Here is a 225,725-nt window from a genome sequence, read left to right as displayed (position 1 = left end):
GCTGATCGCCGGCTCTCCCTCTCGCAGCTGCGAGTAGAGCGGAGCGGCGACGAACACCGTCGACCAGGTGCCGACGAGAATGCCGATGAGCAGTGCCAGCGAGATGTCTCGGAGCGTGTCGGCTCCGAGCACGCCGGCGCCGATGAAGAGGATCGCCGCGACGGGCAGTGCAGCCACGACGCTCGTGTTGATCGAGCGCACGAGGGTCTGGTTGACCGCGAGGTTCACGGATTCGGCGAAGGTGCGCCGCGACTCCTGGCCGTCTTCGGCGGTGTTCTCACGGATCTTGTCGAAGACCACGACCGTGTCGTAGAGCGAGTAACTGAGGATCGTGAGGATACCGATGGTCGCCGCAGGGCTGATCTCGAAGCCGACCGCGGCGTAGATGCCCACGGTCACGACGAGGTCGCCGATCAGCGCGAGGATCGCCGCGAGCGACATCTTCCACGTGCGGAAGTACAGCGCCATGATGATGCCCGCGAGCAGGAGGAACGCGACGAGGCCGACGAGCGCCTGCCGCGTGACATCCGCACCCCAGCTGGGGCCGATGAACGAGGACGTGACCTCCGACTCGGGAACGTCGTAGGCCTCGGCGAGAGCACCGGTCACGTCCTGCGAATCCGCCTGGTCGAGCTGGTCGGTCTGCACGCGTACGCCGGTTCCGCCGACGATCGCGACGCGCACCTCGGCGTCGGGCACGACGGAGTGCACCGCCTCGATGGCGGGCTCAGCGGTGGCGTTCTCGACCTGGGCGATCTGGAACTGGGATCCGCCGCGGAACTCGATGCTGAAGTTGATGCCGGTGAGGAGCGGAACGACGACCGAGAGCAGGATCAGGATCCCGGCGATCGTGTACCACTTCTTGCGGCCTCCGACGAAGTTGAAGGAGCGCTTGCCGGTGTAGAGGTCATTGCCGAAGGTCGTGAGACGGTTCGCCATCAGGACTCCTTCCCTTCGTCGGACGAATCGGAGGCGCCCACTGCAGCAGCGGCCTTCCGTTCGGCGATCGTCTGGCGGCGCTGCGCTTCCTTCGCGCTGGCCGCGGTCTTCTTCGCCGGCTGTCCGACAGGCTTGCGGAACTCGGCACGACCGCGGTACACGGCTCCGAGCGCGTTCGGGTCGAGACCCGACCAGGGGTTGCCGCTCGAGAAGAAGCGGGTCTGCGCGAGCAGCTGCAGCATCGGGTGCGTGAACAGGATGACCACGATGACGTCGATGATCGTGGTGAGTCCGAGGGTGTACGCGAAGCCCTTGACGCTGCCGACGGCGAGCACGAAGAGCACGATGGCCGCGAGCAGGTTGGTGGCCTTCGACGCGAGGACCGTTCGGAACGCGCGTTTCCAGCCCGCCTCGACCGCACCGACGAGTGGCCTGCCGTCTCGGAGCTCGTCTCGAACACGTTCGAAGTAGATGATGAACGAGTCGGCTGTGAAGCCGATCGAGACGATGAGGCCCGCGATGCCGGCCAGCGACAGGCGGTAGCCCTCACGCCACGACAGGATCGTGATCATCAGGTAGGTGATGATGCCCACGATCACGAGCGAGGCGATGGTGACCGAGGCCAGGGCACGGTACTGGAAGATCGTGTAGATCACCACGAGGATGAGGCCGATGAGGCCGGCGATCAGGCCCGACTGGAGCTGCGAGGTGCCGAGTGTCGGCGAGATCGTGTCGGAGGACTGCACCGTGAAGCTGAGCGGCAGCGCGCCGAACTTCAGCTGGTCGGCGAGCGCCTTCGACGAGGCCTGGTCGAAGCTGCCGGTGATCTGCGGCTTGCCGTCGGTGATCGCGCCGTTCATCGACGGCGCGGTGAGCACCTGGCCGTCGAGCACGAACGCGAACTGATCGCGCGGCGTCTGGCCCTGCAGGCCGTACAGACGCGTGCTGACCGTGGCGAAGTCCTCGGTGCCCTCGGCGTCGAAGACGATGTTGACGGCCCACTGGCCCGTCGATGCGCCGGTCTGCGTCTGCACCATGCCGTTGGTGGCGTCGACGATGTTCTCGCCGCTCGCCTCCACCGGGCCGAGCAGGTACTTCGCGGTACGGGTCACGTCGCAGGTGACGAGCGGCTCGTCGGCCGGAGCGACGTTCGCCGAGTTCTCGTCGATCTGCGAGCAGTCGAAGTCGTCGAACTCCTTCTGGAGCGCCGGGGTGACCCACGACGGGTCGCTGCCATCGGTCGGCTTCGCCGTCGGCGTCGACTCGAGCTCCTCCGCGGGCGCCTCGGTCGGCGCGGGACTCGCGCTCGGATCGATCGCCGTGTTGGTCGCCGCGTCGGCGAGCAGCACGGCACGCAGCTCGAGCTTCGCCGACTGCTGGATGCGCGCACGGGTCTGGTCGTCGAGCTCACCCGGGATGCGGACGACGACGTTCTCGCCCTCGGTGTTGATCTCGGCCTCGGAGACACCCGACGCGTCGACGCGCTGGCGGATGATCGAGACCGCCTGGTCGAGCTGCTCTTGCGAGACGTTCGCGCCGGTCTCGACCTTCGGCTCGAGGATGATCTGCGTGCCGCCCTCGAGGTCGAGCGCGAGCTTCGGAGTCCACGACCCGCCGCCCCAGATGACGCCGGCGGCATTGATGCCGAACAGCAGCGCGATGATGACACCCAGCCAGGTGAGTGATCTCCATGCCTTGCGCACGGGGGTCGGCCGGGATGACCGCTTCGATGGTGCAGCCACGTGTTCCGCTTTCTCTGCAGAGAGCCCGCGCGTCAGCGCACGGGCCCAGCCTGGGGTTGAGTCTTAGTCGTCCGACTTCTTGGTGTCGGGCTTCTCGTCGGTCGCGTCCGTCGAGGTCGCTTCGGTCTCGGCGTCGAGACGCTCGCCGAACTCGGGCTCGCCCTCGATCGCGGCGGTCTCTTCGACGGCGTCGGCCTTCGGCTCGACGACGCGTGCGACGGTCTGGCGGTGCACGGTGAGCACGGTGCCGGGCGAGGTCTCGAGCAGCACCTGGTTCTCGTCTTCGTCGATCGAGAGGATGGTGCCGAAGACGCCGAAGTTGGTCATCACCTTCGCGCCAGGCTGCACCTTCGACTGCAGTTCGCGGGCGTCGGCCTGACGCTTGCGCGAGTTGCGGAACATGAAGAAGATGAGCACCGCCAGGACGGCGAGCATGATGATGGTGAACGGATCGAACGTCATGAGAGGAGAAATACCTTCCGGAGTGCGACGCGCGCACGAAGTCGTCGGTGCTGAGGGGTCAGCTTCAAGGATTATAGGTCATCGATCGGAAGCGCCGCTGCCGCATCGGGTGCATGCGCGGCGAGACCGAAGTGACGCCAGGCCGCGGGAGTCGCGACGCGCCCCCTCGGCGTTCGGGTGATGAGCCCGATGCGCACCAGGAAGGGCTCGACGACGGCCTCGATCGTCTCGGCCTCTTCGCCGACCGACACGGCGAGCGTATTGAGTCCGACCGGTCCACCTCCGAAGCGCGTGAGGATCATCTCCATGACCGCGCGGTCGAGCCGGTCGAGCCCGAGCGGGTCGACGTCGTAGAGCTCGAGCGCGGCACGGACCGCGGCGAGGTCGGCGCGTTCACCGTGCACGAGCGCGTAGTCGCGCACCCGACGGAGCAACCGGTTCGCGATGCGCGGGGTACCGCGGCAGCGCCCGGCGATCTCGGCGAGTGCCTCGCGGTCGGCATCGAGGCCGAGCATGGTGCCGGCCCGCGTGAGCACCTGCTCGAGCTCGGCCTCGTCGTAGAACTCGAGATGGGCGGTGAAGCCGAACCGGTCGCGCAGCGGGTTCGGCAGCAGCCCGGCCCGCGTGGTCGCGCCGACGAGCGTGAACGGCGACAGGTCGAGCGGCACCGAAGTCGCCCCCGCACCCTTGCCGACCATGATGTCGATGCGGAAGTCCTCCATGGCGAGGTAGAGCATCTCTTCGGCCGAGCGCGCCATGCGATGGATCTCGTCGATGAAGAGCACCTCGCCGGGCACGAGCGAACTCAGGATGGCCGCGAGGTCGCCGGCGTGCTGGATGGCCGGGCCGCTCGACATGCGCAGCGGGCGCCCGCCCTCGTGGGCGACGATCATCGCGAGGGTCGTCTTGCCGAGCCCCGGGGGGCCCGCGAGCAGGATGTGGTCGGGCGTGCGCTGCTGCAGCGTCGCCGCGGTGAGCAGCAGTTGCAGCTGCCCGCGCACGCGGGTTTGTCCGACGAACTCGCCGAGGCTCTTGGGCCGCAGCGCACCCTCGAACGCGAGCTCCGCCTCGCCGGCGAGCAGGGGGTCGGTCAGGTCGAGGTCGTCGCTCATCGTGCCCGCCCCGTCTGCTGCGCGGGGCCGAGCCGGGCGAGCGTGAGCCGCAGCAGCGTCGGCACCGATGCGGCATCGATATCGGATGCCGCGGCGATCGTCTCGTCGACGGCCTCTGCCGCGACCCGCTCCGACCAGCCGAGGCCGGTGAGCGCCGCGAGCACGCTGTCGGCGGCGCCGCCGGCGACGACCGGCGCGTGCGGCGTCGACACGGCCGGCGCGACGAGCTTGCCCGCCAGCGAGACGGTGATGAGCTTCGCGGTCTTCGGGCCGATGCCGCTCACCTTGCGGAATACGGCGTCGTCATCGCGCTGCACCGCCTCGGCGATCTGGCCGGGCGACAGCACCGAGAGCACGCCGAGCGCCGACTTCGGGCCGACGCCCGTGACGCCGATGAGGAGGTCGAACACGTCGAGCTCGTCGCGCGTGGCGAAGCCGAAGAGCGTCAGCGAGTCTTCGCGCACCACGAGCGTGGTGTGCACGGATGCCTCGTACCCCTCGCGCATCGAGAGGGCGAGCGCCGGGGTCGTGTTGACATGGAATCCCACCCCGCCGACCTCGATCACGACCGAACCACCGGCAGCTGCGAGCACACGGCCACGAAGAGAGGAGATCACCGCTTCAGCCTACGGGCCGCCCCCGACACCGAGGCGGAGCGCTCCGCGGCGAGCCACGCCCGCTGGGCCGGTGTGAGGGCGGAGTCGTCGGCCGAGCCGTCGGCCCCGTCGCGCACGGCGGCGCCCGCGACTCCCCCGGTGCGCCAGGCGTGGCAGATCGCGAGGGCGAGGGCATCGGCGGCATCCGCGGGTTTCGGCACCTCGTCGAGGCCGAGGATACGGGCGACCATCGTGCCCACCTGCTTCTTGTCGGCGCGCCCGTACCCGGTGATCGCGGCCTTGACCTCGCTCGGCGTGTGCAGCGCGACGGGCAGCGCCCGGCGCGCCGCGATCAGCATGGCGACGCCCGAGATCTGGGCGGTGCCCATGATCGTCGAGACGTCGCTGCGGGCGAAGACGCGTTCGAGGGCGACGGCCTGCGGCCGGTGCTCCTCGATGATCGCCTCGAGCCCTTCGGCGATGCGCACGAGTCGGCGCGGCGTGTCGAGCTCGGCGGGCGAGCGCAGCACCACGACGTCGACGAGCCGCGCCGTGCGGTTCGGCTCGACATCGACGACGCCCACGCCGCATCGCGTGAGGCCGGGGTCGATGCCGAGCACTCGCACGGCGATCGGCCTACTCGTCCGTCTCGAGCTCGGCCTGCACCTCGGGGGTGAGGTCGAAGTTGCTGTAGATGTTCTGCACGTCGTCGCTGTCTTCGAGCGCGTCGATGAGCCGGAACACCTTGCGGGCGGTCTCGGCGTCGATCTCGACCTTGAGCGACGGCACGAACGCGGCATCCGCCGAGTCGTAGTCGATGCCGGCCTCCTGCAGCGCGGTGCGCGCGGCGACCATGTCGGATGCCTCGGTGATGACCTCGAAGGTCTCGCCCTCGTCGGTGACCTCTTCCGCGCCGGCGTCGAGCACCGCGCCGAGCACGTCGTCTTCGCTGAGACCGTCGGTCTTGGCGACGACGATGACGCCCTTGCGCGCGAAGTTGTACGCGACGGAGCCAGGGTCGGCCATGGTGCCGCCGTTGCGGGTCATGAGTGTGCGCACCTCGGCGGCCGCGCGGTTCTTGTTGTCGGTGAGGCACTCGATGAGGAGCGCGACGCCGTTGGGGCCGTAGCCCTCGTACATGATCGTCGTGTAGTCGATCGACTCACCGGTCAGGCCGGCGCCGCGCTTGATGGCGCGGTCGATGTTGTCGTTCGGGACGGAGGTCTTCTTCGCCTTCTGCACGGCGTCGACGAGAGTCGGGTTGCCGGAGAGATCGGCGCCGCCCATCTTCGCGGCGACCTCGATGTTCTTGATGAGCTTCGCGAACGACTTCGCACGGCGCGAATCGATGATCGCCTTCTTGTGCTTGGTCGTCGCCCACTTGGAATGCCCGGACATGCGTCTCCTGAATCGAATCCTCGCGCGGCCGGGCCACGGCTCGCGCGCCACCATTCTAAGTCAGCGGCGCTCGCCTGCCACGCGCTTCTCCGGCACGGGATGCAGTCGGCGGAGCGCGCGCTCGTACCCGCGGCGCCCGAAGAGCCGGTACGCCGCGCGCATCGGGGCCGGGAGTTCCCGGGCCATCCAGGCCGATCGCTCCGATTCGGGGACCGCCTCCATCATGAGCCCGAGCAGCAGGAAGAGGGGCAGCGGCGGCTTCTCCCGCTGCGCGTGCGCCGAGATCTCGTCCCACTCCGCTTCCGACAGCACGGCGTCGAGCACGGGCAGGGCCTCCCGTTCCTCGTCGGCGAGGTGCACCGCGAGGGTCCGGTCGACCTCGTCGAGGGCGCGTGCGAGACGCTCCGCGTCCGAGGCATCCGCGTTCGAGGCCGCCCAGACATCGATCAGCGCGTCGATCTCGTCGAGCTGATCGGAGACCGTCTGGTGCTGCGTCCGCATCAGCGCGACGTGGAGGCCGCAGGCCGGCGCGCGCTCCGTCATGCGGTCCCAGAAGAAGTCGTCTTCAGCGTGGTGGTGCGTGTGCAGCAGCGCGGTGAGGCCGTGCAGATGCTGCGTGAGGAAGGCGATGCGCTTCGCGTCGCCGGGAACGACCTCGCGCACGAGTCCGGGTGCTTCGCCGAAGAGCCGGCGGAAGATCCGATGGATGAGCACGATCTCGTCGCTGCGGCACGTCGTCGCGGGCGCACCGCCGGCGGCGGACGCTCCGGTACTTGGGAGTCGAGTGGTCATGGAAGGTCAGCGAAGCGGATGCCGCGGCATCCCGCCCCCGTGGCGACCCGCCCCTCGGCTCGGTGCCTCCACTGAACTCCAGGACCGGCGAGTCCGCCGATTCGGGCTCAGCCGAGCATCTTCCGGAGGGTGCGGAGATTGCGGTTCGTCGTCGTCGGCTTGAACCGTGCCTTCGCGAGCAGCTTCGCGAACGGCGTGTCGACCGTCGTGCCCTTCACGGGGTTCCAGTAGACGACGCCGTCACCTCGCGCGATCGGGTCGACCTCGGGGTCGGCGTCGGCCGCGAAGGCCGCGAGTTCGTCGATGACCGCCGTCTCGGACGCGAAGATCACCCACGGCTGCCGACGCTCATCGCCGGCGTCGAACGGAAAGCCGTCAACCGCGCGCTGCAGCTGGGTGCGGGTGACGAGCACGATCCACGCGTCGTAGTCGAAGCGGTCGCGGAGCGCCTGCTCGATACGCGCCTTCAACGCCTCGCGGGTCTCGCTCGCCGTGCTCGCGAACACGACGTTGCCGCTCGCGAGCACCGTGCGGACGCCCTCGAAGCCGAGGCTCTCGAACAGTTCGCGCAGATCTGCGGACCTCACGGTGATGCCGCCGACGTTGACGCCGCGGAGCAGTGCGATGAAGTCGGTCATGCTGCGACCCTAGCGAGCGCCGCCGACGGCCCGCATCGGCCGGCGCACCGGGCCGCCGTGCGTCAGCTCGAGACCGAGGCCCGCTCGCGCACCTTCGCGAGGAAGTACTCGTGGAAGCGGTGCTCCCCCGTGATCTCGGGGTGGAAGCTCGTGCCGAGGAGGTTGCCCTGCTCGACGGCCACGACCCGCCCGTCGGCGAGCGTCGCGAGCGGCGTCGCCGCGGCACCGACGGACTCGACGACCGGTCCGCGGATGAACACCGCGTGCACCGGCACCTCGCCGAGCGCCGGGATGTCGAGGTCGGTCTCGAACGACTGGTTCTGCGAGCCGAAGGCGTTGCGGCGCACGACGACGTCGAGGCCCCCGAGCGACTCCTGGCCGGCGATCGCGTCGAGCACCGTGTCGGCGAGCATGATGAGCCCGGCGCACGTGCCGTAGACGGGAAGCCCCGCGGCGATCGCGGCTTTCAGCGGCGCCTGCAGCCCGAACGTGCGCGCGAGCTTGTCCATCACGCTCGACTCCCCGCCGGGGATCACGAGACCGTCGACCGCGTCGAGCTCTTCGGGGCGACGCACGAGCGACACCTCGGCGCCGAGCGTCGCGAGCACGTGCGCGTGCTCGCGGAAGTCCCCCTGGAGGGCGAGCACCCCGACGCGGGGGCCGGCCGAAGCCGACACCCCCGCGTCGAGTGAACCGCTCCTGAGGTTCGTGGTCACCAGCCGCGCTCGGCGAGGCGGTGCGGTGCGGCGAGGTCGGCGACGTTGATGCCGACCATGGCCTCGCCGAGACCGCGCGAGACGGCGGCGACGACCGAGGGGTCGTCGTAGAACGTGGTCGCCTTGACGACGGCGGCCGCGCGCGCCTCGGGGTTGCCCGACTTGAAGATGCCCGAGCCGACGAACACGCCGTCGGCGCCGAGCTGCATCATCATCGCGGCATCCGCCGGGGTGGCCACGCCGCCGGCGACGAAGAGCACGACCGGGAGCTTGCCGGTCTCGGCGACCTCGAGCACGAGCTCGTACGGCGCCTGCAGCTCCTTGGCCGCGACGTAGAGTTCGTCCTTCGTCATCGAGCGCAGCACGTTGATCTCGGACGAGATCTTGCGGATGTGCTTGGTCGCCTCGGAGACGTCGCCGGTGCCGGCCTCGCCCTTCGAGCGGATCATCGCAGCACCCTCGTTGATGCGGCGGAGCGCCTCGCCGAGGTTCGTGGCACCGCAGACGAAGGGGGTGTTGAACGCCCACTTGTCGATGTGATTCACGTAGTCGGCGGGCGAGAGCACCTCGGACTCGTCGATGTAGTCGACGTCGAGGGCCTGCAGCACCTGCGCCTCGACGAAGTGGCCGATGCGGGCCTTCGCCATGACGGGGATCGACACCTCGGCGATGATCGCGTCGATGAGGTCGGGGTCGCTCATACGGGCGACGCCGCCCTGCGAGCGGATGTCGGCGGGCACGCGCTCGAGGGCCATGACGGCGACGGCGCCGGCGTCTTCGGCGATACGTGCCTGCTCGGGAGTGACGACGTCCATGATGACGCCGCCCTTCAGCATCTCGGCGAGGCCGCGCTTCACGCGGCTCGAACCCGTTTCGGATACGGTCACAGGGGGATCCTCTCGGACGTGCGCGACACTCTGCCGCGCATCGAACAGACCAAACAGAACTATTGTCCTAGGCCAAAAGATAGCATGGTCGCAGACACGAAGAAGGGCGGTACGCCATCATCGACATCGAAGGTCGCTCAGCGGCGGAGATCGCCGACAGCCTGCGCACGCTGATCGAGCGCGGCGCGCTGCGTCCCGGCGACGCCCTCCCGCCGGTCCGCACGCTGGCGGAGCACCTCGGCGTGAATCGGAACACCGCCGTCTCGGCCTACCGGCAGTTGATGAATGCCGGCGTCGTGATCACCCTGGGCCGAGGCGGCACTCGCGTGGCCGGCGGTTCCGCGGTCGCCCAGGAGGGCTTCGCCGCCGACACGGCGCTCCGCGACATCGGCACGGGCAACCCCGATCCCGCGCGGATCCCCGACCCTTCGCACGCCCTCGCGAGCATCGCCCGTCGCCCCGTGCTGTACGGCGAACCCGTCATCGATCCCGACCTGGCCCGATGGGCGCAGGAGTGGATGAGCGCCGACCTGCCGCCTGAGATCCCGATGCGGCTCACCGTGACGAGCGGCGCCGGTGACGCCGTCGAGCGCCTGCTCGCCCAGGCGCTCACGCGCGACGACGCCGTCGCCCTCGAAGACCCCTGCTTCCTCACGAGCATCCACACCGTGCGCGTCGCCGGCTACCGCCCGGTTCCGGTGCCGATCGACGACGAGGGCATGACCGTCGAGGGCCTCCGAGCCGCGCTCGAGCAGGGCGTGCGAGCCGTCATCTGCACGCCCCGCGCTCAGAATCCCACGGGAGCGAGCCTCTCCGAGCGACGCGCCGCCGAGCTGCGAGCCGTCCTCCGCGACCACCCCTACGTGCTCGTCATCGAAGACGACCACTACTCGCTGCTCTCGCAGCTGCCGTACCACTCGCTGATCGGCGCCGAACATCGGCGCTGGGCGCTCGTGCGCTCGGTCTCGAAGTTCCTCGGTCCCGACATGTGCCTCGCCGTCACGGCCTCCGACCCCGAGACCGCGGACCGACTCGCGATGCGACTGACCCCGGGCACCACGTGGGTGAGCCACCTGCTGCAGCGACTCGTGCGCGCGCTCGCGACCGACCCCGAGGTCGCAGCGGGCATCCGCGCGGCCGGAGAGCACTACGCCGCCCGCAACGCCGCGTTCGCCGAGCTGCTCACCGCCGAGGGCGTCCCGACGAGGGTCGGCGACGGCCTGAACGTCTGGGTGCCCCTCGGCGCGCCCGCCCGAGCGGTCTCCGAGCAGCTCATGCGTCGCGGGTGGCTCGCACGGCCCGGCGACGAGTTCGCACTCGGCGCCGAGGCATCCGATCACCTGCGCCTCACCGTGCACGAACTCGACGACGCCGATCTGCAGAAGCTGGCCGCCGACCTGGGCGCCTCGGTTCGAGCGGTTCGCCGCTAGCCTCCGAGCCGCAGACGGAGGAGCGACGCCGGAGATGCGATGATCGAGCGGTGAAGATTCTCTCGATCCAGTCCGCGGTCGCCTACGGTCATGTCGGCAACTCGGCCGCCGTCTTCCCTCTGCAGCGCATCGGCGTCGAGGTGTTGCCGGTCTACACCGTCAACTTCTCGAACCACACCGGCTACGGCGCATGGCGCGGACCGATGATCAGCCCCGACGACGTGCGCGATGTCATCACGGGCATCGAGGAGCGCGGCGTGTTCCCGCAGATCGACGTCGTGCTCTCGGGCTACCAGGGCGGCGAGGGCATCGCCGACGTCATCCTCGATGCGGTCTCGCGGGTCAAGGCCGCGAACCCCGATGCCGTCTACGCGTGCGACCCGGTCATGGGCAATGCGAAATCCGGATGCTTCGTGGCCCCTGCCATCCCGATCCTGCTGCGTGACCGCGTGGTTCCCGCGGCCGACATCATCACGCCGAACCAGTTCGAGCTGGGCTTCCTCACCGAGACCGAGCCCGACACGCTCGAGTCCACGCTCGCCTCGGTCGACCTCGTGCGGGCCACCGGCCCGCGCACCGTGCTCGTGACGAGCGTGGAGCGGCCCGACCGCGAGGAGGGCACGATCGAGATGCTCGCCGTCGACGATGCGGGCGCCTGGATCGTGCAGACCCCGCTGCTGCCGATGAAGGCGAACGGCTCGGGCGACGTCACCGCAGCGCTCTTCACGGCGCACTACCGCCGCACGGGCGACGCGGCCGAAGCGCTCGCTCGGGCCACGTCGAGCGTCTTCGACCTGCTCTCGCTCACGCACACCTCGGGCGAGCGCGAGCTGCAGCTCGTCGAGGCTCAAGAGTTCTACGCGAACCCGAGCCTGCAGTTCACCGTGCGCCAGGTACGCTGACCGTTCCTCCCCCGGTCGGATCCGTCGCAACGCGCTGAGCGCTGCGACGGATCCGGCTCGGGCCCTGGCTCGCTTCGACGCGCGGCGCTCAGGCGGGCCAGGCCTCGGCGATCTCCTGGCGCACCTCGCCGAGCAGGCGCGGCAGCGCCTTCGTGCCGGCGATGATCGGGAAGAAGTTCGAGTCGAGCGCCCAGCGCGGCACGATGTGCTGGTGCAGGTGCTCGGCGATGCCCGCGCCCGCGATGCGGCCCTGGTTCATGCCGATGTTGAAGCCGTCGCACTTCGAGATCTGCTTCACGACCCGCATCGCGATCTGCGTGAGCTCGCCGATCTCGGCGACCTCTTCGGGCGTCGCCTCGTCGTACGTCGCAACGTGGCGGTACGGGCAGACGAGCAGGTGCCCGCTGTTGTACGGGTAGAGGTTCAGCAGCACGAACGCGTGCGTGCCGCGCGCGACGATGAGCGACTGCTCGTCGCTCATCCCGGGGGCGCGGCAGAACGGGCACGAGTGCTCGTCGGGCTGCTGGCCGTGCTGGATGTACACCAGCCGGTGCGGGGTCCAGAGGCGCTGGAACGCATCGGGAACGCCGGCGAGGTCGGCCGCGGCATCCGTCGGCACGCCCTCGAACTCGTCGGGCTGGTACGCGCTCATGCGAACAGGTCGTCGCGAGTGACGACCTGGCGACGCTCCACGATGACCTGCTTGATGCGCTCGACCGCCTCGGCGATCGCGACGCCGTTCTCCTGGGTGCCGTCGCGGAAGCGGAAGCTGACCGTCTCGCCCGAGCGGTCGTTGTCGCCGGCGATGAGCTGGATCGGCACCTTCTGGGTGGTGTGCGTGCGGATCTTCTTCTGCATGCGGTCGTCGCTCACGTCGAGCTCGGCGCGAACGCCGGCGCCCTTCAGCTGCTCGATGATCGCGCCGAGGTAGGGCGCGAAGTCCTCGGCGACGGGGATGCCCACGACCTGCACGGGAGCGAGCCACACCGGGAACGCACCGGCGTAGTGCTCGATCAGCACACCGAAGAAGCGCTCGATCGAGCCGAACTTCGCGGAGTGGATCATGACCGGCTGCTGGTGCGTGCCGTCGGCAGCGGTGTACTCGAGTCCGAAGCCCTCGGGCTGGTTGAAGTCGTACTGGATCGTCGACATCTGCCAGGTGCGGCCGATGGCGTCACGCGCCTGCACGGAGATCTTCGGGCCGTAGAACGCGGCACCGCCCGGGTCGGGCACGAGGTCGAGGCCGGAGCGCTCGGCGACGTCGCGCAGCACGTTCGTGGCGACCTCCCACTGCTCGTCGCTGCCCTTGAACTTGTCGGAGTTCGCGTCGCGCGTCGACAGCTCGAGGTAGAAGTCGTCGAGACCGAAGTCGCGGAGGAGGCCCAGCACGAAGTCGAGGAGGTGCTGGATCTCACCGGGCGCCTGCTCGGGGGTCACGTAGCTGTGCGAGTCGTCCTGCGTGAGCCCGCGCACACGGGTGAGCCCGTGCACGACGCCCGACTTCTCGTAGCGGTACACGGTGCCGAACTCGAAGAACCGCAGCGGCAGCTCGCGGTACGAGCGGCCGCGCGAGCGGTAGATGAGGTTCTGCATCGGGCAGTTCATCGCCTTGAGGTAGTACTCGGAGTTCTCGAGCTCCATCGGCGGGAACATCGTGTCCTTGTAGTACGGCAGGTGACCGCTCAGCTCGAAGACGTGCCCCTTCGTGATGTGCGGGGTCGAGACGTACTGGAAGCCCTCTTCGATGTGACGACGGCGGACGTAGTCCTCCATCTCGCGCTTGACGACACCGCCCTTGGGGTGGAAGACCGGCAGGCCCGAGCCGATCTCTTCGGGGAACGAGAACAGGTCGAGCTCGGTGCCGAGCTTGCGGTGGTCACGACGAGCCGCTTCTTCGAGTCGGTGCTGGTACGCGCGCAGCTCGTCTTTCGTGGGCCACGCGGTGCCGTAGATGCGCTGGAGCTGGGGGTTCTTCTCGGAGCCGCGCCAGTAGGCCGCAGCGACGCGCATGAGCGACCAGCCGTTGCCGATCATGCGGGTGCTCGGCACGTGCGGGCCGCGGCAGAGGTCCTTCCAGACGGTCTCGCCGGTCTTCGGGTCGACGTTGTCGTAGATCGTGAGCTCACCGGCCCCGACCTCGACGTTCTCGTTGTCGCCACCGGTCGACGCCGAACCCTTGAGGCCGATCAGCTCGAGCTTGTACGGCTCGTTCGCGAGCTCGGCGCGCGCCTCGTCGTCGGTGACGACCCGGCGCATGAAGCGCTGGCCGGCACGGATGATGCGCGACATCTCTTTGTCGAGCGCCTTGAGATCTTCGGGGGTGAACGGATCGGCAACGTCGAAGTCGTAGTAGAAACCGTCGGTGACGGGCGGGCCGATGCCGAGCTTCGCCTCGGGATTCACCGTCTGCACCGCCTGCGCGAGCACGTGTGCCGCCGAGTGACGCAGGATGTTCAGGCCGTCGGGCGAGTCGATCGTGACGGGTTCGACCACGTCTTCGTCCGTGACCGTCGTGGCGAGGTCCTTGAGCTCGCCGTTGACGCGCATTGCGACAACGGAACGGTCGGTGAAGAGCTCGAAGCCGTCGGCCACCTGAATCCACTCCTTGAATCGGTCTACAGAACCCTTCAACTGTAGTCGCCGCGGCGCGCCCGTCCGGCACTTCGGTGCTGTCCCTGAGACGGCTCCCGCGTCATCCTTTTAGAGTTTTCCTCATGTATGACACATCGAAAGAACTGGGCTCCCGCAGCGAGTTCGACGAGCGCGTCGTCGAATTCGCCGACTTCGAGCCGGACATCCGCCTCGAGGAGTGGGCCGAGAAATACCGGATCGGCGAGCTGGTGCTCGGCCCGATCTTCTGGGCGCCGATCGACCACCTCTCCCCCGTGCACACCGTCGGCAAGGGACGCACCAACCTCACGCTCATCCGCCCCACCATCATGCAGACCGACGCCGTGACGCCGTATGCCGGCTTCGATCGCCGCGAATCGCCGACCCGCAACCCCGCGGTCTCCATCCACTTCGAGCCGGCCGCCTACGGCATCACCGGGGTCGGCACCTATGTCTGCATCTTCTCGGTGGAGTCCGGGGCCCCCGTGACGCTGAACGCGAGCGGCTATGCGGCATCCGGAACCGTCGTCGGCGCCGGGCCCAGGAGCGTGAGCGGCAAGCAGACCGTGAGCCTCACCCTGAAGAACCTGCCCGCCTACGGCGGCTGGGCCGCCATCGAGCAGACGGCGGGCGACTCGTGGGCCTGGTACACGACCCGCGTCACCTATCCCCCGCTCGTGTTCGAGCAAATGGGGTGATCGGACGACGACGAGAGCATCCGGAAACGACGAAGGCCCCAGGCGATGCCGGGGCGCCGAAACCTCTCGACGCCGGTGGCGGGTTTAGCAATCGGTCGTACTTGCTCCTTTAGCCACACCCGCTTTTCCCCTTGGCCCCTCGAACGCGCAAAGCGCGGAACGCGCGTCCCTTCTACCGGCCGAAGGCCGTGGCCCTGTTCAGAACGCGCTCGAGCCCTGCCATGCGCCTGCATTCTGGCTCACGCAGCGATGTCTTCATCCAGTCGTGCTGGCGCCGAACTCCAATGTGAACGACGTGCGAGCCGTGGCGTTGGAAGTGATCTGACTGCAGCCACACCCAGACGAGAACCGCGGCTCTTGGCCGGGGCTCTCGTTTCTCCTTGCTCGGGCGGGAAGTCGCGACCCTCCCTGCGGCTCGGGATGAGCCACCCTGCAAGAGCCCTGCTCGTGAGGTCGAGTCGACCGCGCTCACGTCAGGTGCTGTCGCTAGAGTCATTCTCGGTGTCCATAGCGTGAGCCAAGGCGGTCGTCGCCGCGGCCGAAGGGGGTTGCAATGACGGTTCTCTACCGGGCGACTTGGTCTGACAAGCCGACGTCAGAGCTTGACCAAGTGCTCGAAGGCCTGAAAGTGCGCATCGCCGCCTGGTCCCAGGAGAACTCGGAACCCGCGCCCCTCCAGACTGCGCCGACCGAACTGGTCGTGTCGCAGGACCGCCACCGCCGCGTCGACTATCGACCGATCGGCGCAGAGGCCTTCGAGGTCACGGTGACCGACCAGATTCCCGGCGATCCCGCCGAGTGGACGGTCGTGATCCGAGTGGTCGCGGACGACACCGGCATGCACACCTTGGTCGAGAACCACATGCAGTCCGATGACCTCACGCAGCGGGTGACCGTCGGCCGGCCGTGGGTCGTTCACGAGCTTCTGACGGTATCCAAGAAGCCGAGCCTGGGAAGCCTCACGCTGCTCACCGAGCCGTTGTCGATCCCGGCGAACGGCATGGACATCCTCGTCGACCTCCTGGCTGACACGAATCGTGTTCTGCCTGTGATCGTCTGCACACAGCCGGGCGGAGAACGCGGCGACGAATGGCTCTGGAACGCGGAGAAGATCGCGCGGCGCACAGAGGGCGTGGCTGTGGTCATCACACTTGACAACGCAGCCGTGACTGCATTTCGGAGCAGGCTCGACTGGCTCGCGATCTGGGGCGGCGGGGTCCGTGTCTACGCTCCGGGACGCGTCACCGCCGAGTCCGAAGGATGGCGGCACCGGTACTACCGCGGATCACTGTTCGATGAAGCGAGACAGCCAACGATCGACCGCATCGTGTACGCGGTAACCCAGCTCTCCGCTCGGCGCCGCGTTCCCGGGGTGTTCGGGTTGTTCGGTGAACAAAACGGTCTGCCAGCCAATGCGCTCGACGGCATGATCCCCGCCACGGATCTCGTGGAGGCGCGCGATGAGTGGGAATTCGAGCGCGAACTCGCTCGCGACGAGCACAGCGCCCTGCAGCAGGAGCTCGCCGCGGCCAACGGCCACCTTGCGCGGCTCAAGGAGGGATTGATCTCGCGCGGGCTCGCTGACGTGCTCTGGGGGACGAAACACGAAGACACGACGTCGATTCCCGACGAGGTGCAAGACACATCCGAGGCCACCCTCGCCGCGCAGACGTACCTAACACGCTGGCTCGCCTTGCCTGACTCGGCGGTTCGGGACCTCGAAGACATCGACACCGCCCCGAATGCGTTCGCCTGGGGGAACACCACGTGGCGCGGACTGCGGGCGCTTGCTGCCTACGCAGAAGACCGTGCAAGTGGCTGGGACGCTGGCGGCTTCTGGGAGTGGTGCGCATCGGGGCCGGTGCTGGGGTGGCCGGCTACGAGCAAAAAGCTCTCCATGACCGAGAGTGACTATGTCCAGAACACCCTCAGCCGGTCGCGGGAGTTCAAGGTTGACCCGCGAGTCGAGGAGTCGGGAGAAATCAAGATGCTCGCACATCTGAAGATCTCGGAGGGCGGGGGGCCCCTCGCTCCTCGCGTCTACTTCTACGACGACACGAACGGGGCGACCAAGATGGTCCACGTCGGTTTGGTCGGCCCCCATTATCTGGTGCCTAACAAGTCGACCAACTAGAGCACTCTGCAACCGAATTGTGCCCTCGTTTGAGCGACCAATTCGCCGACACCGCCGCCCCGTCCGGTCGAACAGTTTCCTCAACGACAGAGCTCCGAGGATCTGGTGATGCATGATGCAGATCATGCTCTGCCTCGTGCTAGAACGCCCACCGTGGCCGTCCATATCGCGTCAGCGGCGGCACAGGTCGCAGCTGAGGCACAAGCTCATCGTCCAGGGTCACCGACGACACCCCTTCAGCACTCGTCAGCGTGCGCGGCGAGCGTGCCCGCTCGCCGCGACGACTAGGGCGACGCTTGAAATTCTGGAGCCCCGGGAGAGCGTCGGACCGCTGCGTGCGTCACCGGGACGACGAAATTCGCCTCATCCGCCTGGACAATTTCCGGCAGAAGAGACCACCCGTATGTGTTTTGCGGCGACTTCTCGCTCCCTGCCGCCCATACTGTGCTCGTGGACGAATTCATCGCATGGATTGCGCCCGCGATGCCGGTAATTGGCGGAGTTGCGCTCGCCGCGATTCCTGGAGTCGCTGTGGCGCTCATTAACGAGTCATTGGCTCGGCGCCGAGAGTGTCGCGCGGTAAGGCGGGGTGAACCGCGCCAGTTCTTGGCTCTGCAAGGAGTTGCTACGGCTCTGGCTGACCTTGCGGAAGTGAGATCCAATCCCACCCGAAACCTGAATCGGAACGACGACGTTTCGGCACGATTCCGAATGTCATTGGCCTCGGCAAGACTGGCAGAGCCCCCCGGCAGTGAACCGCTGCTTCAGTGCCCCCAGCCCCGCTTGACCGGTACCCTTATAGCGCCTGGAATTTGGTACGGGTTTTCAAGTCTTGCTGGCGTCTTCATAGCCAACGACCGCACTATCCAGCAACCCGCGCTTTTCGACAAGATTCGAGTCAGCGGTCCCTGAGCATGTCAAGCGCCCCGTCAACTTCGGATGCCAAGTCGGAGATCTTCTCTTCAAAAGGCTCATAGCTCAACTCGAATTCCGCGAACACATTCAGCGCGTCATACGGAGAGGCCGCCTCAGCGATCCGGGTCGGGAAGCTGTCCCACTCGGCCAACATGGCACGTGTAACGGATGTTCGCTCACGTCGCAGCTCCTCAATCGAAATCGACGTTCCGACGAACGCGAGTTCGTAGAGCGGTACTGGATACGTCGAGTATGCGAGACGAATTACGTCGAGATTGTCGAAGGACTCCCCTTTGAAGACATAGTCGCCGACGAACCGGATCAAGCTGGCGATCCGACGAATTCGGTCCGTCACGTAATCGGCCAGAGCCACAGGAGATTCCCCCAGTTGCTCATCGAGGCCGCGTACCAGTTCGTCGGCCATGATGTCCTGCAGATCGAAACCGTAGTCGGGATGCGCTAGTCCGTCGTGTCGCTCGTAGGCTCGGCCCATTCGTTCATAGATACGCTCCATGGACTGTTCGCTATCCGGACCAAAGCCGATGAATGAAGGGCGCAACGATCGCAGCATTTCAGCCACGATGGAAAGAGACAGGTGGGCCGTTACGAGGAGCGAGCCGAGCCGGATCTCATCACGGTGATACAGCTCGTTGCGATACTCGTGGAGTCGATGCGCGATCGGTAGCACGTGAGGGTCCAGGATGCCCAGCCAGACGAGAAATTCCAACTTGGTACGAAACTGCCGATCGAGTCTCGACCGCTGAGAGCTGGTAAACGACCAGTTGATCAAGACCGTGCCCGTTTCCGTCTGGACTCTTTTCAGCTGACCGGGATCGGTGAGATCAATCGGCACCGGGGCAGTTTCGTTCCACCAGTGCGACTCGCCGTATCGGTGCGCTTGGAGTTCGTAGGAAATCCGACGAACCATCAGTGTCTCCATGGCACTGTCCAGCAGGATGATCGCAACGCGAAGGTCCGCAACCGTTCCATCGTCGATCATCTGTCGGGCAGTGAAGATCTGGGCGGCTAACATCTCTGCACGGGCGACCATGAAGGAATGCTACGAGCACAGCAAGTGATCACTGGCGAGCACGCCGGATTATCAGCGCGACACCTTGCGACCGCGGAGCCGCTCGACTGTGTTCTGCACAGCAGGGGCCATGAGTACGAACCCGCCTATTCCGTGCGTCCAACACGGGGTCAAATGAACCCGCCATTAGGGACTCTGTAGCACGTATCTAGCACGCGGCTCAGGGGAACGAAAAAGACCCCCGGAAATCCGGGGGTCTTGTGGTGGGCGATACTGGGATCGAACCAGTGACCTCTTCCGTGTCAGGGAAGCGCGCTACCGCTGCGCCAATCGCCCAAGGCGAGAATGGAAGTTCTCAGCTTGGAGGTGGATACGGGATTCGAACCCGTGTATACGGCTTTGCAGGCCGCTGCCTCGCCTCTCGGCCAATCCACCGTGTCTGGGTTCACCACCAAAAGAACAGGAATGGGGCTTTCGCCCCATCCTGATCAGAGCGGATGACGAGATTCGAACTCGCGACCCTCACCTTGGCAAGGTGATGCGCTACCACTGCGCCACATCCGCGTTGCTCGCATTTCTGCGTGCATGAAGACTCTAACTGATTCCCTGAACGATTCACAAACTGACGGGGTCCAGCGGTGGATTCGCGCTGATCACGGGCCGAATCCACCCCCGCATCCCGGGCGTGTCGAGGGGCTTCGAGGCTCCTCCGGGCCCACGCCGACCGCTCCGCCTTCGCTCGATGTGCATTCACCCTCCTCGGTCGGCTAGTATCGAGTCCGCGGTCACCTCGCGTGGCTCGCAAATCCCACATGGGCGATTGGCGCAGCTGGTAGCGCGCTTCCTTCACACGGAAGAGGTCGTCGGTTCGAGCCCGGCATCGCCCACGAAAGCCCCCTCTCCACAGGGGGCTTTCTTCGTTTCCGGGAGCTGCGCCCGTTGCGGGTCTCCGCCGAGCCGCGCCGACCGACCGTCGGGCCCCGTTGTGGCCACTCCCGCCGCCGACTACCGTGTGCCGTATCCACGCGTCGAGGCGAGGGGGAACCATGTCGGGCGAAGTCTCATTCATCGAGTTCGGGGCTGCGGATGCCATGACGGCACGCAGCTTCTACGGCAAGCTCTTCGGCTGGACCTTCGAATCGGGGCCGGGCGGCGACGGATACGCGGTCACCGGAGCCGGAGTCCCGGCCGGCGTGCACGGCGGCGATCCCGGCGCCGCCCCCTATGTCTTCTTCAGGGTCGAGGATCTGGACGCCGCGGTCGCTGCCGTCGAACGACTCGGCGGCACCGTCGAATCGCTCCCGGGCGCCGACGACGAGGAGACCATGGCGACGTTCGGCGAGTTCCGCCTGTGTCGCGACGATCAGGGGTCTCCGTTCGGGCTTCATCGGCCCCCACGGGCTTAGGGCGGGTCGCTCCGAGTGCCGGCGCCTGCTCAGAAGCGCTCGGGCCTCAACGCCAGCCGTACCGCTCGTCGAGCGCAGCGGCCACGCGGCCGTAACGCTCAGCATCGAGGGAGGCCGCCTCGCGGCGCATGCCACCGGCCCGCACGCGGAACACCCGGTCGATGCGCGCCCAGCTCGGTCGGCCCTCGCCGTCCCAGGGGCCGGTGCCGAGCGACACGAAGTCGCGATCGCCGTCGTGGGCCTTGCTGGTGAGCTGCACCGCCAGGTAGTCGCCGGCTCCGGATGCCGCGACGACGACGACCGGGCGGTCCTTGCCGCGCCCGTCGTTCTCCTCGTAGGGCACCCATGTCCACACGACCTCGCCCGGGTCGGGCTCGCCGTCGCGAGACGGCGAATAGCCCAGCTCGACCGCGCGGAGACGACGCGGGTCCACCTCGATCGTCGCGGACTCCCCCGCCTGCCCCGGAGACAGCGTGTCGGTCGAGATCGACGCAGGCCCGGATGCATCCGCTGTTCGCGTCGTGCCGCCCTGCTGAGGCCGCGACTCACCCGACGACCGGCCGACCGCCGCCTTGGACGAGCCCGACCCGAGCAGCGCCCCGACGACGCGGACGAGGGCGGTGAGGAAGCGATTGGTGTCTGACACACCGGCACACTACCCCACCGCCCTCGCGGTGATTCCGTCAGGTTCAGACGGACTCGAGCTTGTACGCGTCCTCTCCGTGGAGCACGGTGTCGACGCCCGCGATCTCGTCCTCATTGGTCACCCGGAAGCCCATCGTCTTCTGGATGATCGTGCCGATGATGAAGGCGAGCACGAACGAGTAGGCGAGCACCGTGAAGGCTGCGATCGCCTGCACCATCAGCTGGGTCGGGTCACCGCTGTAGATGAGGCCCGTGTTGTTGGCGAAGAAGCCGAGGTACAGCGTTCCGATGAGACCGCCGACGAGGTGGATGCCCACGACGTCGAGCGAGTCGTCGAAGCCGAACTTGAACTTCAGGTCGATCGCGAGGGCGCAGACCGCGCCGGCGATGAGGCCGAGCACGATCGCCCAGCCGGGCGTCAGCGATGCGCAGGCGGGAGTGATGGCCACGAGACCGGCCACTGCACCGGATGCCGCGCCGACCGACGTGGGCTTGCCGTCCTTGATCTTCTCGACGAGAAGCCAGGCCAGCAGCGCTGCTGCAGGGGCCGCCAGGGTGTTGACCCAGGCGAGGGCCGCGGTGCCGTCTGCGGCGAGCTCGGAGCCCGCGTTGAAGCCGAACCAGCCGAACCAGAGGAGGCCGGCGCCGAGCAGTACGAACGGCGGGTTGTGCGGAACGTGGGCGCCCTTCGAGAAGCCGACGCGCTTTCCGAGCACGAGCGCCAGGGCGAGGGCTGCCGCGCCGGCGTTGATGTGCACCGCGGTGCCGCCGGCGAAGTCGATGACGCCGACGCCGAAGGCCTCCTGCATGCCGAACGTGGTCCAGCCGCCGTAGGCGAACGAGCCGTCGTCGGCGAGACCGAAGTTGAAGACCCAGCTCGCGACCGGGAAGTAGACGATCGTCGCCCAGATCGCGGCGAAGATCATCCAGGCGCCGAACTTCGCGCGGTCGGCGATGGCACCCGAGATGAGCGCGACCGTGATGATCGCGAACGTTGCCTGGAAGGCCACGAACGCGAGCGGCGGGTACGCGGCGCCCTCGGGCGTCTCGAGCAGGCTCGTCAGGCCGATTGCCGACCAGTCGATGGACCAGGGGGCGACGAGACCCTCAGAACCGGGGAATGCGATGGCGTAGCCGTACAGCACCCAGAGGACGCCGATGAGGCCGATCGCACCGAAGCTCATCATCATCATGCTGATGACGCTCTTCGCCTTGACGAGCCCGCCGTAGAAGAATGCGAGTCCGGGGGTCATGAGCAGCACCAGGGCCGCCATGATCAATAGGAACGCGGTGTTGCCTTGATCCATCTCGAACCTCTCTCAGGAATACAGGCGGGGGAACCTGTGTCGCCAAGTTTCACGAGAGGACGTTTCGAGCGGGACCGTCTACTGTTTCGCGTCTGTTACGTGCGGGGCCCGCAGGTAAACAGCACGTTTCGCAGCGCCGCTCAAGCGATGTGAATCGCGCGCGAGCGGGAACATGAGCTGGGAGTCAGTCGTGCGGGGGCAGTTCGCCGGTGGTGAGCGCGATCATGCGCGACATCGCCCGGAGGTACTTCTTGCGGTAGCCGCCCGACATCATGTCGCCGCCGAAGACCTCGTCGAGCGGCAGGCCGCTCGCGATGATCGGCACCTCGGCGTCGTACACGCGGTCGATGAAGGCGACGAGGCGCAGCGCCGCGTTCTGGTCGGTGAGCTCGTGCACGCCCTCGAGGGCGATGAACTCGAGGCCGGCCACGAGCTTCACGTACTTCGAGGGGTGCACGGTCGCGAGATGCGCGACGAGGTCGTCGAACCCGTCGAGCGAGATGCGGTGGCCGCGCTCGGCGAGGGCTGCGGCCGTGCGCGCGACGTCGGCATCGCCGGCGAGGGATTCGGCGTGGCCCTCGGTGTCGCGGCGACGGTAGTCCAGGCCGTCGATGCGGAGGGTCTCGAAGTTCGACGAGAGGGCGTGGATCTCGCGGAGGAAGTCGGAGGCGGCGAAGCGGCCCTCGCCGAGCGCGTTCGGCGGCGTGTTCGACGTCGCGGCCACGCGGGTGCCGCCGGCCATGAGCTCGCCGAGGAATCGCGTCATGAGCATCGTGTCGCCCGGGTCGTCGAGCTCGAACTCGTCGATGCAGACGAGCTTCGCGCCCCGGAGCAGCTCGACCGCCGGCTGATAGCCGAGCGCACCCACGAGGGCCGTGTACTCGATGAAGGTGCCGAAGTACTTCGGGCCGTGCGCCACATGCCAGAGGGCGGCCAGCAGGTGGGTCTTGCCGACGCCGAACCCGCCGTCGAGATACACGCCGGGCAGCTCGATGCGCGCGGGACGCTTGCGGGAGAAGAACCCGCCCGGACGCTGCGCAGCGCGCCACGCACCGGCGAACTCCTTGAGGCGGTCGAGCGCGGCCTGCTGCGAGGGGAAGTCGGGGTCGGGTCGGTACGACTCGAACGACGCGTGCTCGAACTGCGGCGGCGGCGAGAGCTCGGCGGCGATCTCGGCCCCCGAGATCGACGGGTTCCTCTCGACGAGACGGATGAGTGGCTGGCTCGATGCCGTGGTCATGCTGGAGGAGCTCCCGGTGTGCATCTGTTGCATCGGATGACAGGGCTTGTGACTTCGCCCCGCGCGCCGCGTAGATTCGTGGTGGACAGGTGATCAGCCTAGTCCGCTCCCCTCGAACCCCCGCCGACCAGGCGATCCCAGGAGGTACCCCATGTCCGCCGAGTTCGACGCCGCTGAGAAGCTCGCCGAGTACGCCCACCCCGAGCGTCTCGTCACCACCGAATGGCTCGCCGAGCACCTCGGCGAACCGGGGCTGGTCGTCGTCGAATCGGATGAGGACGTGCTGCTCTACGAGACCGGGCACATCCCCGGCGCCGTGAAGATCGACTGGCACCTCGACCTCAACGACCCGGTCGTTCGCGACTACGTGAACGGCGAGCAGTTCGCCGCCCTGGCCGGCTCGAAGGGCATCGCTCGCGACACGACCGTCGTGATCTACGGCGACAAGAACAACTGGTGGGCCGCGTACGCGCTCTGGGTCTTCACCCTCTTCGGCCATGAGGACGTGCGCCTCCTCGACGGCGGCCGCGATCTCTGGATCGCCGAGGGCCGGGAGCTCACGACGGCGGCCCCCGAGGTGACGCCGGTCGAGTACCCCGTCGTCGAGCGCGACGACAGTGTCGTGCGCGCCTACAAAGACGACGTGCTCGCCCACTTCGGCAACCCGCTCGTCGACGTGCGCTCCCCCGAGGAGTACAGCGGCGAGCGGACGACCGCACCCGCCTACCCTGAAGAGGGCGCCCTGCGTGCGGGCCACATCCCGACCGCGGCATCCGTGCCCTGGGCTCGTGCCGCGGCATCCGACGGCACGTTCAAGTCCCGCGCCGAGCTCGACGCGATCTACCGCGACGAGGTCGGCCTCGTCGACGGCGACGACATCATCGCCTACTGCCGCATCGGCGAGCGGTCGAGCCACACCTGGTTCGTGCTGAACCACCTGCTCGGCTTCGAGAAGGTTCGCAACTACGACGGCTCGTGGACCGAGTGGGGCAGCGCCGTTCGCGTGCCGATCGTCACCGGCGAGGCTCGCGGCGAGGCGCCCACCCGCTGACGCTGCGACGGGCGGGGCGGCGCGACGACATGGGAGAATGGATTCCGATGAACGCGACGACCCTGCCCGCACGGCTCGCCGAGACCCGCGACGATTTCCTCGCACTCGGCGTGCGCGACCGCCTGCAACTGCTGCTCGAGTTCTCGAACGAGCTGCCCGAACTGCCCGAGCGCTACGCCGACCACCCCGACCTGTTCGAACGGGTCGAGGAGTGCCAGTCGCCGGTGTTCATCTTCACCGAGGTCGCAGAGGGGCGCGTGCACCTGTACGCCACGGCACCGGCCGAGTCGCCGACCACGCGCGGGTTCGCCTCGATCCTCGTGCAGGGTCTCGACGGGCTGACCGCCGATGAGGTGCTCGACGTGCCCGCCGACTACCCGCAGTCGCTCGGCCTCGGCGAGGCGGTGTCGCCCCTCCGCGTCCGCGGCATGACCGGCATGCTCGGCCGCATCAAGCGCCAGGTGCGCGAGCGCGTCGCCGCATAGGCACTACGGCGCCTGCGGGTCAGCCCGCGATCTGCGCCTCGTCGCCCATGCGGGCTGCGCTCTCGGTGCGTCGCTCGAGCCACGACCGCACGAGCCCCGTCCACCGCTCTGGCTCGGCGTTCCAGAGTTTCGTGTGCCGGGCGCCCTCGAAGACCTCGAACTCGATCAGGTCGGGGCGGGCCGCGGCGAAACGGCGAGAGCCGTCGATCGGAACGAAGCCGTCGTCGACGCTGTGCATGAGCAGCATCGGCACGTCGAACTCGTCGGCCCGGGCGATCGGGTCGAGCTCCACGACGTCGATCGGTGCGCCGATGCCCGTGAGGCCGCTGCCGAGCGGTCCGCCGAGCAGTCGCACGACGAGGTCGCCGAACTCGGGCGGCAGGTTGTTCAGCTGTCCCTGGAAACGGAGGATGTCGGCCCAGTCGATCGCGGGTGAATCGAGCATCACCCCGACGAGCCGCTCCCGCACCTCCGCCGATCGCAGCACCGCCTGCAGCGAGATGGCGCCGCCCATCGACCAGCCCATCAGCACGATCTCCTCGGCGCCGTGCTCGACCGCGAACCGGGTAGCGGCGACCACATCGGCCCACTCCGTGCCGCCGAGGCCGTACCTGCGGTCTTCGCTCTCGGGCGCCTCGCCGTCGTTGCGGTAGGAGATCAACAGGGAGTTCCAGCCGGCGTCGTGCGCCGGTGGCACCGCGCGCAGCCCTTCGGGTCGCCTCACGCCGCGACCGTGCACCTGGATGACCCAGCGCGTCGAGTCATCCGTCGCCCTGACGAGCCATGCCGGCGCGGGGCCGAGCTCGGTCTCGACGACGACGTTCTCATACGGCAGCTCGAGTTCCCAGGGGCCGAGGTGGTACCAGCCGTTGAAGCGGCCGCGCGTCGCCCGGTCGAGACGACCGAAGTCGACGGATTCGATGCTGCGCCGCACTTCGCGCCCGCCGTCCTCGATGACGTCGCCGAGTCGGGCGTGACCCGCTTCGCGGTCGAACCAGAAGCCGTAACGGCCGCGCATGCGCGCCTCTTCGGAGCCGACCAGCGTGATCTCGCCCGCGGCGAGGTCGACACGCGTGATGCGCACGTCTTCTTCGCGCCGCTCGGGCGGCGTCACCACCTTGCGGGCGAAGAACACCGCCATGGCCGCGGTGGCGGCCCCGATCGTCACGGCGATGAGCCCGACGGCCCCAGCCGCGATCGCCATCGTGGCAACTGCACCAGGCTTTCGACGCATCCGTTTCCTCCCGAAGCAGTCACCGTGTGCCGGTGGCGCGGCGTGCCGCCGACGTCCCCAGTATCCGAGACTCTAGTCTGCACTCGTGCCCGACTCAGCGCCTCCGCTTCCTCCCGAGTTCGAGGCCGCCCTCGCGTCGCTCAGGGCCGCCGCTCCCAGAACCGAGCTGCGCATCTCGGAGATTCCGGCTCCGGGCTCTCTGGCGCCGAACGCGGTCGCCCTCTCCGCGGATGTCACGCCGAGCCGGCATGACGACTCCGAACTCGGAACCGGGCGGTTCGTGCTGCTGCACGACGAGAGCGAGCCCGAGGCATGGGGCGGCCGATTCCGTGTCGTGTGCTTCGCGCAGGCCCCCCTCGAGACCGACATCGGCCTCGACCCCTTCCTCGCCGACGTCGCCTGGTCGTGGCTCGTCGACGCCCTCGATGCGAGGGGCGCCCGATACATCGCCGCATCGGGCACGGCGACCAAGATCCTCTCGACCGGCTTCGGCGAGCTGGCCCGCCAGGGCGACGGTGCGCAGATCGAACTGCGTGCCTCGTGGACGCCGCTCGACTCGGCGATCGGCCCGCATGTGGAAGGCTGGGCTGAATTGTTGTGCATGCTCGCAGGGCTGCCGCCCCGATCAGAAGGGGTGACGCCCCTGCCCCGTCGGAGGACGAACCGTGGATGAATTCCAGGTGATCGAGACCCCCGCCGCCTTCGATGAGGCGGTGAAGCGGCTCCTCGACGGTGAGGGTCCGATCGCAGTCGACGCCGAACGGGCGAGCGGATTCCGCTACTCGCAGCGGGCCTACCTGATCCAGATGTTCCGGCGCGGCTCGGGCACCTTCCTCTTCGATCCGCCGCAGATTCCCGACTTCTCGGCGCTGCAGAACGCCATCCACTCCGAGGAGTGGGTGCTGCACGCAGCGAGTCAGGACCTGGCCTGCCTCCGCGAGGTCGGCCTCGACCCCGAGCGCATCTTCGACACCGAGCTGGCGGCACGGCTCCTCGGCATGCCGCGGGTGGGCCTCGCCTCGGTCGTCGAGGAACTGCTCGACATCAAGCTCGCCAAGGAGCATTCGGCCTCCGACTGGTCGACGCGTCCGCTGCCGCAGTCGTGGCTGAAGTACGCGGCGCTCGACGTCGAACTGCTCGTCGACGTGCGCGAGCGTCTCGGCGCACGCCTCGAAGAGGACGGCAAGGCCGAACTCGCGGCCGAGGAGTTCGATGCCGTGCTGCACCGCGCCGCGAAGCCGCCTGCGGCCGAGCCGTGGCGACGCCTCTCGGGAATCCACGCCATGCGCAGCCCCCGCAACCTCGCGGTGGCCCGCGAGCTCTGGCTCTCACGAGACGCGCTCGCGACCGAGCTCGACGTCGCGCCCGGTCGCCTGGTTCCGGATGCCTCGCTCCTGGCCGTGGCCCGAACGCTGCCGTCGACCCGGCGCGCCCTCGCCGACCTGCGCGAGTTCAACGGCCGCGCGAGCCGAACCGAACTCGACCGCTGGTGGGGTGCCGTCGAGCGCGGGCTCGCGACCACCGAGCTGCCGCAGGTGCGCGTGCCGAGCGACGCTCCTCCCCCGCCGCGATCCTGGGCGGCGCGGCACCCCGAGGCAGACGCGCGCCTCAGGCTCGCGAAGGCCGCGGTGACCGAGGTCGCCGAGCAGATGAACATGCCCGTCGAGAACCTGCTCACGCCCGATCACCTGCGCCGAGTGGCCTGGACGCCGCCCGCGGAGACGACGGCAGAGGCCGTCGGCGAGTCGCTTCGGGCCCTCGGAGCGCGCGAGTGGCAGGTTGCCGCAACCTCACAGAGAATCGCTGCTGCTTTTGTCGAGGCGGCACAATCCGTCGAAGACGCCACCTCCGACGCTTCGTAGATTCCGTCAAGCGATTCAGCGCCTCCGCAGCGGCGTTCGTAGGATCGAAGCATCCTGACCGAAAGTGAGCTGCAGCGTGGCTGATCAAGCTGAAGTCGTATTCGTCGACGGGGTCCGCACCCCGTTCGGCAAGGCCGGCGACAAGGGCATGTACTGGAACACCCGGGCCGATGACCTCGTCGTGAAGGCGATCGTCGGACTCCTCGAGCGCAACCCGAACATCCCGAAGGACCGCATCGACGACGTCGCCATCGCCGCGACGACCCAGACCGGCGACCAGGGCCTGACCCTCGGCCGAACGGCCGCGATCCTCGCCGGACTCCCGAAGACCGTCCCCGGCTTCTCGATCGACCGCATGTGCGCGGGCGCCATGACGGCCGCCGCGATGATGTCCGGCTCGATCGGCTTCGGCATGTACGACCTCGCCATCGCCGGCGGCGTCGAGCACATGGGCCACCACCCCATGGGCTCGGGCGTCGACCCCAACCCGCGATTCCTCAGCGAGCGTCTCGTCGGCGAAGACGCCCTCGTGATGGGCGCCACCGCCGAGCGCATCCACGACCGGTTCCCGCAGCTCACGAAGGAGCGCAGCGACCGCTTCGCCCTCGCGAGCCAGCAGAAGACCGCAGCGGCCTACGCCGCAGGCAAGATCCAGCAGGACCTCGTGCCCGTCGCGATCCGCACCGAGTCCGGCTGGGGCCTCGCCACGCGCGACGAGGTCATGCGCCCCGAGACGACGCTCGAGGGCCTCGCCGCCCTGAAGACGCCGTTCCGCCCGCACGGCCGCATCACGGCCGGCAACGCCTCGGGCCTCAACGACGGCGCGACCGCCGCGATCCTCGCCTCGGGCGCCGCGGCGAAGGAGTTCGGCCTGTCGCCGAAGATGAAGCTCGTCAGCTACGCCTTCGCGGGCGTCGACCCCGAGATCATGGGCATCGGCCCGATCCCCGCCACCGAGAAGGCGCTCCGCAAGGCGGGCCTCTCGATCGAGGACATCGGCATCTTCGAGATGAACGAGGCGTTCGCCGTGCAGGTGCTCTCGTTCATGGACCACTACGGCATCGCCGACGACGACCCCCGAGTCAACCCGTGGGGCGGCGCGATCGCGGTCGGCCACCCCCTCGCCTCCTCGGGCGTGCGTCTCATGAACCAGCTCGCGAGCCAGTTCACCGAGCGCCCCGACGTGCGCTACGGCATCACGAGCATGTGCGTCGGCCTCGGCCAGGGCGGCACCATGGTCTGGGAGAACCCGAACTACGACAAGAAGGCGAAGAAGGCCTGATGACGGACTACACGAAGATCGACTTCGACTCGCTCGCCGCCCTCTCCGACGACGAGGTCGTCACGCACTCGTTCGTTCGCGATGTGCCGATCTCGGGCGGCAAGACGCTCGCCCTCGTCACGCTCGACAACGGCCGCGACCACACCCGACCGAACACCCTCGGTCCGGTGTCGCTGCTCGAGTACGCGAAGACCCTCGACGAGCTGAAGGCGCGCGCCGCCGCCGGCGAGATCCACGCCGTGGCGATCACGGGCAAGCCGTTCATCCTCGCAGCGGGCGCCGACCTGTCGAAGGTCGCCGAGATCCCCGACCGCGACACCGCCCGCAAGATGGGCCAGCTCGGCCACTTCGCCCTCGGCAAGGCCTCCGAACTCGGCGTGCCGTCGTTCGTGTTCATCAACGGCCTCGCCCTCGGCGGCGGCCTCGAGATCGCGCTCAACGCCGACTACCGCACGGTGGATGCCTCGGTGCCCGCAGTCGCCCTGCCCGAGGTCTTCCTCGGCCTCATCCCCGGCTGGGGCGGCGCCTACCTGCTGCCGAACCTCATCGGCATCGAGAACGCCCTGAAGGTCGTCATCGAGAACCCGCTGAAGCAGAACCGCACGATGAAGGCCGACGACGTGATGGAGCTCGGCATCGCCGATGCGAAGTTCGACTCGGTCGCGTTCCTCGAGGACTCGATCAAGTGGGCCGACGGCGTCGTCTCGGGCCGCATCAAGGTGAAGCGCCCGAACGAGCCCGGCAAGGTCGAACGCCTCGTCAAGTGGGACGCCGCGATCGCGATCGCCACGAAGATGCTGAAGAGCCGCATCGGCTCGGTGCCGAAGTCGCCGTACGCGGCACTCGAGCTCATGAAGGCCGCCAAGAGCGGCACGAAGGCCGAGGGCTTCGAGCGCGAAGACGAGGTGCTCTCCGAGCTCATCGTCGGCGACCAGCTCCAGGCCTCCATCTACGCCTTCAACCTCGTGCAGAAGCGGGCCAAGCGTCCTGCCGGTGCGCCCGACAAGGCCATCGCGAAGAAGGTCACCAAGGTCGGCGTGCTCGGCGCAGGCTACATGGCGAGCCAGCTCGCCCTGCTCTTCGTGCGCCGCCTGCGGGTGCCGGTGGTCATCACCGACATCGATCAGGCTCGCGTCGACAAGGGCGTCGCCTACATCGGCGAAGAGATCGACAAGCTCCTCGAGAAGGGCCGCATCTCCCCCGATGAGGCCAACCGCCTGAAGGCCCTCGTCACGGGCACCACCGAGAAGGCCGACTTCGCCGACTGCGACTGGGTCATCGAGGCCGTCTTCGAAGAGCTCGAGATCAAGCAGAACGTCTTCGCCGAGGTGGAGCAGTTCATCTCCCCCGAGGCCGTGCTCGCCACGAACACCTCGTCGCTGTCGGTCGAGCAGATCGGCGCGAAGCTCGCTCACCCCGAGCGTCTGGTGGGCTTCCACTTCTTCACCCCGGTCGCGGTCATGCCGCTGATCGAGGTCGTGAAGACGCCGCACACCGACGAGGCGACGCTGTCGACCGCCATGGTCACAGCGAAGAACCTGCGCAAGAACGCCGTCATCACTGCCGACACCCCCGGCTTCGTCGTCAACCGGCTCCTCGCCGTGCTGCTCGGCGAGGCGATGCGGGCCGTCGACGAGGGCACCTCGTTCCAGACCGTCGACGAGGCGATCGCCCCGCTCGGACTGCCCATGGCACCGTCGGTGCTGCTCGACCTCGTGGGTCTGAAGGTCGGCGCGCACGTGCTCGACACCCACCACGCGGCGTTCCCCGATCGGTTCTACCGCAGCGAGAACCTGCACAAGCTCGCCGACTACGGCAAGCTGCTCGACAAGGACGACAAGGGCAAGGTCAAGGGCTTCGACAAGGGCGCACTGAAGATCGTCGCCGGCGGCAAGAACCCGCGCACGGCCGACGAGATCCTCGTCGCCCTGCAGGACGGCCTCGCCCGCGAGGTTCGCCTCATGCTCGACGGCGACGTCGTCGCGGCGGCTGAGGACATCGACCTCTGCATGGTCCTCGGTGCCGGCTTCCCGTTCCAGATGGGCGGCCTGACGCCGTACCTCGACCGGGTCGGCGCGTCCGAGCGCGTCTTCGGCGACACGTTCCACCACCCGACGGTCACGGGTGTGGGCGCGTAGCCTCGGTCTCCTCATCAGCAGCGGCCCCCGGCATTGCCGGGGGCCGCTTCTCTATGCTCGGAGCATGACGAAGTTCCAGTACTCCGTCGCTTCGAGCCTCGACGGCTTCATCGCCGACGACCGCCACGGGCTCGAGTGGCTGCTGCAGTTCGGCTTCGATGCATTCCAGGAGCACTACGACCGCTTCTTCGCCGATGTCGGAGCGGTCGTGCTCGGCGCCTCCACGTACGAGTGGATCCTCCGCGAGCAGCCCGACAACTGGGACTTCGGCGCCCGGCCCGCGTGGGTCCTCACGCATCGGCGGTTGACCGCGCCGCGGGGCGCCGACATCCGCTTCGCGTCGGGCGACATCCTCCCGATCGCCGAAGCCGTCCGAGCGGAGGCAGGCGAGCGGAACGTCTGGATCGTCGGCGGCGGCCCGACCGCCGCTCAGTTCCTCGAGGCGGGCCGGCTCGATGAACTGCTCGTCACCTACGTGCCGGTCGTCCTGGGCCATGGCAAACCGCTGCTGCCCGTCTCCACCGTGACGCCGCGCTTCACGCTCGTCCGAACGACGCCGTTTCCGAACGGCGCGGTCGAGCACGTCTACCGCACGGGCTGACGCCCTGCCGGCGTCAGACGCGCGGCTGCGGGCTCGTGTCGGTCGAGACGCCTGCGTCGGCGCCGGCGCCGCGCGCGTGCGGGAGCTTCGAACCGAGCACCATGGCGGTGACGTCGCGGGCGATGTGCTGCGGGGTGAGCCCCACCCGTTCGAGGATGTCGGAGCGCGATCCGTGGTCGAGGAACTCGTCGGGCAGACCGAGCTCGGTCACCGCCGTGTCGACACCGGCTTCGCGGAGGTCTTGACGGATGCGCGTGCCGATGCCGCCGACGCGGATGCCGTCTTCGATGCTGACGACGATGCGGTGTTCGGCCGCGAGGTCCATGATGCTGCGCGGCACCGGCACGACCCAGCGCGGGTCGACCACGGTGGCGCCGATGCCCTGTGCTTCGAGGCGCTCGGCCACCTGCAGACCGGTCTCGGCCATCGGGCCGACGGTGACGATGAGCACGTCCTTGCGCTCGGACTCGGCGAGCACGTCGACACCGTCGTCGGTGCGCCGCACGGCGTCGAAGTCGATGCCGACGGTGCCTTTCGGGAAGCGGATGACGGTCGGCGCGTCGTCGACGGCCACAGCCTCGCCGAGCTCTTCGACGAGCCGCACCGAGTCACGCGGTGCTGCGATGCGGATGCCCGGCACGACCTGCAGGATCGAGAGGTCCCACACTCCGTGGTGGCTCGGGCCGTCGGGCCCCGTGACGCCGGCGCGGTCGAGCACGAAGGTCACGCCCGCCTTGTGCAGTGCGACATCCATCAGGACCTGGTCGAACGCGCGGTTCATGAAGGTCGCGTACACGGCCACCACCGGGTGCAAACCGCCGAAAGCGAGGCCGGCAGCGGATGTCGCGGCGTGCTGTTCGGCGATGCCGACGTCGAACACACGGCTCGGGAACCGCTCGGCCATGCGGTGCAGTCCGGTGGGGCGCAGCATCGCCGCCGTGATGCCGACGAGTCGCTCGTTGCTCTCGGCGAGGTGCACGAGCTCGTCTGCGAAGACACTCGTCCATGACGGTGCCGAGGCGGTCTCGAGCGATTCACCGGTCTCGGGGTCGATCTGGCCGACCGCGTGGAACTGATCTGCCGCGTCGCGCAGGGCGGGTTCGTAGCCGCGGCCCTTGTCGGTGATCGCATGCACGATGACGGGCGCACCGTAGGCCTTGGCCTGCCGAAGCGCAGCCTCCATGGCGCGCTCGTCATGACCGTCGATGGGGCCGATGTACTTGATGTCGAGGTTCGAGTAGAGCGCCTCGTTGTCGGTGAATCGGCTGAGGAAGCCGTGCAGGCCGCCGCGCACGCCGCGGTAGAAGGCGCTGGCGGGGGCGCCGAGCTTGTCGAAGGCACGTCGACTGGAGAGGTGCAGGTTGCGGTAGGTCTGCTTCGTGCGCACGGTGTTGAGGAACCGCGCCATGCCGCCGATCGTCGGGGCGTACGAACGGCCGTTGTCGTTGACGACGACGATGAGCTTGCGCGTGTTGTCGTCGGAGATGTTGTTGAGCGCCTCCCACGTCATGCCGCCGGTGAGGGCGCCGTCACCGACGACCGCGACCACGTGGCGGTCGTCTTGACCGGTCATCTCGAAGGCCTTGGAGATGCCGTCGGCCCACGACAGCGAGCTCGACGCGTGCGAGCTCTCCACGATGTCGTGCTCGGACTCGGAGCGCTGCGGGTAGCCGGCGAGGCCACCCGTCTTGCGGATCGTCGAGAGGTCGCGCCGGCCCGTCAGGAGCTTGTGCACGTAGGACTGGTGCCCGGTGTCGAAGACGACCGCGTCGCGCGGTGACTCGAAGACGCGGTGGATGGCGATCGTCATCTCGACGACGCCGAGGTTCGGGCCCAGGTGCCCGCCGGTCTTCGACACGGACTCCACGAGGTACTCGCGGATCTCGCCTGCCAGCTGATCGAGCTGTTCGGGACTCAGCGCGTCGAGATCACGAGGTCCCGAAATGGTCTCGAGCAGGGTCATGCGTCTTGCCTCCGGAGGGTCGCGGGCAGTGCCGCCGAACGGAACGAGTCTACGCCGGGCTTCATGTGAAGCAGGGCAGACAAGAGGGCGATCGGCACAAGCCGACCGCCCCCGAATCTCTTGCGAGCGTTTAGACGAGCGAACGCAGCACGTACTGCAGGATGCCGCCGTTGCGGTAGTAGTCCGCCTCACCCGGCGTGTCGATGCGGACGACCGCATCGAACTCGACGGTCGCCTTGCCCGGAGCGGAGTGCTCGCTCGGCGTGGCGACGACGTGCACGGTCTTCGGCGTGACGCCCTCGTTCAGCTGCTCGAGGCCCGAGACCGAGACGACCTCGGTGCCGTCGAGGCCGAGCGACGCCCAGCTCTCGCCGGCCGGGAACTGCAGCGGGACGACGCCCATGCCGATGAGGTTCGAGCGGTGGATGCGCTCGAAGCTCTCGGTGATGACCGCCTTGACGCCGAGCAGGCTCGTGCCCTTTGCCGCCCAGTCGCGCGACGAGCCGGAACCGTACTCCTTGCCGCCGAAGATGACGAGCGGGGTGCCCTGAGCCTGGTAGTTCTGGCTCGCGTCGTAGATGAACGACTGGGGCGCGTCGGCCTGCGTGAAGTCGCGGGTGTAGCCGCCCTCGACGCCGTCGAGGAGCTGGTTCTTCAGGCGGATGTTCGCGAACGTGCCACGGATCATGATCTCGTGGTTGCCGCGACGCGAGCCGTAGGAGTTGAAGTCCTTGCGGTCGACGCCGTGCTCGGTCAGGTAGCGACCGGCGGGGCTGTCGGCCTTGATCGAACCGGCCGGGCTGATGTGGTCGGTCGTGACCGAGTCGCCGAGCTTGGCGAGCACGCGGGCGCCGACGATGTCGGTGACGGGCGTCGTCTCCATGGTCATGCCGTCGAAGTACGGGGGCTTGCGCACGTACGTCGACTCGGCGTCCCACTCGAAGGTCGCACCGGTCGGCGTCTCGAGCGAGCGCCACCGCTCGTCGCCGTCGAACACGCCGGCGTACTGCGTGACGAACATGTCCTTGTTGATCGACGTGTCGATCGTGTGCTGCACCTCGGCGGCGTCGGGCCAGATGTCCTTCAGGAAGACGTCGTTGCCGTCGGTGTCCTTGCCGAGCGAGTCGACCTCGAAGTCGAAGTTCATCGAACCGGCGAGGGCGTACGCGATCACGAGCGGCGGGCTCGCGAGGTAGTTCATCTTCACGTCGGGGTTGATGCGACCCTCGAAGTTGCGGTTGCCCGAGAGCACTGCGGTGACGGCGAGGTCGGAGTCGTTGACCGCGGTCGAGATCTCGTCGAGCAGCGGGCCCGAGTTGCCGATGCAGGTGGTGCAGCCGTAGCCGACGGTGTAGAAGCCGAGGGCCTCGAGGTCGTCGGTCAGGCCGGCCTTCTCGTAGTAGTCGGTGACGACCTTCGAGCCCGGAGCCAGGGTGGTCTTGACCCACGGCTTGGCCTTCAGGCCCTTCTTCGCCGCGTTGCGGGCGAGCAGGCCCGCGGCCAGCATGACCGACGGGTTCGACGTGTTGGTGCACGAGGTGATCGCTGCGATCGCGACCGCGCCGTGGTCGAGCACGAAGGTCTCGCCCGAGCCGAGCGTGACATCCGTCGGCTTCGAGGCCGTCGCCGGAGCGTGGCTCTTGTGGTGGTGCTCGTGGTGGCTGTACTCGTCTTCGGGCGAGTTTCCGGGCGGGTCGGAGGCCGGGAAGGACTCGGCGCCCTCGAGGTCGACGAGGTCGTGGTCGACCGTCGCGTAGTTCAGGAGGTCCTTCTCGAAGGCGCTCTTCGACTCGGAGAGCTCGATGCGGTCCTGGGGACGCTTCGGACCGGCGATCGAGGGAACGACGGTCGAGAGGTCGAGCTCCATGTACTCGCTGAACGCGGGCTCGGTGTCGGCGTCGTGCCAGAGCTTCTGGACCTTCGAGTACGCCTCGACGAGCGCGATCTGCTCGTCGCTGCGGCCGGTGAGGCGCAGGTAGTCGAGGGTGACGTCGTCGATCGGGAACATGGCGGCGGTCGAGCCGAACTCGGGGCTCATGTTGCCGATGGTGGCGCGGTTGGCGAGCGGCACGGATGCCACGCCCGAGCCGTAGAACTCGACGAACTTGCCGACCACGCCGTGCTTGCGGAGCATGTCGGTGATCGTGAGCACGACGTCGGTCGCGGTGACGCCCGTGGGAATCTCGCCGGAGAGCTTGAAGCCGACGACCTTGGGGATGAGCATCGAGACGGGCTGGCCGAGCATGGCCGCCTCCGCCTCGATGCCGCCGACGCCCCAGCCGAGCACGCCGAGGCCGTTGACCATGGTGGTGTGCGAGTCGGTGCCGACGCAGGTGTCGGGGTAGGCGCGGAGGACTCCCCCGACCTCACGGGTGAAGGTGACCTTCGCGAGGTGCTCGATGTTGACCTGGTGCACGATGCCGGTGCCCGGCGGCACGACCTTGAAGTCGTCGAACGCGGTCTGGCCCCAGCGGAGGAACTGGTAGCGCTCCCCATTGCGCTCGTACTCGATCTCGACGTTGCGCTCGAGGGCGTTCTCGGTGCCGAAGAGGTCGGCGATCACCGAGTGGTCGATGACCATCTCTGCCGGTGCGAGCGGGTTGATCTTGTTGGGGTCGCCGCCGAGGGCGACGACCGCCTCGCGCATGGTGGCGAGGTCGACGATGCAGGGAACACCGGTGAAGTCCTGCATGACCACGCGCGCCGGCGTGAACTGGATCTCGGTGTCGGGCTCGGCGGTGGGAACCCACGAGCCGAGCGCCTCGATCTGCTCCTTGGTGACGTTCTTGCCGTCTTCGGTGCGCAGGAGGTTCTCGAGCAGCACCTTCAGGCTGAACGGAAGCTTCTCGTGGCCCGGCACGGTGTCGAGTCGGAAGATCTCGTAGGACTCTTCACCGACGCGGAGCGTGTCCTTCGCCCCGAAACTGTTCACTGCAGACACGATGTCCTCTCCTTCGCGGATGCCGCCGGACATGCAGGCGGCACTCCATCTTCTCCGTCAGACATGGGGCTGTTCCAGCAAGGGTAACCTAAGCCACTCGCCCGCCGACAGGCCTCGCACGGTGTGCGGATTTATCTTGACGTCGAGATAACTCTATCACTCGCCGGAGCGTGCGGATGACGGGTAGATCGCCCGCACGACGAGCCAGGAGAACACCAGCACGAGCGCGTAGAGCGGCACGCCCATGATCAGACGCATGGCGCCGAGCGCCTCGACGTTGTTCGCGAGATAGAACGGCAGCTGCACCGCGAGACGCGCGACGAACAGGCCGATCCAGACGAGCGTGAGGAACTGGGCTGCCCGGTACTTGCGCTTGTCGCGCTTCCACGCGACCCCGTCGCCCATGAGGAATCCGACGATCAGGCCGATCGCGGGCCAGCCCACGATGAGAGAAACCGTCAGCCCGAGCGCGTACGCGGCGTTCGTGTAGAAGCCGATCACGTAGTTGTCGCGCGCGTCGCCCGACCAGAGCGCCAGCGCCGCGGAGGCGAGCACGCCGACGAGCCCGGCGATGGCCTGGGTCGGCTGGCCCTTGACGACGAGGCGGGCGATCGTGAAGATCACCGCGAGGCCGACGGATGCGACGAGCGCGGGGACGAGCGCAGCCTGCGGGTCCTGACCGGCGAAACTCGTGAGCCCGCTGTAGACGATGAGGAAGACGAGTCCGGGCAGCAGCGCCTCGAGGATGCCGCGCACGCCGCCGACCGCCACGAGAAGGTCGCGACCGCTCAGCTTCTCGTCACGGGCGAGCGCGCCGAGGCCGCTCTTCTCCGCGGCGGCCGCGAACTGCCGACCGAACTCGCCGGCCGTGCCGGTCTCGTCGGTCGTGCCGGGGTCGCCGTCGGCTTCGACCGGACGTGCCGCCGCGTCATCCGCTCGTTCGCCGTCGCCGGCGCTCGACGAATCGTCGGCGTTCGTCATCGCGGTCACACCGTGGGCGCACCCGCGGAGGACGCGGGCATGCGCAGCGGAATGAGGTCGCGCGGCGGCATCGGCGTGCTGCCGCGCACCACGACGATCGAACGGAAGAGGTCTTCGACCTTCGCGGCCGCGGCCGGATCGACGGCGGCCTCGCCGGCGATGACGCCGCGGAGGAACCAACGCGGACCGTCGACGCCGATGAAGCGGGCGAGACGCATCTGACCGGGCTGGCCCTCACCCGCCGCGACGGGGATCTGCGCCAGCAGCTCGGGTCCGAACGAACCCTCGCGCACGGTGGTCGTGCCGCCCTGACGAGCGATCTGGTCGGCGATCTGCGCACGGATCTCGTGCCACAGGCCGCTCGACCGCGGAGCGGCGAACGGCTGCACCTGCAGCGTCGAGTTCGCGTAGTCGAGGCCGATCGCGACGACGCGCTTCGTGCCCTCCTCGACCTCGAGTCGGAGGTGGAGTCCCTCGCGCGGCAGCACCTTCACTCCGCCGAGATCGACATAGGGGCGAACCGGGTTCGCCTCGGCCTCGTCGAAGGGACCCGCTTCGGCGCGGTCTTCGGGGGCCGACTTGGGCTGTTCGGCGGGGATGTCGCCGGTTTCGATGTCGCTCACGCGTTCACTCCTGACTTGTGCTCCCCGAGTCCGGTGGAGCCGAATCCTGCCTCGCCGCGCAGGCTGCCGGGCAGCCGCTCGACCTCGACGAATCGAGCGCGGCTCACCGGCATCACGATGATCTGGGCGATGCGGTCGCCGACCTCGATCGTGTGCGCCTCACGGGCGTCGGTGTTCAACAGTGCGACCTTGATCTCGCCGCGGTAGCCGGCATCGATGGTGCCGGGCGCGTTGACGATCGTGATGCCGTGCTTGAACGCGAGGCCCGAGCGGGGCACGACGAAGCCGACGTAGCCGTCGGGCAGCGCGATCGCGACGCCGGTGCCGACCGTGGCCCGCTCACCGGGGCCGAGCACGACGGCCTCGGAAGCGTGGAGATCGGCGCCCGCGTCGCCCGGATGGGCGTAGTTCGGCACGCGGTCTGCGGTGATCAGCACATCGACGGAATCGGTCACTGTTCGAGGGTAGTGCAGAAGTCTGGTCGAATAGAGCCATGCCCGACTACCGCGAGAAACTCTGGCCGACGCCCTGGATCTACATCGTCAGCCTGCTGCTGATCCCGTCCAGCATCCTGGTGCTGGCGCCCGTCTCGATGCCCGCCGGCATCGCGACCGGTGTGATCCTCTACGGTGCGACGGTCGCAGCGCTCAGCGTCACCGCTCCCGTCGTCGAGGTGGCGGACGGCCGCCTCCGCGCGGGTCGCGCGTCGATCGCCCTCGCGGACACCGGCATCGCGACCGGTGCGACGGATGCCGCGGCTCGCGTCGAACGCGGCACGGGCCTCGACGCACGGGCGTTCCTCGTGATCCGCGGCTGGGTGCAGCCCGTCGTGCGGGTGCCGATCACCGACCCGTCGGACCCGACGCCGTACTGGCTGGTCTCGACGCGTCATCCGAAAGAACTGGCCGCCGCGATCAATGGATCGCGACGGCCTGAACGTACTGAGCCGGGCGTCTAGGACGCGCACTCCAAGCAGATCGGTCCGAGCTTCGTCTCGTGGTCCATCTGCGAACGGTGCTTCACGAGGAAGCAGTTCACGCAGGTGAACTCGTCGGCTTGGGGCGGAAGCACCACGACGTCGAGTTCGACGTCGGAGAGATCGGCACCAGCGAGGTCGAACCCGCCGGGGTTATCGGCGTCATCGACATCCACTACGCCCGACATCTTGTCGGGGACGCGCTCCTTGAGGGCCTCGATCGACTCGGAGTCGTCTTCGGTCTTCCTCGGTGCGTCGTAATCCGTTGCCATTCCCATCCATTTCTTCATCGCCGATGATTCGGCGGCCATAGTCTGCATCAAATCGGTGGCGTTAGCAAACCACTTTTGCAGCGTTTCCACAGCTGCTACGTGCTCAACTTCCGGCGCGCCCGCCCTATTCCCACGAGCACCCATGCGGACGTGGCATCCTTGGGCGGAGACGAAAGCACGGAAGGGCTTGTCGCGATGCAAGAACTCAAGGTAATCGGAGTCGAGAACGGCGCGCTGCTCGCCGCTTCCGACGATGGAGCGCGCTTCCGAATCGAGATCGACGAGGTGCTGCAATCCCGCATCCGTCAGGCGCAACCCGAGCAGCACGTCGGACCGAAACCCTCGCCGCGCGAGGTGCAGGCCCACATCCGCGCCGGAATGTCGGCCGAAGAGGTCGCCCAGGTCACGGGCGCCTCCATCGACTACATCCGCCGATTCGAGGGACCGGTGCTCGCTGAACGCGAACACATGGTCACGTCGGCCCTCGCCGTGCCCGTGCACGTCACCACCGAGACCGATCCGGCCGACGAGCCGCCGTCGTTCGGCGGCGTCATCCGCGAGCGCCTCGCGCAGCTCGGCGCCCATGGCGAACGCTGGGCGAGCTGGAAGGACGAAGAACGCGGCTGGATCATCAAGCTCGAGTTCACGGCTGAGACCATCGACCACGACGCCCGCTGGAGCTTCGAGCCCCGGAAGCAGGCGCTGCAGCCACTGAACTCCGAGGCGATCACGCTCTCGCAGCAGGGCGAGATGAAGGGCGGGCTCATCCCCCGCCTCCGGGCCGTCGGCCCCGAGTCCGAGGAGTCCCGCTTCGACAGCGGCGCCTTCACCTTCGAAGAGCCCGAGCACGGCGACTTCGACACGGCACCCCACCTCGAGCCGCTCCCCTACGCACGCACACCGCAGGCTTCGAGCCCCGCGGTCGCACGCGCAGCGATCAAGCGAGCGGATGAGCCGAAGCAGACGCTCGGCGAGACCGCCGACCTGCTCGAGGCGCTGCGCCGCCGACGCGGCGAACGAGAGGCCGCGAGCGGCGAACCCGAACGTCCGCAGTCGGCGCCGGCCGCGGCGCCCGTGCAGGAGACCCCGGAGCCCGAACAGCCCGAGGAGAAGCCCGGCACCGCCGCGCGCAGCATCTGGGGCGGCAAGGGCGTCTCGAGCAACTCCGGCGCCCGGGGCGGCGCCAAGAAGGGCCGCGCGTCGATGCCGAGCTGGGACGAGATCGTCTTCGGCGCCCGCACCGACGACGACCTGGCCTGAGCCGAGCCTCACTCGTCGAACGCCGCCGTGCCTCGTGCACGGCGGCGTTTCGCATGCCCGCACCCGGTGCTACCATCGAACATATCTTCGAATCGGTGAGGTGCCCATGTCGCTCGTGCAGGAGTACGTCGAGCTGTGGACCAGCGACGACGGCCGCCCCGAGCGGCTCGTGTGGCGGGCGCGTCGGTTCCGGGTGAGCGATACGCCGACGACGCTCGTGGGCCCGTGCGACTGGTGGGCGCCGGTGGCCGGCTACGACGTGTCACCCGGGCGACCCCCGCTGCAGATCACCGGATGGCGTTTCCAGGCGAGCGCCGACGATGGCGAGACGCACGTCTTCGATGTCAGGCGGCACGACGGCCGCTGGGAGCTCGTGCGCCTCTTCGACTGATCAGGCGGACTCCGAGTCGCGGTCGCGGTCGCCATCGTCTGAGCGGGCCGCTGCGGCCTGTGCGGAGGGTGTTGTCGCGACTGGGGTCGACGCGCCTCGGCCCAACCAGAGCATGAGCACACCGCCGACGACGAGACCCCAGAAGGCGGAGCCGATGCCGACGACGGCGACGCCCGACGCGGTGACGAGGAAGGTGCCGATCGCGGTGATGCGCTGACCCGGGTCTTCGAGCGCGCCGGTCAGCGCGGTGACCATGGCCCCGAGCAGCGCGAGCCCGGCGACGGCGGTGATGATGATCGGCGGCGACGCCTGCACCACAGCGGCCGCGAGGCCCGCGCCTGCTCCCAGCACGAGGTAGACGATGCCCGAGGTGAAGGTCGCCACCCAGCGCCGACGAGGATCGGGGTTCGACTCGGGGCTCGCCATGATCGCCGCCGTGATCGCGGCGAGGTTCAACGCGTGGCCGCCGGCGAACGCCGCGCCCACCGAGGCGACGCCCGAGGCGACGAGCACGGGCCTCGGTGCCAGGCGGTAGCCGAACGTCGACATCACGGCGAACCCGGGCACGTTCTGCCCGGCCATCGTCACGATGAAGAGCGGCAGGCCGAGGCTCACGATCACGAACGGGTCGAAGACCGGCGCGACGAACTGCAGCTGCGGTCGCACGGCCTCGCTCGCGAGCACAGCTGGGCCCGAGAGCACGGCGATGCCGACGACCGCGACGAGCATCGCCGCGGGCACCGCCCAGCGCGGCGCGAGGCGCGCGAGGAGCAGCCACACGAGCACCATGGGCACGGCGATCGCCGGCTGCTCGACGGCCGCGAACACCGGGGCCACGCAGATGGGGAAGAGGATGCCGGCGAGCATCGCGCTCGCGATCGGCTTCGGGATGCTCGTGATCGCCCGGCCGAGGGCGGGCCAGAGCCCGGCGAGCACGATGAGCACGCCGCAGACGATGAACGCGCCGATCGCGGCGGCGAACTGCTGCGTCGTCGCCGCAGCGGCGACGAGGAGCGCCGCCCCGGGCGTCGACCAGGCGAATGAGACCGGCATTCGGGTGACGAGCGGCAGCACGATGCACAGCAGTCCGGTCGCGATGCAGAGCGCGAACAGCCCCGAGGCGGCCTGCGTCTCGGAGGCGCCGACGGCGACGAGCCCCGCGATCACCAGGGCGAACGAGCTCGCGAATCCGGTGATGGCCGCGATGACGCCCGCGACGACGGTGTGGAAGATGGGCGGCGCTCGCTCTCGGCCGGGTTAAGCCGACTTCTCGGTGCGACGCTGCTTGGCGTGCGGCACGATCGTGGGCGCTGCGTTGTCGAGCACCGCGGCCTTCGTGACGACGACGCGAGCGACGCCGGTGGAGGACGGCACCTCGAACATGATCGGCCCGAGCACCTCCTCCATGATGGCGCGGAGCCCGCGGGCGCCGGTCTGTCGCAGCACCGCGAGGTCGGCGATCGCCTGCAGCGCCTCTTCTTCGAAGTCGAGCTCGACGCCGTCGAGCTCGAACATGCGCTGGTACTGGCGAACGAGCGCGTTGCGCGGCACCGTGAGGATCTCCATGAGCGCCTCGCGGTCGAGCGGTGTCACGGTCGCGACGACGGGAAGACGGCCGATGAACTCGGGGATGAGGCCGAACTTGTGGAGGTCTTCGGGGAGGACCTCGCTGAAGATGTCGGCCTCGTCCTCCTTGTTGTGCAGTGGTGCACCGAAGCCGATGCCGCGCTTGCCGGCTCGCGAGGAGATGATGTCTTCGAGTCCGGCGAAGGCGCCGGCGACGATGAACAGCACGTTCGTCGTGTCGATCTGGATGAACTCCTGATGCGGGTGCTTGCGGCCACCCTGCGGGGGGACCGAGGCGACCGTGCCCTCGAGGATCTTGAGCAGCGCCTGCTGCACGCCCTCGCCCGAGACATCCCTCGTGATCGACGGGTTCTCGGCCTTGCGGGCGATCTTGTCGACCTCGTCGATGTAGATGATGCCCGTCTCGGCCCGCTTCACGTCGAAGTCGGCGGCCTGGATGAGCTTCAGCAGGATGTTCTCGACGTCTTCGCCGACGTATCCGGCCTCGGTCAACGCGGTGGCGTCGGCGACGGCGAACGGCACGTTGAGCTGCTTCGCGAGCGTCTGCGCGAGATAGGTCTTGCCGCAGCCGGTGGGGCCGATGAGCAGGATGTTGGACTTCGAGAGCTCGACGTCGTCACGGGCGTCGGCCGATGTCAGGGCCGTGCGAGCGCGAACGCGCTTGTAGTGGTTGTAGACCGCGACGGCGAGTGCCTTCTTCGCGGCCTCCTGGCCGATGACGTACTCCTCGAGGTAGCCGAAGATCTCCTTCGGCTTGGGCAGTTCGAACTCGCCGGCCTCGGTCTCGCCGGCCTCGGCGAGGCGCTCCTCGATGATCTCGTTGCAGAGCTCCACGCACTCGTCGCAGATGTAGACGCCGGGTCCGGCGATGAGCTGCTGCACCTGCTTCTGGCTCTTTCCGCAGAACGAGCACTTGAGCAGGTCGGCGCTCTCTCCGATGCGTGCCATCGAAACCCTCCCTGTCGACGAATCTGTTCCGAGCCTAGCCCGAGATCGGGCCGATCGAGGGTAGCGCGCGGGATTCGACACGCTCGGTCGTTCGCGGGACGCGAACCGGGACGTTAGTCGAGGAGGTGGCGGAGGTAGCGACGCGGATCGTCGAGATACCCGCGCCAGTGGGAGACGAGTTCGAGCTCTTCCCAGCTCGTCTCGCGGATGCCCCACTCCCCCAGTTCGAGGATGGTGGCGCCCGGCACCGAGGCGAGCACGGGCGAGTGCGTCGCGCAGATGATCTGAGTGCCGCGGGCGACCATGCGATCGAGGCCGGCGATCCAGCCGAGGATCGACGAGAACGAGAGCGCGGCCTCGGGCTCGTCGAGGCAGACGAGCCCGGCCCGGTACTGGGGGTGATTCAGCTTGTTGTCGAGCAGGTCGTTGAAGGACTCGCCGTGACTGAGCGAGTGCAGGTGCCGATCGGGGCTGTCGGGCAGCGACTCGAGGTAGCTGTAGTACCCGTGCATCGTCTCGGAACGGAGGAAGAACCCCCACCGGGGCGCAGACGGACTCCGCTCGATGCGCAGCCACTCCGCGAGCGGCGACTCGCTCGGTCGCGTCGACCTGCCGCCGTTGCTGCTGCCGCCCTCGGGCGGCAGTCCGTAGGCCGTCGCGATGCCCTCGAGCAGCGTCGACTTGCCGCTGCCGTTCTCGCCCACGAGGAACGTCAGGCCCGGCGAGAACTCGATGCCGCCGTCGCCGATCAGCTGGTCGATCGCGGGAATACTCGCGGGCCAGGCGACACGGTCGATCGCGGCATCCGGATACAGCGAAACGCGGCGGATGGCTCGGCTTTCGTGCAGCCAGTCATCCGCCGCGTTCACGGTGCGAGCGTTATCGCGTGATCGCCGGCAGGCTCTTGCGGGAGCTCAGCACCTGGTCGATGAGACCGTACTCGAGCGCCTCGGCCGCCGACAGGATCTTGTCGCGGTCGATGTCGGTGTGCACCTGCTCGGGAGTGCGGTTCGAGTGACGCGACAGCGTCTCCTCGAGCCACGAGCGCATGCGCAGGATCTCGGCGGCCTGGATCTCGATGTCGGACGCCTGGCCGTGACCCGCCTCGCCCATGGCGGGCTGGTGGATGAGCACACGGGCGTTCGGCAGCGCGAGGCGCTTGCCCGGCGTGCCGGCGGCGGCGATCACCGCGGCCGCCGAGGCGGCCTGACCCAGCACGACGGTCTGGATCTGCGGACGGATGTACTGCATCGTGTCGTAGATCGCGGTCATGGCCGTGAAGGAGCCACCGGGCGAGTTGATGTAGAGGATGATGTCGCGGTCGGGGTCCATCGACTCCAGCACGAGCAGCTGCGCCATGATGTCGTCGGCGGATGCGTCGTCGACCTGCACGCCGAGGAAGATGATGCGGTCCTCGAAGAGCTTGGCGTAGGGGTCTTGGCGCTTGTAGCCGTAGGCCGTGCGCTCCTCGAAGCTCGGCAGGATGTAGCGCGAGCCCGGTGCCTGGACGCCGTTGAAGGCGGTGCCACCGAAAGCAGGGATGTTCATTCGCTCGTTCTCTCTTCTCTCGCGTGCCTACGCCTGGGTTCCGCCGCCGCCGGCGACGTCGAGCGCCGACTCGCGGATGTGGTCGACGAAGCCGTACTCGAGGGCCTCCTGCGCGTTGAACCAACGGTCGCGGTCGCCGTCGGCGTTGATCTGCTCGACGGTCTTGCCCGTCTGCGCCGCAGTGATCTCGGCGAGTCGCTTCTTCATGTCGAGGATGAGCTGCGCCTGCGTCTGGATGTCGCTCGCGGTGCCGCCGAAGCCGCCGTGCGGCTGGTGCAGCAGCACGCGGGCGTTGGGGGTGATGTACCGCTTGCCCTTGGTGCCGGCCGTCAGGAGCAGCTGCCCCATGGAGGCGGCCATGCCGATGCCGACGGTGACGATGTCGTTGGGCACGAACTGCATGGTGTCGTAGATCGCCATGCCTGCCGTGATCGAGCCACCGGGCGAGTTCACGTAGAGGTAGATGTCCTTCTTGGCATCTTCGGCGGCGAGCAGCAGCAGCTTCGCCGCGATCTCGTTCGCGTTGTCGTCGCGCACCTCGGAGCCAAGCCAGATGATGCGGTCCTTCAGCAGTCGATCGAAAACACCGGTGCCTGGTGTCGGTTCGGCCATGTGTCGCTCCGTTTCCGTTGTCGCGTTCACTCGAATCTATCCGGTGCAACGCGCGTGAACGGGGCTGTTCGCCCTAGGCGGATGCCGCGAGGTCCGCAGCGTATGCGGCGAGCGACACGCGGTAGCGCTGCAGGTGGGGCGCGAGGGCTGCGAGAGCCTCGGATGCCGCGAGCCGAGCGTCGCCCGCATCGACCCGTGCCAGGGCTCGGAACGCGACCACGGCGTCGTGCAGCTCGCCCGCCTCCGGCTCGATCTCGTCGAGCAGCGCGATGGACTCGAGCGGGCGCCCGAGGTTGCGGATCGTCGACGCGAGCTGCACATGCGCCTGCACGCGTTCGGAGCCGGTGATCCCGGCCGCGATGGCCTGCCGGTAGAGCGGCTCCGCCTCGTCCTCGAGGCCCGCCGAGTCGCGGGCGCCGGCCCGCTCGAAGAGGGCGAGCGGGTCGCCCGCCGGGCGTTCTGCCGCGAGGGCGTCGATGCGGCGGATCACCTCGTGGTCGCCGAGCTCGTCGGCCGTCGCCCACACGGCGTCGATCCGTTGCTGCCAGTCGCTCATGCGGGTCCCTCTCGTGAATGCAGGAGGGGCCGGGCGAATCGCCCGGCCCCTCCTGTCGAATCGTGCTCGATTACTCGGCGTCGGCCTTCTTCGTCGCACGCTTCTTCGGCGCCGGCTTCTCAGCGGCGTCGGCGGCTTCGTCGACAGCGGCGGCCTTCTTCGGCGCGCGCTTCTTCGGCGCGGGCTTCTCGGCGGCCTCGGCCTCTTCGACGATCTCCTCGGCCTCGTCGACGACCTCTGCCTCGGCCTCAGCCTCGGCATCGGCGACGGCGGTGAACTCGGAGAGGTCGACGGGCTTGCCCGCGGCATCCGACACCTTCGCCTTGCCGAGCGCGATCGCGAGCGCCTTGTTGCGCGCGACCTCGCCGACCATGGCGGGGATCTGGCCGTTCTGGCTGAGGATCTGCACGAACTCGTTGGGGTCCATGCCGTACTGGGCTGCGCCCTGCACGAGGTACTGGGTCAGCTCGTCCTGGCTGACCTGGACCTTCTCGGCCTCGGCGATCGTGTCGAGCAGGATCTGCGTCTTGAACGCCTTCTCGCTCGACTCGGCGACCTCTGCGCGGTGCTCGTCGTCTTCGAGGCGGTTCTCGTTCTCGAGGTGACGGTGCACCTCGTCGTCGATGACGGCCTGCGCGACGGGGACCTCGACGAGCTCGAGGAGCTTGTCGACGAGGAGGTCGCGAGCCTGGCTGCCCTGACCGAACGACTTGTTGCGCGCGACCTGCTCCTTGAGGCTGTCGGTCAGCTCGACGAGCGTGTCGAACTCGCTCGCGATCTGCGCGAAGTCGTCGTCGGCCGCGGGGAGCTCGCGCTCCTTGACGGCGGAGACGGTGACGGTGATCTCGGCGGTCTCGCCCTCGTGCTCGCCGCCCAGGAGCTTCGACGCGAAGGTGGTGGTCTCGCCTGCGGAGAGCGTGTCGAGCGCCTCGTCGATGCCCTCGATCAGGTCGCCCGAGCCGAGCTCGTACGAGATGCCGCTGGCGGTGTCGACCTCGTTGTCGTCGATCTTGGCGACGAGGTCGAGGGTGACGAAGTCACCGGTCTTGGCGGGGCGGTCGACCGTGATCAGCGTGCCGAAGCGGCTGCGCAGCCGGTCGAGCTCTTCGGCGACCTCGTCGTCGGCGACCTCGACGGAGTCGACCGTGAGCTCGATGCCCTCGTAGGCGGGCAGCTCGATCTCGGGCCGCACGTCGACCTCGATGGCGAGCAGCAGGTCGCCAGAGAAGTCCTTGTCGCTGGGCCACTCGACGATGTCGGCCTCGGGGCGACCGAGGGGGCGCAGCTCGTGCTCGGCGACGGCGGCGCGGTAGAACCCGTCGAGGCCCTCGTTGACGGCGTGCTCGAGCACGGCGCCCTTACCGACGCGCTGGTCGACGATGGGCGGCGGCACCTTGCCCTTGCGGAAACCGGGCACGTTGATCTGCTCGGCGATGTGCTCGTACGCGTGGGCGATGCTGGGCTTCAGCTCCTCGGGCGTCACCGAGATGGTGAGCTTGGCGCGAGTGGGGCTCAGCTTCTCAACCGAAGTGGTCGGCATGTGGAAGTTCTCCTGTTGTGTGGAAGTTCGTGTCGAGTCCTGGAACTCGTCGGGGCGACAGGATTCGAACCTGCGACCTCCCGCTCCCAAAGCGGGCGCTCTACCAAGCTGAGCTACGCCCCGAGTCGCGACTCAACTCGTCGATTCAGCCGTGCGGGCATGCGAAAGCATGCGTCAGACGGATGGACCCCGGAAAGTCTACTGCACAGCGTGAGGCCCCTGCTGTGCACTCCGCGTTCGGGCGCCCGACACCGAGTTGTGGATGATCCACCGCTGGCGCTCGCGACCGTGGCAGAGTGTGGCCATGCCCGAGCACCCCGCCGATGCCCGCGACCTCCGACGCTGGCCGTCAGATCCCGCACAACTGATCGACACGACGCTCTGCCCCGCCTGCTTCAGCGCGCTGCGCAGCGCGGTGTGCAGCACGTGCGGACTCGACCTCTCGGTGCCCGCGGCGGGCGAGCTGCTCACCGCCGGTCGCGCGCTGCATGATCGAGAAGTCGACCGGCAGTCGCTCATCTCGACGATGCGCGAGGCGCAGACGGCGCGCGTCCGGCAGGCGACGACGGCCGCCGCGAACGTGACGGATGCCGCGGCGCACGCTGTTCCTGCGGCGGCTTCGCCCACCGCGATCCCCGCACCGGCCGCGCCGATCCTCTCGGTTCCGGTGTCCGCGCCGATCCTCTCGGTTCCGGTGTCCGTGCCGGCCTCGGTGCCGGTGCCCGCGCCGGTCGCGCAGCAGGCGCCCGTCGCCGCGGCGACGGCTGCTCCCCCGGTCGCACCTGCCGACCCTCGCTCGGGGCGCTCGGGCGTGCAGGTGCTGCTGCTGACCCTCGGCGTCGTGCTCATCTCCATCACGGCGATCGTGTTCCTCTTCGTCGCCTACCTCGTCGCGACCCTCGAGGTGCGATCGATCATCATCGCCGTCGCGAGCGTGCTCGTGCTCGGCGTCGCGTGGTTGCTCAGGGCCCGCCGCCTTCCGGGCACCGCCGAGGGCGTGGCATCCGTCGCCATCGTGCTGCTGCTGCTCGACGTGTGGATCGTGCGCGCCAACATGCTGTTCGGCAGCGAGACCATCGGCACGTCGGCCTACCTCGGCGGCGCGCTGCTCGTCGTCGCCGCGGTGCTGGTCGGCGTGCGAGCGGCGAGCGGCATCCGCGTCGCGGGAATCGCCGCCGCTGCGTTCGCCCCCGTAGGTGTGTTCCTGCTCGCGAGCGAGGCTGCGCCCGACGACCAGCTCAGCACCCCGTTCTGGCTCGGCTTCCTCGCCGTCTCGCTCCTCGGCACCGTGGCCGTGCTGCTGCCCGCCACGCTCGAGCGCACCATCGTGATGGCGGCGGGCTTCGTCGCCGGAGCGCTCGCCCTCATCCCCGCGTACTGGGCGTTGCCCGAGGTGTCGTGGAGCCAGTTGTGGTGGTACCTCGTGGTGGCGGCTGCATGGCTGCTCGCGCTGGTCGCGGTGCGGCTGCGGCGTGGGGTCGGAGTGATCTGGGCGCGCATCGCGGCACCGGCGTTCGGCCTGAGCCTCGCGCTGGCACCGGCACTTGCGATCTTCAGCGCACTCGGCAGCGAGATCTCCCTCTGGCTCGCGCCCGCGGCCGCGGGCGTCGTCGCCGCCGTCTTCGCGGCCGGCACGCGCCTGACGGGCGCTGCCGCACGGGATTCGCTCGCAGCGCTGGTCGCGGCGATCGCCGTCGCCGCGTGCTCGGTGCTCCCCGGCGTGCTCCTCGGCGTGAGCGTCGTCTGGACCAGGCTCGCCGGAAGTGTGCCTCCCTGGAGACTCGAGTTCGGCGAGGAACTGTCTCCCGCCATCGACGGCCACGACCTCACCGCGGTGCTCGTGCCGCTCGTGGTCGCCATCGGCGCGATCGTCATCTCGGTGCTCGTGCGCCGGGGCCGGGCACTCGCCGCGATCCCGACCGCTGCGGCATTCGCGAGCGGCATCGCCGTCGCCAGCGTCACTCCGGGCCCGGCGATCGCTGCGGTGGTGCTCCTCGTGCTCGCCGGCGGCGCGCTCGCGCTCGCTGCATTCCAGCATCGCCTCGCCGTTCCCGGCCTGCTCGCGACGCTCGCGGTCGGCGGCGTCGGCAGTGCCGGATTCGCCTGGTGGGTGGGCTACTCGAACACCGCACTGTGGCCATGGGTCGCGGCGCTCGTGATCCTGCTCGCCGTCGCCGGCCGCGTGCTCGCGCCCCGGGTCTGGACTGCGGCCGCCTCGCCGGCGGTCGGTGCGGCGCATCTGGCGATCGCATCGACGCTCTTCGTCTTCGCCGTGTTCTCCATCCCGCTCTGGCAGGCTCCCGACGACGTGCAGCTGATCGAGCCGTGGATGTGGCTCGCCGTCGTCTCCTCCGGGCTCCTCGTCGTCGCCGCGATCGTGCGCTTCGGCGGCTCGGGCGATCGCCTGTGCGCGGTGACGCCGCTGTTCGCGGCATCCGTCATCTCGATCTGCGCGCTCGCCTTCGAGACGGATGCCTCGTGGCGCTGGGTGCCCGCGGGCATCTTCGTCGTCGCGGGCGTGCTCTGGCTGCGCCTCGGCGCATCCGAGGTGCTGCGCATCGCGTTCGCGGCGGTGACCCCGCTCGCGCTCGCGTTCGTGTCAGCGATCGTCGTCGACGCGGTGTTCGGCTGGCAGAGCATCGGCGTCGGCATCGCGGGCGCCGCCCTGCTCGGCGCGGCGCTGGCTCATGTGGTGCCCGAGCGCACGGGCCCCGCCCGACTCGTCTGGGCCGTCGCCGCGGGCGTCGTCGGCGCGGTCGCGCTGGTCGCGGGCGTCACCGGTTCGTTCGGCTCCTCGGAGCTCTGGCTCGTACTCCTGCTGTTGACCCCGGTGCCGATCGTGCTCGCCGCACTCGACGGAGACCCGATCGGCGGCGAGTCGCCGGCACGGCATCTCGGCTGGCTGAGCCTCGTGCTCGGTGTCGCGACGGTCTGGGTGCGGCTCTCCAGCGCCGGCGTCGACGATGTCGAGGCGTACACGCTGCCGCTCGCCGCAGCCCTCGCCGCCACCGCCGGGCTCATCACGTGGCGACGCACGGGCGGCAGCGCTCCCGCGCAGGGTCGCACAGCGCTGTTCGCCACCGCTGCGGCCGTCGCGGTGCTCCCGAGCATCGGCTCGGCGGGTGATGCCGAGCTGCGGGCGCTCCTGCTCGTCTCGATCGGCATCGTCGTGGCGATCGCCGCGGTGTTCCTCCCCGAACTCGCACGTGGCGTGCCCGTGCGGCTGCTCGGCGTCCTCACCGGCTGGGTCGCCTTCACCGGTGCCGGGCTCGTGCGCGGGGCCACCGTCGCGTCCGATGGCGCCGACAGCGTGCTCATCCCCGAGTTCTGGCCGCTCATCGCCCTCGCGGCGGGCGTCACGATCGCGGTGATGTGGGCTCGCACCGAGTCCCTGCCCGCCTGGCTGGCAGAGGCGCTGCTCGCGGCATCCGTCGTTCTCGCCGCCGTTCCGACGCTGATGGAGATCGTCGACGGCGAGTCGCCACTGCTGCGCACGGCCGTGCTCTTCTCGGCGCTCGCGCTCGCGCACATCGCCGCGTATGCGACCACCGCGCGCCCGGTCTCGGGGCCGATGTTCGGATGGACGACGCTCGGCGTGCTCGTCGTCGGCGGCGTGATCGCCCTCGCATCGGGCCAGGTCGATCCGTTCGATCTCGTCACCGCTGCGATCGGCATCGCACTCATCGGCGCCGGGTGGCTCCGCATGCGCCGCTCCCCCGAGCTCGGCAGCTGGCCGGCACTCGGGCCGGGGCTCGCCGTGCTGCTCGTGCCGCCGCTCTTCGCCGATTTCACGGATCCGCAGCTCTGGCGCATCGTGACCCTCGGGGTCGTCGCAGTCGTGGTGCTCGTCATCGGCGCTGTGCGCCGCCTGCAGGCGCCTCTGCTGCTCGGCGGCGGGGTGCTGCTCGTGCACGCCCTCGTGCAGCTCTGGCCGTGGATCACGGATCTCTACGAGGCCGTGTGGTGGTGGCTGTGGCTCGGCATCGCCGGCGTGCTGCTCGTCGTGCTCGCCGCGACCTACGAACGCCAACTGCGGCTCGCGCGCGGCACCATCCGCTCGATCGCAGCCCTGCGATAGCGGCGGACGCGGCGCGCGTCACAAGAGCGGGGTCATCGTGTACTACGATGATCCAGTGCCCGCGAGCGGGTACGCGGGGATGTAGCTCAATGGTAGAGCCTCAGTCTTCCAAACTGATCACGCGGGTTCGATTCCCGTCATCCCCTCCACAGATTCGCCGACCAGACCGCGAAGCGGTTCACCGCAACGGTTCGGCAACGAACATCGCGACCACCGGAACCGGCACCGATTCAGCGCGATGATGGGCCCGAGAATGATCTCGGGAGGCCAGATGCACGCCGCAACCTGCCTGCGACATCGCGCACGCCGCGCGCTCGGCGCCGTGGCACTCGCCGCTGCCGTGACTGTCGGCGGTTCGGGATGCCTCTTCCCGAACGCGTGCCCCACCATCGGCTACCTTTCGCAGGTCGACGTCGTGCTGACGGGACCGCAAGCCGCCGTCGCCGACCTCGTCGTGATGTGCTCGGATCTCGGATGTTCGACGTCTGCCGAGGCTGCGGTGACAGCCCCGCCGACGGAGGGGCCGTTCTGGATCGCGACCGATCTCGGCAAGGGCCACTGGCGCATCGACGTCAGCGACTCCACACCTGAAGAGGTGACGATCGAAGTGCTCGATGCCGGCGGCGCGACACTCGCCTCGACTGCCGAGCATCTCGAGTGGCGCCGCACCGCTGACACCGGGCAGTGCCCCGGCCCGGTCGCGACCGACCCGATCACCATCGACGTCGGCTGAAGAAGCGCACGTGACGCCGCGTGTCAACCCCAGATCAGCCCAGCCTTCCCTTGGTTGAAATATGCGGGCACCCGCGTAGCGTTGAACACGACATACGTTCAGGGAAGGTGGACCATATGACCGACACCAAGATCGCTCCCAAGACCCCGAAGGCCGGCGCGAACGCCGACGTGGCATCGGGCGTCGCCCAGTTCCTCACCCCCGTCGTGCAGGAGCTCGTCGCCCTCGCGGTCAACGGCAAGCAGGCGCACTGGCACGTGCGCGGCGTGAACTTCATCGCGGTGCACGAGCTGCTCGACGAGGTCGTGGCGCACGCGCAGGAGTGGGCCGACCTCGCCGCCGAGCGGGTCGTCGCGCTGGGCCTGCCCGTCGATGGCCGCCTCAAGTCCGTCGCCGACAAGAGCGGCGCCGCGAACCCGAAGCTCGGCTTCCAGCCCTACGACGAGGCGATCGCCGACGTCGTCGCGCAGATCGACCTCACGGCCGAGAAGCTCGCCGAGGCGATCGAGGGTCTCGACGAGCTCGACCCGGTGAGCCAGGACGTCGTGATCGAGATCCGCCGCGGCCTCGACAAGGACCGCTGGTTCCTCTTCTCGCACGTCGCCGTGAAGTAACACGCGATGGCGGGCTGACGGGCCCGGGTGCAGAATGCCGGTATGACGGCCGATGCACCCGGGCCCGTTTCGTCTTCGGCGGATGCCGCGGGCGCGAGTTCGGGCGCGGCATCCGACCCGCCCCTGACCGACGCGCAGAAGTCGTTGCGCGCGCAGATGCTCGCCACCGAGCACTGGAGCCTGCTCGCCTCCCGTTCGACCACGCAGAGCGAGGTGCTGACCCGCATCGCGATCTTCCTCACGCTCGTCTCGGCGGGGCTCGTCACGCTCGGCGTGTTGGGCAACGCCACGGGGTTCCGCGGATGGTTCGGCGTCGCCGCGCTCGGCGTGTTGCTCCTGCTCGTTCTGCTGGGCTTCATCACGACGCTGCGGGTCTTCAACACGGCAACCGAGGACCTGATGTACGTCGTCGCCATGAACCGGCTGCGCGGGGCCTACGTCGATCTGGACCCGGGCCTCGAACCGTACCTGCTGATGTCGCCGAACGACGACATGGAGGGCAGCAGACGCACGTACCACTACTTCGGCGATCGCGGCAGCGGCAGCCAGGTGATCGCAAGCAGCATGATGCTCATCGCGCTCGTGGAGGCCTCGGTCGTGGGGCTCTTCGTCGGGGCCTTCGTCGCCGCCCTCAGCGGACCGATCTGGCTGGCACTCACCCTCGGAGCTGCCGCTGGCCTCATCGTGCTCGCCGCATGGACGCGCCGAGGCTATCGTTCCTACATCGCGTCGTTCCGCACGCACGTGCCGCTTCGTCGCAGCCCGCAGGCATGACCGGCGACGAGCCCGGCGCGGCGCGTCAGCGCTGCAACCAGGTGAGCACGGCGAGCACGCGCCGGTGGTCGGTGCCGGAGTCCTCGAGTCCGAGCTTCTGGAAGATCGACGTGACGTTCTTCTCCACGGCGCCGACGCCGATGAAGAGCTGCTTCGCGATGCCGGCGTTGGTGCGCCCCTCGGCCATGAGCGTCATGACCTCGCGCTCGCGGGGCGTCAGGGTCTCGAGCGGGTCGCTGCGGCGGGCGAGCAGCTCGCGCACGACCTGCGGGTCGAGCACGGTGCCGCCCTGGCTGACCCGCTCGACGGCGTCTTCGAGCTCGTCGAGCGAGGCGACGCGGTCTTTCAGCAGATAGCCCATGCCGCCCTCGCCCGAAGACAGCAGTTCATGGGCGTACGTGCCCTCGACGTACTGGCTGAGCAGCAGCACGCCGACCTTCGGCATGCGCCGTCGCAGTTCGATCGCCGCGCGCACCCCCTCGTCGCGGAACGTCGGCGGCATGCGCACGTCGAGGATCGCGAGGTCGGGCCGGGTCTCGTCGAGCGCCGCGAGCAGCGAATCGGCCTCGCCGTAGGCGGCCACCGTCTCGAAGCCGGCCTCGTCAAAGAGCCGCACGAGCCCCTCGCGGAGCAGCACCGAGTCCTCGGCGAGCACGATGCGGAGCGGGGCGCGATCGGTCATGCCCCCACACTATCGGCGGGCGAGCGGATGCCTCGTGGCCGCACGGGCCACGAGGCATCCGCTGCGCAGGGTCAGGCCTGGAGCGCCGTCTCCGCCGCCGCGAGCGGCGCGAACGGGATGTGCGCGCCGATCGTGGTGGGCCCGCCGACGGGGCTGTCGACGACGAGCACGCCGCGGAGGCCCTGCACGCGCTCATCGAGCCCGGCGAGGCCGTGCCCTGCGGTCGGCGATGCGCCGCCGCGGCCGTTGTCGGTCACCCACAGATCGAGCCAGTGCCCCGTCGCACCCGTGTCGCGCGTCGAGACGGTGAGGCGGATGCCGCTCGCCTCGGCGTGCTTCACGGCGTTCGTGAGCAGTTCGGCGGCGATGAAGTAGGCGTTGCGCTCGATCGACGCGGGCAGCGTGGCATCCGTCGGCAGGTCGATCTCGACCGTGACCGGGATCGGGCTGCGGGCCGCGACCGACTGCAGGGCGACGGCGAGACCGCGGTCCTGCAGGATCGGCGGGGCGAACCCGCGCGAGAGCGCACGCAGTTCGTCGAGGGTCTCGCGGGCCTGCTCGCGGGCCTCGACGAGCAGCTCGCGCGCCGACTCGGGGTCGCGCTCGAGCTTGCGCTCGATCGCGGCGAGGTCCATCTGCAGCCGCACGAGCCGCTGCTGCGGGCCGTCGTGGATGTCGCGCTCGAGGCGGCGAAGCGACGCGTCTTCGGCCTGCACCGCTGCACCGCGGGAGGCGGCGAGCTGCGCGACCTCGCGCTCGAGGGCTTCGGAGCGCCACGAGCCCAGCACGCCGCGCGCGATGACGTCGTGCAGCAGCGTGAGGCCGCGGAACACGAACGGCAGGGTGGCGAGGAAGATCAGGCCGAGGATGAACTCGAAGACCGTCTCACCGACGACGGGATCGATCTGCCAGGTGTTGCCCGGGAACATCCAGTCGACGACGACGTCGTAGAGCCAGAAGTCCTGGTCGCCGCGACCGTCGGGGATGTAGCGCTGCCAGATCCACCCCGTCGTGCCGCCGAGGGCGACCGACGTCCACGCGATCGTGATGCTCCACGAGACGATGCTGATGACCGGGTTGATCACCATGCCGTGCAGCATGTAGAGCCAGTAGTGGCCGTCGACGAACGGTGCGAAGATCGTGCGCCAGAAGCCCTGCTCGCGGTTGTCGCGGTCCCAGACCGGGCGGGTGATCTCGGTGCGACCCGCCCAACGCAGGCGCACGAGCTCGAGGGTGCCGAACCCGCGGGCGATGAAGAGCGATGCGACGACGATGAAGACGCCGAAGACCAGTGCGATCAGCCCGAGTCCGGTGAAGAAGGTCGTCGCGAGCACGACGAGCCCGGTGATCGCGATCGGCATGGTGAGGATGAGGAAGGCGAACTCGCGCGGCACCTTCGCCCACAGCGACCAGTAGCTGCGGCGCTTCGGCGCGGCATCGGTGGTCGCGACGGAGGCGGACGCCGGGGGCGTCGCCGTGGTCTCAGTGGTGTCAGTGCTCATGATGGGTTCCTTCAGTAATCGTGGCACGCTGACCGGGCTCGACGACGGCGAACTGGCCCATCATCCCCTGGTCTTCGTGCCACAGCAGGTGGCAGTGGTACATGTACGGCGTGTCGGGGTCGGAGTAGTCCTCGAACCGCATCAGCAGTTCGTACTTCTTCTCGGGCTCGGTGAAGATCGTGTCCTTCCAGCCCGCGAGCTCGGCTGGCGGCGCAGCACCGTCGATCGACGCGATGCGGAACTGCACGTCGTGCACGTGGAAGCTGTGCGGCAGCGATGTCGCGTTGTCGACGATCCACCGCTCGAGGGTGTCGACGGTCACGGTCTCGTCGATACGGCCCATGTCCATCGCCTCGCCGTTGATCTCGAAGCTGTCATTGAGGGTGAAGTTGCGGGTCATCGCGACCTCGGACTCGTCGAAGTCGTCGATCGTGTTGAGCGCGGCGGGCACCGGCGGTGCCGGGTCGAGCGTCTCGGCTGCGCGCACCTCGAGCACGTCGAAGGCGTCGCTGCCGCCGTTGGTGTCGGCGACCGGCCCCACGAGACCCGCGATCTCGGGGGTCATCTTCGACTGCAGCACGACGCGCTCGCCGGGTGTGACGCGCACCAGCACCTCGGCGCGTTCGCCCGGCGACAGACGCACATGATCGAGCGAGACGGATGCCTCGAGCAGCCCGCCGTCGGTCGCGATGAGCTCCACGGGGCGCGCGTCGCCCCACGTGAAGGCGTAGGTTCGCGCGGTCGAGGCGTTCAGCAGTCGCAGGCGCACGAGTTCATCGGAGACCTCGAGGTACGGGCCGCGGGTGCCGTTGACGATGAGTTCGTCGCCGAGCCCGCCGGCGTACCCGCGCTGCTTCGACTCCTGCTCCCCTTCAGCGGAGAAGCCGGAGTCCTGCACGATGACCGGAACGTCGTCGACGCCGTACTCCGACGGCAGCCCGAGGGAGCGCTCGTGCTCGTCGTGCAGGATGAACATGCCCGCGAGCCCCCTCGCGACGTGATCCTCGGTCTCGCCGTGCGGGTGCGGGTGGTACCAGAGCGTCGCGGCCTGCTGGTCGATGTCCCACTCGGGCGACCACGAGGCATCCGGTGCCACCATCTGGTGCGGGCCGCCGTCCATCTCGGCCGGCAGGTGCATGCCGTGCCAGTGCACGGTCGTCGGCTCGTCGAGCGAATTCGCGACGTCGACGCGCACGTGCTCGCCGCGCTCGGCCACGAGGGTCGGGCCGAGGTAGTTGCCGTTGAAGCCCCAGGTGGCGCTCGGCTCGCCCGGAGTGAACTCGGTCGTGCCCGCCTGGGCGTCGAGCGAGAACACGCGGGTGCCGTCGGCGTCGACGGTGGACTCGGCGAGCGGCGGGATCGCCAGCGGGGTGTCGAAGTCGACCTTGCCGACCGTCGAGATCGGGCCGGGCCCGACGACGCCGCATCCGGCGAAGGCGATCGCCACGAGTCCGCCGGCGGCGATTGCGGCGAGCGCGGTGCCGAGCACGGCGCGGGGGCGACGGAGCGGAGGAGGTCGGAGGCGTGTCACTGGCATGGTTCCAGCCTCGCGAGCGGCGCGTCGCGGTCACAGCCGGAGGACAGCCGAATCGAGGCGGGGGTTTTCCCCCGGAGTCACCGTGGTCGCTTCAGGGTCGGTTCCGTCGGCGGCCGGCACGCTCCGCGAACTGGTCGAGCGCGACGAGCACCTCGTCGGAGCGCCAGACCTGGCCCATCTTGTACTCGGACTTCTGCTCGAGGATGCCGAACTCTGCGAGCCTCCGCAGATGCGGGTAGACGTTCGTCGTCCCGATGCCGAGATCCGCGGAGGCCGTGGCTGCGGTGAATACGGGCTGCCGGGCCGCGTAGTCGAGCACCTTCTCGAGTTGGGAGCCGCGGCGCGGCTTCACGGTCTCGCGCCACCCGGCTGTCGTCTCGCGCAGCTGGGCGATGAGGGTGCGGGCGTTGTGGATCGCATCGTCACCGGCGATGGCCATCTGCTCGATGATCGGCCCGATGTCGCCCGCGCGGTAGGCGATGAGCGCGTCGTGGTACGCGTTCACGTCGGTGAGGAGCCCGGCGGAGACCGGGACGGTCACGGAGCGGGTGATGTCCTTGCCACGGAGCATCGACTGCACGAGCGCGCGCCCGGTGCGGCCGTTGCCGTCGGTGAAGGGGTGGATGGTCTCGAACTGGGCGTGCGCGACGGCGACTTGTGCGAGAACCGGGAGGTCGTCCCGCCTGGCGAAGGCCATCACATCATCCATGAGTCCGGACACCCGTTCGTGCCTTGGGGCGACGAACGTCGCACCGACGGGGCTGCGTGCGCTCGTGCCGATCCACACGGGCTCGGTGCGCCACTCCCCTGGCGTATGGTTCGTGCCGTCCATGAGGACTCGGTGCATCGTGCGCACGGATTCCGACGTGAGCTCGTCGGCGAGGGCGAGGGCGGACTGCATCGCCCGGGTGTTCCCCACGATCTCGGTAGCGTTCCGCTTGCCCGTGTCCCCGATCTCGGCGGTCAGGATCGCCCGGGCGCTGGCGGAGAGGTGTTCGATCTGCGATGACGCGGCAGCCTCGGACCGCAGCAGCAGCGGCGCGAACCCGGTCATCTCGTCGTTCAGCGACGCGTCGAAGCGAATGAGCTCATTCTCGGCCGCGCGCGCGAGCGCGGCGGTTCCAGGGCTCAGCCGCAGCGCACGCTCGGAGATGAGCGGCGGTACCGCGGCCTCGTAGGTCTGCGGCCGCGGGCTGTATCGCTCGAGCAGTGACGACTCGGCGTATCGGCTCTGCCAGTCGAGGGTCTCGGCGCCGATGGCCGGCCAGGGGTCGGTTGCGCTCATCAGCTCTCCTCGTACGGATTCAGAGTCCACCTCCGCCATTTTATGAGAAATGACTGAACTTCATAAGAGTTAGCGAGTATTTTATGAATCAGGACGATATTTCATACCTCGGCCATGGCGGAGTGTGATCCCGCATGGCCGCCGCGTGCAGACTCCGCCGCTACGCCGGCACCGAGTGTGTGATGCGTCCGCCGAGCAGGGTCGCGGCAACCGGCATGGTGCGCAGTTCGTCGACGGATGCCGCGTACGGGTCGAGCTCGAGCACGGCGAGATCAGCGCGCATTCCCGTGCGCACCGTCGTTCCCTGCCCGCCGGTCGACGCGGCGAGCGCGGCACGTGCTTCGATCGCCTGTTCGGGATGCCACGGCTCGCGCCCGTCGCGGGTGCGACCGACGGCTGCCGCGATCGCGACCCACGGGTCGAGCGGCGCGACAGGCGCATCGGAGCCGAGGGCGAGTTCGACGCCCGCCGCTGCGAGATCGGCGAGCATGAACGCCCGGTCGGTGCGCCCCGCCCAGTAGCGTTCGGCGACGTCGCGGTCGTCCATGGCGTGCTCGGGTTGCACGCTCGCGACGATGCCCAGCCGTGCGAACCGGGCGACGTCGTCGCGGCGCAGCAATTGCGCGTGCTCGATCGAGCCGGTGCATCCGACCACTTCGAACGCATCGAGCACCCGGGCGTTGGCCTGGTCGCCGATGGCGTGCACCGCCGGGGTGATGCCGGCCCCATGGGCGCGGCGCATGAGCGGCACGAGCTCGTCGTACGCCACGGTCGCGAGCCCGTACGGGTGTTCGGCGGCGCCGAGGCCGGGATACGGGTCGAAGCACCACGCGGTGCGCGTGTTGAGCGAGCCGTCGGTGATGACCTTGTAGCCGGCCACTGTGACGAGCCCTGAAGTGCCGGACACCTCGTCGCCGGTGCGGAGCCCCTCGGCGATCGCGCGGTCGAGGTGCTGCGTGTAGATGCCGAACGACACGCGCAGCGCGTCGACTCCCCCTGCGACCCGGCGCGCCCAGTCATCGCGGTTCCACCGCATCTCGTACTCGGTGACGCCGACCACACCTCGGGCGGCTGCCCGGTGCGCGGCATCGGCCACCCATCCGTCGAGCACGGTGTCGGCGACGTCGTCGATCTCGCGCACGAGCCGGAAGCAGTCGTCTTCGCGGAGCACTCCACTCGTGCCGGCGAGCCCATCACTCACGCCGTACCGGCGGACGGCGGCGGAGTTCAGCCAGCAGGCGTGCAGATCTGCGGCGACGAGCACCACGGGCACCTCGCCCGAGACCGCGTCGAGCACCGCACGGGTCGGGGCGTCGGCCCAGAGGCCGTCGCGGTAGCCGAAGCCGATCACCTCATGGTCGCCGCGGTCGACGGATGCCCCGACGAGACGCGCGACGGCCGCCGCCGACTCCGCACCGGCCAGATCGAGCCGGCGCGAGACCATGGCCCACTGGGAGAAGTGCACGTGCCGGTCGTGGAGGCCCGGCACGACGAAGCGCCCATCGAGATCGAGACGACGGATGCCGCCGGGCGACTCCTCCCCTGCCGGAGTCTCACCGGTCGGCGCCACCGAGACGACGCGGCCTCCGGCGAGGTGCAGGTCGACGACCTCGTCGGCGCCGGGCAGCCGTGCGCCGGCGAGAATCAAGGGCTCGGCGGCATCCGTCGCGCCGGCGGGCCCGAGCGAGCTGTTCGCCGCCGCACTCATGCCCTGGCCGCCCGCATCGCCTCGTGCGTGCGGCGCATCTCCGCGGCGAGCGCGGCGCTCGCGTACGGGCCGTCGCCGTCGAGTTCGGCGATGATGCGCTCGACGGTCTCGACCGGGCGATTCTGGCTCATCTTGTTCTTCGCGACATACCGCGTGATCGGGATGCGCAGCCCGACGGTGCCCGCGGCGATGCGGTCGGCGTACTCGGCGTTCTCGGCGGTGCCGCGCATGCGCCGGGGCTCGGGCATCAGGTCTTCGAAGTGATCGACGAGCGCTTCGAGCACCCGCAGGTTCTCAGCGTCCGAGAGTAGTTCGGGGGTGCCGTACAGGTGGGCGGAGACGAAGTTCCAGGTCGGCACTGCGGGCTTCGCGTCGTACCACCCGGGTGAAATGTATCCGTGCGGCCCCTGGGCGATGATCATCACCTCGTGACGGCCGAGCTCGTGCACGATCTCATCGGGGCGACCGACATGGGTGAGCAGTGCGATGCCGTCGGCCGTCTCGTCGAGCAGCACCGGGTAGTGCGAGGCGACGAGGCCCGAGGCATCCGTCATGCTGACGATCGTCATCCACGGGTGCTCGCGCACGAGGCGCTTCACTCCGTCGTCGCTCGCAAGGGTGAAACTGGGGTTCTGGCGCATGCGGCTCCTTCGGCGGATGTCTCGGTCAGGCCCGGCGGGTCTCGGTCATGCCTGGCAGTAGGGGCACCAGTAGAGCTTGCGGGCGCCCATCTCCTCGAGCACGATGTTGGTGCCGCAGACCCGGCACGGCAGACCCTCGCGCTTGTACACCCAGTGCCGGTCGTCGCGGCTGGCCATCGCGGCGCGGTACGCCTCGGGGTCGAGGTCGTCCATGGTCATCATCTGACCCGTCTCGACACCGATGCGCAGCAGCTTCGCCCAGTCGCGCCACAGGTGACGCACGTGCTCCTCGGGCACGAGCTTGCCGGGTGTGTGCGGGTTCTGCTTGGCGCGGAAGAGGAGTTCGGCCCGGTACACGTTGCCGATGCCCGCGACCACGTTCTGGTCCATGAGCAGGAGGCCGATCGGGGTCGCCGTCTTCAGGATCCTGCGGGTGAAACGCTCTTCGGCCTCGGGCCCGTCATCGAGCAGCGGGTCGGGTCCGAGGCGGCCGACGACAGCCTCGACCTGGGCCGGGTCGAGCACCTCGCAGGCGGTCGGACCGCGCAGGTCGGCGCAGATCGTGTCGGTGAGGAGCCGCACCCGCACCTGGCCGATGGGCTCGGGCGGGAAGGTGTCGAGGCCGTTGCCGTCCTTCTCCTTCTCGGACTCCGACATGCGCAGTCGGGTCTTGCGGGGCGCGCCGATCGACTGCAGCGAGTTCTCGCCGGCCGAGTCGAAGACGACGGCATCGGGGTTCGGCCGGTCGAGGAAGGTGCCGGCCTGGTTCGTCTGACCCATGCGCCCGTTCGCCGAGGCGATCGTGGCATCCATCAGGATCTCGCCGGCGAAGTCCCACGCCCCGTACATGCCGAGGTGCACGCGCAGCCAGACGTCGCCCTCGAAGCCGAGGAACATCTGCTTGCCCACGGCCCGGGCATCGGTCATGCGCCGGCCGTCGATCTCGGCCGCGCCCGCGGCGAATCGCCCCTGCGGGCTCGACGCGCGCACGACGTGCCCGACGAAGTTGCGCTCGAACTGCCGGGTGATGCGGTGGACGGAGTGACCCTCGGGCACGTCAGAGTCCGCTGGTCGAGCCTGTCGAAGCATCCTCAGCCTGTGCTGAGCCTGTCGAAGCATCGACGCCCTTGCCCGCGATGTCGCCCGTCGTCTCGTACTCGGCGAGTTGGGCGATGCGGCGCACGTGGCGCTCGTCGCCCGAGAAGGGCTCGGCGATGAAGGCGTCGATGTACCGGATCGCCTCCTGCACGGTGTGCTGGCGGGCTCCGATCGAGATGACATTGGCGTCGTTGTGCTCACGGGCGAGCATCGCGGTGTCCATGCTCCAGACGAGGGCCGCGCGGATGCCGCGGACCTTGTTGGCCGCGATCTGCTCGCCGTTGCCCGAACCGCCGAACACCACGCCGAGTGCGCGCACGCCCGATGCCTGATCGCGCGCGACCCCGAGGGCTGCGTTGATGCAGAACGCCGGGTAATCGTCGAGGGCGTCGTACTCCGCCGGTCCGTGGTCGACGACCTCGTGACCGCCGTTGGTCAGGTGATCGACGAGCGTGCGGCTGAATTCGAGGCCGGCGTGGTCGGTCGCGATGTGGATGCGCATGCGCCAAGTCTATGGATTCGCCGCCCACGTGACCGCACGCCCGTGCGGGTGCGCCCAGGCGCGTTGCACCCCGTCGACGGCGAGCACGAGGTCGCTGCTCTCGTTGGGCACGTCGTCGCGCACGCGGATGCCGCGGACCACGCTTCGCCCCTCGACCGAGAGCCAGTGACCGGGCAGCTCGCTCACCTGCTCGACGAACGCATCACGGCCCGCCTCATCGAGGTACATGAGCACGGCCGTGTGGAAGACGACGAGCGTGGCATCGGAGGGAGCGGATGCGGCGAGCGCGGCGAGATGCTCGTTGAGGTCGCCGCTGACGAGGAGCGGCGGGGTGCGGGCCGCGATCTCGGCGGCGGCACGCAGCCGGGCCCGGCGGTCGTCGTGCTCGGGCCACACCAGCGCGTCGAGCCAGTCGACATCGGCGGCCGACCGCACGTCGAGCGGGTGCAGGTCGATGCCTGCGCGCCACACGACCTCGGGCATGCCGGCGGGCACCGGCGTCGGCACGTCTCCGCGCAGCTCGCAGTCGAGCACGACGGCGCTCGGCCCGTCGACGGGGTCGAGCTGCGGATGGCCCGCATAGCGGTAGCTGTACCGGTCGGGGTAGAGGCAGAGCCCCGCGGATGCCCCGACCTCGATCAGTGCGATCGGGCCCTCGATACTGCCGAGTACTGGCAGGTGCAACGCGCAGCGCGCAGCCTCGTTGGTCTGCGTCGCGTGGGTCAGCGCGACCTCGCGCACCGCGCCCCAGTGTTCGGCGAGCCACTCGGCGAATGCCGGATAGGCACCGCTCGGGGCGCCGAGCAGGCGCGCGGCCGAGAAGACGAGGTTGGGCTGCCGCTTCGGCGGCGGCAACTCGTCGATGAGGGCGAGCGTCGAAGCATCCGTCGCCACTCCCGCTGCCCACGCCTCGTAGGTGGCGGACATGCCGCGCGCCTCGACCTCGGCGAACGAGCGGTACCGGTCGGCGGTCGACGCGGATGCATCGGTGCTGGTGCTCATGGCGTCACGCTACTCCGGCGGCGAGCGCGCGTGCTTGCTCGCTTGCGTACGGCACAGCGGTACACAGGCGATCGCGGGGTACCGGCCCGTAGAATCGTCGGATGCCCTCCGACGCCTCCGCCTCCGTCAGCGCGCCCACCATCGACGCGCGCGATCTCGAGACGACCCTGCGGGTGCTCGCCGCACTCAGCGAACTCGACGAGGACGACCCCGACTTCGAGACCGTGCGCCACGCCACGGCCAAGATGTTCAAGGCGGTCAAGGTCGCGCGCCGGCTCCAGAAGCGGCGCGTCATCCAAGACGCCGACCGCGCCGTGATCGCCGCGACGGCGACGGGCGCGCCGACCCGCATCGACGACGAGACCCGAGGCGCCGACCTCGTGAGCGGCACCGACGCCCGCACCGCCGGCGAACTGCAGGTCGCCCGCCCCTGCTACATCTGCAAGCAGCGCTATACGCTCGTCGACGCCTTTTACCACCAGCTCTGCCCGAGCTGCGCGGCCATGAGCCACGCCAAGCGCGACGCCCGCACCGACCTCACCGGCAAGCGGGCCCTCCTCACCGGCGGTCGCGCGAAGATCGGCATGTACATCGCGCTGCGCCTCCTGCGCGACGGCGCGCACACGACGATCACGACGCGGTTCCCGCGCGACGCCGCCCGGCGGTTCGCCGCGATGCCCGATGCCGGCGACTGGCTGCACCGCCTGAAGATCGTCGGCATCGACCTGCGCGACCCCGCCCAGGTCATCGCGCTCGCCGACGACGTTGCCGCGCAGGGGCCGCTCGACATCCTCATCAACAACGCCGCGCAGACCGTGCGCCGCTCCCCCGGCTCCTACTCGCCGCTCGTCGAGGCCGAGCTGTCACCGTTGCCCGACGGCCCGATGCCCGAGCTCGTCAGCTTCGGCCACACGAACGACGCGCACCCGCTCGCGCTCGCCGACTCGGTGTCGAGCCACCCGGTGCTCTCATCGGGCCTCTTCGCCGGCACCATGACGGCCGACGACCTCACGGCGCTCGCGCTCGCCCCCGGTTCGAGCTCGCTCGCGAAGCTCGCCGACCGCACCGCGATCGACGCCGGCGGTCTCGTGCCCGACCTGCACCACGAGAACAGCTGGAGCGCGGTCGTGCAGGATGTCGATCCGCTCGAGATGCTCGAGGTGCAGCTCTGCAACACGACGGCGCCGTTCATCCTCGTGAGCCGCCTGCGCGCGTCGCTCGCCGCGTCATCCGCTCGTCGGACCTACATCGTGAACGTCTCGGCCATGGAGGGCGTGTTCAGTCGCGGCTACAAGGGGCCGGGGCATCCGCACACCAACATGGCGAAGGCGGCCATGAACATGCTCACCCGCACGAGCGCGAAGGAGATGCTCGCCGACGGCATCCTCATGACGAGCGTCGACACGGGCTGGATCACCGACGAGCGCCCGCACCCCACCAAGGTGCGCCTCGCTGAAGAAGGCTTCCACGCCCCGCTCGACCTCGTCGACGGCGCCGCACGGGTCTACGACCCCATCGTGCGCGGCGAGGCCGGCGAAGACGTCACCGGCGTGTTCCTGAAGGACTACTCGCGCGCCGACTGGTGATGCGTCAGCCGGCGGACGGGCATTCGTCTCGGAACGCTGTCACGTTCTGATCGCCCCCGTAACCCGAGTCACCGCATACGTAGCCGAAGTCCCACTGCCGCTCTCCCCCACAGGCGTCGAACCCGATGGTGCTTCAGTCCTGCTCACCGAACTGCGCGTCTCCGGAAACGAGGATCCGCGACTCGTCGAAATCGACGAAGAACGAGAACTGATTCCGCACCTCCCACGTTGCCTCACCCGTGTAGCGCTCGTCGGTGAATCCGTCGATGCAATAGGCGCCTGAGCCTTCCCGAACCGAACGCCCGACCGGGAACCCCGTCAATGACGCTCGACCGTCATCGAACAGCTCGACGACCACATCGTCCGGGAAACACTCACCCCGCTGCGTCTCTTCGTCCCACGAGCATGATGTCTGCGCCTGCCACACCATCGGCGGTTCGAACTCCGGAGTATCCGACGAACAACCGGTGAGCAGACTCATCAGCAGAAGAGCCCCAAAGGGCGCCACATGCGAGAGTTCACGTTCGTGAGGTTGACGGTGCTCTTCCGTTCTCGGCGGGATCGCGGTTGGTCCCCCACCGTACGTGCTCCTTTTCGCAATCCTCGTTGGGCACTCGACTCTGATCGTTGACTCGACTCCGGAACCTCAGCGATACCATTTCAGGTCATCCGGCATCTCCCCGCCGTTCACTCGGATATGGCGGCGAACACCCCTGCGCGCTTTGTGCCAGCCCGGAATCCGGATTGCCGTGAGCACAAGGGTCGTCGTGCCCATGAGCCAGAAGAAGCCCGCGACACACCAAGCGCCAATGCTCTCGGTGCCGAGCTTGTTCAAGACGAATACACCGACTCCGACGAGTCCAATCGCGAGGACGATCGATGGATACGGATTGTGCATGGCCGGACCCCATGTGACGCCTGGCCGGCGTTCACGATAGCCGCGCGGATCAACGCCACGGCCACGGGACTCCTCGACAACGGCGTCCAGCTCGCTCGACTCGGCAGCCTTTCGAGAATCAGCGAACCAGCCATCTTCTGACCAAGGGAGCTGTACCTCCGGGTGATTTTCCTGCCATCGCTGCTTGCGTTGCTGTTCGCTCACCAGCAGGAGTCCTCTCGCATCAACACCACGTCCCGGCCTAACCTCGATGCGAACGCGGCCACTGGGTCTCGAGCCACTCCTGCCGCAATGGCACCGTAGTGCTCAACGAGCGGTGACCACAGTTCATTTGCGTCAATCGACATGGCGCCGCCAATTTCGGAGAAGGTCGGAGATGCCCTTGATCTCTCCTGGCGGCATCGCAATCGTGCCAAGTGGGTAGGGGCGGCGGTACGGGAGGAATGAGAACGCCCCGCCCGGTGCTCCCGCGAGAGTCACGGTAATCGCATTGCGACGCCCAACATAGAAGGCGGCCTCGCCGAGATCGACTGCCTCGAGATCATCCGCAGCCAAAGTGGCGATCGCATTCGGCTCGCCGTGAATTCGATAGAGATTCAGCGCGTTCGATTCGACGGCCATGACGAAGAACTCATCCGAACCTGCTGCCAAGACGCTTCGCCCGAGATGTATGCGCAAACCCTCTGGGAGATCGAGTGCTCGACGACAGAGAATCACCGTGCCCGCCGAACGAGCTCGCACGAATCGGAAGCGCATGGCCCTCGGTAGTCCGAAGATGACCGCCATCAGGATGACGATGATCACGACGATCACTGCACCGAGGGCGACGGCTTCGACCGCTTCCCAACCGCGGGAGGTGGATTCCACGAACGCACCAGCGATTCGCACGACCTGGGCGACAGCGAGGGGGATGGCGATCAGGATCGACCACAGCCAGAGCCGACTCGAACGCAGGGTTGCAGCCCGCTGCGGTGGAGCGCTATTCAGCGTCTTCGTCCGATCCAGAGCTCGTCCCACCATTCCAGCGCCCTTCAGGCTCGCAGCAGCGCGTCGGACACCGAGACATGTTCGCCAACGCTCACCAATAGCTCGCCTGTGAAGCGCTCCGGCCGGGACCACACTCGAAGTTCGACTCGGCCGAGCGCCTCCCGCACCGAAACCTTCGATGCGGTCTCCCGTTCGAGGGTCATTCGCTCGATTGCGCCGTGAGACCAACGGACGCTCACCGATCCCGCGGTCTCGTCCCAAGTCAGCGAAACGACATCCCCATCATTCGCCCACGATGTCAACATGAGTACTCCAGCAGGACCCGGCTGAACGTCCATCGGCATGCCAGCCAGCTCACTGATCTGCGGCACGCTCAGTCTCTGGGCCATTATCGCCCTCTCATCGGCATCAGGGTTGATATGCGTTCACAACTCGTTGGATGGCAACGAACCCAGCGGAGCGAAATCTGCCCTGAAGCTGTCCAACTCGTAGAGGTCACCGTATGGTCCATAGTGAGTTCAATCGAGACAAAAACGCCATCAGAATCAATGAACTCGTCCGCCGCAATACGTGAGACTCGGAACCGGTGTCCTGCCGCGCCATCGCGATGTCCTCACCGATCGGTCGCTCCCATCCTCGCGTGACCCTGCTCCGAGATTCCATCATCTGACCCGCCGAGGTTGATTCCAGCCGTGGATCCGAATGCAACGCAGAACGCAGCGAGCAGTCCGAGCACGAACACGACGCCAGCGGGGGCCGGCAACCCGAAGAGCCATGTCATCAGTTCGACTACGAAGAAGACGACACTTTGCTGCACCGCGTTGAGCGCCGAAAAGATGACGGGCCGAACCCAACGTTCCGCGCTGACGCGGCTCGTCAGCGCACTCGCCACCAGCCCGGTACCGAGGCCAACGAGACCGCCGAACCCATACCGAACGATGATGATGAGCACGATGGGAACGGCGATGCCGGGTTCGGCGGACTGCAACCGAAAGTCCGGCGACAAGCTGATTGCCCACAGCACCACGTCGAGCAAGGCGAGGGACATGACGCCGACCGCAACATAGACGAATTTCGGTTTCACTTGGTTCTCTCCAACTGACCAGCTCCAACGCACCTGCAATCAGCCCAGCAGCAGTGCTTCGTCGGACCAGACATCCTCGTAGCCCGCAAGACGCTCCACTCCTCCAGTGATGATTTCCGGCGGCGCTGCCGACCGCGGGCCGCCTCGGAACCGACAGAGGTGCGCATGCTGCCACGCTAGGGCCTTCACGGATGCGGAGGGAAGGCGCCGCGCCACCACGGCGCCGCATTCTGGGGGCGGCGGGCACCGCTCCACCGGCAGTAGGCTCGCGAGCGCCTTCCATGGAAGGGGGTCGCATGCTCCTGATCATCGTGTGCGGTGCACTCCTGGTCGTCGGCCTCGCGCTCACCGCGATGTGGTCGGGCGAGCGCCTCGTCGAGCCGCCGGCCCCATCGGCCCTCGTCACCGCCCGTACGGCGACAACTGAACCAGCGAAGCGGATGCCGCGGCACCTCGCCGGTCTGAAGGTGTACGTCTGGTGGGCGACCGTCTTCACGGTGCTCGGCACCGTCTCGGGCCTCGTGATCACCGGCGCCGGCGGGCGGCTCATCATGCGGCTGCTCGCCGAGACCTCGCCCCAGGCGACCGGCAGCATCACCGAGGCGTTCGCCCGGGTCGGTGACATCACGCTCGACGGAACCGTGTCGTACCTCATCTTCGGCGCCCTGCCCGCCGCCTTCGCGTCGGCCGCCGTGTACCTGCTGGTCGCTCCCTGGCTCCCGCCGGGTCGCCTCGGCGGGCCGACGTTCGGCGCACTGCTACTCGTGACCGTCGCACCGTTCGTCGAGCCGCTCCGCACCTCGAACTTCGACTTCGCGATCGTCGGGCCCGGTTGGCTCACCCTGCTGCTGTTCGCCGCGCTCGCCGTGCTGCAGGGTGCGTTCCTCGCGGCGCTCGCCGGCCGCCTCAGCCGGAGCCTGCCGCTCCTCACCCGCGATCGGTGGCTCGTCCCGGTGTCGCCGCTCCTCGCGGCGGTCGTGCTCGTGCCCGTCGGCGTCGTGCTCGCGGTCGGAGCGCTCGTGGCGTTCATGTTCCCGCGCGCGCTGCCGTGGATCCTCGCAGCCCGGGCTTCCCGGCCCGGGGTGCTCGTCGGCCGAATACTCCTCGCCGTAGCGGTGATCGTGTCACTGCCCGCGTTCATCGGGGCGGTGGTCACGATCGGGCAGCGCTGAGCCGCGGCATCCGCTCGCCTGCTCATCCGCCGCAGGTCCGTGACCGCGGGCCGCCCGAGAGCTAGGCTGATGCACATTGCCTGCGGCCACGAGCCGCGTCGATGACTGCCGAAGGAGCAGACGTGCCCGGAGAGAACCTCACCCGAATCGAAGCCGAGGAGCGTGCTGCGCTCGTCTCGGTGCGCGACTACGACGTCGTGCTCGATGTCACCACCGGTCCGGAGGTGTTCCGCACCCAGACGACCGTGCGGTTCACCGCGACCGCGGGTGCGTCGACGTTCATCGACGCCATCACGGCGACCGTGCACTCGGTCACCCTGAACGGCGTCGCGCTCGACCCCGCCGAAGTGAGCGACGGCGTGCGCATCCAGCTGCCGAACCTCGCCGCCGAGAACGAGCTCGTCGTCGTCGCCGACGGCCGCTACATGAACACCGGTGAGGGCCTGCACCGCTTCGTCGACCCCGCCGACGGCGAGGTCTACCTCTACACCCAGTTCGAGGTGCCCGACTCGCGTCGCATGTTCGCCGTGTTCGAGCAGCCCGACCTGAAGGCCGAGTTCAAGTTCACGGTCACCGCGCCGTCGCACTGGCAGGTCATCTCGAACCAGCCGACGCCCGAGCCCGAGCTGCACCCCTCGGGCCGCCGCGCCGACGACGTCTCGACGGCCACCTGGGCGTTCGAGGCCACCCCGCGCATGTCGAGCTACATCACCGCGCTCATCGCAGGCCCCTACGACGTCGTGCGCGACGAGCTCACGAGCTCCGACGGGCGGGTCATCCCCCTCGGCGTGTTCAGCCGCAAGAGCCTCTCGCAGTACCTCGACGCCGACTACATCTTCGAGAAGACGAAGCAGGGCTTCGAGTACTTCGAGTCGAAGTTCGACGTGCCCTACCCGTTCGCGAAGTACGACCAGCTCTTCGTGCCCGAGTACAACGCCGGTGCCATGGAGAACGCGGGCGCGGTGACCTTCACCGAGGTCTACGTGTTCCGCTCGAAGGTCACCGACGCCATCAAGGAGCGCCGGGTCGTCACGATCCTGCACGAGCTCGCGCACATGTGGTTCGGCGACCTCGTCACCATGAAGTGGTGGAACGACCTGTGGCTGAACGAGTCGTTCGCCGAGTGGGCGTCGACGATCGCCACCGCCGAGGCCACCGAGTGGCACCACGCCTGGACGACCTTCAACTCGATGGAGAAGAGCTGGGCGTACCGTCAAGACCAGCTGCCCTCGACGCACCCGATCGTCGCCGAGATCCGCGACCTCGAAGACGTGCTCGTCAACTTCGACGGCATCACCTACGCCAAGGGCGGGTCGGTGCTCAAGCAGCTGGCCGCCTGGGTCGGCATCGACGCGTTCTTCACGGGCGTCTCGGCGTACTTCAAGAAGCACGCCTGGGGCAACACGACCCTCGCCGACCTGCTCGGCGAGCTCGAGGTCGCCAGCGGCCGCGACCTGTCGGCCTGGTCGAAGCTCTGGCTCGAGACCGCGGGCGTCAACACCCTGCGCCCCGAGATCGCGACGGATGACGCGGGCACGATCACTGCCTTCACCGTGCTGCAGTCGGCGCACCCCGACTACCCGACGATCCGCCCGCACCGCGCCGCGATCGGCTTCTACAACCTCGTCGACGGCGCGCTCGTGCGCGAGCACCGCGTCGAGCTCGACATCGACGGCGAGCGCACGGATGTCGCGGAGCTCGTCGGCCTCGCACGCCCCGACCTCGTGCTTCTCAACGACGACGACCTCGCCTACGCGAAGATCCGTCTCGACGAGGCGTCGCAGCAGGTCGCGATCGCGAACCTCTCGAAGATCGAGGACCCGCTCGCGCGCGCCCTCGTCTGGAGCTCGGTGTGGGACGCCGTGCGCGACGCCGAGACGAGCGCCAGCGACTACCTCGAGCTCGTGCTCGGCAACATCGCGAGCGAGACCGAGTCGACGACGCTGCGCATCATCCTCGCGAACGCGCAGCTCGCGGCGAGCGCGTACGTCGCTCCCGAGCACCGCTCGGAGGCGCGCCGCGCCCTCGCCGACGGGTTCTGGCAGCTCGCGCAGCAGGCTGCGGCCGGCAGCGACGCCCAGTTCCAGTTCGTGAAGGCGTTCGCCTCGATCGCCGAAGCCGGTTCGCACGTCGACGCCCTCGCCGGCCTCTTCGACGGCTCGATCACGCTCGACGGCCTCGACATCGACACCGACCTCGGCTGGGAGCTGCTCATCGCGCTCGTCGCCGCAGGCCGCGCCGGAGATGCCGAGATCGACGCCCGACTCGAGTCCGACAAGACCGCCACGGGTCAGGAGTCGGCCGCGCACGCCCGCGCGGCGACGCCGACCGCCGAGGGCAAGCAGCGCGCGTGGGCGTCGGTCATCGACGTCGACACGGCGACGAACTCCGTCGTGCGCACGACCGCGACCGGCTTCGTGCGGGCCGACGACCAGTCGCTGCTGACGCCGTTCATCGAGCGCTACTTCGGCATGCTCGACGGCATCTGGAAGAGCCGCAGCTACGCGATCGCCGAGAAGCTCGTCGACCTGCTCTACCCGGCGCCGCTCGCCAACCGCGCGCTCGTCGAGGCCAGCCACGCCTGGCTCGCGGCGAACGCCGACGCGGCGCCCGCGCTGCGCCGCCTCGTCGTCGAGAACGTCGCCGGCGTCGAGCGCGCACTCGCCGCGCAGGCGCGCGACGCGCAGTAGCACCCCGCACGGCCGCTCAGGGCGGGTCGAGTGGTACTTCGGTACCACGTCGGCCCGCCCTGAACCATTCTTCAGGCGGATGTCCCGGCGCCGCCCGATCCCTAGCCTTGAAACATGATCACGGCAGAAGGGCTCGTCAAGCGCTACGGCGCGAAGACCGCCGTCAACGACATCAGCTTCACCGTCCGCCCCGGGCAGGTCACCGGGTTCCTCGGCCCGAACGGCGCCGGCAAGTCGACCACGATGCGCATGATCGTCGGACTCGACCGTCCGAGCGAGGGGCGCGTCACCGTCAACGGCAAGCCGTACGCCGCGCATCGCGCGCCTCTGCACGAGGTCGGCGCCCTCCTCGACGCGAAGGCCGTGCACACCGGCCGCACCGCCTACAACCACCTGCTTGCGATGGGCGCCACGCACGGCATCGGCGCGAGCCGAGTGCGCGAGGTCATCGAGATGACCGGCCTCGAGTCGGTCGCCCGCAAGCGCGTCGGCGGCTTCTCGCTCGGCATGGGCCAGCGCCTCGGCATCGCCGCTGCGATGCTCGGCGACCCGTCGACGCTGATCCTCGACGAGCCCGTCAACGGTCTCGACCCCGAGGGCGTGCTGTGGGTGCGCCAGTTCGTGCGCCACCTCGCATCCGAGGGCCGCACGATCTTCCTCTCCTCGCACCTCATGAGCGAGATGGCGCTCACCGCCGACCACCTCATCGTGCTCGGCCGAGGCGAGATCATCGCCGACGCGCCCGTCGCCGACATCATCGCCGGTGGCACGCGCCCTCGCGTCCTCGTGCGTTCGCCCCACTCCTCGCAGCTCGCCGACCTGCTCGCCGCTCCCGAGGTCGCGGTCATCCGCTCCGAGGCGGGCGTGCTCGAGGTGACGGGAGTCGCGGCATCCGGCATCGGCGACCTCGCCGCGCAGCACGGACTCGCGATCCACGAACTCACCCCGCTCAGCGCGTCGCTCGAGGAGGCCTACATGGCCCTGACCGCCGACGCCGTCGAATACCGCACGGAGGCAGTCCGATGACCACGATCACCCCGCCGCTCGCGCACCCGTCGCAGCGCGCTCGCTCCACCTCGCTCTCCTTCGGCGGCGTGCTCCGCTCCGAGTGGATCAAGCTGCGCAGCCTCCGCTCGACCACGTGGTCGTACCTCATCGTCATCGCGATCTCGCTCGGCATGGCGCTCATCATGTCGCTGAGCATGGCCAGCGGCATGAACGGCGGAGCGGATGCCTCGAGCATGCCCGCCGCCGACCAGGTCTCCCTCGTCATGCAGTCCTCGGTGTTCGGCGTCTTCTTCGGTCAACTCGTGGCTGGCGTGCTCGGTGTGCTCGTCATCAGCGGCGAGTACACGACGGGCATGATCCGCTCGACGCTCACGGCCGTGCCGAAGCGACTGCCGGCCCTCGCCGCCAAGGCGGTCGTGCTGTTCGTGGCGACCTTCGTCATCGGGCTCCTCGCCAACCTCGGCGCGTTCCTCGTCTCCTCGGTGGTCTTCGCGGGCATCGACGTCTCGGCGAGCATCACCGACTCCGCGATCTACCTGCCGCTCCTCGGCGGTGCGCTCTACCTCGCGCTCATCTCGGTGTTCGCTCTGGGTGTCGGCACCATGATCCGCAGCAGCGCGGGCGGCATCGCCGCGGTCCTCGGACTCATCCTGCTCGTGCCGACGGTGCTGCAGATGATCCCCGCCGAGTGGGCGCACGACCTCATTCCCTACCTGCTCTCGAGTGCCGGTCTCGGCATCTTCACCTCGACGACGGCGGAACCCGCCGGCGATGCGCTCGGCGCCTGGCTGAGCCTCCTGATCGTGCTGGCATGGGTGGGGGCATCCATCGCCGGCGCCGCGGTGCTCCTCAAGCGGCGGGACGCGTAGAGTCCAGTCCATGACGGAAGCACCCATCTCCCCCGGCTACCCGGCTTCGGTAGTCGGGGGAGAACTTCGTCTGCCGAAGCCACCGGGCGTGATCCGGCAGTTCTGGGCGCGGCATCCGTGGCTCACGGACTCCCTGATCACGGCGCTGTACTTCGTGCCGACCTTCATCGGGACGATCGCACTGATGTTCGTCCCGAACCCGCCGCCCGTGTGGATCGCCGTCGCGCAGCTCGTCGCCATCGCGGTTGCCGCCGCCGCGATCCTGCTGTTCCGCCGCCGACGACCTTGGCTGCTCGTCGTCATCGCCTGGCTCGTCTGCCTCGTCGTCTATCCCTTCGGCTCGACCGATGTGCTCCCCCTGTTGCTCGCCCTCTACGCCCTCGCGGTCTACGGTTCGACGCGCTCGGCCTGGATCGGGTTCGGGGGCTCGGTGGTCGTCGCGACGGCCTCCTCGTACATCGCCGTCTGGGCCCACGCCGACGACACGGTCGCGCCGTTCGGCGCGAACGCACCGGCATCCGCTTCGCAGTTCACGGTGCTGCTGCTGATCGCGACCCTCATCGGCGTGACCGTCGGCAACCGGCGCCGCTATCTGAACGCCCTCATCGCCCGTGCACACGACCTCGCCCGTGAACGCGACCAGCAGGCGCAGCTCGCGACGGCGCTCGAGCGCTCCCGTATCGCCCGCGAGATGCACGACATCGTCTCGCACAGCCTCACCGTCATGGTGACGCTCGCCGACGGCTCGGCGGCGACGGCTCGCCGCGACCCGGAGCGCGCCGCCGAGGCGATGCAGCTCGTGGCCGACACCGGTCGCGCGGCACTCGTCGACATGCGGCGCATGCTCGGCGTGCTGGCCGAACCCGACGAGGCATCGGCCTGCCCCGAGGAGCTCGCTCCGCAACCGGGCACGGCGGGGCTACCGGTGCTCGTGGAACGATTCCGCGCCGCCGGGCTGCCGGTGCAGCTGACGACCGTCGGGCCGCCGATCGTCGACCCGAACCTGCAGCTGACCGTCTATCGCATCGTGCAGGAGGGGTTGACCAACGCGCTGCGGTACGCCGCGACGGCGCACCGCGTCGAGGTCACCGTCGAACATGTCGACGGCCTGGTGAAGGTCGATGTGATCGACGACGCCGTCGTGGCGTCGACCTCCGAACTCACCAGCGGCGGCAAGGGTCTCGTCGGCATGCGAGAACGGGTCGCCCTGTACGGCGGCACGCTCGAGGCCGGACCCAGCAGTGTACGAGGCTGGCGACTGCACGCCGAGCTTCGAGACGAAGCGCCCACGCCGTCTGCGCCGACCGCACCACCCGCGCCGAACACCGAGGACCCCGCATGAGCACCGCACCGCACCCCATCCGCGTCGCGATCGCCGACGACCAGTCGCTCGTGCGCGCCGGGCTCCGCATGGTGCTCGAAGCCGAGCCCGACCTCGTCGTCGTCGGCGAGGCCGCCGACGGGCGCGACGCGATCGCCCTCGTCGAGACTCTCGACATCGACGTCATGCTGATGGACGTGCGCATGCCCGAGGTCGACGGCATCGCCGCGACCGAGTCGATCGTCGCCGGCGGGCGGGCGACCCGCATCCTCGTGCTGACGACGTTCGACCTCGACGAGTACGCCTTCGCCGCGATTCGCGCAGGTGCGAGCGGGTTCCTGCTGAAGGATTCCCGGCCCGCCGATCTGGTCGGCGCGATCCGCACCGTGCACGCCGGTGAGGCGGCGCTCGCACCGCGCGTCACCCGCCGCATGATCGAGCTCTTCGCTGGCGAGCTGCCCGGTGCCGCGACGACGAGCGAGGCACCGGGACTCGACTCGCTCACTCCCCGCGAGCACGAGATCCTCATCGCGATCGCCGAGGGTCGGAGCAACCCCGAGATCGCCGAGCAGTTCTTCCTCTCGGAGTCGACGGTGAAGACCCACGTCGGGCGGGTGCTGCAGAAGCTCGACGCGCGCGACCGCGTGCAGCTCGTGATCTACGCGTACGAGCACGGGCTGCTGCCCATGCCCGGCTCATCATGAGTCAGTAGGCTGACGGGGCAACGAACCCGACGGAGGCCCCTGCATGCCCGCTGCCGATCTGACCCGCATCGAAGCCGAACAGCGCTCGGAGGTCGTGCGTTCACCGCGCTACGACATCCGCCTCGACCTGTCGGGGGCGGGCGACACGTTCCGCAGCGAGACACTCGTCTCGTTCGACGCCGAGCCGGGCGCCTCGACCTTCATCGAGGCGTGCACGACCGCGGTGCACGAGATCACCCTGAACGGCAGCCCGCTCGACACGGCCGTCGTCAGTGACGGCACGCGCATCCGCCTCGACGGCCTCGCCGCCGAGAACGAGCTGCACGTCGTCTCGACCGCGGCCTACACGAACACCGGCGAGGGACTCCACCGGTTCGTCGACCCCGTCGACGGCGCGACCTACCTCTACACCGAGTTCGCCGTGGCCGAGGCGAACCGGGTCTTCGCGGTCTTCGACCAGCCCGATCTGAAAGCCTCGTTCACCTTCACGATCACCGCGCCCACGGCCTGGACCGTGCTGAGCAACGCCACGACGCCCGAGCCGGCGCCCGCCGCTCGGGTCTCGACAAGCTCGACCAGCAGTGTTGAAGGCTTGACCAGCAGTGTTGAAGGCTCGACCAGCAGCCGTGCCGTCTCGACCTGGTCGTTCGCGCCCGGCCCGGTGATCTCGAGCTACATCGTCGCGATCATCGCGGGGCCCTACGCCGCATGGCACGGCAGCGCACGCAGCGTCGACGGCCGCGACATCCCGCTCGGCGTGCTGACCCGCGCCTCGCTCGCGCAGTACGCCGAGCCCGAGGTGATGTTCGAGCTCGTGCAGGCCGGCCTCGCCTTCTACGAGACGGCTTTCGGCGTGCCCTACCCCTACGGCAAGTACGACCAGATCTTCGTGCCCGAGTACAACTGGGGCGCCATGGAGAACGTCGGCGCGGTCACGTTCAACGAGTCCTACCTGTTCCGCTCGAGGGTCTCCGACGCGCGGCGCGAGCGACGCGCGATGGTCGTCCTGCACGAGCTCTCGCACATGTGGTTCGGCAACTCCGTCACGATGAAGTGGTGGAACGACCTCTGGCTCAACGAGTCGTTCGCGACGTGGGCCTCGACCCTCGCGACCGCTGAGGTCACCGAGTTCACCGGTGTCTGGGCGTCGTTCGCGAGCGATCAGAAGACGAACGCCGCCGAACAGGATCAGCTGCCATCGACGCATCCGATCGTCGCCGAGATCGCGAACCTCGCCGACGTCGAGGTCAACTTCGACGCGATCACCTACGACAAGGGCGCCTCAGTGCTGAAGCAGCTCGTCGCCTGGGTCGGCCTCGATGCCTTCCAGCGCGGCGTCGGGGCGTACCTCACCGCGCACGCCGGCGGCAACGCGACGCTCCGCGACCTCCTCGACGAGCTCGAGACCGCAAGCGGACGCGACCTCACGCGGTGGTCGGCGCTCTGGCTCGAGACGGCGGGCGTCAACACGCTTCGTGCCGTGATCGAGACGACTGAGCCGACCGGACCCGGCGCGGGCATCATCACCGCCGCACGCATCGAGCAGACCGCGGCGGCGGGGCATCCGACCCTGCGCCCGCACCGCCTCGCCCTCGGCTGCTACGAACTCGGCGACGGCGGCCTCGCCCGCACGCACCGCATCGAGCTCGACATCGACGGCGCCGTCACCGAGGTGCCCGAACTCGTCGGCCTCGCCCGCCCCGACCTGCTGCTCGTCAACGACGACGACCTCACCTACGCGAAGGTGCGGCTCGACCCGGCCTCCTTCCGCACCGCGATCGAGCACCTCCCCGAGCTCTCCGATCCCGTCTCGCGCGCCGTCGTGCTCGGCTCGGCATGGGACGCCCTGCGCGACGCCGAGGTGCCCACGATCGACTTCGTGCGCCTCGTGATCGGCAGCGTCGGCCATGAGACGCAGTCGGCGGCTCGCGGCCTCGCGCTCGCCCGCCTCGAGCTCGCGATCGGCCGCTACCTCGCCGAGGAGCACCGCCCGCAGGTCGCCGCAGAGGCCGGCGACGCCGTCTGGGCGCTCGCGGAGCTCGCCGAGCCCGGCTCCGACACGCAACTGCAGTTCGTCAAGGGATTCACGCGCCTCGCCTCGAGCGCGGCGCACGCCGACGTGCTCGGCAGCCTCCTCGACGGCTCGATCAAGCTCGCGGGGCTCGAGATCGACCTCGACCTGCACTGGGAGCTCGTGGTCGCACGGGCCACGCTCGGTGCGGCAGCCGACGGCGAGATCGATGAGGCGCTCGCGCGCGACGACACGGCCAAGGGCCGGCTCCTCGCCGAGACCGCGCGTGCCGCTCGCCCCGATCAGGCGGTGAAGGATGCTGCGTGGCACCGCGTCGCGACGGATGCCTCGTTGTCGAACGACCTCGCACGTGCGATCGCCGACGGCTGGCAGCGCACGGCGCAGCCCGAGCTGCTCGCGTCGACCGCGACCGAGTACTTCGCGGCACTTCAGGGTGTCTGGGCAGACCGGAGCTTCACGATGGCCTCGCTCATCGTGAAGCGGCTGTACCCGGCGCCGCTCGTCTCACCCGAGCTGGCCGCCATGACGCGCGAGTGGCTCGCAGCGAACCCGGCGCCCGCGCCGCTGCACCGACTCGTCTCCGAGCATCTCGATGAGCTCGAGCGGGCGCTCGCGGCGCAGGCGCGCGATGCCAGCGAGCTCTCGGGCACGGCTCAGTAGACTTTCACACCATGTTCGGTTTTGCAGCGACCTCTGGTGAGGACAACCCGGTGACCGCCGACTTCTGGGCGCAGATCGCGGCGTTCTGGGCCGAGAACTGGGACGTCGTGCTCGGCAAGATCATCTCGATCGTCTTCATCATCGCCTTCGCCCTCCTGATCCGCTGGGTGCTGCACTTCGTCATCGAACGCACCGTCAAGCAGATCGTCACGGGCGTCAAGAAGAAGCAGGACGTCACCGACACGCAGGCCTTGCAGGCGTCGCCGCTCGCAGCTGTACGAGTCGTGCAGCGCACGCGCACGCTCGGCACAGTGCTCACGAACATCGTCAACGTGACGCTCTTCATCATCGTCGTGCTGCTCATCGTCAACACGATCAACGACGCGATCCTCGGCTCGTTCGCCCTGCTCACCGCGGCACTCGGTGCGGGTCTCGGCTTCGGCGCCCAGAACATCGTGAAAGACGGCCTCAACGGCCTCTTCATGGTCGTGGAGGACCAGCTCGGCGTCGGCGATGTCGTCGACCTGGGCCCGGCGACCGGCATCGTCGAAGAGGTGCGCATCCGCGTCACGAAGATCCGCGATGTGAACGGCACCCTCTGGTTCGTGCGCAACGGCGAGATCCTCCGCGTCGGCAACATGTCGCAGGGCTGGGCGCGCGTGATCGTCGATCTCGCGGTGCCGTACGACGTCGACGTCGACGAGGTCGAGTCGACGCTGCTCCGCACCGCCACCGAGATGGCGCACTCCGCCAAGTGGCGCTCGCGCGTGCTCGAGAAGCCCGAGGTCTGGGGTCTGGAGTCGATCACGGCGGAAGCCCTCGTCATCCGCGTGGTCATGAAGGTGCGGTCCTCGGCGAAGGACGACGTGGCGCGGGAGCTCCGCATGCGGCTCAAGCGCGCGCTCGATGAGATGGGCGTGAAGCTCCCGAGCCTCAACAGCGTCGTGCTGGCCGGGTTCGATGGCGCGACTCGAGTGAAGGGCGCGAAGCCGCCGAAGACAACCCCGAACAGCGTGGTCGCCGCGGGCGACACCGGTGCAGCAGCGGCCCGCGCCGCGGTCAAGAAGCCCCGCGCACCTCGCGCACCGAAGCCGCCGGCACCGCCGGCTGGAGGAGCATCATGAGCGAGCAGCTGCCTGTCGAGGCATCCGGCCCCCCGCGTCCTGCGAACGTGCCGCTGCGCGGCACCGAGCACGGCTCGGCGCTCGGTCCGTCGTTCTACGAGACCGTCGGCGGGCGCCCGACGTTCGAGCGGCTCGTCGCGGAGTTCTACCGCGGTGTCGCCGACGACCCCGTGCTGAAGCCGATGTACCCCGAAGAAGACCTCGGCCCGGCGGCCGAGCGGCTCACCATGTTCCTCGAGCAGTACTGGGGCGGCCCCGGCACCTACAGCGAACAGCGCGGCCACCCGCGGCTGCGCATGCGGCACCAGCCATTCAAGGTGAACCCCGATGCCCGCGACCGCTGGCTCCTGCACATGCGCACCGCGGTCGACTCGCTCGAGCTGCCTCCGCTCGCGGAGGAGACGTTGTGGGATTATCTCCAGCGGGCCGCCTACGCGATGGTCAACACGTTCGACGATTAGCAGCACCCACCCGCTCGACCCCACCCGAACCCCACGCACCACCCGAGACGAAGGAGTCCTTGTGGCCGCCTCCCCCGCACCCGCCGCGACCGAACGCACGCAGAAGCCGGCCGACGCCATCGTCGTCGGCGCCGGCCTCTCCGGCCTCGTCGCCGCTGCCGAGCTCGTCGACGCCGGCAAACGCGTCGTGATCGTCGACCAGGAGCCCGAGGCGAGCCTCGGCGGGCAGGCGCACTGGTCGTTCGGCGGGCTCTTCCTCGTCGACTCCCCCGAGCAGCGCCGCATGGGCGTGAAGGACTCGCTCGAGCTCGCCAAGCAGGACTGGGACGGCACCGCCGGATTCGACCGCGAAGACGAGGACGACTGGGGGCGGCGCTGGGCCGACGCCTACGTCGAGTTCGCCGCGGGCGAGAAGCGCGCCTGGCTCCACGAGAAGGGCGTGCGCTTCTTCCCCATCGTCGGCTGGGCAGAGCGCGGCGGCTACAACGCCATCGGGCACGGCAACTCGGTGCCGCGATTCCACATCACCTGGGGCACCGGCCCCGGTGTGCTCGCCCCGTTCATCGCCAAGGTGAAGGCGGGCGAGGCCGCCGGTCTCGTCGAACTGCGGCACCGTCACCGCGTCGACGAGCTCATCGTCGAAGACGGTGCCGTCGTCGGCATCCGCGGCGCCGTGCTGGCTCCTGACGCCGCCGGCCGCGGTGAGCCCTCGAACCGCGACGAGGTCGGCGGGTTCGAGCTGCGCGCGCCGGCCGTCGTCGTCGCCTCGGGCGGCATCGGCGGCAACCACGACCTCGTGCGCGCCGCCTGGCCCGAGCGCCTCGGCACGCCTCCCGAGCACATGCTCTCGGGTGTGCCGGCACACGTCGACGGTCGCATGCTCGGCATCGCCGAGGCATCCGGCGCCCGGCTCGTCAACGGCGACCGCATGTGGCACTACACCGAGGGCATCACCAACTGGGACTCGATCTGGCCGATGCACGGCATCCGCATCCTGCCCGGCCCGTCGTCGCTCTGGTTCGACGCGACCGGCAAGCGACTGCCGGTGCCCCTCTTCCCCGGCTTCGACACGCTCGGCACGCTCGAGCACCTCATGACGAACGGGCACGACCACTCGTGGTTCGTGCTCACCCAGAAGATCATCGAGAAGGAGTTCGCGCTCTCGGGCAGCGAGCAGAACCCCGACCTCACCGGCAAGGACCTGAAGCTGCTGGCACAGCGCCTCGGCTCGGGCGCGCCCGGCCCGGTCGAGGCGTTCAAGGAGCACGGCGTCGACTTCGTGGTCGCCGACACGCTCGACGAACTCTTCGACGGCATGCGCGCCCTCTCGCCCGAGACCGAGCTCGATACCGAGAACATCGAGCGCGAGATCGTCGCGCGCGATCGCGAGGTCGACAACGAGTTCACGAAGGACCTGCAGCTCACCGCCGTGCGCGGCGCGCGCAACTACCGCGGCGACAAGCTCATCCGCGTGGCGACGCCGCACCGGATCCTCGATCCGAAGGCCGGCCCGCTCATCGCGGTGAAGCTGCACATCCTCACCCGCAAGAGCCTCGGCGGCATCCAGACCGACCTCGACTCGCGCGCGCTCGGCACCGACGGCTCGCCGGTGCCCGGGCTCTACGCGGTCGGCGAGGCATCCGGATTCGGCGGCGGCGGCGTGCACGGCTATCGGGCGCTCGAGGGCACCTTCCTGGGCGGATGCCTCTTCACCGGCCGTGCGGCCGGACGCGCGATCGCTCGGGGCTGACCCATCCTTGTGGGTTGAGCCTGTCTTCTTGTGGGTTGAGCCTGTCGAAACCGGCGCGGCAGCGTTTCGACAGGCTCAACCGACAGAAGTCAGGCCTTCAGAGTCCAGGGCTTGCGGCGCACGAGCACGTGCCCGCGGCGCGAGGAGAGCCGGGTCCAGGGACCCGTCTCGAAGAGCTTCACCTCGTCGTCGCCGAGGAAGCCGAGGCTGTAAGCCGCGAACGCAGCGCCGGTGGGAAGGTACTCGACGCCTTCGACGCCGCGCCCCCACACCTCGGAGCGCACGCGCTGCACGAGCTGCTCCCCCGTGCCGGCCGGAATCGCCTCGGCGACCTCGTCGATGCCCGCACGTGCCGCGGTCTCGAGCGTTGCGGAATCCGTCGTGCCGAGCGGCCGCCAGCCGCCCCGCGGCGGCGAGATGCCCGCCCAGGTGACCGTGTTGACCTCGGGAGGCCTCGACATCGACACCGGGCGGGAGTCGTCGTCTTCGCCGAGCTCGCCCCGCGCTCGCACGATGCGCTCGACGAGCGAGCGCATCGGCACGACCGAGTCGAACTCCTCGTCGTCGGCCAAGGCGAAGGTGCGCAGGCCGAGCACGGTGGGGCTCTCGTCGAGAATGCCCCGCGGATACAGGATCGCGGTGTACACGGCGAGGATGCCGGAGCCCGCGATGAGGCGCACGGAACCGTCTTCGACGCGCCCTGCGCGCTGCAGGTAGGTGTGCAGATCTCCGAGCGACAAGCTGTCGGCGAGCGTGAGTTGTTGAGCCATCTCCTGTCTAAACTACCAAGAGAGCGCCGCCGCCCCGGCGGTCACACGCTCAGAGGGTCACGAGCGGTCACCGACCACCGACACGGAGGAACGATGAACGGTCCGATCGACGGCCTGTTGAGCACGCTGCACCTCACCGACACGGGTGCTCGCACCACTGAGGACATCTTCACCGGTCCCTCGCAGTGGATGCCGCTCGGGCGTGTCTTCGGCGGCCAGGTGCTCGCCCAGTCGCTCATCGCCGCGATGCGGACCGTGGCCGACGACCGCACGATCCACTCGATGCACGGCTACTTCCTGCGGCCCGGCGACGTGGCGCACCCCATCACCTTCTCGGTCGACCGCCTGCACGACGGCCGCTCGTTCTCGACCCGGCGCACGCACGCCTTCCAGAACGGCGTGCCGATCCTGTCGCTCATCGCCTCGTTCCAGACCGAAGACGACGGCGTCTCGCACCAGGTGGAGATGCCGACCGACCTGCCCGACCCCGAGACGCTGCCGTCGACGGCCGACGTGCTCGGCGCCTTCGATCACGACATCGCCCGCTACTGGTCGAACGAGCGCGCGTTCGACGTGCGGCACATCCCCTCGCCCGTGTACCTCACGGTCGAGGGTGAGCGGGTGCCGCGCCAGGCGGTGTGGATGAAGGCGTTCGGCCGGCTGCCCGACGATCTGAACATGCACCGCGCCGCCCTCGCGTACGCGAGCGACTACTCGATCCTCGAACCCATCCTGCGTGCGCACGGCGTCGCCTGGGCGACCCCCGGATTGAAGGTCGCGAGCCTCGACCACGCCATGTGGTGGCACCGCGACGCCCGTGTCGACGAATGGCTCCTCTACACGCAGGACTCGCCGTCGGCGAGCGGCGGCCGAGGCCTCTCGCTCGGGCGCATCTACACCCGCGAGGGCGTGCTGGTGGCGAGCGTCGCACAAGAGGGCATGGTGCGCGTGCCCGAGTCCGCTCGCGCTTCGGAACCGGCTGAATAGATCCTGTGCAATCCGCCGTTCTCCGCGGATGGTGTCCCAGAATGGGGCCATGGACGCTCACGTGACGTGAGCGACGCGGACGAAGGAGTTCTGGCGATGACCGATCCCACCCGACGCACCATCCTCACCCTGGGATCCGCCGGCGCCATCGGCGGCGCTCTCGCCCTCGCCGGTTGTGCAGCGGATGCCCCGAGCCCGAGCGGTTCGGCCACCGACGCACCGCCGAGCCTCGTCGAAGATCCGCCCACCGATGCAACCGCGGCGCCCGATGCACCGGCCGTCGGAGGCGACATCGCAGCCCTCGCCGACGTGCCGGTCGGCGGCAGCATCGACACCAAGATCGACGGGGCACCCGCATTGCTCGCGCAACCGACCGCCGGCCAGGTCGTCGCGTTCAGCGCGATCTGCACGCACCAGCAGTGCGTCGTCGCCGCAGCGGGCGCGGAATTCCACTGCCCCTGCCACGGCTCGATGTTCGACGCCGCGACGGGCGACGTCATCCAGGGGCCGGCGCTCGAACCCCTGAGCCCGATCGCCGTGGCCGTCTCGGGCGACCGCATCGTCGCAGCATCCTGACCCATGGACTACACGTTCGCGGGGCTGCCCCTGCACGTGCTGCTCGTGCATGCCGTCGTGGTGCTGACACCGCTGCTCGGTCTGCTGCTCGTCGTGATCGCGGCGTGGCCCGCCGCGCGCCGAGTGCTCTGGCTTCCCGCCCTCATCGGCGCGATGCTGCTGCTGCCGCTCGGGCTCGTCACGATCGAGGCCGGCAAGTGGCTCGAGCAGCGGGTGCCGCCGGCACCGCTCATCCAGGTGCACACCGCGCAGGGCGAGGACATCGTGCCGTGGCTCGTCGCATTGCTCGTGCTGGCCGTGGCGATCAGCGGTTGGGCGCTCGTCGAACGCACTGTGCGGCGGCGCGGGGCGGCGGGCGGCGACGCTTCAGCCGAGCCTTCGCCGAGCCGCGGCATCCGATTCGCCGTGGGCGCAGTGCTGACGGTCGGTGCACTCGTGATCACCGCGGGCTCGACGTGGACGCTCGTGCAGATCGCGGAGGCCGGAAGCCGCGCGGTCTGGGAGGGCTCGTTCAGCGACGAGCCGCTCGGAGACTGAAGCGGCGACTCAGCGCCGCCGGAACGCGATCGGGTCGGCGAGGTAGGGCTCCCACGCCGCACGTTCGGTGTCGCCGATGCGGCGCGGCCGTTCGGTCGCCGCATCGACCAGCACGACCGTCGTCACCGCACGCGTGTAGAGCACTCGCGGCTCGACGCCGACCGGTGAGTAGACCTCGTAGCAGACGTCGAGGCTCGCCCCGCCGATCTGCCCGATCCAGAGCTCGACGTCGAGCGGCTGGCGCTGGTACGGGACGGGAGCGAGGTATTCGACCTCCTGACGGGCGATCAGGGTGATCGTGGTCGCCCCCGGTGTGGCGTCGAGCACCGCGGTCGACGCGCCGACGGCGTGCTCGGAGGTGTCGTCGCTCACCCAGAACGCCTGGATGCGAGCCTCTTCGAGGAGGCTCAGCATCCGGGCGTTGTTCACGTGCCCGTAGGCGTCGAGGTCGCTCCACCGCAGCGGAGTGGGCACGTGCAGGCGCATGTCAGTCCCTGGTGAGCTTGCGGTAGGCCGAACGATGCGGCTTCGCCGCGTCGGGGCCGAGCCGCTCGACCTTGTTCTGCTCGTACGACTCGAAGTTGCCCTCGAACCAGTACCAGTTCGCGGGGTCTTCCTCGGTGCCCTCGTACGCGAGGATGTGCGTCGCGATGCGGTCGAGGAACCACCGGTCGTGGGTGATGACCACCGCGCAGCCGGGGAACTCGAGCAGCGCGTTCTCGAGGCTCGACAGCGTCTCGACGTCGAGGTCGTTGGTCGGTTCGTCGAGGAGCAGCAGGTTGCCGCCCTGCTTCAGCGTGAGCGCGAGGTTCAGACGGTTGCGCTCACCGCCCGAGAGCACGCCGGCCTTCTTCTGCTGGTCGGGTCCCTTGAAGCCGAACTGCGAGACGTAGGCACGCGACGGGATCTCGGTCTTGCCGACGATGATGTAGTCGAGGCCGTCGGAGACGACCTCCCACAGGTTCTTGTTCGGGTCGATGCCGCCGCGGCTCTGGTCGACGTAGGAGATGTCGACCGTCTCGCCGACCTTGAGCTCGCCGCCGTCGAGCGGCTCGAGCCCGACGATGGTCTTGAACAGCGTCGTCTTGCCGACGCCGTTGGGGCCGATGATGCCGACGATGCCGTTGCGCGGCAGGCTGAAGCTCAGGTCTTCGATGAGGATGCGTTCGCCGAAGCCCTTGCGGAGCTTCTTGGCCTCGATGACCTGCGCGCCGAGGCGCGGGCCGACGGGAATGACGATCTCTTCGAAGTCGAGCTTGCGCGTGCGCTCGGCCTCGGTCGCCATCTCCTCGTAGCGAGCCAGACGCGCCTTCGACTTCGCCTGGCGCCCCTTCGCGTTGGAGCGGACCCACTCGAGCTCTTCGGCGAGGCGCTTGGCGAGCTTCGCGTCCTTCTTGCCCTGGACGCTGAGTCGTTCCTGCTTCTTCTCGAGGTAGGTCGAGTAGTTGCCCTCGTAGGGGTAGAGGCGACCGCGGTCGACCTCGCAGATCCACTCGGCGACGTGGTCGAGGAAGTACCGGTCGTGGGTGACGGCGAGCACGGCGCCGGGGTACTTGGCGAGGTGCTGCTCGAGCCAGAGCACGCTCTCGGCGTCGAGGTGGTTGGTGGGCTCGTCGAGGAGCAGCAGGTCGGGCTTCTGGAGCAGCAGCTTGCAGAGCGCGACGCGGCGCTTCTCACCACCGGAGAGCACGGAGATCTGCTCGTCACCCGGCGGGCAGCGCAGGGCGTCCATCGCCTGCTCGAGCTGGGAGTCGAGGTCCCACGCGTCGGCGGCGTCGATGGCCTCCTGCAGCACGCCCATCTCGGCGAGCAGGGCGTCGAAGTCGGCGTCGGGCTCGGCCATGGCGAGTGAGATCTCGTTGAAGCGGTCGAGCTTCGCCTTGATCGGGCCGACGCCCTCCTGCACGTTCTCGAGCACCGTCTTGGTCTCGTCGAGCACGGGCTCCTGCATGAGGATGCCCACGGAGAATCCGGGGCTCAGGCGGGCCTCGCCGTTGGAGGGCTGGTCGAGACCGGCCATGATCTTGAGGATCGTCGACTTGCCGGCACCGTTCGGGCCAACCACGCCGATCTTCGCTCCGGGGAGGAATGCCATCGTCACGTCATCGAGGATGACCTTGTCGCCGACCGCCTTGCGGGCGCGAACCATCGAGTAAATGTAATCAGCCATGTCGCCTACCAGTCTATGGGGCGGGTCTGCCCGACGAGACAGGTGCCGGTGCCGAGTGGTGCGCGCACCGCACCGTGGTATCCATCCGACTTCGGCCCGTACTGCCCGATCAGGCACTCACCCTGGAAGAGCACGGAGAACTGCACCGAATCGGCCGCCTCTCCGATCGTCGTCGTGTCGGCGGTGACCTGCATCTGCGCCCGGTCGAACCCTGCGGCCACGAGTGCGTCGATGAAGTCCCGCCCGCCTGCCGCGGCGTTCGCGGCGATCACGCCGCCGTTCACCCAGTCGAAGTAGGGCTGGTTCTCGGTCGCGGAGAGTTCGGGACGGAACTCCGGCGCCGTCGGTGCAGCGGTGCCCGGTGCGGTCGGCGTCGGCCGTGCGGTCGAAGGCCCCGTCGGTTCGGGATCGCCGAACGTGCACGCCGTCAGGCCCACGAGCATCGCGACCCCGGCGAACGCCAGGGCCGCGCTGGTGCCGAACCGCCGTCTCATCGTTCCCCTCACCGGCGGTGGCGACCGCCCGAGCCGATTCTAGGCGGTACGCCCGCGATGGCGGCTCGGGCGGGCCGTGGGCCGCCGTCACTCCCGATCAGCCGGCGAACGTCGACTCGAGCTCGGGAAGCGCGACGTCGTCGACATCATCGGCAACCCCGTCGACCCCGCCGACGTCGGAATCCGCATCGAATCCGATCGCCGGCGCCGTCGACATGTCCGGCCACGCGGAGGTGCCATCGTCGATCGTTCCCTCGGACCCCGCCTGCGGCGCCTCGAACGCCTCGCCCGCCGCTGCCTCCGACGACCCCGTCGCCGCGGCATCCGCTGGACGCGTGGATCGGACCTTCGCGTAGGAGGTCACGCACCACGCGAGGTCGTGCCCGATGGAATCGGCCTCGATCTCGACGGCAGTGCCCGACCGCTCGCCGGTCTCCCAGGCCCGCAGCCGGAGTCGGCCGCGGATGATGAGCCGCTCGCCCTTGCGGATCGAGAGGCTCGCGTTCGTGGCGAGCTGGCGGAACGCGGAGACGGTGTACCAGTTGGTCTCGCCGTCTTCCCAGGTGCCCTTCGCACGATCGAACACGCGCCGCGTCGAGGCGAGCCGGAACGTGGTGATGGCGAGTCCGCCGTTGGTGACGTGGTGTTTGGGATCGGTTCCCACGACTCCGGTCACGGTGATGATGTCGGTCATGTGCTGCACTCCTCGGTCGGATGCCGCCGCGAGTCGACGGCACGCGGCCCCGGGAGGCGCTCGTGCCGGATCGTCACCCCGGAGCCGCGTTCCGTTCAGCATCGAGGGCCGGCCGAGGCATCCGGACGCCGCGTGCGCAACCGGTGCGGGAAGCCGACCGTCACACGACTGTGGAGGACGAGTCGGCGACCTAGAGTTGCTCCATGAGCTACGTCGCCCTCCCCGAACGCTACGACCGCATGCAGTACAACCGGGTGGGCCGCAGCGGCCTCAAACTGCCCGCGCTCTCGCTCGGCCTCTGGCACAACTTCGGGCACGAGCGCCCGTACGACACCCAGCGCGCGATCGTACGCCGCGCCTTCGATCTCGGCGTCACGCACTTCGACCTCGCGAACAACTACGGACCGCCTCCCGGCAGCGCCGAGACGAACTTCGGCCGCATCCTCGCCGACGACCTCGCGCCCTACCGCGATGAACTGATCATCTCGTCGAAGGTCGGTTACGACATGTGGCCCGGCCCGTACGGCGAGTGGGGTTCGCGCAAGTACGTGCTGTCGTCGCTCGACCAGAGCCTCGGCCGTCTCGGCCTCGAGTACGTCGACATCTTCTACTCCCACCGGCCCGACCCCGAGACGCCGATCGAGGAGACGATGGGTGCGCTCGCGACCGCGGTGCGCCAGGGCAAGGCGCTCTACGTGGGCATCTCGAACTACGACCCCGACGAGACGCGCGCCGCAGCCGCCGCACTCGAGGCCGAGGGCGTGCCGCTCCTCATCCACCAGCCGCGGTACTCGATGTTCGACCGTCACATCGAGGACGGCCTGTTCCCGGCCCTCGAAGAGGTCGGCGCCGCGAGCATCGTCTACTCGCCGCTCGCGCAGGGACTCCTCACCGATCGTTACCTGGGCGGCGATGTTCCGGAGGGCTCACGGGCGGCGACGAGCCGTTTCCTCTCGCCCGACCGCATCAGCAGCGAGTACCTCGAGCGAGCTCGAGCACTCGACTCGATCGCGAAGGACCGCGGTCAGACCCTCGCCCAGCTCGCCCTCACGTGGGTGCTGCGCCAGCCGCTCGTCTCGAGCGCGCTCATCGGCGCCTCGAGCGTCGTGCAGCTCGAGCAGAACATCGCCGCACTCGACGCTGCACCGCTCACCGCCGAGGAGATCGAACGCATCGAGCCGTTCGCCGCACACGGCACCGTGCTCGGCTGATCGGCGCGGGCCCGCGCAGTGCCCGGCCGAACCCGGCCGGGCGCTGCCGCCCGACGACGGATCGTGGAACACCGATCGGATGTCGGTGGCCCGCCGTACGCTCGTGACACCCCGCAGGGCCGGCTGCATCACGAGAGGAGCGACATGTCCGCCATCGCCACGAATGCGTCGCGCACGCGCGAACCGTTCCCCGACGTCGTGCCCGGCCTGCAGATCTCGCCGGCTGCGCCGGGCCTGTGGCGAGTCACCCGCCCGCAGGGCGCGGTGCTCGGGCACATCGAGCAGCGCGGTGTCGGCGCCGAGCTGCGCTTCGGGGCGAAACGACTCGTCGCGGGCGGCATCCGCTCGATCGAGCTCGGCGAGTTCTGGTCGTCGCGCGATGCCGCAGAGGTCTTCCGCTGAGCTGTCGCGACGCGTATTCGGGCGCGCCGTCGACGCTCGATCATCGCGCCCCACCCCGGGGGTAATCTGCCGCCATGCAGTGGTGGAACGATCTCATCTCCTGGCTCGGTACGAGCGCTTCGCGACCGACGGTCTTCTCGGCCGTCGTGCTGTTCTTCGCGGTGCTCGCCGCCGGACTGCTCGCCGTGTGGATCGCCAACCTCGCGATCAAGCGCCTCGTCGCGCAGCGCGATCGCGAGGCGAAGGCCGCCGCGATCGCCGCGCTCGTCGACGCCGCGACCGAGGCCTCCGTGTGGAACTCGTTGACGCCGCAGGAACAGGTGCTCGCCGACCGCGCCGTGGGCCAGGCGGACATCATCGTGCGCCTGCTGCCGATCCGCGGTTCGGATGTCGCGGCGAACTGGGCGGCCCACCAGCTCCATGAGCTCAAGCGGGCGTCGGCGACATTCGGGTACCAGCTCGACCCTGCGGTCGTGGAGTTCCGTGATCGTCTCCTCGAGTGGCAGCGCCACCCCGGGCGCACCCGCCGTCAGTTCCTGAACGACCTCGCCCGCTGGCGCACACAGCGCCAGGAGCCCGAGCAGGCCGCCGTCGACCAGCAGGACGCCTGGGTCGCCGAGCAGCACCAGCAGCGGTACCAGGGCAGTGTCACCATCTCCGACGACGCCACCGAGACGGCGAACACCGCACCGACGGCCACCGTGCAGAGCGGCGACCAGCTGCGCTGATCTCGGTCTCGTCCGTGCCTTCGGCCGCACGTGCGAGCGCACTGCGCCTGAGGCGTTGCACCGCGCCCGAGGCGCTCAGCGCCACCACTCGTCGAACATCGACACCGGAACCGTGCGCTTGTGGCGCGTCTGCAGGAAGCGGGCCTCGATGCGCTCGGCGACCGACTCGTCGATCTCCTCGCCCTCGAGGTACGCGTCGAGGTCGGCATAGCTCAGACCGAGGTTCGCCTCGTCCGATTGACCGGGGTTCGCGTCGAGCAGATCCGCCGTCGGCACCTTGAGGTACAGGCGCTCGGGAGCACCGAGGTGCTCGAGCAGTGCCCGTCCCTGCCGCTTCGTGAGCCCGGTGAGCGGAAGCACATCGGCTCCCCCGTCGCCGTACTTGGTGAAGAAGCCGGTGACGGCCTCTGCGGCGTGGTCGGTGCCGACCACGAGCAGCCCGCCCTCCCCTGCGAGAGCGTACTGCGCGACCATCCGCATGCGTGCCTTGACGTTGCCCTTGCCGAAGTCGCTGAGCGGCACCTCGGTCGCCGCCGCGAAGTCCTCGGTGAGACCGTCGACGCCGCCCTTGACGTTGAAGACCACGGTCTCCTGCGGCTCGATGAAGTCCAACGCGAGCTGCGCGTCGTCCTCATCGCGCTGCACACCGTACGGCAGGCGGACCGCGACGAATCGCGACGGAGTGCCCTCCGCGTCGAGTTCTTCGACCGCGAGCCGGCACAGCCGCCCCGCCAGCGTGGAGTCCTGCCCGCCGCTGATGCCGAGCACGAGGCCCTTGGCTCCCGTCGCGCGCAGATACGACTTCAGGAAGTCGATGCGGACGCGCGCCTGCTCGGCGGGGTCGATGAGGGGGGTGACGTTGAGTTCGGCGATGATTCGCGACTGCAGCACTCGCATGCCACGACCATACCGCCGTCATGTTTCCGGCAGACGAACCGGATGCACCGCCTCGCCGCCTCGGCGTCGCCCCTCGCTCCGCTAACATCTCGACAGGCATCACCTGCCGCCCTGAACGGAGTACCCCTTGGAGATCTCGATCGGAACCATGGTGCTCGTGCCGGCGATCGCCGTCGCGGCGCCGCTGCTCGTGCGCGCGGTCGGAAAGTGGGTGGCCATCCCCCTCGTCGTCTTCGAGATCGTGCTCGGCCTCCTGCTCGGCCCTGCCGTGCTCGGCTGGATCGTTCCCGACGACTTCATGGCGTTGCTGGCCGACTTCGGCCTCGCCATGCTCTTCTTCCTGGCGGGCAACGAGATCGACTTCCGTGCCATCCGCGGTCGGCCGCTGAGCCGTGCGGCGATCGGGTGGATCATCTCCCTCGCGGCGGGCATCGGCATCGCGACGCTCCTGGCCGCCGATCTTCCCGCGGCGGCGTTCATCGGCATCGCACTGACCTCGACAGCACTCGGCACGATCATGCCGGTGCTGCGGGACTCCGGCGACCTCGGCACGCCGTTCGGCATCGCGGTGATCGCCCTCGGGGCGATCGGCGAGTTCGGACCGCTGCTCGCGATCTCCATCTTCCTGAGTGGCCGCAGCCCGCTGCTCGCCACGGTCGTGCTCCTCTCGTTCGCCGTCATCGCCGGAATCGCCATCTGGCTGGCCGCAAAGGGCATCGGCAAGCGGATGCACCGCGTCATCACGGCGACCCTGCACACGAGCGGCCAGTTCGCGGTGCGCCTCGTCATCTTCGTGCTGCTCGCGCTCGTGGCGCTGAGCATCGTGCTCGATCTGGACATGCTGCTCGGAGCATTCACCGCCGGCGTGCTCTACCGCCTGTTGATCTCCGGTGCCCCGAAGCGCGACATCGAAGTGGTCGAGACGAAGCTCGAAGCGGTCGGCTACGGCTTCCTCGTACCCGTCTTCTTCATCAGCACCGGGGTCACGTTCGACCTCGAATCGCTCTTCGCCGACGTGCGCACGACGGTGCTGCTGCCCGTTTTCCTCGTACTGCTGCTCGTCGTACGCGGCCTGCCGTCACTGCTCGCCGCCCCGACGGGTTCGAGTCGACGCGACCTCGTGGCGACCGCGCTGTTCGGCGCCACCGGCCTGCCGATCATCGTCGCCGTGACCGCGATCGGCGTCGACAACGGAGACCTGCCGAGCGGCACTGCCGCCGCACTCGTCGGCGCCGGCATGCTCTCGGTGCTCCTGTTCCCGCTGATCGCGCTCGCCATCCGCAAGGGGCGGTCGGAGGCCTCGACCCTCGCCTCGGAAGACGATCCCCTCGTCCCCGTCGAGGGCTGACCCGGCTCATCCCGGTATGCTGGCACCGCCGCCCCCGTAGCTCAGCGGATAGAGCAGGAGCCTTCTAATCTCTTGGTCGCAGGTTCAATTCCTGCCGGGGGCACTCCAGCAGCCGATCGCTCCGTCGCCCCAGGCGAAGCGCCCCTCGTGGATCCTGCGATGCGGCCCGAGCAACGCCGTCGGTGCGCCCGGATAGACTCTCTGCATGCCTTCTTCGAGTGACCGCCTGGTCTGGATCGACTGCGAGATGACCGGACTCGACCTCGAGGTCGACGAGCTCGTCGAGATCGCGGTCATCATCACCGACTACGACCTCAACCCCGTCGATGCCGGCATCAGCATCGTCATCAAGCCCGACGCGAGCGCGCTCGAGTCGATGGGCGAGTTCGTCCGCACGATGCACACCCAGTCCGGACTGATCGAAGAGATCCCCAACGGCGTGAGCGTCGCCGACGCCGAGTACCAGGTGCTCGAGTACGTGCTCCAGCACGTCCCCGATGAGCAGAAAGCACCGCTCGCCGGCAATTCCATCGGCACCGACCGCGCGTTCCTCGCGAAGTACATGCCGCGGCTCGACGCGCACCTGCACTACCGCAGTGTCGACGTCTCCTCGATCAAGGAGCTCGCAAAGCGCTGGTTCCCCCGTGCCTACTTCAACTCCCCCCAGAAGAACGGCGGGCACCGTGCCCTCGCCGACATCCAGGAGTCGATCCGCGAGCTGCACTACTACCGTCGTGCGGTCTTCGTCGCCGAGCCCGGCCCCTCGACGGCCGAGCTCCAGAGCCTGTCTGCAGCCGTGGTGAACGAGTTCGCCTCCAAGGTGTAGTAAGCTCGTCAAGTTGCCAGATCGCGTCAAGCGGTCGGCACATGGTGGGTATAGCTCAGTTGGTAGAGCGCCTGGTTGTGGTCCAGGAGGTCGCGGGTTCAAGCCCCGTTACTCACCCCAATGATATACTGGGCTGTAGGCCCGTTCGGGAGTAGAAAACTACATCCCGCACTACATCGGGTCATCGGGGGGTTCCGATGGACACGTTCATTTCGACGCTGGCTGGTGTCATTGACCGCAAGCTCTACGGCACGCCTCAGTTTGGCCGTGGGCACGAGATCGCCGAGGCGATCCGCGAGAGTGGCGTGCTCGACGACATCCCCGCTGATGCCTGAGCCGAAGCCGCACCGCCTCAAGTCAGGCGTAGTCGTGTGGCGTGTGCAGTACCGGGCCAACGGGTCCGTCGTCACCGACACGTTCAAGAACGACAAGATCGCGTGGCAGCACTGCGCCCTCATCACAGCCAAGGGTGGCGACATAGCACGCAACGTCCTCCAACGGCGACGAGAAACCGCAACCACCGCGCCCACCCTCGCAGAGTGGACCACGACCTACCTCGACCCCGCCTCAGGAATCCTCACCGGCATCCAACCCGGCACCAGGAAGGGCTACGAACGCATGGTAGGCGCGTTCCTCCCCATCCTCGGCGACCACCCCATCGACACCATCAGCCGTGACGACATCGGCAAATGGGTGGCATGGCAGGAAGCGCAACCATCCGGGTCGCGGAAGGGGCAGACGATCGCACCCAAGACGGTTGCGAACTACCGGGCGTTGCTGTCGAATATCTTCGCCGCAGCGAAAGACCGGAAGCTGATCATCGACAACCCGGTGACCGGTGTGCGAATCACCAAGGGGCAATCACGCGAAGGTGTTTTCCTCACCCATGCTGAGTTCGAACGCATCCTCAGCAAGATCCCCAAGCACTACAAACCGCTGCTCATCTTCATGGTCTACACCGGCACACGCTGGGGTGAAGCGACCGCGCTCACATGGTCAGACATCGACCTGACGAAACGCACCCCCACGGCATCGATCAACAAGGCGTGGAAGAAGGGCGTAGACGGCATCCCCGTACTCGGTGTCCCGAAGTCGCAGAAGGGTCGCCGGTCGATCCCGCTCCCCCAGAACGTCCGAGACAACCTCCCCGAACGTGGCGAGTCTGAACTTGTTTTCCACGGCGTCGAAGGTGGACGGCTCTGGTATGGACTGTTCAACGGGCGCATCTGGCGTACAGCAGTCACGAAGGTCAACGACCCCAAGCTGTGCAAGGAAGAAGGCGTCGCACCGCTCGGCAAGACGCCCAACATTCACGACCTCCGACACACCTACGCATCCTGGCTCCTCGCAGCCGGCGCACCCCTCAACGTCGTCCAAGCCAAACTCGGACACGAGAACATCAACACCACCGTCAGCGTGTACGGTCACCTCGCACCCGGTGCAGACGAAGACATTGTGCGAGTGCTCGACGGCCTCGGCAAGCAACTCGAACTCGAGGCGTGACACCCGTCAGCCTTACTCTGTACCCGATGAACGTTCCACGCCTTAGCACCCGTATTATTCGGTTTGCCTAATCATGGGCGAACCTAAATGGCATCCGTTCATGGCGACCGAGGAGCGCTCCCCTGGTGTGTGGACGCTCGTCGACAGCATGGGTCGCGACTACGGTGAGGTCCGCATCGTCCGCATCGGGTCTGAGGTTGGGTATGTGGGGTCGTTGAGAGGCACCCCTGTCGGCCGGTGGACAACCCTGCGTGTCTCGCTCGAGAACGTGCACCTAGCGTTCATCCGCGACCATGCGCCAGGAGGATTCGCCCCCAACCCGTGGCCGACGACAGGTTTAGGTGACCGCCCCAAACCGTCCTAAAACGACAAAAGGACGCCCCCACTCGTAAGGAGTGAGGGCGTTAGTTGTGGCGTTCGCGCCAAGCCTTGTCAGCTTTGATGAGACCTTGTTCGGTCATGTCGAGGATGATGGCGATTTCGCGCCATGTCATGTTGAGGTTCCGTGCGGCTGCGACAGCTCGGGCACGCCGGTCTGGGAGTGTGCGTTGCTCTTCGGCGATCGCTTCTAGATCACTGCGGATGCTCACGGGATGAGCATAGACCTCTCTTGTGTTGTCTAACACGGTTGTGTAACTTAGTTACTAACTTGAGTTTCTTAACCACGTTAAGGGTTTTCCCTGATACGGGGTACATGGGGCTTCAATAGGTTTGGTTCAACAAAGAGAGCAGGTGGTACTGATGAGCACGTTCCTTATCTCGTACACGGATGGCCACCGTGAGACTCTGGAAGCCTCGGACGGCGACCGGGCACGGTCCTGCGGGTACAGGGCCTACCCGTCCGGAACTATCGTCGATGTTCGTAGGGTGTAGCCCCCGCTGCACAGAAAAAGACGCCCCCTCGCACTTGAGCACGAGGGGGCGTTTCTGTGTCTAAGACTTTCGGGTGTTCGCGGCAGCAATACCGCCGACAGGGATGCCGAGGTACGCGAGCACCGCAACGGACGCGACCAACCACGACGGGGCCGACAGTTCCAGGGACGCGTATGCGACCTGTGTTGCGCCGGCACCAACGAGTGCGAGGACGTAGCTGCCGTAGATGATCTTCCGCGCGCGAGCTGACGTGATGATCACACCAAGGTCGTTAGCGGTGGGGGTGTCAGTCATGTGGTCTCCTACCGGGGGATGTCGTCAGGCCACGGCAACGGGGTGATGCCGTGAGCGTTGGAATGATCGATGAGCTGAAACACATACCGCCGATATGCGGTGTTCTCTGTCTCGAGCTTCAAGAGGCGCGCATTGGTCTGCTTGCGGAACTCGGCCAGCTCTTCTTGAAACTGGTCGATCATCTGATGCTCTGCGGACTTCCGGTCGCGCCGCCCCGTGAGGATCAACGTCAACCATGCGACCAAACCGCCACCACCAAGCCACAGGGCGTTGCTGATCCACTCAGGCATGTGTCTAGAAGGCGGTCTGGTCGTAGTTCGTGCGTCCGGCACCGCCACCGATGGGGTGAATGCCTCGAGCCGCGATCAGGTTCCGGATGTCAGAGGGGGTCCACTCGCCGAAGCGGTACGGGATGCCTTTCATCCGCCAGTATTCAAGTGCGCCGACTTCGGCGGCGGTGAGCACAACGAGCGGCGAGGTAAGGGAATCGGCGAAGTGCATCCCCTTCTTGATCCAAGCGAGGTCGCCAGTACCGTCCGCCGTGGCCTTGATGATGATGGTCATGCTGTCCTCCAGAGTCGGGAGCGGAATAGGGGTGCCGGATCCGCCAGCGAGGGCCGTGCCGGCGAAGGACTGGACTTCGAGGGGGTCGAACACGATGACGGTGCCGGGGTTTCCGTTCTGCCACGACGCGGTCTGGTGTAGGTGCGCGCCGGTTGATGCGGTCCCGGAGTTGCCGAGTAGTCCGACCGTGTCACCGGCCCTGACGCTGGCCCCGAGGGCAAGTGTCGGGTTCCGGTGCAGGTGGCTGTACCCGATGTAGACGGTGTCGGAGCCGAGCGTGTAGCCGATGACGATGCGGTGGCCAAGCTCGGTGGCTTCCGGGTCGCTGAGGTTGGTGCGCCAGGTGACTCGACCGCTGCCACCTGCTGGGATTGGCGTGCCAGCGGGTAGGCCGTTCCAGTCGAGGCCGCGATGGGGGCCAAGGCCGGCCGCCTTCCGCCAGTCGGGCCATTCGCCGAATCTGTCCGCGAGGTGTGCCTGCGTGAACGGGGCTTGCAACATGTTGTGCCTCCGAACTTAGATGGGGAAGGCCACGCAGAACGCGACATTGGTTTGGTCAGTGGTTCCGGGGAAGAACACCCGCATCTGCCCGGTTGCCTCGAGCGAGATGATCGCCGCGCCGGGGTCCCCGGTGCCGTGGAATGAGCCGGAGCAGTAGATTTTGTCGGCGGGTCGGAACCCTGCGGGGAGGTAGCCGAGGGTTTCTTCGCCGATGACGGCGGAGGTTTTCTCGGCGTTGAAGTTTAGGAATACGTGGTCGGCGTCTCGTTCGAGTGACAGGCCGGGTTCGGCGGACCATCCGGGTTGCCAGGAGATGGTGCCTTCGACGGGTACCCGGTAGGCGTTGATCCACGTGTTGGGGAGTCCGATGCAGAGACGCCATGTGCCGTCTTCTTCCACGAACACGCCGCGGCCCTTCCAGTTCCCCGTTTCGGGGAGATCGTCGACTGTCGCGGCGCTTTCACCGTCGCGGGTGTCCTGTTCGGATTCTCCGATAGCGAAGTCCATTGCGTTGGACTGGCCGTTGAGAAGGATGTCGAGTTTCGCGGGATCGGCGGTCGTGTAGAGCGGCAGACCTCGGGGTGTTGGCATCGGTTGCCCCTTTCCGGGGAATGAGAAAAGCCACCCCGTGGGGTGGCATGGAAGAGGTGAGGACGAGTCAGAAGATCGGGTTGCCCCAGCCGGTGAATGTTGAGATCAGGGCAGGCGGCGAAGAGGTGTCCCCCAAAATGAAAGTGGCGGCACCGATCGTCGTCGTCGAGGTCGTCCGGATGGAAGCCTGGGCGGTATCCGGTGCGGTGAATACTTGATGGATCACGTTTGATGTGCCGTTACCAGAGCCGTCCGCACGGTCGGTAGACCATCCGGTGGCGGGTAGCGGGTTCGATGGAAACGTGACTGTGCCCGCGGTTGCCACCCCCACGATCACCGCAACTTGACCGTTCCCTACACTCTGCCCCGCAACCGTCTCATCCGTGTTCGCTGCGGTCGTCGTGCTTGACCAGTCCGACTGCGCAAAGCTTGTGACAGCAGCGTTGCTCAGCCCGCGGATCACAAGGATCGTGAACCTGTTCACCGTGGACGTTCCCGTGGTCGAATAGCCGACCGTGTGTCCCGTCCCGGTTACGCCTGTCTTCGTGTATACGAACAGTCGCGTGCCGGTGCTGTTCTGCCAGTTTCCGTACGATGTCGGTGCGCTGCCGTCGAACGTAACGGTCGCACTGCCCGCCGACACTTTCGACACCAAGACAAGGACTAGATCCGTTGACAGAAGCGACGTTGTGATCGAAATGCTCCCTGACGCGGAGCCGGCGATGTTCGCGGGGGCAATGACCTCTTCAACTGTCACCGTCACGAGTACACCACCGTCACAACCAGGTTCGCCCCCGCGACCGTGGAACCAATCTGGTCAATGTCGATCGTCAGATATGAACCCGAAGTCCACGCCGTCACATCCGGGGTGCCCGACTGGTCTTCGTTCGTCGACACAGCGATCGTGGGCCGGTTCGACTGCGTCGTGAAGATCGTCGTACCCGAAATGTTCACATCGACCAGGATCGCCGCACCAGTCGGCTGCGTGCCAACAGCCGCAGTCACCGTCTGGATGGTGCGAGTGACGCCCGACCGGTTGTACAGACGAAACTGCCCCGCACCCGTAGCCAGCGTGCCACCCTGCGAGAACACCACGTCCCGGTAGTTCGCCGCATCCGTTTCCTTGAGGTACTGGGTGTGCGGGTCGGACAACGCAACATGCGCGTCCATGACAGCCTTCACGCCGGCAGCGGTTACAGCTCGAGCCGTGTCCGTGCCAGTCGTCGCCTCAGCCGTGGTCGCCAGCTCCACGATGCCCTGTGCCGTGTCAGACGATGCGGGCAAAGCCGCGTACGTCTGGTCGCCCCGAAGGTACGTACTCGAGGATGCCGTGCCAGACCCGAGGCGAGCAGTCGCGACGGTGCCCGACGTGATGTGCGACGCCGGCACACCGGCAACGTTGACCCACTGCGAGGTGCCTGAGTCGTAACGCAGGTAGTCGTTCGCGGCAACCGAAGTGACCGTGACATCCGTGAGGCCGTCGAGGGTAGTCGCGCCACCACCACCACCGGAGACTGTCGCCGGCTTCCACAGGTTGTCTGCCGTGTCGAACACGAGCGACTGCCCATCAGTCGGCGGCACAGTCGACACGTCAACGTCCGTCAGGTCGTCGAGATCAGAAGTACCGCCACCGCCACCAGTCGGTGCGGCCGAACCCCAGCCGGTGACGGTGTCGTAGGTGAGTACGTCACCATCCGCTGGGGTTGCTGCACCGATGGTCGTGTCGCCAGCCTCGAGTGCGTCGAACGCGTCGGAAACGGTCTTCAACCCCTCCTCGATCGTGTTCATCCGGGCGGGAGTTGCGGGGGTGCCGCCAATGATGACCGGTGCTTCCCACTCCGAGTTTGGTGTGTAGCTAACAGGCATGCGGGACTCCTAGTCCGTCAGGTATGTCGTCGAAGACGGGTATGTGTCAGGCCCGGGGAACATCTCGACCGGCAGCGCTACGCCGCCTGGGTAGACGTTCGGCGTGAGATACAGCCACGGTCCGGGGTACGGGCCACGGGGAGCGGTTGGCGGAGTGACCGTCGCGGACACAATGGGGAGACCCCAACCGAACCACTCCATCAGCCGGCCCACATCAGAACAGTCAGGTTCGCGCCCTCAGTTCCAGGCGAACCAACCTGAACGATTTCGAGTGTCGCCGCGTCTCCGGGTGCCCACGGTGCCAACGCGATCTGATCCGCAGGGCCGTCGATCATGCCCGTACTGCCCAAGGGCCACCGCGACAGAGCAGGAACCGCAGACCCGAACGTCTCGCCGGCAAGAATCGTCAACGGGGAAGCGAAAATCGACACCCCGCCCACCTTCACGTCGACCTGAATGCTGGCACCGACTGGCGCGTCCGTGACCTCAGCCGTCACGAGCGAGATCCCGATGATGTCGCGGCGTGAGTTTCGGAACCGGTGAGCAGCGCTAGAAACCTCGAGCGGGCCGATCCCCGAGAAGGGGAACACAAGTTCGCGTCCCTTGACGTTCATCTCCCACCACTTGTCACCGGTCGCGGCCACCAGACTTCCGGACCCAGCGTTTGTGATTGACGGGACAATCTGGGAACCAGCCATCCCGTTCGGGTTCCCGCCAACGTTCTCGACCCGCCACGACAACAACTCGTCGGCCTCGAGGAACATTTTGCGGGCGTCCCAATCGTTCGAACCGGTAGCCGGGTCGTCATACCATTCGCCTGGCGCGACTCGTGTTCCGGCATACGTGCCCGATAGATGCCGCAAATGCAGTTCGGCCTTGTACTCGCCTGTCTCACCGCCGTCGTTGTAAACACCGATGTCGATGTGTGACCACGGCGAGTTGGTAGTGCGCGCCAGATCGGCAGGGAACATGATGTCGAACGCTTGCCCATCAAACACAGGCGAGACGTGCACCGAGTACCGCGCGGGGGCAGCATTATCCGCGTCCAGCGGGACAGGGCTGGTCGAGCCAGTACGGTAGCCCGTGCCACCGCCGAGATCCGCAACCGTATCGGTGACAGACAGGATGGGCATCATCGCCTGCGCTGCGTCATAGTCCGCTGCGCTGCTGCCGAGGATCTGCGGATACCACGAGTACCGCGGGTCACCCTCGTCAAGCCACGACGGCAGCACCCCAAGGTAGATGTCACACTGCGGTTGCGCACCCGTGACATCCACGGCCCACCGCAGTTCACCCGTGTCGGTTGCGCGGCGCAGAACCCAACCGCCACGACCGCCTGCGGGAACGCCCGCGCGGCCTTTGAGTTCGAGGATGTCGGTGCGGTTCGTTTCGACCCGCACGTTCGTACCCGTTGAATCGCCAGCAGTCATGCTGAGCTGACGGGTCACAGTCTCTTTCCACGACCTGAGGTCACGGAGTTCGGTCTCCGCCGCCACAGCCCTCTGCTCCAACCACCGGGCGTGTGCGACCGCATCAAGCGGCAGGTTGATCGGCGGAATCTTCACACTGCCCCCTAAGTAGTCAAAGGTCGAACGTTGTATGGACCGATCGTCGAATGAGCGTCGTTGAACTCGCCGATGTTCTGCTCACCCCACACCGCATCCAAATCGCCGAGGGTGGTGTCCCACTCCGCTTCATACGACGCCTCCCCGGACGGGCCACGGCTCACTGTCCGCACCCGATACTCGGTGAAGTCGTCGAGGATACGAGCACCAGCACCAGCACCCAACACGGCCTGCCCTGACACCCGAATCTGCGGCGACCCGTACCTCACAGCAGCCCACAGCAACAACGAATGAGCGTGCGCCCACGAGGTGATGAAGTCGTTGTCAACCTCACACCCGACCTCGACCGTCGCGGAACCATCCACACACGCCGGCATCGAATACAGCTTCCGTTTGAACGCCAACCCAGACCCGAGCACACGCAACGTCGAATACTCGACATCCTGACCGTGCACTACCCGAGTCCCGACCAGCCGGTACGGGGCCAGCGTCGCATCCAAACAACCAGTGACCTTCACCGTGATCGACCGCGTGTCATCCGCAATCGACACTGAAACGCTGCCGCCCTGCTTCACCCAATACGACGCATCAACCGGGTTATCCAACCGGTCACGCACCGAATACACCGAAGCCGACGCCTCCGAATACGCAACCGAATCCATTGCGACAGGCTGCTCAACCGACGACAACGAACAATCCAAGTCGACCTGAAACTCGTACACCTCGCCCGCACCCAAACTTGAGATGACGTTCGCCGTCCGCCCCACGAGTACGGCATCCGTAACCGGTGTGGTCTCGTAATACCAGGACTCAACCGTCTGCGAACGACCGGTGCCATCCATGCCCCACTCGAACGCCGACTCGTCAACCCTCGACGCACGCTGCCCCCGCAGAGGACGCACCACAATGTCAGTCCCCACAACGGCAACCTCAACCTGGTACGCAATGCAGAACTGCTTCACCTGCAACCAAACATTCCCCGACCACCCGACAGCGGTCACTTCAATGTCCGCGATCGACGGGTCGAACACAACACCCGTCGTCACATCACACAAGCCGAAAACGTAAGTCAGATACGACTCGACCGTCCCCACATGCAAAGCAGCGTTCCGGTCAGCAACCAGCGGCACCAGACGAGTCGTGCACTGTGCGCGAACGTCATCACCAACCATGCCGACAGCGGCAATCACGCCACGCGTGACCCCCAACACAGTGTCGACAACCTCAACCGGCAGACCGACGATGAGCTTCGCATCCACGTTCGCCGGAATCGAGAACGAAAAATCCCCCGCACCGCCGAACGAACTCGACGGGTCAACAGGGGTCGCATCCTCCGTCAACTGCAAGCCGGCGACATCCCACTCCGCAACACCGTCGATCTTCACGTGGACACCCATCAACCGACCTCCACGAGTTTCGCCGACACCTGAATCATTGAGTCATCCCCGGCAGCGATATACGGGACACGAGACGGATACCCGTCGAACCGGCAGCCCGCATGACCCTGACCAGAAATGAACCCTCCAGTCGTCGGCGTCGAACCGGTAGGGAGAATCTGAACGATCATCCCCACCAACGGGCACGTGCCAGGGGTCGTCTTGTCCAGCGACAGCTCGAGACCCGTGCCGGTGATCTCAGTGTTCACACGCGTAGTCGTCGACACCGACAGGATCGTCGGATGCACCACCGTCCCTGCCGTTGACCCGGTGAACGGGGTGACCTTGACCCGGTCCTGTGCGCCAGCATCACCGTGAACACCGACCCATGCGGAATGCCCCGGAGGGATAGGCACAAACACAGACCGCAGAACCGTGTCCGCAGCCAACGTGTACGTCGCCTTCTCAACCGGGTACCCCTGCGTCAGATTCGTGTTGGCCGACAACACAGGACGGTCATCACCAGCAAACGGGACAGCGTCATACCCGCCAAGCGAAGGCGTAGCCCACGATTGCGGCAACACATTCTGATCCGCCGCCACTGGGTCAACCCAGTACAGCAACGACTCCCCCGGACGGCCACCGACCTTCCCGTACACACCATCCGCGTAGTCAGTGATCTGACGCACCTGCTCGCGCGACAACACACCCCAGTCGAAGAAGTACTCCTGGTGTCCGTTCGCTGACGACGCCAAACCGACCCGACCCGACAGGTACCGGCTGTCTTGCGACCAACCGTCTCGGGAGTAGTCAGGGTTGAACTGCGGGTCAACGATCTCCTGCATGAACGCTCGAGTACCAAACCACATGGTCAGATCCGCCCATTTCTCGTGTTGAACACGCTCGTCGAACCCGTCGCTGCCTGCACGGCACCCACCGGAACGGGTGTGCCGGTACGGTCGCGAACCTCACGCAACGTCTGATCGACACGCTGCAACTGACGCACAACAGGCGACATGTCGACGCCCCCTGCGCCCCCGTAGGTGCCTGCGTTCATGTCGTGTAGCTCGCGGCTATACCGTGCCGTCTGCGCGGCGTTCACGACGAACTCGCCAGGTGACAACATCGCAGCCACACGGTCATCGCGAGGGCCACCTGGACCCTGCACGACACCGTCACGCCACCACGTCGGCGAACCGCCCGACAGGTGCGGAATCATCCCGCCATCTTTGTAGGCGGCACCGATCTGCCCTCGTGGCGCACCCGACAGAACCCTCTGTTCCTCGGTGTACAGGTACACCGTCTTGGAACTCGGCATATCCCGAAGAACCTGCGCAAACCGCAGCGCAGCATCCATCGCAGCCTGAGACTGCAACGTCACCTGCGTCTGCACATCAGCCGGAATGAGTCCCAGCGAATCCGCGTACTTCTCCGCAGCTTCCTGCGACAAGCCCGCCGCGATACCCGCATCGACGACGGCCTGACGGCCCGCCTCAATCACCGGGATGGCATCCGACTGCTTGCCGGTGTTCTCCACCGTTGCGGCAGCAGCCTCAATGTACGACTGCGCAATACCGTCAAGTGCGGCGGAGTTAGCGCGTCCGGCCTCGGTCGTAACGTCAAGCGTCTGCCCGTTCGCTGCGACAGATTCGGTGAACGAATCCAACGACTCCTCGACCGCACGGTTCGCTTCATTGACGCTCAACTGTGAGTCACCGAAACCACGGATCGTATCCGCCAACGACTCGACAGAATCCTTCGCAGAATCAGCAGCAGACTCCACACCCTCGATGCCCTCGGACATCGCAGCCGACGAAACCGAAGCCTCCTCCTGCGCACCAGACGCAACAGCAATCGCATCCGTGTACGCCGGCATCAACGCTTCAACCTTCGCCAAAGAGATGCCCTGCTCATCGGCCTTACGGGCAATCTCCGCGAAGATCTGTGCCGCCTGAGTGCCCTTGCCCTCGTTCACCATCTGCGCGAGAGACTCACCCATCTTCGTGAACCCGGCACGCGCCTCAGTCACAACACCCGTAATGCCGATATTCCCACCCAGCGCTTCGCCCATACGTTCCATCTGGGCATCGAAGCCAGAACCCTCGACCAGCTCGAGAGCCTCAGAGAAGTCCTTCACACTGCCCGTCATGGTCGCGAACGTCGCATCCAAGTCACCATCGTTCAACGCTTCGGTCACTTTGCCGAGACTGATCGCAGCACGGTCACCCGACACCGCAAGCTTGTCCAGAATTGACACCGCAACACCCAGGGTCGCGAGGAACCCGGCAGCCTTACCAACCGCGCCAAGCACCGTCGCGGCCCGCTGAGTAGCCGGCGACATGGTCGCCAACGCGGCCCTGAACGCAGCAATCTTCGGAACCGCCAACAAGAACGCCCCGCCCGCAAGCCCAACAGCAGCAGTCACAGCCCCGATCGCAAGCGCAGCCCCCTGCACTCCCTGAGGGGCAGACGCGAAACCATCGACCATCGCAGTGACACCCTGCGTCAAACCACGCAACGCATCATTCGCCGCAGCACCCGACTTGATCAGTGCCGTATCGAACGCACCACCAAGCTTCTCCACATCACCAGCAAGGTTGTCCATCCGCAGCGCAGCAGTCTCCGCCGCATACCCCGAGTCATCAACCTTCGAAGTCCACGACGCGACACCCTCAGCACCAGACGTGTACAGCACGCGCGCAGTACGAATCGCATCCGCACCGAAGATCGTGGCCAACGCTGCGTCACGAGTCTCCGCCGACATCGTCGACATCTGGTTCTGGAGCTGACCCGCAACACTCTGCATGCCAACGAACTGACCCGAAGCGTCATACACGCTGATGCCAAGCTCATCCATGACCTGCTTGGCTTCATCGGTCGGGTTCGACAAGCGCAACAACATCTGCCGGAACGACGTACCCGCATCCGACCCCACATAGCCGGCCGAAGCGAACAACGACAACGAACCGACAGTCTCCTCAAGGGAGATGCCCATACCCGCTGCGACGCCACCCGCCTGGTTCAGCGCAGCAGACATGTCCTCCACGGAACCCTGCGCCTTACCCGCACCGGCAGCGAGAACATCCGCGACATGCGGCACATCCGAACCCGCAAGGTTGAACTGGGTGAGAGCCGACGCGGCAATCTCAGCCGCAGCACCAACCTCAAGCTCGCCCGCAGCGGCAAGATCCAGAGAACCCTTCAACCCGCCGCCAAGAATGTCCGCGGTCGAAACGCCAGCCTTCGCCAGCTCCTCAATCGCACGGGCAGACTCCGAAGCAGTGAACACCGTCGAAGCGCCAGCCTCGAGCGCAGCATCACGCAAAGCCGACATGCTCTCCGTCGACTCATGCGTAGCCGCCTGAACGCCAGACATCGCCTTGTCGAACTCAGCGAACTTCGACACAGCCAAACCAACACCCACCGCGGCAACAGTTCCGACCGCCATCGCGGCCTTACCGATCGCGTTGAACGTCTTCTCCTGCTGCTGCAACTTCTGAGCAGCATTCGCAGTCTCAGTAGTGGCCTTCGCCGCCTTCTGCATCTCATTGATGTACTGAGCAGCCTGCGCAGTAAGAGTGACCTTCGTTACACGATCGACCATCGCCGTACCTCCAGTTCAGGGGCAGCCCCTACAAAAAACCCGCCCCAAGGCGGTACGGTTCGGTCATGAAGAAAGCACTCGCGGGCGCGGCAATCGCCGCCACCCTCCTACTCGCCGGATGCGCAGGCGGAGGTGACGGTGCGACAGCCCACAAGGGATGCATCGACGACGCGGTCGCCCAGCTCCCGACCGGCGCGGAAGAGGTCAACACCAGCAAGCTCGAGACATCGAACATGTCCGACGCGATGAAAGAACTCATCGACAACCCGCTACCCGACGACCCAGAAGCCGACGTCCTGTGGGCAACAACCGGCGACCTCTGGTACCGCGAAGACGGCAAAGACCGCAGCGCCGGAGTCCTCTGCATGGTCACGTTCAAAGACGGACAACCCACAGAGCCGATCGAAGCTACCCTGACCTACGGGTAACCCGCCCCCACCTGTGACCGTTGCGAGACTCACCCTTGGGACGCGTTTTGTAGTAACGCTCCGCCTGGTCCTGTGCGGTCTTCTCCGCCCAGTCGATTTGCGGCTTCTCGGGTGCTTCGAAAGCGAACTGGTTAGCCGGGTCCAACGCTTCTGACATTGGGATGCCGTGCGGACCCATCTCGCGTTCGAGGCGTCGCGAAGCCAGTAGACGCGTCACGTCCTCCCGAGTGAACTCCGCATCACGTGATACCACCGTCACACCCGTCAGAACCCCGTCCGCGTCGTAATGCTCGTGGCGTTCGACCGGTTCACGCCCCAACAGGCGCGAAACAGAAACACCCAGCTCGCGAGCTAGCTGGACTTCCTCTTCGAACCGGCCTTGGAGGCTTTTTTTGCCCGTTCAATCTCCTGAGCCGGGTTCCACTCATTGAGTGCCCAAATCGCGTCAGTGACACGGCCAATCTCGGCACCCGACAGCGTCGGAATAAGAACCGTCCACGCGTCAGCGCCAATGCCGGTGCCGTCCACGAGGCGGCCCGTTTTCGGTGCAATCTCCAACACGACCTCGTTGAAGTTGTATCCATACCGAAGATCAATCTTCGACTCTTCTCGAGCCGGGTGACGGGACACGCATTCAGCCCACACGTCACCGTCTGCGCGCTCAAACACCAACTCGTAGTGCGTGCCGTTCAACATCACCGACACCGGCTCAGACTTCGGCTTCGGCTTCTCATGCGCAGCAGCAAGGTCTTCCAGAAAACTCATGATCCCCATCCATCCCCCATCAGGAAAAGTGAAGCCGGGCGGGTCGATGGGGCAACCCGCCCGGCGGTCTAATTACGCGACGAGCACTGCTTGGCGCTGAGTCGGCGAAGACGGGAAGAACTGGTACTGAGCCGTGTCAACACCGTTCTCAACCGGCGCATCAGCACGACGCACACCAACACGGCCCGTGAGAACATCCACGACCTGAGCAACCGTCGCGATCGTCGCGTTGTCCACCGCGCGACGAACCGTGAGCTGAATCAGCGCGCCGCTGACAGCCAGCGCCGACAGCACCTGGTCAGCCGAGTCGGAAGTCGTCGATGACACGACCTTGAGGTTCACCGTCTCCGTGACGCGACCAGGCGCGGACAAGTCCTGGACCAGCGTGAGACGCTTGTCCTCAACGGTCGCCTGCGTGGTCTGGTGGTCGAAACCATCAGCCGTGAGGCCGTACGTGAGGGACTTCGCGGTCGCACCGTTAAGGATCGCAACGCTAAGCGCGTTGCTCCCGATCGGGACGGACCAGATCCGCCATTTGCCATCGGACTGGGACGAGGTCGGAGTAGTTTCCAACGCCATAGGATTCTCCTTCTATTGAGTCCTGTCGGAGAACCCGCAGGACCGGGTTACCCACCGGGTTGGCGGGTCGCTTAAATGCGAAAACCCCGCACAAGGCGGGGTTCTCAAGAGGTGTAGGACGGGCTAGGCAGGTTCGGACGTGATATCAAACGAGATCGTCGCAAACGGCCACACAATCGGGCCATCCTTATCAACCTGGATAGGACGAGAAGTCCACGGGTCGGGCCGGCGCACAGAACGCCCAGAGATCGTCAGGTTGTAGTCGAGCATCTGAGCCTCAACCCAAGACCCGACCTTCCGAGCCGAAGCTGAGGTCGAACCGACGCAATACAGAACATGACTCGTCGTCAACGATGTCTTCCCAGCCGTGAAACGAACCTGCTCACGATCACCAAGAGACGACGCCACAACCACATACCGGAGCAACGGAGTGTTCGGCGGGACAGACCCAACCTCGAACACCGCATCCGACAAATACTGGTGCGCCTTCAAACGAGCAACGAGGGCGTCGTGATGTGCTTCTGCGCTCACAGGATGTCCTCCGTCGCCAGCTCAATGCCCTTCACGAAATCCGCTTCGTTCTTATGCAGAGCCTCAGCACCAAACCCGCGCGGGCCAGTGTTCGGAGTGCCGTACTCGAGCATGCCCACGATCGGACCCTGCCCACGCAACGACGGCCCAATGTCAGCCGACATTGCAGACGCACCCACGTACGCGTTCGCGAAGCCCATGATGTCGTAGCTGATCGACGCAGCACCGCCCGGAACATGCCCGGAACCCTTCCACGCGTCACGCCAATCGTCCTTCACATGACGGGCGGACACCTCGAGCGCCTGCCGGATCTTCGGCAACGTCTTAGCCGGCGCAGCGAGAAGGTCGGCAGTGAGCGTGTTGATCTCCGAGAAATCGAAGCTGAGACCGTCAGCCATCGTCGCCCCCGTCACGCAAGCGGCGATATGCCTCTTCCGCGGTCGCTCGATTGCGTTCCGCCCAGTCGATTGCAGCCCGACCAGAGAAGTACGCCACCCACTCCGGAGCGACTCTCGTATCGATCCTGAATCGCCGACCATCCTTCGCAGGGTTGAAACCGCCCTCTGCATACGTCATGACGCAACCTCCACCGGCAACCGTCTGGCCGTCGAACCCGTATGCGGAAACATGCCCGCCACAACACCCGACAACCCCACAAGAGACGGATCACCCTCCGACTCAAGAAGCACAAAACGATCCGCGTTCCTCACACCAGACGAACCCGCAACCGGCAAATGCAACTCAGGCTGCTGAACACCCAGCAACTGCGACTGCGCATCAACATCACGCACCACAGACGAACGAAGCACCAGACGACACTTGCCGACATACACGTCCGTGTCAGTCACGGTCGGATTGCCATCCGCGCCAATCGGACCCAGAACGCGACGAAAGACACGCACCTGATCCGACATGCGGACCTCAGCCAACGAACGCCCCCACGCCAGCGCACCAGAGAGAATGCTCACCGCATCCCCCCAACATGCACGTCAGACGAATACTGCCGACGAATCAACGCAATGTTCCGGTCAGACAGGCTCATGCCAGTGCCCTCGCCGCCATCAGCAAACGCAGCCTTGAAATCGTCGAGCGCAACGGAAGACAGCCCGCCGACCGTCAAACCAAGGTTCAACTCGAGCGGCACCAACGCCTGCGACACCAACACGCACGCCCACCGCTTCAACCCCTCAGGGGCAGCCGCATAGCCGTACGTGAACGTGACAGTCACCTCATCGCGCGTATCCACGAATACGGAACCGTCACGCAGGACAAACGAGATCGGAGTCACCCCAACTGTCACAGCCCCAACGGACTGAGCCGGCTGCTGCGGCAACACAACCTCCCCGTTCGACGGCCACGCATCAAACGTGACCGTCGACTGCGGGAAGACCTGAAAACCAATGACATCCTCACGAAGATAGGTGGACGCATCCTCCAACAGCGTCGTGATCCAATCCTGCTCTTCAACAGAAAAGACCCGGTTCAACCGGGCCTCAAGATCTTGATACGTTGCGAATGCGTCCACCGTTACTCCTTAGAGGCTGACGTACGTCTGAACGGCGGTGGTGCGAAGCACCTTGGCACCGTAGACGTGCAGGCCGTCGATCTGGTCACCGAACGCGTCGAGCGCGACGTTTGCGCGCTGCTTGACGAGCTGCTGCACGAAGCCAACCGCACGACCCCAGTAGCCGATGAAGACCGGCTTGTTGGTGTTCACGAGCGACGCAGACGGCGACTCAATGACGGTGAAGCCGCGGTAACGACCAATGACACCGTTGCGGATGGTCTCATCCGACGCGGACTCGTTCGCCTTGAACAGCGACCCGCCAGCGTCCATGAGGAACGCAGCAGCTTCCGGGTTCACGGCGAGGTAGCGGTCACTCGACGGCACCTTCGCCTTCACAAGAGCGGTACGGATCTTCACGACAGCCGCATCAGCAGTCGCAAGGTTCGTGACCGCCGTGGTGCCAGCCGAAGTGCCACCCGAGATCATGCCGGTGAGAACGAAGTCCTCAGCGACATCAGCCAGACCAGCAGCCGCGTCACGCTGGAAAGCGTCGAACGACCCGGCAGCCTGCACCTTGTTCACGTCATCGACGAGGTAAGCGTAGTAACGCTTCTGGTCAATGTTGAGCGTCTGGCTCGAGTCGGTGAGCGCCTGACGGGTGATCGAACCCGCGTAGGTGCCGATCGTCGGCTGAGTGAAACCGGTGATCTTCACCGCTTCACCACCGTTGACAATGTCGCCCTCGTAGTCGCGGTTCAGCGTCGGGATGACGAACGTGTTCTGGTGCAAGTTCTCGAGGAGGCTTGCGTGCCAGATCGTAGGGATGTAGTTGGTAATAGCCATGTGTGGCTACTCCTTTCAGGAAATGCCGAGGATTTTGTTGAGACGCCCATCACGGCGCGCCTGGTTGATCTCAGCGACAGACATGGAATCGAGATCCGCTTCGCGCAACTGCGACGGCCCGCTCGTGCCCTTCGCACCCTGATCCGCAGCACCGCTGAAAAGGCGGGTGTCAGCGGCGAGGTGCGGCTTACGAGCCAGCAAGTCGTCGATCGCTTCACGCAACGAGTCGGAATTGACGTCACCGTCATCCGACACTTCAAACTCATTGAGATCGATATAGAGACCCGCGTCAGTAGGGTCAGCAAGCTTCCCCTTAGCGGCAGCACGAAGTTCAGCGGACAGGATGCGCTTGTTAGCCGCAGCCAACGCCTCATCCTTCGCCGCCTGACGCTCCTGCTCCTTCGCGTGTTCAGCCTCACGGCCCTCGAGCTGCGCCTTGAGCGCATCCCTCTCAGCCTCAGCAGCCTTCGCACGATCGGTCGCAGCCTTGCGCTCCGCCTTCATCGTGTCGAGAGCCTTCTTACCCGGATCACCAAGCGCCTCAGCACCCTCAATGGGTGCCTCAACCTCAGCGGGGGCCTCAACGAGTTCAGTGTCGACAGCGTCGACAATTTCTTCCGACATGGAATTGCTCCTAGTGGGTTGGTGCCGCATTGCGCGGCGGTAATCTCCCGCGAGGAGCGGGAAGTCAAAGAGAAGGGCGAATGTAGCCCTCCATCAGCAGCAAACGGATCGCGTCATCACGCGTACCCGCCGCCCTGTAAATGTCATCCACCGTCAACCGGTAAGGGGTGCCGAACTTCCGATGCGAAGTCTCAGTGCTGAGACCACGCAACCGGGCGTTCTCAACCCGACTCATGTCCGCACCGTCTCGGATCGCCTGCGCACCGTTCTTCGTGAACACCCGATCCTGCTCACCGGCAGACAGCGAATCGAAGTACGCCTTAGGGTCGGTGCGGAAGTCGCCGGCACGGTTCTCGGCAGACGGAATGTGCATGCAATCGCAGCGCGGATGCCGCTGAAACCCCTGGTTCCAGCGATACCAACGCCCCGCCAACAACACACACCTCGAGCACGACGGCGCATTCAACATGCGCGCATACCCGCCGATAGCGGGACGCTGCGTGATGTCCGCCCCGAAGACCTGCCGGCGCGTATCCGCAAGCACCGTCAACACGTCACGAATCAGATGAGAACCGCCAGAGCGCAACGCCTCATCGACAGTCGCGCCGTCTCGGATCGCCACCTTCGTCGCAATGACCGACTCGTCGAGCAGCGAACCCATCGACCGACCATCCGGGGCGGCAGCCGTGAACCTTTCCGGGTTCAACTCGCCCACGGGCCGCGCAACCTGCCCCGTCTCCGCCAACACATCCGGCGTATACGGGACAGCCCGACGAACAGCCGCATCACGGCCCTGCTGCACCACAGCCAGAACGCGAGGGCGGGCGAACACCCAATCGTTCGAGAAATCATCCCCGAGTGTCCGCCACAGCTTGCCTACGCTAGCTGCCGTCGCCCCCGCTATCCGCTGCTGAACCCGATACTGCTCCTGAGCTGCCTGGGGAATCATCAAGCCCCCTCATCGCCGCTGCAATCTGCGGGTCTTCCAGTTCCTTTTCCCGCATGGCAAGCACACGTTCGATGTCAGACGGGTCCAACCCGTCAATCTCCATCAGGTACTCGAGCGGGTAACCAAGGTTCCGCTTCTTGAGCAACGCATCAGCCAACTGAGCTTCCGAACGAATCTCCGGGTTCGCCCACGTGATCGTCGCCAACCGTGCAGCCTGCGCCAACGACTGATCCCCGAGGACCAGGGCCACAAGCCGGTACACCTCACGGATAGCCGGCGAAGCGAACGACTGGAACTCGAGGGACTTCTTCACAAGACCGATCTCGGAAGCCTTCAACCCCTCACCGTTCACATTCGACATGCCAGCCGTCGAAACCAAATAGGTCGGAGGGGTGCGCGTCTGAGCCGCAATATGCCCGACAGCCTTCTCAATCACACCCGTGAACACGTCGAGCCGTGCAGCCTCCCACGAATCAATCGTCGTGTCAGCACCCGACAAGTACAGGAGCCGCTTCTCAGCAAGATCCTTGATGTCAACATCCTTCTCGCCGATCTTCTTACCCTCGGCATCAAGAACAGGCATCTTCGGTGGCCCCTGATGCAACACAACCCGCGCCGGCATCGACGCATAATCAGCAGCAAGGAACAGGTACGCCCACAACAGGTTGATCGCGTTCTGCATCGGAATGACACCCTGAATCTCAGAGATCGGGTCACCCTTCAACGTCGGACGGTTGGCGAACTCCACAACCGGCACAAGGCCAAGCGGATTCGCCAACGGCCACTGCTCACCCATAACCTCACGGGCAACCCAACCACCAGTCGACCCCGCATGACGCACCCGCGCCTGGTCAGGCTGCGACGCCTCCTGCATCTGCGACGTCGAACGGTTCCGCTGAAACTTCCACACCCACTGCGGCGTGTACAAGGTCGCGTACTCGACACCAGAGTCAGCCCACGTCTTCAACGCAGCCACACGACGACGACCATCCGCCCAGTCGTATTCGATCTCAACGTCAGCGCCGTGCTCCCACGAAATCGTCGGCTGCTGAGTGAACGGATCAGCCCACACAATCACGTACGACCGCGAAGTCGTCAACGAAGCAACAAACCCCTGAGAAGACTGCATGTCCATCTCATTCAGAAGCCACTGCTCGTGAAGCTTCTTCGCAGCATCCCCATACTTCGACTCATCCAACTTCACACCCGTATACCGAAGACGCTCAGCCTCAGCATCAACCACCGGACGCGACCAGTTGTCAGAGAACCCCACATAGCGGGCGGCGTTCGCCTTCTTCCACTCCTCAGTCGCAAACGTCAAAGGCTGATCGCCCTCGTAATACCGTTCACGCTCATCAAAGTCCGGCCGGCGTCCATTCAGACGGGCATACAAACGGTTCACCATTTGGAGAGCATCGGTCGCACTCATTGAGCCTCCAATTAGGTCAATTAGAAATACACGTACTCGTCTGGTTCTTCCTCGAGCGCACCACCAGCAATCGCATCGCAGACGGCCTCATGGGCCAGCACAGATGACATCGCGTAGTCGAACTTCTGGTGGTCAGTCAGCTTCCCGAGGAAGTAGCGTCGCTTCTCGGTGGCCGGGTCCAAGCCGCGTGCACGGATGACCGCGTTCGCGACATGGATCTTGACTTGGTCGTCGTCGTCGTGACGGAACCGGGCGTCCTTGTCGTAGACGTCTCCCTGGAATCGCTCCAAGGAGGCCCACATCGACGTGATCCGGTTCGTCGGCCATTTGACGAACACCTTGTCGCCATACTTCGACGCCCACTCGTCAATCTCGGTCTCCCAGAACTGCGGGTCCAAGTAGGCGCGAACGACGTTGTACTTCGCGCAAATCTCCTCGACCGCGGCGCGCACTTCATCCTTCGGGATGCGCCCACCCCAAGCCTTCGGCTCCCAAAGGGTCCGCCGATTGGCCGCGCCATAGGTGGGGGTGAACTGGTAGTAGTCCAACGTCTCGAGACGGATGCCCGTGAAGTCGTCGTTATCCGAACCATCGAAACCGAGGCAGACTTTCGCCCCGAACGGGAGGTCCCGCTTCGCCGCCTTCGTCGCCCACTTCGGCATGTCCATCCACTGCCCATCACCAGCAACGAGACGGTTCCCAAAGAACCGCTCCGCTTGCGCAGCATCGGACTGCATCAGCTCAGCCGCTTCTGCCTCGATCGAGTTCAGATCTACCCACGGCGACCCCTTGTAGACGTGCTCATGAATCTGTCGCCGCTCACGCTTGTTCTTGTACGACAGGTGAGCAGGAGGCTGACGGAAGAACTTGAACACGTCATCCGACTTCGCCTCAAACGTGCGTTGAGCCGTCGAATTCTCGACCGGGTTCCATGCATTCGTCGTCTCCAACGAACGCCCACCCATACCGGCAGCAGAACGACGCTGCGTCTCCGCAACCTCGACCATCTTGTTCGTCGTCGTGTACGTGCCCGACTCATCCTGAACCGCAAACGAAATCGGGTTACCAAGACGCGAACGTGCCGAAGACGACACGACGTCGATACGGTCAGCCTCATCATCGCCAGACTCACCCACAATGCGGATAAAGCCCTCACGGATCAAAAGCAGCTCCGAGAGCGGCCCCTGACGGATCATCGCCGACAACGGGCGATAGACGTTCTTGACCTGCTCCTCAGAGTTCGCCGTCAACTGGATCAACGGCGACGGATGACGCATGCCCATCGGCTCGCCATCCTGGTAGACGAACGCAGGTACGCGGTGCGACTTCTCGCCCCACCCACACGGGCAACCGAAATCACTGCACCGGTAAACCTCGCCACCCTCAGCCCACCCAGCGAACACAGAAGGCCCAACGGCCTCGAGCGCCACAATCGCAGCAGTCCACGGACCCTTACCGGTCTTCTGCGGCGCAACAACCTGAGCGCGCCGATAAACGAACGCCTGGTTCAACAGCACCGGGTTCTCATCTGTCGCATCGTCAGGATGGACGAACTCAGCGCCTACGCGCACACGGTAGAAGTTCGCCGTGCACCAAAACTGCCAATCTGACTGAGTGAACGGGCGACCCTTCATGAAGCCATTCGGAACACGTGCGTGAACCTCAAGCCACTTGTCGGCCAGATCACCCATCGTGGGGAAATCCACCACGTATTCAGTCACCGGAAACCGCCCTCAACCGACGCTGCTGCGGAACCTCCCCAACAGGTGCATCATCAGCCGCATCGCGGCGCTCTGAAACCTCATCAACAGCAATCGCCCAGCCGTTTTCCTTCAAACCAGCCGGCGTCAACCCAAGATCCGCTCGAGCCTGCCGAATATGCGTCCAAATCCCGACCTGCGCCTTCGGATCCTCCGAAAGCACCATCATTCGAGCCAGATCCGCAACATGCGGCCACCGCCACGGCTGGACCGCCCACGCGGCAGCCTGCGGTGTCGACCACAAGTCAGCCCAAACATCCAGCAGCCGACCGAAAGCATCCGGAATCGGAAACGCAGGAACATCGCCCGTGTAACCCTCAGCAGGCAAAGCAGTAAACGAAAACCCACGACGATCAGACCGCCCCGATCGAGGATCAGCAGCCGGCCCAGACCTATTACGAGCACCACCACGCATAATCAACCTCCACCCGCATTGCGCGGACATAGGAAAAGGCCCCCATTGCGGAGGTCCTTCGAAATGTTTGAACCCGCCGCACCATCGAGCCACCTCACCGGCGGTGTTTTGCCCTATACCCCTAGGGGGTCCCTGCCCACCCTATGAGGCCGCTGCCCACCTGCGGAAACCATGACCCTCGTCGCCTCTCGCTGCGTTGCAGATGCGATGCGCAAGACGAAGGTTGTTGACGCCGTGGTCTGGTTCGCTTGTCCACGATTGACACATGATGTGGTCAACAGTGGGTGCGTGTGGGTGTAGGTAGTGGGCATCCATGTCCACTACCTCGAAGCAGAGCTGACAGATACCTGCATCACGCGCGTACACCAGTGCGCGTACAGCAGGATCAACGATGCGGTTGGTGCGCCGCTTCCAGTCCCTGCGGTGCCACACCCTGGCGCACACCTTGCCGCAGAAGCGGGTCATGGGTTGGTTGTCCACGAAGGGGGCACTGCATTCCTTGCAGGTACCAGCAGTCCAAGCGTGCGTTGAGGTCACATGCGGGGTAGCAGCGGCGAGCATGCGCCCTAGCCGGGAGGGGGCGCGGTAGACCGCCACCCTCTGCTTAGAGGCCCTGACTTCGGCGTGCGTGTGTGCGTCCCTGCATGCGTAAGTGCAGAAGACGTTGGCATACCTGTTGCTGCGTGATGCTTCCTTGGCTACTGCCTTACCGCATCCGTCGCACGCTACCTCTACCTTGCGGTGTCGGTCGGGGCAGAACGTCTGGTTGTAGTGCGTGCCACACAGCCCTCGGGCCACGTGCTTACGGTCACAGTCATCCATGTTGCATACGCGCATAGCGTGCTCCCTTAAATGCGGAAGCCCCGACCAAGGGAGTGGTCGGGGCTTCCTGCGCGGGTAATTAGTCCGCGGTTCCTTTGTGTTCAGTTCGGGGTGTTCCAGCCTCCTGGCTGGTTCTCGGCGGTGGAGCTGTCATGGCATGGCTTGCAAAGTCCGCGCCCGTGGGCGGGGTCGTTGGGGTCCATGCTGAACTCGATGAGGTCGCGCCGGCTGATCGGGTAGTGGTCTGCGACTGTGCTCTCACGTACACCACACAGGGTGCAGATGGGGTCACGCGTCAAGGTTTGGTTGCGGAAGTTCTTGTGCCCACGTGAGGCGTAGCCTCTGTCTGTTGCTGTGCCCCTAGCCCTGTCGGCAATTGCACGGTGGGTGGGGCAGCGTGAGTGGGGTGTGTCGTAGAGGGTAGGGCATCCAGCCTGCGAGCAGACACGCATGCGCTAGTCCTTACGGTGGAAGTCGTACCGCTTCGCCCACCCCCGCGTATTGCGGTCTTCTCTACGGTCTTGCTCCTCGCACTCCCCTGCTGCGAAGGCTGACGTGTATTCGGCACCGCAGTTGGGGTATTCACACGTGAACATTGGTAGTCATTCCCCTAGCCGTTGTTCAAGTCGGTCGGCTGCTGCTTCAACAGTCAACGTGTCGCCTGTGTCACCGTGTACGTCTGGTGCCCATGCGAGACGGATGGTTGCAGCTACCAACTCTTCGACGGCCTCTTCAAGTTCGTTGAGCAAGTCGTTCATGGCTTGTCTGCCCACCCTCTCAAGACGAACATTTTCCCGAAGCTGCCCGGTGTCACACAGCCTCGAGGGCGGTGGTCTTTGAACACGTGAATGCCGCCCGCCTGCAACGCGAGATCACACAGGTATGAGCAAATGAGGCGGTCGCGTGTGCCGATGTACCTCAGCAACCAGCGGGGTGCGAACGGGCCAAGAATCTTCGTCACCGCAATGGCCACGAACCCGAGGTGGTCGTACTCAGTACCCAAGTGGTTGAACGCCCACATGCTGATGCGGTCGCGTTGCTCCGGGGTGAGGTCGAACTGTGACCATGCAACAGTGTCAGTGTTGTAATAGCTGATGGGGCGGATGATTGCGCCGCCTGGTTCTGCCGACACGCACTCAAGCTCGTTGATCGCGACCACGTTGTGGTTCCATGCCGACCGGGTGACGACTTGCACAGCACGTCCGAACCAGCCGCGGTTCCCGATGACAGCGACCTGACCTGTGAGCATCGGAACCCCCGCGTATTCAGTTAGTCGTCTTCGTCGTCTCCGAAGTACACCGTTTCCGTTACCGTGTGCCGGATGGTTTGGGAGATGTAGTCAGCGATACCAAGCGAGGTGATGAAGTTCTGCCCCTCAGCTACTTCGCGGAGGACGCTGACCTGCCCTTGGTCGAGGTCATCGAAGGATGATCCGAAGAGTTGCAGGATGTATCCGCTCACGAGTGCGCCATCGGTTTCGTCGGCGAAGTGTGCGTCGATAGCTGCGTCAAGGGCGGTTTTCGTCTCAAGTGACATGCCGCCTCCTAGGTGCAGTCGATGCAGCGAATGGTCTCAACCGCGACACCATCACCGGTCATTGAGTCCAACGCGGTCATGTACACGTTCCAGTAATCAATGACCTGCCGGCACACACCACAACGGACACCATGCGGATGAGACTCAGGAGTCACGATTTGCATGAGTCGGCCTGAACGCAACGGTCACACGCGAAATGATCCGGCCCGCCCATAGCGGCGAACGCGGAGGGTGAGTACACAGGCGAGAACCGTGCAGCGAACTTGCCGCACTCGGGACATTTGTGATCGGGCGCAGCAGTCATCGTCGTCTCCAACGTTTGGTGATCGTTGCGGATTCGAACCGCTCCCCCTTTCAGGGGCATAGCATCCTGTAGCTACCGGGCTAATCCGAGAGACGTGGTTAGCGCCCCTATAGGCCCGGACTTACGACCAGTCTTTAGTCTGTCAGTTCGTCGCTCGCGGGCAAACAGACCCGACACGCATTCCCGCGCGCACGGTCGAAACGCCGTTGCGCCAACCACCCGTGCGGCGGTCGATGAAACACGCAAACGGGATCAGTCGTCGTGTGGTTCATCAGTCTTGACCGACCTTTGACTCATCAGACGGCGGCAACTGCCAATCACCCTCATCGAACATCCGGTCAAGGATCATCTGCGTCGTACGGCGAGTCTGCTCGGACTCCGGTTCAGTCACGACCGTCTCCTCACGGTTGAACAGAAAATCGATGTACCTACGCGTGACCGATGGACGCCAATTACGCATCACTCTGCATGGCACTTGCAGTCGCACGGTGCCTTGTCGAATCGCGTGTGACCCTCGCACTCGTCGTGGAAATAGAGGATGCATGCCCCGGATTGCCTCTCAGACACGTTCGGCCTCCTCGTAGCGAACGCACGTCAGGTCGCCGCACTCGCCCATTTCGTGACCAAGGAAGGTTCCGCAACCACCGCAGACATGTCCCCAGCCGCCGTGCTCACATTCGATGCAATCGTTCGGCATGCGATACGCCTCAGCCACGGTCAGTCCTCCAGGATTCGGTCGGTCTCATCAATGACGTGATACGCCTGCTCCCGAAACGAAGCAGGAGCCGTGAGAAAGTGGTGCCCGCACATGTCAACCGCAGCCGTCTTCTGCTCCTCACGAAGCTCCGAAAACAGGCCACGCGCAAACGCACGAGCACCACAACCACGAACATCACACCGATCGGCGTGCGTCAGAATTCGCGACGACGGCTCACCGGTTACCACGACCACGCCAAACACACATCAGCAACCCCCAACAGACGAGGAACGGCAGAAACAGGGTAGGTAGGAGGCCGCAACGGGTGTCGGTCACACGAGACTCAAATCCGAGAACTCGCCCGCATTCGTCGTATACACGAGACCGCCACGCTTAGCCGTGCCGCCCGTGCCCTCCTTGTACCAATTCGAAGCACCCTCATACGTTGCGCCGCAAATACGAACACGGTTGCCGGTCGTCTCCAACTCGAAAGCGTGAGTGTGACCGTGAGCGAGGATGTTCGCCGCACCAGGGTTACCCCCGTTGAACGTGTGACCAGCCCACCAGTTCATCCCCTGACCCTTGCGCCACTGATGCCCGTGAGCAATCGTGAAGATCGAGTCACCAGCAGCAACAGTCATGTGCCCCTGATCAAGCGGGGGAACCTCGACAGTCACGTGACCATAGGCGGCAGGGTTCAGCTTCAATGCATCCGAAACCGCGATCGCCTGCTCAGTAGCATGACCATCATCCGGTCGCGTGTTCTGGAAGCGCTGTGCCTCATCATGGTTGCCGTTCACAACCCGCAGGAACAGTTCGTCCGTGAGCGGGGCAAACGCCTTGACCGCATCCATGAGGAGACGGCGAAACACGCGCATCTGCTCGGTGATCGTCAAGTCAGTGCGCCACATGTTGCGGCCACCCTGACTAACGTTGCCTTCCAAGCAGTCGCCCGGGAACATGAGGTTGATCGAGCCGATGTTGCGACGCTTACGAAGCGCCTTGTACTCGGCTACCGCACCATCGACGGACTCTAGGAACCGTTCGACAATCGCGTCGGACCCACCGTTGTCTGACTTTCCGAGTTGCTGGTCGCCGCTCTGAAAGTTGAACACCGATGACCCGACACCGACAGGCTTGTGAGCCTTGTGCTTCCGGATCAGTGCGAACAGGTCATCAACACGCGAGTCGTGCACCGGCTCAAGATTGAACCGGAACGACGACAACCAACGCTCATCGTACGTCTGCCACTTCGACACACGCGGGGCACCAACAATCCGAACCTCAGTCGGGTCATACCCGAACAGTTCCAGGATCTCAGTGTGCGACTTCGGTGCCGTCTCGAGCGGGCCAGTCTGGATGAAACCAGAACGACCATCGAACTCAGTCTTGGGGCGGTACTCCGACTCTTTCGCGGTCGGTTGCGTCAAACGGTCAGCCAGGGTACCCATTCGACCTTCTCCAAGCATCGAGCGATTCGACGCCCACGCGGACGCCTTCCGCACGGATCAGCGCCGCAAGGTTGCGACTGTTGACTCGAGGGTTGGCTGCTGCTGTGGCCAACGCTTTCAGGTCTTCGTCGTCAAGTGTCAGCACCCATGAGTCGAACAGTGGCTTACGGGTGTCTTGTGCTTCCTGCAAACGAGCTGCGAGGCTCATGGTGTGCCCTCCTAAGGGCTGTCATGAATTGGTCTATGCCCTATGGAGTTGTTGGCCGGAATGCGTCTGCCGGCCCAGCACTTATTCAATTTCTGCGAGCGTTGCAACCTTGCGTACCGGATACTCGCATCGTCGGCCTCGCCAGATTCGAACTGGCAGCATCTCTCGGTTTGAGCGAAAGTGGTCTACCTGTTGCCTAGAGGCCGATGCGAGCTGTCACGAATGACCACTTTGACGGTGCTGGAGTCAGGCTCGCGCTGACAACCCCGTGGAATCCCTGAGTCACGATCTCAGATAACGACCAAATGTCCGCGCGCGTTCGCCTCGCGGAGTCAATCGACTCGACCAAATCGGATCCCGTACGGCTGTCGGCACCCGCCGTGGGCTTTGCATGGTGTTGGCATGCGCCGGTCTCCCGCCAACCCTTGTGAGGATGGCGGGGACGATGATCCCTCAAGGCCACAACCGCGCTGTGTTCATCAGCTCAGCCGTACAGGCTGGCTATAGCGAAGGTAACCGCGTGTGCCGAGGGAAGACAAAAGCGCTAGAAGAAACACTTCTAGCGCGTGATTTCATTGTCTCACGTTTTGTATCGAATTACAAGCTTGTAGTTCGTGTCCGAATCTGCTCGTCTCGCTCGTTGTTGGTCGGGGTGTGGTCGCCGTCGTGTCCAGCATTCTCGCGGCACATGTGCACCATGCACATGCCGACGAAGTCCTCGGGCGGGTACAGCGCCTCATCGAGCAGACGGTCGGGAACGTTGTGTCCTGCTGCGACATGCTCCCGCAGATGGTCAACGATGTCGGCGGGACTGTGGAAGTCCCACGCGTCTCCGAGGCTGCATCCGCAGCACTCGATGAAACCGTAGACGTGGGCGTACACGTACACGTCGCTGCCAGAACCAAAGCGTGCGTAGCTCATCGCTCGTCCTCTCGTCCCAGCTCGTCGAGGTCGGGTGTCGCGCCCAACCGCAACGCGAACTCGATCGTCTGCCGCTTCCCCGACACCTCCCAACCACAACCATTCCGGCAACGCACACCCGGCTCCCCTGCCTCAACAACCGACACCAAAGCACGAGTCTGCGCACCCTCGAAGTTGATCACCCACTCCGCCTCACAATTCGGACACGCACCATCAAGCGCGACACCATCAACCGGGTGGAACAACGCCCAAATGTCAGGCACCCACCGGGCCACCACCCCAGACAGTCGCAGAAACAACGACTCCTGGATGCGCTGCCCCGACCACAACTCAGCCAACGTCTTATGCAGCACGGTCACCGCTTCGCGAAGGTCTCGAGGTGCCGGCCTCCCGAACTCCCGCAACCACGCCCGCGTCTGCCCGTCGATACGCTCCCACAGATCAAACGCCGGAATATTGAACGGGTTCCGCGCCTCCTGCGACGACCGACCCGAAGCCGTCCGACCCAACGATGAAGTCTTCGCCTTCGCGAGCATGTCCAACAGCGGGTCGTAGTTCACATGCTTGTACTCGCCGCCAATCGTGACGACATCACTCCATGGTCGTGTCAACTTCTCAACAGCAACATCAAGTTCCGTGCTCATTGTTTCCTCCCTGTTGCGAACCCAATCGCGTCCACCCACTCGTACCCCGCCCACAAACACAAACCAGACGGATGAAACACCACCCAATGAGGGCGGATCTTGAAAACGTGCAACCTCACCAGATACCCCCTCGAAGGACACGAAAAAGTCGCACCCCCGAAAGGATGCGACCCAGAAAAAGGATGCGTGTTCAGTTAGTCGCGAGTGGTCAGTGCGTCGATAGCGGACAGTGCGTCGTCTCGCCAAATGACATCCGGCTTCCGCACATCCTCAAGATCAGTCGCGAGAAGTTCGCCCGCGACGGCTTCTCGGGCTTGCCTGCGCCCCTCCGCAACACCCGCATCGAAACCTGCTGCGAAGCCAGAATCCAGCAGCGCTCGATACCCAGCCGCCATGTCAGGCGGATGGGTGTCGTGGTAACTGTCGATCGCCGCTTCTCGTGCTTCCTCAGTCATCAGTCCTCCTCCCAAACGTCATGACCAGTCACGTGCTCGTGCCGCTCGGCCCGTTCAACCAGTGCGGTTGCGAACGTACAGTCATGACAGGTAAACACCGGAACCTCTCGCGCCGCCTCAGCCATGGTCTACGCCTCTCAAAATGGAACCTCGCTGGACTCGTATCCGCTCGCAGGGGAAGTCTCCCACGACGCAGCAGGGGCAGTCACGGGGGCGGCAGTCTCGCCCGACAGTCGCGGACTGTTCACCGACAACTCAACCGACGTGCGTTCATTCCCATCCCGGTCAGTCCACGGGTCACCAATCTTCGCCCCCAGGAACCCCGACAGCGAAACCTTGTCGCCCTCGGACAGACCATGCGGCTCCTTGAACCACACACTGAAATACGTCTTGTACGTCTTCCCGCCCGACTCGTTCTCCTCCAACACCTTGATCCCGTTGCCCGTGCGATTCACACGCGACACCACAACATCCTTCAACTGAACAATCGCCATCAGCGCTTTCCCTTCGTCAAACCCAAATCCACCAACGTCGAACGAACCGTGTCCGCCCGATACCCCAAACGTTTCGCGATCTCATCCGCCGAAAAATGCAGCCCATGAAACCGTCGAATTTCCTCCCGCCGTGCAGGATCAGAAACCGGGGCCAAACGTGACCTGTGCTTCGGCGCGACCACAGAAGTCAACGCCTCCACCAACAAGTCGCCAACCTTCACACCACGACCGTCAGCCTTCGACGCGAGCCGCGCCCACAACCTGTCATCCAGGTCGACCGTGACTTTCATCAGAACGCCTCGCATCTGAGACACGGCAACGGATACCCCGCATGCTGAGGGCACTCACGAGCAGCCGCCTCAACCGCACGCAACGGCAGTCGCGCCTCACGCAACCGAGCCACATTCCGAACAATGTGCGCCGGCAACAACCAATCCGTCGACTCCCGGTAATGCGTCTGAATCGCAGCAACAGCATCATCAAGTGACACCCGCTCCAAGTCAGACGCCCACACACGAGCCACAGCCTGAGACACCGTCCGCCCATCCCTAGCCGACGCCAGGGTCAAGAGCTGGAACGCTTCCCGCTCCTCCATTGCCACCACCTCCATACAGGCGCTCGTACTCATTGAAGTTCACGTCAGCCTTCGCGACACCAGTTCGGCCCGCGGGCTTCGACGGCAACTCGTCCGTCCACCGCTCGCCACGCAGCCACGCGCTAAGAGCTGGAACGTACTGACGTTCCGTCGTCGCCTCATAGGCGTCACCGAACTGGATGACCCAATCCGCCAAGCCTGTTGCAGTACCCGTGTACGTCTTCTCGAAGGCACGCTTGAACTGGTCGAGAGCTTGCTTCCGCATCGTCTTCTTCGGCCAATGTGGCCATGCGCGTTCGAACTCGCTCACGAGCATCGAAGATGCGGAAGTGTTCTTCTTCTCCCCTGTTCCTCTGTTCCTCTGTTCCCCTGTTCCGGGCGCGACACCCTCGCGAATGTTCGCGACACTCTCGCGAATCACCGCATCATCCGCGTCATCACTGGGATAGCGGGCCTTACCCGGCTTATCGATGCGCTGATGCTTCGACCAGTTCACAATGCGCAGAAAATCGTCCCCCGCGACCGTGTACCGGACGATGCGAACAGCTTCGGAAAGCCTCGCGAGGCCTCGCGACACTCTCGCGAAAGTCTCCGGAGCATCACGCTCAAGATCATCCGCGAACAGGTCAGCGGCGATAGCGGACAGCTTGTCCCTACCCACCCCGTTGTCATCGACATACGACCACAACCCGACGAACAGCAACCTGTCCTCGATCGCAAGAGACGAGATATCTGACGACCGCCAGAACTCCGGTTTGATACTCCTGATCCGCACTAACTCACCTCCATCAAGGGTTTCCATTCGGACGCCTCAATCCGGCAGCCGTTACAAAACACGTCCAACCCGCACACGAAACCGCAGCGGGCACAGTCCTCACTCGTGAGAAACACGATCAGAACACCTCCAAGAGGGTGCGTACGGCCAACTCGGCCTGCTGCGGGACGACACCGTTGCCGAGCGCTTTCAACTGCTCGTTTCGGGTCAGACCAACATCGGTCACATGCCCGTCAGGGAGGCCCATCATCCACTCGACGAACCGAGCAGACAGACGATGTGCATTGCCCTTCCCATCAGGGTTCGTCGGCGCGGGGGCTACACGTCCAGTGGCGTCTTCCCATCGTCGGATTGCGGGTTCGTACGGACCCCAGGTACTAGCTCCCAGATCATCCGCCCGAGCAGCCCATTCACCGGCACGTTCGCCTGATATGGGCCGTCCTTCCGATCCCGCGTCGTCGGCGTCCCTAGCAGGTGCTCCACCTCGTCGGCCAGCGTCGGCCCGTGACCGCCCGCCTTCCGCTTCTCGGGATGCTGTGACCCGCCGTTCACCGCGAGCTGTGACGTTGGGGTCTTGAGCAACGACGAAGACTCTGAACCTTCCGTGCGGAGCGCCGGCGTCGGCAGCTCGAACACCACACCACCGCGCGTCATACCCGAGACCGGCCAAGTCTCCAAGAACAACTCCGAACGCATTGACAACAGGTCGTGTTGCCCCGTCTCCCACGCCCCACGGGTCGGGTTCCATTGCGCCGTCCGCCGTGGCAGAAAGCAATCCTCGGACATTCTCAATCACCACCAGTTTCGGTCGTAGTTTGTCGATCGCGTGGGCGAACTCTGACCAGAGGCCGGAGCGTGTGCCAGCAGTGATGCCAGCACGACGGCCAGCCAATGACACGTCTTGGCAGGGGAAGCCGCCCGTGAGTACGTCCACGGGTTCGACGGCAGACCAGTCGACGTTTCGGATGTCGCCGTAGTTGGGTACGTCCCAGTGGTGGGCGAGGATCTTCGACGGCGCCTGGTCGAACTCGACGTGCCATGCGGTTGTCCCACCGATGACGGCTTGGACACCCATTTCCAGTCCGCCGTACCCGGAGAAGAGGGAGCCGATTCTCATGTCGCCCATATCTGTCTCTCTTCTAGGCTGAGTACGAGGTTGCAGTCTGCGCATGTCCGGTTGTCGTTGATGCGTTGGACGCCGCGCCAGATTCCGCATCGTGGGCATGGTCGTTGTGACGTGCTCATGCGGTTTGCTTTCGGAGTCGTGCACGGTCGCGTGCCGAAAGCCCTCCCCAGACGCTGAAAGGCTCTTCGTTGTCCATTGCTTCGGTGAGGCATTGTTCTCGGACGGTGCAGACGGTGTTGCAGATGGTTTTGGCGCGTTCTTGTATCTGCCAGTTGTCGTCGGAGAACATGTCAGGGTCGGTTGTCGCGCATGCTGCCGCAGCTCGCCAGTCGTCTTGTTCAAGCGTCACAGCAGCACCAGCTCTCGTCGTTTCCGTCGCGTGCCTGTGGTCACCGTACGACCAGCAGCAACCTCGTCATTGATGAACCCGTAGAGGCTGATCGCCCGCCGAACAACTTCGGTGAGACTCAAGCCGTGGGCCTTCGACAGCCGGTCGAGTTCGGCGGCTGTCTCACGGTTCAGGTTGATGTGCAACCGCACGATTTCAGTCACGGTGGCCTTCTCTCTCGCATACAACAGTCATGATGGTTGCGCCGATGACGCCTCCCAAGACGAGCGTGAACAGGGCAAGCGCGGCAACGATTTCAGCCACGGTCGGCCCCCTTGCTGTAAGGGTTGTCTTCAAGTGACAGGAGTGGGCCGTTGCCGTATCGCCCGCACGCGCACTCACCTTTCGACCACGCGCCGCATTTGCACTTGTCCTTGCCGCGACGCTGGCGATGCTGGTGGCCCTCAGCCCATGCTCTCGCCAGCTTCCTTGTGAGCCACCGGTCGGATGGATCGGCTACCTTCCGAATCGTGATGCCGAATGAATCCTCGTAGGCATCCAGCCAAAGCCCGATCACTTCACGGGCTACGCGCTCGATCCCAGCGTCGCCGTCAGCAACCGCAACCTGACCGGTGGTATCCAGTTCCGGGACATAGACGAGGTACCACAAACCCCAGACGGGATCTCGGGTGACCTCCACGTCGTAGATGCGTTTACTCACGTCCGGTCTCCCCTATCTGTCGTGCGATTGCTTCGTAGTCCGGGTGGCGATTGAACGGGGCGTTCGCGCGGGGAATGATGTACACGTCCGCCGAGTAGTGCGAACTGCACGCGCCCTCATCATCGAAATGCCCGTCGCCCTTGTTGCAAATACCCGTAACCCACGTCCACTCGGCGCGCGTACTCAGTTCGTCAGCTAGTGCCTGTTCTTCGGCGGACACGGGTTCGTCTTGCAACCGTGCGAGGTGGTCCCAGTCGCGTGCTTGTTCCGCAGCCAGCATTTCTCGGGCACGTTGCAGGACGGAGTCAACGGTGAACCCGAGGTCAGGCATCTGCTCGCCCATCAGTGACCCCGAACGATCGCGACAACCCACGGGGCCACCAGAAGAGACAGGGCCATGACAAACAAGGTCGCCCCGAACCAGAACTCTTCCCAATCGATGCGTCGCCTGTTCTTGCTCATGATTCCCCCTTTGCGTCGTGGTATGCCTGCGTGATGACCGCGATGATGGCCGGTGCAGCGTGTGCTTGTTTTGCTGCTTTGCCGAGTGCAGTGATCAGGTCAATGTCGCCACCGGTTGTCGTGAGTTCGGTGAGCCAGTCCCGCTCCGGTGCAGCGTCGGGCAGCGGCTCGATCGTTGACTTCGCGTTCTTGCCCTTCGACACGGGCAGGTTGAACACCATCTCCTTGTCGATGTGGGAGAGCGCTTTGACACGGATGCCGCCGATTGCTTCGTTTGCCCACCGGACGGTCGGGTCACGGTAGACAGTCATGCGGCGTCCAACCCACACGGTGGTGTCTTTGCCCCAAGCTGCTGCGAGAATGCGGAGGACCGTCTTCGAGGGCTTGAACGGGCGTCCAGGGCCGAAGACATCGGTGATGATGTTGACGGGCTGTTCGGTGTTGCCCTGGTTGACGGTCACGATGGTGACCGTCTGGGGGCCGGCGATCAGGTCCGTTGAGTTGAGCTGGTCGCTTTTGGCGATGATTGCGTTGGAAACGTCCATCAGAACATAAGCTCCTCGATCTCGAGCCGCCGTTCGGTCTGGGGTAGACCTTCGGTAGCGGTTGTGAATTTGTCGACGATGTTTGCCACGTTGTCTTCGAATGCGAGCGCTGCGGCGTCGATGGCTGTAAACCATCTGGGGTCGGGGAAGACTCGGTGTGTCCAGAGCGGCAGTCCGCCGCTGAATGAGATGTAGTCGCACCATTTGCGGCCGGTGATGAACATGCCTGCCTGCATTTGGGCCATGTTGTAGGCGGGTGGTTTGCCGGCGAGAACATGGGCGATGTGTTTCTCAGGCTTACGGGACTTGATCTCGATGAGTCCGTCTGCCCCGACGTAGCCGTCTGGTGAGTAGCCGATTTTGTAGCCGTCTTGTTCGAGGGTTACGAATCCGATCTCGTCAACAGGCGCGTGTGCCTCGGCGTACACATCTCGTGCGTATGGTTCGTCTTCCGTACCCCGCTGCATGTCGTACGTGGGGTGCACGTATTCGACGTGTCCTGTGATGCGTTCGGCAGCGAGCGTCAGGGTGAGTCCGCGTGACGTTTCGTTGTCGGCAACTTTCAACGTGGAGGGGGTGATTAGGCGGCCAACGGTGGATGCGGTCAAGAGTCCGCATCTCGCCGCCAGCCACTCTTCGCTGCCTTGTTCGAGGTCGGCGTATGTGGTGATCATTCTTCGTCCCCGTATGTGATGTCCCAGCCGCGTGATAGCCAGACGGACTCGTAGTAGGTCGCGCCGTTCACGGTGATGACGCGATACGACTCGGCGTCGTATCGGGCTGCACCGGTCATTACGTCGCCGTGGTCGTTGGTCAACCGAACATTGATGTGAGTCACGACTCCCCCTTTGGGCCGGCGCAATCGCACGCGCACTTTTGTTTCTTGATGCGCTCGTTGTAATCCGCGTCTTCGGTCATGTCGTCTTCGCTAGCCCACGAGTGCCATGTGACTTCCTCGAAATGACAGCCGTACATGCAGCCTTCGCAACGTGCGTAGGTTGCGTGCCCACCGGGGAAGTACGTGTGATGTTGGAGGCTGCCCGCAAATTGGTTCTCGTTCATGACTCCCCCTTGTAGATTGCGAATGACACGACAACTCCGGCACGATCGCCAGCGTTCTCGAAACCGTTGACCTCGAGCTTCCGAATCTGTCGGTCGTCAACCCACGCCCACCCGTTCAGGGCGTCGGAGATGAGTTTCGCGACGTTGTCGAGGTCGGCGACGCGACCGTGTTGGAAGCACACATCCAACGTGAGACGCACGTCCTCGAGTGTCGGTTCCCAGAGCGGAGCGGCGAGTTCGAACAGGTCAACAACTTGCTTCTCCGCATCCCTAGTCGACTGCGGTGTGTACGCGTGACCCCGCTTCGTGAACCGGGGCCGGCCTTTCGGCTTCGGGCGTCCGGGCACTATGAAGGTGACGATTGGTTCCCAACGGTCAGACATTTGCTTGCCTTTCGCGATCGATCTCGATCAGCTCGTCTACGCTCACACCGAGCCGTCTCGCGCGCCGTCGAAGATTGTGACAGGTGCGGCACGAACGACTCTTCGACGGCGGCTGCATGGCGTTCTCAGGTGTGAAGGCGTGGCCTCGAGCGCACTGCCTGCCCCCGTTCTTGTGCTCCCACCCGCGGCGAAGGTTCTCACCGGGCGTGACTGCCTGTAGGTGGAGCGGGTTGACGCATCGACGGTTGCGGCACAGGTGGTCGACGTGGAATCCCTTGGGGATCGTGCCGACGTAGTGCTCGAACGTGACGCGGTGCCCGTAGAGCACGTTCGCTCTGCCGAGACCGATTCGGGCATACCCCTCGGGTGAGCGGGTGGCTACCCATTCCCAGCAGCCCGTCACGCGTACGGCTACCTTCTCGAGCAGCCGATCCATGATCGGGCGTCTTCCGGAGTGGCCGCGATTCCACTCCCCCTCGACTCGCATCCCGCAGCCGCACTTACATGGGTTCACCTTCGGTCTGCTCACGCCAACTCCTAAACGCGCGACAATCGCCGCAGTTGCAATTTCGAAAGAATCGCGGCCAGTCGCGACCACAGTCATGCCGTTCGAGCTGAGGCACCGTGTTCGCCCACGCTCCGCAGGAAGGGCAGACCACGTATGTGATCTGCCCGGTGTTGTAAGAAAGGAAAGTCATGGTGTCTCAGCGCGAGCGCGCCCGAATCTGCTCGTCTCGCTCGTTGTTCGTCGGGGTGTGATCGCCGTCATGCCCGGCATCCTCGCGGCACATGTGCACCATGCACATACCGACGAAATCCTCTGGCGGGTACAGCGCCTCATCGAGCAGACGGTCGGGAACGTTGTGTCCTGCTGCGACATGCTCGCGCAGATGATCAACGATGTCGGCAGGACTGTGGAAGTCCCACGCGTCTCCGAGGGCGCATCCGCAACACTCGATGAACCCGTAGACGTGGGCGTAGACGTACACGTCGCTGCCGGAACCAAAGCGTGCGTAGCTCATCACTTCTCCTCTTTCGGTCGTACGGTGACGAGTAGGAACATGCAGTACGTGCAAAACACGACCGTGGTGAGGACGGCGACCAAATCAACCCAGCCGGCAAACGCACACCCGAGAGTGAACAGACACAACGAGGCGAGGACGGCTAGCGGTCGGTGTTCGCGCTTCATGACGCTGCCCCCTCATAGGCGAGCAACGCGTTGTGTGCTTTCGTGCGTGCCTCCAACGCGTGGATATAGTCCACCTGAGACTTCGCAGCCTCAGCAGTGTGGTAGTCGCGTGCAGCCTGGTGGTAGGCCACGAGACTGTCAGCAAACTCCGCATCAATACGCAGATCCTCAATCGACTTGATCACGATTCCCCCACTTCAAAGAACTCAGTCCGAACTCTCACGAGCCGGCCACCAGATTGGAGCGCGTATGTCAGCGCCTCGCCGAAGCTTTCGGCATAGTCGACAGAACCCCAGTCGTCGAGTTCCACGCCCCAGATTTCTTCCTCACTGACTGGGGTATCGATTCCACTAACTTCGGTCATGTTCAAGCTCCCCGTCTTCGTGGTGTCCGCACGCCGGGCAATCCCAGTGGACGGTCAAATCTTCGGTGTCCTCAATGGCGTCAACCCAGCCGGTGTAGTCGCAGCATTCCTCGTTGATGAGGAGTCGCGCCGACGACTGGTAGAACCCAGACGTACTCATACCGGGAACTGCTCCCAGCAGTCCTCAGCCGGCGCGAGGCAGATGATGCACGAGTAGCCCTTCTGGGCAACGCGGCGCGCATTGGAATCTGCGGCAGACTGGCAGATGAACCGCCAGTCGGAGTGCGTATCGCGAGCGCGGTACGCAACCTCGACTGAGCATCCGGAGTGTCGGTGCGGTGACTGACACTCGACGGTGCCGTGTTCCTTGTTGAGTTCGCGGAAGAGTTCCAACACCATCCGTGATTCCTCGAACGCTTCTCGTTCGATGGGCATCATCGACATCAGACGGGCACGCTCAGAAGGCCACACGTCACGCGCCCAACTCATGAAGTCGCCTCCCGAATCGTTCTGGCGCGATCGCGCAGCCAATCGGTAATAGCCATCCGCTTCATGAACTGCGGATCGACCAATACAGTCACTCCGAAGTCACCGTGCCAAAGCGTTCCCTCTGTAGCGAACACCTCCGCGATCTCTTCAATGGCCGCCGCTGCTTCTTCTCGATCGTGAGCGTCAAGCCAACGATCAAACGCGTCGCGCCAATCGACTTGCTCGCGAATGTCGTCGGTCGTCGGTGTGTATTCCAAACGGCCAGGCATCAGCGCACTTCTTCCGTCAGTCCGAGCATCGCGACCAGTTCCCCAAACGACGCCGTTTCGGAATACCGCTTCACGACCTCGAACGCTGGCGATCGTTGCTCCGGCGTATTCATCGGTGGGTTGTCCGACTCGTCAAACCAACCCGCACCAGGCTTCCGATCACTCATGACTCCTGCTCCCTTACTCGTTGTGCGGCTGCCACTAGTTGCCTTATTTGCACCAACTCGGTCCACGGCACCGCATACACCTCTTGATTCCCGATCCAGACCTTCACGCAGCGACGTTCGGCCTCCTCGATCGCAGAAACCCAGCCGCCCGCATGACCAGCACCAAACTCGGACATCACACGCGCCCTCACGCGCCGCTCCTCGCCGTCATCCATTGCCGTTCCTCCTTATGAGAAAGGGCCACACCCCATAAAGAGGGAGACCCGGAATATGAAACCCAAGGCAGGAACGGTCATCGCTCCTGCCCCCCGCGCGCTTCCGGGGGCTCGAACCCCGGCACTCAGAGCACAAAGTGATGAGTGGTTTCCACCAGCAAGCGCAACCGCTCAGTTCCTGCCACCCGCTGAGCTACGGGCCGGAAAGGACGCGTGGCCATCGCGCCCTTGGCAAGTCGTTCCGTACGCGCCAGGGACTCGGACCCTGATGTATGCCATCCGCGCAACCAAACCTTTGTGCGTCTTCAGTGATGGGGTCCGACATCAACCCGCTTACACACTCCATCGACGGCCACCGGGAAACTGGCCACGTCCACCACGACGCCCAGCACCTCAACCAGTGCACCCACCTTGTGGGTCTGTCCCTGTTGTCTCGCGCCCCGGCACATTGACAGTTGGTCTGCCGTCCGGATTGCTATGTGATTGATGTCCGCCCGAAGGCGCGACGAATAGACCCCCACAAGCCGTGGGGAAGATCAGTGACGGTCAGCGCCGTCTAGAGGGCAGTGCCCACGGGTCGGACGACTCGTGCAGCGTCGCGTCTACCTTCGAGAGGTAGAACCGCCACGCACGCCCCACACGGAAACCAGGAATCTGGCCCGACGCCGCGTGCGCGTACACCGTCTGCGGGTGCACCCCAAGGTGCTCTGCGACGGCGGCGACGTTCACCGCCTGCTCGGTCACCGGTCAGCCCCGATCAGAACGTCGGGTGCGACCTCGAGGTAGAAGGAAGCGTCCAGAGTGAGCCACGCGGGCACCTGAGTACTGAACGCTTTGAGGATGGTCTGAACGTCGATCCCGATTTCGCCGGCCAGCCATTCCAGTGAATGACCCCGCTCGGCGAGGATCGCCTTGATGTTGTTCCCGATGGTCCGCGCAGCCTCTTCGGTGCTTCGGAGGGGAACCGTTGTGTTGGTCATGACACGAATGTACGCCGACTTAAGCGTTCGTGTCTACACGAATTCCATCGAATTCAGGCTAGATATCCGGTTTCGTGGTTTCCTCAGTGCTATCCCTGATATTAGTGCCTACACCTACAATAGTTGGTGCTAGGCGCAATACACTGGTCGCATGAACAGACAACAGGCGCTCACGCAAGCTGCACGGGAAGTGCTGGCCGCGCTTGTAAAGGACTCGCCCTACACGTCCAAGTACATCGCGGAGCAAGTAGGGGAACTGCCTTCGACCTTCACTCACCGGATGAAGGGAAATCGCCCCGGATATCAGAACCTAGATACAGCTTTGGTTGTGAATGTGCTCGCCGTGATTGGCGTGCCTTTCGAAGACTGGGCTAGGCAAGCACAGGCACGGGCTGAGGAGCTTCTTCGCTCGACAGGCCAATAACCTCTTCCAGGAACAACGCAACGTCGGGGCAGATTCTCCCGACGTTCATAACTGGACAGGTGTTCTCGCATTGTGCGCCGCCGCCACAGATCCGTACTTCCACGTCATCCCCCGATGTTTGCCGCTTACCCGATGCTCGGGACGTTACGCCCAACCGGCGACGTTAGGGGGCGTTTGCATGAATGTTGGAACATCACTTGTCGCGGTATCATGGCAATTTGTAACCATAACTGGGGGCACTGCGCTGGCCGCATAGTGGTTTTACGTTCCAACGACACGGACTGCAAATCATGGACGACAAGCGACGGCGCGCCTGGCTGACCCAAGCGACGGGTGTGCACACCTCGCGAGCCATCGCCGAGAAGATCGGCGCTGTAACCCATTCGACCGTCACCCACACGACCGTTCTGCGGTGGATGAAAACGGGCATACCGCCCGATGTGGTGTTCACCCTTGCCATCCACTCCAACATGGACATCTGCGAAACCATTGTCAGTATGGGGTGGGCGACTCGAGACGAGCTGTACCGGGCCAACATTGACGGACTCATGTCCCAGCTTCCCGACAACCGTCTCACCGGAGAACTCCACCGCCGTGCCGTCGAACGCGGTGATGACGACCTCGGCAGATCGGATACCCTCGTCAGACGATCGTTTCGCCTCTCGGCAAAATGATGTAGTGCGCACTACATTCGGAGTCGAAAACCATCGTTAATCGTCGTAAAACTCGCCGACGATGACCAAAAAGTTTTGACCAATTTTCCCGCGTGATTACTGGGATCGGGGCGGGTTCGGGCGTGATGTAGGTCACACATTCAAGCCCCGTTACTCACCCCAATGCTGTTCTCGGCGAAAGCCGTTTCACGCCCGTCGCACTTCGATCGGAGCCGCTCGTGGAACTCGATGCCGAGGCGTTCGAAGCGATCGTCGTCGATGAACTCGACCAGTTGCCCGATGACATGGTCGACGGCCTCGAGAACATCGTGTTCGTCGTCGAAGACCGACCCGAAGACGGTTCGCTCGACCTGCTCGGCCTCTACGACGGCTTCGCACTGACCGAACGCGACCGCTACGGGTTCGGCGAGATGCCCGACCGCATCATCCTCTACCGCGAGCCGCTCCTCGCGATCTGCGCCGACGAAGACGAACTCCGCGAAGAGATCCACGTCACGCTGGTGCACGAGATCGCGCACTTCTACGGCATCGATGACGACCGGCTGCACGAGCTGGGCTGGGCGTGATCCCCGGCGGGTTACGCTGATTCCATGAGGATGACCCCCGGCCGCATCGTCGGCATCGCCGTCGGCGCGATCGCGATCCTCGGCATCGGGGTCTACGGCCCGGCGATGCTCCTCGGCCCGCTTCCCGCGGTGAACGTCACGGTCGCCGAGGGCGCCGACACGGCACCCGGCGAGGGTGCCGCACCCGTCACCCTCCCCGACGACGGCGCGAGCGCCATGGCGGTGCTCGCCGACGACGGCGCGGCCACCACGCTCGGGGTGGGCGGCGACACCGAGCCGGTGCCGATCGGCGGCGCCGTGAAGCTCGTCACGGTGCTGGCCACTCTCGATACCCTCCCCCTGCCTCCCGAGGGCGCCGGCCCCGACATCACGATCGGGCCGGCCGACTACACCGACTACCTCCGTTACGTCGCCGAGGACACGCGCACGCTCCCCGTGCTTCCCGGCGAGAAGTGGACCGAACGCGACGTCGTGCGGGCGGTACTGCTCGCCTCGAGCAACAACCACGCCGACACCCTCGCGCGGTGGGCGTTCGGCGGCGTCGACCCGTACGTCGAAGCCGCGAACACCTGGCTCGCCGAGAACGGCTTCACCGCGACGCACGTCGCCGATGCCACCGGCCTCTCGGGCGACAACGTCGGCACTCCCGAGGAGCTGACCCGCCTCGCCGCGCTCGTGCTGGCCGACCCGCGACTCGCCGAGGTGTACTCGATCACCGATGCACCGGCGGTGGCAGGCGAGCGGGACATCCCCGACAACGTCGCACGTTCGGGTGAGACCGGCGTGCGGGCGCTCGCGCGCAGCTACACCGACCAGGCCGGCGTGACCTTCGTGTACACCACCACCGTGCCCGGACCCGATGACGATGCCCCGTACCGGCTCGTGGGCGCCACGACGCTGATGCCCGACTACGAGACGCTCGACGCCACCGTGAGCACTGCCGTGACCTCGAGCGCCGAGTCGGCGGTTCCGGTCGAGATCATCACGGCCGGCACGCCCTACGCGAGCGTGGAGGCGGCGTGGGGAGATCGGGCCGACCTCATCGCTTCGGTCAGCCGAACGGATGCATCGTGGGGCGAGAGCGTCGCCGGGACATCCGTGACCGTCGAGCCGTTCACCACCGCGTCCGCCGGGAGCGAGGTCGGGCGCATCAGTATCGCGACCGGGAACGGCGATGTCGCCTCACCGCTCGAGATGACGAGCGCGATCCGCGACCCGGGGCCGATCTGGCGACTCGCCAATCCAGCCGCCATCATCGGCGCGTTCATCGCCGCCCAGCAGAGCTGACGGCGAGCGACGCCTCAGTCGTTCTCGTCGTCGGACTCGACGGGGTCGGAGTCGTCGGCGTCGAACCTGAACTGCACCCGCACCTGGCCGTTGACCTCGCGCTCGTCGACCGCGTCGTACCAGAACAGCGATTCGAGGCCGTCGACGGCGGCGACCATGCCGACACGCGACTCGGGCTTGCCGCCCACGAGGATGCGGTGCTCGAACTCTCCCTCGAGCGGGCCGTCGAGGAACTCCGCGACGTACTGTGCTCCGGTGTCTGTGCTCATGCCACTACCGTAGCCCTCGCGGTACCCGGAACGGCAGGTCGTGCGGCGGTTCGGGCGGCGCGTCGCGGCTCGGCGCCTCAGGCGCCGGCGCCGGCGACCCGGACACGCACGTCTGCGCGGCACGCAGGCGCGGTTCGCGCCACGTACCGGCGCCACTGGCGCTCCCACAGGTCCCAGTAGGGGTCGAACGCCCCGGCGTCGCGCGCGAGTGCGCGGCGCTTGCGCACCCGGGGCGACGCTTCGACCCAGATCGCGACCCCCTCGATCGACGAGGTCGCGGCGAAGGCGCCGCACCCCTCGATGATGAGCGGGTGGCCCGGCCGGCTGTGCTGGACCGAACCGACGCGACCGGCTGCCCAGTCCCAGGTTCGCCAGGTGCCGACGGAGCCGCGCGCACGGCGCTCGACGAGTTCGTGCAACACCTCTGTGCCGGCGCGCTCGAGTCCGGTCCAGCCCGGGTACACGTCGTCGAGGCGCACCAGTTCGGGCGTCCGACCCGGCCACGCCCGCACGAGCGCATCGGCGAGCGTGCTCTTGCCCGAACCGCTCGGGCCGTCGATCGCCACGATCTGCGCGCCCGCAGCACGGCACCGCTCGAGCACGATCCGCACTGCGGATGCCGCGGGAGCGGTCGCTGCCGCACCGCCCGGCGCGCCCGCGCTCACGCCCACACCGCGTGGTAGGTGCCAGCCCAGACGGCGCAGCCGATCGCGAGCACCGCGATGCCTGCGGCGATGCAGAGCAGCGCGGCATCCGGCCAGCCGACTCTGGACTCGCGCGCCCAGGTGCGCGGATGGTCGGAGCCGAACCCGCGAGCCTCCATCGCCGTGGCGAGCTTGCTGCCGCGCCGGATCGCGAGCACGAGCAGGGCGAACGCCATGGTCGCGAACCGGCGGATCACGCCGTGATCGCCGATGCCGCGCGCACGGCGCGACAGCGCCATCGCCCGCCAGTCCTCCATGAACAGGCCGACGAGTCGTGCGCCGGCCAGCGCCCCGAGCACGAAGCGGCTCGGGAGCTTCGCGACCTGCGCGAGGCCGTCGGCGAGCTCGGTCGGATCGACGTTCATGAACAGCAGCACCGCGGGCAGCCCGATCGCGAGCACGCGCACGGTGACCGCGACGGCGAGCTCGATCGATCCGTCGGTGATGCGCGCGAGCCAGAACGACCAGTACTCGGTGCCCTCCGGCTGCCCGTAGAGGAGCATGCTGAGGCCGGCGATCGGCGCGGCGATGAGGATCGGCCATCCCCGGGACACGAGCACCTTCGGAGTCACCCCCGCGATGGCGAAGAGCACGAGCTGTATGCCGAGGGCGACCGCGGCGCTCACCCAGTCGACGGTGAGCAGCAGCGGCGTCGTGAGCAGCATCGCCGCGGCGAGGCGGCTCACGGGGTTCACACGGTCGACGAGGTGCAGCCGCGGGGTCTTGGCCATGGTCATGATCATGCCGCCGCCTCCATGCGCAGCGCGTCGCTGCCGAGGTCGAGGTGCCGGTCGCCGAGCGCATCGAGGTAGGCGGCATCGTGGCTGACCGAGAGCAGCGTCGTGCCGTCGTCGACGAGCGCGCGGAGCAGCGTCACGAGTTCGATCCAGGTCAGGCGGTCCTGTCCGAACGTCGGTTCGTCGAGGACCACCACTCTGGGCTGCGCGACGAGCGCGCATCCCACCGTGAGTCGTCGCTGCTCGCCTCCCGACAGGGTGAAGGGGTTCGCCTCGGCGAGGCGGTCGAGCCCGAGCCGCTCGAGCACCTCGTGGGTGCGCCGAGCCGTGGTCGCGGCATCGAGGCCGAGCGCGCGCGGCGCGACCTCGAGCTCGCGCTGCACGGTCGACGCGACGAACTGATGCTCCGGCTCCTGGAACACGGTGCCGATGCGGGTGAGCAGCTCGCGCGACCGCCACCGGATCGGATCCGCCTTGAGTCCGTCGGCCAACCCTTCCGAAGCACGTACGCGGCCGCTCAGCGGCGGCAGCAGGCCGCCCATGGTGAGCGCGAGCGTCGACTTGCCCGCACCGTTCGGGCCCGTGAGCACCGTCGAGGCGGCGCGCGGCAGCGCGAGCGAGAGGCCGCTGCGCACGACGACGTCGCTCCGGCGGCCGATCGCGAGATCGATGCCCTCCAGATCGACGACGGATGCCGCGGGCGCGGGCCGCGCGGTCGGGACCGTGGCCCGCACGCCCGGCACCCACACGCCGGCCGCGAGCAACGCGTCGCGCTGCGTCGAGATGACGTGCTGCGGCTCCCCGTCGGCGATGACGCGGCCGTCGCGGCCGAGCACGACCACTCGGGTGACGAGGTCGATCCAGACGTCGACGCGGTGCTCGACCACGACGAACGTCGCACCGGTGCGATCGAGCGTGCGAGCGACGGACTGCCGCACCTCGTCGACGCCGGCGGGGTCGAGGTTCGCCGTCGGCTCGTCGAGCAGCAGCAGTCCAGGGCCCATCGCGAGGGCGCCCGCCAGTGCGAGACGCTGTTTCTGGCCACCGGAAAGCATGCTCGTGGGGTGGTCGAGCGGAAGGTCGAGTCCGACCTCGTCGAGGGCGCGGCGCACGCGCCGCCAGATCTCGTCACGCGGAACGCCGAGGTTCTCGCACCCGAAGGCCACATCGTCACCGACACGCGCGAGGATCACCTGCGAGTCGGGATCCTGCAGCACGAGACTCGCCCGCCCGCGCACGGAGCCGGGCCACTCGCCGTCGATGAGCAGCGAGCCGGTCTCCTCGCCCTCTTCGGCCCCGCCGTGAACGCCGGCGAGTGCGTGCAGGAGCGTCGATTTACCCGACCCCGAGGGACCGAGCAGCAGCACGCGCTCCCCCGGCGAGATGACGAGGTCGATGCCGTCGAGTGCGGATCGCCTGCGCCCGGCATGCCGCCACCCCCACCCGCGCGCCTCCACGCGCGCGGGCCGGGTGGCACCGGAATCACGCCCCACGTCAGACCCGCTGGGCCACGTCTTGGCCGGCGGCGAAGCGATTGAGCGCCCCGGTCGCAGCGAGACCGCGCACGATGAGCCATCCCAGGAGTCCCGCGAGCACGGCGCCCGAGATGACGACGGTCGTGAAGTAGAGTCCGAGGAACTCGGCCGACTTCGCGAGGTTGCCCGAGGTGAAGAGCTCGAGCGTCCAGGCCGCCGCGCCGGCAGCAGCACCGGCGAGCATCGCGGTCAGCAGGCCGAATCGGCGGTACGCGAAGATCGCGAACACCAGCTCGGCGCCGAGGCCCTGCATCACGCCGGAGTAGATCGTCTCGATGCCCCACTGGTTGCCGACCAGGGCGGAGACGATCGCGGCGAGCAGTTCGACGAAGAGCGCCGCACCCGGCTTGCGGATGATCAACCCGCCGAGCACGCCGCCGATGAGCCAGATGCCGACGGCGATGCCGCCGAGCCCCGGCGTGAGCGCGTCGGCCGCGCTGAACCACGCGTAGCCGACGTTGTTCCAGAAGAGGAACAGCAGCCCGGTCGCGACGCCGATGACGCTGGCGACGACGATGTCGACGACCCGCCAGCGCAGGTCGCGCGGCTTGCGGGGTGCGGAGGGGCTGCTGATTTCTGATGCTGCAGTGTGCACTGTCGTGCCCTTTCGATTCGTGGAAAGAGGCACGGGAAATTGAGATGTGATTGGCCTCCCTGCGCTGGCATTACCCAGATCAGGTTCGACGGTCGAAGGTTGAGAACCTTCCTCTCAGCCCGGCTCACCGGACTCCCGTGTTCGAGCACGAGTATACGCCGATGGCGCGGACAGCGACGGCAGCGGCCTGCGCCGCGACCGCGGGATCGGTCAGCGCTTGAGTGCGCGGATCACTGCGCGAAGCGCCTTGCCCGTCACCCAGACGAGCGGAGTGGCGACGAGCAGCAGCCCGATGAGGTTCGGTTCGAAGCGAACGTCGCCCGAGCGGCCGACGTATGCACCGAGCGGAATGGAGAGCCCGCCACCGCCGCCGCCACCGGCCTCGTCGCCCGCACCGTCGGAGCCGCTGCCTGCGCCGAAGCCGTAGTACCCGAGCGCCACGGGCACGAGCGTGGTGCCGTCGATGTCGACGGGGTCGCCGTAGGAGGTCTTCACGCCGACGCCGGCGACGGTCTCAGCGAGGTCCAGAACGAGTTCAGCCATGAGTCAACGCTACCCGCGCGCTCGCTCCCGAACCACCCTTTGCGAGATTCGCCGGTACTGGTTTCAGCGAACGTCGTCGGCACCGGGTGCTGCGCGACGCGACGATTCGACCCGCTCTGCGGCGCGCTTCACGAGCGAGGCGGGTCGCACCGCTCCGCGCCCGAACCGCGCGGTCACCTCGTCGATCGTGCGTTCGGCCTCGCGCCACTCCTCGTCGGGGTCCCACAGCATCGCTCCGCTGCCCGAGGGGCGGAGCTGTTCGGCCCGGACGCCGATGAGACGGATGCGGGCCCCATCTCCTGCGAGCTCGCCGAGCGCAGCGGATGCTTCGTCGTAGATGCGTCTCGCGACGTCGGTCGGCTCCCCCAGGGTGCGCGATCGGGTGACCGTGCGGAAGTCGCCGTACCGCAGCTTCAGCACGACCGTGCGCCCCACGACCCCGGCTCGGCGGAGCCGCACCGCGACGTCGTCGGAGAGCCGCAGCAGCTCGCGTCGCAGCTGTTCGAGGTCGGTGAGGTCGTACCCGAACGTGACCTCGTGCCCGATGCTCTTCTCCTCGCGCCCGATGACGACGTCGCGCGCGTCGACGCCCATCGACAGGTGACCGAGCTTCGCAGCCAGTGCCGGCCCGAGCGCCCGCACGAGCGCATCTGCGGGCATCGCGGCGACGTCGCCGACCGTGCGGAGGCCGATGCGGGTGAGCGACTCCTCGGTGACCTTGCCGACGCCCCAGAGCGCGGAGACCGGGAGCGGATGCAGGAACTCGAGCGTGCGGTCGGCGGGCACGACGAGCATGCCGTCGGGCTTGGCCCGGCTCGACGCGACCTTCGCCACGAACTTCGTCGCCGCCACACCCACCGAGCACGTGAGGCCCGTCTCGTCGTGCACTCGCCGGCGCAGGTTCCACGCGATCTCTGCCGGACTGCCGTGGAGCCTGCGTGCACCGGACACGTCGAGGAACGCCTCGTCGATCGAGAGCTTCTCGACGAGCGGCGTGACCTCTTCGAAGATGGTCATGACCCGGCGCGAGTACTCGCTGTAGCTCGCGTAGTCGCCGCGCAGCACGACGGCGTTCGGGCAGCGCTGCAGCGCCAGCGACATGGGCATGGCCGAATTGACGCCGTACCTGCGGGCCTCGTAGCTCGCCGCCGAGACGACGCCGCGGCCTGCGGTGCCACCGACGAGCACGGGCTTTCCGCGGAGGTCGGGTCGCTTCAGCAGCTCGACGGAGACGAAGAACGCATCCATGTCGACGTGCAGGATCGGTGTTGCCGAGTCGTCGACCGGACCAGTGGTCACTTGGCGCGACGAGCCGTCCTGCTTGCTCATGTTGCGACCCTATCCGCTGCCGCCGTCATCGCAGGCTCCGCCCGCGAACGCCCGATGCGGTCAGAACCCGAAATCGCCGCCCCCGCCGAAGTCACCACCACCGAAGTCGCCGAAACCTCCGAAGTCACCACCCGAATCGGCGCCGGATGCGTCGGAGCCGCCGGACGCAGCGGCGTCGCCGCCATCGCCACCCGAGTCGCCGGCACCACCGTCACCGCCCGCATCGAAGGCCGAGGGGTCGGGCAGGAACGCCTGTGCGATCGCCGAACCGACGACGACGCCCGCGACGGATCCGAGCAGCGAGCCGGCGAACATGCCGCCGAACGACGGACCACCCTGCTGGGGACGGCCGCCTGAGGCATCCGCTCGGTTGAAGGCGCGCTCGACGCTGCCGGGGGCGCGGAGCTCCGCGCGGGTCGCGGCACGGGCCAGCGCGCTCGGCTCGTCGGAGACGAGTCGCTCACCGGCGGGTGCGTCTGCGCTGAGCGAGGCGAAGAGGGCCTGGCGCTGCTGCGGCGTGAGCTTCGCGAACGCCTCGGCGTGCACCGCCTCGACGGACTCGGGCGGGGCCGTGCGCAGCAGGTACCGGTAGCGCTCGACCGCGAGCTCGTCGTCGCTCAGCCTGCGGGCGGGCTGAGCCTGGGGCCGCTGCGGTTCGGCGGGAACTGCTCCGAAGAGACGGTCAAGGAATCCCATGTTGTCCTCGTCAATCGTTCAGGGGACGACCAATCTATGGCCGTCAGCATTGAGCGTGCTGTGAATGGGGTGCACGTCGAATCGGGTGCGCGCCCCTCGCCATCACGTCGGCCGCGTCATCGGGGTCGCTGGGCCGTGAACGTGCCAGAATTGCCATAGGGCCGGACGGAGTAGTCGGAGGGGCCGTGAGCGAATCGAGCGCACCGCATCCCACCGGGTTCGTGCCCGGTGCAACCGCGCGTGATCCGGTCATCGATCTCGTGCGCGTGCTGTGCGTCGCCCTCGTGGTCGTGGGCCACATGCTGATGATCGGCGCGACAGTCATTCCCGGTCGCGGGCTGGTGGTCGAGCGCACACTCCTCGAGACGAACTGGATCAGCCCGGTCACGTGGGTCGCACAGGTCATGCCGCTGTTCTTCGTGGTCGGCGGATTCGCCGGCATCGGCGCCTGGCGGCGCCTCGAGGCGTCCGGCGGAAGGGCGGCCGACTTCATCCGCTCGCGAATCCTCAGGCTCGCGCGCCCGTCGATCGCTCTGTTCGCGGCACTCGCCCTCGCCATCCTCGTGATGCACCTCACCGGGGTCGATCCCGTTGCGATCCGGCTCATCGGCATGGGAATCTCGTCGCCGCTCTGGTTCCTCGCGGCGTATGCCTTCGCGCAGGCCTACCTTCCCGGGCTCGCGACGTTGCACTCCATGGCGCCCTGGCGGACGCTTTCGACGCTGGCAGCCGGCGCGCTGACGTTCGACCTGCTGCGCTTCGCGACCGGCATCGAAGCACTCGGGCTCCTGAACATGACGTTCGTCTGGCTGTTCGTGCAGCAGCTGGGTTTCTGGATGGCAGACGGTTGGTTCCGGGCCAGGTCGAAGGCAACCGTCGCGGCGATCGGCGGCAGTGCCTACCTCCTGCTCGTCGGGCTGGTCGCCGTCGGATACCCGGGAAACATGCTCGACAATCTCAACCCGCCGACCTTCGCAATCGTCGCGCTCGCCGTCGGACAGACCTGCCTGCTCGTGCTCGTGCATCCGGCGCTCGCACGCCTGATGACCGTGCGGGCGGTACGTGCGGCCGTCGCGACGATCGGATCCCGCCTGATGACGATCTACTTGTGGCACTTGCCGGTGCTCGCACTCGTGATCGGCCTGCTGCTGCTCACGCCGCTGCCGGCGCCGTCGGCCGGCTCCGTCGGGTGGTGGCTGACCCGGCCGCTGATCTTCCTCGTCATGGCCGGGGTGCTCGCCGGGATCTCGATGCTGTTCGGCCGATTGGAACGCCCGTTGCCGAGCTACGGGTACCACGCGTCCGACTGGTCGACCGGAGTCGCTGCCGCGTGCATGGTCGTGCCGCCGTTCGCCGTGATCGTCTTCGGTCTCGACTTCGTCGTCGCCGCGTCGAGCGCGATCCTGCTCGCGGCGGCTGTACTCCTCCTGCGCCCGCTGCCCGCGCGTCTGCACGGACGCGGTCCGACCCCCATCGCCCTCGAGCGATCAGTGCGGCCGCATCGCTCGCTCGCTCGAGTGAACGAGCCGGAGTCGAGCGATGCGACCGTGCCTGATCAGGCCTGAGCACGCTCCAGCACGAGCTCGCGCACGCGAGCAGCGTCGGCCTTGCCCTGCATCGCCTTCATCACCGCGCCGATGACGGCGCCGGCAGCCTGCACCTTGCCGTCGCGGATCTTCGCGAGCACGTCGGGCTGCGAGGCGAGCGCCTCGTCGATCGCGGCGATCAGGGCGCCGTCGTCGGAGACGACCGCGAGACCGCGGGCGTCGACGACCTGCTGCGGTGAACCCTCACCTGCGATGACGCCTTCGAGCACCTGGCGGGCCAGGCGGTCGGTGAGCGTGCCCGAGTCGACGAGCTGAGCCAGTTCGGCGACGTGCTCGGGAGAGACGAGGTCCGATGCGTCGACGTCGGAGGCGTTCGCGAGACGGGCGATCTCGCCGGTCCACCACTTGCGGGCGGCCGCGGGCGTCGCACCGGCCTTCACGGTCGCCTCGAGCTCGATGAGGAGCCCCGAGTTCGCGACATCCTGGAACTCGAGGTCGGTGAAGCCCCAATCGGACTTCAGCCGGCGACGGCGCACGGCCGGCGGCTCGGGCAGCGCGGCGCGCAGCTCGTCGACGAGCTCCTTCGAGGGCACGACGGGCAGCAGGTCGGGCTCGGGGAAGTAGCGGTAGTCGTCGGCGTCGGACTTCGGACGGCCGGCGCTCGTCGCACCCGTGTCTTCGTGCCAGTGGCGCGTCTCTTGGGTGATCGTGCCGCCGCCGGCGAGGATCGCCGCCTGACGCTGGATCTCGTAGCGCACGGCGCGCTCGACCGATCGCATCGAGTTGACGTTCTTCGTCTCGGTGCGCGTGCCGAGCTTCTCCTGGCCGCGGGGGCGCAGCGACACATTCGCGTCGCAGCGGAGGTTGCCGCGCTCCATGCGCGCCTCGGAGATGCCGAGCGAGAGCACGATGTCGCGGATCGTGGCGACATAGGCCTTCGCGAGCGCCGGGGTGTCGGCCTCGCCGCCGAAGATCGGCCGCGTGACGATCTCGACGAGCGGAACGCCGGCGCGGTTGTAGTCGACGAGCGAGTACTCGGCGCCCTGGATTCGGCCGGTCGAGCCGCCCACGTGCGTGAGCTTGCCCGCGTCTTCTTCCATGTGCGCACGCTCGATCGGCACCGTGAAGACCCGGCCGTTCTCGAGCTCGACCTCCACCTCGCCGTCGAAGGCGATCGGCTCGTCGTACTGCGAGATCTGGTAGTTCTTCGCGAGGTCGGGGTAGAAGTAGTTCTTGCGGGCGAACCGGCTCGACGGCGCGATCTCGCAGCCGAGCGCGAGGCCGAGGCTGATCGAGTACTTCACCGCGTCGCCGTTCACGACCGGCAGCGAACCCGGCAGGCCGAGGCACACGGGCGTGATGAGCGTGTTCGGCTCTGCGCCGTGGAACTGCGAGTTCGCCGGGTTCGGAGCCGACGAGAACATCTTCGTCGTGGTGTTCAGCTCGACGTGCACCTCGAGGCCGATGACCGGCTCGAAGAGCTCGAGGGCCTTGTCGAAGTCCATCAGTTCAGCGCGGGCCATCAGAGTGCGCCTTCCTCGGTCGCGGTGAGCTCATGGGTGGAGAGGTCGGGAGCCTGCGCGAGGAGCGGGCCGCCCCACTGCGCTTCGAGCAGCTGCTCGAGCGCGGCGCCGACGTTGTAGAGACGTGCATCTTCACGAGCCGGCGCCAGGAACTGGATGCCGACGGGCAGGCCGTCTTCGGGGGCGAGGCCCGACGGCAGCGAGATGCCGGGCACGCCGGCGAGGTTCGCGGGGATCGTCGCGATGTCGTTGAGGTACATCGACACGGGGTCGGCGAGCTTCTCGCCGAACTTGAACGCGGTCGTCGGCGCGGTCGGCGAGGCGAGCACGTCGACATTGGCGAAGGCCGCGTCGAAGTCGCGCTGCACGAGCGTGCGCACCTTCTGCGCCGAGCCGTAGTACGCGTCGTAGTAGCCGGCCGAGAGCGCGTAGGTGCCGAGGATGATGCGGCGCTTCACCTCGGGGCCGAAGCCCGCCTCGCGCGTGGCCGACATGACCTGCTCGACCGTGCCGCCGCCCTCGGGGGTGACCCGGAGGCCGAAGCGCACCGAGTCGAACTTCGCGAGGTTCGACGACGCCTCGGCGGGGAGGATCAGGTAGTACGCGGCGATCGCGTACTCGAAGTGCGGTGCGGAGATCTCTACGATCTCGGCGCCGTTCTTCTCGAGCAGCTCGAGCGACTCGTGGAAGCGCTGGCGCACGCCGGCCTGGAAGCCGTCGCTGTCGAGTTCCTTGATGACGCCGATGCGGAGGCCCGAGACATCCGCTCGACGCACGGCTTCGGCCATCGAGGGCCACGCCTCGGGGATCGACGTGGAGTCGAGCGGGTCGTGCCCGGCGATCACATCGTGGAGCAGCGCCGCGTCGAGCACGTTGCGCGTGACGGGGCCGATCTGGTCGAGGGACGAGGCCAGGGCGATCGAGCCGTAGCGGCTGACCGCGCCGTACGTCGGCTTCACGCCGACGGTGCCGGTGACGTGCGCCGGCTGGCGAATGGAGCCGCCGGTGTCGGAGCCGAGCGCGAGGGGCGCTTCGAAGGCAGCGACGGATGCCGCGGAGCCGCCGCCGGAGCCGCCGGGGATGCGGTCGAGGTCCCACGGGTTGTGGGTCGGGCCGTAAGCGGAGTGCTCGGTCGACGAGCCCATGGCGAACTCGTCCATGTTGGTCTTGCCGAGCGGGATCATGCCCGCTTCGCGCACCTTCGTGACCGGCGTCGCGTCGTAGGGCGGGATCCAGCCCTCGAGGATGCGCGAACCCGAGGTCGAGGGCATGCCCTTGGTGACCAGCACGTCCTTGATCGCGATGGGCACGCCCGCGAGCGGGCCGAGGGGTGCGCCGGCAGCGCGCTGCCGGTCGATCTCGGCCGCGGTCTCGATGGCGCGCTCGCCCTCGACGTGGAGGAAGGCGTGCACGGCGCCGTCGACGGCCGCGATGCGGTCGAGGTGCGCACGGGTCGCCTCGACGGAGGAGACCTCGCCGGCGGCGAGCTTCGCGCCGAGTGCGGCAGCGGACAGGCGGATCAGTTCGTCGCTCACTGCTCTTCTCCCAGGATGGCCGACACCTTGAATCGCGAGTCATCGGACTCGGGGGCGCCCGCGAGCGCTTCGTCTGCGGTGAGCACCGTCGTGCCGACGACGTCGTCGCGGAACACGTTCTGCATCGGGATCGGGTGGCTCGTCGGCGGCACGTCGGGCGTGGCGACCTCGCTCACCTGCTCGACCGCGTGCATGATCTGGCCGAGCTCCGTGGTGAGGTGCTCGATCTCTTCATCGGTGAGCGCGATGCGGGCGAGGTTCGCGAGATGCGCGACCTGCTCCGCAGTGATTTCGGACATGCTGCTCCGTCGTCTCGGGATGGGGATGCATCGATTCTATCGGGGCGCGCCGAACAGCCCGTCGCCGTACTTGTGCAGGAGCTCGTACGCCTCGGCATAGGTCTCGGGCTGCTTCTCCCCCGGCTCGCCGTACTTCGCCAGCAGCAGGCCCAGCAGGCCCTGGGCGGGCGGGCTCAGCGGCCGCGTCGACGTGCGATCCGCATCGCTGGGCGGGTGTTCCTCGTCGTTCGGCGGCACGTACTGCGGTGTCGGAGACGGCCAGGTCGACGGATGTCGCGGCACCGCGAGATTCAGGGCGTCCGCGAGGTCGCGGGCGCGCTCGTCCCGATCGGTCAGCGGGTCGAGACCGTACTTCTTCGACAGCGTGGCGATGACGGCGGCGTGGTGGAACTCGTCGTTGATGACGGTTCCGGACCGGGTGTACGCCGAGATCGCGATCGCCGGCACGCGCACGCCGAGGCGGTCGAACGTGAACCCCATCTCGCCGGCGCCCGCATCGGTCGGGGGCGTCGCCGGGGGCGGGGGCACGTGATCGTAGGTGCCGCCGTGCTCGTCGAAGGTGACGAGGAGCATCGTGTTCAGGGCGTTGGAGCCGGACTCCGACGCTCCGCCTCGCACGGCCTGATAGACCCGGCTGACCAGGGCGTCGCCGGCCCTGACGTCGGAGACCGCGCTGTCGATGACCGCTTCGTCGTCGAAGTCGCTCTCGCGGAACTTGCCGAACGGCGGGTGGAAATCGTTGTGGTCGTAGACCATCCGCGGCTCGATGAACGCATAGGCGGGCAGGGTGCCGGCCGCAGCGTCGTGCTCGAAGTCCTCCATCGTCGCGAAGTGGTCGGTGCGCCAGTACTTCTCGAGCACCGGCGCGTGCAGGAACCCGGTGAACGAGATCAGCTGTCGCTGGTCGAAGTAGACGCGCCAGCTCAAGCCCTGCTCTTCGAGACGGTTGAAGACCGTGGGTGCCGCATGAGCGTTGAGCCACTTCTCGTAGCCGCCGTCGAGCACGTTCGTGACGAAGCCGTGCGAGGTCGAGGCGTGGAAGAACGATCGGTTGCAGAACGTCTGCGATGGCACCGCGCAATGCCAATGGTCGAAGACGGCGAACTCGCGCGCCAGCGTCGACAGCACCGGCAGCATGGTGGAGTCGAACCCGCCCATGATCTGGCGCACCTCTTCGGGATCGGGTGCCTTCCCATGGCGGAGTGCGGTGAGCTTCGATTCGTAGTCGCGCACGAAGCCCGACATGTCGGGCCTCGAGGCGTCGCGCGGCGCGTTGAAGGGCGCGGTCATGTGCGGGGGCTCGCGACCCTCGTTGTGCGGCGGGTCGATCGTGCCGAACAACTGCGTGTTCACGTGCGGATACTCTTCGCCGGGATCTGGGTCGGGCCGCTCCATGATCTTGTCGGTGGCGCCGGAGTAGACGTGCGCGGCGATCGCGCTGCCATCGGCCGCGACGTTCTCGTGCTCGCCGAAATCAAGACCCTCGAATCGCGCTCCGGGAGGCAACGACGCCGTCGAGTACAGCCGACCCAGGAGGTTGTCGAACGATCGGTTCTCGCCCATCAGCACGACGAGGTGCTCGATCGGCGAACCGCCGCCGCCGGCTGTGGCACTCGGCGACGGAGCGGTCTCGCCGGGTGAGCCTCCGGCCAGCGCCACCCCGACTGCCGCGCCCGAGGCACCGCCGACGACGACCCCGGCTGCCGCTGCACCGCCGACCCGGAGGAATTCTCGTCGCGATGGGCCCCGCGGGGACTCGCTCGACGAGCTGTCGTTCGATGCTGCCGTGTCGTCTGCCGGTGTCGACATGCTCCCCCTCGATGACTCGATCAGTCGTTCTCGGCCGCTCCGAGTAGCGGTAGTGCGGCCGGTCCTTCGCTCACGAGCAGCGCGAACTGCGCTGCGTCGAGCACTCGGATGCCGAGCTCTTCGGCCTTCGCGAGCTTCGAGCCCGCACCCGGGCCGGCTGCGACGAAGTCGGTCTTCTTGGAGACGCTCGACGCCGCCTTGCCGCCCGCGGCGATGATCGCCTCTTGGGCCCCTTCGCGGCTGAAGCCGTCGAGCGACCCGGTCGCGACGACGGTGAGGCCCGCGAGCACTCCCCCGGCCTCGGCGGCCGCCCCGGGCCCCGGATGCCCCGGGGTGGCGAACTGCACGCCCGCCGCGGTCCATCGGTCGACGATGTCGAGGTGCCAGTCGACGCCGAACCATTCGATGAGCGAGTCGGCGATGATGCCGCCCACGCCCTCGACCTCGGCGAGCTGTTCGCGAGTGGCAGCACGGATCGCGTCGAGCGAACCGAACCAGTCGGCGAGCGCCCGGGCCGCGACCGGCCCGACGTGGCGGATGTTGAGCGAGACGAGTAGCCGCCACAGCGGCTTCGTCTTGGCCTTCTCGAGCTCGGAGAGCAGCTTCGTCGCTGCTTCGGAGGGGCCCACGACCCGGAAATCCTTCTTGACGCCGGCGGCACGACGTTCGGCCGGGGTCATGGTCTCGGTGCCCGGCGGGTAGCTCGCCGGCCCGAGCTTCTGGAACGGCGCGCGCCTGACCGGTACCCCGGTCTCCTCGTCGATCTTCGGCTCGCCCGTCTCGGAGTCGCGCACGACGACTTCGATCGGCACGAGCTCGTCGAGCGTGAGGTCGAAGAGCCGGGCCTCGGTCGCGAGCGGCGGCTCGGCAGGCACCGACGGCTGGGTCAGCGCCGCGGCCGTGACCTCGCCGAGCGCCTCGATGTCGAGGCCGCCGCGCGACCCGATGTGCTCGACGCGGCCGCGCACCTGCGCGGGGCACGACTTCGCGTTCGGGCAGCGCAGGTCGATGTCGCCCTCTTTCATGGCGCGGAGCGGGGTGCCGCACTCGGGGCAGAGCTCGGGCATGTGCCACTCGACCTCGGTGCCGTCGCGCAGCTGCTCGACGGCCCCGAGGATCTCGGGGATGACGTCGCCCGCCTTGCGGAGCACCACGGTGTCGCCGATGCGCACGCCCTTGGCCTTCACGACCTGCTGGTTGTGCAGCGTCGCCTGGCGCACGGTCGAGCCGGCGACCTTGACGGGCTCCATGACGGCGTAGGGCGTCGCACGACCCGTGCGGCCGACGCCGACGACGATGTCGAGCAGCTTCGTGTGCACCTCTTCGGGCGGGTACTTGTAGGCGATCGCCCAGCGCGGCGCGCGGCTCGTGGCGCCGAGCTCGTCGTGCAGGGCGAGCTCGTCGACCTTGACGACGATGCCGTCGATCTCGTGCTCGACGTCGTGCCGGTGCTCGCCGCGCTCGGCGATGTAGCCGGCGACCTCGTCGACCGAGTCGAACACGCGCGAGTGCGGGGAGACCGGCAGGCCCCAGCTCGCGAGCAGCGCGTAGATCTCGGACTGGTTCCGCACATCAGGATGCTGCCACGCACCGATGCCGTGCAGGTACATCTCGAGTCGGCCGAGACGCTCGCGCATGAGCGAGAGCTCGAAGGGGTTCTTCTTCTCGCGGCGCTGGCGCAGGCTGCCCGCGGCCGTGTTGCGGGCGTTGGCGAACTCGGGGTACTTCGTGGGGATGTCTTCGGGTGCGCGGCCCTTCGCGAGCTGCTCGGTCTCGAACGCGGCCTGCAGCTCGTGCTGCCGCTCGTTGAGCGCCTCGAAGTCGGTCGTGCGCAGGAACACCTCGCCGCGCACCTCGAAGAACGCCGGGTAGCCCTCGCCCACGAGTCGGTGCGGGATCGCGGGGATCAGGTCGACGTTCTCGGTGATGTTCTCGCCGACCCGGCCATCGCCGCGGGTCGTCGCCGTCTCGAGCACGCCGTCGCGGTAGGCGAGGCTGATGGCGAGGCCGTCGATCTTCAGCTCGGAGAGCCAGTGCACCGGACGCCCTGCGGAGGCGGCGGTCTTCGTCGCCCAGTCGCGGAACTCGTCGATCGAGAACACGTTGTCGAGGCTGAGCATGCGCTCGGCGTGCTCGTGCTCGGGGAAGCCCGCCGAGACGATCGCGGCGCCGACCTGCTGCGTCGGGCTGTCTTGGCCCGCCAGCTCGGGGAACGCGCGCTCGAGCGCCTCGAGGCGGTGGAAGGCCTCGTCGTACTCTGCATCGGAGAGCGTCGAGTCGCCGTCGCCGTAGTACGCGAGCCGTGCACCCTCGATGCGATCGGCGAGTTCGGTCGCCTCCGCACGCGCTGCGTCGAAATCGGTCGGAAGGCCGCCGCTGTCACCGGAGATGTCGCTCACACGCCAATAGTACGAGGCGGCACCGACGCCAGCCGGGCGCTCGAGGCGTCTTTCGGCTATCGATCGAATCCGACGAGATCGATGCGCCGGTGGTAGCGAACCCCGACGACACCGCCGAGGAGGGCGCCGCCGACGCTCACGAGGGCGGCCACGACGGCGATGGTGATGCCCGCGATCGTCAGCGCGCTCTCGGGCACCGAGATCCGCGGGAAGGCGTTCAGGACGTCCAGAACGTCGCCTTGGACGCCGAGCAGCATGCTGGCCACCGCGGCGACGATCGCGATGACGATCGCCCAGAGCCATACCGCGAGCCCCTGCAGCACGCCGCTGAATCGAGCCATTCGGCCGGCGACGTAGCCGCCGCAGTAGAACGCGACCAACGCGATCACGAGCAGTGCGCTGACGCCGATCCAGCCGACGGAGTCGGCGCCGAGCAGCGCGTCACGGCTCGAGGTGCCTGGCTCTCGCACCGGCCCGAGACCGAGGGCGACACCGGCCGCCGCGAGCAGCCCGGTGAGGATGGACGAGAGGCCCGCGACGGTGAGCCACCCGAAGAGGGCCGAGCCGATCTTCATGCCGCCGAATGCCTGCCGTTGGCGTTCGACGACCTCCTCGGCGGTGATGGGGGCGACCTCGACGATCGGTTCCCATTCGTCGGCGGGCGGCGCGACGATCGTGATGCGGCCCGTCGTGGGTGCCGGGTCGAGGTTTCTGAACGGCTCAGCCGGGTCGCGGTTCGGATCTGCGGGAATTTGTGGGTAGGACACAACGACTCCTCGTCACTCACGCGGCGCCGGGGGTAGCGCCAGCGCGAATCTACGCGATGCGCGTCGTTGCGGCGAGCCTCCGCGTGACTAGGCGTCGACCGGCACCGCGCTGACCGTGCGGTCGATCGTGAACTGGCCGAGCACGCGGGTACCGACGTAGATGACGGCGGTCTGGCCGGGCGCGACGCCGTCGAGCGGATGCTCCGGCGTGACGACGAGCTCGCCGTCGACGAGCTGCGCGACCGCCGGCACGGGGTCGGCGTGGGCGCGGATCTGCACCTCGCAGTCGAACGCCGTCTCGGGCTGCTCGGGCGCGAGCCCGGCCCACGAGAAACGCGATCCGGCGATGACGCCGATCGCGAGCGCCTCCTTCGGGCCGACGACCACGGTGTTCTCCTTCGGGCGCACCTCGAGCACGAAGCGCGGCTTGCCGTCTGCGGCCGGAGTGCCGAGGCGCATGCCGCGGCGCTGGCCGACCGTGAACGAGTGCGCGCCCTCGTGCGAGCCGACGACGGCGCCCGTGCGGTCGACGATGTCGCCCGTCTCGGTGCCGACCTTGTCGGCGAGCCAGCCCCGGGTGTCGCCGTCGGGGATGAAGCAGATGTCGTAGGAGTCGGGCTTCTGCGCGACCGAGAGTCCGCGCTCGGCGGCCTCGGCGCGCACGAGCGTCTTCGACGGGGTGTCGCCGAGCGGGAAGTAGGCGTGCGCGAGCTGCTCGGCGGTGAGCACCCCGAGCACATAGCTCTGGTCTTTGGCCTCGGCGCTCGCGCGGTGGAGTTCGCGATTGCCCGCGTCATCCGTCACGATCTTGGCGTAGTGGCCGGTGGCGACGGCATCGAAGCCGAGCGCGAGCGCCTTCTCGAGCAGGGCGGCGAACTTGATGCGCTCGTTGCAGCGCATGCAGGGGTTCGGGGTGCGCCCGGCGGAGTACTCGGCGATGAAGTCGTCGACGACGTCGGCCTTGAAGCGCTCGGAGAAGTCCCACACGTAGTACGGGATGCCGAGCACGTTGGCGGCGCGCTGGGCGTCCATGGAGTCTTCGATGGTGCAGCAGCCGCGGCTGCCCGTGCGCAGGGTGCCGGCGTTGCGACTGAGCGCCAGATGCACGCCGACGACCTCGTGGCCGGCCTCGACGGCGCGCGCAGCGGCCACGGCGCTGTCGACGCCGCCGCTCATCGCTGCGAGAACCTTCACCCCACCAGTGTAGGCAGACAGCCTGAGCGGATGCCCCGTGGCCGCTCTGGGCGCCGCGTCAGCGGTCGAACGAGGTGGCGCGGGCCGCGAGCCCGGCGCGGGCGGCCTGCGCGTGTGCCGCGGGCAGCGCCGCGAGGAACGCGTCGACGTCGGCGCCGGTCGACGAGTGCCCGATCGTGATGCGGAGCGCGCCGCGGGCGTCGGCCTCCGACCGCCCCATGGCCATGAGCACGTGCGAGGGCTCGGGCACTCCGGCCTGGCAGGCCGACCCCGTCGAGACCGCGACGCCGGCCGCGTCGAGCAGGAAGAGCAGCGAGTCGCCCTCGCAGCCGGGGAACGAGAAGTGGGCGTTGCCGGGCAGGCGAACGGATGCCCCGGGCCCCGCGTCGCCCGAGAGGCGAGCCTCGGGCACGGCATCGGCGACGCCCGCGATCAGCCGGTCGCGAAGCTCGGCCATGCGGGCGGTGTCGGTGTCGAGACGGGCGGCCACGATGTCGGCGGCCGCCGCGAAGGATGCCGCCGCCGCGACATCCTGCGTGCCCGACCGCACCTTGCGCTGCTGCCCGCCGCCGTGGATCAGCGGCTCGACCGCCGCCGAACGGTCGAGCACGAGCGCGCCGATGCCCGCCGGCCCGCCGATCTTGTGCGCCGAGACGCTGAGGGCGACGAGTCCGGCGCCGCGCGGGGCATCCGTCGCGCGCCGGATGCCGTGGAAGTCGATCGGCAGCTGCCCGTAGGCGGCGACCGCGTCGACGTGCAACGGCACGCCCGCGCGAGCGGTCAGGCGCGCGACCTCGTCGACGGGCTCGATCGTGCCGACCTCGTTGTTGGCCCAGAGCATCGTGACGAGGGCGACGGATGCCGCGTCGCGGTCGAGCTCGTCGGCGAGCACGTCGAGGCGAAGCCGACCGACCTCGTCGAGCGGCAGCTCGACCACCTCGGCGCCCTCGTGGGCGACGAGCCACTCGACGGTGTCGATCGTGGCGTGGTGCTCCCCCGCCGGCATGAGGATGCGGCGTCGCGCGGTGGACGACCCGGCGGCGGCCCCGGCGTCCGTGCGCCGTTGCCACCAGAGTCCCTTGATCGCGAGGTTCACGGCCTCGGTGCCGTTGCCCGTGAAGACGATCTCGATGCCGTCGGCGCCGAGGGTCGCGGCGATGCGCTCGCGGGACTCCTCGAGCAGGCGCTTGGCCTGCTGGCCGGCGCTGTGGATCGACGAGGGGTTGCCCACCACGGCGAGCGCGGCGGTGAGCGCGTCGATGGCCTCGGGTAGCATCGGCGTGGTCGCGGCGTGGTCGAGGTAGACCATGACCATGTGACCTCCGAGTGTCGTCCGGGTGTGAGCGCGACACGGGCGTGCATGCGCTTGCAGGCGTCTCGCCTCCACGAACTACTGTAGATCGCATGCCTGAGCGCGATCCCCTGCACGGCCTCGGTGTTCGCGCGGGCACCGACGGCGGGGTCGCGAGGGTCTGGTCGCAGCACGCGACATCCGTCGACCTCGTGGTGTTCGACGCCGACGACCTCGACTGGGCGATCGCCCGCACTCCGCTCACGCGTGATGAGCACGGCGTGTGGCAGGGCGAGTCGGCCGAACTGCGGCCCGGCGCCCACTACGGCTTGCGGGTCGACGGTCCAGCGGGGGTCGAGCACGCGTTCAACCCGGTGCACACCCTGCTCGACCCGTACGCCCGCGGCCTCGCCCGCGCCGACGACGGATCGTGGCGCGGCGTCGCCCTCGAGCCGCTCACCGAGACGGGGTTCGAATGGGGCGACTCGGCGAAGCCCCGTGTGCCGCTCGACCGCACCGTGGTCTACGAGGCGCACGTGCGCGGCTTCTCGAAGCTGAACCCCGCCGTACCCGAACACCTGCGCGGCACCTACGCCGGCCTCGCGCACGACGCGTCGCTCGAGTACCTCGTGAACCTCGGCATCACGACCGTCGAGCTGCTGCCGGTGCACGCCTTCGTGTCGGAAGATCGCCTCGTGCGCCAGGGCAAGGTCAACTACTGGGGCTACAACACGCTCGCGTTCTTCGCCGCGCACGCACCGTACGCGAGCGCCGCCGCCCGCGCCGAGGGCGCCGTCGCCGTTCGGCGCGAGTTCGCGGGCATGGTGCGGCGGCTGCACGAGGCCGGACTCGAGGTCGTGCTCGACGTCGTCTACAACCACACCGCCGAGGAGGGCCGTGAGGGACCGACCTCCTCGTTCCGCGGCATCGACAACGCTTCGTACTACCGGCACGACGCGCACGGCCGCTACGTCGACACCACGGGATGCGGCAACAGCCTCGACTTCACCGGCGAGGCGCCGCAGCGGCTCGTGCTCGACTCAATGCGCTACTTCGCCGACGAGCTGCAGGTCGACGGGTTCCGCCTCGACCTCGCCGCCACGCTCGGCCGCGACGAGCGCGAGACGTTCACGCCGGAGCATCCGCTGCTGCGCGCCATGCTCGACGACCCGGTGATCGGCGCGTCGAAGCTCATCGCCGAGCCGTGGGACGTGGGGCCTGGCGGCTGGCAGACCGGCAACTTCCCGAACGGCTTCAGCGAGTGGAACGACCGCTACCGCGACCGCATGCGCGACTTCTGGCTCGGCGACCTGCGCCGCGAGCGCGAGACCGGCTCGGCCGGCAGCGGCATCGGCCGGTTCGCCACGCGCCTCGCGGGCTCGTCGAACACCTTCTCCGGCGAGCGCGGGCCGCTCGCGAGCCTCAACTTCGTGACGGCGCACGACGGCTTCACCCTCGCCGACCTCACCGCCTACGACGTCAAGCACAACCTGGGCAACGGCGAGCAGAACCGCGACGGCACCGACTCCAACAACTCGTACAACCACGGCGTCGAGGGCGAGGCGGCCGACCCGGTCGTGCGGGCTGCGCGGCGCCGGAGCATCCGGAACCTGCTCGGAACGCTGCTGCTGTCGGCGGGCGTGCCGATGATCACCGCGGGCGACGAGTTCGGCCGCAGCCAGCGCGGCAACAACAACGCGTACTGCCACGACTCGCCGCTCACGTGGCTGGCGTGGGAGGCGGCAGACCGACCCCGGTTCGCACCCGCCCTGCTCGAGACCGCGCGGCACCTGATGCGGCTGCGGGCCGAGAACCCCGCGCTGCGCCCCATGCGCTTCGGACGCCTCGGCGAGACCGTGCCGAGTGCCTCGCAGATGGACTGGTTCAACGCCGAGGGCGAGACCATGGGCATCGACGACTGGAACTCCCCCGCGGAGCGCACCCTGCAGTTCCTCGCCGCCTCGACGCCCGAGACCGAGGCGCCGAACCGCATCCTCCTCGTCGTGCACGCGCACGAGTCCGACGCCGAGATCGTGCTGCCGACGCACGAGGAGGTGAGCGGGTACACCCTGCTGTGGGATTCGGCCGATGAGGCGCCGTCGGCGGCATCGCTCGCTTCGTCTGCAGCCCCGCTCGCCCCCGGCTCCCCCATCACCGTCGGCGCCCAATCGATGCGCCTGTTCCGCGCAGAGAGCGCTGCCTGATGGCCAAGCGAGCGGATGCCTCGGCCGGCACGCCCGCGACCGTCGCCCTCACCCGGGCGGGCATCGCCTTCACCGCACTCGGCTACGACCACGACCCGCGCGCCGCGGCCTACGGGCTCGAGGCCGCCGAGAAGCTCGGCCTCGACCCCGACCGCGTGTTCAAGACCCTGCTCGCGACCGTCGACGGCGCCCTTGCCGTGGGCATCGTGCCCGTGGCGATGCAGCTCGACCTGAAGGCACTCGCCGCCGCGCTCGGCGGCAAGCGCGCCGAGATGGCCGACCCCACCGTCGCCGAGCGCAAGACGGGCTACGTCGTCGGCGGCATCAGCCCCATCGGCCAGAAGACGGCGCTGCCCACGGTGCTCGACGAATCGGCGATCCTCCACGAGACGATCTACGTCTCGGGCGGGCGACGCGGCCTCGACCTCGAGCTCGCGCCCGACGACCTGCTCGCCGTCACCGAGGGCCGCTACGCGCCGATCGCCCGCACCCGCTGAGAGCCCCTGCGGGTTGAGGAGGCGCGCCAGCGCCGTCTCGAAACCCCACGATCGAGCAAGCAGGGTTTCGACAAGCTCAACCCGCAGATCGCTCAAGCGGCACAAGCAGGGTTTCGACAAGCTCAACCCGCAGAGGGCTCAAGCGGCACAAGCGGGTTTCGACAAGCTCAACCCGCAGATCGCTCAAGCGGCACAAGCAGGGTTTCGACAAGCTCAACCCGCAGACGGCTCAGTCGGCGACCGCCACGAGTCCCAGCTCGGCGGTCGACAGCAGCAGCGGATGCCGCGGCACCACGCGCACCGTGTAGCCGAACGCACCGGCACGGTCGAGCACGAGCGATCCCGTGTAGAGGTGCTCGCCCGGGGAGAGCTGCGCCGCGGCATCCGCGACCTCGAGATCGGCGTGCTGGGCGGCGTCGATCGTCTCGTCGGCGCGGCTGCGCCCGTAGACGACCTCGACCCGCACGTCGTCGGGCGAGAGCTCGCCGAGTCGCACGACGGCGCGCAGCTGCAGTTCGTCGCCCACATGCGGCGCGTCGATGCCGCCCGACTCGACGTGCGCGACCTGCACGCCCGGCCACGCCGCACGCACCCGGGCACCCCAGCTCGAGAGCTCGCGGGCGCCCCGCGCGCTCTCGGCCGCGACGACGGCGAAGTGCTCGGCGGCCGGCCGGTAGAGGCGCTCGACGTACTCGCGCACCATGCGATCGGCGCCGAGCTCGGGCGCGAGCACCGCGAGGGTCTCGCGCACCCGGCGCACCCACTCGATCGGCACGCCGTCGCCGTCGCGCTCGTAGTAGCGCGGGGCAACCCGGTGCTCGAGCAGGTCGTACAGGGCAGCCGCCTCGAGTGCGTCGCGCTCCCCCGCGTCGCCCGCTGCATCGGCGGAAGGGATGACCCAGCCGAAGTCGTCGCCCGCGAACTCGGCCCACCAGCCATCGAGGATGGAGAGGTTCAGGGCGCCGTTCATCGCCGCCTTCATGCCCGAGGTGCCGCACGCCTCGAGCGGGCGCAGCGGGTTGTTCAGCCACACATCGCAGCCGGGGTAGAGCTTTTCGGCCATGCTCATGTCGTAGTCGGGCAGGAACACGATGCGCTCCCGCAGCTCGGGCTGCTGGGCGAACTGCACAAGCTGCTGGATCAGCCGCTTGCCCTCGTCGTCGGCCGGGTGCGACTTGCCCGCGATGACGAACTGCACCGGCCGCTCGGGGTTGGTGAGGATCGCCTTCAGCCGGTCAGGGTCCTGCAGCATGAGTGTGAGCCGCTTGTAGGTCGGCACCCGGCGGGCGAACCCGACCGTGAGCGTGTCGGGGTCGAGCACCTGCGACACCCACTTGGGCGGCTCGGCGCCCGAGTGCTGTTCCCGCCAGGATGCCACGAGCCGGCGCCGCGCGTCGTCGACGAGCTGCTGGCGCATGGCGCGCTTGACCGCCCAGAACTCGCCGTCGGCGAGCGCGGGGCTGCGCCACTCGGCGTGCTCGGTGTCGCCGGTGCCGAGCCGCGTCTCGGCGAGGCCGAGCAGGGCGGGGTCCGTCCACGTCGGGGCGTGCACGCCGTTCGTGATCGAGGTGATCGGCACCTCCTCGGCGTCGAAGCCCGGCCACAGGTCGCCGAACATGCGCCGGGTCACCTCGCCGTGCAGCTTCGAGACGCCGTTCGCGTGCTGGGCGAGCCGCAGCCCCATGACCGCCATGTTGAACGCGCTCGTCGCCGGGTCGGCACCGGGCTCGACGCCGAGGGCGAGTGCGTCGGCCGGGTCGACGCCGGGCAGCAGCGAACTCGACAGGTACCGCTCGACGAGCGCACGGTCGAAGCGGTCGATGCCCGCGGGCACCGGCGTGTGCGTCGTGAAGACAGTGCCCGCACGCACGAGCTGCAGTGCAGCGGCGAACGTGAGGCCCTCGCCAATGTACGTCGCGATGCGCTCGAGCCCGAGGAAGCCCGCGTGACCCTCGTTCATGTGGAAGACGTCGGGCGCGGGGCATCCGCTCAGTTCGGTCCACGCGCGCACCGCACGGGCGCCGCCGATGCCCAGCAGCAGCTCTTGCAGCAAGCGGTGCTCGCCGCCGCCGCCGTACAGGCGGTCGGTCACCGAGCGCAGCTCGTCGGAGTTCGTGGGGATGTCGGTGTCGAGCAGCAGCAGCGGAACGCGGCCGACCGCGGCCTTCCACACCCGCGCATGCAGCGAGCGGTCGTCGGGCAGGGCGAGGGTCACCTGCACCGGCGCGCCGTCGGGTGCGCGCAGCAGCGTGAGCGGCAGGCCATCGGGGTCGAGCACCGGGTAGCGCTCCTGCTGCCAGCCGTCGGGCGAGATCGACTGCGAGAAGTACCCGGCCTTGTAGAAGAGACCGACCCCCACGATCGGCACGCCGAGGTCGGATGCCGCCTTCAGATGATCGCCCGCGAGGATGCCGAGTCCGCCGGAGTACTGCGGCAGCGCGGCGGTGATGCCGAACTCGGGTGAGAAGTACGCGATGGTACGCGGGGTCTCGGCGCCGAGCGACTGGAACCAGCGAGGCTCGGCGAGGTACTCGCGGAGCGCCGCTCGCTCACGCTCGGCCCACTCCACGTAGCCGCCGTCGCCCGCCAGCTCTGCGAGCCTCGCGGGGTCGACCTCGCCGAGGAACGCGACCGGGTCATGGTCAGACGCCTGCCAGAGCCCGGGATCGACGTGCTGGAACAGACGGCGGGTCGGTTCATGCCACGCCCAGCGAAGATTCGCGGCGAGCTCTTCGAGCGCACCGAGCTCGGCAGGGATGACCGCGCGGACCGTGAACTTGCGAATCGGCTTCACGGCTCCACCCTAAGAGCCGCAGATGTCGGTTGCGTGAACGCCGGGTCGCGTCGTGATCGTCGACAATCCCGTCGACGAGGTCGGACACCTGTGAATGGCCATGGATGAACCCGGCCACTGCCGTGGACGCGAGGCGATAGGAGGAGATTTCGCAATCGGCCCGACGCCACAAACTTGCTCGACGATCCCTGAGTATCGCGTCTCGCACCGTCAATACACGTTGTACCAGTCCATCCGGTCGCGCATTCAGTGTCGAGGCTACCGGTCGCGCAGGAGCCGAATCCTTATCGAGAGGACAATCCCCACAAGAAGCGCGAACCCCGCGAGCATCATGCCGAAGCTCCAGAACGCGCCCGCCGGGATAGGTCCGAGTGGCCCGAGCGAGTTTATCGAACTACTCACGACCGCCGAAACAATGATGGAGCCGGCTTGCACAATTACGAAGCACCAAAGCACAGCGTTTAGGCTCGCAATCCACGTGGGAGAGGTGCCACCGCGGGCGGCTTGGCGAGCGAGTAGGACGGCGCACACCCCGCTCAGTCCGATCCACGCGATCAACCAAGCGAATGGCCAGCCATCCTCAACAAGGACTTGGTACGCGGCTTGTGCCCCGTTGTTGGCGACGGACGGCAAAACCCAAAGATTGTAGTACAGCCCGAGGAACACCGGCACTAGCCATCCGATGGTCAACACCACCGCGCCCGAGCGCTTGTTTCCCATCAGAACGGCTCCCCTTCTCACCAGTTGCATGCGGCATCCGGCCTCACGCCATCCTCAAAGACACGACCGACAGCTCCCGCTCCCCAGTCAGGCAGGGAAGGTCGCTCACTCTCCATATCGAATGTCCCAGTAACCACAAGCGACCCTGCGACATGGCACTCCCATTGCTGCCGGATCGAGGGAGTATCAATCATCGCGCCGTGGCGACCGACCAGATCTGCCCATGCAACATCTGCGATGCGAGCGGGCGTTGAGGCTGTCTTTCCAGAGCCTGGGTCACCATTGAGCCGAAGCCGGTTGATCCATTCGATATCGACCGTAACTACATAGCCGGCATAGTGCGGATCAGTGTGCACGTACGATCTCCGCACGATATCGTTCGTCCTTCGGCTGTAGGAGATCACGGTACCAGTTGATGCCTTGTTGGCGCCTTCGTTCGCTTTCCAGTGGTTGTCGTATTGCCCGAGTGCTTTCTCTCCGGTGAGGTCGAGTTTGTTGATGGGGTCGGCGGGGTAGTCGTAGTTGTTGGTGACGCCGCCTTCGACGGGGTCGACTTCGAGGAACCTGCCGAGTGCGGGCACGTACTGGCGGGCACCCATCTCGATCGTCATCACACTGCCGGCGTGTTCAGTGAGTTTGCGGTGCTGGCCGAGCCAGCCCCAGTCCGCGTCACCCTCAAGGGTGTCGGGCCCCGAGTCATCCGCTACCGGGGTGCCGATCTGGCCGGTGACTGGGTCGATGGGTTGACCGAACGGGTCGTACCGGAACACTCCGTCATTCCGGACGCCCGCGGCGTCGGCGATGACGGTGATGCTGCCCTGCATGTTCGGGTACGACCACGACTGGGTTGCGCCCGTCTTCGACACCGTCACCCCGCCCGGCAGACCGACGAAGGACTGCACCACCCCGTTCGCACCATCCAGGAGCAGGGCCGGGCTGTCACCGCCACCGGTGAAGGCGTAGCGGGCAACAGTGGTCTCCGGGTTCTGCCCGGAAGGGGTCTCGGTGCGCTGGATGATCCGGCCCGTCACATCCCGCAGATACACGATCACCGTGCCATCCGTCAGTGCCGTCTTCACATGCTGATCGGACACGTCATAGCCGAGGGTCTGGTCGGCGAGGGTCGTCGTGTTGCCATGCGCGTCATACCCGAGCTGCGCGGCCGGGATGCCGGCAGCGACCGGTGACAGGCCAGGACCCGCCGGGGTGCCGGTCACCGCGGTGGACGTGAGCCGGTCGGTGTGGTCGTAGCAGTAGGCGGTGGTGACCGGGGTGCCGCCATCGGGCAGATCGGTGAACGAGGTGCGGTTGCCGGGCATCGCAGCATCCGAGCGTAAGGCTCTGGTAGCCCACCGGCGCCTCGCGGGTCACGTTGCCGTCAGTCGGCGGGCGTACGTACTTCGATGCGGGCTCTCGCCCGAAGCTTTGCCCTGAGTGCGTCGACACGTCGTCGCCCGATCGGGAACGCACCGGCTGGCCCGCTGCCAACCGGCAGGAGGGGGAACTCGAATTGGTGCTCATTGCGTGAGAACGAAAGCGTGATCCCACGGAATGACCGTGAACCCATCACGACATCGCTGAGCTGTGCATCGACCACGTCGGCCCAGAGGATCCGGAGCACCTCGTGCGGGTCGATCGAGCCGTCGTAGAAGACCATCTCAGCACCAGCGTCGACCACCGTGAACCTCCACGTGGCAAACTCAGCGTCGCTATAGGCGCGGTCTGCGTCGGCATCATCACGAAGGTGCGCGACCAGCCGAGCCGCGGGTTCCGTGACTTGCGTCGTACACAGGATCGCGACACCCGGGTCCCGGCGAAGAACGCGATTTCGAACGAGCGTCCGATGATAGACCAGGAGCATCGCAAGATATCCCGCGAACGTCAGTGCAACCGGAACGACGAGCGTGCGGGCAACGATCGACCAAGCCTGCTCAGGCGCCGCCGCGGCATCTCGCGTCATCGAAGACACCCAGAGGACGGTCTGCCCGATGACGAACACCAGCAGCAGGTACCAGCCCAGAGTTCGCCCGTGGCGAGGCACGTTGCTCATCGTCATTCTCGATTCTGCGGTAGTCCGGCAGCCTACGCGAGCGCGAGGTACTGATGCACGAACGCCACCGCGATGCCGCCCTCGCCGACACGGGCCCCGGTTGATGACGACGCATTCGATGGTCATGCAGCCGTCCGCGAGTCCTCCGCGCACCGCATCGTGCTTGGCAGCAGATGTCAGCGGTCCTCGCGCTCACGTTCCGTGCCTTGTTTCTAATCATGCGAACGTCGAGAGCGCCGTTCGCCCACATTCACCTGCAGGCCGAGCATCAATTGCAACTCCTCGGCAACGGCCTTGCCTGCCGAGTACTTCATCGCGGTCGCGGGAAACACCCGCTCCTTGCCGTTGTCGAGCTCGAAACCCACCATGAGTACGTTTGCGCTGTACAGGTCGGCGCCGCCTGACCAGAGGACGACACGACCTTGATCGTCGTCTGATTGACGTAGATCCCGAACCACAGGCTCCGAGCGAGTACGACGGCCGGCGCGCTAACCATCAGCCAGGGAGCTGGCACGGACCAATCCTGGGCACCGCCTCCGACGAAGAAGGCCGCAATCCACCCGCCGCAAATGATGACCGATGTGACTCTGGTGGCCGCCCCTGTGCGCCGAATGCGGCGCCACTTTCGGTGGTCACCAGACTGTATTGGACTCGCTTCAGAGCCGGGCATCCAGCTCCTTCCAACTCGGCACTCCGAGAACCTGCTCAATCTCGGGAATCAGTAGTCACCGATCATGACTTCGGAAACCTCATCTCGCGCGATGCTGTAGGACCGCAGCCAGGACACGATCAGGAGATCCGTGCCCTGGATCCAAACGCCGAGCATCATCGACCGAATCGCGAGCAGCACGACCGGGAGTGCGGCGGCGAATGCACCGGCCCCAACGGCCTCAGTAGCTGACACCCCGAACGCAATTGCTACGCCGAATCCCAACGCAAGCAAGAGACCGACGGCCCGTGCCACTTCGCTGACGCCGGGAACACGGTTCTTCCGGGCTCTCCCATCCGGTGCCATGCGCTGCTCCGCCCACCTCGCCCTTGAACATGAGCACGCGAAACGGCAGCGCTCGTGGGAACGAAGTTACTCGATCCGCTGAGGCGACACCGAACCCAACGTTGTTCTCCCGGCTGAACCGTTCACCAGAGGAAGGGCGCTTCTCGCGTGGTCAGATACGCCACGCTGCGCCCGAACGGACTCGATTCGATGTCCGGCACGATGTGACCGAGCCCGTCACGTCGAGCGATACTCCATCCTGCGACATCCGACCAGATGCACTCAGGTGAGTCTTCCCGTCTCATAGATCAAACGACCCTTCGTCTCATGGTCGAACAGGAAGTCGGCGATCTCCTGGCCGTGCTCGGCGTCGCGAGCATCGACGGCGATCATGCTCGCCGACGACCACTCCAACAGAGCGCCCAGGTCGGTCAGGCGTGCAGCGACCTCCTCGCGCTTCCCAAGCATGGCGGGTTCGAAGACAGCACGAAATACGTATCGGCCGGAACGCTCAACGACCTCGCTAACCATGTACTTGCGGCCCGATTGTGTCTCCGTCTGGACGACATCGCCGAGAGCCATGTCGTAGAGGAAGAACGGAATGCAGCAGAGTTCGAATGTTTCTTCGGTGACCTGTCTGCACCACAGTTGCTCGTAGCGGCCTTCCTCGGGCAGCGGTGCGTTGATGATGAAGTTCGCCCGCTGCCGCCAGATCGGGTCGAGGTGCACCGAGTACTGGTCATCGCTCGCACTCATTCGATCAACTTCTCCAATGCGGCCGGCCACCTGAGGTTGATGTGGCCGCGAACTGATGCACCAGCTGGTCGAGCACGGCATCAATCGGTCGTCTTGGCCAGAAGCCCTTCTCCTCGACAATGATCAACGGAAGCCGTATCTTCCGCCCGCCGATCACCCCCTCTGCGATGAGGTTCGTCTCCTGATGCCCGAAGTGTTCGTACCTTCCGCGGGAGTATTGAATGGGCTCATCGAACGAGATCGTTGCGACAAGACGTGGTTTCCGTCCGATCCACCACGAGAGCGTGTCGCGACGAAGAACAACGCAGGCCAGCTGCGGCTTCTCCTCGACGACAGCACCCGAGATGTCCCTCACGACTCGAGCTTCGTCCGCGCGCAGACTGGTCGCGACGACAACATCATTCGGGTGCAATTCACGAACTCGCCTGACGCGAACGCGCGTGGTGTGTCGTGCCCACCCGAGCGTGAGTCCCACAGTTCCAACTGAAGCAGCAATGGTCATGAGAACAAGATCGAACGCCGTGAGTTCGGTCTCTTCTGTGACCGCTTGGCCTCCCGCGACGGCAACAGCGATACGCATTGCGATTGCTACCACCGCCAGCGCGACAACCGCAATCGGCACCCATCCGCGCCACTGTTTCATCACTGTTCCTAGCTCGAGGGCCGACGAGGCCGTCGGCAGCGGTGGCCAACCTAGCAGGGAGGAATCCGGCAGCCTACGCGAGCGCGAGGTACTGGTGCACGAACGCCACCGCCATGCCGCCCTCGCCGACGCCCGCGGCCACCCGCTTCACCGAGCCCGAGCGCACATCTCCGATCGCGAACACCCCCGGCGCGCTCGTCTCGAGCGCGAACGGTCGACGATCGAGACCCCACTGCGGGCTCGCTGCCGCGTCGGCGCCGGTGAGGATGAACCCGTGCGTGTCACGAGCGACCGCCGAAGGCATCCAATCGGTCACGGCGTCGGCGCCGATCATGACGAACACGACGCCGGCATCGGTTCGCACGGTCTCCCCGCTGATTCGGTCGGCCACGTCGATAGCTTCGAGGCTCGACCCGCCGTGCAGCCCGGCGATCTCGCTGCGAGTCTGCACCCGCACGCCGCCGTTCGCGGAGATCTGGTCGATGAGGTAGCGCGACATGCTGGCCTCGAGCGACGGGCCGCGCACGAGCATCGTGACCGATCGCGCATGCCGTGCGAAGAAGAGCGCGGCCTGGCCGGCCGAGTTGCCGGCGCCGACGATGCAGACGTCGGCGCCCTGCGCGATCGAGGCGTCGCTGCGCGCGGCCCCGTAGTAGACGCCGTTGCCGCGGAACCGGTCGATGCCCGGCACCGGCAGCGAGCGCCAGGCCACGCCGGTCGCGATGATCACGACGGGCGCCCGCAGCACATCGCCGCCGTCGAGCACGATCTCGACCCCTGCGGCGCCGGCGCCCGGCACGATCGATTCCACGGTGCGGGTCACCACGATCTCGGCGCCGAGCCGCTTCGCCTGCTTCAGGGCGCGACTCGCGAGGTCGTCGCCGGAAATGCCGAACGGAAAGCCGGTGTAGTTCTCGATGCGCGTCGAGGTGCCGGCCTGCCCGCCAGGTGCGACGGACTCGATCACGACCGTGCGCAGTCCTTCCGCGGCGCCGTTGACCGCTGCGGTGAGTCCCGCGGGCCCGGCACCGAGAATGACGACGTCGTAGTCGGATGCCGCGGGCACGACGTCGAGTCCGACCGCCGTCGCGACCTCGCGCAACGAGGGATCCGCCGTGCGCGCGCCGCCGTGTTCGAGGATCGGGTATCGCTCCCCGGCGACCGGGGCGTCGAGGGTTGTGCGCTCGAATGCCACCTGGTTGCGGATGAGGAATCCGGTGACCTCGTGGGTTCGGGCATCCGATCGCGGCCCGATGACCCGCACGTCGGTCTCGAGTCGCTCGGCGGCCATCTCCTGCAGGGAGTCGAGGTAGCGTCGGGCGAGGCCGGCGACGCGGGCGGGGATCGACGGCGCCGCCGCGGCGAGCGTGTAGTAGACCGTGACGTCGAGCTTGATGATGCGTGCGCCGTCCGCGGCATCCGCTGCCCGACCGCTCGCCGGGAACGGCGTGCTCAGTGTCATCGGCACTTCGCCGAAGAACTGCCCCGGCTTGCGGCGGCCGATCACCCGCTCCTCGCCGTTGATCACCTTGGTGATCTCGGCCCCGCCCTCCACGACGACGAAGAGCGCCCGCTCGTCGCCCTCGTGCGCGAAGTACTCGCCGGGCATGAGGCGGATGTCCTCGACCGCCCGCGCAAGTTCGTCGAGCGTCGCCTCGGGCACCGGCGCGAAGATCGGGATGCCGCGGAGCGTCTCGGCGGTGATCATCGCTCTCGCCCTCGCACCATGCGCTGACGGTATCCACGGCGCGACCTGCCGTCAACAGCTCCGGCCCGTGACGTTCTGGACGCGTTCGCGAGTGCGATCCGGCGCGGACGCGCTACGGTCGAACCGTGACGACCGCCTCCGTGCTCGCCGGCCGGATCCCAGTGACCCGGCTGACTCCCGCTGTGCCCGATGCGCGCTGGCGCCCCAAGGCGTTCGAGGGCGAGGTGGTGCCGTTCCGCGCGACCGTGTTCCGCGAGGGGCACGACCAGGTGGGCGCGATGCTCGTCATCACGAGCCCCGCAGGCCTCACACGGCACGAGCGGATGTCTCCGCTGGCGGCCGGCACCGACCGCTGGGAGGCCGAGGTGCTGCTCGACGAGATCGGCGAGTGGCACTGGCACGTCACGGGATTCGACGACGAGGTCGCGACCTGGCGGCACGACGCCGCGCTCAAGGTCGACGCCGGGGTCGACGCCGAGCTGATGTTCGAGCTCGGCGCGCGCCTGCTCGATCGGGCCGTGGCCGAGAAGTCCCGGCCGGCCGCCGTTCGAAAGGCTCTCGCGAGAGTCGCGGCGGGGTTGCGGGGTGAGCACGCTTCGACAGGCTCAGCGAGCAGAACGAGCTCAGCGAGCAGAACCGCCGCCGATCGGCGAGCGCTCATCGACGACCCGGCCCTCGCCGAGTTCGACGCCCGACCGCTCGCGCGGCTCTCGACGGACTCCCCCGAGCACACGATCCTCGTCGAACGCCGGCACGCGGGTGTGGGCGCCTGGTACGAGTTCTTCCCGCGCTCCGAGGGGGCGAAGCACCTGAAGGACGGCTCGTGGAAGTCGGGCAACTTCCGCACCGCGGCCAAGCGCCTCGACGGCGTCGCCGCGATGGGCTTCGACGTCGTCTACCTGCCGCCGATCCATCCGATCGGGGTCACCAACCGCAAGGGGCTCAACAACACGCTCGACCCGGGCCCGCACGACCCCGGCTCCCCCTGGGCGATCGGCGGGCCGCTCGCCGACGGCTCCCCCGGCGGCCACGACGCCGTGCACCCCGACCTCGGCACGCTCGCCGACTTCCGCGCGTTCGTGCGCCGGGCCGCCGCGCTCGGCATCGAGGTCGCCCTCGACCTCGCGCTGCAGGCCGCACCCGATCACCCGTGGGTGACGGAACATCCCGACTGGTTCACGCAGCTGCCCGACGGCACGATCCGCTACGCCGAGAACCCGCCGAAGAAGTACCAGGACATCTACCCGGTGAACTTCGACGACGACCCCGAGGGCATCTTCACCGAGGTGCTGCGCGTCGTGCGGCACTGGATGAAGCAGGGCGTGCGCATCTTCCGCGTCGACAATCCGCACACGAAGCCGCTGGCGTTCTGGGAGCGGCTCATCGCAGCGGTGAACACGGATGACCCGGGCGTCGTGTTCCTCGCCGAGGCCTTCACCCGGCCGGCGATGATGCAGGCGCTCGCGATGGTCGGGTTCCAGCAGTCGTACTCGTACTTCACGTGGCGGAACACGAAGGCCGAGCTCGAGGAGTTCCTGACGAGCGTCTCGCAGGAGACGGCCGACTTCATGCGGCCGAACCTCTTCGTCAACACCCCCGACATCCTCACCGAGTACCTGCAGTTCGGCGGGCCGGCCGCGTTCACCGTGCGGGCGACCATCGCCGCGACGGCGGCGCCGCTCTGGGGCGTGTACTCGGGATTCGAGCACTTCGAGTCGGTCGCTCGCCCCGGCGCCGAAGAGGCGATCGACAATGAGAAGTACGAGTACAAGCCGCGCGACTTCGCGGCCGCTGAGCGCGAGGGCCGTTCGCTCGCGCTCTACCTCGGCATCCTCAACCGCATCCGCGCCGAGCACCCGGCGCTCGGCCAGCTCCGCAACATCCGCTTCCACGCGAGCGACGACGACTCGGTGCTCGTCTACTCGAAGCACCTCGACGGCCGTTTCACCGGCACGGGCGCCGACGACACGATCATCGTCGTCGCCAACGTCGACCCGCACTCGGTGCGGGAGACCACCGTGCACCTCGATCTCGAGGCGCTCGGCCTCGAGCCCGGCACCCGCTTCGAGGTCGACGAACTCGTCACCGGCGAACGCTGGGAATGGGGCGCCGCCAACTACGTGCGACTCGACGCGTTCACGCGGCCCGCGCACATCCTGCACGTGAGAAGGGCCACGAATGCCTGAACCGCTCACCGCCCCCGTCATCGCCGACGACGTGCTCGCCGCCGTCGCCGAAGGGCGCCACCACGACCCGCACTCGGTGCTCGGCCAACACGGCTTCGAGGAGCCGCAGCTCGCCGGGCCGCTCACCGCGATCCGCACCCGACGGCCGCTCGCGGAGTCGGTCACGGCGGTCTTCCCTGACGGGCAGTCGCTCGATCTTCAGCACGTCGGTCACGGCATCTGGGCCGGCGCCGGCGCCTTCGGTCCGACCGACTACCGGGTGCGCGCCCGCTACGCCGACGACGCGGAGTGGACGAGCGACGACCCCTACCGCTTCGCGCCGACCATCGGCGAACTCGACCTGCACCTCATCGGCGAGGGCCGGCACGAAGAGCTCTGGCGGGTGCTCGGCGCCCACTACCGCGAGCACTGGGGCGTCGCGGGCAGCGTCGCCGGCACCGCGTTCACGGTCTGGGCGCCGCGCGCGTCCGCGGTGCGCGTGACCGGTGCGTTCAACCGCTGGGACGGCACCGGGCACGCGATGCGCAGCATGGGCCCGACCGGTGTCTGGGAGCTCTTCGTCCCCGATGTCGAGCCCGGCGCGGTGTACAAGTTCGAGCTGCTCACCGCGGCCGGCGAGTGGATCATGAAGGCCGACCCGATGGCTCGCCAGGCCGAGGTCTCCCCCGCCACGGGTTCCGTCGTCTCGCGCAGCACCCACGAGTGGGCCGACGGCGAATGGATGTCGCGCCGCGCCGCCGCCGACCTGCACGCGCTGCCCATGAGCATCTACGAGCTGCACCTCGGCTCATGGCGCCCCGGCAAGGGCTACCGCGACGTCGCCGACGAGCTCATCGAGTACCTCGAGTGGCTGGGCTACACGCACGTCGAGTTCATGCCCCTCGCGGAGCATCCGTTCGGCGGCTCATGGGGCTATCAGGTGACCGGCTACTACGCCGCCACCTCGCGCTTCGGCTCGCCCGACGACCTGAGGTACCTCATCGATCGCCTGCACGCCGCGGGCATCGGCGTGATCATGGACTGGGTGCCGGGACACTTCCCGAAAGACGAGTGGGCGCTCGCCCGCTTCGACGGCCAGCCCCTCTACGAGCACGCCGACCCGCGCCGCGGCGAGCAGCTCGACTGGGGCACCTACGTCTTCGACTACGGCAACCCGCGGGTGCGCAACTTCCTCGTGGCGAACGCCCTGTTCTGGTTCGAGGAGATGCACGTCGACGGGCTTCGGGTCGACGCCGTCGCCTCGATGCTCTACCTCGACTACTCACGGGAAGACGGCGAGTGGCTGCCGAACATCCACGGCGGCCGCGAGCACCTCGAGGCGATCGCCTTCCTGCAGGAGGCCACCGCGACGGCCTACAAGCGCAACCCCGGCATCGTCATGATCGCCGAGGAGTCCACGAGCTGGCCGGGCGTCACCGCCCCCACCGAGGGCGGCGGCCTCGGCTTCGGCTACAAGTGGAACATGGGCTGGATGCACGACTCGCTCCAGTACATCCAGAACGACCCGATGTACCGCTCGCACCACCATCACGACCTCACGTTCTCGTTCCTCTATGCGTTCAGCGAGCACTTCGTGCTGCCGATCAGCCACGACGAGGTCGTGCACGGCAAGGGGTCGCTCGTGCGCAAGATGCCCGGCGACCACTGGCAGCAGCTCGCGAACGTGCGCGCCTACCTCGCCTTCATGTGGGCGCACCCCGGCAAGCAGCTGCTCTTCATGGGGCAGGAGTTCGGCCAGCTCTCGGAGTGGAGCGAGGAGCGCGGCCTCGACTGGTGGATCCTCGATCAGCCGAGCCACCGACAGCTCGCCGAGTTCGTCGGCGCGCTGAATCGCGGCTATCGCGCGACGCCCGCGCTCTGGCAGCTCGACGACGACGCGGCCGGCTTCGAGTGGGTCGAGGGCGGCGCGACCGCCGAGAACGTCATCGCGTTCCTCCGGTACGACCGCGAGCGGCGCCCGCTCCTCTGCGTCGTCAACTTCGCCGGGGTGCCGCACGAGGGGTTCCGCCTCGGGCTGCCCAGCGCCGGGCGCTGGCGCGAGGTCATGAACTCGGATGCCGCGGAGTTCGGCGGCTCGGGCGTCGGCAACCTCGGCGTGGTCGACGCGACCGAGACGCCGTGGGCCGGTCGGCCGGCCTCGGCGTCGTTCACGCTGCCGCCGCTCGGCGCGGTGTGGTTCGTGCTCGACGCGACCGACTGATCGAGCCGTTGCTCGTCAGTAGAGCAGCGTCGTCAGCCGACGGCGCGCCACGGCGACCCGCGGGTCGTCGGTGCCGACGACCTCGAAGAGCTCGACGAGGCGCTCGCGCACGAGCTTCTTGCCGTCGGCGTCGAGGTTCGGGAAGAGCGTCAGCAGGCGGTCGAAGGCGTCGTCGACGTGCCCGCCCGAGAGGTCGAGATCGGCGACGTCGAGCTGCGCGTCGAGGTCCTGCGGCGCTGCGGCGGCGGCGCTGCGGATCGAATCGAGCGTCTTGCCGTGGAGCCGACCCAGCAGGTTGGCCTGCGCGAGGCCGGCGACGGCGAGCGTGTCGCGCGGGTCCTGCGCGATCGCCGTGCGGTACGCGGATGACGCGGCGTCAAAGTCGCCCCGCTCGATCGCGTCGTACGCCTCTTGGTGCAGCGGCGGCAGCGGCGCTTCGACGGGTTCGGCAGGCTCGCCTTCCGCGCCGGCCTGAGCGTCGCCCGACTCGATCGTTCCCGTCACACCGTGCTGGCCTGCGAGCTCGAGCAGCTGATCGAAGACCTGATCGATGACCTCGTCGGGCTGCTCGCCCGCGAAGAGCGGCACCGGCTGGCCTGCGACCACGGCGACGATCGTCGGAATCGACTGCGCCTGGAAGGCCTGCACGAGCTGCGGGCTGCGGTCGGCGTCGGCCGCCGCGAGCGCGAGGCGACCCGCGCGAGCGCGGACCAGTCGTTCGAGCGTCGCGAGCAGGGCCTTGGACGGCTCGCTCCACGTCGCCCAGAGCGCGACGATGACCGGCACGGTGCGCGAGAGTTCGAGCGTGGAGCCGAAGGCGGCGTCATCCGTCTCGAAGACGATCTGGTCGCTGGGCCCGGATGCCGCGTGCGCACCCTGCTGGCCTGCAGCGCCCTGCGCCTGGCGCTGCACGAGCGCCGACAGGTCGACCGCGCCGCGGAGGGCGGCGCCGGAAGGGGGAATCGGGTTGGTCACGGTACCTCCGAAGCTCCGATGAGACTCTCCGACCAGCCGAGCAGACGAATCTGGTCTTCAGACTCGTTGCCGACGCCGGGGACGTAGAACAGCAATTGGATGCCGATGACGCGCTGCACGCCCTTCGCGCTCTTTCCGGTGAAGCCCGAGAGCGCCGCGGCGGCACCGGGCTTGAACCCGATCGTACCGCCGTCGTTCGGAACGACGTTCTCGGTCTGCTCGATCGAGACGCTCACGAGAGCGCCGGCGTCGTTCGTCGCAAGGGCGATCGTCGGGCTGTCGCCGACCGCGTTCGAATAGGTGGCGTCGACCGTGTCTTGGAGGCCGTCGTTGATGGCCTTCTGTCCGGCCGGCCCGAGCTGCTGGATGAGGGTGTCGCCCTCGGGGTCGAACATCGGGAAGAACTCGGAGGCCTCGCCCTTCATCAGCACGTCGGCGTACGCGGCGGCGACCTGACCGGTCGGCATCACGAGTCCCTTGAACTCGGGCGAGATCGGCGGTGCGCCGATCGACGCCGGAGCGACCTCGGGCACATCGGCGTCGGGGGCGAGCGAGATGGCGTAGAGGATCTTGTAGTTGTCGCGCGGCGTCTCCTGCACGAGCACGAGCGCGTTCGGCGCGATCGTCGGGTCATCCGAGTTCTTCGCGATCGTGAGCACCGTGCGCGGCCAGCCGGTGGCCTGCTGCGGCAGGGTGAGCGTCAGCGGCGAAGCCGGAATCGGCGTGGGAACCGGGTGATCGGGCAGCGAACCGCGGATCGCGTAGTTGGCCGTTCTGGCCTCGAGCGCGGGGCCGGTGAAGCGCTCGGCCGCGGCCGTGGCGTCGCGGGAGGCATCGACGTCGGTCGCGAACACCGCGACCCGACGCATGATGCGCTCCATCTGCGGCACGGTCACCGCGGGCTGCGCCTTGGGGGTGTCGTCGACGGGCTCGTCGGTCGGCCCGGGCGTCGCGAGCGGCGTCGCCGGAGCCGTGGTCTCAGGTGCCGCCTGCTGGTCGAAACTCGGCCAGTAGTCGGCCGAGCACGCGGAGAGCGCGAGAGCCGGAATGACGAGGAAGGGGACGATGGCGATGCGCTTGGCACGGCCGATGGCCCGCCGGCTGCCGACCTGGGTACGCCCCGGCTTCGGGGCACTCGGCAGCTTGCCGCGAGTACCGCCCGGCTGGTTGCGGCGAGGGCCGCGCATGCGCCGGTGGTTCACGAACCCGGCGATCACGAGGGCGATGCCGATCAGGAAGACGATCGCGCCGCCGACGATCAAGGGGCCGGCCCACGGGGTCGCATTGTCGAGCGGCCAGTCGATCTTCACGCGGGAGGGCAGTTCTCCACCGCCGTTCGCGCTGACCAGCACTGAGATGTCTTCGGGCACGTCGATCGTGGTCGTGAGCACGAGGTCGTCGGTGAACTCGTCGAGCCAGAGGTCGGAGCCGTCGGGCGTCGGGGCGACCGCGGTCTCGGCGGCTCCCTCGACCGGCGGCGCGACGGGAGCGGTCGGGTTCGAGTCCGCGACGGGCTTCGTGACGATGATCTCGTTCGTCAGTTCGCCGGCCTCGGTGTCGTAGCCGACCGAGACGTAGGGGGTGTCGCCGAGCCATGCCTCGACGTCGGAGCTGCGCCCGTAGGAGAGGAACACCTTCGGGGAGCCCGACACGGTGATGGTCTGCTTGCCCGGGTGGGCGGCCAGTGCTTCGGGTTCGATGACGATGAAGTCGGCTTCACCGCCCGAGAGCTCGGCGGACATCGAGACACGGTCGGGTTCCAAGAAGACCGTGCGCTGGGCGATGCCGAGCCCGATCATCACGGCCGCGGCGATGAACGCCACGATTGCGAAGACGAAGCGCACGAACAGAACCTCCATTGCCGCCAATGGCGGCCTCTGACAAAGACATTCCAGACTACCGACGATATCTGGGAGATCCCTAACCGCCCGCTGGAAGTCCGGTGTCTCCGCCCACCTCGCGCGACCCGTACAATCGGACACACCATCCCGCATGCGCCCCCACGAACGCGGGACAGAGCCCGGAGGAAGAATGGCCGTCGAAGAGACCGAGTTCACGCAGGTGTTCCGCGGATATGACAAAGACGAGGTCGACAAGGCGATCAATGGTCTGCGTCGCGACATCATCGCTGCGAACAACCAGAGCACCGACAGCGTCAAGGAGAACAAGCGTCTCCTTGCTCGCATCGAGGAGTTGACGGCGGAGCTCGAAGAGGTCGGCAGCCCCACGTTCTCCGGTCTCGGCACGAAGCTCGAGAACACCCTGCGCGTCGCGGAAGAGCAGTCCACGCGCCTCATCGCCCAGGCGGACATCGACGCAGAGAAGCTCCGTCGCTCCGCTGAAGACGAGGCGCACCTCATGCGCTCCGACGCGCACGAGCTCGCCGAGCGCACCCTCACCGAGGCGCGTGCCCAGGCCAACCGCATCCTCGAGAACGCTCGCGCAGAGGCCGACGACATGGTCTCGCGCTCGCACGAGGCGAGCGAACAGCTCCGTCAGGACGCCGCACGCGACGCCTCGGCGATCCGCGGTGCCGTCGCCACGGAGACCGCCGAGATCCGCACGAGCGCGAAGCGCGAATCCGCTGCGATGATCGCCGCGGCCGAACGCAAGTCCGCCGAGCTCCAGCTCGCGGCCAACGCGGAGGCCACCGAAGCGCGCGCCACTGCCGCAGGCCTCACGAAGGAGACCGAGCAGACCCGCGCCGAGGTCGCCATCGAACTCGACCGCGCCCGCGCCGAGCTCGCACGCGAGAGCGAGCAGGCCCGCATCGACCTCGCGGCGGAGACCGAGCAGTCCCGCCTCGACCTCGAGCGCGAGTCCGCCGAGGCACGTGCCGCCATCGACGCCGAGATCGCCGAGCGCCGCGCGGCGCTCGTGCACGAACTCGACCAGGCGCGCAGCGACCTCGACCGTGAACTCGAAGGCAGCCGCGTCGAGCTGGTGCAGCAGCGCGAGCAGGCGAAGGTCGACCTCGAGCGCGAGGCCGAGGCCGCCCGCCTGAAGCTGCAGCACGAACTCGAGCGCATCCGCGCCAAGCACGCCGCCGACCTCGAGCAGATGCGCGCCGACCTCGCCCTCGAGCAGGAGCAGGCTCGCGCCGACTTCGACGCCGAGTCCGAGCAGGGCCGGATCGACCTCGACAACCAGCTCACCGCGATGCGCAAGAAGACGACCCACGAGGTCAACCGCATGCGCCGCGAGATCGAGAAGGCCCACCTCGACCTCGAATCCGAGCTGTCGACGAAGCGCGACGAGGCCGAGCAGGAGCTGCTCGCCGCCCACCAGGAGGCGGTCTCGCAGACGCAGAAGTTCCTCGAGGACGCCAACGCCGAGCTCGCCGAGGCGGTCGCCCGCACCGCCGAGAGCCGCGCAGAGGCCGACCGCCTCGAGACCGAGGTCCGGTCCGACATCGCGGTCGTCCGCGACAAGGCCGACGACGAGGCCCGCGACCGCATCGCCGCCGCACACGAGCAGGCGCGCAAGCTCATCGCCGACGCCGAGGAGCGCACCCGTGCGCTCGTCGCGGACGCCGAGGACCGCCTCTCGCAGATCAAGATCGAGCGCGACGCGGTGGCCGGCTACTTCGAGAGCCTCCGCGGCGTGCTGACGCAGGCGGAGCAGATCGCGGCGAAGACCAAGTAGTCGGTCCGAGACGGAGGGCGGGCCGTTCCATGAAGATCCAGAACGCGTTCCGCATCGGGCTGGTCGGCACCCTCGGCGTGGGTGTCGGCCTGCTCATCCTCAGTTCGATCGCGACGCTGTCGACGATCATCGCCTACGTCGGCATCGCATTGTTCCTGGCCCTCGGCCTCGATCCGGCTACCAGCTGGCTCGAGCGCCGGGGGCTTCCGCGTTGGGCGTCGATCCTCATCGTCATGAGCGGCGTCGGCCTGCTCGTCGCCGGGCTCGTGATCGCCGTCGTGCCGATCATCGTCGAGCAGGTCAGTCAGCTCGTCGACGAGATCCCCCGCATCGTCGATCAGATGAGCTCTCAAGACTGGATCGAGTCCCTCAAGGACCAGTTCCCCCAGGTTCCGGTCGACGAGATCAGCGATCAGGTCACGAACGGCCTCACCGACTTCTTCACCAATCCCGACAAGCTCAGCGAACTCGCCGGCGGCGTGCTGCAGGTCGCCGTCGCGATCGGCGCGGGGGTGTTCGGCGTCGTCGTCGTCTTCATCCTGACGCTCTACTTCGTCTCGTCGCTGAACACGATGAAGCACGCCACGTACCAGTTGGTGCCCGCATCCAAGCGAGACCGATTCGCCGATCTCACCGAGCAGATCACCCAGTCCGTCGGCCGCTACGTGCTCGGCCAGGTCTCGCTCGCCGGCGTCAACGGTGCGGCGAGCTTCGTGTTCCTGTCGATCATCCAGGCCCCGTTCCCTGCGGTGCTCGCCTTCCTCGCCTTCCTGTTCTCGCTCGTGCCACTCGTCGGCACACTGAGCGGCTCGGTGCTGATCGTGCTCGTCTGCCTCATCCCGGGCCTCGGCTCGCCGCTGACCGCGCTCGTGGCGGCGATCTACTACGTCATCTACATGCAGGTCGAGGCATACGTGCTGAGCCCGCGCATCATGAATCGCGCGGTGAAGGTGCCCGGCGCGCTCGTGGTCATCGCGGCGCTCGCGGGCGGCTCGCTCGGCGGGGTGCTCGGCGCGCTCGTGGCGATTCCGATTGCCGCCGCCATCCTGCTCATCATCAAGCAGGTCGTCGTGCCGCACCAGAACGAACTCTGAGCCCGCTACGCTCCCGGCGGCACTGCGCGCCCACGCTCAGTTCGCGTCGACGGGCCACACCGTCGGCAACGGCAGTGCTGCGGGATTGACGACCCCGACGATCTCGTCGAGCACGCGGCGCGTCTGCGACTCCCCCACCCACAGGTGCTTGCCGCCGGTCACGTCGATGCGGGTGATCTTCGGCACGCTCGCGAACCGCTCCGCCGCCTCGGTGGGCCGCAGGTAGTCGTCGAACTCGGGGATCAGTGCGACCAGTTCGGGCGCGGCATGCTGCCAGCGCTCGAGCTCGGCGTCAGTCGTCCGATGCAGCGGCGGCGAGAGCAGGATCGCCCCGTCGATGCCGTGTTCGAGTCCGTACTTGAGTGCGAGCTCCGTGCCGAACGACCAGCCGACCAGCCACGGGTGCGGAAGGGCGCGCTCCGTCACGAACGACATCGCCGCAGCGACATCCGCTCGCTCGGCCACGCCCTCACCGAAGGAACCCTCGCTCGCGCCGCGCGGCGAGACGGTGCCGCGGGTGTTGAATCGCAGCACCGCGAGATCGGCGAGTGCCGGCAGGCGGGCGGCCGCCTTCCGGATGATGTGCGAGTCCATGAAGCCACCGGCGGTCGGCAGCGGATGCAGCGTGACGAGAGTTGCGACGGGCGGCCGCTCGAGGGGCGTGGCGAGCTCGCCGACGAGGGTCAGGCCGTCGGCCGTGTGCAGCTCGATCTCCTCGCGGCGCGCCGGCAGTTCGACGCTCGCGCGGATCTCGATTGACGTGTCGCTCATACCGCGCCGATCCTCCAGCAGTGAATGTGCCAATGACGACGAGAGGCCAGGTCGGCCGCATCGCCGAGCACGCCGTCGGCGCGCCACGCGACCAGATGGGCGGTGCCCGGCACGACGTCCTGGCCGCATCCGGGGCACACGTACGCCTTCACGGCCTGCGCCTCGGCGACGGGCTGCACGTTCCATTCGCGGCCGCCCCGCACCTCGGTGCGTCGCCACCCGGAGGTGAGGCGATCGACGTCGAGTTCGGGGTGCTCCTCGCGAGCACGAGCCGCCCGGCTCCGGGATCGGTTCGAACGCGCCATGGAATCCAGTCTATGCGTGCGTGGACGCGCAGTGCCCCGCACCGCATCGCCGCGGGTTCAGTACCAGCCGACGTCTTCGGAGTGCGCCCAGGCGCCGCAGGGCGTGCCGTAGCGGCCGGAGACGTAGCCGAGGCCCCACTCGACCTGGGTGGCGGCGTTGGTCTCCCAGTCGGCACCCGCGGTCGCCATCTTCGATCCGGGCAGCGCCTGCGGGATGCCGTACGCACCGCTCCCGGCGTTGTAGGCGTTCACCCGCCAGCCCGACTCCTTGTTCCAGAGCGCGACGAGGCAGTCGAACTCACCCGACGGCCAGCCGCGGGCGGCGACGGCCGTCGCGGCATACGCCTGGGCCGACCCGGGGTCGGGCGTGACGGCGGGAGGAGCCCAGCCACTGCCCTCGCTCGTCGAGGCGGGGGCGAGCTGCACCTCGGGCTTCTTCTCGACGTCGTAGGTCTCCTGTCCGACGTCGATCGAGTAATCGCCGGCGACATCGAACGCCTGCACGCTCTGCCCGCCGAACCGGTCGCCCTCGCTCGCGAACTCGGACGACGCGATCGCGCCCGAGAACGGGTCGACGAGGTTCACACTGAGGAAGCTGACGGATGCCGCGAACGCGAACACCACCGTGGCGGCCTGCTTCACCCGACCGACGCGAGGAGGTCGTGCCGGCGACTGCCGGGGCGCGGGCGAATTCTCGAATGGGGATGCGGTCGCCGTCGTCTGAGGACGCGGCTCCTTGGCCTCGTCACTTCCCGCATGTCTACCCACGATTCGACGAGTGTATCGAAAGAGCGGGGACGGATTCCAACTCGACGCGCACGTCAGCGAACCGCGAGCATGACGTCGACCACGGCGTCGAGCAAGAGGTCGACCTGCGCCTCGCGATACCCGCCGCGCTGCGTCTTGAACACGACCGCGCGCACGTCGTCGATCGCGATCGGCCATCCATCGCTGAAGTACCTCGTGAGCTTGTCCCCGAAGCGGTCGACGTCTCGAATGCTGTACCCGCGCACGAGCACTCCGACCCGATCGAAGCGGTGCCCCTCGGGGCGTGCCAGGCGGTTCGAGACCACCTGAGCGGTCGCACGCGCCTCGCTGAGCCAGGCTTCGCCGCCGTGCAACCGAGCGGCGACCTGACGCTCCTGGGCCGCGAAGGCGTCTTCCAGCCGCTCGAGCGCCTGGTCGACGTGCGTCGTCGAGTAACCGCCCTTCTGCATCGCGAAGGCGGTCAGCCGAATGCGATCCGAGGTCAGCGGCGCGTCATCGGGGCGGGAGGTTCCGTCGTAGGCGCGACGCGCCACCTGCAGGAACGACTCGACCTGAGCCGTGTTGTAGCCGAGCTTGGGCTTGCGAGCGCGAGGGAAGGTGGAGTCCACCGCTCCATTATTGCGGAGCAGTGGTGCGGAAACGCCCACCCGAGGGATGGAAATGCTCAGCCGAAGATTCGGAATGCCACGAACGCGACGGCGGCCGACGGCAGGATCGAGTCCAGCCGGTCGAGGAAGCCGCCGTGACCCGGAAGCCACGAGCTCATATCCTTGATGCCGATGTCGCGCTTGATCAGGGACTCGACGAGGTCGCCCAGCGTCGCGCTGAGGAAGATCGCGGCTCCGAAGATGAGCCCGAACCACCAGGTGTTGCCGAGCATCAGCGTCGAGAGCAGCACACCGGCGATGAGGCTCGCGGCCGCTCCGCCCGCGAAGCCCTCCCAGGTCTTCTTCGGGCTGATGATCGGCGCCATCTTGTGCTTGCCGAACATGAGTCCGGACGCGTACGCCCCGGTGTCGGCAGCCACCGCGATGATGATGAACGCGAGGGTCCAGAACTGGCCGTCTTCGGCCGCGGTGAGCACCACCGCGAACGTCGCGAGGAACGTGACATAGCCCTGCACGAACGCACCGGCCGCGAGATCGCGACCGAGGTCGCGCCCCGAGCTTCGCATCGTCGGTACTGCCTGCTCGCAGAGCCGCCAGACGGTGACGATCAGGATGCCGCCGAGCACCGCGAGCAGCTGACCGCTCGCGCTCCCGTAGTAGGCGAGGGGCACGGCGGCCACCGCGACGACGACGGTCGGGATGCGCGGAACGTGGTAGCCGCCCTTGCGCAGTGCCTGCGCGAGTTCATAGCTCGCGAAGGCCGCGATGACGACCGCGAAGAGCATGAAGAGCTCTTTGAACACGAGAAGGCTGAGCAGGAGCACCGCTCCGAACCCGAGCCCGATGAGAGTCGCGAGGATCAGGTTGCGACCGGTGCGGGCCTGGATCTTCTCCTGCGCCTGATCGAACTGGGCCTTGCCGACCTCGAACTGCCGCTCCAGGTCTGCCTTTCGCGCATTGACCTGCGCTCGGAACTCCTCGCGCGAGGTTCGCTCTGGCCCCCCGGCGTCCGACTCATCCTCTTCTGGGACGCCTGACATCGTCTGCCTCAGACCTCGAGGAGTTCGGCTTCCTTGCGCTTCAGGGCATCGTCGATCGCGTCCACATTGGACTTCGTGATCTGCTCGAGTTCCTTCTCTGCGCGCGAAACCTCGTCATCGCCGACGTCGCCCTTGAGGGCGTCGAGGTCGTCCTTCGCCTTGCGGCGGATGTTGCGCACCGAGACGCGTGCGTCTTCGGCCTTGCCGCGCACGATCTTGACGAACTCGCGACGACGCTCCTCGGTCAGCTCGGGCAGCGTCACGCGGATGATGTTGCCGTCGTTCGAGGGGTTCGCCCCGAGATTCGGGGTGTCGCGGATGGCCTGCTCGATGTCCTTCAGCGCGCCCTTGTCGTAGGGCGTGACCACGAGGGTGCGGGCTTCGGGGTTCGCGAGCGATGCGAGCTGCGCGAGCGGCGTCGGCGTGCCGTAGTAGCTCACCATGATCTTCTGGAAGAGCTGGGGGTTCGCCCGGCCGGTGCGAACGCTCGAGAAGTCGTCTTTGGCGACCTCCACGGCCTTCTGCATGCGTGCGGTGGCATCGGAAAGTACGTCCGCGATCACGGGGGCTCCTTCTGTTTCGCTACTCGAGACAGTCTATCGACTGGTGGCGGGCTCGCCGTTGCTGACGATCGTGCCGAGTTCGGCGCCGAGGATCGCCTTGGTGACGTTGCCGTGCGGCGCCATGCCGAAGACCTGCATCGGCATGCCGTTGTCCATGCAGAGGCTGAACGCCGTCGAGTCGACGACCTTGAGTCCGCGCTGCAGGGCCTCCTGGTAGCTGATGCGGTCGATCTTGTGCGCGTCGGGGTTCGTGCGCGGGTCGTCGGTGTAGACGCCGTCGACGCCGTTCTTCGCGACCAGCACGACCTCGGCGTCGATCTCGAGGGCGCGCTGCGCGGCCACCGTGTCGGTCGAGAAGTAGGGCAGGCCGGCGCCGGCGCCGAAGATGACGACCCGGCCCTTCTCGAGGTGCCGCTCGGCACGGCGCGGGATGTAGGGCTCTGCGACCTGCGTCATGGAGATCGCCGACTGCACGCGCGTCTCCGCGCCCGCCTGCTCGAGGAAGTCCTGCAGCGCGAGCGCGTTCATCACGGTGCCGAGCATGCCCATGTAGTCGGCGCGCCCGCGGTCCATGCCGCGCTGGGAGAGCTCGGCGCCGCGGAAGAAGTTGCCACCGCCGACGACGATCGCGATCTCCACCGTGCGCGCGGCATCGGCGATCTCGCGTGCGAGTGCGCTGATCACGTCGGGGTTCACCCCGAGGGCACCGGCGCCGAACGCCTCCCCCGAGAGTTTCAGCAGAACCCTGCGCTTGCGTTCCGTCATCCCGACCGATCCTTCCCCTCTGGGGTCAAAGCTACTGGTTCACCGAGCTCGACGCAGTGCCGGTGCTCCGGTGTTTTCGACGGGCACGACCCGTCCGGCATCCGGAATCGCTCCGGACACAGCAAAGGAGTCCGGATCGCGAGCGATCCGGACTCCTTCGAGGCACCTAGGCGCCGACCTTGAAGCGAGCGAAGTCGCTCACCGTGAGGCCCGCGTCGGACAGCACCTTGGCGACGGACAGCTTGTTGTCCTTCGCGTAGTCCTGCTCGAGCAGTGCGACCTGCTTGAAGTACGCACCGAGGCGGCCTTCGATGATCTTCGGGAGGGCGGCCTCGGGCTTGCCCTCCTCACGCGAGATCTGCTCGACGATCGCGCGCTCCTTCTCGACCGACTCCGCCGGAACTTCCTCACGCGTGAGGTACTCCGGGTTCGCGAACGAGATGTGCTGCGCGACCGAACGGGCGGTCTCAGCGTCGGTGCCGGCGTAGCCGAGCACGACGCCGACCTGCGGCGGGAGGTCCTTCGACGTCTTGTGCAGGTAGATCGAGAACTGCTCGCCCTTGACGAGGCGGATGCGGCGGAGCTCGACCTTCTCGCCGAGGATCGCGGCCTCTTCGTCGATCACGGTCGCGACGGTCTTGCCGTCGGCCGGAGCGGCGAGTGCAGCCTCGAGGTTCTCGGCGCGAGCAGCTGCGACCGCAGCGAGCACGCGGTCGGCGAGGCCGACGAACTTTTCGCCCTTGGCGACGAAGTCGGTCTCGCAGGCGAGCTCGATCATGGTCGCGGTGCCGTCGCCGTTGTCGACGGCGGCGACGAGGCCCTCGGCGGTGGAGCGGTCGGCGCGCTTGGCGTTGCCCTTCGCGCCCTTCAGGCGGAGGATCTCGACCGCCTTCTCCATGTCGCCGTCGGCCTCGACGAGTGCGTTCTTCGTGTCGACCATGCCGGTGCCGAGGCGCTCGCGCAGGTTCTTGACGTCTTCGAGAGTGAAGTTAGCCATATCTCTGAAGTCTCCTGAACTCGTGGTCTTACTTGGACTCGGCGGCTTCGGCTGCCTCGGCGCCTTCGACGTCGGCGGCGGTCTCGGTCGCGGCGACCTCGGTCGCAGCCTCGTCGACGACCTCTGCGGCCTCGGCCTTGGCCTCTTCGACGGTCTCGGCGACGACCTCGGTCTCGGCCGAAGCCTGCGCCGGGGTGGTCTCGGAACCGGCCTGGAGGAGCTCCTGCTCCCACTCGGCGAGCGGCTCGACGGCGGAGACGTTGCCCTCGGCCTCGGGCTTCTGGTGGCGCTCGATGAGGCCCTCAGCAGCAGCGTCGGCGACGATGCGGGTGAGCAGGCTCACCGAACGGATCGCGTCGTCGTTACCCGGGATCGGGTACTGGACCTCGTCGGGGTCGCAGTTGGTGTCGAGGATGCCGATGACGGGGATGCCGAGCTTCTTGGCCTCGTCGATCGCGAGGTGCTCCTTCTTGGTGTCGACAACCCAGAGCGCCGACGGCGTCTTCGTCAGGTTGCGGATACCGCCGAGCGACTTGTGCAGCTTGTCGAGCTCGCGCTTCTTGATGAGGAGTTCCTTCTTGGTGAAGCCACTCGTGGTGCCTTCGAAGTCGAGCTCCTCGAGCTCCTTCATGCGCGCGAGGCGCTTGGAGACCGTCTGGAAGTTGGTGAGGAGGCCACCGAGCCAGCGCTGGTTCACGTAGGGCTGGCCGACGCGGGTCGCCTGCTCGGCGATCGCGTTCTGCGCCTGCTTCTTGGTGCCGACGAAGAGGATCGTGCCGCCGTGGGCGACCGTCTCGCGCACGAAGTCGTACGTCTTGTCGATGTATGCGAGCGACTGCTGCAGGTCGATGATGTAGCTGCCCGAACGCTCCGTGAGGATGAAGCGCTTCATCTTCGGGTTCCAACGGCGGGTCTGGTGCCCGAAGTGAACGCCGCTGTCGAGCAGCTGGCGAATGGTGACGACGGCCATGAGCCGTACTCCTTTGTTCTCAGTTGTCGCTCCGGCCGGCGGCTGGAGCCCTGGCGCCCGGCACGGCTCCGCCGGTTTCTGCGATGAAGCAGAGCACTGGACTGAGTGGAGTCGTCGGCCGAAATGGCGCGCGTAGTCACCCCGGACGACCGGGGTGCTCCCGATACTCTACCATCGGCACTCGGCCTCCCCAACCGCGGCCCGAGGTCGTCGTTCCACACCCATCTGCTGTCGGCGAGCGGATGCCGCGTGCCGCCCGATCATCGGAACATGAACGCTCCGACGGCCGACCGAGGGCGGCGCATCGTGCGCCTGGCCTCGTCCCTCTCCATGATCGCCGCACTCACTCTGGTGGTGACCGGTTCCGCGGCCTCGGCAGCGGTCGCCGACGCGTCGCCGCGGGCGACCGCCCGGGTCGACAGCGCCATCATCTCCCGTGGCGACCTGCTGACAGAGCCCTGGCGGTGGCCCGTTCCGGCGCCGATTCGCGTCGTCGCTCCGTTCCGTGCCCCGCCCACGCCGTTCGCGGCCGGCCACCGCGGCATCGACATCGAGGCCGCACCCGCCGCCTCCGTGACCGCCCCCGCGCCCGGCGTGGTCAGCTTCGCCGGCATGGTCGCGGGCAGACCGGTCGTCGCGATCGACCACGGCGACGGCGTCGTGAGCGCGATCGAGCCGGTCGTCGCGCTCGTCGAAGCGGGGGCGTCCGTGGCGGCGGGCGACGCGATCGGCACCGTCTCCACCGGCGGGCACTGCGCCTCGGGCTGCGTCCACTTCGGTGTGCGCGTCGATGGGGAGTACGTCTCGCCGTACCTCTTCCTCGGCGGCCTGCCGCGCGCGGTGCTGCTGCCCTCGAGCTGAGTCAGGCGCGCGGATGGGCCGTGCGGTAGCTCTGCTTCAGCCGCTCCGACGACACGTGCGTGTAGATCTGGGTGGTGCCGAGGCTCGCGTGCCCCAGGAACTCCTGCACCGCGCGCAGGTCGGCGCCGCCGTCGAGCAGGTGCGTCGCTGCCGTGTGGCGGAAGGCATGCGGACCGCTCGGCCCGGTGCCCGGGATCTCCGCGAGGATCGCGGCGACGAGCCGGTACACGCTCCGCACACCCATGCGACCGCCGCGGGCTCCGAGGAACACCGCGCGCGTCGGAGCGGGCACGGGCGCACCTCGCTCGCGCTCGCTCGCACTCGCGACGATCTTCGCCCGGGCTTCGTCGAGATAGCGGTCGATCGCTCGAGCCGCGGGAGCGCCGTAGGGAACCATCCGCTCCTTGGAGCCCTTGCCGAGCACGCGAACGACGCGCCGCCGCCGATCGACGTCGTCGAGGTCGAGCCCGACGAGCTCCGAGACGCGGAGCGCCGACGCGTAGAGCAGCTCGATGATCGCGAGGTCGCGTACTTCGGCGGGTGCGCCATCAGCGGCCCGGGCCGACAACCCGGCGAGCGCGTCGGTGACGGCCTCTTCGGTGACGAGGCGCGGCAGGGTGCGTTGCGCCCGCGGCGCCTTGAGCCGCACGCCGGGGTCGGCGTCGAGCAGTCCGCGTCGGGTGAGCCAGGCGGTGAAACCCCGAGCGGATGCCGCGCGCCGGGCGATGCTCGTTCGGGCGAGCCCGCGTTCGGTGGCCGCCCAGAGCCAGTCGCGCAGCAGCGGCAGATCGATGGCGCGTGCCTCGGTGCCGCCGCGGGTCTCGGCGAAGGCGATCAGCTCGACGAGGTCGCTGCGGTAGGCGGCGACGGTGTGCGGCGAGTAGCCGCGCTCGACCGCGACGTGCGACAGGTAGTCGTCGAGCAGCTGGTCGAGGTTCACGACTCCAGCTTGCTCCCGTGCAGGCCGGCTCCATGCACGGCGCGCCCTGAACCGATGCTCGGACTCACTCCGTGCCGAGTTTGCGCGAGAACCGCTCGAGACGAGCCTCGGGCGCCAGCGACTCGATCTCGTCGAGGAAGCCCCCGTCGAGCGTCGTGACCGGCGAGTACGGCCCCACCGGCACGACGGAGGTCACGACCCCGTCGGGGTAGAGGTGCACGAGGGAGAACGAGCGACCGCCGTCGACGCCGACGAGATTCCGCGGTGTGGCTGAGAGGTCCATCGTGTAGGCGGTGGCTCCGGCGACGGAGACCGGGATGCCCGCGAAGCTCCCGTTCGTCGCGTAGTGGAGGTGTCCGCCGAGGATCAGCCGCACATCCCGGCCGCGGACGACCTCGGCGAGACGGTCTTGGCCGCGGAGCTCGAGCACATCCATCAGGGCGAGCGGTGTGGCGATGGGCGCGTGGTGCAGCGCGATGACGGCGCCGTGCTCGGCGGGCACCTCGAGGGCGGCTGCGAGCCAATCGAGCGATGCGTCGTCGAGCTCACCGTGGTGATACCCCGGCACCGTGGAGTCGAGCGCGATGATGCGGAGGCCCTCGACCTCGACGACGCGGTGCACCGGCGCGTCGCTTGCGGGCTCGCCGAGCAGCTCACTGCGGAACGTGGCGCGCTCGTCGTGATTGCCCATCACCCAGACGAGGCGGGATCCCATGCGCTCGGCGACGGGCTCGAGCGCGGCGCGCGCAAGGCGGTAGGCGTCGGGCTCACCCAGGTCGGCGACATCGCCGGTGACGACGATCGCGTCGATCGACCCGCCGAGGCGCTCGAGCTGCGCGGAGGTCTGCGCGAGCGCCGCGACCGTGTCGGCCACGCCGCCGAGCGGTGCGCCGCCGTGCAGGAGGTGCGTGTCGCTGATCTGGGCGATGACCTGTCGGGCTGCCGGGTACCGGCCGAGTTGCGGGTGCTGCATCGAGCCCTCCTTCCGCCGTCAGCCTAGGGCGTGCCGCCGACGCGACGAGGAGGACGCGGTGCAGCACGGAACGGGTGCGGAGAAAGTGCAACAAATCGGTTGCACTAATCGACCCGAGCGGATAGCGTTGCTTGCATCACGCAAGCACCACCGACGAGAGGCTTTCGAGAATGAACGACTTCACCACCTCCATCACCATCAACCGACCGGCCGAGCACGTCTTTCGCACCGTTCTCGACGCGCGGGGGTGGTGGAACGAGTCGATCGAGGGCCCGACCTCGGAGGTAGGAGACGAGTTCGGCTTCGAGGTCGCCGGGCTTCACCGCACGCGGATGCGAATCACGGACATCGAGCCCCACCGACGCATCACCTGGCTCGTCGTCGACAACTCCTTCGCCTTCGTCGAGGACCAGAGCGAGTGGGTCGGCGACCGGATCGAGTTCGATTTCGCGCCGGACGGCGACGGAACCCGTCTGACGTTCACCCAAGTGGGCTTGGTGCCCGACCTCGAGTGCTATGAGGTGTGTTCGAATGCGTGGGTCTTCTTCGTGAGGGACAGCCTGCGTCAGCTCGCCGAGGACGGGAAGGGCATGCCCGAATCGTCGGCTGGGAAGGCGGCACCCGCTGCGCGGGCGCGAGCCGCGGTGGACGCCCTCGCTGCAGGCTCGGCTCCTGCGTAGCGCGTCATCATGAAAGCCGGGCGCCGCCCGACCGAACTGGATCTGGCACCGGGGTCGTTCATGAGGGCTGCATGCCAGGGCCGGGGACAGCCACGACTTCGCCCGGCGGAAGCGAATCGCCGCACCCGTCGCAGCGCAGCTCCAGGTGCACAGGGCTCTCGCAGCGGCTGTGCCGGTAGACGATCGGGGCGCCGTCCGGCGCGGCCCATTCGTCACCCCACGCGCTCAGTGCGAGGATGACCGGTTCCAAATCGCGGCCCCGCGGAGTGAGCACGTACTCCCGGACGTCAGCACCGTCGGCTGTCCGCCGGCTTTCCATGAGCCCGTTCTCGGTGAACAGCTCGAGTCGTGCCGCCAAGACGTTCGAAGCGATCCCCAGCGATCGCTCGAACTCCGTGAATCGGCGAGCACCCCCGAACATCGCGTCCCTGATGATCAGCAGGCTCCATCGTTCGCCCACCAGCTCGAGTGCGCGGGCGGCCGAACAGTTCTCCCCCTCATAGGTTCTTCCCAGCACGGGAACCCCTCCTCGCACGAGCAGAATCTCTGCATCGCTTGCATCACGCTAGTCGCTGGAGGGCGCGGTTGCCGATGTCACCCCCGACCGACCCGCAACCAGCCGAGCGGATGCCGCTTCGCCCCGCCCACCGCTTCGAGTCCGCCGAGCACGCCCATCGCCGCCGACGGGCTCATGCCGCACCGACGTGCGACGTCGGCCAGCTCGCGGGGGCTGCGGGTGCTCAGGGCGTCGAGCACCCGCACCGCATCGGGAGACGTCGACATGCCGAAGGTGCCGCGATCGTCGGATGCCGGATCAGACGTTCGACCGTCGGATGGAGCCCGACGTCGTGCTCCCCCGACGAGCTCGGCCATCTGCTCGGCGTCGGTCACGCAGACGGCATCGTATTCGCGGAGCAGCCGATGGCACCCGGCTGATGCGGGGCTCGTGACCGGGCCGGGCACCGCGCCGAGCGGCCGCCCGAGCGCGGCCGCATGACCCGCCGTGTTCAGCGACCCCGAGCGGAACCCGGCCTCCAGCACGACCGTGCCCTCGCTCGCAGCCGCAATCAACCTGTTGCGCTGGAGGAACCTCCATTTCGTGGGCGCGGCGCCGCAGGGCAGTTCGGAGACGACCGCTCCGGTCGCGACGATGCGGGCGAGCAGCGTCTCGTGCCCCATGGGGTAGAACCGGTCGACTCCCCCGGCGAGGAAGGCGACCGTGGTGCCGTCGCTGGCGAGCGCCGAACGGTGCGCCATGCCGTCGATGCCGTAGGCGCCGCCGCTGACGATGGTGAACCCGCGATCGACGAGGCCGGCGGATGCCTCCATGGTGACGTGCTCGCCGTACCCGGTCGCGGCGCGAGCGCCGACGAGGGAGATCGATGCCGAGGACCCGTCGAGTGCGTGCTCGCGCCCGCGAACCCAGAGCCCGAGCGGCGCGTGGATGCCGAGCTCGTCGACGCCGACCGGCCAGGCCGGATCGCTCGGGAGGAGGAGTCGGGCCCCGACCCGCGCTGCCTGCTCGAGCGCCCGTGCGAATGCGGCCTGATCGAGCCGCGGCGACCAGCGCGCGAGGCCCCCCTCCGCTTCGCGTGCGTCGATCGCGCCGCCCGCCCGGGTCAGGGCATCGGCGAACCCGACCGGGCTTGCGGAGTCGAGCAGGTGCTCCGCCGCGCCGATCGCTCCGATGGCGTCGATCGCCCGACCGAGGAGTCCGTCGCCCGGCTCGGCGACCGACCCGAGCAGCGCCCGGGCGTAGACCTCGTCGAGCGCGGAATCGTCGGCGATCGGTGCGGATCGCACGGCCGAGAGCGCGACGCGCAGCCCGGTCGCTTCGCGGTGGACGGTACTCACAACGAGAGCCCCTTTCTGAGGAAGAGTGCACGGCCGACATGGTCGAGGCCCGGAACATCTGCGCCGTCGAGGTCGGCGAGCGTCCACGCGACCTTGAGGATGCGGTCGTACCCGCGCATGGTCACGCCGCCGAGTTCGAGCGCGCGGTCGAGGTCGGCCGTCGCGCGACCGCCCGGGTGGAGGCCGCCGGCGCCGCGCATCCAGGGTCCGGGCATCTGCGCGTTGGTGCGCCAGGGGGTGCCGCGCAATCGATGGGCGGCGCGAGCTCGGGCCTCGACCACCCGCTGCCGGGCGACGGCGGTCGAGATACCCGGCCGTTCAGCTGCGACGCGAAGGCCCGCTGCGGTGATGCGCGGCACCTTGAGCTGCACGTCGATGCGGTCGAGGAGCGGGCCGGAGATGCGGGCCAGATACCGTCGGCGCGCGTTCGGCGGGCAGGTGCACTCCGCGCCCTTCGACCCGTGATTGCCGCACGGACATGGGTTGGCGGCGATCACGAGCTGGAAGCGGGCCGGGAACGAGGCGACGGCATTCGCCCGGTGAATGGCGATGGACCCGGACTCGAGCGGCTGTCGCAGCACATCGAGCACTGCAGCCGGGAACTCGGGCGCCTCGTCGAGGAACAGCACGCCGTGCGAGGCGCGTGCTGCTGCACCGGGTCGGATGAGTCGGCTGCCGCCACCGACCATCGCCGCGGCCGTCGCCGTGTGGTGCGGCGCTTCGAACGGCGGGCGATGCGAGAGACCTGCGACCGGCGGCCGACCGGACAGTGAACGGAGCGACGCGACCTCGAGCGCTTCGTCGGCGTCGAGATCGGGAAGGATGCCGGGGAGACGGGACGCGAGCATCGTCTTGCCCGCTCCGGGCGGGCCGAGCAGGAAGACGTGGTGGCCCCCGGCCGCGGCCGCGAGCAGCGCTTCGACGGCGCCCTCGTTGCCCGACACGTCGGCGAGGTCGCCGTGCGCCTCTTCGACCGCTCCCGCCGGATCGGCACGCTCGGGCGCGGGCACCGCCTCGAAGACCTGCTCGTCGAACACCCCGCCGTGGCGGACCGCCGCGTCGAGCAGGGAGGCGACCCCGATCACGGTGACCCCCGGCACGAGGCTCGCCTCGTCGGCGTTCGCCGTCGGGACCATGACCGTGTCGAATCCGGCGCGCACGGCCGCGAGCACGGCCGGGAGGATGCCGTCGATCGGACGCAGCCGGCCGTCGAGGCCGAGCTCGCCGAGGTGCACGACCCGCTCGACCGATTCGGCGGAGATCTCGCCGGCCGCCGCGAGGCAGGCGACGGCGATCGCGAGGTCGAATCCCGAACCGTGCTTCGGCAGTGCCGCCGGTGAGAGATTGACCGTGAGCCGTCGCTGCGGCAGCGGGCAGCCGGCGTTCACCGCGGCCGCCCGCACCCGGTCGCGTGCCTCGCCGAGCGCCGCGTCGGGCAGCCCGATGATGACGAACGCCGGGAGCTGCGAGGAGAGGTCGGCCTCGACCTCGACGATCGAGCCGGTCAGGCCGAGGAGCGCCACCGAGCGCGTGCGGGCGACCGGCATCAGTTGATGCCCTCGAGGTGCTCGATGAGGGCGGGCGCCTCGCTCGGGGCGAGCACGGCGACGGCGTCGATGCGGATGCGCGAGACCGGGGCATCCGTCGCCTCGCACCAGGCGATCGCGAGGCGCCGCATGCGCGCGAGCTTCAGCGGGGTGATCGCCTCGAATGGATGCCCGTAATCACCGGACGTTCGGGTCTTGACCTCGACGAACACCGTGTCGCGGCCGTCGCGCGCGACGATGTCGATCTCGCCGATGCGGCACCGCCAGTTGCGCTCGAGCACCAGCATGCCGCGCGCCTCGAGATGCTCGACCGCGAGTTGTTCGCCGCGTCGGCCGAGCTCTGCATTGTGCGACATCCGCACCACCTCCGCGTCCAGCGTCGCGGGCCGACGCGCCCCGGCAGGCCGCATGCGGCGACCTCGTGGAGAAGTCGCGGCGATCGGGACTGGGGAGACGGAGTGACACACCCCGGGAGCATGATGGGTGGAGCCGCAGGACACCCCGAGGAGATCGAGATGCCGTTCGAACCCGCACCGCTCGACCACGAGTTCATCGCGCCGATCGGCGTCGACGTCAAAGGCGAGATCTGGGCCTGCGTCGAGATGCCCGGCTCAGCCGAGTTCTTCGGCACCGGCAAGGCCGTCAGGGTCGACGCGACGGTCGACGGCGTGCCACTTCGCAATGTCGGACTGATGGTCACCGGCACCGGCGGGCACATGCTCTCGCTGAACGCCAAGCTCCGGCAGAAGCTCGGCAAGGACCTCGGCGACACGGTCACCGTGCACCTCGAACGCCGCCTCAGCTGAGGCGCGCGACTACTCGTCGAGCGCGAGTTCCTTCGGCAGCTCGAACTCGCGCGTGGCGAGCTCTTCGACGTTGACGTCCTTGAAGGTGAGCACGCGCACCGACTTCACGAAGCGGTCGGCACGGTAGACGTCCCAGACCCAGACGTCTTTCATCGTCAGCTCGAAGTAGAAGTCGTGCTCGGTGTCGCGACGCACGAGTTCGACCTCGTTGGCGAGGTAGAACCGTCGCTCGGTCTCGACCACGTACTTGAACTGCGACACGATGTCGCGGTACTCCCGATACAGGGCCAGCTCGACCTCGCGGTCGTAGTCTTCGAACTCGTCCTCATCCATCGCACTCATCCTACGCTGAGGTCGAAGAGCGTCGGCGCCGGTTGCGTCTGCTCGTGCAGCCACGTGGTGCGGTGGAGCTCGCTCGGGCCGTGCTCGGCGATCGCCGCGAAGTGCGCACGACTCGAGTAGCCCTTGTTCTCGTCCCACGCGTACAACGGCCGCTCGTCGTGCATGCGGCGCATGAAGCGGTCGCGGTGCACCTTGGCGATCACGGATGCCGCGGCGACCGAGGCGCAGTCACGGTCGGCCTTGACGCGGGTGACGACGCGTGCCCGACGTTCGATCGAGGCGCTCAGCCAGTCGTGGTTGCCGTCGAGGAGCAGCGGCACGTCGGCGATGAGCTCGTTGGCCGCCGACAGCTCGGCGAACGCCCTGGCGCCCGCGAGCCCGAGGCAGGCCATGATGCCGAGTTCGTCGATCTCGGCCGCGGTGGCCTCGCCGACGGCCGATGCGCGCACCCAGGTGGCGGCCCGCGGCGCCATCGCCTCGCGGCGCGGTTCGCTGAGGAGCTTCGAATCACGCAGCCCCGCGGGCATGCGCCGAACGCCCGAGTCGATGAGCACGAGGCCGATCGTGACGGGGCCCGCGAGCGCACCGCGACCGACCTCGTCGCACGCGAGCATCATGGGCGCGTCGGCGAGGAACTCCCGTTCGACGCGAAGCGTGGGGATCGCTGCAGGAGCCACGTCAGTCGCCCGCCTCGTCGACGCCCTCGAACACCTCGGGGTAGTTGTCGAGCCACGCCCAATGCTCGACCGGCCAGCTCACGACGAATGCGCGGCCGACGACGTTGTCGATCGGCACGAATCCCTCGAGCGGCGTCTCGGTGTTGTAGCGCGAGTCCTTCGAGTTGTTGCGGTTGTCGCCCATGACCCAGAGCGAGCCCTCGGGCACGACCACGTCGAAGTCGTCGCGCGACGCCTTGGTGTCGCCGGGCGGCAGCGCGATGTACGGCTCGTCGAGGGGCACGTCGTTGACGCTCATCTGGCCGAGGGCGTTGCAGCAGACGACATGGTCGCCGGGCAGGCCGATGAGGCGCTTGACGAGGTGATCGTTCGAGTCGGGCGCCGCGAGGCCGACGAATGCGAGGAACCAGTCGACGGCTGCCACGAGCGGCGGCTGCTCGACCTCGGGTCGCGCCGGGAGCCATCCGCCGGGATCGCGGAACACGATGACGTCTCCGCGTTCGAGCGGCGTGACGTCGGGGACGAGCTGGTTCACGATGATGCGATCGTCGATGAACAGCGTCTCCTCCATCGACTGCGATGGGATGAAGAACGATCTGATGAGGAACGTCTTGATGAGGAACGAGACGAGCACGGCCACCACGAAGATGACGAGCAGGTCTCGGAGGAACAGCAGAACGCCGCGTCGTCTGTTCGGCGTCGCCGAAGCCGCGCGATCCGTTCGCGTGCCTGTGTCTTCTTCTGTCATTTAACCGCCCGAGCTCCCCACCCAGTCTAGGGGTGGGGAGCTCGGGGAAGAGTTCGCGTGGAACGCGATCCGCGAAGCGGATCAGGCGTCGCGCTTCTCCTTGATCTTCGCCTTCTTGCCGCGGAGCTTGCGCAGGTAGTACAGCTTCGCGCGACGCACGTCACCGCGGGTGACGACCTCGATGTGGTCGATCACGGGCGAGTGCACCGGGAACTTGCGCTCGACGCCGACCTGGAAGCTGACCTTGCGGACCGTGAAGGTCTCGCGCACGCCTTCACCCTGGCGGCCGATGACGACGCCCTGGAAGACCTGGATGCGCGCGCGCGTGCCTTCGATGATGTTGACGTGCACCTTGACGGTGTCGCCGGGGCGGAAGTCGGGGACATCCGACCTCAGGCTCGCGGCGTCGACGTGGTCGAGGATATGCATGTTGGTTCGCTCTCTGCGCCCGCCACCGGTCGAACGCGGATCATTGGATGGAAGTTCTGGTGCCGCCTCGCACGAAGAATCGTGCGTGCGCGCTCCCCGGAGGCAGAGACCTGCGGCGGCACAATCCTCTATTGTGCCACGCCGGGGGGCAACAGGCCAAAAGCGGGCTCGGATGCCCCGCCGCACGTCGCGACGACGAACGCCGGTCAGTCCTCGCGGACCTCGTGGATGATGATCACGTCGTCGCCGCCGTCGTCGAACGGCGGGCGCCGGACCCCAGGGCCCGCCGTACCGGCCGATCCACCGGGTGCGCCGCCGGTCGCGGTACCGGACTGCGCTCCCGCGAGCCGCTCGAACTCCTCCATCGAGGCCTTCATGCGGTTGGCGCCGTCGGTGACGAGCTGCCAGACGGCGACCCAGAACGCCGCGATGCCGAGCAGGATCGCGAGCACGCCGAAGCCGGTGGCGGTCGCGCCGTAGAACCCGGTGCCGATGATCGAGAGGTGCCATGCGGTGAGCACGCCGACGTCGATCCACGACAGCGCGCGTTCTTGACGCACCGTGGGCCGAACGTTCGTGATGAGCGCCACGATGCCGAGCACGATGAAGGCGACGGGCACGACGATGACGAGCCCGAGCGTGCCCCACCCGCCCCCGCCGAAGATCGCCCAGCCCACCGCGAGCCACACCGGAAGCACGATGATCGCGATCATCTGCCATCTGTACAGTGCGCGCCGGAGGAGCATGATCTCAGGGTAATCCGACGATGCTGCGCGCGTGCCGAGTGTTCACTCAGGGCGGAGCCGTCACAATGGACTCGTGATTGAACTTCGGACCCCTGCAGAGATCGAGGAGATGCGGCCCGCGGGCCGCTTCGTGGCGAGCGTGCTGGAGGCCACCTCGGCCGCGGCCGCGGTGGGCGTGAACCTGCTCGAACTCGACGCCCTCGCACACGAGATGATCCGCAAGGCCGGCGCCGAGAGCTGCTACATCGACTACCACCCCTCGTTCGGCGCGAGCCCGTTCGGCAAGGTCATCTGCACCTCGGTCAACGACGCCGTGCTGCACGGACTCCCCCACGACTACACGCTGCGCGACGGCGACCTGCTGAGCCTCGACTTCGCGGCATCGGTGAACGGATGGGTCGCCGACTCGGCGATCTCCCTCGTCGTCGGCACGGCGCGGGACGAAGACCTGCGCCTCATCGACACGACCCGGCGCGCACTCGACGCCGGCATCGCCGCGGCGCGCACGGGCAACCGCATCGGCGACATCTCACGGGCGATCGCGGATGTCGCGAAGGCCGAGGGCTACTCGATCAACACCGACTTCGGCGGCCACGGCGTCGGCCGCACGATGCACGGCGACCCGCACATCCCGAACAACGGGCGTCCGGGCCGGGGGCTGCCGTTGAAGCCGGGACTCGTGGTCGCGATCGAGCCGTGGTTCCTGTCGACGACCGACCGCATCTTCACGGACCCCGACGGCTGGACCCTTCGCAGCGCCGACGGCTCGCGCGGCGCGCACTCCGAGCACACGATCGCCATCACCGACGGCGACCCGATCGTGCTCACGCAGCGTTCCTGAGCACGGCTCCGCTGCAGGCATCCGCCTGAGCAGCGGGTGCGCGCTCGACGCTCCGGCACGGAATCAGCGCTCGAGTTCAACCTCGATCATGCCGCCGACGATACGGGTACGGTACGTGCGCAGCGCGAGCGCGCTGTCGGTGAAGCACTCGCCGGTGCCGAGGTCGTAGACCTCCTTGTGCAGTGGCGAGGCGATCGTCGGCCGGTCGCCTCGCGACCCGACGATGCCCCGCGCCATCACCGGTGCGCCCGTGTGCGGGTCGTGGTGGTCCACGGCGTACACCTCCTCCTCGTCGAGCCGGAGCAGGGCGACCTGCGTGCGCCCGAGCAGCGCGACCTCGCCCCAACCGGGCTCGAGATCGTCGACCTCGCACGTCGACACCCACGTCGTGGTGGTCTCCATCGTCAGCGACATGCCGGCTCCTCTCGTCGTTGCCCCGAGGCTACGTTCCCGGTGTTTCCCCTGCTGCTTCCGCGTGTTTCGCCGAGGTGAAACCGGCCTCACAACGCCCGCCCCCGCACGTGCGCTGGAGGACCGCTTCGGTTACCGCGCCGAAACAGGGTGGAAACCGCCCGGTCGTACGCTCGCCTCATTCGAGCCCCGCAGGCAGCCATGTGCTCGCCTCAATCGGGCCCCGGAGGCAGCCATGTGCTCGCCTCAATCGAGCCGGGAGGCGGCCATGATCGAGAGCACCCCAGCGGATGTCGGCGTGCGAGACGTCGTCATCATCGGCGGCGGACCCGCGGCCCACCGGCTCGCCGACAGCCTGCACGCCCGCGACACCGACCGCGCGCTGCGCGTCACGGTCGTCGGCGAGGAGCTGCACGACCCGTACGACCGCGTCGCACTCAGCACGAGACTCGCGGATGGCGCGGCCGACCTGACCCTGCAGCCCTCGTCGATGTGGGACGACGACCATATCCGACTCGTCACGGGCGAGCGCGTCATCGCCGTCGATCGCGACGCGCACACGGCGACCACGTCGGGCGGCCTGGCCCTGCACTGGGACGAACTCGTCTTCGCCACGGGCTCGAGCGCCCCGGTGCCCGAGATCCCCGGCAGCGGACACGCCCGCGTCTACCGCACGATCGACGACGTCGATGCCCTCGTCGCCGAGACGCGAGCGCTCGCGGCGGCGCACGGTCGCCCCGCGCAGGTCGTGGTGGCCGGCGGCGGCCTGCTCGGCCTCGAGGCCGCAGGCGGCCTCGCCAAGCTCGGCGCGCACACCGCGGTCGTGCACTCCGGCGGCTGGCTCATGTCGGCGCAGCTCGACGAGGGCGCCGGGCGCGCACTCGGCCGCATCATCTCGGGGCAGGGCATCGGCCTGCACCTCGGCACCCGTCCCGCCGCCGTGCTGACCGAGGGCGACGCCGTCGTCGGCGTCGAGCTGACCGACGGGCGCCGCATCGACGCCGACCTCGTGATCTTCGCGATCGGCATCAGCCCCCGCGACGAGCTCGCGCGCGACCTCGGGCTCGAGCTCGGGCCGCGCGGCGGCATCGCGATCAGCACGGCGTGCGCGGCATCCGCTGCCCAGGTCTGGGCGATCGGCGAGGTGGCGAGCTTCGAGGGGCGCTGCACCGGGCTCGTCGCCCCCGCCAACGCGATGGCCGAGGTCGTGGCCGACCGGCTGCTCGGCGGCGCCGCGGAGTTCACGAGCGTCGACGACGCGACGAAGTTGAAGCTCTCGGGGGTCGACGTCGCGAGCTTCGGCGACGCGCTCGCGCGCACCGAGCAGGCGCTCGAGATCGTCTACGCCGACCCGGCGCGCGGGCTGTACCAGAAGCTCGTGGTGACCGGCGACGCGAAGACACTGCTCGGCGGCATCTTCGTGGGCGACGCGTCGCCGTACGCATCGCTGCGCCCGCTGCTCGGCACGGAGCTCTCGAGCGAACCGGCGGCCTACCTCTCGGCCTCGGGCATGGAAGCGCCGGCGGGCGACGAACTGCCCGCCGCAGCGCTCGTCTGCGCGTGCAACAACGTGAGCGCCGGCACCATCCGGGACGCCGTCTCCGGCGGCCACGCCGATCACGCCGAGGGGTGCGCCGAACTCGGCGCGCTGAAGACCTGCACCCGCGCCGGCACGCAGTGCGGCTCGTGCGTGCCGCTCGTGAAGAAGCTGCTCGAGTCGGAGCTGCAGAAGTCGGGCATCACGCCCTCTCGTGCGCTGTGCGAACACTTCGCGCTCTCGCGCCAGGAGCTGTTCGAATCGGTTCGCGTGCTCGAACTCACCTCGTTCGACGAGATCGTCGCGCGCCTCGGAACCGGCCGCGGCTGCGACGTGTGCAAGCCAGTCATCGGTTCCATCCTCGCGACGCAGCACGGCTCGTACATCCTCGACGGCGGCCGCGGCGGCCTGCAGGACACGAACGACCGGGCGATGGCGAACATGCAGAAGGACGGCACGTACTCGGTCGTGCCGCGGATTCCCGCGGGCGAGATCACACCGCAGAAGCTCGCCGTGATCGCGCAGGTCGCGACGGACTTCGACCTCTACACGAAGATCACGGGCGGCCAGCGCATCGACCTCTTCGGCGCCCGGCTCGATCAGCTCCCCGAGATCTGGAAGCGGCTCGTCGATGCGGGGTTCGAATCGGGACAGGCGTACGGCAAGGCGCTGCGCAACGTGAAGAGTTGCGTCGGCTCGACCTGGTGCCGGTTCGGCGTGCAGGACTCGGTGTCGATGGCCGTGCAGCTCGAGCTCCGGTACCGCGGCCTCCGATCGCCGCACAAGCTGAAGTTCGGCGTCTCGGGTTGCGCTCGCGAGTGCGCCGAGGCGAGGGCGAAGGATGTCGGCGTGATCGCCACCGACCAGGGCTGGAACATGTACGTCGGCGGCAACGGCGGCTTCCAGCCGGCGCACGCGCAGCTGCTCGCGAGCGATCTCGACGACGAGACGCTGCTGCGCTACATCGACCGCTACATCATGTACTACGTGCGCACCGCGGATCGGCTGCAGCGCACGGCGCGATGGATCGAAGACCTCGAGGGCGGCCTCGACCATGTGCGCGACGTCGTCGTGCACGACTCGCTCGGCCTCGCCGACGAGCTCGAACAGGCGATGGCCGCCCACGTCGACACCTATGAGGACGAGTGGGCGGCGACCCTCGCCGACCCCGAGCGGCTCCGGCGCTTCCGCTCCTTCGTGAACGCCCCGGACGTGCCCGACCCCTCGATCGCGCGGGTGCCCGAGCGCGAGCAGTTCCGGCCGGCGACCGCAGACGAGCGGGAGCGCGGCGAGGCCGTGCTCGTCTCGGGCCCGAGCATCCCGGTGCGCGGAGCCGGCGCATGACCGGCCGCGTGACCCTCGTCGGCGGCGGCCCCGGCCGCGAGGACCTGCTGACCCTCGCCGCCGTACGCGCGCTCGCCGCCGCCGACGTCGTGCTCTTCGACCGGCTCGCGCCGCACGAACGGCTGCACGAACTTGCACCGGGAGCCGACCTCGTCGACGTCGGCAAGCGGCCAGGCCACCACGCCGTTGCCCAGCACGAGATCGAGGCGCTCCTCGTCGGCCACGCGCTCGCGGGCCGCCACGTCGTGCGGCTGAAGGGCGGCGACCCCTACGTGCTCGGGCGCGGCGGCGAAGAGGTGCTCGCCTGCCACGCCGCGGGAGTGCCGGTCGAGGTGATCCCCGGCGTCACGAGTGCGGTCGCCGTTCCCGGCGCGGCGGGCATCCCGCTCACGCACCGCGGCATCAGCCACCTCTTCACCGTGGTCTCCGGCCATGCGCCGCTCACCGAGCACGAGCTGGAGCACCTCGCCGGCCTCGGCGGCACGATCGTCGTGCTCATGGGCGTGAACTCGCTGCCGTCGCTGACGGCGGGGCTCGCCCGATTCGGCATGTCGGCGCAGATGCCCGTCGCCATCGTCGAGCGGGGGTTCAGCGCCGGTCAGCGCACGACGATCGGCGACCTGGCCGGCATCGTGGTCGCAGCGGGTCGTGCACGCGTCGTCTCTCCCGCGGTCGTCGTGATCGGCGAGGTGGTGCGTCTCGCCCACGACGGCGATGCGAGCGCCGCGGAGCTCATGCAACGGGCTGCCGGCTTCGCGGCGGTCGGCGCATGACCGACGTCATCGAGCTCCCGCCGGGGTTCCGGCCCGACCAGCTCGAGGGGTTCCGCATCGGCGTCACGAGCGACCGACGCTCGGGCGATCTCATCGACGCACTCGTGCGCCGTGGGGCGAACGTGCTGCACGCCCCCACCCTGCGCATGGCGAACGCCGTCAGCGACGACCCCGTCATCGCCGACACCCGCGCGATCATCGAGGCACGCCCCGACGTGCTCCTCGCCACGACCGCCTACGGCGTGCGCCGCTGGTTCGAGGTCGCCGATGCAGCGGGGCTCGGCGAGCAGCTCGTCGACGCCCTCTCCGAGACGGCGATCCTCGTGCGCGGGCCGAAGGCGCGCGGAGGCATCCGTGCCGCCGGCCTCAACGACGTCGGCATGAGCGCCGAGGAGACCACCGAGTCGCTCATCGACGAGGTGCTCGCCACCAGGCCCGCGGGGCTCACGGTCGCCGTGCAGCTGCACGGGTTCCTGAACCCGCGGCAGCTCGATCGCCTGCGCGACGCCCACGACCGGGTGCTCACGGTCGAGCCGTACCGCTGGATCGAGCCCGACGAGACCGATGAACGGGTCGATCGACTCATCGAGTCCGCCTGCACCGGCGGGCTCGACTGCATCACGTTCACGAGCGCTCCCGCCGTGCATGCGCTCTTCGCCGCGGCAGAGGTGCGCGGCCGTCTCGAAGACCTCATCGACGCGATGTGCGGCCCGGTCGTGGCGGCGGCCGTCGGCCCGGTCACGGCGGCGCCGCTCATCGCCGCGGGCATCGAACCGATCCAGCCCGAGCGGTTCCGCATGGGCGCGCTCATCAGGCTCGTCTGCGAACACCTCGAGTCGGAGCGCGTGCTGCGGCTCGACACCCGGCACGGACCGCTCGAACTCCGCGGTTCCGTCGTCGACGTCGACGATCGCCGAGTCGCGCTCGCACCCGTCGCCCTCATGATCCTCCGCGCCCTCGTGGTCGCGAGAGGCTCCGTCGTGGCACGCGACCGGCTCACCGCGGCGCTGCCCGGCACCGACGACGAGCACGCGCTCGAGGTGGCCCTCAGCCGTCTGCGCCAGACGCTCGGCGTGCCCGGGCTCATCGCGACGGTCGTCAAGCGCGGGTACCGGATCGATGTCTGACGCCGGCCTCACATCGGCAACCGCCACTGGTGAGCAGGTGGAGACGCAGGGTTTACCACCAGACCGATCCGCAGAAACACGACGTCAATAGCTTCGAGTCGAAGGATCCACTCGTGATCGAACCCCGGAGGCACCGATGACCCAGACCGTGAGCACCGCTCCCGCCGCGACATCCGAAACGCCCACGACGACGGCCCCGGCCGCCCTCACGATGCGTCCAGGTCGCTGGATCGACGGATGGGACGCCGAGGACACCGGCCAGTGGGAGTCGGAGGGACGCGCGATCGCGCGCCGCAACCTCAACTGGTCGATCTTCGCGGAGTTCCTCGGATTCGTGGTGTGGCAGCTCTGGAGCATCGTCGCGGTCACGCTGCCGATGGCGGGCTTCGACCTCTCGACGGGCGAGATCTTCTGGTTGATCTCCATCCCGAGTCTCGTGGGTGCGACCCTCCGCATCCCGTACTCGTTCCTGGTGCCGAAGTTCGGCGGTCGCAACTGGACCATCATCTCGGCAGGGCTGCTCCTCGCACCGACCATCGCGATGGTCGTCTGCGTGTCCAACCCCGAGACGCCGTTCCCAGTGCTGCTCGGCGCCGCAGCACTCGCGGGCTTCGGCGGCGGCAACTTCGCCAGCTCGATGTCGAACATCACGTTCTTCTACCCGCAGCGCGAGAAGGGATGGGCGCTCGGCCTGAATGCGGCCGGCGGCAACCTCGGCGCGGCCGTCGCCCAGTTCGTGGTGCCGATCGTCATCACGATCGGCGCCGGCGCGACGCTCAACCTCCCGGTCGCCGGCTGGATCTGGATCCCGTTCATCCTCATCGCCATGATCGGCGCCGCCCGCTACATGAACAACCTCTCCAACGCCAAGGCGGACTTCTCCGGCTCGGCCGCGGCGCTCAAGGAGCCGCACCTCTGGCTGCTCTCGCTGCTCTACATCGGCACGTTCGGCTCGTTCATCGGGTTCGCCAGCGTGTTCCCGAAGCTCATCGCCGACCAGTTCCCCGAGTTCTCGGCGATCGCCATCGGCGGCGCATCCGTCTCGCTCGCCTTCCTGGGTGCGCTCGTCGGCTCGCTGGCCCGGCCCTACGGCGGTCGGCTCTCCGACCGGTTCGGCGGTGCGCGCATCACGATGCTCGCGTTCGCCGCGATGGCCCTCATCACGGTCGCCGTGCTCCTGACCCTCCCGCTCGCCAGCTTCTGGCTCTTCCTCGGCCTGTTCCTCCTGCTCTTCGCCTCGGCCGGCATCGGCAACGGATCCACCTACCGCATGGTGCCGATCGTCTTCGCCGTTCGCGGCGGCGGCACCGGCGACGTGTCGACGCAGCGCAAGTCCGCGGCCGCACTGGGCCTCATCTCGGCCATCGGCGCCTACGGCGGCTTCCTCATCCCGCAGGCGCTGAACCTCTCGTTCCAGTCGACCGGCACGTACGCCGCCGCGTTCATCGGATTCATCGCCGCCTACGCGCTGCTGCTCGTGCTCACCTGGGCCGTGTACGTGCGTTCCAGCAAGCTCAGCGACCACAAGATCTGAATCGAGACCGGATGAGCCGCTCCGCCGACACGCACTGCCCGTATTGCGCGCTGCAATGCGCGATGACCCTCACCCAGGCAACGGCACCGGATGCCGCGGCGACACCCGTGATCGTCAGCGGGCGCGACTTCCCGACCAACCGGGGAGGGCTCTGCAAGAAGGGCTGGACGTCGGCGGAGCTTCTCCGTGCCCCGTCCCGCCTCGGCGCCCCGCTCGTGCGGGGCGCCGACGGCGTGCTGCACGAAGCGAGCTGGGAGGAGGCGCTCGATCACGTCGCGGCGTCGCTCCGCGGCATCCGTCGCTCGCATGGTGCCGACGCGGTGGGCGTCTTCGGCGGCGGCGGCCTCACGAACGAGAAGGCGTACCTGCTCGGCAAGTTCGCACGGCTCGCGCTCGGCACGAGCCGCATCGACTACAACGGCCGCTACTGCATGTCGTCGGCCGCGGCTGCGGGCAATCGGGCCTTCGGGGTCGACCGCGGGCTGCCGTTCCCGCTCGAGGACCTCGACGGGGCCGACACGATCCTGCTGCTCGGCACGAACGTCGCCGAGACGATGCCGCCGTTCATCGGACATCTGGCCGGTGCACAGGCCGCCGGCGGCCTCGTCGTGGTCGACCCGCGGCGCACGGCGACCGCCAGGCTCACTGACGACGGCAGGGGCCTGCACCTGCAGCCGATGCCCGGCACCGACCTCGCCCTGCTGCTCGGACTCATCCACGTCGTCATCGCCGAGCGGCTCGTCGACCTCGACTACGTCGCAGCGCGCACGAGTGGGTACGAGGCGATCCGTCGCAGCGTGGCGTCGTGGTGGCCCGAACGCGTGCAGTCGACGACCGGAGTGCCGGCGCTGACGCTGCGCCGGCTCGCGCGACGACTCGCCGCGGGCGGCAACGTCTACGTGCTCACCGGGCGCGGCGTCGAGCAGCACGTCGACGGCACCGACACGGCGACCGCGGCGATCAACCTCGCGCTGCTGCTCGGCCTGCCGGGGCGTGTCGGCAGCGGCTACGGCACGCTGACCGGGCAGGGCAACGGGCAGGGCGGGCGCGAGCACGGCCAGAAGTGCGACCAGCTGCCCGGGTATCGCAAGATCACCGACCCCGAGGCGAGGGCGCATGTGGCGCGGGTGTGGGGCGTCGCGCCGAGCGCGATCCCCGGGCCCGGAGTTCCGGCCGTCGAGCTCCTGCAGTCGCTCGGCGAACCCGGCGGCGTGCGCGCGCTCCTGGTACACGGATCGAACCTCGTCGTCTCGTCGCCGAACGTCGCGAAGGTGCGCGAGCGTATCGCCGCGCTCGACCTGCTCGTCGTCTGCGACTTCTTCCTTTCGGAGACGGCGGCACTGGCCGACGTCGTGCTGCCGATCACGCAGTGGGCCGAGGAGGAGGGCACGATGACCTCGCTCGAGGGCCGCGTCATCCGTCGCCGTCGAGCGATCACGCCGCCGCCCGGCGTGCGCGACGAGCTCTGGATCCTCGCGGAGCTCGCCCGGCGCCTCGACTGCGCCGCGACGTTCGACACGGACCCCGAGCTCGTCTTCGAGGAACTGCGCCTCGCCTCCGAGGGCGGCATCGCCGACTACTCGGGCATCGACTACGCCATGCTCGACCGGGGCGAGGCCGCCTACTGGCCTTATCCGCGCGGCAGCACGGGCACGCCGCGTCTGTTCGCAGACCGCTTCGCCCACCCCGACGGGCTCGCGCGCCTCGTGCCGGTCGCAGTGCGGGCGTCGGCCCACCCCGCGCCGCTCCCCGGCGAGCTCACGCTCGTGACCGGCCGACTGCTCGAGCACTACCAGAGCGGCGCGCAGACCCGGCGGGTGCCCGAGCTCGCCGACGCCCAGCCCGAGGCGCGGGCCGCGATGCATCCGTCGACCGCCGAACGCCTGGGGGTCGCCGACGGCGAGCTCGTCGAGCTCTCGAATGCGCGAGGGACCGTGCGCTGCCGGGCGCGGCTCACGACCGACATTCGGCCCGATGCCGTCTTCCTGCCGTTCCATTACGGCGACGAGCAGGCGGCGAACCTGCTGACTTCCGACGCCGTCGACCCCGTCTCGGCGATGCCGGAGTTCAAGACCAACGTCGTGCGACTCGCACGCGTGATCGAGATGGAGGTGACGGTATGAGCCCGCTCAGGATCGTGCTCATCGGCTACGGGCCCGTCGGCGCGCGGTTCGTCGACGAGCTGCTGCCCGCCGTCGCGAACGGCACCATCGCCCTCACCGTCGTCGCCGGCGAAGACGTGGAGGCGTACAACCGGGTGCTCGTCGCCGAGTACGCCGTCGGCAACACCGAACTCGACGCGATGCTCGTCGGCGACCGGGCGAGCGCGGAGGCCGCGGGCGCGCGCGTGCTGCTCGGCGTGGCCGCCACCTCGATCGATCGCTCGGCCCACCTCGTGCACCTCGACTCCGGCGAGGCGCTCGCCTACGACCGGCTCGTGCTCGCCACCGGTTCGCGGGCGAACGTGCCGACCCTCGACGGCGTCGAACGACATCGCCGAGACCTCGATTCGCTCCAGAAGTACGCGAAGCAGCTCGTCGCGCGCGACGACGAGCTGCCGCGCGGCATCACGGCGCTCCGCGACCTCGCCGACGCCGAACGCGTGCTCGACGCGGTGCAGGCCCGCAAGCGGGTCATCGTGCTCGGCGCCGGTGTGCTCGGCCTCGAACTCGCGCTCGCCGCCGCCCACGCGGGCGCGCAGGTCTGCGTCGTGCACCACGGCCCGCACCCGATGCCCCGCAACCTCGACCGCGGCGGCGGCCTGGTGCTGCGCGCGGCGCTGCGTCGTTCGGGCGTCACCGTGGTCGCCCACAGTCGTGCGGAGGCCGTGGCATTCCGCACCGACGACGACGGCACGCGACGTTTCGACATGGTCGTCACCGCCGACGGCAAGCAGCTGCGCGGCGACCTGCTCGTGCTCTCGTGCGGGGTGAGCCCCCGCAACGAGCTCGCGACGCTCGCCGGACTGCGCACAGCCGTCGGCGTCGTCGTCGGCACGGGGCTCGCGAGCTGGACGGATCCCGACGTGTACGCGATCGGCGACTGCGCCCAGGTGGTCGAGCGCACCGAGGAGCTCGCCGGGCAGCGCGTGCTCCCCGGCGCCCCCTCCGGGCTGATCGGCCCGGGCTGGCGGCAGGCCGAGTGGCTCGCCGCGCGGTTCATCGCGTCGACGGCGGGCGAGGGCCCTGCGGATGCCGCGGCGCCCGCCGAGCGCGATGCGATCGTGATGCTCAAGGCCGAGCACCTCGATGTCGTCGCGGTCGGCGACATCTCGGCCGACCCGTGGGACGACGACACCCTGCACCCGCGACGGCGCGTCGCGCAGTGGGCCGACCCCGAGCACCTGCGCTACGTGAAGATGGTGACCGAGGACGGCGTGCTCACGGGCTTCGTGAGCGTCGGGATGCCGCGCACCGCCGCCGAGCTGACCCTGCTGTTCGAGCGCCGCGGCGAGCTGCCGGCCGATCGCTCGGTGCTGCTGCGCTTCGACGGACCCGACTACGACCCGAGCGCCGACGCCGACGCGTTCGCGCCCGCCTCGACCGTCTGCTGGTGCAACGGGGTCACGGTGGGCCGCATCGAGGAGGCCGCGGTGTGCGGCGCCACGACCGTCGAGGGCGTGGGTCGCGAGACCCGGGCGGGAACCGGCTGCGGCGGATGCAAGGGACGCATCGCCGAGATCCTCGCCCGCGCCGCCGAGACCGACGAGACGCCGAGCGTCACCGCCTGAGCCCGCTCACCAGGGCAGCGGGAGGAGGCCGGCCGGTTCGCCGGGGGCGACGGGCGAGGCGAGCAGCCCGTCGGCATCGGCGAGGCCGCGCAGCATCGCCGACCCCGTCCACGGGCTCGCCACTGCCCGACCGCCGACCCAGGTGAACGGCGTGAGGCGGCGGTGCGACCCGGTGGCGGGCAGGTCGTGGGTCCTCACCTCGTCGAGTGCGGCGATCGGACGCCCCGATGCGCCGTCGAGCCAGGGCGGGAGGAAGCTGAGCAGGCACGTGAACGCCGCCAGCGGGTTGCCCGGCAGACCCAGCACCGGCACACCAGCGCTCGTGCGGGCGAACAGCACGGGGTGGCCCGGGCGCATCGCGACGCCGGCGAAATCGATGGTGCCGCCCTCGGCGACGATCGCCCGCCGGAGCAGGTCGCCGTGGCCGCCCGCGGTGCCGCCCGTCGTGACGATGACGTCGGGGCGCGCCTCGGCCAGGAGTTCGATGAACGGATCGAGGCGGTCGGGGATGCGCCGGGTCGCCGTCGCCGCGCCGAGCCGTTCGAGCAGCGCGGGCAACGAGGGTCCGAAGGCGTCGCGCACGGCGCCCGGCGCAGGCCGGCCGGCGGCGATGAGCTCGTCGCCCGTGACGATCAGCTGGACTCGCGGGTGGGCGAGCACGTCGAGCGTGTCGTGGCCGGCCGCCGCGGCGAGGGCGAGTCGCGGCGGGGTCATCCGCACGCCGACCGGGATGAGTGCTTCGCCGCGTCGCAGTTCTTCGCCGCGACGGCGGATGTCGCGACCGGCGAGCGGTGCGGGGGCCGATGAGGGGGCGGATGCCGGTGACGGTGCCGCAGCGCGAAGCCAGTCGGGGTGCTCGGGAACCGGGACGCCGTGTTCGGCCCGCAGCACGGCGACCGTGCCCGGCGGCACCGCCGCTCCGGTCGTGACGACGCGTGCGGTGCCCGCCTGCAGCCGACGTGCGGGCGGGGCGCCCATCGCGACCGCGCCGTCCAGGCGCCAGGGACCGTCGCCCGCGACCACCCAGCCGTCCATCGCGCTGACGTCAGCGGTGGGCAGGTCGACGAGCGCGTGCACGGCGACCGCGAGCGTTCGGCGGTCTGCCCGGTCGAGCGGTATCGATTCGACGGCGAGCGGGCGGGCCGCGCCCGCCTGCCGGACGAGTTCCCTGGCCGCCTCCCATCCCGTCGAGCTCACGGCGCATCCTCGGCGAGCCGGCGTTCGACGGCGGCGACGACGACGACGAGCGGGACGCCCCGTGCTGCGGCGTAGCCGGCGAGATACGTCGTCAACGGTGCGGCCGGGCGGGCCACGCCGTGCGCCGCGATGCGGGCGAGGTCGAGCACGGCCGCGACATCGGGCGCGGTGTCGAGCCCGAGGTCGGCGACGAGCGCTCGCGACCAGCTCTCGACGTCACGCGACGCGGACACGGCGCACCTCGCCCGTCGGCAGCACGATGCCGTGTCGAACGGCGTCGTCAGGGGTGTCCACGTCGGCGCACCAGCTCTCCTTCAGGGCGACACCGCGCAGTTGGAGCCGCGCGAGCACCGCCCCCATCGACGCGCCCCTGCCTCCGGCACTCGGAGCGCGCCGCGTCATCGCCTGCACCTCGACCACTGCGGCACGGAGGGCCGGCGTTCGATAGACGGCGAGCAGGGGCTGGGCGAACCCGACCGGGTCGACCCCGACCACGCCGTCGATCGTCTGCGCGACGCGCGCGAGCAGGTGGGCCACCGCGGGAGCTGCTCCGACGAGGTCGCCCGCGAGCACGACCGTGAAGGGTCTGGCGTCATCGGCGAGCCCCTCGAGCCCGGCGGCGATCGCCGCGACCGGGCCGCTCCAGGGCGGATCCTCCGCCGCCACGCGGATGCGGCGTTCGGCGAGCACCCACCTGGGCGGCGGCGCACTCGAGACGTAGGCCACCGCGCGGGCGCCGCTCACCGCGCCGACCGCACGGGCGGCGAGGCTGGTGCCGTCGATCGTGAGCGCCGTCTTGTCGATGCCGCCGAGCCGTGAGGCGCGGCCTCCGGCCAGGACGATCGCGTCGTACCCACCGATGCCGGGCGCCCCGGCGGCCGGGGTCACGCCCGTTCCAGACGCGGCGCGGCGATGTCGCTGTACCGGTCGAGCACGAGGTCGACGAGCTGCCCGGGGGCCGCTTCGTCGGGCAGCAGGAGCGGCGACGCGATCGCATCGGCGCCGGCGGATGCCGCAGCGTCGTAGAAGGTGCCCGGCGCCAACAGGTAGCTGCCGACGACCACCCGCACCCCCGGGTGCACCTCGCGGATCATCTCGATGGCGTCGTGCAGCCGCGGAATCGCCGCGGCGATGAACCCGACCGTCACCGATCGGCCGAGGCGGTGCCCGAGCCGGCGCGCCGTCTCGAAGCACTCGCGCACTGCGCGTGGATCGTTGGACCCCGCCGCCGCGAGCACCACGGCGTCGGTGTCGGAAAGCCGGAGCCGGTCGAGGCGCTCGGCGAGCACCTCGACGATGCGATCGTCGGGGCCGAGCTCGGCCGCGAGTCGTGTGCCCGTGAGGGCACCGGCGTCGGAGCCTCGCCGATCGAGGCCGAGCGAGAGCCCCGTGCGCACGTGGAATCCCGCGGAGAGCACGAGCGGCACGATGACGGCCCCGGCGTCGTCGTCGGGTCCGAGCGCCGCCGCGACATCCGATCGGCTGGCGTCGACGAAGCTGATGGAGACATCGAGTTCGGGGCGCGCTGAGGCGACGCCGTCGACGAGCCGGATGACGGCCTCGCGGTTCGCGCTCGACGGCGCCCCGTGAGTGACGGCGACGAGTCGGAGCGGATGCGCCTCGACGTGCTCCGCCGGGGCGCCGGCGCCTCTCGACCCGACCATGTGCAACCCGCGCTTTCCGGCGGGAACCCGGTCTCACCCGCCGGTTCGACGCTAGGGAGGGCGTGTTTCGCGCACCGCACCCGCGTGTTTCCGGCAGGTGAAGACTGGCTCACGCCGGGCGCACCCGGTGGGTCTCGGTGCTGCTACTCGCCGAGCAGTTCGGGGCGGACGCGCCGCGTGCGCTCGATCTGCTGCTCGCGCCGCCACGCGGCGATCGCACCGTGGTTGCCCGAGAGGAGCACCGGCGGCACCTCGAGGCCGCGCCACGAGGACGGCTTGGTGTAGCTCGGATACTCGAGCAGGCCGTCTTCGTGGGACTCCTCGACGAGGCTCTCGGGGTTGCCGACGACGCCCGGCACGAGACGGCCGGCGGCCTCGATCATCGCCATCACGGCGACCTCGCCGCCGTTCAGCACGTAGTCGCCGAGGCTGATGAGGCGCACGCGCATGCGGGTCGCGTAGTGGTCGACGACGCGCTGGTCGATGCCCTCGTACCGGCCGCAGGCGAACACGAGGTGCTCTTCGGCGGCCAGTTCGCGGGCGATCTGCTGGGTGAAGGGCTCGCCGGCGGGCGACGGCACGATGAGCAGGGCATCGGATGCCCCGTCGCCCACGATGCCGTCGATCGCCTCGCCCCACGGCTCGGGCTTCATGACCATGCCGGCGCCGCCGCCGTACGGAGTGTCGTCGACCGTGCGGTGACGGTCGTGGGTGGCGTCGCGCAGATCGTGCGCCGTCACCTCGATGAGGCCCGACTGGCGCGCCTTGCCGAGCAGCGACAGGTCGAGCACCGAGAAGAACTCGGGGAAGATCGTGACGATGTCTACGCGCATCGGCGGACTACTCGTCGCGATCGGCCTCGGCGGGCGCCGCGGCATCCGTCTCGGCGGTCTCGACGGAGGTGGCTGCCGGAGCGGCCTCGACCGTCGCCTCGACCTCGGGAAGCTCCTCGAAGAGCCCCGGGGGCGGCGTGACGGTGACCGTGCCCGCAGCGAGATCGACCTCGGGCACGATGGCCGCGACGAACGGCACCATGACCTCGCCGCTGCCGGTCTTGACGATCAGCAGGTCTTGCGCGGGGAAGTGCTCGACGTGCGACACCTCGCCCACCCGCTCGCCGTCGCGCATGACCGCGAGGCCGATGAGCTGGTGGTCGTACCAGGCGTCGTCTTCCTGAGCCTCTTCTTCGACGTGGGAGACCCAGAGGATCGCCTTCGCGAGGCCCTCGGCCTCGGTGCGGTCGTCGACGCCCTCGAAGAATCCGACGGCGTGCCCGTTGTACCAGCGGAGCTCGCGGAGCTTCAGGCTCTTGCCGTGCCACGGCGAATCGCCGGGCACCTGCAGCGAGAACTCCGCACCCGGCACGAAGCGCCGATCGGGGTCGTCGGTGTAGAGCTCGATCTTGATGGCGCCCTTCAGGCCGTGCGCCTTCAGCAGGCGCCCGACCCGGAGCTGTGTCCCTGAGGTGTCGGCCACGTCAGTCGTCGGTGTCGACGACGTCGACGCGAACGCGGCGGCCGTCGGCGAGAGCGGTGACGAGCGTGCGGAGCGCCTTCGCGGTGCGGCCGGCGCGGCCGATCACGCGACCGAGGTCCTCGGGGTTCACATGAACCTCGAGGACCTCGCCACGTGCGCTCGACGCGGAGACGACCTTCACTTCGTCAGGGTGATCGACGATCCCCTTGACGAGGTGTTCGAGCGCGGACTGGAGCAAGGCTTTACGCCTCGTCCGTCGCGGTCTCGGCGGGAGCCTCTTCGACCTTGGCCGCAGGCTTCTCGGCCTTGGGCTTCAGCACCGGCTTCTTCTTCTCGTCGGCGACGAAGGCGGCCTTCGGCTCCGCGACCTGAACGGTCGAGACGGCGTTCTTGTCGCCCTTGAACTTGCCCCAGTCGCCCGTGAGCTTGAGGATCGCCGCGACCTGCTCGGTCGGCTGCGCGCCGACGGAGAGCCAGTACTGCGCACGGTCGGAGTCGACCTCGATGAACGAGGGGTTCTGGGTGGGGTGGTACTTGCCGATCTCCTCGATCACGCGACCGTCGCGCTTGGTGCGCGAGTCGGCGACGACGATGCGGTAGTACGGCGCACGGATCTTGCCGAGACGCTTGAGACGAATCTTGACAGCCACAATTCTCCTGAAATGTTGTGAGTTGGCGAACTGACAGCCGTGAGCGTGGGGTGCACACTCGGCGGAAGCTCAAAGGGGTTCTGCGCGCCTGATAGAGGGTCGGGCGATACAGAACTCGACTGATCATTCTTGCAGATTCCGCGCCGAAACGAGAATCGGACCGTGCCGAGCGTCCCGGCACCGGTCGCCGGCGAGGGCGTCGGCCTCGGTCAGCGTCCGGACGCCGCGTCCGCGGCGGCTGGCAGGGGCTCCCCCGAACGCGCCGTCGCCAGCCAGGCCTCGAGCCCAGCAGCGTCGATCGGGATTCCGCTGGAGAGCACGTCGTGGCCCGTCTCCGTCACGACGAGGTCGTCCTCGATGCGCACGCCGAGGCCGCGGAGCTCGGGCGGCACCGTCTCGTCGAAGGCGTGGAAGTAGAGACCGGGCTCGACGGTCAGCGCCATGCCCGGCTGCATCACGGCGCCCTGGTAGGCGGCGTAGCTCGAGCCCGCGCAGTCGTGCACGTCGATGCCGAGGTGGTGCCCCACGCCGCACACGAGGTAGCGGCGGTGCTGCTGCCCGTCGGGGGCGAGCGCCTCGTCGACCGAGACCGGCAGCATGCCCCAGTCGTGCAGGCCCCGCGCGATGACCTCCATGCTCGCGACGTGGAAGTCCGACCACGGCCGGCCGGGGCCGACGGCCGCGAGTCCGGCGCGGTGCGACGCCTCGACGAGGTCGTGCACGGCGCGCTGCGCCGAGGTGAACGTGCCGCCGGCCGGGATGGTGCGCGTGACGTCGGCCGTGTACCCCGACCGTCGCTCGACGCCGACGTCGAGCAGCAGCAGCTCTTCGGGGCTGATGGCGCCGTCGGCGCGCACCCAGTGCAGGATCGGCGCGTGGGCGCCGGAGCCGACGATCGACGCATAGCCAGGGCCGTTGCCGACCATGCGCGCGTGGCGGTCGAAGGTGCCCTGGAGCCACCGCTCGCCGCCCCACTCGATGGCCGAGGAAAGTTCGCGCGCCATCGCGGCGAAGCCCTGCTCGGTCGAGGCGACGGCGGCCGCGAGCTCGGCGAGCTCCCACTCGTCCTTGATCATGCGGAGTTCTGCGAGCACGCGCTTGAGGTCGGCCGAGCGCGGGTTCGCGGCGAGCGCAGCGGCGGCCGGCCCGACCGGGGTCGGCGCACCGACGACGAGGGTGTCGTCGCCCAGCACGAGCTCCTCGATGCGGCGGGTGCGCACGTCGAGCGCCTCGGCGTACTCTGCGAGGCCGGGCATCGGCCCGACCCACAGCTCGCCCCGGAGCGGGTCGTTGTGGAAGCCGTCGTCGCCGGGCCGGAAGGGCGCGGGCAGGTAGAGCGTGGCGTCGTGGCCGCCCGGGACCGAGTCGATCACGAGCACCGCATCCTCGATGCCGCAGCCGAGGAGCCACAGGAAGTCGCTGTCGGCGCGGAACTCGAAGCTCGTGTCGTTGGCGCGCACCGGTGCGCGGCCGGCTGCGACGGCGATGGTGCGGCCCGGCAGGGCTTCGGCGAGCCGGGCGCGGTGGTGGTGCGCGGCGAGCGCGGCGCCCGTCGGGATCACGGGAGTGCGCACGGGCGTGCCCCAGCCGCTCCGCATGGACGCGTTGAACCCCGGCGACTGCGCGAGTCGCGGCATCCGCGGGTCGCGTTCGGCCGGAGCCGGCATCGAGGATGCCGCTCCCTCGCCGTGGTCGCCCTGGTGCGCGTGGGGGTGGGCGTGGGTCGGTTCGGTCATTCCGGGTCCTTTCAGGTGCGCGGTCACGCGCGCGGAGCGTGGGCCGAGCCGGCGACGCGCCGGTCGAGGGCGTCGAACAGGCGCCCGGCGACCTTTCCGGTGTGCAGTCCGTCGTGCTCGAACTCGTTGGTGGTCCAGGCTTCGAGGCCGCCCACCCGCTCGACGGTGTCGAGCGAGATCGCGGCGTCGACGTACATGTCGTCGAGGTAGACGACCGCCTCGACGGGCACCGCGTTCGCCGCGAGCCCGGCGTGGTCGTACAAGGCGATCGGCCGATCGGTCTCGGCGAGCCGCTCGACGCCCGCACGGAAGCCGCGCAGCGCCCGCACCTCGTCGAACATCCACGGGAAGACCATCTCGCCGGTGAAGAGCAGCGGGCGGGCGTCGGAGGCGAAGTCGGGGTGCTCGGCGCGTGCCCGTTCGGCCGCCCAGGCGGTGGGTCCCGGCCCGTAGATGCTCTCCTGCAGGGCGATGAAGAGCGGGTTGCGGTCGAACGCGGTGAGTGCGCCGACGGTCGACAGGAACGTCTCGCTGATGACGGTCTCGCCGGCGTCGGCGAACGCCTCGTCGAACACCCAGTGCACCCGGTCGAAGCCCGGAGCCATGCCGAAGTCGAAGCCGAGCGTCTGCAACCGGTGCACGGTGAGCCGGTCGCCGTCGGGCAGGCGCACATCGCCGGCGTCGAGCAGGTCGGCGACCCGGGCGATGCGCTCGGCCAGGTGCGGCAGCCGCTCGGCGAATCGGCGGTTCTTCGCCCGCACGCGGGGGAAGGTGCGAGCGTAGACGCCGTCGGCCGAGGGGTCGAGGCTCGGCAGACCGCCGGTGATCGCCGAGGCCGTGATCGCCTCGGGCGCGACCGAGAGGTAGTGCAGCGTCAGGAAACCGCCGTAGCTCTGGCCGAGCGTCCACCACGGCGTGCCGTCGTAGTGGACGTGACGGAGCGCCTCGAGGTCGCGCACGATCGAGTCGGCGCGGTGCAGCGCGAGGATCCGCGCCGATTCGTCGGCGGTGAGCCCCTCGAGCTGCCGCCCCTCGAGCGGGGTCGATCGACCGGTGCCCCGCTGGTCGGGCAGCACCACCCGGAACCGGGCGAGCGCCTCGTCGAGGAACCCGTCGCGGCCGAGCGGCCTCGGCGACTTGCCGCCCGGTCCGCCCTGCAGGTAGACGAGCACCGGAAGCTGCTCGTCGCGGCGAGCCGCGTCGACGAGCTCTCGCGCGAAGATGCGGATCGTCGGCCCCTCGGGGGCGGCCCAGTCGAGCGGCACGTCGAGCCACAGCTCGCGGGCCGCGACATCCTTTCCGATGGGATACCAGGCGGCGCTCATCGGGTCGCCGTCCGCACCCGCGAGTCGAGCAGTGCGTACGTCGTGTCGACGACGAGATTGGAGACGACGACGAAGACGCCGCCGAGCAGTACGATCGCGATCACCACGGGTCTATCCTGCATGGCCACCGCCGTGACCGCGAGGCTGCCGACGCCGAGCAGACCGAACACCTGCTCGATCACGATGACGCCGCCGAGCATGAGCCCGATGTCGATGCCGAGCTGGGTGACGAGCGGCGGCATGGCGCTGCGGAACGCGTGCACGTAGGTCACCCGCCGCTCGTCGACGCCCTTGGCGCGGGCGGTGCGGATGTAGTCCTGGCCGAGCACCTCGAGCATCTGCCCCCGGGTCAGTCGCGCGTACACGGCCGCGACGACGAGTGCGAGCGTCAGCCACGGGAGCAGCAGGTGCCAGGCCCACTGCAGCGGGCTCTCGGCGAACGGCACGTACCCGCTCGGCGGGAACAGCGTGAACCCGAGCTTCGTCGGCACGAAGTAGAGCAGGTACAGCGCGAGCATGCCGAGCACGAAGGTCGGGAAGCTGATGCCGACGATGGCGAAGCCCTGTCCGAGCCGGTCGCGCACCGACCCCGGATGCTTCGCCGAGACGATGCCGATGGGGATGCCGATCGCGAGCCAGAACACCATGCCGCCGAAGACGAGCGACATCGTCACCGGGATGCGGGAGACGACGAGTTCGGAGACCGGCATGCTCGAGCGGTACGAGTAGCCGAGGTCGCCGTGCAGCAGGTTGCCGATGAAGGTCACGTACTGCTCGGTGATCGGGCGGTCGAGGCCGAGATTCGTGCGGATCTGCGCCATGAGCTCCTCGGTCGCCTTGTCGCCCGCGATGATGCGGGCCGGGTCCGACGGCGAGACGTAGAAGAGCATGAACACGAAGACGCTGAGGAGGAACAGCACGAGCACGCCGAAGGCGATGCGGGAGAGGATGAACCGGGTCATGCGCGCTTGCCCTTCGAGACGGCGGCGGGATCGAGGGCGTCGCGGAGACCGTCGCCGAGCAGGTTGAACGCGAGGGTCAGCGCGAGCAGGGCGCCGCCCGGCACGACGACCATCCACCACGCCACGAGGTAGAGGGAGCCGTTCGCGGCATCCGCCAGCATGTTGCCCCAGCTGGGTGTGGGCGGCACGATGCCGAGGCCGAGGAACGAGAGCGTCGCCTCGAACACGATCGCCGCCGGGATCATGAGCGTCGTGTAGACGATGATCGGCACGACCAGGTTGGGCAGGATGTCGCGGAACATGATCGAGGTGCGCGAGGCGCCGAGGGAGCGGGCCGCCTCGACGAACTCGCGGTGGCGGAGGGCGAGCACCTGGCCGCGGATGACGCGGGCGAGTCCGGTCCAGCTGAAGAACACGATCACGGCGATCGACAGGCTGAGGCTCGGGCCGAGCACCGACACGAGCGCGATCGCGCAGAGCAGGAACGGCACGCTCATCACGAGGTCCATCGTGCGGCTGAGCACCGTGTCGACGACCCCGCCCGAGAACCCGGCGATCGTGCCGATCGCGATGCCGATCACCGATGCCACGATCGAGGCGAGCACGCCGACGAGGATCGAGACCTGCGCGCCGTAGGCGAGGCGCACGAGCACATCGCGGCCGAGCTGGTCGGTGCCGAACAGGAACTCGGAGTTCGGCCCCACCGGAATGCCCTCGGGCGTGAGTCCGGTCTCGCGGAACTGCTCGGTCGGGCCGTGACCGGTCCACGCCGCGATCAGCGGGGCGCAGAGCGCGAACACGATGATCAGGAGGATCGCGATCATCGAGGCGATGCTCGCGGGGTCGCGCAGCAGCCGGGTGAGCGTGAGCCGACCGGAGCCGCGCGCCTGCACCTCGGTCGACGCGCGAGCCGCGGCCGCGGGGGTCTTGGGCATGAGGCTCACGAGACGACCTCCAAGGCGACGCGGTCGGCGAGGTGCTGGGCGGCAGGGTGCCCGGCCGCCGGCTGTTGCGCGCCGGTGCCGGTGACGGTCAGCGGCAGCAGGATGCGGTCGCGCGGCTCTCTCGGGATCTCGGGGGCGGCGGCAGCGAGCAGACGCCGGGTGAACGGCTGCTGCGGGTCGTTCCAGACCTCGTCGGCGGTGCCGAGCTCGACGATGCGCCCGCCCTCCATCACGGCGATGCGATCGCAGACGTGGCGGACGACGGCGAGGTCGTGGGAGATGAACAGGTAGGTGAGGCCGAGCCGGCGCTGCAGCTCGTCGAGCAGGTTGAGCACCTGCGCCTGGATCGACACGTCGAGCGCCGAGACCGGCTCGTCGAGGATCACGAGCTCGGGGTTCAACGCGAGCGCCCGGGCGATGCCGATGCGCTGCCGCTGCCCGCCCGAGAACTGCGACGGGAAGCGGTTGTAGTGCTCGGGGTTCAGCCCGACGAGCTCCATGAGCTCCTGCACCTTCGCACGTCGTTCGGCACCGCTCGCGAGCCGGTGGATGCGGAACGGGTCGCCGATGATCGAGCCGACCCGACGGCGGGGGTTCAACGAGCCGAACGGGTCCTGGAAGACGAGCTGCACCCGGCGACGCAGATCACGCCACTGGGCGCGATCGAGGTTCGCCGTCGGGGCGCCATCGAACTCGACGGTGCCCGCGGTCGGCGCGACGAGCCCGGCGATCGCACGGGCGAGGGTGGTCTTGCCGCAGCCGCTCTCACCCACGAGGCCGAGCGTCTCGCCCCGCCGCACCTCGAGCGAGATATCGTCGAGCACGACGCGCGGCTCCCCGCGACGCTGCGGGAACGTGAGCCGGAGCCCGTCGACCTTCACGATGGGGTCGTCGGGACTCGCGAGCAGGCTGGGCGGAGGGAGCACCGGCGGGTCCGGCTCCACCGGCGTCGACTCGAGCCAGCAGGCCACCTCGGTGCCGTCGTCGTAGTGGCGCACGGGCGGCTTCGAGCCGCAGATCGCCATGGCGTCGGGGCAGCGGTCGCGGAACGCGCAGCCCTCGGGCGGTGCGAGCAGGCTCGGCGGGCGCCCCCCGATGGGCACGAGCGGCGTGCCCGGCTCCCGGTTGAACGACGACGACCGCAGGAGCCCCGCGGTATAGGGGTGTGCGGGTCCGCACAGCACCGCATCGGCGGCCCCGAGTTCCATGCGACGTCCGCCGTACATGACCATGACCCGATCGGCGACGCGCGAGAGCACGCCGAGGTCGTGGCTGATCATGAGCACGGTCGTGCCGAACTCGCTGCGCATCTCGCCGAGCAGGTCGAGGATCTGCGCCTGCACGGTCGAGTCGAGGGCGGTGGTGGGCTCGTCGGCGATGATGAGCGCCGGTCCGAGCGAGAGGCCCATCGCGATCATCACTCGCTGTCGCATGCCCCCCGAGAACTGGTGCGGGTAGGCGTCGAAGCGCGCCGCGGCATCCGGAATGCGCACCCGGTCGAGCAGGTCGATCGCGCGCGCCTTCGCGGCCTTCGCGCTGACCTTCTCGTGCGCCTGGATCTGCTCGACGATCTGCCAGCCCACCGTGTACTGGGGGTGCAGGCTCGAGAGCGGGTCCTGGAAGATCATGCTGATCTCCCGCCCGCGCACCGAACGCAGCTGCTCGGGGGCGAGGGAGAGCAGGTCGCGGTCGCGGAACAGCACGGAGCCGCTGGTGCGAGCGCCGGGCACGAGGCCCATGATCGACTGCACCATCACGGACTTTCCGGAGCCGGATTCGCCGACGACGCCGAAGAACTCACCCTCGTTCACGGCGAACGAGACGTGCTGCACCGCATGCACGGTGCCGTCTTCTGTGGGGATGTCGACGGCGAGGTCGCGCACGTCGAGGAGGATCGTCATTGGGTTCCCTCGATCTGACCCGGCGGCCGGCCGAGACCGGCCGCCGGATACCTGATGATGCTGATGATGCTGATGGTTACTTCGTGAGCCAGACGTTCGTCCAGTCGCCGTTCTGGCTCTGGGCGTACGGCTCGAATCCGCCGACGCGGGCCGAGTGGTAGTTCGACTTCAGCCGGTAGGCGATGCTGACGATCGGCGCGTCGGCCATGACGGCCTCGTCGACCTGGTGCCAGAGATCGGCTGCCTCATCGGGCGTCTCCGCGGCGAGGGCCTCGGCTGCGAGCTCGTTCGCCGCGTCGCTGTCGAAGTCGACGTAGTTGTACGACTGGGGCGTGCCGTCGAAGACGAACTGCGGCTGGAACACGCTGCGCGCGGCACCGCCCTGCCAGTCGGGCGACCAGCCGACGAGCGCGATGTCCCAGGCGCCCGAACTCGCGTTGTCGCGGTTCGTCATGAAGTTCGCGTAGTAGTCGGTCGGCGGCACGGGCGTCAGCTCGACGGTGATGCCGGCGCGCTCGAGGCTCGCCTGCACCGTCTGGGCGATGTCGGGCTGCGTGCCGACGTTGCGGTACGGCATCTTGAGGGTGAGTCCATCGGGGTAGCCCGCCTCGGCGAGGAGCTCCTTCGCCTTCTCGGGATCGCCCTTGCCGCCCTCGGTCGCGTACTGGTCGGACTCCTGGTAGCCGAGGATGCCCGGGCCGAAGATGCCGTTCGTGACGCCCGCGAGGTCGGCGCCGCCCATGGTCTGCACGACGGCCGACTTGTCGATCGCGTACTGCAGCGCCTGGCGCACCTCGAGCTTGGTGAGCGCGCCCCCGTTGTTCGCCGACGCGGTGTTCATCCACATGAACTGGTCGACGCCGCCGTTCTCCATGGTCGAGAACTTCTCGTCGTTCGCGGCCTTGAGCTGCTGGATGTTCGCGGGACTCGGGGAGAGGTCGAACAGCAGGTCGGCCGAGCCGGCCTGCAGCTGCTGCATCGCGGCGTCGCCCTCGACGCCCATCGTCATCTCGATGCCGTCGACGTAGGCCTTGCGGAGCGGGTCGCTCTCGGGGTCCCACGCGGGGTTGCGCTCGAGCACGAGCTTCGCGTCGGGCGTGTACTCGGCGACCTGGTAGGGGCCGGACGACACGAAGCCGCGACGGTATTCGGGCGAGTCGGGCAGCGCGTCGAGCGCCTCGATCGGCGCCGGGTCGGCCGCGTCGAGCGAGAGCATGAACGGGAAGTCGCTCGCGGGCTCGACGAGGGTGAACTCGATGGTGCGGTCGTCGGGCGTCTGGATGCCGGCGATCTCGTTGCCCTCGATGTACTCCTTGATCGGGCCGACCTCGGGGGCGACGGCGGCGAAGCCGGTGCAGAACTCGGCCATGCCGGCGATGAGTCCCTGGAAGTAGCCGGCCAGGGCGCCCGAGATGTGCGGGTTGCAGAGTCGCTCGATGCCGCGGGCGACGTCGCTCGCGACGATCGGGCGGGCGCCGTCGGGCGCGCCCCAGGTGACGCCGTCGCGGAGGGTCACGGTGTAGGTGAGTCCGTCGGCACTCGGGGTCGGCACCTCCTCGACGAGGTCGGGCTGGAGCACGATGCGCTCGGCGGCGTCGTCGCTGGCCGCGTAGCTCAGCAGCGAGCGCGACACCGAGCGCATCACGTTGTAGGTCGGCACGTACGAGACGAGCTGCGGGTCGAGGTGGTCGACGTCGCCGTTCGCGAGCACCTTGAGGGTGCCGCCGGTCTGCGGTTCGCCGTCACCCGATTCGGCGCCGGGTGCGGTCGTGCACGCGGTCAGCATGAGCGCCGTCGAAACGGCGAGCACTGCAGCCGCGCGAAGAGTGGTTCGAGCCATGAGTCACCTTTGAGTCATTCGCTGTCCGCAAGTCGGACGACAAGCGGTTCACCGTGCTCGAGCGAGCGCTGCTCGGGGATTCCGGCGCTCGTGGCGGTCGGATCCGGGTGGCAGCTCGTCGGGTCGAGAGCTCAGAGCCGTCGGCGATATGTGACATATTACGCACTACCCGTACGATGTGTCCATGCCCGGCATCTTCGACTCGCTCCGCCTCATCGACGGCCCCGCCATCGCCGAGCGCATCACCATGCGCCAGGCCATCGACGCCCTGCAGCAGGCCCTCCGCGACGGATTCGACCCCGACGCCGACCCCGCGCGGGCGATCGTCGACGTGCGGCACGGCCAGCTCCTGCTCATGCCGTCGGACCTCGGCGCCTACACCGGCCAGAAGCTCGCGACCGTGGCTCCGGCGAACCCCGCACGCGGCCTCGAGCGCATCCAGGCGATCTACATCGTGCTCGACGCCGAGACCCTCGCGCCGGTCGCGCTCCTCGACGGCACGGAGCTCACGAGCCTGCGCACCCCGGCCGTGTCGGCCGCCGCCGTCGACGTCGTCGCCGCTCCGGATGCCTCATCGCTCGTCGTCTTCGGCACCGGCCCCCAGGGCGTGCGGCACGTCGAGGCCATGCGCGCCATCCGCCCGATCGAACGGGTGCGGTTCGTCGGTCGCGACCGGGCGAAGGCCGAGCACGCCGCGAGCCTCGTCACCGCGATCGGCCTCGACGTGGCCGTCGGCAGTGCAGCGGATGCCGCGGACGCCGAGATCATCGTCTGCGCCACCACCGCCCGCGAGCCGCTGTTCGATGCCGCACTCGTGCGCGACCACGCCGCGATCGTCGCCGTCGGCTCGCACGAACCCGACGCCCGCGAACTGCCGGGCGAGCTGCTCGGCCGCGCTCGCGTGATCGTCGAATCGCAGCGCGTGGCGCTCGCCGAGGCCGGCGACGTCATCCTCGCCATCGCCGAGGGGCACCTCTCCCTCGACGAGCTCACCACCATGGCGCAGCTGTTCGGCGGCGACGACCCCGAGGCATCCGCTCGGCCCGTCGTGATCAAGACCTGCGGCATGGGCTGGCAGGATCTCGCCGTCGCCCAGCTCGCCCTGACGAACGAACGGAACGCATGATGCACTGGAAGACCGAAGACTGGCACACCGCGGGCGAACCGTTCCGCATCGTGCTCGACGTGCCGACCTCGGGCGACACCGTCGCCGCCCGCCGGGTCGAGGCCATGACCGGCGAGGCCGACGGCGTGCGCCGGTTCCTCTGCCTCGAGCCGCGCGGGCACGACGACATGTACGGCGGCTTCATCACCCCGCCCGACGACGACGGCGCCGACTTCGGCGTGCTGTTCTGGCACAAGGACGGCTTCTCGACCGCGTGCGGGCACGGCACCATGGCGCTCGGCGCGTGGGCCGTGCACACGGGCCGGGTCGCCGCACCCGACGACGGCGAGGCCGTCGTCACGATCGACGTGCCGAGCGGGCGGGTGCAGGCGCGCGTGCAGCGCCGCGGCGGCGTCACGACCGGCGTGGTGTTCCGCAACGTCCCGTCGCGCGTGCTCGCGACGGGGATCCCGCTCACGACGAGCCGGGGCGACGTCGTCGTCGACCTCGTCTTCGGCGGGGCGGTCTACGCGACCCTGCCCGCCGCCGCGCTCGGCCTCGAGGTCACGCCCGAGCACACGACCGAGCTCATCCGCCTCGGCCGTGAGATCAAGTGGGCGCTGAACGACCACCCGGCCGCCCAGGTCGCCGACGACCGCTTGTCGGGCGTCTACGGCACGATCCTCGTCGACGACCTCGGCCGCACCGCCGACGGCCCGTGGCAGCGCAACGTCACGATCTTCGCCGACGGCGAGGTCGACCGCAGCCCGTGCGGTTCGGGCACCGCCTCCCGGGTGGCCCTGCTCGCGCACACGGGCGAGCTCGCCGACGGCGAGGTGCTCACCCACGACTCGATCATCGGCACCCGCTTCCTCGCGCGGGTGGCCGAGCGCTCGGAGGGCGCCGTCGTGCCCGAGGTCACCGGTCAGGCGTACCGTGTGGGCACATGCGAGTTCGAGCTCGACCCCGCCGACCCGCTCGCCGAGGGCTTCAGCCTGCGCTGACGGGCCCGCAACCACGAGGGTCTGCCGCACAACGTCGAGAAGGAGAACGAACATGGAATCGGCATCGCTGAGGATCACCGGCGCGCAGGTCTGGGATGGAACGGCGCAGGGGTTCGTCGACCGCGATCTCTGCATCGTCGACGGCATCGTCACCGAACGAGCGGATGCCGCGGCCGAGGTGCTCGACGCCTCCGGCGGATGGATCGTGCCCGGGCTGATCGACGCGCACTTCCACGCCTACGCCTTGAGCATGGACGGATTCGAGAACGAGCGCGGGCCGCTGAGCTACGCCGCGATCAACGGAGCCCGCCGCCTCGGCAGCGCCCTGCGCCGCGGGTTCACCACCGTCAGGGACGTGGCCGGGGGCGACCTCGGCCTGGCGCGCGCCGTCGAGACCGGCCTCTTCCGATCGCCGCGCTATCACTTCACTGGTCCTGCGCTCAGCCAGACGGGGGGCCACGGCGATCCGCGCTCCGCGCACGTCGACATCTGCTTCACCGAGGGCCACATGTGCGAAGTGGTCGACGGGGTCGACGAGCTCCGCCTGGCGGTTCGCCGTCGCCTGCGCACCGGCGCCCATGCGATCAAAGTGATGACCTCGGGCGGGGTGTTCTCCCTCACCGATCCCATCCGGATGCCGCAGTACTCCCCCGAGGAGCTGGGCGCGGTCGTCGAAGAGGCCGAGCGCCGCGGCACCTATGTCGCGGCTCACGCCTACTCGCCCGAAGCCGTCGTGCATTCCATCGAGAACGGCGTCCGCTCGATCGAGCACGGCAATCTCATCGATTCGGCGACCGCGCGACGGATGGCCGAACTCGAGGCGATCCTGGTTCCGACGCTCGCCGCCTACGACGCCATGGACCGCCGCGGCGCGGAGCTCGGCCTGAACGAGATCTCCCTGGCCAAGAACGCAGAGGTGCTCTCGAAGGGGCAGGAGGCCGTGCAGCTCGCACTGGCCGCCGGCGTGCAGGTCGGCTTCGGCAGCGATCTCATGGGAGACCTCGAGGACGATCAGCTCTGCGGCGTGCGCCTGCAGGTCGAGGCGAGCGGTGCGACCGAGACCCTGCGCTCACTGACCGAGACGAATGCCGTGCTGATCGGCGATCGACGGCTCGGCCATCTGGATGCCGGAGCGTACGGCGATGCGGTCGTCCTGGCTGCGAACCCGATCGCCGAGCCTGCCGCGTTGTGGGAGGCCGACGCGCGTCGGCACATCGTGCAGGCCGGCCGTCGCGTGGTCTGAGGAACGACTCCCCGAGCGACCGCACACCGCATCCCCCACCCGCGGCGACCGGTCGGAAGGGATGACGAATGGCCCGGGCGGGTGCGCCCGGGCCATTCGCGTACCCGTCTCGTCAGTGGATGCCGGTGAGGGTTCCCCACTCGCTCGACCGCCCCGCCTCGCTGCGACGCTGCGGAACACCCCATGGGTTGTCGTCGCGCAGCGCCTCAGGCAGCAGGGCCGCCGGCGCGTTCTGGTACGCGACGCCGCGGAGGAACCGCGTGATCGCCGCCGTGCCGACGCTCGTGGCGTCGGTCGTCGTGGCCGGGAACGGCCCGCCGTGCTGCATCGCGGCCGTCACGGAGACGCCGGTCGGCCATCCGCCGAAGAGCACGCGGCCGCTCGTCTCGGCGAGCGCCTCGACGAGGTCGCCGAGCTCGCCCGCCTCGGCATCGGTGGCATGCACGGTCGAGGTCAGGTTCCCGGGGAACAGCTCGCGGTGGAGGGCGGGCAGCGCCGCGGCATCCGGGTACCGCACGATGACCGACAGCGGCCCGAACGACTCCTCGAGGAGCGCCTCGGGCTGTGCGCGCAACGCCTCGACCGACACCTCGACGACGGTCGGCGTCACGAAGCGCTGGCCGTCCTCGTCGACCCGCACCGCGCCCTCGGCGAGCACGACGACCCCGTCGGCGCCGAGCACGGCGCCGCGGCGCTCCTCGAACGCCCGGCCGATGCCGGGGTTCAGCAGGCGGTGCTCGCCGACCGCCTCGGCAGCCTCGGCGAGTCCGCCGAGCTCGGCGGCCGCCGGCACGAAGAGGAAGCCCGGCTTCGTGCAGAGCTGACCCGCTGAGCCCGCGACGGAGGTCAGGAACCCCTGCAGCAGCTCGGGTTCGGCGGCGATGGCGCCGGGAGTCGCGTAGACGGGGTTCACGCTGCCGAGCTCACCGAAGAACGGGATCGGACGGGGCCGGGTCGCCGCGATGTCGGCGAGCAGCCGGCCGACGTGCGTCGATCCGGTGAACGCGCCCGCGCGGATGCGGTCGTCCTTCAGGAGCGCGACGCCGTTCTGCTGGCCCTCGATGAGCTGGAAGACGCCGTCGGGCATTCCCGCACCGGCGAGCGCCTCGACGACGACCTCCGCGGTGCGGCGCGAGAGCTCGAGATGCCCCGAGTGCGCCTTCACGACGACCGGGCAGCCGGCGGCGAGGGCCGCGGCCGAGTCGCCGCCTGCGACCGAGAATGCGAACGGGAAGTTCGACGCCGCGAAGTTCAGCACCGGGCCGACCGGCTCGAGCACGCGGCGCACATCGGGCCGCGGGCCGATGACGTACTCGGGATCGGCGGCGTCGATGCGCGCATCGAGGTAGGCGCCGTCGACGATCGCCTCGGCGAAGAGCCGGAGCTGGTTCGAGGTGCGCCGCACCTCACCGATGAGTCGGGGCGCAGCGAGCCCGGTCTC

At 68.0% G+C, this 225,725-nt stretch carries 231 protein-coding genes, 9 tRNA genes and 1 riboswitch (2 of these 241 cut by a window edge); of the genes, 69 read left to right on the top strand and 171 right to left on the bottom strand.

The genetic code is table 11. The features are described 5' to 3' along the window. The 11 genes from secF to pdxS form a co-directional block, all read right to left on the bottom strand. On the bottom strand, positions 1-939 hold the 5' portion of the coding sequence (gene secF, locus BUR99_RS03340) for a protein translocase subunit SecF (RefSeq protein WP_074258908.1). It extends 81 nt beyond the left edge of the window; 939 of the gene's 1,020 nt are visible here — the first part of the coding sequence; its start codon is at positions 937-939; its stop codon lies off the left edge, out of view. Continuing rightward, positions 939-2,681 carry a protein translocase subunit SecD gene (secD, locus tag BUR99_RS03335; RefSeq protein ID WP_074258907.1) on the bottom strand — a complete coding sequence of 581 codons (1,743 nt, stop codon included), beginning with the start codon at positions 2,679-2,681 and terminating at the stop codon, positions 939-941. The genes secF and secD overlap by 1 nt, the downstream gene beginning before the upstream one ends. A gap of 63 nt (positions 2,682-2,744) precedes the next feature. Further along, positions 2,745-3,143, bottom strand: a complete 399-nt coding sequence (yajC, locus tag BUR99_RS03330; RefSeq protein ID WP_074258906.1) for a preprotein translocase subunit YajC — start codon at positions 3,141-3,143, stop codon at positions 2,745-2,747. 71 nt (positions 3,144-3,214) lie between these two features. Continuing rightward, on the bottom strand, positions 3,215-4,255 hold the full coding sequence (gene ruvB / locus BUR99_RS03325; protein ID WP_074258905.1) for a Holliday junction branch migration DNA helicase RuvB: 1,041 nt from the start codon (positions 4,253-4,255) through the stop codon (positions 3,215-3,217). Next, positions 4,252-4,872 carry a Holliday junction branch migration protein RuvA gene (gene ruvA / locus BUR99_RS03320; RefSeq protein ID WP_074258904.1) on the bottom strand — a complete coding sequence of 207 codons (621 nt, stop codon included), beginning with the start codon at positions 4,870-4,872 and terminating at the stop codon, positions 4,252-4,254. Before ruvA ends, ruvB begins: the two co-directional genes overlap by 4 nt. Beyond that, entirely contained in the window at positions 4,869-5,477 is a 609-nt protein-coding gene (ruvC, locus tag BUR99_RS03315; RefSeq protein WP_200802656.1) for a crossover junction endodeoxyribonuclease RuvC, read from the bottom strand. Before ruvC ends, ruvA begins: the two co-directional genes overlap by 4 nt. Before the next feature lie 10 nt (positions 5,478-5,487). After that, positions 5,488-6,249 (bottom strand): YebC/PmpR family DNA-binding transcriptional regulator, encoded by a 762-nt coding sequence (locus BUR99_RS03310; protein WP_074258903.1) that lies wholly within the window; start codon positions 6,247-6,249, stop codon positions 5,488-5,490. A 60-nt stretch (positions 6,250-6,309) separates the two neighbouring features. After that, positions 6,310-7,041 carry a hemerythrin domain-containing protein gene (locus BUR99_RS03305; protein WP_074258902.1) on the bottom strand — a complete coding sequence of 244 codons (732 nt, stop codon included), beginning with the start codon at positions 7,039-7,041 and terminating at the stop codon, positions 6,310-6,312. Positions 7,042-7,148: 107 nt separating this feature from the next. After that, positions 7,149-7,679: a DUF1697 domain-containing protein gene (locus tag BUR99_RS03300; protein WP_074258901.1), complete on the bottom strand. Its 531-nt coding sequence runs from the start codon at positions 7,677-7,679 to the stop codon at positions 7,149-7,151. 62 nt (positions 7,680-7,741) lie between these two features. Next, positions 7,742-8,395 (bottom strand): pyridoxal 5'-phosphate synthase glutaminase subunit PdxT, encoded by a 654-nt coding sequence (pdxT, locus tag BUR99_RS03295; RefSeq protein ID WP_074258900.1) that lies wholly within the window; start codon positions 8,393-8,395, stop codon positions 7,742-7,744. Beyond that, positions 8,392-9,282: a pyridoxal 5'-phosphate synthase lyase subunit PdxS gene (pdxS, locus tag BUR99_RS03290; RefSeq protein WP_056009358.1), complete on the bottom strand. Its 891-nt coding sequence runs from the start codon at positions 9,280-9,282 to the stop codon at positions 8,392-8,394. The genes pdxT and pdxS overlap by 4 nt, the downstream gene beginning before the upstream one ends. A gap of 116 nt (positions 9,283-9,398) precedes the next feature. Here pdxS and BUR99_RS03285 point away from each other — a divergent pair, with 116 nt between their 5' ends. Together BUR99_RS03285 and pdxY are read left to right on the top strand one after the other, a co-directional pair. Next, positions 9,399-10,712: an aminotransferase class I/II-fold pyridoxal phosphate-dependent enzyme gene (locus BUR99_RS03285; RefSeq protein WP_143231421.1), complete on the top strand. Its 1,314-nt coding sequence runs from the start codon at positions 9,399-9,401 to the stop codon at positions 10,710-10,712. 50 nt (positions 10,713-10,762) lie between these two features. After that, positions 10,763-11,614 (top strand): pyridoxal kinase PdxY, encoded by an 852-nt coding sequence (gene pdxY, locus BUR99_RS03280; RefSeq protein ID WP_074258898.1) that lies wholly within the window; start codon positions 10,763-10,765, stop codon positions 11,612-11,614. A gap of 88 nt (positions 11,615-11,702) precedes the next feature. Here pdxY and BUR99_RS03275 read toward each other — a convergent pair whose 3' ends face one another. Both BUR99_RS03275 and thrS read right to left on the bottom strand, forming a co-directional pair. After that, the gene (locus BUR99_RS03275; protein ID WP_074258897.1) at positions 11,703-12,266 is read right to left on the bottom strand and encodes an HIT family protein; all 564 of its coding nucleotides are present in this window, start codon (positions 12,264-12,266) and stop codon (positions 11,703-11,705) included. Beyond that, entirely contained in the window at positions 12,263-14,161 is a 1,899-nt protein-coding gene (thrS, locus tag BUR99_RS03270) for a threonine--tRNA ligase (RefSeq protein WP_234980753.1), read from the bottom strand. Before thrS ends, BUR99_RS03275 begins: the two co-directional genes overlap by 4 nt. 167 nt (positions 14,162-14,328) lie before the next feature. Between thrS and BUR99_RS03265 the strand changes: the two genes are divergently transcribed. After that, the gene (locus BUR99_RS03265) at positions 14,329-14,922 is read left to right on the top strand and encodes a hypothetical protein (RefSeq protein ID WP_074258895.1); all 594 of its coding nucleotides are present in this window, start codon (positions 14,329-14,331) and stop codon (positions 14,920-14,922) included. Between the two features lie 553 nt (positions 14,923-15,475). Further along, positions 15,476-17,056 carry a hypothetical protein gene (locus BUR99_RS03260; RefSeq protein WP_234980716.1) on the top strand — a complete coding sequence of 527 codons (1,581 nt, stop codon included), beginning with the start codon at positions 15,476-15,478 and terminating at the stop codon, positions 17,054-17,056. Positions 17,057-17,954: 898 nt separating this feature from the next. On the opposite strand, the gene BUR99_RS03255 is transcribed toward BUR99_RS03260, so the two are convergent. The 4 genes from BUR99_RS03255 to BUR99_RS03240 all read right to left on the bottom strand — a co-directional run bounded on the left by BUR99_RS03255 (position 17,955) and on the right by BUR99_RS03240 (position 19,565). Beyond that, on the bottom strand, positions 17,955-19,022 hold the full coding sequence (locus BUR99_RS03255) for a hypothetical protein (protein WP_074258894.1): 1,068 nt from the start codon (positions 19,020-19,022) through the stop codon (positions 17,955-17,957). A 240-nt stretch (positions 19,023-19,262) separates the two neighbouring features. Beyond that, a tRNA-Val gene (locus tag BUR99_RS03250) sits at positions 19,263-19,337 on the bottom strand. Between the two features lie 25 nt (positions 19,338-19,362). Further along, positions 19,363-19,436: transfer RNA gene (locus BUR99_RS03245), tRNA-Cys, on the bottom strand. Between the two features lie 57 nt (positions 19,437-19,493). Beyond that, positions 19,494-19,565 (bottom strand) — tRNA-Gly (locus BUR99_RS03240). Positions 19,566-19,815: 250 nt separating this feature from the next. Between BUR99_RS03240 and BUR99_RS03235 the strand changes: the two genes are divergently transcribed. Both BUR99_RS03235 and BUR99_RS03230 read left to right on the top strand, forming a co-directional pair. Next, positions 19,816-19,888, top strand: a tRNA-Val gene (locus BUR99_RS03235). A 159-nt stretch (positions 19,889-20,047) separates the two neighbouring features. Further along, entirely contained in the window at positions 20,048-20,407 is a 360-nt protein-coding gene (locus BUR99_RS03230; RefSeq protein WP_074258893.1) for a VOC family protein, read from the top strand. A gap of 46 nt (positions 20,408-20,453) precedes the next feature. Here BUR99_RS03230 and BUR99_RS03225 read toward each other — a convergent pair whose 3' ends face one another. The 3 genes from BUR99_RS03225 to zapE form a co-directional block, all read right to left on the bottom strand. Further along, entirely contained in the window at positions 20,454-21,053 is a 600-nt protein-coding gene (locus BUR99_RS03225; RefSeq protein ID WP_084183553.1) for a type II toxin-antitoxin system PemK/MazF family toxin, read from the bottom strand. A gap of 43 nt (positions 21,054-21,096) precedes the next feature. After that, positions 21,097-22,359 (bottom strand): ammonium transporter, encoded by a 1,263-nt coding sequence (locus tag BUR99_RS03220; RefSeq protein WP_074258892.1) that lies wholly within the window; start codon positions 22,357-22,359, stop codon positions 21,097-21,099. A 184-nt stretch (positions 22,360-22,543) separates the two neighbouring features. Then, positions 22,544-23,599, bottom strand: a complete 1,056-nt coding sequence (zapE, locus tag BUR99_RS03215; RefSeq protein WP_074258891.1) for a cell division protein ZapE — start codon at positions 23,597-23,599, stop codon at positions 22,544-22,546. 151 nt (positions 23,600-23,750) lie between these two features. Here zapE and BUR99_RS03210 point away from each other — a divergent pair, with 151 nt between their 5' ends. After that, positions 23,751-24,650 (top strand): sulfurtransferase, encoded by a 900-nt coding sequence (locus BUR99_RS03210; RefSeq protein WP_074258890.1) that lies wholly within the window; start codon positions 23,751-23,753, stop codon positions 24,648-24,650. A 47-nt stretch (positions 24,651-24,697) separates the two neighbouring features. After that, a complete protein-coding gene (locus BUR99_RS03205) occupies positions 24,698-25,135 on the top strand; it encodes a SufE family protein (protein WP_074258889.1) in 438 nt (145 codons plus the stop codon). 19 nt (positions 25,136-25,154) lie between these two features. On the opposite strand, the gene BUR99_RS03200 is transcribed toward BUR99_RS03205, so the two are convergent. After that, positions 25,155-26,339, bottom strand: coding sequence for an alpha/beta hydrolase family protein (locus tag BUR99_RS03200; protein WP_234980715.1), 1,185 nt, complete (start codon positions 26,337-26,339; stop codon positions 25,155-25,157). A gap of 115 nt (positions 26,340-26,454) precedes the next feature. On the opposite strand from BUR99_RS03200, the gene BUR99_RS03195 reads away from it, so the two are divergent. The 5 genes from BUR99_RS03195 (at position 26,455) to BUR99_RS03175 (ending at position 32,252) form a co-directional block, all read left to right on the top strand. Then, positions 26,455-27,042, top strand: coding sequence for a DUF3000 domain-containing protein (locus BUR99_RS03195; protein WP_074258887.1), 588 nt, complete (start codon positions 26,455-26,457; stop codon positions 27,040-27,042). Beyond that, positions 27,035-28,231: a ribonuclease D gene (locus tag BUR99_RS03190; RefSeq protein ID WP_074258886.1), complete on the top strand. Its 1,197-nt coding sequence runs from the start codon at positions 27,035-27,037 to the stop codon at positions 28,229-28,231. Before BUR99_RS03195 ends, BUR99_RS03190 begins: the two co-directional genes overlap by 8 nt. 76 nt (positions 28,232-28,307) lie before the next feature. Next, a complete protein-coding gene (locus BUR99_RS03185; RefSeq protein ID WP_074258885.1) occupies positions 28,308-29,513 on the top strand; it encodes a thiolase family protein in 1,206 nt (401 codons plus the stop codon). After that, positions 29,513-31,651 (top strand): 3-hydroxyacyl-CoA dehydrogenase NAD-binding domain-containing protein, encoded by a 2,139-nt coding sequence (locus tag BUR99_RS03180; protein ID WP_074258884.1) that lies wholly within the window; start codon positions 29,513-29,515, stop codon positions 31,649-31,651. The genes BUR99_RS03185 and BUR99_RS03180 overlap by 1 nt, the downstream gene beginning before the upstream one ends. 64 nt (positions 31,652-31,715) lie before the next feature. Then, the gene (locus BUR99_RS03175; protein ID WP_074258883.1) at positions 31,716-32,252 is read left to right on the top strand and encodes a dihydrofolate reductase family protein; all 537 of its coding nucleotides are present in this window, start codon (positions 31,716-31,718) and stop codon (positions 32,250-32,252) included. A 13-nt stretch (positions 32,253-32,265) separates the two neighbouring features. On the opposite strand, the gene dxs is transcribed toward BUR99_RS03175, so the two are convergent. From dxs to dut, 5 genes are all read right to left on the bottom strand, one after another. Further along, positions 32,266-34,215 carry a 1-deoxy-D-xylulose-5-phosphate synthase gene (dxs, locus tag BUR99_RS03170; RefSeq protein WP_074258882.1) on the bottom strand — a complete coding sequence of 650 codons (1,950 nt, stop codon included), beginning with the start codon at positions 34,213-34,215 and terminating at the stop codon, positions 32,266-32,268. A 130-nt stretch (positions 34,216-34,345) separates the two neighbouring features. Then, the gene (gene acnA, locus BUR99_RS03165) at positions 34,346-37,156 is read right to left on the bottom strand and encodes an aconitate hydratase AcnA (protein WP_074259449.1); all 2,811 of its coding nucleotides are present in this window, start codon (positions 37,154-37,156) and stop codon (positions 34,346-34,348) included. Positions 37,157-37,312: 156 nt separating this feature from the next. Beyond that, on the bottom strand, positions 37,313-38,137 hold the full coding sequence (locus tag BUR99_RS03160) for a DUF3159 domain-containing protein (RefSeq protein WP_074259448.1): 825 nt from the start codon (positions 38,135-38,137) through the stop codon (positions 37,313-37,315). A 5-nt stretch (positions 38,138-38,142) separates the two neighbouring features. Continuing rightward, entirely contained in the window at positions 38,143-38,760 is a 618-nt protein-coding gene (locus BUR99_RS03155; protein WP_074258881.1) for a DUF3710 domain-containing protein, read from the bottom strand. Beyond that, on the bottom strand, positions 38,757-39,215 hold the full coding sequence (gene dut, locus BUR99_RS03150) for a dUTP diphosphatase (protein WP_074258880.1): 459 nt from the start codon (positions 39,213-39,215) through the stop codon (positions 38,757-38,759). Before dut ends, BUR99_RS03155 begins: the two co-directional genes overlap by 4 nt. Before the next feature lie 38 nt (positions 39,216-39,253). Between dut and BUR99_RS03145 the strand changes: the two genes are divergently transcribed. Then, positions 39,254-39,718, top strand: a complete 465-nt coding sequence (locus BUR99_RS03145; RefSeq protein ID WP_074258879.1) for a DUF3093 domain-containing protein — start codon at positions 39,254-39,256, stop codon at positions 39,716-39,718. Here BUR99_RS03145 and BUR99_RS03140 read toward each other — a convergent pair. After that, positions 39,715-40,008, bottom strand: coding sequence for a DUF4193 domain-containing protein (locus BUR99_RS03140; RefSeq protein ID WP_056009399.1), 294 nt, complete (start codon positions 40,006-40,008; stop codon positions 39,715-39,717). The two genes, BUR99_RS03145 and BUR99_RS03140, sit on opposite strands and share 4 nt — an antisense overlap. Positions 40,009-40,203: 195 nt before the next feature. Here BUR99_RS03140 and sepH point away from each other — a divergent pair, with 195 nt between their 5' ends. Both sepH and BUR99_RS03130 read left to right on the top strand, forming a co-directional pair. Then, positions 40,204-41,268 (top strand): septation protein SepH, encoded by a 1,065-nt coding sequence (sepH, locus tag BUR99_RS03135; RefSeq protein WP_074258878.1) that lies wholly within the window; start codon positions 40,204-40,206, stop codon positions 41,266-41,268. 106 nt (positions 41,269-41,374) lie between these two features. Next, positions 41,375-41,659, top strand: coding sequence for a hypothetical protein (locus tag BUR99_RS03130; protein ID WP_074258877.1), 285 nt, complete (start codon positions 41,375-41,377; stop codon positions 41,657-41,659). Here the strand turns inward: BUR99_RS03130 and BUR99_RS03125 are convergent, their stop codons facing one another. The 8 genes from BUR99_RS03125 to BUR99_RS03090 all read right to left on the bottom strand — a co-directional run bounded on the left by BUR99_RS03125 (position 41,660) and on the right by BUR99_RS03090 (position 48,573). Further along, positions 41,660-42,892 (bottom strand): benzoate/H(+) symporter BenE family transporter, encoded by a 1,233-nt coding sequence (locus tag BUR99_RS03125; RefSeq protein ID WP_074258876.1) that lies wholly within the window; start codon positions 42,890-42,892, stop codon positions 41,660-41,662. It abuts the gene before it with no gap. Between the two features lie 24 nt (positions 42,893-42,916). Further along, positions 42,917-44,194, bottom strand: coding sequence for an ATP-dependent Clp protease ATP-binding subunit ClpX (clpX, locus tag BUR99_RS03120; protein ID WP_074258875.1), 1,278 nt, complete (start codon positions 44,192-44,194; stop codon positions 42,917-42,919). Positions 44,195-44,307: 113 nt separating this feature from the next. After that, positions 44,308-45,063 (bottom strand): AAA family ATPase, encoded by a 756-nt coding sequence (locus BUR99_RS03115; RefSeq protein WP_074258874.1) that lies wholly within the window; start codon positions 45,061-45,063, stop codon positions 44,308-44,310. A gap of 10 nt (positions 45,064-45,073) precedes the next feature. Then, positions 45,074-45,742 (bottom strand): ATP-dependent Clp protease proteolytic subunit, encoded by a 669-nt coding sequence (locus tag BUR99_RS03110; RefSeq protein WP_074258873.1) that lies wholly within the window; start codon positions 45,740-45,742, stop codon positions 45,074-45,076. Between the two features lie 27 nt (positions 45,743-45,769). Continuing rightward, positions 45,770-46,354, bottom strand: a complete 585-nt coding sequence (locus BUR99_RS03105) for an ATP-dependent Clp protease proteolytic subunit (RefSeq protein ID WP_056650900.1) — start codon at positions 46,352-46,354, stop codon at positions 45,770-45,772. A 73-nt stretch (positions 46,355-46,427) separates the two neighbouring features. Continuing rightward, positions 46,428-46,910: a tetratricopeptide repeat protein gene (locus BUR99_RS03100; RefSeq protein WP_074258872.1), complete on the bottom strand. Its 483-nt coding sequence runs from the start codon at positions 46,908-46,910 to the stop codon at positions 46,428-46,430. A 70-nt stretch (positions 46,911-46,980) separates the two neighbouring features. Next, on the bottom strand, positions 46,981-48,450 hold the full coding sequence (gene tig, locus BUR99_RS03095; protein WP_074258871.1) for a trigger factor: 1,470 nt from the start codon (positions 48,448-48,450) through the stop codon (positions 46,981-46,983). 49 nt (positions 48,451-48,499) lie between these two features. Then, a tRNA-Pro gene (locus BUR99_RS03090) sits at positions 48,500-48,573 on the bottom strand. 181 nt (positions 48,574-48,754) lie between these two features. On the opposite strand from BUR99_RS03090, the gene BUR99_RS03085 reads away from it, so the two are divergent. From BUR99_RS03085 to BUR99_RS03065, 5 genes are all read left to right on the top strand, one after another. Then, positions 48,755-52,528 carry an SCO7613 C-terminal domain-containing membrane protein gene (locus BUR99_RS03085; RefSeq protein ID WP_143231417.1) on the top strand — a complete coding sequence of 1,258 codons (3,774 nt, stop codon included), beginning with the start codon at positions 48,755-48,757 and terminating at the stop codon, positions 52,526-52,528. Between the two features lie 75 nt (positions 52,529-52,603). Then, positions 52,604-52,677, top strand: a tRNA-Gly gene (locus BUR99_RS03080). Positions 52,678-52,799: 122 nt separating this feature from the next. Continuing rightward, entirely contained in the window at positions 52,800-53,261 is a 462-nt protein-coding gene (locus BUR99_RS03075; RefSeq protein ID WP_143231415.1) for a hypothetical protein, read from the top strand. Between the two features lie 116 nt (positions 53,262-53,377). Further along, positions 53,378-53,875 carry a Dps family protein gene (locus BUR99_RS03070; protein WP_074258868.1) on the top strand — a complete coding sequence of 166 codons (498 nt, stop codon included), beginning with the start codon at positions 53,378-53,380 and terminating at the stop codon, positions 53,873-53,875. A gap of 42 nt (positions 53,876-53,917) precedes the next feature. Then, a complete protein-coding gene (locus tag BUR99_RS03065; protein ID WP_234980713.1) occupies positions 53,918-54,649 on the top strand; it encodes a hypothetical protein in 732 nt (243 codons plus the stop codon). Positions 54,650-54,674: 25 nt separating this feature from the next. Here BUR99_RS03065 and BUR99_RS03060 read toward each other — a convergent pair whose 3' ends face one another. The 9 genes from BUR99_RS03060 to BUR99_RS03020 all read right to left on the bottom strand — a co-directional run bounded on the left by BUR99_RS03060 (position 54,675) and on the right by BUR99_RS03020 (position 64,606). Then, entirely contained in the window at positions 54,675-55,331 is a 657-nt protein-coding gene (locus BUR99_RS03060) for a response regulator transcription factor (protein ID WP_074258867.1), read from the bottom strand. A gap of 71 nt (positions 55,332-55,402) precedes the next feature. Then, positions 55,403-56,833 (bottom strand): sensor histidine kinase, encoded by a 1,431-nt coding sequence (locus BUR99_RS03055; protein WP_084183552.1) that lies wholly within the window; start codon positions 56,831-56,833, stop codon positions 55,403-55,405. Then, positions 56,823-58,370: a multicopper oxidase family protein gene (locus tag BUR99_RS03050; RefSeq protein WP_143231413.1), complete on the bottom strand. Its 1,548-nt coding sequence runs from the start codon at positions 58,368-58,370 to the stop codon at positions 56,823-56,825. The genes BUR99_RS03055 and BUR99_RS03050 overlap by 11 nt, the downstream gene beginning before the upstream one ends. Before the next feature lie 91 nt (positions 58,371-58,461). After that, positions 58,462-59,655, bottom strand: coding sequence for a Fic family protein (locus BUR99_RS03045; protein WP_074258865.1), 1,194 nt, complete (start codon positions 59,653-59,655; stop codon positions 58,462-58,464). 160 nt (positions 59,656-59,815) lie between these two features. Further along, positions 59,816-61,363: an amidohydrolase gene (locus tag BUR99_RS03040; RefSeq protein WP_074258864.1), complete on the bottom strand. Its 1,548-nt coding sequence runs from the start codon at positions 61,361-61,363 to the stop codon at positions 59,816-59,818. After that, positions 61,360-62,004: an FMN-binding negative transcriptional regulator gene (locus BUR99_RS03035; protein WP_074258863.1), complete on the bottom strand. Its 645-nt coding sequence runs from the start codon at positions 62,002-62,004 to the stop codon at positions 61,360-61,362. The genes BUR99_RS03040 and BUR99_RS03035 overlap by 4 nt, the downstream gene beginning before the upstream one ends. Positions 62,005-62,049: 45 nt before the next feature. Further along, on the bottom strand, positions 62,050-63,060 hold the full coding sequence (locus BUR99_RS03030) for an Fpg/Nei family DNA glycosylase (protein WP_074258862.1): 1,011 nt from the start codon (positions 63,058-63,060) through the stop codon (positions 62,050-62,052). Between the two features lies 1 nt (position 63,061). Next, positions 63,062-63,604 (bottom strand): ribose-5-phosphate isomerase, encoded by a 543-nt coding sequence (locus BUR99_RS03025; protein ID WP_074258861.1) that lies wholly within the window; start codon positions 63,602-63,604, stop codon positions 63,062-63,064. A gap of 9 nt (positions 63,605-63,613) precedes the next feature. Next, entirely contained in the window at positions 63,614-64,606 is a 993-nt protein-coding gene (locus BUR99_RS03020) for a DUF2332 domain-containing protein (RefSeq protein ID WP_074258860.1), read from the bottom strand. Positions 64,607-64,707: 101 nt separating this feature from the next. On the opposite strand from BUR99_RS03020, the gene BUR99_RS03015 reads away from it, so the two are divergent. After that, complete coding sequence (locus BUR99_RS03015) at positions 64,708-66,192, top strand: SDR family NAD(P)-dependent oxidoreductase (protein ID WP_074258859.1); 1,485 nt, start codon at positions 64,708-64,710, stop codon at positions 66,190-66,192. A 133-nt stretch (positions 66,193-66,325) separates the two neighbouring features. Here the strand turns inward: BUR99_RS03015 and BUR99_RS03010 are convergent, their stop codons facing one another. The 5 genes from BUR99_RS03010 to BUR99_RS02995 form a co-directional block, all read right to left on the bottom strand. Further along, positions 66,326-66,673, bottom strand: a complete 348-nt coding sequence (locus tag BUR99_RS03010; protein ID WP_143231411.1) for a hypothetical protein — start codon at positions 66,671-66,673, stop codon at positions 66,326-66,328. Between the two features lie 165 nt (positions 66,674-66,838). After that, positions 66,839-67,294 (bottom strand): hypothetical protein, encoded by a 456-nt coding sequence (locus BUR99_RS19840; RefSeq protein WP_143231409.1) that lies wholly within the window; start codon positions 67,292-67,294, stop codon positions 66,839-66,841. Between the two features lie 132 nt (positions 67,295-67,426). After that, positions 67,427-68,110, bottom strand: coding sequence for a hypothetical protein (locus BUR99_RS03005; RefSeq protein ID WP_143231407.1), 684 nt, complete (start codon positions 68,108-68,110; stop codon positions 67,427-67,429). A gap of 11 nt (positions 68,111-68,121) precedes the next feature. Further along, complete coding sequence (locus BUR99_RS03000) at positions 68,122-68,466, bottom strand: hypothetical protein (RefSeq protein WP_074258856.1); 345 nt, start codon at positions 68,464-68,466, stop codon at positions 68,122-68,124. 224 nt (positions 68,467-68,690) lie between these two features. Continuing rightward, positions 68,691-69,161 carry a hypothetical protein gene (locus tag BUR99_RS02995; RefSeq protein ID WP_143231405.1) on the bottom strand — a complete coding sequence of 157 codons (471 nt, stop codon included), beginning with the start codon at positions 69,159-69,161 and terminating at the stop codon, positions 68,691-68,693. A gap of 296 nt (positions 69,162-69,457) precedes the next feature. Here BUR99_RS02995 and BUR99_RS02990 point away from each other — a divergent pair, with 296 nt between their 5' ends. The 10 genes from BUR99_RS02990 to BUR99_RS02945 all read left to right on the top strand — a co-directional run bounded on the left by BUR99_RS02990 (position 69,458) and on the right by BUR99_RS02945 (position 82,952). Further along, a complete protein-coding gene (locus BUR99_RS02990) occupies positions 69,458-70,333 on the top strand; it encodes a hypothetical protein (RefSeq protein WP_074258854.1) in 876 nt (291 codons plus the stop codon). Between the two features lie 122 nt (positions 70,334-70,455). Further along, the gene (gene pepN / locus BUR99_RS02985; RefSeq protein ID WP_074259445.1) at positions 70,456-73,023 is read left to right on the top strand and encodes an aminopeptidase N; all 2,568 of its coding nucleotides are present in this window, start codon (positions 70,456-70,458) and stop codon (positions 73,021-73,023) included. A gap of 114 nt (positions 73,024-73,137) precedes the next feature. Beyond that, entirely contained in the window at positions 73,138-74,049 is a 912-nt protein-coding gene (locus tag BUR99_RS02980) for an ABC transporter ATP-binding protein (protein ID WP_074258853.1), read from the top strand. Further along, positions 74,046-74,900, top strand: coding sequence for an ABC transporter permease (locus BUR99_RS02975; protein WP_074258852.1), 855 nt, complete (start codon positions 74,046-74,048; stop codon positions 74,898-74,900). Before BUR99_RS02980 ends, BUR99_RS02975 begins: the two co-directional genes overlap by 4 nt. A gap of 10 nt (positions 74,901-74,910) precedes the next feature. Continuing rightward, positions 74,911-76,242: a sensor histidine kinase gene (locus tag BUR99_RS02970; RefSeq protein ID WP_074258851.1), complete on the top strand. Its 1,332-nt coding sequence runs from the start codon at positions 74,911-74,913 to the stop codon at positions 76,240-76,242. Beyond that, entirely contained in the window at positions 76,239-76,925 is a 687-nt protein-coding gene (locus BUR99_RS02965; RefSeq protein WP_074258850.1) for a response regulator, read from the top strand. The genes BUR99_RS02970 and BUR99_RS02965 overlap by 4 nt, the downstream gene beginning before the upstream one ends. A 43-nt stretch (positions 76,926-76,968) precedes the next feature. After that, positions 76,969-79,617 (top strand): aminopeptidase N, encoded by a 2,649-nt coding sequence (gene pepN / locus BUR99_RS02960; protein ID WP_074258849.1) that lies wholly within the window; start codon positions 76,969-76,971, stop codon positions 79,615-79,617. 11 nt (positions 79,618-79,628) lie between these two features. Continuing rightward, entirely contained in the window at positions 79,629-80,741 is a 1,113-nt protein-coding gene (locus tag BUR99_RS02955) for a mechanosensitive ion channel family protein (protein ID WP_084183551.1), read from the top strand. After that, the gene (locus BUR99_RS02950; protein ID WP_084183550.1) at positions 80,738-81,202 is read left to right on the top strand and encodes a globin; all 465 of its coding nucleotides are present in this window, start codon (positions 80,738-80,740) and stop codon (positions 81,200-81,202) included. Before BUR99_RS02955 ends, BUR99_RS02950 begins: the two co-directional genes overlap by 4 nt. Positions 81,203-81,263: 61 nt before the next feature. Then, positions 81,264-82,952 (top strand): FAD-binding dehydrogenase, encoded by a 1,689-nt coding sequence (locus BUR99_RS02945; protein ID WP_074258848.1) that lies wholly within the window; start codon positions 81,264-81,266, stop codon positions 82,950-82,952. Between the two features lie 89 nt (positions 82,953-83,041). On the opposite strand, the gene BUR99_RS02940 is transcribed toward BUR99_RS02945, so the two are convergent. Continuing rightward, positions 83,042-83,722 carry a DUF8185 domain-containing protein gene (locus tag BUR99_RS02940; protein WP_074258847.1) on the bottom strand — a complete coding sequence of 227 codons (681 nt, stop codon included), beginning with the start codon at positions 83,720-83,722 and terminating at the stop codon, positions 83,042-83,044. A 93-nt stretch (positions 83,723-83,815) separates the two neighbouring features. On the opposite strand from BUR99_RS02940, the gene BUR99_RS02935 reads away from it, so the two are divergent. The 3 genes from BUR99_RS02935 to BUR99_RS02925 all read left to right on the top strand — a co-directional run bounded on the left by BUR99_RS02935 (position 83,816) and on the right by BUR99_RS02925 (position 85,822). After that, positions 83,816-84,709, top strand: a complete 894-nt coding sequence (locus tag BUR99_RS02935) for an acyl-CoA thioesterase (protein WP_074258846.1) — start codon at positions 83,816-83,818, stop codon at positions 84,707-84,709. A 96-nt stretch (positions 84,710-84,805) separates the two neighbouring features. After that, positions 84,806-85,285: a QcrA and Rieske domain-containing protein gene (locus BUR99_RS02930; protein ID WP_074258845.1), complete on the top strand. Its 480-nt coding sequence runs from the start codon at positions 84,806-84,808 to the stop codon at positions 85,283-85,285. Positions 85,286-85,288: 3 nt separating this feature from the next. Next, positions 85,289-85,822: a hypothetical protein gene (locus BUR99_RS02925; protein ID WP_074258844.1), complete on the top strand. Its 534-nt coding sequence runs from the start codon at positions 85,289-85,291 to the stop codon at positions 85,820-85,822. A gap of 9 nt (positions 85,823-85,831) precedes the next feature. Here BUR99_RS02925 and BUR99_RS02920 read toward each other — a convergent pair whose 3' ends face one another. The 4 genes from BUR99_RS02920 to BUR99_RS02905 form a co-directional block, all read right to left on the bottom strand. Beyond that, the gene (locus BUR99_RS02920; RefSeq protein WP_074258843.1) at positions 85,832-86,308 is read right to left on the bottom strand and encodes an acyl-CoA thioesterase; all 477 of its coding nucleotides are present in this window, start codon (positions 86,306-86,308) and stop codon (positions 85,832-85,834) included. A gap of 1 nt (position 86,309) precedes the next feature. Beyond that, positions 86,310-87,992, bottom strand: a complete 1,683-nt coding sequence (gene ettA, locus BUR99_RS02915) for an energy-dependent translational throttle protein EttA (RefSeq protein ID WP_074258842.1) — start codon at positions 87,990-87,992, stop codon at positions 86,310-86,312. Between the two features lie 5 nt (positions 87,993-87,997). After that, the gene (locus BUR99_RS02910) at positions 87,998-88,486 is read right to left on the bottom strand and encodes a DUF6993 domain-containing protein (RefSeq protein ID WP_074258841.1); all 489 of its coding nucleotides are present in this window, start codon (positions 88,484-88,486) and stop codon (positions 87,998-88,000) included. Positions 88,487-88,583: 97 nt separating this feature from the next. Continuing rightward, a complete protein-coding gene (locus BUR99_RS02905; protein WP_074258840.1) occupies positions 88,584-89,180 on the bottom strand; it encodes a single-stranded DNA-binding protein in 597 nt (198 codons plus the stop codon). 203 nt (positions 89,181-89,383) lie between these two features. Between BUR99_RS02905 and BUR99_RS02900 the strand changes: the two genes are divergently transcribed. From BUR99_RS02900 to BUR99_RS02890, 3 genes are all read left to right on the top strand, one after another. Beyond that, entirely contained in the window at positions 89,384-90,391 is a 1,008-nt protein-coding gene (locus tag BUR99_RS02900) for an aldo/keto reductase (RefSeq protein ID WP_074258839.1), read from the top strand. A gap of 144 nt (positions 90,392-90,535) precedes the next feature. Then, complete coding sequence (locus tag BUR99_RS02895) at positions 90,536-90,793, top strand: hypothetical protein (RefSeq protein ID WP_074258838.1); 258 nt, start codon at positions 90,536-90,538, stop codon at positions 90,791-90,793. Between the two features lie 74 nt (positions 90,794-90,867). Continuing rightward, positions 90,868-91,521 carry a hypothetical protein gene (locus tag BUR99_RS02890; RefSeq protein ID WP_074258837.1) on the top strand — a complete coding sequence of 218 codons (654 nt, stop codon included), beginning with the start codon at positions 90,868-90,870 and terminating at the stop codon, positions 91,519-91,521. Between the two features lie 75 nt (positions 91,522-91,596). Here the strand turns inward: BUR99_RS02890 and nadE are convergent, their stop codons facing one another. Continuing rightward, positions 91,597-92,418, bottom strand: coding sequence for an ammonia-dependent NAD(+) synthetase (gene nadE, locus BUR99_RS02885; protein ID WP_074258836.1), 822 nt, complete (start codon positions 92,416-92,418; stop codon positions 91,597-91,599). Between the two features lie 127 nt (positions 92,419-92,545). On the opposite strand from nadE, the gene BUR99_RS02880 reads away from it, so the two are divergent. The 6 genes from BUR99_RS02880 to BUR99_RS02860 all read left to right on the top strand — a co-directional run bounded on the left by BUR99_RS02880 (position 92,546) and on the right by BUR99_RS02860 (position 96,095). Further along, positions 92,546-93,766: a cation:proton antiporter gene (locus BUR99_RS02880; protein ID WP_074258835.1), complete on the top strand. Its 1,221-nt coding sequence runs from the start codon at positions 92,546-92,548 to the stop codon at positions 93,764-93,766. 30 nt (positions 93,767-93,796) lie between these two features. Then, a tRNA-Arg gene (locus BUR99_RS02875) sits at positions 93,797-93,869 on the top strand. A gap of 102 nt (positions 93,870-93,971) precedes the next feature. Then, a complete protein-coding gene (gene orn / locus BUR99_RS02870) occupies positions 93,972-94,592 on the top strand; it encodes an oligoribonuclease (protein WP_074258834.1) in 621 nt (206 codons plus the stop codon). A 44-nt stretch (positions 94,593-94,636) separates the two neighbouring features. Continuing rightward, a tRNA-His gene (locus BUR99_RS02865) sits at positions 94,637-94,712 on the top strand. 77 nt (positions 94,713-94,789) lie between these two features. Further along, positions 94,790-94,927: a hypothetical protein gene (locus BUR99_RS20195; protein WP_159440944.1), complete on the top strand. Its 138-nt coding sequence runs from the start codon at positions 94,790-94,792 to the stop codon at positions 94,925-94,927. Further along, a complete protein-coding gene (locus BUR99_RS02860; protein ID WP_143231403.1) occupies positions 94,920-96,095 on the top strand; it encodes a tyrosine-type recombinase/integrase in 1,176 nt (391 codons plus the stop codon). The genes BUR99_RS20195 and BUR99_RS02860 overlap by 8 nt, the downstream gene beginning before the upstream one ends. 404 nt (positions 96,096-96,499) lie before the next feature. Here the strand turns inward: BUR99_RS02860 and BUR99_RS19835 are convergent, their stop codons facing one another. The 11 genes from BUR99_RS19835 to BUR99_RS02810 form a co-directional block, all read right to left on the bottom strand. Continuing rightward, positions 96,500-96,685, bottom strand: a complete 186-nt coding sequence (locus BUR99_RS19835; RefSeq protein WP_143231401.1) for a hypothetical protein — start codon at positions 96,683-96,685, stop codon at positions 96,500-96,502. A gap of 343 nt (positions 96,686-97,028) precedes the next feature. Next, a complete protein-coding gene (locus BUR99_RS02850; protein WP_074258831.1) occupies positions 97,029-97,262 on the bottom strand; it encodes a hypothetical protein in 234 nt (77 codons plus the stop codon). Between the two features lie 8 nt (positions 97,263-97,270). After that, entirely contained in the window at positions 97,271-97,552 is a 282-nt protein-coding gene (locus tag BUR99_RS02845; RefSeq protein WP_074258830.1) for a hypothetical protein, read from the bottom strand. Between the two features lie 4 nt (positions 97,553-97,556). After that, positions 97,557-98,327: a M23 family metallopeptidase gene (locus BUR99_RS02840; protein WP_074258829.1), complete on the bottom strand. Its 771-nt coding sequence runs from the start codon at positions 98,325-98,327 to the stop codon at positions 97,557-97,559. Positions 98,328-98,342: 15 nt separating this feature from the next. Continuing rightward, a complete protein-coding gene (locus BUR99_RS02835; RefSeq protein ID WP_143231399.1) occupies positions 98,343-98,918 on the bottom strand; it encodes a hypothetical protein in 576 nt (191 codons plus the stop codon). A gap of 67 nt (positions 98,919-98,985) precedes the next feature. After that, the gene (locus BUR99_RS19830) at positions 98,986-99,681 is read right to left on the bottom strand and encodes a hypothetical protein (protein ID WP_143231397.1); all 696 of its coding nucleotides are present in this window, start codon (positions 99,679-99,681) and stop codon (positions 98,986-98,988) included. Then, positions 99,678-100,784 carry a hypothetical protein gene (locus BUR99_RS02830; RefSeq protein WP_143231395.1) on the bottom strand — a complete coding sequence of 369 codons (1,107 nt, stop codon included), beginning with the start codon at positions 100,782-100,784 and terminating at the stop codon, positions 99,678-99,680. The genes BUR99_RS19830 and BUR99_RS02830 overlap by 4 nt, the downstream gene beginning before the upstream one ends. 200 nt (positions 100,785-100,984) lie before the next feature. After that, positions 100,985-102,349, bottom strand: coding sequence for a hypothetical protein (locus BUR99_RS02825; RefSeq protein WP_074258826.1), 1,365 nt, complete (start codon positions 102,347-102,349; stop codon positions 100,985-100,987). Positions 102,350-102,357: 8 nt separating this feature from the next. Then, the gene (locus tag BUR99_RS02820; protein WP_143231393.1) at positions 102,358-103,734 is read right to left on the bottom strand and encodes a hypothetical protein; all 1,377 of its coding nucleotides are present in this window, start codon (positions 103,732-103,734) and stop codon (positions 102,358-102,360) included. 11 nt (positions 103,735-103,745) lie between these two features. Then, positions 103,746-104,570 (bottom strand): hypothetical protein, encoded by an 825-nt coding sequence (locus tag BUR99_RS02815; protein ID WP_143231391.1) that lies wholly within the window; start codon positions 104,568-104,570, stop codon positions 103,746-103,748. Between the two features lie 26 nt (positions 104,571-104,596). Beyond that, positions 104,597-107,329, bottom strand: a complete 2,733-nt coding sequence (locus BUR99_RS02810) for a phage tail tape measure protein (protein ID WP_074258823.1) — start codon at positions 107,327-107,329, stop codon at positions 104,597-104,599. A gap of 65 nt (positions 107,330-107,394) precedes the next feature. Between BUR99_RS02810 and BUR99_RS02805 the strand changes: the two genes are divergently transcribed. Then, positions 107,395-107,757, top strand: coding sequence for a hypothetical protein (locus tag BUR99_RS02805; RefSeq protein WP_074258822.1), 363 nt, complete (start codon positions 107,395-107,397; stop codon positions 107,755-107,757). 351 nt (positions 107,758-108,108) lie between these two features. Here BUR99_RS02805 and BUR99_RS02800 read toward each other — a convergent pair whose 3' ends face one another. The 42 genes from BUR99_RS02800 to BUR99_RS02655 form a co-directional block, all read right to left on the bottom strand. Further along, entirely contained in the window at positions 108,109-108,522 is a 414-nt protein-coding gene (locus BUR99_RS02800; protein WP_143231389.1) for a hypothetical protein, read from the bottom strand. Positions 108,523-108,594: 72 nt separating this feature from the next. Further along, positions 108,595-109,101 (bottom strand): phage tail tube protein, encoded by a 507-nt coding sequence (locus tag BUR99_RS02795; RefSeq protein WP_074258820.1) that lies wholly within the window; start codon positions 109,099-109,101, stop codon positions 108,595-108,597. Between the two features lie 527 nt (positions 109,102-109,628). Beyond that, positions 109,629-110,030, bottom strand: coding sequence for a hypothetical protein (locus tag BUR99_RS02790; RefSeq protein ID WP_143231387.1), 402 nt, complete (start codon positions 110,028-110,030; stop codon positions 109,629-109,631). A gap of 174 nt (positions 110,031-110,204) precedes the next feature. Then, on the bottom strand, positions 110,205-110,600 hold the full coding sequence (locus BUR99_RS19825) for a DUF6093 family protein (RefSeq protein ID WP_143231385.1): 396 nt from the start codon (positions 110,598-110,600) through the stop codon (positions 110,205-110,207). After that, on the bottom strand, positions 110,597-111,157 hold the full coding sequence (locus BUR99_RS02785; RefSeq protein ID WP_074258818.1) for a hypothetical protein: 561 nt from the start codon (positions 111,155-111,157) through the stop codon (positions 110,597-110,599). Before BUR99_RS02785 ends, BUR99_RS19825 begins: the two co-directional genes overlap by 4 nt. Positions 111,158-111,166: 9 nt before the next feature. Then, on the bottom strand, positions 111,167-111,982 hold the full coding sequence (locus tag BUR99_RS02780) for a hypothetical protein (RefSeq protein ID WP_143231383.1): 816 nt from the start codon (positions 111,980-111,982) through the stop codon (positions 111,167-111,169). A gap of 15 nt (positions 111,983-111,997) precedes the next feature. Next, positions 111,998-112,606 carry a hypothetical protein gene (locus BUR99_RS02775; protein WP_074258816.1) on the bottom strand — a complete coding sequence of 203 codons (609 nt, stop codon included), beginning with the start codon at positions 112,604-112,606 and terminating at the stop codon, positions 111,998-112,000. Positions 112,607-112,670: 64 nt separating this feature from the next. Beyond that, positions 112,671-113,267: a hypothetical protein gene (locus BUR99_RS02770; protein ID WP_143231381.1), complete on the bottom strand. Its 597-nt coding sequence runs from the start codon at positions 113,265-113,267 to the stop codon at positions 112,671-112,673. Positions 113,268-113,487: 220 nt separating this feature from the next. Next, positions 113,488-114,984, bottom strand: a complete 1,497-nt coding sequence (locus tag BUR99_RS02765) for a phage portal protein (RefSeq protein ID WP_074258814.1) — start codon at positions 114,982-114,984, stop codon at positions 113,488-113,490. Positions 114,985-115,004: 20 nt separating this feature from the next. Next, positions 115,005-116,705, bottom strand: coding sequence for a hypothetical protein (locus BUR99_RS02760; protein ID WP_200802654.1), 1,701 nt, complete (start codon positions 116,703-116,705; stop codon positions 115,005-115,007). Next, positions 116,698-116,913 (bottom strand): hypothetical protein, encoded by a 216-nt coding sequence (locus BUR99_RS20375; RefSeq protein ID WP_200802653.1) that lies wholly within the window; start codon positions 116,911-116,913, stop codon positions 116,698-116,700. Before BUR99_RS20375 ends, BUR99_RS02760 begins: the two co-directional genes overlap by 8 nt. Before the next feature lie 1,822 nt (positions 116,914-118,735). Beyond that, positions 118,736-119,230 carry a hypothetical protein gene (locus BUR99_RS02745; RefSeq protein WP_074258812.1) on the bottom strand — a complete coding sequence of 165 codons (495 nt, stop codon included), beginning with the start codon at positions 119,228-119,230 and terminating at the stop codon, positions 118,736-118,738. Positions 119,231-119,250: 20 nt separating this feature from the next. Continuing rightward, a complete protein-coding gene (locus BUR99_RS02740; RefSeq protein ID WP_074258811.1) occupies positions 119,251-119,517 on the bottom strand; it encodes a hypothetical protein in 267 nt (88 codons plus the stop codon). 1,021 nt (positions 119,518-120,538) lie between these two features. Then, complete coding sequence (locus BUR99_RS20710; RefSeq protein WP_455423298.1) at positions 120,539-120,766, bottom strand: DUF7455 domain-containing protein; 228 nt, start codon at positions 120,764-120,766, stop codon at positions 120,539-120,541. Positions 120,767-120,850: 84 nt separating this feature from the next. Beyond that, positions 120,851-121,969, bottom strand: coding sequence for a hypothetical protein (locus BUR99_RS02735; protein ID WP_074258810.1), 1,119 nt, complete (start codon positions 121,967-121,969; stop codon positions 120,851-120,853). Next, positions 121,953-122,177 carry a hypothetical protein gene (locus tag BUR99_RS19820; RefSeq protein WP_143231379.1) on the bottom strand — a complete coding sequence of 75 codons (225 nt, stop codon included), beginning with the start codon at positions 122,175-122,177 and terminating at the stop codon, positions 121,953-121,955. Before BUR99_RS19820 ends, BUR99_RS02735 begins: the two co-directional genes overlap by 17 nt. A gap of 132 nt (positions 122,178-122,309) precedes the next feature. Continuing rightward, positions 122,310-122,383 (bottom strand) — tRNA-Leu (locus BUR99_RS20190). 391 nt (positions 122,384-122,774) lie between these two features. Next, a complete protein-coding gene (locus BUR99_RS02730; RefSeq protein WP_074258809.1) occupies positions 122,775-123,098 on the bottom strand; it encodes a hypothetical protein in 324 nt (107 codons plus the stop codon). Further along, entirely contained in the window at positions 123,095-123,742 is a 648-nt protein-coding gene (locus tag BUR99_RS02725; RefSeq protein WP_143231377.1) for a DUF7341 domain-containing protein, read from the bottom strand. Before BUR99_RS02725 ends, BUR99_RS02730 begins: the two co-directional genes overlap by 4 nt. Positions 123,743-123,936: 194 nt before the next feature. Next, a complete protein-coding gene (locus BUR99_RS19815) occupies positions 123,937-124,197 on the bottom strand; it encodes a hypothetical protein (protein WP_143231375.1) in 261 nt (86 codons plus the stop codon). 137 nt (positions 124,198-124,334) lie between these two features. Further along, positions 124,335-124,691, bottom strand: a complete 357-nt coding sequence (locus BUR99_RS02720; RefSeq protein WP_074258807.1) for a hypothetical protein — start codon at positions 124,689-124,691, stop codon at positions 124,335-124,337. Beyond that, positions 124,691-124,981 carry a hypothetical protein gene (locus BUR99_RS19810; RefSeq protein ID WP_143231373.1) on the bottom strand — a complete coding sequence of 97 codons (291 nt, stop codon included), beginning with the start codon at positions 124,979-124,981 and terminating at the stop codon, positions 124,691-124,693. Before BUR99_RS19810 ends, BUR99_RS02720 begins: the two co-directional genes overlap by 1 nt. Before the next feature lie 258 nt (positions 124,982-125,239). Continuing rightward, on the bottom strand, positions 125,240-126,088 hold the full coding sequence (locus tag BUR99_RS19805; protein WP_143231371.1) for a hypothetical protein: 849 nt from the start codon (positions 126,086-126,088) through the stop codon (positions 125,240-125,242). A gap of 91 nt (positions 126,089-126,179) precedes the next feature. Next, positions 126,180-127,187 carry a DNA cytosine methyltransferase gene (locus BUR99_RS02715; protein WP_074258806.1) on the bottom strand — a complete coding sequence of 336 codons (1,008 nt, stop codon included), beginning with the start codon at positions 127,185-127,187 and terminating at the stop codon, positions 126,180-126,182. A gap of 115 nt (positions 127,188-127,302) precedes the next feature. After that, positions 127,303-127,536 (bottom strand): WhiB family transcriptional regulator, encoded by a 234-nt coding sequence (locus BUR99_RS20660; protein ID WP_074258805.1) that lies wholly within the window; start codon positions 127,534-127,536, stop codon positions 127,303-127,305. Beyond that, positions 127,533-127,739 (bottom strand): ribbon-helix-helix protein, CopG family, encoded by a 207-nt coding sequence (locus BUR99_RS02705; protein ID WP_159440943.1) that lies wholly within the window; start codon positions 127,737-127,739, stop codon positions 127,533-127,535. The genes BUR99_RS20660 and BUR99_RS02705 overlap by 4 nt, the downstream gene beginning before the upstream one ends. A 92-nt stretch (positions 127,740-127,831) precedes the next feature. Then, complete coding sequence (locus BUR99_RS19800; protein WP_143231369.1) at positions 127,832-128,236, bottom strand: type II toxin-antitoxin system HicB family antitoxin; 405 nt, start codon at positions 128,234-128,236, stop codon at positions 127,832-127,834. Next, on the bottom strand, positions 128,229-128,579 hold the full coding sequence (locus BUR99_RS02700) for a hypothetical protein (RefSeq protein ID WP_074258803.1): 351 nt from the start codon (positions 128,577-128,579) through the stop codon (positions 128,229-128,231). Before BUR99_RS02700 ends, BUR99_RS19800 begins: the two co-directional genes overlap by 8 nt. A gap of 115 nt (positions 128,580-128,694) precedes the next feature. Beyond that, on the bottom strand, positions 128,695-129,243 hold the full coding sequence (locus BUR99_RS02695; protein WP_074258802.1) for a hypothetical protein: 549 nt from the start codon (positions 129,241-129,243) through the stop codon (positions 128,695-128,697). Continuing rightward, positions 129,243-129,917, bottom strand: coding sequence for a lambda exonuclease family protein (locus tag BUR99_RS02690; RefSeq protein ID WP_074258801.1), 675 nt, complete (start codon positions 129,915-129,917; stop codon positions 129,243-129,245). Before BUR99_RS02690 ends, BUR99_RS02695 begins: the two co-directional genes overlap by 1 nt. Beyond that, positions 129,914-130,081 carry a hypothetical protein gene (locus tag BUR99_RS20185; protein WP_159440942.1) on the bottom strand — a complete coding sequence of 56 codons (168 nt, stop codon included), beginning with the start codon at positions 130,079-130,081 and terminating at the stop codon, positions 129,914-129,916. Before BUR99_RS20185 ends, BUR99_RS02690 begins: the two co-directional genes overlap by 4 nt. A 220-nt stretch (positions 130,082-130,301) precedes the next feature. Continuing rightward, positions 130,302-130,688 (bottom strand): RusA family crossover junction endodeoxyribonuclease, encoded by a 387-nt coding sequence (locus BUR99_RS02685; RefSeq protein ID WP_084183544.1) that lies wholly within the window; start codon positions 130,686-130,688, stop codon positions 130,302-130,304. Then, the gene (locus BUR99_RS19550) at positions 130,681-131,124 is read right to left on the bottom strand and encodes an HNH endonuclease signature motif containing protein (RefSeq protein ID WP_159440941.1); all 444 of its coding nucleotides are present in this window, start codon (positions 131,122-131,124) and stop codon (positions 130,681-130,683) included. Before BUR99_RS19550 ends, BUR99_RS02685 begins: the two co-directional genes overlap by 8 nt. A 268-nt stretch (positions 131,125-131,392) precedes the next feature. Beyond that, positions 131,393-131,710, bottom strand: coding sequence for a hypothetical protein (locus tag BUR99_RS02675; protein WP_074258799.1), 318 nt, complete (start codon positions 131,708-131,710; stop codon positions 131,393-131,395). Positions 131,711-131,873: 163 nt separating this feature from the next. Next, complete coding sequence (locus tag BUR99_RS02670) at positions 131,874-132,062, bottom strand: hypothetical protein (RefSeq protein ID WP_074258798.1); 189 nt, start codon at positions 132,060-132,062, stop codon at positions 131,874-131,876. After that, positions 132,059-132,247: a hypothetical protein gene (locus BUR99_RS19795; protein ID WP_143231367.1), complete on the bottom strand. Its 189-nt coding sequence runs from the start codon at positions 132,245-132,247 to the stop codon at positions 132,059-132,061. The genes BUR99_RS02670 and BUR99_RS19795 overlap by 4 nt, the downstream gene beginning before the upstream one ends. A gap of 150 nt (positions 132,248-132,397) precedes the next feature. Beyond that, a complete protein-coding gene (locus BUR99_RS02665; RefSeq protein ID WP_143231365.1) occupies positions 132,398-132,730 on the bottom strand; it encodes a hypothetical protein in 333 nt (110 codons plus the stop codon). After that, positions 132,727-132,999 (bottom strand): hypothetical protein, encoded by a 273-nt coding sequence (locus tag BUR99_RS19790; protein ID WP_143231363.1) that lies wholly within the window; start codon positions 132,997-132,999, stop codon positions 132,727-132,729. Before BUR99_RS19790 ends, BUR99_RS02665 begins: the two co-directional genes overlap by 4 nt. Beyond that, a complete protein-coding gene (locus tag BUR99_RS20180) occupies positions 132,999-133,166 on the bottom strand; it encodes a hypothetical protein (protein WP_159440940.1) in 168 nt (55 codons plus the stop codon). Before BUR99_RS20180 ends, BUR99_RS19790 begins: the two co-directional genes overlap by 1 nt. Next, complete coding sequence (locus tag BUR99_RS19785; RefSeq protein WP_143231361.1) at positions 133,163-133,381, bottom strand: hypothetical protein; 219 nt, start codon at positions 133,379-133,381, stop codon at positions 133,163-133,165. Before BUR99_RS19785 ends, BUR99_RS20180 begins: the two co-directional genes overlap by 4 nt. 546 nt (positions 133,382-133,927) lie before the next feature. Beyond that, positions 133,928-134,110: a helix-turn-helix domain-containing protein gene (locus BUR99_RS02660; protein WP_268754974.1), complete on the bottom strand. Its 183-nt coding sequence runs from the start codon at positions 134,108-134,110 to the stop codon at positions 133,928-133,930. An 11-nt stretch (positions 134,111-134,121) separates the two neighbouring features. Further along, a complete protein-coding gene (locus tag BUR99_RS02655) occupies positions 134,122-134,361 on the bottom strand; it encodes a hypothetical protein (protein ID WP_074258795.1) in 240 nt (79 codons plus the stop codon). Between the two features lie 151 nt (positions 134,362-134,512). Here BUR99_RS02655 and BUR99_RS19780 point away from each other — a divergent pair, with 151 nt between their 5' ends. The 4 genes from BUR99_RS19780 (at position 134,513) to BUR99_RS02640 (ending at position 137,312) form a co-directional block, all read left to right on the top strand. After that, positions 134,513-134,785: a hypothetical protein gene (locus BUR99_RS19780; protein ID WP_143231359.1), complete on the top strand. Its 273-nt coding sequence runs from the start codon at positions 134,513-134,515 to the stop codon at positions 134,783-134,785. A 290-nt stretch (positions 134,786-135,075) separates the two neighbouring features. Beyond that, positions 135,076-135,459 carry a hypothetical protein gene (locus BUR99_RS02650; RefSeq protein ID WP_074258794.1) on the top strand — a complete coding sequence of 128 codons (384 nt, stop codon included), beginning with the start codon at positions 135,076-135,078 and terminating at the stop codon, positions 135,457-135,459. Between the two features lie 218 nt (positions 135,460-135,677). Further along, entirely contained in the window at positions 135,678-136,025 is a 348-nt protein-coding gene (locus tag BUR99_RS02645) for a metallopeptidase family protein (RefSeq protein WP_074258793.1), read from the top strand. Positions 136,026-136,049: 24 nt separating this feature from the next. Further along, on the top strand, positions 136,050-137,312 hold the full coding sequence (locus tag BUR99_RS02640) for a D-alanyl-D-alanine carboxypeptidase family protein (protein WP_084183542.1): 1,263 nt from the start codon (positions 136,050-136,052) through the stop codon (positions 137,310-137,312). 14 nt (positions 137,313-137,326) lie between these two features. On the opposite strand, the gene BUR99_RS02635 is transcribed toward BUR99_RS02640, so the two are convergent. The 8 genes from BUR99_RS02635 to BUR99_RS02600 form a co-directional block, all read right to left on the bottom strand. Next, on the bottom strand, positions 137,327-137,581 hold the full coding sequence (locus tag BUR99_RS02635; RefSeq protein ID WP_074258791.1) for a hypothetical protein: 255 nt from the start codon (positions 137,579-137,581) through the stop codon (positions 137,327-137,329). 77 nt (positions 137,582-137,658) lie between these two features. Next, positions 137,659-138,246 carry an AAA family ATPase gene (locus tag BUR99_RS02630; protein WP_143231357.1) on the bottom strand — a complete coding sequence of 196 codons (588 nt, stop codon included), beginning with the start codon at positions 138,244-138,246 and terminating at the stop codon, positions 137,659-137,661. Beyond that, entirely contained in the window at positions 138,243-139,022 is a 780-nt protein-coding gene (locus BUR99_RS02625) for an energy-coupling factor transporter transmembrane component T family protein (protein WP_143231501.1), read from the bottom strand. Before BUR99_RS02625 ends, BUR99_RS02630 begins: the two co-directional genes overlap by 4 nt. 2 nt (positions 139,023-139,024) lie before the next feature. Beyond that, entirely contained in the window at positions 139,025-140,515 is a 1,491-nt protein-coding gene (locus BUR99_RS02620) for an ABC transporter ATP-binding protein (RefSeq protein WP_200802652.1), read from the bottom strand. 1 nt (position 140,516) lies between these two features. After that, positions 140,517-141,152: an ECF transporter S component gene (locus BUR99_RS02615; RefSeq protein ID WP_074258790.1), complete on the bottom strand. Its 636-nt coding sequence runs from the start codon at positions 141,150-141,152 to the stop codon at positions 140,517-140,519. Between the two features lie 39 nt (positions 141,153-141,191). Beyond that, positions 141,192-141,301, bottom strand: a riboswitch (TPP riboswitch). A 61-nt stretch (positions 141,302-141,362) separates the two neighbouring features. Next, a complete protein-coding gene (locus tag BUR99_RS02610) occupies positions 141,363-141,695 on the bottom strand; it encodes a hypothetical protein (protein ID WP_074258789.1) in 333 nt (110 codons plus the stop codon). A 63-nt stretch (positions 141,696-141,758) separates the two neighbouring features. Then, a complete protein-coding gene (locus BUR99_RS02605; RefSeq protein ID WP_084183540.1) occupies positions 141,759-143,024 on the bottom strand; it encodes a DNA polymerase IV in 1,266 nt (421 codons plus the stop codon). 60 nt (positions 143,025-143,084) lie between these two features. After that, positions 143,085-143,720 (bottom strand): hypothetical protein, encoded by a 636-nt coding sequence (locus tag BUR99_RS02600; RefSeq protein ID WP_074258788.1) that lies wholly within the window; start codon positions 143,718-143,720, stop codon positions 143,085-143,087. A gap of 185 nt (positions 143,721-143,905) precedes the next feature. On the opposite strand from BUR99_RS02600, the gene BUR99_RS02595 reads away from it, so the two are divergent. Then, on the top strand, positions 143,906-145,285 hold the full coding sequence (locus BUR99_RS02595) for an acyltransferase family protein (protein ID WP_074258787.1): 1,380 nt from the start codon (positions 143,906-143,908) through the stop codon (positions 145,283-145,285). Here the strand turns inward: BUR99_RS02595 and gatB are convergent. The 8 genes from gatB to BUR99_RS02555 form a co-directional block, all read right to left on the bottom strand. After that, on the bottom strand, positions 145,276-146,790 hold the full coding sequence (gene gatB / locus BUR99_RS02590) for an Asp-tRNA(Asn)/Glu-tRNA(Gln) amidotransferase subunit GatB (protein WP_074258786.1): 1,515 nt from the start codon (positions 146,788-146,790) through the stop codon (positions 145,276-145,278). The two genes, BUR99_RS02595 and gatB, sit on opposite strands and share 10 nt — an antisense overlap. Further along, positions 146,790-148,325, bottom strand: coding sequence for an Asp-tRNA(Asn)/Glu-tRNA(Gln) amidotransferase subunit GatA (gatA, locus tag BUR99_RS02585; RefSeq protein WP_074258785.1), 1,536 nt, complete (start codon positions 148,323-148,325; stop codon positions 146,790-146,792). Before gatA ends, gatB begins: the two co-directional genes overlap by 1 nt. Beyond that, complete coding sequence (gene gatC / locus BUR99_RS02580) at positions 148,322-148,624, bottom strand: Asp-tRNA(Asn)/Glu-tRNA(Gln) amidotransferase subunit GatC (protein WP_056009497.1); 303 nt, start codon at positions 148,622-148,624, stop codon at positions 148,322-148,324. The genes gatA and gatC overlap by 4 nt, the downstream gene beginning before the upstream one ends. Before the next feature lie 36 nt (positions 148,625-148,660). Next, positions 148,661-150,433: an alkaline phosphatase family protein gene (locus BUR99_RS02575; protein ID WP_074258784.1), complete on the bottom strand. Its 1,773-nt coding sequence runs from the start codon at positions 150,431-150,433 to the stop codon at positions 148,661-148,663. 20 nt (positions 150,434-150,453) lie between these two features. Then, positions 150,454-152,823: an NAD-dependent DNA ligase LigA gene (gene ligA, locus BUR99_RS02570; RefSeq protein WP_074259436.1), complete on the bottom strand. Its 2,370-nt coding sequence runs from the start codon at positions 152,821-152,823 to the stop codon at positions 150,454-150,456. Positions 152,824-152,888: 65 nt separating this feature from the next. Then, positions 152,889-153,599: a hypothetical protein gene (locus BUR99_RS20490; RefSeq protein WP_074258783.1), complete on the bottom strand. Its 711-nt coding sequence runs from the start codon at positions 153,597-153,599 to the stop codon at positions 152,889-152,891. 87 nt (positions 153,600-153,686) lie between these two features. Next, complete coding sequence (mnmA, locus tag BUR99_RS02560; protein WP_268754553.1) at positions 153,687-154,793, bottom strand: tRNA 2-thiouridine(34) synthase MnmA; 1,107 nt, start codon at positions 154,791-154,793, stop codon at positions 153,687-153,689. Positions 154,794-154,851: 58 nt separating this feature from the next. Further along, positions 154,852-156,108, bottom strand: a complete 1,257-nt coding sequence (locus tag BUR99_RS02555) for a cysteine desulfurase family protein (RefSeq protein ID WP_074258781.1) — start codon at positions 156,106-156,108, stop codon at positions 154,852-154,854. Positions 156,109-156,197: 89 nt separating this feature from the next. Between BUR99_RS02555 and glgX the strand changes: the two genes are divergently transcribed. Further along, the gene (gene glgX / locus BUR99_RS02550) at positions 156,198-158,288 is read left to right on the top strand and encodes a glycogen debranching protein GlgX (protein ID WP_074258780.1); all 2,091 of its coding nucleotides are present in this window, start codon (positions 156,198-156,200) and stop codon (positions 158,286-158,288) included. Continuing rightward, positions 158,288-158,785: a Cys-tRNA(Pro) deacylase gene (gene ybaK, locus BUR99_RS02545; RefSeq protein ID WP_074258779.1), complete on the top strand. Its 498-nt coding sequence runs from the start codon at positions 158,288-158,290 to the stop codon at positions 158,783-158,785. The genes glgX and ybaK overlap by 1 nt, the downstream gene beginning before the upstream one ends. A 229-nt stretch (positions 158,786-159,014) precedes the next feature. Here the strand turns inward: ybaK and glgP are convergent, their stop codons facing one another. The 9 genes from glgP to BUR99_RS02510 form a co-directional block, all read right to left on the bottom strand. Then, positions 159,015-161,579, bottom strand: coding sequence for an alpha-glucan family phosphorylase (gene glgP / locus BUR99_RS02540; RefSeq protein ID WP_074258778.1), 2,565 nt, complete (start codon positions 161,577-161,579; stop codon positions 159,015-159,017). A gap of 258 nt (positions 161,580-161,837) precedes the next feature. Beyond that, positions 161,838-162,329, bottom strand: a complete 492-nt coding sequence (locus BUR99_RS02535) for a hypothetical protein (RefSeq protein WP_143231353.1) — start codon at positions 162,327-162,329, stop codon at positions 161,838-161,840. After that, on the bottom strand, positions 162,317-163,618 hold the full coding sequence (locus BUR99_RS20370; protein ID WP_074258776.1) for an RHS repeat-associated core domain-containing protein: 1,302 nt from the start codon (positions 163,616-163,618) through the stop codon (positions 162,317-162,319). Before BUR99_RS20370 ends, BUR99_RS02535 begins: the two co-directional genes overlap by 13 nt. Positions 163,619-163,677: 59 nt before the next feature. Next, complete coding sequence (locus tag BUR99_RS02525) at positions 163,678-164,355, bottom strand: hypothetical protein (protein WP_074258775.1); 678 nt, start codon at positions 164,353-164,355, stop codon at positions 163,678-163,680. A 206-nt stretch (positions 164,356-164,561) separates the two neighbouring features. Next, entirely contained in the window at positions 164,562-164,714 is a 153-nt protein-coding gene (locus BUR99_RS20175) for a hypothetical protein (protein WP_159440939.1), read from the bottom strand. Positions 164,715-165,067: 353 nt separating this feature from the next. After that, positions 165,068-165,364: a hypothetical protein gene (locus BUR99_RS02520; protein WP_143231351.1), complete on the bottom strand. Its 297-nt coding sequence runs from the start codon at positions 165,362-165,364 to the stop codon at positions 165,068-165,070. Positions 165,365-165,625: 261 nt separating this feature from the next. Then, on the bottom strand, positions 165,626-166,099 hold the full coding sequence (locus BUR99_RS02515; protein ID WP_074258773.1) for a DUF4265 domain-containing protein: 474 nt from the start codon (positions 166,097-166,099) through the stop codon (positions 165,626-165,628). A gap of 4 nt (positions 166,100-166,103) precedes the next feature. Continuing rightward, positions 166,104-166,742 carry a hypothetical protein gene (locus BUR99_RS19775; protein WP_143231349.1) on the bottom strand — a complete coding sequence of 213 codons (639 nt, stop codon included), beginning with the start codon at positions 166,740-166,742 and terminating at the stop codon, positions 166,104-166,106. A 73-nt stretch (positions 166,743-166,815) separates the two neighbouring features. Next, positions 166,816-168,450 (bottom strand): FAD-dependent oxidoreductase, encoded by a 1,635-nt coding sequence (locus BUR99_RS02510; protein ID WP_074258772.1) that lies wholly within the window; start codon positions 168,448-168,450, stop codon positions 166,816-166,818. Between the two features lie 125 nt (positions 168,451-168,575). Between BUR99_RS02510 and BUR99_RS02505 the strand changes: the two genes are divergently transcribed. Further along, on the top strand, positions 168,576-170,636 hold the full coding sequence (locus BUR99_RS02505; protein ID WP_084183538.1) for an alpha-1,4-glucan--maltose-1-phosphate maltosyltransferase: 2,061 nt from the start codon (positions 168,576-168,578) through the stop codon (positions 170,634-170,636). Continuing rightward, positions 170,629-172,836, top strand: coding sequence for a 1,4-alpha-glucan branching protein GlgB (gene glgB / locus BUR99_RS02500; RefSeq protein ID WP_074258771.1), 2,208 nt, complete (start codon positions 170,629-170,631; stop codon positions 172,834-172,836). Before BUR99_RS02505 ends, glgB begins: the two co-directional genes overlap by 8 nt. A 15-nt stretch (positions 172,837-172,851) precedes the next feature. On the opposite strand, the gene BUR99_RS02495 is transcribed toward glgB, so the two are convergent. Both BUR99_RS02495 and BUR99_RS02490 read right to left on the bottom strand, forming a co-directional pair. After that, positions 172,852-173,811, bottom strand: coding sequence for a tetratricopeptide repeat protein (locus BUR99_RS02495; RefSeq protein ID WP_074258770.1), 960 nt, complete (start codon positions 173,809-173,811; stop codon positions 172,852-172,854). Next, entirely contained in the window at positions 173,808-175,670 is a 1,863-nt protein-coding gene (locus tag BUR99_RS02490; RefSeq protein WP_084183537.1) for a DUF8094 domain-containing protein, read from the bottom strand. The genes BUR99_RS02495 and BUR99_RS02490 overlap by 4 nt, the downstream gene beginning before the upstream one ends. A gap of 172 nt (positions 175,671-175,842) precedes the next feature. Here BUR99_RS02490 and BUR99_RS02485 point away from each other — a divergent pair, with 172 nt between their 5' ends. After that, the gene (locus BUR99_RS02485; RefSeq protein ID WP_074258769.1) at positions 175,843-177,456 is read left to right on the top strand and encodes a DivIVA domain-containing protein; all 1,614 of its coding nucleotides are present in this window, start codon (positions 175,843-175,845) and stop codon (positions 177,454-177,456) included. Positions 177,457-177,485: 29 nt separating this feature from the next. Further along, positions 177,486-178,550 carry an AI-2E family transporter gene (locus BUR99_RS02480; protein WP_074258768.1) on the top strand — a complete coding sequence of 355 codons (1,065 nt, stop codon included), beginning with the start codon at positions 177,486-177,488 and terminating at the stop codon, positions 178,548-178,550. A gap of 36 nt (positions 178,551-178,586) precedes the next feature. Here the strand turns inward: BUR99_RS02480 and BUR99_RS02475 are convergent, their stop codons facing one another. The 9 genes from BUR99_RS02475 to rpsB form a co-directional block, all read right to left on the bottom strand. Next, positions 178,587-179,321: an alpha/beta hydrolase gene (locus BUR99_RS02475; protein WP_074258767.1), complete on the bottom strand. Its 735-nt coding sequence runs from the start codon at positions 179,319-179,321 to the stop codon at positions 178,587-178,589. Next, positions 179,318-179,626, bottom strand: coding sequence for a hypothetical protein (locus BUR99_RS02470; protein WP_074258766.1), 309 nt, complete (start codon positions 179,624-179,626; stop codon positions 179,318-179,320). The genes BUR99_RS02475 and BUR99_RS02470 overlap by 4 nt, the downstream gene beginning before the upstream one ends. A 57-nt stretch (positions 179,627-179,683) precedes the next feature. Then, on the bottom strand, positions 179,684-180,268 hold the full coding sequence (locus BUR99_RS02465) for an aggregation-promoting factor C-terminal-like domain-containing protein (RefSeq protein ID WP_084183536.1): 585 nt from the start codon (positions 180,266-180,268) through the stop codon (positions 179,684-179,686). Between the two features lie 179 nt (positions 180,269-180,447). Beyond that, on the bottom strand, positions 180,448-181,002 hold the full coding sequence (locus tag BUR99_RS02460; RefSeq protein ID WP_074258765.1) for a DivIVA domain-containing protein: 555 nt from the start codon (positions 181,000-181,002) through the stop codon (positions 180,448-180,450). Positions 181,003-181,058: 56 nt separating this feature from the next. After that, positions 181,059-182,042, bottom strand: coding sequence for a phosphatidate cytidylyltransferase (locus BUR99_RS02455; RefSeq protein ID WP_084183535.1), 984 nt, complete (start codon positions 182,040-182,042; stop codon positions 181,059-181,061). A gap of 8 nt (positions 182,043-182,050) precedes the next feature. After that, positions 182,051-182,605 carry a ribosome recycling factor gene (gene frr / locus BUR99_RS02450; protein ID WP_074258764.1) on the bottom strand — a complete coding sequence of 185 codons (555 nt, stop codon included), beginning with the start codon at positions 182,603-182,605 and terminating at the stop codon, positions 182,051-182,053. A gap of 33 nt (positions 182,606-182,638) precedes the next feature. Next, a complete protein-coding gene (pyrH, locus tag BUR99_RS02445; RefSeq protein WP_074258763.1) occupies positions 182,639-183,370 on the bottom strand; it encodes a UMP kinase in 732 nt (243 codons plus the stop codon). 166 nt (positions 183,371-183,536) lie between these two features. After that, positions 183,537-184,367, bottom strand: coding sequence for a translation elongation factor Ts (tsf, locus tag BUR99_RS02440; RefSeq protein WP_074258762.1), 831 nt, complete (start codon positions 184,365-184,367; stop codon positions 183,537-183,539). Between the two features lie 28 nt (positions 184,368-184,395). Beyond that, the gene (gene rpsB / locus BUR99_RS02435) at positions 184,396-185,337 is read right to left on the bottom strand and encodes a 30S ribosomal protein S2 (RefSeq protein ID WP_074258761.1); all 942 of its coding nucleotides are present in this window, start codon (positions 185,335-185,337) and stop codon (positions 184,396-184,398) included. 270 nt (positions 185,338-185,607) lie between these two features. On the opposite strand from rpsB, the gene BUR99_RS02430 reads away from it, so the two are divergent. Continuing rightward, positions 185,608-186,198 carry a murein hydrolase activator EnvC family protein gene (locus BUR99_RS02430; protein WP_159440938.1) on the top strand — a complete coding sequence of 197 codons (591 nt, stop codon included), beginning with the start codon at positions 185,608-185,610 and terminating at the stop codon, positions 186,196-186,198. A gap of 1 nt (position 186,199) precedes the next feature. Here the strand turns inward: BUR99_RS02430 and BUR99_RS02425 are convergent, their stop codons facing one another. Together BUR99_RS02425 and BUR99_RS02420 are read right to left on the bottom strand one after the other, a co-directional pair. Next, positions 186,200-187,138, bottom strand: a complete 939-nt coding sequence (locus tag BUR99_RS02425; protein WP_074258760.1) for a tyrosine recombinase XerC — start codon at positions 187,136-187,138, stop codon at positions 186,200-186,202. Between the two features lie 64 nt (positions 187,139-187,202). Beyond that, positions 187,203-188,111 (bottom strand): phosphodiesterase, encoded by a 909-nt coding sequence (locus tag BUR99_RS02420; protein ID WP_074258759.1) that lies wholly within the window; start codon positions 188,109-188,111, stop codon positions 187,203-187,205. Positions 188,112-188,281: 170 nt separating this feature from the next. Between BUR99_RS02420 and BUR99_RS02415 the strand changes: the two genes are divergently transcribed. Then, entirely contained in the window at positions 188,282-188,791 is a 510-nt protein-coding gene (locus BUR99_RS02415) for an SRPBCC family protein (RefSeq protein ID WP_074258758.1), read from the top strand. 58 nt (positions 188,792-188,849) lie between these two features. On the opposite strand, the gene BUR99_RS02410 is transcribed toward BUR99_RS02415, so the two are convergent. The 4 genes from BUR99_RS02410 to BUR99_RS02395 form a co-directional block, all read right to left on the bottom strand. After that, positions 188,850-189,308 (bottom strand): winged helix-turn-helix transcriptional regulator, encoded by a 459-nt coding sequence (locus tag BUR99_RS02410; protein WP_074258757.1) that lies wholly within the window; start codon positions 189,306-189,308, stop codon positions 188,850-188,852. A 77-nt stretch (positions 189,309-189,385) separates the two neighbouring features. After that, the gene (gene dprA, locus BUR99_RS02405; protein WP_074258756.1) at positions 189,386-190,645 is read right to left on the bottom strand and encodes a DNA-processing protein DprA; all 1,260 of its coding nucleotides are present in this window, start codon (positions 190,643-190,645) and stop codon (positions 189,386-189,388) included. Then, the gene (locus tag BUR99_RS02400) at positions 190,642-192,192 is read right to left on the bottom strand and encodes a YifB family Mg chelatase-like AAA ATPase (RefSeq protein ID WP_074258755.1); all 1,551 of its coding nucleotides are present in this window, start codon (positions 192,190-192,192) and stop codon (positions 190,642-190,644) included. The genes dprA and BUR99_RS02400 overlap by 4 nt, the downstream gene beginning before the upstream one ends. Then, a complete protein-coding gene (locus BUR99_RS02395) occupies positions 192,192-192,548 on the bottom strand; it encodes a YraN family protein (protein WP_074258754.1) in 357 nt (118 codons plus the stop codon). Before BUR99_RS02395 ends, BUR99_RS02400 begins: the two co-directional genes overlap by 1 nt. A gap of 159 nt (positions 192,549-192,707) precedes the next feature. On the opposite strand from BUR99_RS02395, the gene BUR99_RS02390 reads away from it, so the two are divergent. Then, entirely contained in the window at positions 192,708-192,998 is a 291-nt protein-coding gene (locus BUR99_RS02390) for a DUF1905 domain-containing protein (protein ID WP_074259430.1), read from the top strand. Positions 192,999-193,007: 9 nt separating this feature from the next. On the opposite strand, the gene BUR99_RS02385 is transcribed toward BUR99_RS02390, so the two are convergent. The 5 genes from BUR99_RS02385 to BUR99_RS02365 form a co-directional block, all read right to left on the bottom strand. Beyond that, on the bottom strand, positions 193,008-193,331 hold the full coding sequence (locus BUR99_RS02385) for a DUF2469 family protein (RefSeq protein WP_022891843.1): 324 nt from the start codon (positions 193,329-193,331) through the stop codon (positions 193,008-193,010). Between the two features lie 5 nt (positions 193,332-193,336). After that, complete coding sequence (locus BUR99_RS02380) at positions 193,337-194,017, bottom strand: ribonuclease HII (protein WP_394327825.1); 681 nt, start codon at positions 194,015-194,017, stop codon at positions 193,337-193,339. Position 194,018: 1 nt separating this feature from the next. After that, positions 194,019-194,765: a signal peptidase I gene (gene lepB, locus BUR99_RS02375; protein WP_074258753.1), complete on the bottom strand. Its 747-nt coding sequence runs from the start codon at positions 194,763-194,765 to the stop codon at positions 194,019-194,021. Positions 194,766-194,846: 81 nt separating this feature from the next. Next, on the bottom strand, positions 194,847-195,194 hold the full coding sequence (rplS, locus tag BUR99_RS02370; RefSeq protein WP_056009567.1) for a 50S ribosomal protein L19: 348 nt from the start codon (positions 195,192-195,194) through the stop codon (positions 194,847-194,849). Positions 195,195-195,400: 206 nt separating this feature from the next. Further along, positions 195,401-195,907, bottom strand: a complete 507-nt coding sequence (locus BUR99_RS02365) for a hypothetical protein (protein WP_143231347.1) — start codon at positions 195,905-195,907, stop codon at positions 195,401-195,403. A 106-nt stretch (positions 195,908-196,013) separates the two neighbouring features. On the opposite strand from BUR99_RS02365, the gene map reads away from it, so the two are divergent. Then, positions 196,014-196,781: a type I methionyl aminopeptidase gene (gene map, locus BUR99_RS02360; protein WP_074258751.1), complete on the top strand. Its 768-nt coding sequence runs from the start codon at positions 196,014-196,016 to the stop codon at positions 196,779-196,781. 63 nt (positions 196,782-196,844) lie between these two features. On the opposite strand, the gene nirD is transcribed toward map, so the two are convergent. Then, a complete protein-coding gene (nirD, locus tag BUR99_RS02355; RefSeq protein ID WP_074258750.1) occupies positions 196,845-197,195 on the bottom strand; it encodes a nitrite reductase small subunit NirD in 351 nt (116 codons plus the stop codon). Positions 197,196-197,460: 265 nt separating this feature from the next. On the opposite strand from nirD, the gene nirB reads away from it, so the two are divergent. The 6 genes from nirB (at position 197,461) to BUR99_RS02325 (ending at position 207,237) form a co-directional block, all read left to right on the top strand. Then, positions 197,461-200,073 (top strand): nitrite reductase large subunit NirB, encoded by a 2,613-nt coding sequence (gene nirB, locus BUR99_RS02350; RefSeq protein ID WP_074258749.1) that lies wholly within the window; start codon positions 197,461-197,463, stop codon positions 200,071-200,073. After that, a complete protein-coding gene (gene cobA / locus BUR99_RS02345) occupies positions 200,070-200,846 on the top strand; it encodes a uroporphyrinogen-III C-methyltransferase (protein ID WP_074258748.1) in 777 nt (258 codons plus the stop codon). Before nirB ends, cobA begins: the two co-directional genes overlap by 4 nt. After that, positions 200,843-201,973, top strand: coding sequence for a uroporphyrinogen-III synthase (locus BUR99_RS02340; protein ID WP_074258747.1), 1,131 nt, complete (start codon positions 200,843-200,845; stop codon positions 201,971-201,973). Before cobA ends, BUR99_RS02340 begins: the two co-directional genes overlap by 4 nt. Positions 201,974-202,109: 136 nt before the next feature. Continuing rightward, positions 202,110-203,507, top strand: a complete 1,398-nt coding sequence (locus tag BUR99_RS02335) for an MFS transporter (RefSeq protein WP_074258746.1) — start codon at positions 202,110-202,112, stop codon at positions 203,505-203,507. Between the two features lie 11 nt (positions 203,508-203,518). Beyond that, on the top strand, positions 203,519-205,630 hold the full coding sequence (locus tag BUR99_RS02330; protein ID WP_074258745.1) for a molybdopterin oxidoreductase family protein: 2,112 nt from the start codon (positions 203,519-203,521) through the stop codon (positions 205,628-205,630). Beyond that, positions 205,627-207,237, top strand: coding sequence for an FAD-dependent oxidoreductase (locus BUR99_RS02325; protein WP_074258744.1), 1,611 nt, complete (start codon positions 205,627-205,629; stop codon positions 207,235-207,237). The genes BUR99_RS02330 and BUR99_RS02325 overlap by 4 nt, the downstream gene beginning before the upstream one ends. A 6-nt stretch (positions 207,238-207,243) precedes the next feature. Here the strand turns inward: BUR99_RS02325 and BUR99_RS02320 are convergent, their stop codons facing one another. The 14 genes from BUR99_RS02320 to BUR99_RS02255 form a co-directional block, all read right to left on the bottom strand. After that, positions 207,244-208,434, bottom strand: coding sequence for a molybdopterin molybdotransferase MoeA (locus tag BUR99_RS02320; protein WP_074258743.1), 1,191 nt, complete (start codon positions 208,432-208,434; stop codon positions 207,244-207,246). Beyond that, complete coding sequence (locus BUR99_RS02315; protein ID WP_074258742.1) at positions 208,431-208,667, bottom strand: DUF6457 domain-containing protein; 237 nt, start codon at positions 208,665-208,667, stop codon at positions 208,431-208,433. Before BUR99_RS02315 ends, BUR99_RS02320 begins: the two co-directional genes overlap by 4 nt. Then, the gene (gene mobA / locus BUR99_RS02310; RefSeq protein ID WP_159440937.1) at positions 208,651-209,322 is read right to left on the bottom strand and encodes a molybdenum cofactor guanylyltransferase; all 672 of its coding nucleotides are present in this window, start codon (positions 209,320-209,322) and stop codon (positions 208,651-208,653) included. The genes BUR99_RS02315 and mobA overlap by 17 nt, the downstream gene beginning before the upstream one ends. After that, positions 209,319-210,098: a sirohydrochlorin chelatase gene (locus BUR99_RS02305; RefSeq protein WP_074258741.1), complete on the bottom strand. Its 780-nt coding sequence runs from the start codon at positions 210,096-210,098 to the stop codon at positions 209,319-209,321. The genes mobA and BUR99_RS02305 overlap by 4 nt, the downstream gene beginning before the upstream one ends. A gap of 143 nt (positions 210,099-210,241) precedes the next feature. Beyond that, a complete protein-coding gene (trmD, locus tag BUR99_RS02300) occupies positions 210,242-210,931 on the bottom strand; it encodes a tRNA (guanosine(37)-N1)-methyltransferase TrmD (protein ID WP_074258740.1) in 690 nt (229 codons plus the stop codon). Positions 210,932-210,938: 7 nt separating this feature from the next. Continuing rightward, positions 210,939-211,574 (bottom strand): ribosome maturation factor RimM, encoded by a 636-nt coding sequence (rimM, locus tag BUR99_RS02295; RefSeq protein WP_074258739.1) that lies wholly within the window; start codon positions 211,572-211,574, stop codon positions 210,939-210,941. 1 nt (position 211,575) lies between these two features. Next, positions 211,576-211,812: an RNA-binding protein gene (locus BUR99_RS02290; protein WP_022891825.1), complete on the bottom strand. Its 237-nt coding sequence runs from the start codon at positions 211,810-211,812 to the stop codon at positions 211,576-211,578. Positions 211,813-211,816: 4 nt separating this feature from the next. After that, positions 211,817-212,224: a 30S ribosomal protein S16 gene (rpsP, locus tag BUR99_RS02285; protein ID WP_056009615.1), complete on the bottom strand. Its 408-nt coding sequence runs from the start codon at positions 212,222-212,224 to the stop codon at positions 211,817-211,819. 209 nt (positions 212,225-212,433) lie between these two features. Beyond that, positions 212,434-213,960, bottom strand: coding sequence for an aminopeptidase P family protein (locus BUR99_RS02280; protein ID WP_327077869.1), 1,527 nt, complete (start codon positions 213,958-213,960; stop codon positions 212,434-212,436). Between the two features lie 23 nt (positions 213,961-213,983). Continuing rightward, positions 213,984-215,285: an alpha/beta fold hydrolase gene (locus BUR99_RS02275; RefSeq protein ID WP_074258738.1), complete on the bottom strand. Its 1,302-nt coding sequence runs from the start codon at positions 215,283-215,285 to the stop codon at positions 213,984-213,986. Continuing rightward, positions 215,282-216,247 (bottom strand): ABC transporter permease, encoded by a 966-nt coding sequence (locus BUR99_RS02270; RefSeq protein WP_074258737.1) that lies wholly within the window; start codon positions 216,245-216,247, stop codon positions 215,282-215,284. Before BUR99_RS02270 ends, BUR99_RS02275 begins: the two co-directional genes overlap by 4 nt. Next, complete coding sequence (locus BUR99_RS02265; protein WP_074259426.1) at positions 216,244-217,182, bottom strand: ABC transporter permease; 939 nt, start codon at positions 217,180-217,182, stop codon at positions 216,244-216,246. Before BUR99_RS02265 ends, BUR99_RS02270 begins: the two co-directional genes overlap by 4 nt. 5 nt (positions 217,183-217,187) lie before the next feature. Then, positions 217,188-219,092: an ABC transporter ATP-binding protein gene (locus BUR99_RS02260; RefSeq protein ID WP_074258736.1), complete on the bottom strand. Its 1,905-nt coding sequence runs from the start codon at positions 219,090-219,092 to the stop codon at positions 217,188-217,190. A 76-nt stretch (positions 219,093-219,168) separates the two neighbouring features. After that, a complete protein-coding gene (locus BUR99_RS02255) occupies positions 219,169-220,932 on the bottom strand; it encodes an ABC transporter substrate-binding protein (protein WP_074258735.1) in 1,764 nt (587 codons plus the stop codon). Positions 220,933-221,116: 184 nt separating this feature from the next. Between BUR99_RS02255 and BUR99_RS02250 the strand changes: the two genes are divergently transcribed. Genes BUR99_RS02250 through BUR99_RS02240 form a run of 3 tightly spaced genes read left to right on the top strand, consistent with a single transcriptional unit; the run spans position 221,117 to position 224,284 of the window. Further along, entirely contained in the window at positions 221,117-222,058 is a 942-nt protein-coding gene (locus tag BUR99_RS02250; RefSeq protein WP_074258734.1) for an ornithine cyclodeaminase family protein, read from the top strand. Beyond that, the gene (locus tag BUR99_RS02245) at positions 222,055-223,041 is read left to right on the top strand and encodes a proline racemase family protein (protein WP_074258733.1); all 987 of its coding nucleotides are present in this window, start codon (positions 222,055-222,057) and stop codon (positions 223,039-223,041) included. Before BUR99_RS02250 ends, BUR99_RS02245 begins: the two co-directional genes overlap by 4 nt. A 52-nt stretch (positions 223,042-223,093) precedes the next feature. Continuing rightward, positions 223,094-224,284 (top strand): metal-dependent hydrolase family protein, encoded by a 1,191-nt coding sequence (locus BUR99_RS02240; protein ID WP_074258732.1) that lies wholly within the window; start codon positions 223,094-223,096, stop codon positions 224,282-224,284. Between the two features lie 112 nt (positions 224,285-224,396). Here BUR99_RS02240 and BUR99_RS02235 read toward each other — a convergent pair whose 3' ends face one another. Further along, a protein-coding gene (locus BUR99_RS02235; protein ID WP_074258731.1) for an aldehyde dehydrogenase (NADP(+)) crosses the window boundary here: on the bottom strand, positions 224,397-225,725 show its 3' portion. It continues 165 nt past the right edge of the window; the window shows 1,329 of its 1,494 coding nt (coding positions 166-1,494); the start codon falls outside the window, past its right edge; it ends in the stop codon at positions 224,397-224,399.

The organism is Agromyces cerinus subsp. cerinus (genome assembly GCF_900142065.1).
GTDB lineage: Bacteria > Actinomycetota > Actinomycetes > Actinomycetales > Microbacteriaceae > Agromyces > Agromyces cerinus.
Note: the sequence above shows the minus strand (reverse complement) of the source record. Positions and strands in the feature narration are given on the sequence as shown.

Bases quoted from the DNA above. Each gene is read 5' to 3' on its own strand.
- yajC (WP_074258906.1), bottom strand. From the start codon at position 3,143: ATGACGTTCGATCCGTTCACCATCATCATGCTCGCCGTCCTGGCGGTG.
- ruvB (WP_074258905.1), bottom strand. From the start codon at position 4,255: ATGAGCGACGACCTCGACCTGACCGACCCCCTGCTCGCCGGCGAGGCG.
- BUR99_RS03310 (WP_074258903.1), bottom strand. From the start codon at position 6,249: ATGTCCGGGCATTCCAAGTGGGCGACGACCAAGCACAAGAAGGCGATC.
- BUR99_RS03305 (WP_074258902.1), bottom strand. From the start codon at position 7,041: ATGACCACTCGACTCCCAAGTACCGGAGCGTCCGCCGCCGGCGGTGCG.
- BUR99_RS03300 (WP_074258901.1), bottom strand. From the start codon at position 7,679: ATGACCGACTTCATCGCACTGCTCCGCGGCGTCAACGTCGGCGGCATC.
- BUR99_RS03275 (WP_074258897.1), bottom strand. From the start codon at position 12,266: ATGAGCGCGTACCAGCCCGACGAGTTCGAGGGCGTGCCGACGGATGCC.
- thrS (WP_234980753.1), bottom strand. From the start codon at position 14,161: ATGCGCGTCAACGGCGAGCTCAAGGACCTCGCCACGACGGTCACGGAC.
- BUR99_RS03265 (WP_074258895.1), top strand. From the start codon at position 14,329: ATGTATGACACATCGAAAGAACTGGGCTCCCGCAGCGAGTTCGACGAG.
- BUR99_RS03260 (WP_234980716.1), top strand. From the start codon at position 15,476: ATGACGGTTCTCTACCGGGCGACTTGGTCTGACAAGCCGACGTCAGAG.
- BUR99_RS03255 (WP_074258894.1), bottom strand. From the start codon at position 19,022: ATGGTCGCCCGTGCAGAGATGTTAGCCGCCCAGATCTTCACTGCCCGA.
- BUR99_RS03230 (WP_074258893.1), top strand. From the start codon at position 20,048: ATGTCGGGCGAAGTCTCATTCATCGAGTTCGGGGCTGCGGATGCCATG.
- BUR99_RS03220 (WP_074258892.1), bottom strand. From the start codon at position 22,359: ATGGATCAAGGCAACACCGCGTTCCTATTGATCATGGCGGCCCTGGTG.
- zapE (WP_074258891.1), bottom strand. From the start codon at position 23,599: ATGACCACGGCATCGAGCCAGCCACTCATCCGTCTCGTCGAGAGGAAC.
- BUR99_RS03210 (WP_074258890.1), top strand. From the start codon at position 23,751: ATGTCCGCCGAGTTCGACGCCGCTGAGAAGCTCGCCGAGTACGCCCAC.
- BUR99_RS03205 (WP_074258889.1), top strand. From the start codon at position 24,698: ATGAACGCGACGACCCTGCCCGCACGGCTCGCCGAGACCCGCGACGAT.
- BUR99_RS03200 (WP_234980715.1), bottom strand. From the start codon at position 26,339: ATGGCGATCGCGGCTGGGGCCGTCGGGCTCATCGCCGTGACGATCGGG.
- BUR99_RS03180 (WP_074258884.1), top strand. From the start codon at position 29,513: ATGACGGACTACACGAAGATCGACTTCGACTCGCTCGCCGCCCTCTCC.
- BUR99_RS03175 (WP_074258883.1), top strand. From the start codon at position 31,716: ATGACGAAGTTCCAGTACTCCGTCGCTTCGAGCCTCGACGGCTTCATC.
- dxs (WP_074258882.1), bottom strand. From the start codon at position 34,215: ATGACCCTGCTCGAGACCATTTCGGGACCTCGTGATCTCGACGCGCTG.
- BUR99_RS03160 (WP_074259448.1), bottom strand. From the start codon at position 38,137: ATGACGAACGCCGACGATTCGTCGAGCGCCGGCGACGGCGAACGAGCG.
- BUR99_RS03145 (WP_074258879.1), top strand. From the start codon at position 39,254: ATGCCCGACTACCGCGAGAAACTCTGGCCGACGCCCTGGATCTACATC.
- BUR99_RS03140 (WP_056009399.1), bottom strand. From the start codon at position 40,008: ATGGCAACGGATTACGACGCACCGAGGAAGACCGAAGACGACTCCGAG.
- sepH (WP_074258878.1), top strand. From the start codon at position 40,204: ATGCAAGAACTCAAGGTAATCGGAGTCGAGAACGGCGCGCTGCTCGCC.
- BUR99_RS03130 (WP_074258877.1), top strand. From the start codon at position 41,375: ATGTCGCTCGTGCAGGAGTACGTCGAGCTGTGGACCAGCGACGACGGC.
- clpX (WP_074258875.1), bottom strand. From the start codon at position 44,194: ATGGCACGCATCGGAGAGAGCGCCGACCTGCTCAAGTGCTCGTTCTGC.
- BUR99_RS03110 (WP_074258873.1), bottom strand. From the start codon at position 45,742: ATGAACATCCCTGCTTTCGGTGGCACCGCCTTCAACGGCGTCCAGGCA.
- BUR99_RS03105 (WP_056650900.1), bottom strand. From the start codon at position 46,354: ATGGCCGAACCGACACCAGGCACCGGTGTTTTCGATCGACTGCTGAAG.
- BUR99_RS03100 (WP_074258872.1), bottom strand. From the start codon at position 46,910: ATGAGCGACTGGCAGCAACGGATCGACGCCGTGTGGGCGACGGCCGAC.
- tig (WP_074258871.1), bottom strand. From the start codon at position 48,450: ATGCCGACCACTTCGGTTGAGAAGCTGAGCCCCACTCGCGCCAAGCTC.
- BUR99_RS03085 (WP_143231417.1), top strand. From the start codon at position 48,755: ATGCCCGAGCACCCCGCCGATGCCCGCGACCTCCGACGCTGGCCGTCA.
- BUR99_RS03075 (WP_143231415.1), top strand. From the start codon at position 52,800: ATGCACGCCGCAACCTGCCTGCGACATCGCGCACGCCGCGCGCTCGGC.
- BUR99_RS03070 (WP_074258868.1), top strand. From the start codon at position 53,378: ATGACCGACACCAAGATCGCTCCCAAGACCCCGAAGGCCGGCGCGAAC.
- BUR99_RS03065 (WP_234980713.1), top strand. From the start codon at position 53,918: ATGACGGCCGATGCACCCGGGCCCGTTTCGTCTTCGGCGGATGCCGCG.
- BUR99_RS03060 (WP_074258867.1), bottom strand. From the start codon at position 55,331: ATGACCGATCGCGCCCCGCTCCGCATCGTGCTCGCCGAGGACTCGGTG.
- BUR99_RS03055 (WP_084183552.1), bottom strand. From the start codon at position 56,833: ATGAGCACTGACACCACTGAGACCACGGCGACGCCCCCGGCGTCCGCC.
- BUR99_RS03050 (WP_143231413.1), bottom strand. From the start codon at position 58,370: ATGCCAGTGACACGCCTCCGACCTCCTCCGCTCCGTCGCCCCCGCGCC.
- BUR99_RS03045 (WP_074258865.1), bottom strand. From the start codon at position 59,655: ATGAGCGCAACCGACCCCTGGCCGGCCATCGGCGCCGAGACCCTCGAC.
- BUR99_RS03040 (WP_074258864.1), bottom strand. From the start codon at position 61,363: ATGAGTGCGGCGGCGAACAGCTCGCTCGGGCCCGCCGGCGCGACGGAT.
- BUR99_RS03035 (WP_074258863.1), bottom strand. From the start codon at position 62,004: ATGCGCCAGAACCCCAGTTTCACCCTTGCGAGCGACGACGGAGTGAAG.
- BUR99_RS03025 (WP_074258861.1), bottom strand. From the start codon at position 63,604: ATGCGCATCCACATCGCGACCGACCACGCCGGCCTCGAATTCAGCCGC.
- BUR99_RS03020 (WP_074258860.1), bottom strand. From the start codon at position 64,606: ATGAGCACCAGCACCGATGCATCCGCGTCGACCGCCGACCGGTACCGC.
- BUR99_RS03015 (WP_074258859.1), top strand. From the start codon at position 64,708: ATGCCCTCCGACGCCTCCGCCTCCGTCAGCGCGCCCACCATCGACGCG.
- BUR99_RS03010 (WP_143231411.1), bottom strand. From the start codon at position 66,673: ATGAGTCTGCTCACCGGTTGTTCGTCGGATACTCCGGAGTTCGAACCG.
- BUR99_RS03005 (WP_143231407.1), bottom strand. From the start codon at position 68,110: ATGGTGGGACGAGCTCTGGATCGGACGAAGACGCTGAATAGCGCTCCA.
- BUR99_RS03000 (WP_074258856.1), bottom strand. From the start codon at position 68,466: ATGGCCCAGAGACTGAGCGTGCCGCAGATCAGTGAGCTGGCTGGCATG.
- BUR99_RS02990 (WP_074258854.1), top strand. From the start codon at position 69,458: ATGCTCCTGATCATCGTGTGCGGTGCACTCCTGGTCGTCGGCCTCGCG.
- BUR99_RS02980 (WP_074258853.1), top strand. From the start codon at position 73,138: ATGATCACGGCAGAAGGGCTCGTCAAGCGCTACGGCGCGAAGACCGCC.
- BUR99_RS02975 (WP_074258852.1), top strand. From the start codon at position 74,046: ATGACCACGATCACCCCGCCGCTCGCGCACCCGTCGCAGCGCGCTCGC.
- BUR99_RS02970 (WP_074258851.1), top strand. From the start codon at position 74,911: ATGACGGAAGCACCCATCTCCCCCGGCTACCCGGCTTCGGTAGTCGGG.
- BUR99_RS02965 (WP_074258850.1), top strand. From the start codon at position 76,239: ATGAGCACCGCACCGCACCCCATCCGCGTCGCGATCGCCGACGACCAG.
- pepN (WP_074258849.1), top strand. From the start codon at position 76,969: ATGCCCGCTGCCGATCTGACCCGCATCGAAGCCGAACAGCGCTCGGAG.
- BUR99_RS02955 (WP_084183551.1), top strand. From the start codon at position 79,629: ATGTTCGGTTTTGCAGCGACCTCTGGTGAGGACAACCCGGTGACCGCC.
- BUR99_RS02950 (WP_084183550.1), top strand. From the start codon at position 80,738: ATGAGCGAGCAGCTGCCTGTCGAGGCATCCGGCCCCCCGCGTCCTGCG.
- BUR99_RS02940 (WP_074258847.1), bottom strand. From the start codon at position 83,722: ATGGCTCAACAACTCACGCTCGCCGACAGCTTGTCGCTCGGAGATCTG.
- BUR99_RS02935 (WP_074258846.1), top strand. From the start codon at position 83,816: ATGAACGGTCCGATCGACGGCCTGTTGAGCACGCTGCACCTCACCGAC.
- BUR99_RS02930 (WP_074258845.1), top strand. From the start codon at position 84,806: ATGACCGATCCCACCCGACGCACCATCCTCACCCTGGGATCCGCCGGC.
- BUR99_RS02925 (WP_074258844.1), top strand. From the start codon at position 85,289: ATGGACTACACGTTCGCGGGGCTGCCCCTGCACGTGCTGCTCGTGCAT.
- BUR99_RS02920 (WP_074258843.1), bottom strand. From the start codon at position 86,308: ATGCGCCTGCACGTGCCCACTCCGCTGCGGTGGAGCGACCTCGACGCC.
- ettA (WP_074258842.1), bottom strand. From the start codon at position 87,992: ATGGCTGATTACATTTACTCGATGGTTCGCGCCCGCAAGGCGGTCGGC.
- BUR99_RS02910 (WP_074258841.1), bottom strand. From the start codon at position 88,486: ATGAGACGGCGGTTCGGCACCAGCGCGGCCCTGGCGTTCGCCGGGGTC.
- BUR99_RS02905 (WP_074258840.1), bottom strand. From the start codon at position 89,180: ATGACCGACATCATCACCGTGACCGGAGTCGTGGGAACCGATCCCAAA.
- BUR99_RS02900 (WP_074258839.1), top strand. From the start codon at position 89,384: ATGAGCTACGTCGCCCTCCCCGAACGCTACGACCGCATGCAGTACAAC.
- BUR99_RS02895 (WP_074258838.1), top strand. From the start codon at position 90,536: ATGTCCGCCATCGCCACGAATGCGTCGCGCACGCGCGAACCGTTCCCC.
- BUR99_RS02890 (WP_074258837.1), top strand. From the start codon at position 90,868: ATGCAGTGGTGGAACGATCTCATCTCCTGGCTCGGTACGAGCGCTTCG.
- nadE (WP_074258836.1), bottom strand. From the start codon at position 92,418: ATGCGAGTGCTGCAGTCGCGAATCATCGCCGAACTCAACGTCACCCCC.
- orn (WP_074258834.1), top strand. From the start codon at position 93,972: ATGCCTTCTTCGAGTGACCGCCTGGTCTGGATCGACTGCGAGATGACC.
- BUR99_RS20195 (WP_159440944.1), top strand. From the start codon at position 94,790: ATGGACACGTTCATTTCGACGCTGGCTGGTGTCATTGACCGCAAGCTC.
- BUR99_RS02860 (WP_143231403.1), top strand. From the start codon at position 94,920: ATGCCTGAGCCGAAGCCGCACCGCCTCAAGTCAGGCGTAGTCGTGTGG.
- BUR99_RS02850 (WP_074258831.1), bottom strand. From the start codon at position 97,262: ATGACTGACACCCCCACCGCTAACGACCTTGGTGTGATCATCACGTCA.
- BUR99_RS02845 (WP_074258830.1), bottom strand. From the start codon at position 97,552: ATGCCTGAGTGGATCAGCAACGCCCTGTGGCTTGGTGGTGGCGGTTTG.
- BUR99_RS02840 (WP_074258829.1), bottom strand. From the start codon at position 98,327: ATGTTGCAAGCCCCGTTCACGCAGGCACACCTCGCGGACAGATTCGGC.
- BUR99_RS02835 (WP_143231399.1), bottom strand. From the start codon at position 98,918: ATGCCAACACCCCGAGGTCTGCCGCTCTACACGACCGCCGATCCCGCG.
- BUR99_RS02830 (WP_143231395.1), bottom strand. From the start codon at position 100,784: ATGCCTGTTAGCTACACACCAAACTCGGAGTGGGAAGCACCGGTCATC.
- BUR99_RS02815 (WP_143231391.1), bottom strand. From the start codon at position 104,570: ATGCAGGAGATCGTTGACCCGCAGTTCAACCCTGACTACTCCCGAGAC.
- BUR99_RS02810 (WP_074258823.1), bottom strand. From the start codon at position 107,329: ATGGTCGATCGTGTAACGAAGGTCACTCTTACTGCGCAGGCTGCTCAG.
- BUR99_RS02805 (WP_074258822.1), top strand. From the start codon at position 107,395: ATGAAGAAAGCACTCGCGGGCGCGGCAATCGCCGCCACCCTCCTACTC.
- BUR99_RS02800 (WP_143231389.1), bottom strand. From the start codon at position 108,522: ATGAGTTTTCTGGAAGACCTTGCTGCTGCGCATGAGAAGCCGAAGCCG.
- BUR99_RS02795 (WP_074258820.1), bottom strand. From the start codon at position 109,101: ATGGCGTTGGAAACTACTCCGACCTCGTCCCAGTCCGATGGCAAATGG.
- BUR99_RS02790 (WP_143231387.1), bottom strand. From the start codon at position 110,030: ATGGCTGACGGTCTCAGCTTCGATTTCTCGGAGATCAACACGCTCACT.
- BUR99_RS02780 (WP_143231383.1), bottom strand. From the start codon at position 111,982: ATGGCTATTACCAACTACATCCCTACGATCTGGCACGCAAGCCTCCTC.
- BUR99_RS02775 (WP_074258816.1), bottom strand. From the start codon at position 112,606: ATGTCGGAAGAAATTGTCGACGCTGTCGACACTGAACTCGTTGAGGCC.
- BUR99_RS02770 (WP_143231381.1), bottom strand. From the start codon at position 113,267: ATGGGTTCGCTGCTCGACGAGTCGGTCATTGCGACGAAGGTGGCGATC.
- BUR99_RS02765 (WP_074258814.1), bottom strand. From the start codon at position 114,984: ATGAGTGCGACCGATGCTCTCCAAATGGTGAACCGTTTGTATGCCCGT.
- BUR99_RS20375 (WP_200802653.1), bottom strand. From the start codon at position 116,913: ATGATGGTGCTTTCGGAGGATCCGAAGGCGCAGGTCGGGATTTGGACG.
- BUR99_RS02745 (WP_074258812.1), bottom strand. From the start codon at position 119,230: ATGCTCACAGGTCAGGTCGCTGTCATCGGGAACCGCGGCTGGTTCGGA.
- BUR99_RS02740 (WP_074258811.1), bottom strand. From the start codon at position 119,517: ATGTCACTTGAGACGAAAACCGCCCTTGACGCAGCTATCGACGCACAC.
- BUR99_RS02735 (WP_074258810.1), bottom strand. From the start codon at position 121,969: ATGGGTACCCTGGCTGACCGTTTGACGCAACCGACCGCGAAAGAGTCG.
- BUR99_RS19820 (WP_143231379.1), bottom strand. From the start codon at position 122,177: ATGAGCCTCGCAGCTCGTTTGCAGGAAGCACAAGACACCCGTAAGCCA.
- BUR99_RS02730 (WP_074258809.1), bottom strand. From the start codon at position 123,098: ATGAGCTACGCACGCTTTGGTTCTGGCAGCGACGTGTACGTGTACGCC.
- BUR99_RS02725 (WP_143231377.1), bottom strand. From the start codon at position 123,742: ATGAGCACGGAACTTGATGTTGCTGTTGAGAAGTTGACACGACCATGG.
- BUR99_RS19815 (WP_143231375.1), bottom strand. From the start codon at position 124,197: ATGACTGAGGAAGCACGAGAAGCGGCGATCGACAGTTACCACGACACC.
- BUR99_RS02720 (WP_074258807.1), bottom strand. From the start codon at position 124,691: ATGGCGATTGTTCAGTTGAAGGATGTTGTGGTGTCGCGTGTGAATCGC.
- BUR99_RS19810 (WP_143231373.1), bottom strand. From the start codon at position 124,981: ATGAAAGTCACGGTCGACCTGGATGACAGGTTGTGGGCGCGGCTCGCG.
- BUR99_RS19805 (WP_143231371.1), bottom strand. From the start codon at position 126,088: ATGGAAACCCTTGATGGAGGTGAGTTAGTGCGGATCAGGAGTATCAAA.
- BUR99_RS02715 (WP_074258806.1), bottom strand. From the start codon at position 127,187: ATGGGCGACATGAGAATCGGCTCCCTCTTCTCCGGGTACGGCGGACTG.
- BUR99_RS02700 (WP_074258803.1), bottom strand. From the start codon at position 128,579: ATGGGCGAGCAGATGCCTGACCTCGGGTTCACCGTTGACTCCGTCCTG.
- BUR99_RS02695 (WP_074258802.1), bottom strand. From the start codon at position 129,243: ATGGACGTTTCCAACGCAATCATCGCCAAAAGCGACCAGCTCAACTCA.
- BUR99_RS02690 (WP_074258801.1), bottom strand. From the start codon at position 129,917: ATGATCACCACATACGCCGACCTCGAACAAGGCAGCGAAGAGTGGCTG.
- BUR99_RS02685 (WP_084183544.1), bottom strand. From the start codon at position 130,688: ATGTCTGACCGTTGGGAACCAATCGTCACCTTCATAGTGCCCGGACGC.
- BUR99_RS19550 (WP_159440941.1), bottom strand. From the start codon at position 131,124: ATGGATCGGCTGCTCGAGAAGGTAGCCGTACGCGTGACGGGCTGCTGG.
- BUR99_RS02675 (WP_074258799.1), bottom strand. From the start codon at position 131,710: ATGAGCTACGCACGCTTTGGTTCCGGCAGCGACGTGTACGTCTACGCC.
- BUR99_RS02665 (WP_143231365.1), bottom strand. From the start codon at position 132,730: ATGAGTTGGGCGCGTGACGTGTGGCCTTCTGAGCGTGCCCGTCTGATG.
- BUR99_RS19790 (WP_143231363.1), bottom strand. From the start codon at position 132,999: ATGCCTGGCCGTTTGGAATACACACCGACGACCGACGACATTCGCGAG.
- BUR99_RS20180 (WP_159440940.1), bottom strand. From the start codon at position 133,166: ATGAGTGATCGGAAGCCTGGTGCGGGTTGGTTTGACGAGTCGGACAAC.
- BUR99_RS19785 (WP_143231361.1), bottom strand. From the start codon at position 133,381: ATGGATGACGGCGAGGAGCGGCGCGTGAGGGCGCGTGTGATGTCCGAG.
- BUR99_RS02655 (WP_074258795.1), bottom strand. From the start codon at position 134,361: ATGACCAACACAACGGTTCCCCTCCGAAGCACCGAAGAGGCTGCGCGG.
- BUR99_RS19780 (WP_143231359.1), top strand. From the start codon at position 134,513: ATGAACAGACAACAGGCGCTCACGCAAGCTGCACGGGAAGTGCTGGCC.
- BUR99_RS02650 (WP_074258794.1), top strand. From the start codon at position 135,076: ATGGACGACAAGCGACGGCGCGCCTGGCTGACCCAAGCGACGGGTGTG.
- BUR99_RS02640 (WP_084183542.1), top strand. From the start codon at position 136,050: ATGAGGATGACCCCCGGCCGCATCGTCGGCATCGCCGTCGGCGCGATC.
- BUR99_RS02635 (WP_074258791.1), bottom strand. From the start codon at position 137,581: ATGAGCACAGACACCGGAGCACAGTACGTCGCGGAGTTCCTCGACGGC.
- BUR99_RS02625 (WP_143231501.1), bottom strand. From the start codon at position 139,022: ATGACCATGGCCAAGACCCCGCGGCTGCACCTCGTCGACCGTGTGAAC.
- BUR99_RS02610 (WP_074258789.1), bottom strand. From the start codon at position 141,695: ATGGCTGAACTCGTTCTGGACCTCGCTGAGACCGTCGCCGGCGTCGGC.
- BUR99_RS02605 (WP_084183540.1), bottom strand. From the start codon at position 143,024: ATGAGCAAGCAGGACGGCTCGTCGCGCCAAGTGACCACTGGTCCGGTC.
- BUR99_RS02600 (WP_074258788.1), bottom strand. From the start codon at position 143,720: ATGGGATTCCTTGACCGTCTCTTCGGAGCAGTTCCCGCCGAACCGCAG.
- gatB (WP_074258786.1), bottom strand. From the start codon at position 146,790: ATGGCCCGCGCTGAACTGATGGACTTCGACAAGGCCCTCGAGCTCTTC.
- gatC (WP_056009497.1), bottom strand. From the start codon at position 148,624: ATGTCCGAAATCACTGCGGAGCAGGTCGCGCATCTCGCGAACCTCGCC.
- BUR99_RS02575 (WP_074258784.1), bottom strand. From the start codon at position 150,433: ATGTCGACACCGGCAGACGACACGGCAGCATCGAACGACAGCTCGTCG.
- BUR99_RS02555 (WP_074258781.1), bottom strand. From the start codon at position 156,108: ATGGTCATGGTCTACCTCGACCACGCCGCGACCACGCCGATGCTACCC.
- glgX (WP_074258780.1), top strand. From the start codon at position 156,198: ATGCCTGAGCGCGATCCCCTGCACGGCCTCGGTGTTCGCGCGGGCACC.
- ybaK (WP_074258779.1), top strand. From the start codon at position 158,288: ATGGCCAAGCGAGCGGATGCCTCGGCCGGCACGCCCGCGACCGTCGCC.
- BUR99_RS02535 (WP_143231353.1), bottom strand. From the start codon at position 162,329: ATGCAACTGGTGAGAAGGGGAGCCGTTCTGATGGGAAACAAGCGCTCG.
- BUR99_RS20370 (WP_074258776.1), bottom strand. From the start codon at position 163,618: ATGCCCGGCAACCGCACCTCGTTCACCGATCTGCCCGATGGCGGCACC.
- BUR99_RS02525 (WP_074258775.1), bottom strand. From the start codon at position 164,355: ATGACGATGAGCAACGTGCCTCGCCACGGGCGAACTCTGGGCTGGTAC.
- BUR99_RS02520 (WP_143231351.1), bottom strand. From the start codon at position 165,364: ATGGCACCGGATGGGAGAGCCCGGAAGAACCGTGTTCCCGGCGTCAGC.
- BUR99_RS02515 (WP_074258773.1), bottom strand. From the start codon at position 166,099: ATGAGTGCGAGCGATGACCAGTACTCGGTGCACCTCGACCCGATCTGG.
- BUR99_RS19775 (WP_143231349.1), bottom strand. From the start codon at position 166,742: ATGAAACAGTGGCGCGGATGGGTGCCGATTGCGGTTGTCGCGCTGGCG.
- BUR99_RS02510 (WP_074258772.1), bottom strand. From the start codon at position 168,450: ATGATCACCGCCGAGACGCTCCGCGGCATCCCGATCTTCGCGCCGGTG.
- glgB (WP_074258771.1), top strand. From the start codon at position 170,629: ATGCCTGAACCGCTCACCGCCCCCGTCATCGCCGACGACGTGCTCGCC.
- BUR99_RS02490 (WP_084183537.1), bottom strand. From the start codon at position 175,670: ATGGAGGTTCTGTTCGTGCGCTTCGTCTTCGCAATCGTGGCGTTCATC.
- BUR99_RS02485 (WP_074258769.1), top strand. From the start codon at position 175,843: ATGGCCGTCGAAGAGACCGAGTTCACGCAGGTGTTCCGCGGATATGAC.
- BUR99_RS02480 (WP_074258768.1), top strand. From the start codon at position 177,486: ATGAAGATCCAGAACGCGTTCCGCATCGGGCTGGTCGGCACCCTCGGC.
- BUR99_RS02475 (WP_074258767.1), bottom strand. From the start codon at position 179,321: ATGAGCGACACGTCAATCGAGATCCGCGCGAGCGTCGAACTGCCGGCG.
- BUR99_RS02470 (WP_074258766.1), bottom strand. From the start codon at position 179,626: ATGGCGCGTTCGAACCGATCCCGGAGCCGGGCGGCTCGTGCTCGCGAG.
- BUR99_RS02455 (WP_084183535.1), bottom strand. From the start codon at position 182,042: ATGTCAGGCGTCCCAGAAGAGGATGAGTCGGACGCCGGGGGGCCAGAG.
- pyrH (WP_074258763.1), bottom strand. From the start codon at position 183,370: ATGACGGAACGCAAGCGCAGGGTTCTGCTGAAACTCTCGGGGGAGGCG.
- tsf (WP_074258762.1), bottom strand. From the start codon at position 184,367: ATGGCTAACTTCACTCTCGAAGACGTCAAGAACCTGCGCGAGCGCCTC.
- rpsB (WP_074258761.1), bottom strand. From the start codon at position 185,337: ATGGCCGTCGTCACCATTCGCCAGCTGCTCGACAGCGGCGTTCACTTC.
- BUR99_RS02430 (WP_159440938.1), top strand. From the start codon at position 185,608: ATGAACGCTCCGACGGCCGACCGAGGGCGGCGCATCGTGCGCCTGGCC.
- BUR99_RS02420 (WP_074258759.1), bottom strand. From the start codon at position 188,111: ATGCAGCACCCGCAACTCGGCCGGTACCCGGCAGCCCGACAGGTCATC.
- BUR99_RS02415 (WP_074258758.1), top strand. From the start codon at position 188,282: ATGAACGACTTCACCACCTCCATCACCATCAACCGACCGGCCGAGCAC.
- BUR99_RS02400 (WP_074258755.1), bottom strand. From the start codon at position 192,192: ATGCCGGTCGCCCGCACGCGCTCGGTGGCGCTCCTCGGCCTGACCGGC.
- BUR99_RS02395 (WP_074258754.1), bottom strand. From the start codon at position 192,548: ATGTCGCACAATGCAGAGCTCGGCCGACGCGGCGAACAACTCGCGGTC.
- BUR99_RS02390 (WP_074259430.1), top strand. From the start codon at position 192,708: ATGCCGTTCGAACCCGCACCGCTCGACCACGAGTTCATCGCGCCGATC.
- BUR99_RS02385 (WP_022891843.1), bottom strand. From the start codon at position 193,331: ATGGATGAGGACGAGTTCGAAGACTACGACCGCGAGGTCGAGCTGGCC.
- lepB (WP_074258753.1), bottom strand. From the start codon at position 194,765: ATGACAGAAGAAGACACAGGCACGCGAACGGATCGCGCGGCTTCGGCG.
- rplS (WP_056009567.1), bottom strand. From the start codon at position 195,194: ATGCATATCCTCGACCACGTCGACGCCGCGAGCCTGAGGTCGGATGTC.
- BUR99_RS02365 (WP_143231347.1), bottom strand. From the start codon at position 195,907: ATGATCGCGATCATCGTGCTTCCGGTGTGGCTCGCGGTGGGCTGGGCG.
- nirD (WP_074258750.1), bottom strand. From the start codon at position 197,195: ATGTCGCTGACGATGGAGACCACCACGACGTGGGTGTCGACGTGCGAG.
- nirB (WP_074258749.1), top strand. From the start codon at position 197,461: ATGATCGAGAGCACCCCAGCGGATGTCGGCGTGCGAGACGTCGTCATC.
- cobA (WP_074258748.1), top strand. From the start codon at position 200,070: ATGACCGGCCGCGTGACCCTCGTCGGCGGCGGCCCCGGCCGCGAGGAC.
- BUR99_RS02340 (WP_074258747.1), top strand. From the start codon at position 200,843: ATGACCGACGTCATCGAGCTCCCGCCGGGGTTCCGGCCCGACCAGCTC.
- BUR99_RS02335 (WP_074258746.1), top strand. From the start codon at position 202,110: ATGACCCAGACCGTGAGCACCGCTCCCGCCGCGACATCCGAAACGCCC.
- BUR99_RS02330 (WP_074258745.1), top strand. From the start codon at position 203,519: ATGAGCCGCTCCGCCGACACGCACTGCCCGTATTGCGCGCTGCAATGC.
- BUR99_RS02325 (WP_074258744.1), top strand. From the start codon at position 205,627: ATGAGCCCGCTCAGGATCGTGCTCATCGGCTACGGGCCCGTCGGCGCG.
- BUR99_RS02305 (WP_074258741.1), bottom strand. From the start codon at position 210,098: ATGGTCGGGTCGAGAGGCGCCGGCGCCCCGGCGGAGCACGTCGAGGCG.
- trmD (WP_074258740.1), bottom strand. From the start codon at position 210,931: ATGCGCGTAGACATCGTCACGATCTTCCCCGAGTTCTTCTCGGTGCTC.
- BUR99_RS02280 (WP_327077869.1), bottom strand. From the start codon at position 213,960: ATGACCGAACCGACCCACGCCCACCCCCACGCGCACCAGGGCGACCAC.
- BUR99_RS02275 (WP_074258738.1), bottom strand. From the start codon at position 215,285: ATGAGCGCCGCCTGGTATCCCATCGGAAAGGATGTCGCGGCCCGCGAG.
- BUR99_RS02270 (WP_074258737.1), bottom strand. From the start codon at position 216,247: ATGACCCGGTTCATCCTCTCCCGCATCGCCTTCGGCGTGCTCGTGCTG.
- BUR99_RS02265 (WP_074259426.1), bottom strand. From the start codon at position 217,182: ATGCCCAAGACCCCCGCGGCCGCGGCTCGCGCGTCGACCGAGGTGCAG.
- BUR99_RS02260 (WP_074258736.1), bottom strand. From the start codon at position 219,092: ATGACGATCCTCCTCGACGTGCGCGACCTCGCCGTCGACATCCCCACA.
- BUR99_RS02255 (WP_074258735.1), bottom strand. From the start codon at position 220,932: ATGGCTCGAACCACTCTTCGCGCGGCTGCAGTGCTCGCCGTTTCGACG.
- BUR99_RS02250 (WP_074258734.1), top strand. From the start codon at position 221,117: ATGCCCGGCATCTTCGACTCGCTCCGCCTCATCGACGGCCCCGCCATC.
- BUR99_RS02245 (WP_074258733.1), top strand. From the start codon at position 222,055: ATGATGCACTGGAAGACCGAAGACTGGCACACCGCGGGCGAACCGTTC.
- BUR99_RS02240 (WP_074258732.1), top strand. From the start codon at position 223,094: ATGGAATCGGCATCGCTGAGGATCACCGGCGCGCAGGTCTGGGATGGA.